The organism is Mesorhizobium montanum, from assembly GCF_033977145.1.
In the GTDB taxonomy this organism is placed as follows: domain Bacteria; phylum Pseudomonadota; class Alphaproteobacteria; order Rhizobiales; family Rhizobiaceae; genus Mesorhizobium; species Mesorhizobium montanum.
In genome coordinates, this window is sequence record NZ_JAVIJF010000011.1 from 1 (window position 1) to 220403 (window position 220403).

The window sequence follows — 220403 nt, forward strand, 5'->3', positions numbered from 1 at the left end:
GGCCAGCGCTCACATATCCGCGCGCAAAAGGCCGGACATATGAGCGCAAGCGATCCGATCAAATCATCTCCAGCCAAAGCCTTGCAAGCAGGGGGCCGTCCACATATGAGCACCGGAAGCGCAGGAAAATACCTTTTGCAGACCGGCCTCACCTGAATATTAGCCGCCCATCTTGTTGCGCGGCAACTTGATCATCTCGCCGAAGCGGGCGCGCAATTTGTCGTCGAGTATGCGCGAGACGTGGCGCGGGAAACGCTCGGCGAGCACCCGTTTCTTCTCCGCGATCGCCCTTTGCAGGATGTCGGGCCGGCCCTTCTCGTTCCATTCCTTCGGCGAGAAACGGTCGCCGACGGCGGGATAGAAATACTCGGTCTGCATCAGCTTCAGCGTCTGATCGTTGCCGAGATAGTGCCCGGGACCCTTGGTGCAGACATCGGTTATCGTATCGATCGACAGCGCATCGTCGGTCACCTCGATGCCGCGCACGCAGCGCAGGCAATGTCCGAGCATGTCGTTGTCTATGATCAGGCTTTCGAGGCAGAAGCCGAGCAGCGAGGCATGCATGCCGGCCGATTCATAGACCAGGTTGAGCCCGGCTAGGCCAGCCATCACATCGGTGATGCCTTTCTCGTAGCCGGATTGGATATCGGGCAGTTTCGAGTCCGTCATGCCGGCGGCCGAGCCGCCCGGCAGGTCGTAATACTGCGCCATCTGCGCGCAGGCCGCGGTCAGCACCGCCTGTTCGGCCGAGCCTCCCGACATCGCGCCCGTTCTAAGATCGGAAACGAACGGCCAGGTGCCGAAGATCGCCGGATGTCCAGGCTTGATGGCGTTGACATAGACCAGGCCCATCAGCACTTCCGCCACCGCCTGCACGACGGCGCCGGCAATCGCGGCGGGAGCTGTGGCGCCGGCCTGGCCGGCCGACAGGAGCAGGATCGGAATGCCGCCTTCGACGCATGCTTCCAGCACCCCGCAGGCGTCCTCCGCGAACTTCATCGGCGGCACCACGAAGCAGTTCGAGTTCGACACGAACGGCCGGGCCCGGAAATTCTCCTCGCCGCCGGCGATGGCATAGAGCATTTCGAGCGCCGGCTTGACGTTTTCGCGCACGGTGAACGAGGTGCCGACATGCTTGGACGTCCCCATCACGCAGGCGTAGAGCGTGTTGAAGTCCATATCGAGCGGGTCGGGAATGTCGCGCGGCACCATGGTGCGCTGGAAGAAATGGATGTTGTCGAGGCCATCGACGAGGCGGGCGGCGTCGTAAAGATCCTGCAGCAGCGATTCGCGATATTCGCGCTTCTCGACATCGACCAGATGCACCGCAGCACCGGCCGTGCCGTAATGCACACGTTTGCCCTGGATCAGCATGTCGTGCTTCGGATCCTGGCCGTGGAGGGTGAAGTTGCGCGCCGCTTGTCTGATCGTGTCCAGCACGAGCGCGCGCGGCAGCCTGATGCGGCCGTCGTCGCCATAGGTGCCGCCGACCCGGGTCAGCGCTTCGATGCAGGACGGGATGGCGTTGGCGAAACCGACCGTCTCCAGCAGCGTCAGCACCGCTTCGTGGATGCGTTCGCGGTCGTTCTGGCTCAATGGGCCATAGCTGCCGCCCTCGAGACCGGCCCGCACTGGCCGGATGTCGTCGGCCAAAGGCGCCGCCCGCATCGCGCGGCGCGCTTCGCGCCCCCCGGAACGCCGCGAACGCTGGTCCGCCGACGTTTCCTGCTTCTCCAGAGCCACTGACATGGAAGCACTCCACCTTTGTCTTTATCTGCGAGGCGGGACGCGGCGGTTGGTCCACCATCGGCCTGTCTCGTCCCCTTCTGGCCCCGACTATGCCGCCGGCATTGGTACAGCCTATGAGCCAGCCAATTCCGTCGAATATGCCAGAACTCTAAAGCGACAGGAGTGCGCCCAAACAAAAAGAGCCGGCGCAGGGCCGGCTCTTTTTGGGAGTCTGTGGCGATCAGGCGGCCGCGGGCCGGCGTCCGGCGGCGGTGGCGAGCTCGCGAATGCCTGGCTCGATATGCTGAAGCGAGATCGAGGAGATGCCCAAACGCATGAAACGAGAGGGCTTTTCGCTGCGGTCGAAGAACCGGTCGCCGGGTTCGATGATGACGCTGCGCGAAGCGGCCGCTTCGGCGAGGCCACGTGAATCGGTGCCGCGCGGCCCCTCCAGCCAGAGCGATGTGCCGCCGGCCGAGTCGGTCGAGCGCCATTCTGGCAGGAAAGCGGAAATCGCATGGACCAGACGCTTGCGCCGTTCGTCGAAAGCAGCGGAAAGCCTGCGCACCAGCGCCTCGTGGTGGCCGAGCGACAGGAACAGCGCCACGGCGCGCTGGTTGTTCGCCGGCGGATGCCTGAGCATGAAGCGGCGCAGCGCGCGAAGCTCGGCGATCAGCCCGGCCGAGGCGACGATGTAGCCAAGCCTGAGGCCGGGAGCCAGCGTCTTCGACATCGAGCCGACATAGATGACGCGACCCGAGCGATCGAGGCTCTTCAGCGCCTGCTGCGGCGCCTCGTCGAGCAGCTGGCTGTCATAGCCGTCCTCGATGATGATCTGGTTGTTGCGGTTGGCGCGCGCCAGGAGATCCTGCCGCCGTTCCGCCGAAAGCGGCACCATGGTCGGGCAGTGGTGGCTTGGCGTGACGAAGACGAAGCCGGAATCGGCGGGGATAGAAGACGTTACGATACCGGACTGGTCGACCGGAACCGGCTGGATATCGGCGCCGGCGAGCCGAAAGATCGAGCGCGCGTCCGGATAGCCGGGGTCCTCCATCGCCACCTTCGAACCTTTGGTCATCAGCAGCGTGGCCAGCATATAGAGCGCGTTCTGCGCCCCCAGCGTCACGATGATTTCGTCCGGATTGGCGAAGATGCCGCGGCGCGGCAGAAGCCTGGCCTGGATCTGCTCGATCAGCAGCGGATCGTCGCGGTCCACCATGTCGGACGCCCAGTTGCGGATCTCGAGCACGGCCAGCGCCATGCGGTTGCATTCGCGCCATTCGGCGGTCGGAAACAGCGCCGGATCGAACTGGCCATAGACGAACGGGTAGGAGGACTTGATCCAGTTGTCGTGCTTGGCCGGCGGCGGCATGTCGCTGGCGGCGATCTGCCTGCGCGCCTTCCAGTCAATCTCGTTCTGCTGGTCCGGCGCCTTCTGGTGCGGCTTGGCGGGGGTGGCCAGCACGTCAGGATTGACGAAATGGCCGCGCCGTTCGCGCGCCACCAGGAAACCCTGGTCAACCAGCTGCTGGAAGGCCAGCACCACCGTACCGCGGGCAACCCCAAGTTTTTCCGCGAGAATCCGGCAGGACGGCAGCGGCATCGAAGCGGCGATTTGTCGGTCGAGAATGGCCGCGACGATCGCCTGGCGGATCTGCGCCTGGAGAGTTTGGCCGGATTCAGCCGAAATCCGGAACAGGCCGGACCATATGGCCGTGTCATTGCGCTGTGGCATGGGAAATCATCCTCGGACGGCCAGCTGTTTTCACTTGGCTGGACCAGTGGAGTGTATGGGTGGCATAAGGGGTTGCGCCAATCAATTTTTCTGATCGCTGGGATTTATGCCAGTGATCTATCAGGCGCGACGCGGAGCGTCGTCGCCGCGCATTTCAGGCGCGACGCGAAGCATCCAAGCGCGATGCGCAGCATCGTCGCGGCACCATCCAGGCGCGATGCGCAGCATCGTCGCGGGCCCGTTTTAAAGCGCACTGCGCAGCACGTCGCCGTGAAATTCTCGCACCTCACCGTCCAATACCAAACCTCATCAAAGCGTGATCCTGTGCGTCATTGCCGCGCTTGAACGAAATGAAAATCGGCTCGATAGAATGACGCGCCGACACGCGCCGGAAACATCCGGCCTGTTAAAATGGTCTAAAAACCTGTCAGGAGCCCGCCAGTGGACCAGTCATCTTTCGACAAGCAACTTGCCGCGTTGCGTGATCAGCGCGCGGCGGCCAAGGGCTCGATGCGCGAGGCCTTCGCCGCCGATCCCAAACGCTTCGAGACGTTCTCCGCCACCGATGGCGATCTTCTGCTCGACTGGTCGAAATGCGCGGTCGACGCAAATACGATGACGATGCTGGAGAAAATAGCGGGCGCCGCCGATCTCGAAGGCCGCCGGGCCGCCATGTTCGACGGCAAGAAGATCAACATCACCGAGAACCGCGCCGTGCTGCACACGGCGCTGCGGAACCTGACGGGCAAGAGTGTCGTCGTCGACGGCCAGGATACCAAGGCCGATGTGATTGCCGTACTCGACGCCATGGGCGCCTTCGCCGACGCCATCCGCTCTGGCAAGGCGGCCGGCGCCACGGGCAAGAAGATCACCGACATCGTCAACATCGGCATAGGCGGCTCGGATCTCGGCCCGGCGATGGTGACGCTCGCGCTCGCGCCCTACCATGACGGGCCGCGCGCGCATTACGTCTCCAATGTCGATGGCGCCCACATTCATGACACGCTGAAGGGCCTGTCTCCCGAGACGACTTTGTTCATCATCGCCTCCAAGACCTTCACCACGGTCGAGACGATGACGAATGCGCAAACCGCGCGCGACTGGGTTCAGAAGGAGCTTGGCAAGGAAGCGGTCGGCAAGCATTTCGCCGCCGTTTCGACCGCGCTCGACCTTGTGGCGAAGTTTGGCATCGAACAAGACCGCGTCTTCGGCTTCTGGGATTGGGTCGGCGGCCGCTACTCGGTCTGGAGCGCCATCGGCCTGCCGGTGATGATTTCGGTCGGCCCGCGCAACTTCCACGCCTTCCTCGACGGCGCGCATGAGATGGACGAGCATTTTCGCACCGCGCCGATACGGAAGAACCTGCCGGTGTTGCTGGGGCTGACCGGCTGGTGGCACCGCGTCGTCTGCAAATATCCGGCCCGCGCCGTCATCCCTTACGACCAGCGCCTGTCGCGCCTGCCGGCCTATCTGCAGCAGCTCGATATGGAATCGAACGGCAAGAGCGTCACGCTGGACGGCACCACGGTCACCACCCCCACCGGTCCGCTGGTCTGGGGCGAGCCCGGCACCAACGGCCAGCATGCCTTCTTCCAGCTCCTGCACCAGGGCACCGACTTCATCCCCGTCGAATTCCTTGCCGCCGCTGTCGGCCATGAGCCCGAGCTGAAGCATCAGCACGACCTGCTGCTCGCCAATTGCCTGGCGCAGTCGGAAGCCTTCATGAAAGGCCGCACGCTGGAGGAGGCGCGTGCGCAGATGCTGGCCAAAGGCATGAAGCCCGCCGATGTCGACCGCATCGCGCCGCACCGGGTCTTTTCGGGCAACCGCCCCTCGCTGACCATCCTCTACCGCAAGCTCGATCCGCGCACGCTCGGTCGGGTTATCGCGCTTTATGAACATCGCGTCTTCGTCGAGGGCACGCTGTTCAACATCAATTCCTTCGACCAATGGGGGGTCGAGTTGGGCAAGGAATTGGCGACGGGCCTGCTGCCTGTCGTTGAGGGCAAGGAGACTGCCGCAAAACGCGACGCCTCGACTGCCGGTCTGGTGGGACACATCCACCAATTGCGCGGCGCGGAGTAACAGGATTGGCAGACATCAAGGGAATTCTCTTCGACAAGGACGGAACGCTTGTCGATTTCAACGCAACCTGGCTTGGCATCGCCGACTTCATGGCCATGGACGCCGCCGAAGGCGATCGCTGGAAGGCCGACAGGCTGCTTGCGGCCGCGGGCTTCGATTTCGCCAGCAAGCGCTTCAAGCCCGATTCGATCTTCGCCTCCGGCTCGAACATGGATGTCGTCGAGCTCTGGTTCCCGCGCCGCTCCAACGAGGACCAGATGCTTGCCGTCTCGCGCTTCAACGAGATCACCTCGGTGCAGGGCTCTTCGATGGCCGTTGCACTCCCCGGCGTCATCGATTCGCTGCGCACGCTGCACAAGCGATCCTATCGCATGGGCGTCGCCACCAATGATTCGACCAGCGGCGCCGAGAAGACACTCGCCACGCTCGGTGTCGCGCAGCTCTTCGACGCCGCCTTTGGCTATGATGCCGTGGCGAATCCGAAGCCGGCGCCGGACACGGTCGTCGCCTTCTGCGATCTGACCGGGCTGAAGCCGGGCGAGATCGCCATGGTCGGCGACAACCGCCATGACCTCGAAATGGCGCGCGCCGGCGGCTGCGGTCTGGCAGTGGGCGTCCTTTCCGGCACCGGCACACGCGACTCGCTGGCGCCGATGGCGGACGTCATTCTGGATTCTGTTGCCGACCTGCCGGATTTTCTCGCCGCGCGGGTGAAGGTGCCGGCGGGCTGATCAGCCTTCCGCAACAAAAGCGAGGACGGCGCTCGGCTTCGGCTCGCTGCCGCCGTTTCCGCCGACATCCGGCACCTGATATTCGCCGAGCAGGCAAAGCCGCGTCCGGGGCAGCCAGGCGCGGCCGGGGTCGCCGACCAGCACATCGATGCCGGCCGCGAGGCAGCGGTCGAGGAACGGTATCATCCGCTGTCCCACGTCCTGCGCGTAGAAGACGTCGCCCGCGAGCACCAGATCGACCGCCGGCGGCGGACCGGCGGTGACGTCCTCAGCGCGTATCTGGATGGCGACGCCATTGGCTTGCGCATTGAGGCCGAGCGCCGCGACACCGTTGCGGTCGATCTCCGCCGCGATGACCTCGCGCGCTCCGGCTTTTGCCGCCGCTATGCCGACCAGCCCCGAGCCGGCGCCGAGATCGAGCACCCGCTTGCCGGCAACGATCGATGGACGGTCGAGGATGTAGCGCGCCAGCACCGCGCCGCCGGCCCAGGCATAGGCCCAGTAGGGTGGCTGCGGCTCGGCCTCGCTCTCGTCCGGGCCGTCGTCCGGTTCGAGCAATCGCCGCAGGCCGCTGCCGGGATGCGCCAGATAGAGCCTGATCTCCGGCAGCGACGGTACCGGCGCCAGCCGCATGTTTGCCCGGATGAACTCGGCCGGATCGAGCCTCTTGGCCCGCTCTCGCATTGCCTCGGAATGATCGCTCAAGCCTATTCCCGCAGCGCCCGCCGCAGGATCTTGCCGACCGGCGTCTTCGGCAGTTCGGTGCGGAACTCGATGTATCTCGGCCGCTTGTAGCCGGTCAGGTTCTCGCGGCAATAAGCCATCAGCGCCTCGACGGTGAGCGCCGCATCCTTCTTGACCACGAACAGCTTCGGCACCTCGCCGGAATGCTCGTCAGGCACGCCGATCGCCGCCACTTCCAGCACGCCGGGGTGATGCGCCACCACTTCTTCCAATTCGTTGGGATAGACGTTGAAGCCGGAGACCAGGATCATGTCCTTCTTGCGGTCGACGATCTTGGTGTAGCCGCGCTCGTCCATGAAGCCCATGTCGCCGGATTTGAAGAAGCCGTCCTTGGTCATCACCTTGGCGGTCTCGTCGGGCCGGTTCCAGTAACCGGCCATCACCTGCGGCCCGCGAATGCAGATCTCGCCGACTTCGCCGAGCGGCACGTTGCTGCCGTCGTCGTCGCGGATGGCGATCTCGGTCGAAGGCAGCGGCAGGCCGATGGTGCCGGTGAAGTCGCTGGAACTGAACTTGTTGGCGGTCGCCACCGGCGAGGTCTCCGACAGACCGTAGCCCTCGCTCACCGGGCAGCCGGTCAGCGCCTTCCAGCGCTCGGCGACGCCCTTCTGCACCGCCATGCCGCCGCCCAGCGTCAGGATCAGCGGCTTGAAGTCGAGCTTGCGGAACTCCTCATTGTTGAGCAGCGCGTTGAACAGCGTGTTGAGGCCGGGGAAGATGTGCATCGGGTATTTCGCCAGTTCCTTGACGAAGCCCGGAATGTCGCGCGGGTTGGGGATCAGCACGTTCTGCGCGCCCTGCTGCATGCCCATCAGCGCGTTCACCGTCAGCGCGAAGATGTGATAGAGCGGCAGCGCGCAGATGAAGTTGAGATGCGCCGGCTTCGGCTTGACCGTATAGGCATCCTCCACCCACAGCGAATTCTGCGCGACGTTCGAAAGCACGTTGCGATGCAGCAGCGTCGCGCCCTTCGAGATGCCGGTGGTGCCGCCTGTATATTGCAGGAAGGCGATGTCGTCGCCGGAGACCGTCGGCGGCTTGAAGGCGATGGTCGCGCCGGTTTTGAGCACCGCATTGAACTTGACATGGCCGGGCAACGACCATGCCGGGACCATCTTCTTCACCCGCCGCACGACGAGGTTGACGATGGCGCCCTTGAGGCCGCCCAGCATGTCGCCCATTGCCGCGACGATGACGTGTTTCACCGGCGTCCTGGCGATCACCGTCTGCAGCGTGCCGGCGAAGTTTTCGAGGATGACGATCGCCTGCGCGCCGGAATCCTTCAACTGGTATTCCAATTCGCGCGGCGTGTAGAGCGGGTTGATATTCACCACCGTATAGCCGGCACGAAGCACCGCCATCATCGCCACCGGATATTGCAGCACGTTCGGCATCATCAGCGCCACGCGCGCGCCCTTCTCCAGGCCCCTTGCCTGCAGATAGGCGCCGAACGCGGCCGAGAGCCGCTCAACCTCGGCATAGGTGATCGACTTGCCCATGCACACGAAAGCCGGCCGTACGGCGAATTGCTTGCAGGCGCCGACAAGGAAGTCGCCGATGGACTTGTATGGCAGGGCGCCGATCTCGGCCGGCATGTTCTTCGGATAGCTTTTCAGCCACGGCTTTTCCGGCAGGCCGACAGTGAGTTCGGTGATCGCCTTCGGCAGGCCCTTCGCGGCAGGACTGGCGGCGCCAGCCGCCGGTGCCGGCATCGCGGCCGCTGCTTTTCCGGTTGCCGGCTTGTCCACCTTCGCGGCCTTGGCCCTTGTCGTTGCGGGCTTGGCACTGGCCGGCTTTGCGGGTGCTGCCTTTGCGGTCGTCTTGGCCTTCGGCGCGGCGGTGGCCTTTGCGGCCTTGGGTGCGTCGCTTTCGGCGGCGGCCTTGGCCTTTGCTTTCGCCGGGGCTGTCGTCTTGGCTGCTTTTGCCACCTGTCTCTCCCTGTCGCCTTCGATCTGGGGCGCCCGCTTCCAAAAGAAGCGTCCTCCACGCCGGTCACGGATTTTCCGGGAAATCCCGCCCACCATCTATGTATTGCCTCTATCGGCGGCCGTGCAAGCCTTGCCCCGGCGGCAAGGCGGGGAAAGATTCGCCGTCGAAATCCCATGCGTCGATGGCCTCTCGCAGCGTACCTGGGCGACCGACAGACCCCTGGCAGTCATGCTTGCGCGCCCATTTCGAAAGCTGGCCGATCAATAAAAAAATGCCGTCGTTAATAATGTCGTGAGCAGAAAAAACTGCTCAATTTTTCCGTAATTGGAGCAAAAACTAGATTCTTTTCCTGCTTCCCATGGGGTACGCAAACGAGGTGTTCCAAAGGCGAAGAAACGGTGCTTATATGCGCCCTTCGCGAGCCTGATAGAGGGGCTTGAGAGAACATCAGGGAGTGCTCAATGAAAAAGACAATGACTTTTGCGGCCGCGTTGCTGGCTGCAAGCGTCCTCAGCGGCATGGCCAGTGCAAAGACGCTTGTATATTGCTCGGAAGCGTCGCCGGCCAATTTCGATCCGGGTACGACGACCGGCGGTAACGACTTCGACGCGTCGTCGCGCACGGTCTATTCGCGACTGGTCGAGTTCAAGCACGGCGGCACCGAAGTCGAGCCGGGTCTTGCCGATAAGTGGGAAATTTCCGACGATGGGCTGGTCTATACTTTCCACCTGCATCCGGGCGTGAAGTTCCAGACCACCGACTATTTCAAGCCGACGCGCGACCTCAACGCCGATGACGTCGTCTTCTCCTTCGATCGCCAGTTCAACAAAGAGAATCCGTGGAACGGCGACAAGTATCTGCCGAACCTCACCTGGGACTATTATACCGGCATGGACATGCCGAAATATGTCGCCAAGTGGGAAAAGGTCGACGACCTCACCGTCAAGCTGACGCTGACCGAGCCCAACGCGCCGATGCTGGCCAATCTCGGCATGGACTTCGCCTCGATCGTGTCGAAGGAATATGCCGACCAGCTCCAGAAGGACGGCAAGATGGCCGACTTCTCGACCAAGCCGATCGGCACCGGTCCGTTCCAGTTCGTCGACTACCAGCTGGATTCGGTCATCCGCTATGCGGCCAATCCCGACTACTTCAAGGGCAAGGAGAAGATCGACGATCTCGTCTTCGCCATCACGCCTGACGCGACCGCCCGCATCCAGAAGGTACTGGCCGGCGAATGCGACATCGCGCCCTATCCGAACCCGGCCGACATCGCCACCATCAAGGCCAACAAGGACGTGACCCTGATGGATCAAGCCGGCCTGAACATCGGCTACATGAGCTACAACACCACGATCCCGCCGCTCGACAAGCCGGAAGTGCGCCACGCGCTCAACCAGGCGATCGACCGGGAAGCGCTCATCAAGTCGCTGTTCCAGGATGCCGGCGCCACGCCTGCCGAGAACCTGATCCCGCCGACCATGTGGTCGTGGGACAAGGACGTGAAGACCGACACCTACAATCCGGATGCGGCCAAGAAGGTGCTGGCCGATGCCGGTCTCAAGGAAATCCAGCTCTGGGCTTCCGACCGCGTTCGTCCGTACAACCCGAACTTCCAGCGCGCCGCGGAACTGATCCAGGCCGACTGGGCCAAGGTCGGCGTCAAGGCTGAAATCGTCAACTACGAGTGGACGAAGTATCGCTCGGAAGGCAAGAAGAAGGACCGTCCCGGCGCCTTCCAGATCGGCTGGACCGGCGACAATGGCGATCCGGACAATTTCTTCGCCACCCTCTTTGCCTGCTCGGCCATCGGCGTCTCGAACTACTCCAGCTGGTGCGACAAGGACTTCGAGGACCTGATCCAGAAGGCCAAGAAGACCAGCGACCAGGCCGAACGCACCAAGCTCTATGAGCAGGCGCAGGTGATCTTCGCCAAGGAAGCTCCGGCTTTCCTGCTCGCCCATAGCCAGGTTTACGCGGTCGTTCGTAATAATGTCAGCGGCTTCAAGATGGACCCGCTCGGCATTCATCGCTTCGACGGCGTTGACAAGGCCGAATAATATTGCGAACGGGGCGGCGCAACTTTAGCGCCGCCCCATTCAATTCGACGATGCTCCGATATCTTCTCAACAAAATCGCCCTCCTGATCCCGACCCTGATCGGCATCACCCTCTGCGCCTTCGCTTTCGTGCGGCTGCTGCCCGGCGACCCGATCCTCGCCATGGCCGGCGAGCATGGCGTCGCCCCCGCCCGCTACGAAGAGCTCAAGCAACAGTTCGGCTACAACCTGCCGATCTGGGAGCAGTATGTGCGCTATGTCGGTGAGGTGGCCACCGGCGATTTCGGCGTCTCCATTTCGTCCAAGCGCCCGGTGCTGGAGGAGTTCAAGACACTGTTCCCGGCGACGCTGGAACTGTCCTTCTTCGCCATGATCTTCGCCATGGTGATCGGCATACCGGCCGGCATCTTCGCCGCCGTCAAGCGCGGCTCATGGTTCGATCAGTCGCTGATGGGCACCGCGCTGGTCGGCTATTCCATGCCGATCTTCTGGTGGGGCCTGCTGCTCATCATCTTCTTTTCCGGCTATCTCGGCTGGACGCCGGTTTCCGGCCGCATCGGCCTGCAGTTCTTCTTCAAGCCGATCACCGGCTTCATGACGATCGACACCTTGCTCTACGGCAAATGGGATGCTTTCCGCTCGGCGCTCAGTCATCTCGTCCTGCCCGCGATCGTGCTCGGCACGATTCCGCTTGCGGTGATCGCGCGCCAGACGCGTTCGGCCATGCTTGAGGTGCTGGGCGAGGACTATGTCCGCACCGCGCGCGCCAAGGGCCTTTCGTCGGGCCGCGTCATCGGTGTGCATGCATTGCGCAACGCGCTGATCCCGGTCGTTACCACCATCGGCCTGCAGGTCGGAACGTTGCTCGCCGGTGCCATCCTCACCGAGACCATTTTTGCCTGGCCGGGCATCGGCAAGTGGATGGTCGATTCCATCTTCAAGCGCGACTACGTCGTCGTGCAGTCAGGTTTGCTTTTGATCGCGCTCATCGTCATGGCGGTGAATCTCATCGTCGATGTGCTCTATGCCGTCATCAACCCGCGCATCAGGGCGGCGTAGATGAGCCAATCGACCGAAATCGCCCCGATGGCCGCCGGCAGTCCGGATCGTCTCACCGGGCTGAAAACCTTCTGGCATTACTTCTCGGTCAACCGCGGCGCGGTCATCGGCGTGTTCGTCTTCATGCTGCTGGTGCTGGCGGCGCTCTTTGCGCCGCTCCTTGCGCCCTATGCGCCCGACGTGCAGGACAAGACCGCGTTCCTCAGGCCGCCGGCCTGGCAGGCGGGAGGCAGCACGCAATATCTGCTCGGCACCGATCCGGTCGGGCGCGACATGCTCTCGCGCCTGCTCTATGGCGCGCGCTTCTCGCTGCTGATCGGCACCGTCGTGGTCACGCTGGCTCTTACCGGCGGCATCACGCTCGGCCTGCTGGCCGGCTATTTCCGCGGCTGGGTCGACGTGGCGATCATGCGCGTCATGGACCTGATCCTCGCCTTCCCGTCGCTGCTTCTGGCGCTGGTGCTGGTCACCATCCTCGGCCCCGGCCTGTTCAATGCCATGCTTGCGATCTCACTGGTGTTGCAGCCGCATTTCGCGCGCTTGGTGCGAGCCGCCGTGATGGCCGAAAAAAGTCGCGAATATGTCGTGGCGGCAAAGGTCGCCGGCGCCGGGCACATCCGGCTGATGCTGGCCACCATCCTGCCCAACTGTCTGGCGCCGCTGATCGTCCAGGGCACGCTGTCCTTCTCCAACGCCATCCTGGAAGCCGCCGCACTCGGCTTCCTCGGCCTAGGCGCCCAGCCGCCGACGCCGGAATGGGGCACCATGCTTGCCTCGGCGCGCGAATTCATCCTGCGCGCCTGGTGGGTGGTCACCTTCCCGGGCCTCGCCATCCTGATCACCGTGCTCGCCATCAACCTGGTCGGCGACGGCCTGCGCGACGCGCTCGATCCGAAACTCCGGAGGTCGTGATGGCGCTGCTTGACATCCAGAATCTCGTTGTTGAGTTCCAGACCGCGTCCGGCCCGTTCCGCGCCGTCGACGGCGTCTCGCTCCATGTCGAGGAGCGCGAGGTGCTCGCCATCGTCGGCGAATCCGGTTCGGGCAAGTCGGTGTCGATGCTGGCCGTGATGGGCCTTTTGCCGTGGACGGCCAAGGTGACCGCCGACCGGATGGACTTCGCCGGCCGCGATCTCCTGAAGCTGAGCCCTGCCGATCGGCGCAAGATCGTCGGCAAGGATATGTCGATGATCTTCCAGGAACCGATGGCAAGCCTTAATCCGTGCTTCACCATCGGTTTCCAGATCGAGGAGGTGCTGCGCTTCCATATGGGCATGGACAAAGCCCAACGGCGGGCGCGCGCCATCGAACTCCTGAAGCAGGTAGGCATTCCCGAGCCGGCGGAGCGGCTGGACTCCTTCCCGCACCAGATGTCGGGCGGCCAGTGCCAGCGCGTCATGATCGCCATCGCCATTGCCTGCAATCCGAAGCTTTTGATCGCCGACGAGCCGACAACGGCGCTCGACGTCACCATCCAGAAGCAGATCCTCGATCTCCTGGTCTCGCTGCAGGCCAAATACGGCATGGGCCTGATCATGATCACCCACAATATGGGCGTGGTCGCCGAAACCGCCGATCGCGTCATCGTCCAGTACAAGGGCCGCAAGATGGAAGAGGCCGACGTGCTGTCATTGTTCGAAAGCCCAAAGAGCAATTACACGCGCGCGCTGCTCTCGGCGCTGCCGGAAAATGCCGTCGGCGACCGGCTGCCGACCGTTTCCGACATGCTGTTCGAGCCGGCGCCCTCAGGAGCCGGCGCATGACCAAGGTCGTCGAAGGCAAGAACATCAAGCGCGACTACCATGTCGGCGGCGGCCTGTTCCGCGGCGCGCGCACCGTGCATGCGGTCAAGGGCGTCTCCTTCAGCGTCGAGAAGGGCAAGACGCTGGCCATCGTAGGCGAGAGCGGCTGCGGCAAGTCCACGCTCGCCCGTATCATCACGCTGATCGATCCGGCCACCTCCGGCGAGCTGTTCATCGACGGCAACAAGGTCGACATCGTCAAGGACGGGCTCTCCAAGGAAATGCGCCGCAAGGTGCAGATCGTCTTCCAGAACCCTTATGGCTCGCTCAACCCGCGCCAGAAGATCGGCGACGTGCTCGGCGAGCCGCTGCTCATCAACACCGACAAGCCGGCCGAAGAGCGCCGCGACCTTGCGATGAAGATGCTGAAGAAGGTCGGGCTGGGACCGGAGCACTATAACCGCTATCCGCACATGTTCTCGGGCGGCCAGCGCCAGCGCATCGCCATTGCCCGCGCGCTGATGCTGAACCCGAGCCTCTTGGTGCTGGACGAGCCGGTCTCGGCGCTCGACCTCTCGGTGCAGGCGCAGGTCCTCAACCTGCTTGCCGACCTGCAGGACGAGTTCCAGCTGACCTACGTCTTCATCAGCCACGACCTGTCGGTGGTGCGCTACATCGCCGACGACGTGATGGTCATGTATTTCGGCGAAGCGGTCGAATACGGTCCGCGCGACGAGGTCTTCTCCGACCCCAAGCACGCCTACACCAAGACGCTGTTCGCCGCGACGCCGCGCGCCGACGTGGCGTCGATCAAGGCGAGGCTGGCGAAGAAGAAGGCGGCTTAACCTCTCTTCGTCATCTTCGGGGTCTGCGCCGCGTCGCTTCGCTTCGCCTGAGTATGACGACGTTAGGGTCGCGACGCCCTACCTCCCCCTTGTGGGGAGGTCGGACCGAAGGTCCGGGTGGGGGTACAGCGCCGAACTTACGACAGCTTCGCGATGATCGCCCGCAGCGCTTCGCCAAACCGGTGCACTTCCTCCACCGTGTTGTAATGCACCAGCGAGGCGCGGATGGCGCCGCTGTCCATCGAGAGGTTGAGCCGCTTCATCAGCCTTGGCGCATACATATGGCCGTCGCGGATGCCGATCTGCATGACCGCCATTTCCTCGACGATCCGCTGTGGCGACAGCTCGCTGGTGTTGAAGCAGAAGGTCGGCACGCGTTCGTGGATGCGGGCTTCCTCGGAGACGCCGTAGATTGTCGCGCCGCAATCCTTCAGCACCTTCATCATCTCGCGCGCCAGCGTCAGCTCGTAGTCGCGGATGGCGTTCATGCCGGCGACGATGTTGTCGCGCCGAGAGCGGTTGTTCTGGGCTAAGAAATTGCGGCCGATCGATTCCAGATAGCGCACCGCCGCGTCCATGCCCGACACGTTCTCATAGATGAAAGTGCCGGCCTCGACCTTGTAGGGCGGCTCGTTCGGAATGAAGTCCTCGCGGAAGGTCGGCAGCCGCTTCAGCGTGTCGAAGCGGCCCCAGAGAAATCCCATATGCGGCGAGAAATTCTTGTAGCCTGAACAGACGAGATAGTCGCAGCCCCAGGCCTGCACGTCCATCGGTCCGTGCGGTCCGTAGTGCACGCAGTCGAGGAACACTTCGGCGCCGGCGGCATGCGCGATCCTGGCCACCGAGGCGACGTCGACGATCGAGCCGATCGAATGCGCCGTCACCGTGCAGGCGACGAGGCGCGTGCGCTCCGAGACCAGCGGCTTGAGGTCGTCGACATGCAGATTGCCGTCCTCGCGCATGCGCCACCATTTGAACTTGGCGCCGGCCGGCTCCAGCGCCAGCCAGGTGGCGATGTTGGCGTCGTGGTCCATGTCGGTGACGACGATCTCGTCGCGCTCTGAAAGCATTTGGCCGATGCCGAGGCTGACCAGGCGGATGAACGAAGTGGCGTTCATGCCGAAGCAGATTTCGGACGGGCTGTAGGCATTGATCAAGAGCGCCACGCTTTCGCGCGCATCGGCGACCGACTGGTCCACAGTGACGCTGCGGCCATAGCGGCCGCCGCGCTGGACATTGTTCGCCACCAGATGGTTGGTCACCGCGTCGAGCACGCTTTGCGGGATCTGCGCGCCGGCGGCATTGTCCATGAAGATGAAGTCGCCGGCCTGTCGAAGCGCCGGAAACATGGCGCGGATTTTTTCGACTGGGAATGCGGTGGCATTCGTATTGTCGGTCTGATGCTTGTTCACGGGGTGGCTCCTGCGAAGGACTTGGACGGGGGTGGGATCGGTTGGTGAGGTCAGCGCGTCTTCTCGGTCTGGAAGCGGCGCTCGAGCAGGCTGACGAGGCGGACCATCGGCCAGAGGAAGATGAGATAGACCAGCGCCGCGCCGATCAGCGGCGAGGGGTTGGCGTAGAGCGACTGCGCATTGGTCGCTTCCTTCAACAGTTCAGGCAGCGCCACAGTCGAGGCGAGCGAGGTGTCCTTGAACATCGAGACGCAGTTGCTGGTCATCGGCGGGATGACCACGCGGATCGCCTGCGGCAGCACCACCTTGCGCAGGGTGAGCATGAACGGCAGGCCGAGCGCCTGCGCCGCCTCGAACTGGCCGCGCGGAATGCTTTCGATGCCGGAGCGGAACACTTCGGCCGAATACGCCGACATGATGATGGCGAACGCCGTCACCGCTGATGCCCAGGACGACAGGCGGATGCCGAGGAAGGGCAGCGCGTAGTAGATCAGGATCAGCACCACAAGCACCGGCAGGGCGCGGAAGATATCGGTATAGCCGACCGCGAGCAGCCGCAACGGCTTTGGTGCGTAGAGCCGCACGAGGCTGATCGCCAGCCCCGCGGCGATGCCGATGACGATGCTCATTACTCCGAGCACCAGCGTGTTGAGGAAACCGCGCAGCAGCGCCGGCAGGCTGGAAAGGATGACATCGGGATTGAAGAAAGTGTCGATCAGCGACATGGGAGCATTCCCGAACCGTTTTGCGTACAGAGCAATTCCAGGAAAAATGTGAAACGGTTTTCCGTCCGGAATTGCGTCAAATCAAGGAGACAGACAGACGCCAGAGCCAAGCACCGAAACCGATATTGCCGCACCGATTGCGGTCCCGGGAAGGTCATGCGTGAAAACGAGACGTGCCGGCCTTTCGAGCCGGCACGTCGCTTGTTTGCCGGGTGCTGTTCAGGCCTTGGGCAGCGGCATTTCCTTGACGGTCGAGGAGTCGGCCGGAGCATCGCTGTCGAACCACTTCTTGTGGATCGCGGCCAAAGTCCCGTCCTTCTTCATCGCGGTGATCGCGTCATTCAGCTTGCCGAGCAGGGGATGATCCTTGGTCATCATCAGGCCGTATTGCTCGCCGGTCTTGATGCGCTGCTTGACGACGAGATCCTTCATCTTCTTGAAGGAGTACTGCATGCCGGGGATGTCGCTGACCGCGGCATCGACTCGGCCCGCGCTGAGGTCGAGCAAAAGGTTCTGCTGCGTGTCATAACCCTTCACATCGCTGAAACCGTCGGCCTGCTGGTGGTCCTTGACCCAGGTTTCGCCGGTCGAACCGGACAGCACGCCGACGACCTTGCCCTTGAGGTCGGCTTCGGTGTTGATCGCGCTGTCGGTCTTGGTGGCGATACCCATGTCGGAATCATAATAGGGCTGCGTGAAGGACTGCGACTTCAACCGCTCCTGCGTGATGGTGATCGACGAGATGGCGACATCGATGCGCTTGGAGGTGGTGGCGGCGAACAGCGCCTGGAAACCGAGATCGGCGATGTCGGTGGTCATGCCGATGCGCTTGGCCGCCTCGTTGACGATGTCGACCTCAAAACCCTCGAAGGTGCCGCTCTCGTTCTTGTATTCGAAAGGCGGATTGGTCGGGTAGGCGCCGACATTGAGCACATCCGCGGCGTGAGCCGTGGCGGGGCCGGCGGCGATGCCGATGGCGGCGGCCATGAGAAGCAGGTTGCGACGAGTAAAGCTCATTTCTGTTCCCTCTGTTGTTGAACGGGCGGGTTGTTCCCGCACGGTTTTTGCCGCCCCGCTTCCGGCAGGGCGTCAATTCATTGCGGCGGTCATGCGCTCAAGCGCAGTTTCTATCTGGCCGCTGTCGCGGCACACGCACATGCGCAGGAATGCCGCTGCCGAATTTCCGAAGAGGTGACCCGGCGCAAGGCCGACCCGCGCCGTCTCCAGAATGCGGGCGCAGGCGCGGCGCGCATCGTTCTCGCCCTCCAGGGCGAAGAACGCATACATGCCACCGCGCGGCTTGGTCGGCAGGATGATGCCCGGGATACGCGTCAGCCTGTCATAGGCGAGGTCGAGACCGGTCCTGATCCGCTGCCTGATTTCCTCCACGAGCGGCTCGCCCTGGCGGATCGCCGCAACGGCGCCCGCCTGGATCGGAGCGGCTGTGCCGCTGTTGATGTATTGCGTCATGGCGCCGAGTTGGTCGGCAACGCCCGACGGGTGCGTCAGCCAGCCGATGCGCCAGCCGGTCATCGCCCAGGCTTTCGAGAAGCTGTTGACCGACACCACCCGGTCGCCATCCTCGGCGATCTGCAGGATGGAAGGCGCGACGTCGCCGTCGAAATAGAGCCGGCCATAGACCTCGTCGGAAATGATCCAGATGCCGGTGCGCCGGCTGAAATCGAGCAGTGACTGCATCTCGGCGCGCGACGCTATCCAGCCTGTCGGGTTGGACGGCGTCGACAGGAAGATCGCGCGGGTGCGCGCGTCGCAGGTCGCGAACAGCCGGTCGAGATCGAGCCGCCAGTCGTCCTTGAAGTCGAGCGGGAATGGCCGCGGCTCGCCGCCGATCAGGTGGATGGCGTTGTGGATGTTGGGCCATTGCGGCGCGACATAGACGACATTGGTGCCGGTATCGACCAGCAGCTCCAAGGCAAGATACAGCGCCTGCATGCCGCCCGGCGTTACCGTGGTGCGTCCGATGGGGATCGAGCGGCCATGGATGCGCGTCTGGTATTCCGACAGCGCTTCATTCAGCGGGCCATGCCCGCGCATGTTGGGAACATAGAAGGTCAACCCTTCATCGAAAGCGGCCTTTGCCGCCTCGCGGATGAAGGCGGGCGTAACCATGTCGCCCTCGCCGTACCAGAGCGCGACGACATCGCCCAACTCACGGGCGCGCACGGCGAGATTGGCGATGTTTTCAGTGTGCAGGTCGCGAATCTGGGCACGCACGCCATCGAAAGCATAGCGCGCGCTGGACGAAGACTGGGGCAACACAAACGACAAGGACTGAAACCCCTCCCACCACGATGGACTGGCCGGAAAAACCCCTTCGCCACGGCAGTCGCCATCGACTTCGGATGCTATCCAAAGTGCGGCGCTTTTCAAGGTAAAAGTTTTAAGCTTAAAAAGTTCGGCCGACCTGTTGCTCCGCCGATACGCCTGGCCGCGCCCATCTTACGTCAGTTCGGCGCGCGCAGCCGCACAATTGGCTGCGGCGCCGGCGCCAAGAAACATCGTGTCGCTGGCCAGCACGAAGAAACTTGCGCCGACGCCTGCCCATCGGTTGATGATCTGTGGGCTGGCGCAGAATATGCCGGCGGTCCTGCCATGAGCGATCGTCGCGCCGATGATTGTTCGGATCGCCTCGGAGAGCTTGTCCGCGCCTGCCGGGCCGATCGCGTCGATCGATACCGAAAGATCGCCAGGGCCGACGAAGATCACGTCGACGCCGTCGACGGCCGCGATCGCTTCGATGTTGGCCAGCCCTTCCGATGTCTCGACCTGGACCGCGACGACGATCCGGTCATTGGCGGCGGCAAGATATTCGGGAATGCGATAACCATAGCCGGCGGCGCGGCCGGGGCCGACACCGCGCTCGCCTTGTGGCGGATAGCGCGAGGCCCTGACAGCCAATGCGGCTTGGGTGGCGGTCGAGACGCGCGGGATCAGAACGCCTTGCGCGCCGCTGTCCAGCGCCGTCTGGATCGCTTCTGGAGCATGGCCGGGAACGCGCACCAGTGCCGGCACGCGATGGACGTCGGCCGCGCGCACCATGGTCTCGATCATGTCGCGCGAGATCTGCGCGTGCTCCCAGTCGATGCAGAGGAAATCGAGGCCGGACAACGCCATCACCTCGACGGCGACCGGATGAGGAATGGCGGCGAAGGACCCGATGAGGTTCGTCTTGCCGATGCATTTCTGGCGGAACTCGCTCATGTCCATCCCCTTTTTCATGGTGCGGGAATCCATAGCTGCAAACTGCGGCGGGGCGAAGCTATTTCAGGCTTGAAATATTTTCACGCGGGCCTAGCGTGTGTCCGCCCGCCGCGAGTGCCAGACATGATCAAAGCGCATCCCCTGCACGGCCCGAACAGACTGAAGCTTGGCGTCTTCTCCACCAACGCGGATGGCGGCCTTGCCATCACCGATGTCCCCGAGCGCTGGACGGCGAGCTGGCAGGACAATCTGACCGCAGCGCAGATCGCGGACCGCGCGGGCCTCGAATTCATGCTGCCGATCGCGCGCTGGCGCGGTTTCGGCGGCCGCAACAAGGTTCGCGAATTCTCCTTCGAGACCTTCACCTGGGCGGCGGCGCTCGGCGCGGCGACCGAGCAGATCGGCTTGTTCATGACGGTGCACGTGCCGCTGGTGCATCCGCTCTACGCCGCCAAGGCGCTGGCGACGGTCGACCATATCAGCCGGGGCCGCGCCGGCTTGAACATCGTCTGCGGCTGGAACCCGAAGGAATTCGGCATGTTCGGCACGCCCCTGGTCGAGAAGGGTTACGACCAGGCAGCCGAGTGGATCGAAATCCTCGAGCGGCTTTATGCCTCGAGCGAGCCGCTCGACTATGAAGGCACTTATTATCGGCTGAAGGAGGCGGTGAGCCGGCCGGCCAGTCTTCAGCTTCCACGCCCGGTCACTATGAACGCCGCTTTCGGCGGTCCGGGTCGGGATTTCGCCGCCGCCAGATGCGACTATCTGTTCACGACCTTCTCCGAGATGAGCGATGCCGGCAAGCATGTCGCCGACATCGGCGAGCGCGCCGACAAGATTGGCCGTGATGTCGGCGTCTATACGGTGGCGCATGTCGTGTGCCGCCCGACGATGGAAGAGGCGCAAGCCTATTACACGCGCTACGCCGTCACGATGGCCGACCACGAAGCGGTCGATGCGCATATGGCCGGCAAGAAGGAATTCTCCCAGTCGCACGACCCGCATGCCTATGATCGCTACCGGCAGCGTTTCGCCGGCGGCGCCGGCACCTATCCCCTGATCGGCACACCGGAAACGATCGCCGCCGACATGGCGGTCATCGCCGGGCATGGCTACCAGGGCATCGCGCTTTCCTTCGTCAACTACACCCAGGAACTGCCCTATTTCTGCGACCACGTGCTGCCGCTGCTCAGGCAGGCGGGGCTTCGCGGATAGAACTCAGTCTGGAATGACCGCCGTCGCCTGGATCTCGACCTTGGCCCTGTCCTCGACCAGTGCCATCACCTGCATGGCCGCCATCGCCGGGAAGTGCCGGCCGATCACTTCGCGGTAGGCCTCACCGATGCCTTTGAGGTTGCCGACATACTCGGCCTTGTCGGTGAAATACCAGGTCATCGAGGTGATATGCCGCGGCTCGCCGCCGGCTTCGGCCAGCACCGCAACGATGTTGGCGAGCGTCTGGCGCACCTGGCCGACGAAATCGTCGGTCTCGAACCGGCATTCGGCATTCCAGCCGACTTGGCCGCCGATAAAGACAAGCCGGCCGCGCGCGGCGACGCCGTTGGCATAGCCGACCGGTTTGGCCCAACCCTCCGGCTGCAGAATGGTGTGCATGTCTAGCCTCCCCCTAATTCAAACCCGGTTCTCATGCCGTCCCGATTACCTGCCTGGCGATCACCACCTTCTGCACGTCGGAAGCGCCTTCATAGATGCGCAGCGCCCGGATCTCGCGATAGAGGCTCTCGATGATGTGGCCCTTGCGCACGCCGTCGCCGCCATGCAGCTGCACCGCCTCGTCGATCACCTCTTGCGCCTTGTCGGTGGCGAACAGCTTTGCCATCGCGGCTTCGCGCGTCACCCGCGCGGCCCCCGTGTCCTTGGTCCACGCTGCGCGGTAGACGAGCAGCGCGGCGGCGTCGACATCCAGCGCCATGTCGGCGATATGGCCCTGCACCATCTGCAATTCCGCCATCGGCGCGCCGAACAGTTTTCGTTCGGCCACCCGCTTGATGCTCTCGTCCAGCGCCCGTCGCGCGAAGCCGAGGGCTGCGGCGCCAACGGTCGAACGGAAGACATCGAGCACCGACATCGCAATGCGAAAACCGTCGCCGGGCTTGCCGATCAGGGCAGAAGCCGGGACGCGGGCATTGTCGAAGCAGAGCCGTGCCAGCGGGTGAGGGGCAATCACCTCCAGCCGCTCGGCGATGCCGAGATCCTTTGTGCCGGCCGGCACGATGAAAGCGGAAATCCCCTTGGCGCCGGGCGCCTCGCCGGTGCGGGCAAACACGACATAGAGGTCGGCGATGCCGCCATTCGAGATCCAGGTCTTTTCGCCAGAAAGCACGTAGTCGTTGCCGTCGCGGGCTGCCGTCATTTCCATGTTGGCGACGTCCGAACCTGAACGTGGTTCTGAGAGTGCGAAAGCAGAAATCGCTTCACCAGCTCGCGTCTTTTCCAGCCATCGCTGCTGGTCCGGCGTGCCGAACAGCGAGATCGCGCCGGTGCCCAGCCCCTGCATGGCGAAGGCGAAGTCGGCGAGCCCGTCATGGCGGGCAAGCGTCTCGCGCGTGATGCACAGCGTGCGCACATCGAGCGGTCCCGGGTTGGCCGGGTCGAGCGCTGTCGGCTTCAGCCAGCCGTTGCGGCCAAGCATGGAGACCAGATCGCGGCAGGCGGCGTCGACGTCGCGGTGATCGACGGGAAGGTTTTTCGCGCACCAGGCGTCGAGGCGTTCCGCGAGTTTGCGGTGGCGGTCTTCGAAGAAGGGCCAGTTGAGGAAGGAACGGTCAGGCATGCGTGGTGCCTCCGCAGTGCTTTGAGGTTTGCGCTCTACGGCGCCCGCCTCTGTCCTGCCGGACATCTCCCCCTCTAGGGGGGAGATCGGCTGTCATTGCCGCTTTCGTCAATCGCCTGCTTTGCAGGAGAGGCGTTGCCGGCGGAGCTGCCAATCTCCCCCCTAGAGGGGGAGATGTCCGGCAGGACAGAGGGGGGCGCTGTCCCGCCGGCATCTCAATAGAAGCACCCATCCCTCAATTCCCCTCGAACACCGGTTTTTCCTTCGCCACGAACGCCTGATACGCCCGCTCGAAATCGCCGGTCTGCATGCAGATCGCCTGTGCCTGCGCTTCCGCCTCGATCGCCTGGTCGAGGCCCATCGACCACTCCTGATTGAGCTGCGTCTTGGTGATGCCATGCGCGAAGGTCGGGCCGGAAACGATGCGCTTCGCCATGTCGAGCGCGTCGGCCTCGAGCGCAGCCGCATCGACCAGCCTGTTATAGAACCCCCAGCGCTCGCCTTCGGCGGCGCTCATGGTGCGGCCGGTATAAAGCAGTTCGGCCGCGCGGCCATGGCCGATGATGCGCGGCAGGATCGCGCAGGCGCCCATGTCGCAGCCGGCGAGCCCGACGCGGGTGAACAGGAAGGCGGTCTTTGCCTCGGGCGTGGCGATGCGGATGTCGGAGGCCATGGCGATGATCGCTCCGGCGCCGACGGCCACGCCGTCGACTGCAGCAATGATCGGCTTGCCGCAGTTCAGCATCGCCTTGACGAAGTCGCCGGTCATGCGCGTGAAGGCAAGCAGCGCCTTCATGTCCATCTTAACCAGCGGCCCGATGATGTCGTGGACATCGCCGCCCGAGCAGAAATTGCCGCCATTGGGCAGGAACACCACCGCGTCGACATCCTCGGCATAGACGAGGTCGCGGAATGTGTCGCGCAGCTCGGCATAACTGTCGAAGGTCAGCGGGTTCTTGCGCTCCGGCCGATCGAGCCGGATTCTTGCGACTCGGCCTTCGACCTGCCAGAGGAAGTGCTTCGGCTTGAGCTTGGCCATGGCGCTCATTCGCGTCCCTCCCAATTGCTGCGGAACGATTTCAGCATGCCGGTCAGCCGCCGCGCCTCGTCCTCGCTGACATTGCCGAGCAGTTGGCCGACCCAGCCCTCATGCGCCGCTGCCATCGCGGCGAAGGCCTTCGCACCTTCCTCGGTCAGCCTGACCATTGAAGTGCGGCGGTCGCCATTGCGTCGCGCCCGCGTCACCAGCCCTTCGGAAACGAGCCGATCGACGATGCCCGTCACATTGCCGTTCGACACCAGCAGGAAGCGCGACAGGTCGCTCATCAGCATGCCTTCCGGCGAGCGGTAGAGCGCCGCCATCACGTCGAAGCGCGGCAGCGTGGTGTCGAACTCCTTCTTCAGCCGTTCGCGCAGCTCGGCCTCGATGGTGCGCGAGGCGCGCAGCAGGCGTATCCACAGCCGCAACCTGTCCTTGCCTGGTCCGGCCGATGTAGGCCCCGCTACCATGTCTCGCCTCCGGAAACCGAGATCGCCTGCCCGGTAATGGACCGCGCGGTATCGCTGCAGAGCCACAGCACGGCTGCAGCGACCTCCTCAGGTTGGATGAATCGCCCCTGCGGATTTGTTGCCGTAAGACTGGCGCGTGCCTCATTTGCGGAGCGGCCGGTCTTTTCGACGATGCGCCGGACGGACTCCTCAAGCATCTCGGTCTCGACGAAGCCCGGACAGACGGCGTTCACCGTCACGCCCGACTTTGCGGTCTCGGCGGCCAAAGCGCGCATCAACCCGACGACGCCGTGCTTGGCTGCCACATAGGGCGCCACATAGGCATAACCTTTCAGGCCGGCGGTCGAGGCGACGAAGACAATGCGCCCTTGCTTTCGCGCCAGCATGCCGGGCAACGCCGGCTTCACCGTCAGGAAGGAGCCGGTGAGGTTGACGTCGAGCGTGCGTTGCCAGTCGGCCAGCGAGGTTTTGTGCGCCGGCGCGCTGCCCGCCATCCCGGCATTGGCGACAACGATGTCGAACGGTCCACGCGCGGCTTGCGCCTTCCGGTAGACGTCCGCCATTTCGGCCTCGTTCGTGACATCAGCGGCGAGGCCGAAGATGCGGTCATTCTCCTTCGCGACTTCGGCCAGCGTCATCTCGCGGCGTCCACAGATCGTGACATTCACGCCGGCATCCGCCAGCGATTCCGCGATGGCTTTGCCGACGCCGGAGCCACCGCCTGTGACCAGCGCGTGCTTGCCGATCATTTCCCGCGCGGCGCTCATACCTTGAGCCCCGCTGCCGCTTCGCGCTCGGCCAACCGGTAGATCTGGTCGCGGCCGGGCAGGTAGGGATCGGGCCATTTGACGCCGCGGTCGCCGAGCGTGACTGCCGCATGCAGCGTCCAGTACGGATCGGCAAGATGCGGCCGCGCCAGCGCCACCAGATCGGCGCGGCCGGCCATCAGGATCGAGTTGGCATGATCCGGCTCATAGATGTTGCCGACCGCCATCGTCGCCATGCCGACCTCGTTGCGGATGCGGTCGGAAAACGGCGTCTGGAACATGCGGCCATAGACCGGCTTGGCGGCGATCGAGGTCTGCCCGGCCGAGACGTCGCAAAGGTCGACGCCGGCCTCGTGCAGCATCGTCGCGATCTCGACCGCGTCCGAGGGCGTGACGCCTTCGATGCCGACCCAGTCATTGGCCGAGATGCGCATCGAGATCGGCTTTTCGGCCGGCCACACGGCGCGCACCGCGTGGAAGATCTCCAGAGGATAGCGCATGCGGTTTTTCAGCGAGCCGCCATAGTCGTCGGTGCGGCGATTGGTCAGCGGCGTGATGAAGGCGGAGAGCAGATAGCCATGCGCGGCATGGATCTCCAGCATGTCGAAGCCGCAGCGCTCGGCCATCGCGGCCGAGGCCACGAACTGGTCGCGAACCAGATCCATGTCGGCGCGGTCCATCGCCTTCGGCACCTGGTTCTTCGGCGACCATGGCACGGCCGAAGGCGCCATCACCGGCCAGTTGCCGTAGGTGAGCGGCACGTCCGTTCCTTCCCAGCCCACCCGGGTCGAGCCCTTGGCGCCGGAATGGCCGATCTGGGCGCAGATTTTCGCCTCGGTCTCGGCATGGACGAAATCGACCAGCCGCTTCCAGGCGACCTCATGTTCCGGCTTGTAAAAACCTGGGCATCCAGGCGTGATGCGCCCCTCGGGGCTGACGCAGGTCATCTCGATATAGAGAAGGCCGGCGCCGCCCTTGGCGCGCTCGGCATAGTGGGAAAAATGCCAGTCGGTCGGGCATCCATCGACCGCCTTGTACTGCGCCATCGGCGAAACGACGATGCGGTTGGCAAGCGTCATGTCGCGCAGTTTGAACGGCGCGAACATCGGTGCACGCCGCAGCATGTTGCCGCCCGCGCCGGCCTTGCGCTGGAACCACTCCTCGGCGCCCGCCAGCCATTCCGCGTCGCGTAGCCTCAGGTTCTCGTGGCTGATGCGCTGCGAGCGGGTGAGCAGCGAATAGTTGAACTGAACTGGATCAAGGCCGAGATATCGTTCGACTTCCTCGAACCATTCCAGCGAATTGCGCGCCGCCGACTGCAGCTTCAGCACCTCGGTGCGCCGCGCATCCTCATACTTGCGGAAGGCGGCCTCGAGATCAGATTCGGACTCGACATAATCGGCAAGCGCCACCGCGCTTTCCAGCGCCAGCTTGGTGCCGGAGCCGATCGAAAAATGCGCTGAAGCCGCCGCGTCGCCCATCAGCGCCAGGTTCTTGTAGGACCAGCGCTCGCAAAGCACGCGCGGGAAGTTGATCCAGGCCGACCCGCGAATGTGGTTGGCGTTGGTCATCAGCGGATGGCCGCCGAGATGCTTTTCGAAGATGCGCTCGCAGACAGCGATCGAGTCCTGCTGCGTCATCTGGCCGAAGCCGAACGCAGCCCAAGTCTGCTCGCTGCATTCGACGATGAAGGTCGCCGTCTCGCTGTCGAATTGGTAGGCATGCGCCCACACCCAGCCGTGCTGCGTCTTCTCGAAGATGAAGGTGAAGGCATCGTCGAATTTCTGCGTCGTGCCGAGCCACACGAACTTGCATTTGCGGGTGTCGATGTCGGGCTTGAAGATATCGGCGAAGGTGGCCCGCGACTTCGAGTTCAGCCCGTCGGCCGCGACCACCAGGTCATGCGTTTCCATGAACGATCGCGGATCGGAGATATCGGTCTCGAACGCCAGCTTGATGCCGAGCTCACGCGCCCGTCGCTGCAGCAGGATCAACAGGCGCTTGCGGCCGATGCCGCAGAAGCCATGGCCGGAAGATACCGTGCGCACACCGTCATGGATGACCGCGATATCGTCCCAGTATGCGAAATGCTTCTTGATCCAGACGGCGCTGACCGGGTCGTTCCTGGTCAGGTTCTCCAGCGTCTCCGCCGAAAGCACCACGCCCCAGCCGAACGTATCGTCCGGGCGGTTGCGCTCATAGACCGTCACCTCATGCGCGGCGTCGCGCAGCTTCAGCGAGATGGCGAAGTAGAGTCCGGCCGGTCCGCCGCCGAGAACCGCAACCTTCATGTCTTGCGATCTCCTCTAGAGCAATTCCAGGAAAAGTGCGTAGCGGTTTTCCGTCCGGAATTGCGTAAAACGCTCAAGGGTATCCGGAACCGCCGGCATGGCTGGCGGTTCCGATTGTCAGTATTGCGCCCACGGGCAATTATTTCAAGCTTAAAGTTTTATAATTGAACGATGGTCAGGCGCTTGGCGGATCGGAGTCCGCTGATCGGCGCGCGGATAGTCAAACCCTCCTCATGCAGGAGCTTTCGCTGGCGGCCGTAACCAGTCCGGATCGATCTCCGGCAGCGGAATGGCGGCGAGCAGGTCGCGCGTGTAGCTCTCCTTCGGATTCTCGAAAAGCGCGTCGGTGGCGCTGGCCTCGACGATCCTGCCTTCGCGCATGACAATGACCTGCTGGCAAAGCCGCCGGATCACCGACAGATCGTGGCTGATGAAGGCGACCGTCAGCCCCATCTCGGCGGCGAGCTTTTCCAGCAGCGTCAGGATTTGCGCCTGCGTGGAGACGTCGAGGCCGGAGACGATCTCGTCGGCGAGCACGAATTTCGGCGACAGCGCCAACGCCCTGGCGATGCCGACGCGTTGCCGCTGGCCGCCCGAGAGCTCGTGGCGGTAGCGGCTGGCAAAATTTTGCGGCAGGCCGACGCGCTGCAGGGCTTCCGCGACGCGCTCCTTCAGCCTGTCGCCAAGTCCGTTCTGCCTCAGCGGCGCGGCAATGATGGTGAAGATCATATGCCGCGGATTGAGCGAGGACATCGGGTCCTGGAAGATCATCTGCAGGTCGCGCCGCAGCGGCCGAAGCTCAGCTTCCGAAAGTTGACTGACGTCGCGCCCCTCGAAGTGGATCGAGCCGGCGCTCGGAGCGATCAGCCGCACCAGCGCGCGGCCGAGCGTCGACTTGCCCGAGCCGGACTCGCCGACGATACCGGTCACGGATCCCTTCGGCAGGTCGAAGTCCAGCCCCTTGAGGATCTCGGCCAGCGGCGCGCGGCCGATCAGCGGCTTGCGCGTCATGTCGGGCAGCGCCACTTTCAGCCCGCGTACGGAAAACAGTGGCTCAGCCATGGCTGGGCCTCCATGCCTGGTCGGCCGCCGCGATCTCGGCAGCCAGCCCCGCAAGGACGCTCTCGTCCACCGGCTTCAGGGAGGCGTAGGGGTCGGTGTAGCGCGGCGTCGCCGCGATCAGCGCCCGCGTATAGGGATGCTGGGGTGCGGCGAAGAGCTGAGCGGTGTCGGCCTCCTCGACCACCTTGCCGGCATAGAGCACCGACACTTTCTGGCTGATCTTGGCGACGACGCCGAGGTCATGGGTGACGAACAGGATCGCCGTGCCGTGGTCGCGCTGCAGCTGCGCGATCAACCGCAGGATCTGCTTCTGCACCGTCACGTCCAGCGCCGTCGTCGGCTCGTCGGCGACGATCAATCTCGGTTCCGCCGCGAAGGCGGCAGCGATCAGCGCACGCTGGCGCATGCCGCCGGACAATTCGTGCGGATAGCTTTTCAGCACGCGCTCCGGGTCGCGGATCTGCACCTCGTCGAGCAATTGCCGGATGCGCTTGTCGGCTCTCTCGCCGCTCCAGCCAAGGATGCGGATCAACCTGTCGGTCATCTGCGAGCCGATGCGGCGCGACGGGTTGAGCGCGGTCAGCGGGTCCTGCGGGATCAGCGCCGTGCGGGCGCCGATCAGTTTCCGCCGCGCCTTTTCGTCGAGCCGGCCGAGATCCTCGCCCTCGATCAGCATCTCGCCTTCAACGACGCGCACGCTTTTCGGCAGCACGCCGAGCACCGCCTTGCCGATCATCGTCTTGCCGGCGCCGCTTTCGCCGACCAGGGCGCGCACCTCGCCGGGCTGCACGGCAAGCGACACCGACCGCAGCACACGCTGACCGTTGGGCAGCACGGCGCTCAAGCGGCGGATGTCGAGGCACGCACTCATCGCAGCACCGGATCGAAGCGCGCCTTCAGCGCTTCGCCGAACTGGCTGAAGGAAAGCACGGTGAGGATTAAAGTTGTCAGCGGAAACACCAGCACCCACCAGGCCTGATGGATCGACAGCCGTCCCTCGGCGATGATGCTGCCCCAGGTCGGATCGTCGGTCGAGATCGACAAATTGACGAACGACAGGATCGCCTCGACGATCACGGCGATTCCCATTTCGAGCGACAGCAGCGCCACCACCGACGGCAGCACATTGGGCAGCACTTCGCGCAGCATGATGCCGGTGCGGCCATAGCCGGCGATGCGCGCGCTTTCGACATAATCCATGCGCGCCTGGCTCATCGCCTCGGCGCGGATCACCCGGCAGAAGCGCGTCCAGTCGATGATCGCGATGGCAAGGATGACGGAGCTGAGACCGGTGCCCAGCACCGCCACCAGCAGGATCGCGAACAGCACCGGCGGGAAGGCCATCCAGACATCGACGATGCGCGAGATGATGCGGTCTGGCCAGCCGCCGAAATAGCCGGCAATCAGCCCGAGCGCCGAGCCGAGAAGGCAGGCGGACGTCGCCGCCGCGAAGGCGACGATGAAGGCGATGCGGCCGCCGAAGATCAGCCGCGACAACAGATCCCTGCCGAGGCTATCGGTGCCCAGCCAATAGCCGGGCTCGGCGCCGTCCAGCCAGAAAGGCGGCAGCCGCTCCAGCATTAGGTCCTGCGCCAGCGGGTCCTGCGGCGCAACCAGCGGCGCGAAGATCGCCGCCAGCAGAGCCAGCAGAAGCCAGCCGCCGGCCAGCCACAGCCTCGGGCTCAAGCCGCGTCGCGGGGTGCGCGCCTCATCCATGGCGCAGCCTCGGATTGAGCAGCGCATACATCATGTCGACGGCGAGATTGATCAGCACGAAGAGCAGCGCGAACACCAGGACGATGCCCTGGATCAGCGGCAGGTCACGGTTGATCACGGCGTCGATCGCCATGTTGCCGAGCCCCTCATAGGAGAACAGCCGCTCGACGATGACGGTGCCGCCGATCAGGAAGGTGAACTGCACGCCGACCAGCGTCAGCGTCGGCAGCGCCGCGTTCTTCAGGGCCTCGCGCAGGATGACCTGCGTCTCCGAAAAACCTTTGACACGCGCCAGCACCACATAATCGAGATCGAGCACTTCCTTCAGCGACTGTTTGAGCAATTGGGCGATGATCGCCGCCAGCGGCAGCGCCAAGGCCACGGCCGGCATCAGCATGTGCTTCAGCAGATCCCAGATGAGATCGAAGCGGAGCCTGAGGATACTCTCCACGAGATAGAACTGGGTGGCGAAAGGCAGGTCGAGCTGCGGCGATACGCGGCCTGAAATGTCGAAGACAGGCACCAGCACGCCGAACAGCAGGATCAGCACCAGGCCCCACAGGAAATCGGGGATGGAGAGCGTCGCGCCGCTGGCGATGTCGATGCCGGCCTCGACCGCCGTGCCGCGCGAGCGCGCGCCGAGGATCGCGGCCGCGCCGCCGATCGCGATCGCCATCAGAAGCGCGACGGTGGCAAGCTCCAGCGTCGCCGGCAACCGGTTGAAGACAAGGCCGAGCACATCCTGGCGCAGCGAGATCGAGGTGCCGAAATCGCCGTGCAGCACGCCGCCCAGCCAGATGAGGAACTGCTGCACGATGCTTTTGTCGAGCCCATAAAGCGCCCGCAGCCGCGCGATGTCGTCATTGCTGGCGCCGGGCGGCAACATCATGGCGATCGGGTCGCCCGGCGCGACGCGGATGACGACGAAGACGACGATGGCGACGCCGAACAGCGTCACCAGCATCGTCACCAGACGAACGAGGAATCTCTGCAGCAGCATGCGCCCATATGCCCGGATGAAAATGCGCGCCGTCTTGCGAACGGCGCGCGCGGCAATCCTAGGCCGGTGATCAGGCCGGGGTCATCAACGCCGGCAGCAGCGCGCCGGACACATGCTGCACGACATTGACCTTCTTCGAATGCACGATCGGCTGCGCATACTGCATCAGCGGCAACACATAGGCCTGCTCGGCGATGTATTTGTCTACGGCCTTCCAGCCCGCGATGCGCTTGGCCTCGTCCTTCTCGCCCCACAGCGGGTTGATCATGTCGATCAGGTCCTGGCTGTCCCAAACCGAATGCGGGCTCGGCCCGTACATGGCAAAGCCGGTCGAGGTGGTCGGGTCGCCGATGGAGTTGCCCCAATTGTAGAAGGCGGCCGGCGCCAGCTTGTCGGCGGCGCGCAGTTCGTAGTGCTTGGCGATCTCGTAGACCTCGATATTGGCCTCGATGCCGACCTTGCGCCACATGCCGACGATCGCCTGGATCATCTCATAGTCCTTGGGCTTGAAGCCCTTGGTCGTCTGTATGGTGAACTTGACCGGCTTCTTCGGCGAGTAGCCGGAAGCGGCAAGCAGTTCCTTGGCCTTTTCCGCATTGTGCTCGACCTTGATCGAGGCGTCGAAGGCCGTGTATTCGGGCGTCTCCAGCGTCGAGATCGGCTGGCCGTAGCCACGCAACAGCCGCTTGACCAGCAGTTCCTTGTCCACCGCCATCACCGCCGCCTGGCGGACGTTCTTGTCCAGCATCGCCTCGATGTCGTTGAAGAAGATCATGCCGATGTCGGAGACGTTCTTGATCGAGCCGGCCAGCCCGTCCTTGGCGATAAGCCGGTCATATTCCTCATAAGGGATTTCGAGCGTCACCTGCGAGGAGCCGGACTCGATCTCGGCGACGCGGCTTGCCGCGTCGGTGACGAATTTGATCGTCACATTCTCGAAGGCCGGCTTGGCGCCCCAGTAGTTCGGATTGGCTTTCAGCCGCAGGAAGGCGTTGCGCTCGAACTTCTCGACCATATAGGGACCGGTGCCGATCGGTGCCTTCTCGAAACCTTCGGTGCCGACCTTCTCGTAATAGGCCTTCGGCATGATGTAGCCGGTCAGGAAAGACATCCACTTGAAATAGACCGGGTCGAACTGCACGACGTCGCCGGTGATCTTGTTGCCGTTGATCTTGAAGTTGCTGACGTTCTTCCAGACGAACTGGATCGGATTGCCGGTCTTCTCGTCGCCCGCCCGCTGCAGCGACCAGACAACATCCTCGGCGGTGAAGGGCGAGCCGTCATGCCATTTCACGCCGTCGCGCACCGTCATCGTCACCTTGCTGCGGTCCTCGTTCCAGCCCCATTCGGTGAGCAGGCCGGGCGCGAAGGAGAGGTCCGGCTTCTGGCCGATGATCTGGTCGAACACTGATTGATAGAGGCCCTGGATGGTCGGGTTGACGGCCGAAGGTCCGGTCGTCGGGTCCCAGGACGGCAGGTTGACGTTATAGGCGATGGTGAGTTCGTCTGCTGCCTTCGCCGCCCTCGGCAGCCCAAGCGTCGCCGCGCCGATCGCCGCCGCGCTGTATCCGAGCAAGTCGCGTCTGTTGATGGTCATGGTCGTTCCCCTTGTTGGTTGTCATTTGTGCGCGCGCGGCGGTTTTTTCATTCGTAGGTCTGGTGGGCAACCGCGCCTTGTCCATCCTGGAATTCTAGTTCCCTCCCAGCTGTTGGGCGAGCATGAAGCCGGAGCCTGCGCCCGTGCCGGCGCCGGGCCATGTAGCGGCGCCGGTGAGGTAGAGGTTGGCGACCGGCGTGTTCCAGCGCGCGAAGGAGCGGGCCGGGCGGAAGAGGAAATTCTGCGCCAGATGGTGGCTGCCGCAGATCTGGTCGCCGCCGACGAGGTTCGGGTTCTCGCGCTCGAGATCGAGCGGCGAGAATATCGCGTGGCCAAGGATCCTCTGCCTCAATCCCGGCGCGTAACTCTCGATGATGTCGAGCGCGCGTTCGGCATAGGCGTCCTTGACCGCATCCCAGTGGCCCGTCGAGATCTTGCCCGCGGCATCGCCGAGGATATCGGCGGGCAGCATGCGTACCTGCACCCACAGCACGTGCTTGCCTTCCGGCGCACGCGAGGGATCGACGGTCGTCGGCTGGCCGACTACCAGAACCGGTTGGTCCGGCAGCATGCCGGCCATCGCCTGCTGGTAAGTGCGCGACATGGCGTCGAGCGAGGGCGCCAGATGCACATAGGCAAACTGGCGAAGTTCGGCTCCGGCGCTCCAGTCCGGCAGGTCGTCGAGGGCCAGGTGGATCATCATCGTGCCCGGCGCATGGCGGAATTTCTTCATCGCGACGTCGAAACCGGCGTCGCCGGAGCCATTGGGCAAGAGCTTGCCCGGTAGCGCTTTCGGCGCGACGCCGGCAATGACCGCCTTGCGCGCGACATGGGTTTCGCCGGAAGCCAGCCGCACCCCGCTCGCCTTCCCGCCGGTGGCCGTGATCTCGGCGACTTCAGCGCCGGTCGTGATCTGGCCGCCGGCCGCCGTCACCATGCCGGCCAGCGCGCGGATGACGGTGTCGGCGCCGCCCTTGCCCAGCACCATGCCGAAGCTCTGGTTGGCCATCGATTCCAGGTAGGGGAACACGGCGCCACCGGCGATGTCGGGCGCGAAGTCGAGATGCATGCCCCAGGCCGCGAGCGTCGTGCGCACATGCGGCGTCTCGAAATTCTCTTCCAGCCAGGCGCGGGGCGAAGAGAGAAGCAGCCGTCCCGTATCGAGCGCGCCGGCCAAGCCCTTCTTGCGCCACAGGTTCCAACCCGTGCGGGCCAGCGCCCTTGCGCTCATCGGCGAACCCAGCAGGCGGAACAGATGTTCGGCTTCACCCGGGAAGGCGTCGACCAGGTGACGCCATGTGGCGGCGTCGGCAGACGAAAAGGCGGCCAGGCGGGAAGCGGTCTTTTCCAGGTCGTTGCTGACGCCGAACCATTTCCTGTCCGGGAAGGCGCTGGCGAAACAGTCGGCCACGGGTGCGAATTCCAGCCCGTGGGTTTTCAATTCATTTGCATATTTCCGGTGGAAGGCGGAGCCGGCAAACAGGCTCAGATTCATCGCTCCGAAATCGTGCCGGAAGCCTGGAAGCGTGTATTCGGCGGTTCTTACCGCGCCGCCGATCGTCTGGCTGCGCTCGAAAACCGCGATTTTCCAGCCTTTGAGCGCCAGATGCGCGGCGCATGCCAGACTGTTATGGCCTGCCCCGACAAAGATGGCGTCGAACTCACTCACGCCCCGCCCCAAAATGCTTTATGCTTAAAGATAATTGCAGATGCATATGTTTTCGTCTAGTAGGATATTAAGGGCCGCAACGAGCCTTGATCGTCACGAACAAGAGGGAACGAAGACAATGGACACGCAAGAACTCCTCGGCGAGGTCGCCGGCCAGCTGCTCTCGGGCGCTATAAGGGTGGTCGACCTGTCGGCGCCGCTCGGCCCCGATACGCCGCTGATCAAGCTGCCGCCGGAACTCGCCGTCGATACGCCGAAGGTCGAGATCCATCAGATCTCCAAATATGACAAGAACGGCCCTTGGTGGGCCTGGAACTGGCTGAAGCTCGGCGAGCATTCGGGCACGCATTTCGACGCGCCACAGCACTGGATCACCGGCAAGGACTATCCGGACGGCGCCACCGACACCATTCCGGCGCAGAATTTCGTCGGCCCGGTCAACGTCATCGACTGCTCAATGGAATCGGCCGCCGATCACGACTTCCTCCTCACCGTCGAATACATCAAGGCCTGGGAAGCCAAGCACGGCGCCATCAATCCCGGCGAATGGGTGGTGATGCGCACCGACTGGTACAAGCGCAATGGCTCGGAGGCCGAGTTCCTCAACGCCAACGAGACCGGCCCACACACGCCCGGCCCGACGGCGGAAGCCATCCAGTTCCTGATCGGCAAGGACATCAAGGGCTGGGGCAGCGAGACGATCGGCACCGATGCCGGCAAGGCCGGCGGCATGGAGCCGCCATTCCCGGCGCACACGCTGATGCACAAGGCCAATCGCTATGGCCTCGCCAGCCTCTGCAACCTCGACCAGCTGCCGCCGAAAGGCGCGATCCTGATCGCAGCGCCCCTCAAGATCGAGCACGGCACCGGCAGCCCGATCCGCGCGCTGGCGCTGGTGCCGGGCAAATAGGCGAGGCGGCGGTCTTCGGGAGAAGATCATGTTCGCAGGTGATGGAGCGATGACAGCGAGAGGGCGGCAGTCTGGCAAGGCCAGCGCTCTACGGCGCCCCCCTCTGTCCTGCCGGACATCTCCCCCTCAAGGGGGGAGATTGGCCGCTTCCGCGCCCCGCTCAATCCTGCAACGTCGACAATTGGCGAAAGTCGCGATGACGGCTGATCTCCCCCCTAGAGGGGGAGATGTCCGGCAGGACAGAGGGGGGCGCGAAGGAACTCGACTTTGCACGATTGACGACCATTTCTCGACCGCGGGCATGCAATGACCGCCCCCGATCACATCATCGTCGGCAGCGGCATCAACGCCCTGGTCTGCGCGGCGATGCTTGGCGCCAAGGGCGCCAAGGTGCTGGTGCTCGAGCGCAACGACCGCATCGGCGGCTGCATGCGCACCGAGGAAATCACGGTGCCTGGCTTCGTCCACGATGTGATGGCGACGACCTTCGTTCTGTTCATCACTTCGCCGGCCTTTGCGGCACTCGGCAAGGACCTTGCGCGGCACGGGCTGGAGTTCTGCCACACCGCCACGCCGACCGGCGTCCTCAGGCCCGATGGCAGCCATGCCGTGCTCACCACCGACCGCGCCGCCAACATCGCGGCGCTGAACGCGATAGCTTCCGGCGACGGCGACAGCCACGGCGGCGATGTCGGCGATATCGAGCGCAATGCGGGGCTGCTGTTCGGGCTGCTCGGCGGCGCGCTCTGGTCCTATCCGACGACCAAGTTGCTGGCCGGCGCGGCCTGGCGGCGCGGTCCGCGCGACCTTGCCGCCTTCATGGGCGAGGCGCTGGTGCCCGCGCGGGGCTGGCTGGAAACGAGTTATACTTCGGACACGGTCCGCGCGCTCTGGGCGCCCTGGGTGCTGCATGCCGGGCTCGGACCGGAAGACGCCTGCTCCGGCCAGATCGCCAAGGTCATTGCCTTCGCGCTGGAGGCGGCCGGTGCGCCGATCGTCAAGGGCGGCGCCAGCAACCTGCTCGCAGCCTTCGAGGCGCTGATCAGGGAACGCGGCGGCAAGATCCGCGTCAGCGCCGATGTCGCCTCGATCGTCCAGGCAGGTGGCCGCGCCTTTGGCGTGCGGCTCGCCTCCGGCGAAACCCTGAACGCCAAAAAGAGCGTGATCTGCTCGGTCACGCCGACGCAGCTCTATGGCCGCCTGCTCGACAGGGATGCGCCCGAGGCGGCAGCCAAAGCCACGCAGTCCTATCGTTACGGCAAAGGCAACTTCCAGATCCACTACGCGCTCGATAAGCCACCGGCCTGGCGCGGCGCGGGCCTCGACAAGGTGGCGTTGCTGCATCTGACGCCGGGGTTGGACGGTGTGTCGAAAGCCTGCAACGAAGCGCTGCGCGGCCTGCTGCCGGAAGCGCCGACTATCTGCGTCGGCCAGCCGCACGCGCTCGACCCATCGCGCTGTCCGCAAGGCAAGGCGATCCTGTGGCTGCAACTGCCGGAGGCGCCGCGCCACATCAAAGGCGATGCCGCGGGCAAGCTCGAGGTTCCGGCCGACGGCCGCTGGAGCGAGGCGCTGCGCGAGGCCTATGCCGATCGTGTCGAGGCGATCCTCGCCCACCATATCGACGGTTTTCGCGACACCATAATCGCGCGCCGCGCCTATTCGCCGGCCGATCTGGAAGCGATGAACATCAACCTGGTCGGCGGCGATCCTTATGGCGGCTCGTCGACCATCGACCAATCTTTCCTGTGGCGGCCGTTCAAGGCCAGCCGCAACCACGAGACCGGCATCAAGGGCCTCTACCACATCGGCGCCTCGACCCATCCGGGCGCCGGCCTTGGCGGCGGCTCCGGCTTCCTTTTGGCGGGGAGGCTCTGATGGAACAGAAGCTTCCCGAAAAGCGCCAACGCATCTCGACCCTCGGCCAGATCGGCCTGCAGCAATTCGCGCCCTATCTGATGAACCGCATCATGGGCCGCTACAACGCCACGCTGCGCGAGGATTTTCGCAAGCAGGGCCTGACCATCCCGCAGGTGCGCACGCTGGCCGTGCTCTCGGTCACCGACGGCGTCACCGTCAACGATCTCTCGGTCTACACGGTGATCGAGCAGTCGACCTTGAGCCGCACGCTGGATACGCTTGAAGGCCAGGGCCTGGTGCGGCGCGAGCAGGGCGTCACCGACAGCCGCTTCCGCCATGTTTTTCTGACCGATGACGGCCGCGCCCTTTTCACGCGCGCCTGGCCTGCCATGCACGACGCCTTCGAGGCGATGTTCGACGATGTCGACGATGCCGAATACGCCGCGCTGATCGCGACGCTGCAAAAAATGCTGAAGAACATCCGCAAGCACGAAATCTAGATATACGCGCCGCCCCCGATGGCAACGGGAAGGCGGCAACGAAAGGAGGCAGAGATGGCCGAACGGTCTTTTGCCAAGGAAGTCGAAAAGCTGAGGCTCGGTGCCGGCGAGGAATTCGCCGGCGAGGGCATCCTCGCCATCACCAAGGCGTTGCTGCAATGCGGCGTCGGCTATGTTGGCGGCTACCAGGGCGCGCCGATCAGCCATCTGATGGACGTGCTGGCCGACGCGCAGGCTATTCTGGGTGAGCTCGGCGTGCATTTCGAGGCCAGCGCCTCGGAGGCGACCGCCACCGCCATGCTTGCCGCATCCGTGCACTACCCGATCCGGGGTGCCGCGACCTTCAAGTCGACGGTCGGTACCAACGTCGCTTCCGACGCGTTGGCCAATCTCGCGTCGGGCGGAGTCACCGGCGGCGCGCTGATCATCGTCGGCGAGGACTATGGCGAAGGCTCCTCCATCATGCAGGAGCGTAGCCACGCCTTCGCCATGAAGAGCCAGGTCTGGCTGCTCGACCCGCGCCCGAACCTGCCCTCCATCGTCAAGGCGGTCGAGGACGGCTTCGAACTGTCGGAAATCTCCAACACGCCGGTGATGCTGCAGGTGCGCATCCGCTGCTGCCATGTGCATGGCCACTTCATCGCCAAGGACAACAAGCGCCCGCCAATGACGGTCGCCGATGCGCTGGAGGCGCCGCGCCGCGACACCGGCCGCATCGTGCTGCCGCCTGCCTCCTTCCTGCATGAGAAGGAGAAGGTCGCCAAGCGCTGGCCGGCGGCGGTCGATTTCATCAAGAGCCGCAAGATCAACGAGATATTCGGATCGGACCACGGCTCGGTCGGCATCGTCATGCAGGGTGGCATGTACAATTCCGTCATCCGCGCGCTGCAGCGGCTCGGCCTCGCCGACACCTATGGCGACACCGACGTGCCGCTTTATGTGCTGAACGCCGTCTACCCGCTGGTCGATGACGAGTTCCTTTCCTTCTGCGAGGGCAAGCAGGCGGTGCTGGTCGTTGAGGAAGGCCAGCCCAATTATATCGAGCAGGCTTTTGCCGCGATGCTGCACAAGGCGGGGCGCGGCACCAGGCTGGTTGGCAAGGAACATCTGCCGATGGCCGGCGAATATACCGGGCAGGTGATGCTCGACGGCATCGGCTCCTTCCTGCGCGCCAACGCCCCGCATCTGCTGCCGGGCGAGGTCCGCGCGCCGAACAAGCTGGGCGAGGGCGTCGACACCGCCGACCTCATCAATGTCGTGCCCGGCCGGCCGCCGGGCTTTTGCATAGGTTGCCCCGAGCGGCCGATCTTCGCCGCAACCAAACTGGTCGAGCAGGAGCTCGGCAAGCACCACATCGCTTCCGACATCGGCTGCCATCTGTTCTCGATCATGCCGCCCTTCGAGCTCGGCGCCACCACCATGGGTTACGGACTGGGGCCGGCGTCGGCTTCGGCTTTCAACTCGCCCGATGCAAAACGCCGTTCGATTTCCTTCGTCGGCGACGGCGGCTTCTGGCACAACGGCCTGAGCTCTTCGATCGGCAACGCCGTCTTCAACAAGAATGACGGCGTCATCGTCATCGTCGACAATTTCTATTCCGCCGCCACCGGCGGCCAGGACATCCTGTCCTCGCGCGCCTCGAACCGGACGAAGTCGACCAGGCATCCGATCGATGAAGCGGTGAAAGGCATGGGCGTCAAATGGCTGCGCCACATCGACCGCACCTATGATGTAGGCAAGATTCGCGCCGCGCTGCGCGAGGCGCTGACGACAGAGGAGAAGGGGCCGAAGGTCATCGTCGCCTCCTCCGAATGCATGCTGAACCGCCAGCGCCGCGAGAAGCCGCTGGTCGACAAGGCGATCAAGGGTGGGACAAGGGTAGTCAAGCCGAAGTTCGGCGTCGACGAGGACATCTGCACTGGCGACCATGCCTGCATGCGGCTTTCCGGCTGCCCGTCGCTGTCGGTGAAGTCGCTCGACGATCCGCTGCGCGACGACCCCGTCGCCTCGATCGACCAGAACTGCGTCGGCTGCGGCAATTGCGGCGAGGTGGCGGATGCCGCCGTGCTCTGCCCGTCCTTCTACCGCGCCGACGTCGTCCACAATCCCGGACGCTGGGACCGTTTCCTCGAAAGCGCCCGCCGCGCCGTGATCGGTCTCTTGCAGCGGCGCCGCGAAAGCCGCCGCCTGATGTTCGCCGATGCTTGACCAGGCTTCTCCACTGCGCCCGAAGGCGGGCGCCCATGACGACGAGCGCGTCATCAAGCTTGCCGTGCTCGCGGTCGGCGGCCAGGGCGGCGGCGTGCTCGCCGACTGGATCACCGACGTCGCCGAGCGCAACGGCTATATCGCGCAGTCGACATCCGTGGCCGGCGTCGCCCAGCGCACCGGCGCCACGATCTATTATATCGAGATGGCCCGAGACACCGGCCGCCTGCCGGTCTTCGCACTGTCGCCCTCGCAAGGCGATGTCGACATATTGATCGCCGCAGAGCTGATGGAAGCCGGCCGCGCCATCATCCGCGGCTTCGTCACGCCCGAGCGCACGACGCTGATTGCTTCCTCGCACCGCATCGCCGCCGTCTCGGAAAAGATCGAGCCCGGCGACGGCCGCGCCTCGTCGGACAAGGTGCACGCAACGGCGCAGGCGGCCGCGAAACGCTTCATCGCCTTCGATATGGAGCGGATCGCCGCCGACAACGGCACCATGATTTCTGCCAGCCTGCTCGGCGCGCTGGCCGGCTCCGGTGCGTTGCCCTTCACCCGCGAGAGCTATGAGCAGGCGGTCAGTGCCGGCGGCCGTGGCGTCAAGGCGAGCCTCGCCGCCTTCGGCGCGGCTTACGACCGCGCGTGCGGCATCGCGACAGCGCCGGCTGGCGCGAGGGCAGTCGCGAAACCTGCCGCTGCCGAGTCAACGGCGAAGGTCAGTGGGCCGGAAACTCTGCTGAAGGGCTGGCAGGAGCTTGCCGCCCGCGTCGCTGCGCTGCCGGTGCCAGCGCGCGACATGGCGGAACGCGGCCTGAAGAAGGTCGTCGACTACCAGGACATCGCCTATGGCGGCGAATATCTCGACCGGCTGGACAAGGCGGTCGCGCTGGACGGTGCGGAGCGCGGCTACGCGCTGTCGATCGCTGCCGCGAAACATCTGGCCAACGCCATGTGCTACGACGACATGATCCGCGTCGCCGATCTGAAGACGCGTTCGACCCGCGACAGCCGCGTGCGCAGGGAGGTCGGCGTCAAGGAAGGCTCGGTCCTCCAGGTGACCGAATATTTCCATCCGCGCATCGAGGAATTCTGCGGCACGCTGCCGGTGGGGCTCGGCAGCTATATCGAGAACCGGCCGAGGCTCGCCGCTTTCCTCGACCGCCGCATCAATCGCGGCCGCCGCATCCGCACCGACAGTTTTACCGGCTTCGCCATGCTCTGGCTCATCGGCGGCCTGCGCCGCTGGCGCCGCCGCCTGCTGCGTCACAGGATAGAGGTCGAGCATCTGGAGCGCTGGTACGGCCTGGCGCTTGGCTATGTGCCGCAAGATTGCGCGCTTGCGACCGAAATCCTGAACTGCCGTCGCCTGATCAAGGGCTACAGCGACACCCACGCCCGCGCCCAGTCGAAATTCGACCGCGTGCTCTCGGCGCTCGCCATGCTCGAGGGCCGTGAAGACGCCGCCGACTGGCTCCGCCGCCTGCGCGAGGCGGCGCTGAAGGACGAGAAGGGCGACATGCTGGACGGCGCGCTGAAGACCGTGGCGACGCTTGGCGATAGCACCGCCCGCTAACGAACATGTGATCCATCCCGCTCCGACGGATTTCGACCCTCGCCTCCGTTTCACGGAGGTAGGGATGAATTACGGAGACAACGCATGTTCACGAAATATTTCTGCCCATTGCCTTGGCCGCCGGCACATTGATGCTGTCCGCCGTCGGCTCGCTGGCCATGCCGATGGCCAAGCCCAGTGCAGCCTCGCTGCCGACTGAAACCGTCGGCTGGCGCTGCGGTCCCGGCTTGCACATGAACCGGTGGGGCAATTGCGTGCCGAACGGCCGCCGGTTCATCCGGCCGGTGCGCCACTGGCATCCCGGCTTCTGGTATCACCACCACTGGCACCCCGGCCATTGGAGCTGATGATCGGCCGAGGGGATTGAACGCCCGCGCTGGAAATGGCGCGGGCTTTTTCTGACCTCCCACACGAGGGATTCATGTCGGTGGGCTTCCCGAAAACCGTCCTAATTGACCGAAGCCCCTCAGCTTCGCCATAGGATGACGAACTGACAGACTCCTTGGCTAATCTCCATACTATGCCAATGTAGGCACGATCCGGATTGAAGACTCACACCACCAAATCCCGCATCGGCTTCACCGCCGCCGACTCGGGAAACACCTTGTCGCCGAGCACCGCCGCAGACAGCCCGAACTGGTCCGCGAGCAGGCCCTTCAGCACCGCGCGCACATCGCTGGTCGGCGCGAGGTCGCGTTGTTCGTAAAGCTGAGCCGGCTTCAGCCCCGGCCAATCGGCGATGACGCGGCCGCCCTTGATTGCGCCGCCGGCGAGCAGCACCACCGTTCCGGTGCCGTGGTCGGTGCCGACCGTGCCGTTGATGCGCGCCGTGCGTCCGAACTCGGTGATCGCGACGACAGCCGTGTCCTTCCACCGCTCGCCGAGCCCGTTCTCGAATTCCTCGAAGGCGCCGTCCAGGCCGCCAAGCAGATTGGCGAGCCGGCCGGTGGCGCCGCCTTCGTTGACATGCGTGTCCCAGCCGTCGAAGGCCAGTGCCGCGATGCGCGGCCCGTCATCGGCAGCCATAAGCCTCGCCGCGCCCTGCGCCGACTGTCGCATGCCGGCGGCATTGGCGAGGCCGCCCTTCGGCTTCATTGTCTTGCCGTCGAGCTGGTCGCTCGTTGCCATTCGTTCGGCGTCGAGGCCTTTCTGCAGTGCTGCCGCCAGAACCGGGTCGCGATGGTTGTAGAGGTCGAGCACGCGCTCGGCCAAGGCGTCGCCGGGCGTAGGCAGGGCCTGCGGCGCCCAGCCGAGCACGGGGGCGGCACCGCGGATCACCAGCGGCGTCGAAGGCCCGACCGCGAGCCCGCCGGCCTTCGCTATCCTGTCGCCCGCCGGCAGGTTGGCTAAAGCCCGGTTGAGCCAGCCGGTGGCGGCGTTCCCGGGGCCGGGCAGGCCGCTCTCCAGCACGTCCTGGCCGTCGAAATGCGAGCGGTCGCGATAGCCGGTCGCCGCCGCGTGCACCACCGCTGCCTTGCCTGCCTTGAACAGGCGCGCAAACACCGGCATTGCCGGGTTGACGGCGAAGAAGCCGTCGAGCGGCAATGCCGGGTTGGCGCCTGAGAGCGAAAGCGCGATGTCGCCATGCAGGCCGGCATAATCTGGATCGCCGACCGGCCCGACCGTCGACAGCCCGTCCAGCGCGCCGCGCAGCACGATGACGATCAGGCGCGGGTCGCGGTTGGCGGCGGCGCGCGCGAAGCGTGGCAGATAGGCCCAGGCAAACAGCGCGCCGCCGGTCATCAGCACCGCGCGGCGGGACAGGTTTGGGGTATCGCAAAGAAGGCTCACGGCCGCATCTCCATTCTCTTCACCGACGCTGGAATTCCGGCGCCATCAACAGCAGCGCCAGGCCCTGCTGCCTGGACTCGGCACGCGAAATGGCCTGCCGTGTCTCCGCCGATACGGACGTGCCGACCAGCGATGCCAGCATCTCGTTGGGATCGCCGATGTCGTCCGCTTGCTTTGCGGCCTGCCAGGCGATGTCCAGCCGCGTCTTGAGACCCTCGGCGGAAGCCCATGCGTCCGTCTGGTCGGAAAAGCCGTTCGGCCCCGGCGGCTGCCACAACGGTTCGCCGAGCACGCTCAGCCAGCGAAGCGACCGTTGCGGTTCGTTGCCGGCGGTAGCGCCGACCGCCCGCCGCAGCGCGTCGACATAGTCCAGTGGCGAGCGCAGCTTCGTGAGCGGCGTCGACCAGGCTTCGGGCATGTCGATCAGCGTCAGCGCGATCGACCGAAGGTCGCCGTCGGTCTTGGTGAAGACGGTGGCAAGGCGGGCGACTGCCGCCGGCGGCGGGTCGTCCGCGATGAAATGGCGGGCAAGCTTGGTGGCGATGTGCCGCGCGGTGGCCGGATGGCGGGCAATGTCGTTGAGCGCGGCTTTCGCCTGGCCCATGCCGCCGTCGGGATAGGTCTTGCCGAGCAGCACCGCCTTGCCCGGCTGATGCGCATTGGCGTTGAAGACGAAGGTTCCCGGCTCGCCGAGCCACCCCTCGCGTCCAGCCATCGTCCAGCCGGTCAACATGCCGGCGAAACTGGTGACGTCGGCCTGGTCGTAGCCGCTGCCGACGCCGAGCGTATGCAACTCCAGGATCTCGCGGGCGAGGTTCTCGTTGAGGCCGCGGCTGCGTCGCTTGCCGGCGCGTGAGTCCGGCCCGATCGACTGCTGGTTGTCGAGAAAAAACAGCATGGCCGGATGATGCTCGACCGCCAGCAGCATGTCGGCGAAGCGGCCGAGCACGAAGGGGCGGATCGCCTCGCGCTCGAAGGCGCCGGCGCTTGCCCGCACGACCGGCGCCTTGGCGACGGAAACGCAGAAATGGTTCGACCAGAAGCCGACCAGCCTTTCCACGAAGCCGGGTGTCGCAGCGAGCGCCTTGTCGAAACGGGCCTGCGCTTCGTCGCGATAGATATCGGCCTCGACGCGCGGCACCGCCGGCTTGTTTTTTGTCTCGGTTTGGGCCCCCGGCTCTTCCGCGGCCGTCGGCTGCATGGCGACCGCCGCCTTCTCGGCCCGCGCCGCCTTGCGCTCCATGGCTGCCGCCATGCTGGCCTGGATCGCCGCGGTGCTGTCGAGCAACCCGGCATTCCTCGGATCGTCGGGGGAAATAAGCGCGATGTCCTGCTGCTTGAGCTCGGCCTTGAGGTAACCGCGCGGATCGGCGGCGATCTTGCCGAGGTCGTCGCCGGCTTTTGCGCCGAGGCCGAAGCGGTTGAGCGCGACCACAGCCGGATCGGGCGAGGTGGGATTTGAAACCGGTGCGGCCAACGAAGCCTCCGTTGAGGCCGACGCCGATCGCGTCGGCCGGCATGTTTATGGACAGCAAGGTCACATGACGCCGGCCGCAGAACGGCGTCACGAGCGGCTCATCACCAGCGGCGCCAGTGGTGCCAGCGATGATAGGGATGCCAGCCCGGGCCGATATAGACGCGCGGTCCGCCCCAGTAATAATAGCCGGGATAGATCACGCGGCGGTTGGGTACGCAGCGACCCCAGTGGTTGGGATGCCAGCCTGGACCGCAGCCCCAGGCGACGTGTTCGACAAGCGCGGGCGCCGGCGCAACCGGTGCGATCGGCATCGCCGAGGCGGCGCTTGCCGCGGCCGTCCCGCCGATGGCGAGCGCGGCCGCGATCGAATATCTTGTCAGACTGTTCATGGGATACTCCCGAAAGTTTCGACGTTAAGAGAACCTGCCCGCCAAAGGCGGCCGCAGGCCTGTCCCTCTTCCCTTGAACGGGGCGTGCCCGCCCTTTCCGTCGCTGCCTATTGCGATTTTTTTGCCGGCGGCTGCCTGCCGGCACGCCGCAGCAGGGCGTCCGCCAGCAACTGGCGGTCCTCCGGCGAGCTTGATGCCGCGAATTCGATGATGCGCTGTTCCAGCCTCGTGCGGACGGTAACGTCGGCATTGCGCGCCCGCTCGATCGCTGCGGCCAGGGCAGCGGTATCAACCGTCGGCTGTTGCAGGAGGTTGGCGGCCTCGCGCCGAGCGGCCTGGCCGTCGAGGATGACATCCCGCGATTCCCGGCGCACCTCGCGCAGTGCCTGGCGGAAAACCTTGCGGTCGGCGGCGGGCAGCCGGCCGCCCGCCGATTCCAGCGAATAGCCTGGATTGGATTTGCCGATCAGCCATCCTGCGCCGCCGGCGAGCGCGCCGATCAGAAAGACGTTGAGCAGCAGCGATGCCGCGACAAGACGGGGGCTCATAGGTCTTCCTCGTAAGGATCGGCGTCGGGGCCGGCGTCGCCGAACGACGTCGCATTGGCGTCCATGACATACTGGTCGGACTGGATATCCGGGTTGACGACGGTTACCAGCGCCAGCCCGGCCACGGCGCCGGCAAGCCCGGCGCCAGCTAGCCCGAAGCCCATCCACCAGAACCGCCGGCGGCGCCCCTGCCTGACCTCGGTCGCGGCCAGGGCGACAATGGCGCCATGGAGTGTCGGGCTGGGTGCTTCGACCCGATGCCGGTCGAGCATGGCGTCGAGCCTGCCGGCGCGCCTCAGAACGGCGCGGCCCTCGTCGGTCTCGGCAAACAGCAAGGCAGCTGCCTGTTCGGCCTGCGGCCAGCGATGCAAGGCGCTGCCATAAGCATCCGCCAGCGCGGCGAAGCGCCCGGCATCCATTGGCCCATCTGCGGTTTTCTCAGCCATCTCGTTCCCCCTTCCACCGTTTTGACGTGGCCCCCCACGCCGCGGTCCTCAAAATTCGCAGTCCCTTCGAGATCTCAGTCATCGCCATCTCCCGCGAGCATGGCCTGCAACGAGCGACGTCCCCGCGCGAGCAAACTTTCCAGCGCATCGACACTGACCTGCATGGCGCCGGCGGCCTCGATGTTGGACAGTTCCTGATAATACACCAGCACGATTGCCTCGCGCTGGCGCGGCGCGATGCGCTGCAGCGCCTGTTGCACCCTGCGCTCGTCGTCGCCCGGCAAGGCATCGGGAAGCGGTGCCTCATCGGCCACCTCCGGCAGCTCGTCCGTCGTCCATTCGCGCCGGCGCCGCAGCCGGTCGTAGCAAAGGTTGAGCGCGACGCGGTGGATCCAGGTGTCGAAGCGCGCGCGTCCCCGGCGCCAGCCCGAGGCGTGGCGCCAGATGCGCACGAAAGTCTCCTGGGCGACGTCTTCGGCCTCCGCCGCGTCGCCGAGCATGCGCGTGGCAAGAGCCAGGACGCGCGGCAGCTTGCGCGCCACCATCGCGTGCACGGCGGCCACGTCGCCGGCACCGATGCGGCGTACCAATTCCTCGTCCGGATCGGCGCCCATCAAACTGGGCGCTCGCGATTGTCATTATGCGGCATAACCTCTCGGTCATTGCTCCTGATTGGGAGCGGTTTTGTGGCCCGGCCTCTCGTCGGCGCCGAGCACGCCGTCACCGTTCTCGTCCAGCCTGGCGAAGCGTTTGGCCAGCAGGGCATCGAGCTCGGCCTTGTCGACGAAGCCGTCCTTGTCGGTGTCCATGCGCGCGAAGGATTTGGCCGGATCGCCTTTGGCCTTGCGCTCGGTCTGGAAAGCGGTCCACTCGGCCAGGCTGACCTTGCCGTCATTGTCGGTATCGGCCCGCATGAACGCCTTTTCGCGGCGCGCCTCGAACTTTTCCAGGGTGAGGCCGGACTTGGTGGGGTCAGACATGGCGGCAGCGGGAGCCGAGGTGCCCGGCGACGTCTGGGCCGGTGCCGGGGCAGGGGTCGGCGTCGTTGTCTGGCCGACCGCGGCCGCGATCTGCAAACCAAGGGCAACGACGAATATCGTGGGGCGGATCATGCTCTCGTCTCCGGTTGGGCGCGGCCATTGGCGGCCACGCTTCAGCCGTTGAACGCGGCGACGAGCAAAATCCGTCGGTCTTTTCGACCGGACAAAAAATCCACCGGGCCCGGCGGCGCCGGACGGAGCGTCCCTGAAGGAACGGAAAGCGACTTCTATCTCGGGTTGTCGACTTCCACCAACTGCTCCGGCTTGAAACCGGCATGCTGCGGGGTCCAGACGTCGCCCTCGCGGTTGAACCAATGGCACAGATACGTGCCGGAGGCCGCGCCGTCGCTGACGGTCATATCCGGGCCTCCGGATTTCAGCCTGACGACGTCTCCGGTCTTGAAACTATTGGGCATTTCGACCTCCCATGCTGACAAGGCGAGTTTCCCACCAACGGCGATTCCCGACAATAGCCGAGATGTGTCGATGACGTGGTGCAGGGCCGGGGATGCGGGGGAGAAAACTGGTGCCGCTTAGGTGACTCGAACACCTGACCCCATCATTACGAATGATGTGCTCTACCAACTGAGCTAAAGCGGCCCGGGAAGCATTGGGCTTCCAGAATGGGCTGGGTGATAGACTCAACCGCTCGCTAATTCAAGATGGGCAGCGGTGAATTCCGGCCTCGTCGTCGGCAATTCCGATCTACGGTTACCGCGCAACGGGCACAGGCGCGGCCTGCGGCGGCGTGCGGGGCGGCCGCTGTTTACACCCGGCCGGGCGGAGCGGCCGGGCGAGCACTGACGAAAAATGTTGATTCTTCAACAAAAAATGCCGAAATGGCGTTGGCCGGCAAGGCAGCCGCTCGCCCGTTGATTGATTGGTCGCCTGCGGCTAACGATCAGGCGAATTGTGAGCGAAAGCGCAGAGGGAGCTCGCTTGGACCCCATCGAGAAAGCGATCCGCAATGCCTTCGAGAAAGGCAATGCCGAGGACCGGGCGTTCCGCGAAAAGGTCTATCGATCGGCCTTTGCCGCGCTCGACCGCGTGTTGCAGGCCAATCCGAACGTTACGGTCGAGGCCGCCATAAGCCGCCGCAAGGCGGTGCAGGCCAAGATCACCGAGATCGAATCCGAATTCCTGCCGGCCGTCCCCGACGTAACGCTGCCGCCGGAGAACGTCGCACCGGCCGGCAATGGCGCGCCTGGTCCCCGCGTCGACGAACCAGTCGCTTCGGCCGCGCCGTCGGTCGACGCGCCGCTGCCGCCGTCGCAAACCGCGCCGTCGCCCTCGATCACCGTTGACGGCCCGGTCCAGCCCGATGCTTCGGACCAGCCTCGCTCGCGCGTGCTGCCGCGTGTGCCCGATATCATGCCGGACGAAGCCGCGCTGCCCGATGCGCCGTCGCTCGATGACTCGCCGGGCGCTCCGGTCGGCAACGGCGCCCAGGTCGCGCCGGACCGCGACGAGCGGCGGATCAGGGGGCGGCGCCTGCCGCTGACCGCGATCTTCGTCGTCGCGACACTGCTCGCGGCCGCCGGCATCGGCCTCTATTTCGCGAAACAGACCGGGGTCTTCAAGACCGCGGCCGAGCTCAACACCGGCCCGCCGGAGCCGACGCCGACGCTGGACGACGAGGACTCCTCGCAGCCGGCCGAACCCGGGTCACCGCAGAAGCCGGGTGAGGCGGATCAGTCGAAGAACTGGATCAACGTCTTCTCGCCCGCCGATCCGACCCATGTCAGCGCGCCTTCCGACGCCGGCGCCGACGTGATGAAGGACGACACCGGCCAGTTCCTGCGCATCCGTTCCGGCGCATCGGGCTCGGCCATTGCCTTCGATGTCGGCCAGGGCGTGCTGGAGAAGCTTGCCGGCAAGCATGCCATGTTCGACATCGTCGCCCGCTCGGAAGAAGGCAAGGAGACGCAGATATCGGTCGACTGCAATTTCGGCGATCTCGGCGATTGCGGCCGCAAGCGCTACGCGGTCGGCCACGAGCGCAACGAATATCTGTTCGACGTGCAGTTCCCCAACAAGCACCCGGGCGCCGCCGGCACCATCGCCGTCAACTCCGACTTCGACCAGAAGGGCAAGTCCGTCGATATCTACGAGATCCGCGTTTCGATCGCGCAGTGATCGCGTCTGTGTACCTGCCGAAGCAGGCGCAGCACCCCGCCCGGCGCTTCGCGCCGACCTGCCCATCAAGGGGAGGTAGGACGGAGCGCCATCCCCCTACCTCCCCTTGATGGGGAGGTCGCGCCGAAGGCGCGGGTGGGGTGCTGCGCCGTCGTTGGATTTTCTAGCTGTCGAGCAACGCCTGCAGCGTCTCGATGCGGTCGGCTTCCGCGGCCGGCTTGTCCCAGCGCAGCCGCGAAATGCGGGGAAAGCGCATCGCGACGCCTGATTTGTGGCGGGTCGAGCGGTTGAGGCCTTCGAACGCCACCTCCAGCACCAGGCCGTTCCCGCGGTCCGCGCGCACCGAGCGTACCGGCCCGAAACGCTCGATCGTGTTGTCGCGCACATATTTGTCGATCTCTCTCAGTTCCTCGTCGGTGAAGCCGAAATAGGCCTTGCCGACCGGCACCAGCTCCTCCGCGCCGTCTGGGCCGGCCCAGACGCCGAACGTGTAGTCGGAATAGAAGCTCGAGCGCTTGCCATGGCCGCGCTGCGCGTACATCAGCACCGCGTCGATGGTGTGCGGGTCGCGCTTCCACTTGAACCATGGACCTTTCGGCCGGCCGGCAAGATAGGGCGAATCCCAGCGCTTCAGCATCACCCCTTCGATGATCGGGTGCGGCGGCGCCTGGCGCAGCCGCTCCAGCGTCTCCCAATCAGGGAACTCGACCAGCGGCGAGAGGTCGAAGCGGCTGGGGTCGAGCGTCCTGAAGAAGGCCTCGAGGCGCTTACGGCGCTCGGCGAAGGGCAGCGGACGCAAATCCTCGCCGTCGATCTGCAGCGCGTCGTAGCAGCGCATGAAAGCGGGATATTGCTGCTGGATTTTTGGCGACACGCTCTTGCGGTTCAGCCGCTGCTGCAGGTCGGAGAAAGTCCCTGTCGCCTCGCGCGGATCGCCGACCAGCAGCTCGCCATCGAGCGTCGCTTCGAAATTCATTGCCGCGGCAAGGTCCGGAAAGGAGCCGGACACATCGTCGCCGGTGCGCGAATAGAGCCGACGGACGCCGCCTTCGCACACCGCCTGCACGCGGATGCCGTCCCATTTCCATTCCGCCGCATAGGCGGCCGGTTCGAGTTTTTCGAGGTCGCCATCGTCGACGGCGTTGGAGAGCATCACCGGCCGAAACAGCGCCAGCGCCGTGCTCCTCGGCTTTTCCGCCCGACCTTCCAGCCAGGCGAACAGCTCCGTGTAAGGCGGCGTCAGCCCGTGCCAGAGTTCTTCGATCTCGGCGACGTCGACCTTGCCGAGGTCGGCCAGCGCCTGTTTGGCGAGACGGGCCGACACGCCGATGCGCAAACCCCCGGTCACCAGCTTGATGATGGCGAAGCGCGCCGCGATGCTGGCGTCGTCGAGCAGCCGCGCCAGCACCTTTGGCCCATCCGACCGGCTGGCGGCCTGCAGCTTGCCGACTACTTCGGCAAGCGTTGGCACATGGTTGGGAATATGCCCAGCCGGCTTCGGCCAGACCAGCGACACCGTCTCGGCGAGGTCGCCGACATAGTCGTAGGAATAGCCGAACAGCACCGCGTCCATGCGTTCGACCACCAGCGTGCGCAGCATGGCCGGCTTCACCGCCGCGATCGACAGGTCGCCGGTGATCGCCGCCAGCGCCAGCCCGCGATCGGGGTCCTCGACGCTGCGGAAATAGTCTCTGAGCAGCGTCAGCTTGCCGTTGCGCGACGGCGTCAGGACAAGGCGGTCGAGGAGTTCGGCGAAGCGGTTCATGGCTGGGTGCACCACGCCAATGGCGAAAGCCAGCGCGAGGCGCCCCCCTCTGGCCTGCCGGCCATCTCCCCCTCAAGGGGGGAGATCGGATGTCGTTTCGGCTTTCGCCAATCTTCAACGTTGCGGAAGATGAGCCGGCGATGAAGCTGCCAATCTCCCCCCTTGAGGGGGAGATGTCCGGCAGGACAGAGGGGGGCGCCGTAGAGCTCGTCGGTGGCGATTGGCAAACCCTGATGCATCAATCGCCCTCGTCCTCATACCCCACCAGATGCAGCGGCCTCGCCGCGATGCCTTCCAACTCGCACCAGCGCACCAGCGCTTCCTCGCGGCCATGCGTCACCCAGATTTCCTTAGCGCCCGTTTCCTTGATCGTGATGATCAGCTCGTCCCAGTCGGCATGGTCGGAAATGATCAGCGGCAGCTCGACGCCGCCCTGCTTGGCGCGCTGGCGGATGCGCATCCAACCCGAGGCGAAGCAGGAGATGGGGTCGGGAAAACGCCGCGCCCAGCGGTCGGCGAAGGCCGACGGCGGCCCGACGACGATCGCGCCCGCGAAATCTGCCTTGCCGCCAGTCTCGACGGTCCCCGGTTCAAGCCGGCCGAGATCGATCCCCTGGCTTTGATAGTATTCGCTGAGCTTCGCCAGCGCGCCGTGGATGTAGATCGGCCTGTCATAGCCGGCGTCACGCAGCAGTCGCATCACGCGCTGCGCCTTGCCGAGCGCATAGGCGCCGATCAGATGCGATCGTTCGGGAAACTGCACCGCCGATTTGAGCACGCGCGCAATCTCTTCATGGTCCGGCGGATGCCGGAACACCGGCAGGCCAAAGGTCGCCTCGGTGATGAAAACATCGCACCGGATTGGCTCGAACGGCAGGCAGGTTGCGTCCTTCTGGCGCTTGTAGTCGCCGGAGGCGACGATGCGCATGCCCTGGTGCTCGACGGCGATCTGGGCCGAGCCCAGCACATGCCCGGCCGGGTGGAATGTGACGGAAACGCCATTGATGTCCACCGTTTCGCCAAGTGTCGCGGCCTGCGTCGTTCCGGCGAAATCCTCGCCATAGCGCAGCCCCATGATGTCGAGCGTCTGTTGCGTTGCCAGCACCGAGCGGTGGCCGGAGCGCGCATGGTCGGAATGGCCGTGCGTGATCAGCGCCCGCTCGACAGACCGTACCGGGTCGATGAAGAAATCGCCGGGCGGGCAGTAGAGGCCTTCCGGCCGGGATTTGAGCAGGTCGCTGGCGCGCATCGCTCCAAGATAGTGGCTAAATATGCCGTGGGAAGCCTGTTGCAAGAGACTGCTGACTCGTCCTGGATCGTGATGGCGTTTTCGTTGAAACGCCATCACGATCCAGCTCTTTGGAGCATGATCTCTCTCCGAAAACCGGTTCCCACTTTTTGCTTCGCTGACCTTCAGTTTCGGGATCATGCTATGGAGCCGGCCGCCGGCCCCTCGCCGGTGGGATTCTTCACAGATGAAACCGCTCCAGGCCTCGTCGGGCGATTTGAACGCCGACCGTCGCGCCGATTTCGCCGAGATGCTGCTCGCCTCGGGCGAGCCCGCGCAGGCGGCGGAGCTTTTGCTCGGCGCGCTGGAACTCGCGCCGCGATGGGCCGCCGGCTGGTTTCGCCTCGGCGAGATGCAGGAAGCCGCTGGCCTGCTCGACCAGGCCGCGCGAGCCTGGACCACGGCGCTGAAGCTGGAGCCGGCGGATCGCCTCGGCGCCGCGCTGAAGCTTCAGCTGATAGGCGAGGCGCCGGCTGCTGCGGCGCCGCCCAGCGCCTTCGTCGAGACTTTGTTCGACCACTACGCCGACAGTTTCGAAGAATCGCTTGTCGGGAAGCTCGGCTACGGGCTGCCGGATTTTCTCAGGCTCGCCATCCGCAAGGCAAGGCCCGGCCGGTTCCGGCTGGCGCTCGACCTCGGCTGCGGCACCGGCCTGATGGGCGAGAGGCTGCGCCCGCTCGCCGACCGGCTGGAGGGCTACGACATTTCCGTCGGCATGCTGAGGAAGGCGAAGGCCAAAGGCATCTATGACCAGCTGGCCAGGGCCGACCTTCAGCATTTCTCTCGCACCGGCGACAGGGCTGACCTTGTGGTCGCGGCCGACGTGTTCATCTATGTCGGCGCGCTTGAACGCATCGTCGGCGCGATTGCACGCATGCTTGCCGATGGCGGCATATTCGCGTTTTCGCTCGAGTCGCTTGCCGGCGGCGGTGATTTCGCCCTGCGGCCGTCACGGCGTTATGCCCATTCCGAGGCTTATGCGCGGCGCGTGCTTTCCGCCAACGGGCTTGCTGTCCTGTCGCTGGAAAGCACGGTTATCCGGCACGACCGGAGTGACCCGGTCGTGGGCCTTGCCATCGTGGCTGGCTTCCCGGCTACCAGGGAGAAGAGTCCGGAAACCACATGAGCCCGCGCTTGCTGCGAAAACGCCTGAATGGCATGGTCGGGGGCGCGGGGAGGATACGACGAGGAGATATCCATGCGCTGGACCATGGTTGCGTTGGCGTCTTGCCTGACGGTCGCCGGATGTGTCGGCGGCACGTCGCTGGCCGAGCGCCAGGACGAGGATGTCCAATCCTCATTGCAATATGACGATGTGCCTTGCGATCAACTGGTGGCGCAGCGCAATCAGCTGGCACAGCAGAACAATCTGCCTGCCACCGCCAAGCCGGGCTTCTCCAATCCGGCGATGGGCTTCGGCCCGTTCATACCCGACACGCGCTCCAAGGCACAGCGCGCCAGCAACAAGGCAAGCGGCGGGATCGACGCCATGAACCGTTCGATCGAGCGTCGCGACTGCGGCAAGCCGAAGAAGAAGGAGACGTTCGGGTTGCCTGGTTCGAAACCATCCTGAGAATTCGCTATCTCGCTCTACGATCGACCGACCGTCGAGCTTTCCCGAGCGCCCGAAAATTATGACCCGATGAACCTCACGGACCTCGGCGACCGCATCTGTATCCTGGGGCCATCCAACAGCGGCAAGTCCACTCTTGCCAATGCGATTGCGCGCAAGCTCGGCTGCGAAGCCATTCACCTCGATCAGCTCCATCACCTTCCCGATACGGACTGGGAGCCGCGTCCAAGGGACGAGTTCATCGCCCTGCACGATGCCGCGATAGCCGGCGAACGCTGGGTGATGGACGGAAATTATTCGGTTTGCATGCCGCAGCGCTTTCGGCGAGCGACCGGCCTGATTCTCCTGGAGATATCCACACCTATGAGCCTGCTGCGCTATTTTCGGCGAACGCTGTTCGAGACCGCCAGGCATGGCGCGTTGGAAGGCGGACGCGACAGCGTCAAATGGGATATGATCCACCATATCGCCGTGGTTCAACCGCGAAATCGCAAGCGATACCAGGCGATGTTCGATGCACTCGATCTGCCGAAGCTGCGGCTCGCCTCCGTGAGAGCGATCAAGCAATGCTTCCACGAATGGGGTTTGACTCCCGACTAATATCCGGCCTGTCTGTCGACTAGGTTTTCGAGCTTTTCGCCACGCTCGAAAGCCGCCATCTGGCGCAGCATGATCGGCGCCAGATGGGCGGGGTCCGACGTCGCCGCCGCGTGCGGTGTGACGAACACTTTCGCATGGCCCCACAGCGGGCTGGTCTTCGGCAGCGGCTCGACCTCGAACACGTCGAGGCTCGCTTCCTTCAGCGTGCCGTCCTCCAGCGCGCGCACTATGTCGGCGTCCTTCTGCAGCCGCCCGCGTCCGGCGTTGATCAGCACGGCGCCGCCCAGGCCGTTGCGCCGGCGCAGTTCCTTGAGCAGCCCGTAATTGACGATGCCCCGGGTTTGCGGCGTGAGCGGCAAGAGCACGACCAGGATATCGGTGGAGTTGAGGAACGGGATCAGCCCCGTCTCGCCGGCATAGGTCGAAACGCCCTTCATCGGCCGCTCGCTGCGCGACCAGCCGTTGACGGCAAAACCGAGCGAAAGCAGCACCGAGGCCGCGGCGCGGCCGAGATGGCCGAGGCCCATGATGCCGACGGAGATGTCGCCGGCCGGGCGCTGCGGCGGCTCGTGCCAGGTCTTCTTCGCCTGTTGCGCGCGGTAGAGCATGCCCTGGCGGTGATGGTCGAGAACCCGCCACACGACATATTCGGTCATGTATTGCGTAAGATTGTCGGCGACGACCTTGACGATCGGCACGTCGGGCAGGCCTGGATCGGCAAAGATGTGGTCGACGCCGGCGCCGATCGAAAAGATGGCGCGCAGATTGGGCAGCGACGACAGAAGATTGGGCTTTTGCTTCCACACCACCGCATAGGTGATCGACGGGTCGTTCGGGCCGTTCGGTTCCAGCACGACCTCGCGCTCGGCCGCGAGCAGTTCATGCCAGCGCTGCGGGTGAAAGCCGGTGACGGCAAGCAGGACTTTGCCTTTTTCCATTTGCGGATTTTTCTTCCCTGTTTTGCCGAAGCCGGTCGGATTATTCGCTGACCACGCCGGTCGGTGCCGTCTCGATCTTGAAGGCTGCCGCCATCAGCGCCCGCGTATAGTCGGTCTGCGGGCTGCTGAAAATCTGTTCGGACGTTCCAGCTTCGACGATCTGGCCATTGCGCATGACGATGACGTCATTGGCAAGGGCGCGCACGACTTTCAAATCATGGCTGATGAAGAGATAGGCGAGATTGTGCTTGGCCTGCAGGGCCCGCAACAGGTCGACCACTTGCGCCTGCACGCTCATGTCGAGCGCCGAGGTCGGCTCGTCGAGCATGACGAAGCGCGGGTTGAGCACCATGGCGCGCGCGATGGCGACGCGCTGGCGCTGGCCGCCCGAGAATTCATGCGGATAGCGGTGGCGCGTTTCCGGATCGAGGCCGACCTCCTTCAGCACGGCGACCACCTTGTCGTCGCGCTCGTCGGGCGAGAGCTTCGGCTCGTGGATCTTCAGCCCTTCCTCGATGATCTCCGAGACCGACAGGCGCGGGCTGAGCGACCCGAACGGATCCTGGAAGACGATCTGCAATTCACGCCGCAGCGGCCGCATGGCGCTGAAGGAGAGCTGGTTGATGTCCCGCCCATTGAAATTGATCGTGCCGTTCGAGGAGATCATCCGGGCGAGCGCCAGCCCGAGCGTCGTCTTGCCCGAGCCGGATTCGCCGACGACGCCGAGCGTCTGGCCGGCGCGCACGGCGACATCGATGCCGTCGACCGCCTTCACATGGTCGACCGTGGTGCGGAAGAACCCCTTCTTGATCGGGAACCAGACCTTGATGTCCTTGCCCGTCATGACGGGTTTGGCATTAGGATTGGCCGCCGGCGGCTTGCCCTTGGGCTCGGCCGCCAGAAGGTGCTTGGTATAGGCATGCTGGGGGTTGGCGAAGATTTCCTTCGTCGGCCCGCTCTCGACGATCTTGCCCTTGGTCATGACGCAGACGCGGTCGGCGATCCGGCGCACGATGCCGAGATCGTGCGTGATGAACAGCAGCGACATGCCCTTGCGGCTCTTCAGCTTCGCAAGCAGCTCGAGGATTTGCGCCTGCACGGTGACGTCGAGCGCGGTGGTCGGCTCGTCGGCGATCAAAAGCTCCGGCTCGTTGGCCAGGGCCATGGCGATCATGACGCGCTGACGCTGACCGCCGGAGAGCTGATGCGGATAGGCGTCGAGACGTTTTTGCGGATCGCGGATGCCGACTTCGTTCAGCAGTTCCAGCGTGCGGGCGCGGGCCGGCGCATCGCGCAAACCCTGATGCAGTTGCAGCACCTCGACGATCTGCTGCTCGATCGTGTGCAACGGGTTGAGCGAGGTCATCGGCTCCTGGAAGATCATGGTGACCTTGTTGCCGCGCACGCCGCGCAACGTCCTTTCGTTGGCGCTCAACAAGTCCGCGCCCTGGAACAGGATCTTGCCCGATGGATGGCTGGCCGCGGGATAGGGCAGGAGCTTCAGCACCGACAGTGCCGAGACCGATTTGCCGGAGCCGGATTCGCCGACCAGCGCCAGTGTTTCGCCCTTGGCGATATCGAAGGAGATGTGGTCGACGGCAATCGACTGATTGCCGCCTTGCGCGAAGGAGACGCTGAGATCGTGGACGGAAAGGAGGGGAGCGGTCATCCTTCAATTTCCGTGATAATTTTATCCAGGGCGGAAATTTCCGGTCGGACGATCGAAATCTCGGCTGTCAACTGAGGAGGAACGAGTCTATCCGGCGCGACAGAATAGGTGCCTTTCAACCTGGTATCGGCAGTCAGGAATTGTGCGCAGCCGAAATGCATCGCCGTGGAAAGGTGAATCGCATCTGGTAGCCTGAGAGAAACGAATTTTGAACGAAGCTGTGCCGCGTGCCACAGGACTTCGCGAGTTACCGTCCCAATCGAGACAAAGGCATTACCAATCGAGATATTGTCATAAAGCTCGACAAGCGACTCATTGCCCTTTTTCAGAGGGTCCACCATCAACTCCGCCAACACGATCTCGCTTGTCGCGATGAAAGGCTGCTTTCTGCGCTCGTTCAAGGACACGAGATGAAGCAGTTTTCTTGCAAGGGCATCATTATTTTCGAAAGCGTAGATGAAAATGTTCGTATCGACGTAAAGCCGGAAGGCGGCCATCAATCCTCCCACTCATCACGGAGAGCACGAACACGCGCCACGGCCTCCTCGAGGCTTGTCCCTGGAGCGTTGGCCTGAGCATTCCGCATAAGTTCAAGCAATTGCTTGCGGTCGAGGGGCCGTTTGGCCTCCTCTTCCACGGTCACCGTAACCGAGGCACTCAAAGCTATACCCTCTCGCAGTTCATTCGGGAGTTTCGATGCGGGGTAATGCTCGAGGATGACCTTATTCATAACTCCGTCCTCTCGTGTAGCGTGGCATGGAGAACGTGCGGACATTCACCAGTCACGGTCGCCAGTTGACGCATACGCCGACTTTTGTGCGAATTGTGACACTGAGGATATAACATGCCGAATGCCAGTCCGCATTGCCGTCATTTGAACGTCTTGCGCGGATCGAAGGCGTCGCGCATCGCTTCGCCGATGAAAACCAGCAGCGACAGCATCAGCGAAATCACGATGAAACCGGAAATGCCGAGCCACGGCGCGTTGAGGTTGCGCTGCGCCTGCTTAAGCAACTCGCCCAGCGATGCGGAACCCGGCGGCAGGCCGAAGCCGAGATAGTCGAGGGAGGTGAGCGTCGAGATCGAGCCGCTCAGCAGGAAGGGCAGGAAGGTCAGCGTCGCCACCATGGCGTTGGGCAAAAGGTGGCGGAACATGATGGTGAGGTTGGGCACGCCGAGCGCGCGCGCCGCGTTGACATATTCGAAGTTGCGCGCGCGCAGGAACTCGGCCCGCACCACGCCGACCAGCGCCACCCAGGAGAACAAAAGCATCAGTCCTAGCAGGATGAAGAAGCCCGGCGGCAGGATCGCGGAGATGATGAGCAGGAGATACAGCACCGGGATCGCCGACCAGATCTCGATGAAGCGCTGGAAGAGAAGGTCGGTCCAGCCGCCGAAATAGCCCTGCACCGCGCCGGCCGCGACGCCGATCAGCGATGAGCCGAGCGTCAGGATCAGCCCGAACAGCACCGAGATGCGGAAGCCGTAAAGCACCCGCGCCAGCACGTCGCGCGCCTGGTCGTCGGTGCCCAGCCAGTTCCAGTTGCCGACAACGCAGTTCTCGTCGGCCTCTCCCTTCGGGTACTGGCTGCAACGCGCCTTCTTGTCGTAGAGCCAGGAGGGTTTGGCGGGCGCAGCCTCCGGAATGGCGTTGTTGACGGTCTGGTAGGAATAGCGGACCGGCGGCCAGATCATCCAGCCATTGGCGTTGATCTCGTCCTGGATGACCGGGTCGCGGTAATCGGTGACGGCATAGAAGCCGCCGAACTTCTCTTCCGGGTAGGCGACCAGCACCGGAAACAGGATCTCGCCCTTGTAGGAAGCGATGATCGGCTTGTCGTTGGCGATCAGCTCGGAAAACAGCGACAGCACGAACAGCAGGAGGAAGATCCACAGCGACCAGTAGCCGCGCCGGTTCGCCTTGAAGTTCTGCAGCCGCCTCTGGTTGAGCGGCGACAGCCACGGCCGGGCGGCGCGCGTCGGCGTGGTCTCGGCCGATGCCACCGCCATCAGACGTCTCTCCGCTCGAAATCGATGCGCGGATCGACCCAGGTGTAGATCAGGTCCGACAGCAGGCCGACGAAAAGGCCGAGCAGCGAGAAGATGTAGAGATTGGCGAAGACCACCGGATAGTCGCGGTCGATCACCGACTTGAAGCCGAGCAGGCCAAGCCCGTCGAGCGAGAAAATGTTCTCGATCAGCAGCGAGCCGGTGAAAAAGGCCGAGATGAAAGCGCCGGGGAACCCCGCGATCACGATCAGCATGGCGTTGCGGAAGATGTGGCCGTAGAGCACCTTGTGCTCGGACAGGCCCTTGGCCCGCGCCGTCACCACATATTGCTTGCGGATTTCTTCCAGGAAGGAATTCTTGGTGAGCAGCGTCGTCGTGGCGAAGGCCGACAGCACCAGTGCGGTCAGCGGCAGCGTCATGTGCCAGAAATAGTCGATGATCTTGTCCGGCCACGACAACTGGTCCCAATTGTCGGAGACGATGCCGCGCAGCGGGAACCAGTCCCAGAACGAACCGCCGGCAAACAGCACCATCAACAGGATGCCGAACAGAAAGCCGGGAATGGCGTAGCCCACGATCACCACGCCGCTCGTCCAGACGTCGAAGGTCGAGCCGTCCTTCACCGCCTTGCGGATGCCGAGGGGGATCGAGATCAGGTACGACAGAAGCGTGATCCACAGCCCGATCGAGATCGACACCGGCATCTTCTCCAGGATCAGGTCGAGCACCGAGATGTCGCGGAAATAGCTGTCGCCGAAGTCGAAGCGGCTATAGTTCCACAGCATCATGCCGAAGCGCTCGAGTGGCGGCTTGTCGAAGCCGAACTGCTTTTCCAGCTTCTTGATGAATTCGGGGTCGAGTCCCTGCGCGCCGCGGTATTTCGAGCTGACATCGCCTGAGACATCGAAATTGGTGGCGCCGGCATCGCCACCGCCGCCGCCCAGCCGATCGTTGCCGCCCTGGCTGGTGAGCCTGGCGATGACCTGCTCAACCGGCCCGCCCGGCGCGAACTGGATCACGGCGAAGGAGATCGCCATGATCCCGAACAGCGTCGGGATCATCAGAAGGATGCGGCGCAGAATATAAGCGCCCATCAGGCCACCGGCCCCGCGCGAAGGGGAGTGTCAGGCTTTGCCAATTTTTGCCGCCTTGCCCTTGTCGATCCACCACAGCGCTTCGACCGGAAAGCCGAAATCGGGTTTATGCTCGGGAAAACCGAACATGTCCCAATAGGCGCTTCGGTGATTCGCCAGATACCAACTTGGAATCCAATCGCGCCGCGCGCGCAAGGCCCGATCGAGCGCCCGCATCGCGACCGTCAGGCTGTCGCGGTCCTTGGCGGCGCCGACGGAGTCTATGAGCGCGTCGATGGCCGGGCTCGCTATGCCAGGCAGGTTGCGCGAGCCTGAAACGCCGGCACTTCGCGAATGAAAGAAGATCTCGAGGTCGTCGCGGGTCGGCGTGGCGCTGAAGGAGAAAGCGGCCGAGACCAGGTCGAAATCGAACGTCGATTGTCTAAGCTGGTACTGGGCCGAATCGACCAGCCGGATGGAAGCATCGATGCCGATCGCCTTCATATTGGCGACCCAGGGCGAAAAGACCTGCACGAACGTCTCGTCGTCGACGAGGAATTCAGCGGGCAGCTTCCCCCCCTTGTCGTTGACGACGAAATCGCCGGAGCGTTTCCAGCCCGCCTCGGCAAGCAGCTTCGCCGCCCTGCCAAGCAGCTTCCGGTCGCGTCCCGATCCATCCGAGGCCGGCTGTGTCACGGCCTCGCCGAAAGTCTCGGGCGGCAGCTTGTCGCGCAGCGGCTCCAGGAATGCGAGCTCGTCCGGCGATGGCGTTCCCGCGGCACGAAAGTCAGATTTTTCGAAGCAGGACTGCGAGCGCTCATAGGAGCCGTAAAAGAAATTGCGCCGCGTCCATTCGAAATCGAAGCACAGTGCGATCGCCTCCCTGATGCGTGGGTCCTGGAACTGCGCGCGCCGCTGGTTGACGGCGGTCGCCTGCATCGAGGGCAGCGTTTCGGCCGGAAATTCGTGCTTGACCACCTTGCCGGCGGTGAACGCTGGAAAATCATAGGCCGTTGCCCAGACACGCGAGGTGAATTCCTCGCGATAGAGGATCTCGCCCTTCTTGAAGGCCTCGAAGGCGGTCGTGCGGTCCTGGTAGAATTCGATGCGAATACGCTCAAAATTATTCTGGCCGCGATTGACCGGCAGGTCGTTGCCCCAATAGTCGGCCACCCGCTCATACTCGATCCAGGCTCCCGCCGACCAGCGCCCGACCTTGTAAGCGCTTGAGCCGAGCGGCGGATTGAGTTGCGAGGAATCGAACGGATTGGCCGTAAAGAAGGCCTTCGACAGGATCGGAAATCCGACGACGTTGAGGATGGTGCGAGCCGACTGCTTGCCGGAGAATTTGAGTTCGACGCTGTGGGTGTCCTTCGCCACCGCATCGTCAAGATGCGTCAACGGCAACGCGTAGTCCGGATGCCCTTTGTCCTTCAGCAGCTTGAAGGTGAAGGCGACGTCATCGGCGGTCAGCGGCGTGCCGTCATGGAAGCGCGCCTGCCGACGCAGCGAGAAGGTGAAGCCGTTGCGGTCGTCCGAGATCGTGACGCCTTCGGCGATCAGCCCGTATACCGCGTCCGGCTCGTCGAGCGCCCGCACCATCAGCGAATCGAAGCACATCTCCATGCGCTGCGGCGCATCGCCCTTGGGGACGAATGCGTTCAGCGTGTTGAATGTCTGCGGGCTTTGATTGGCGCCCCAATTGGGCGGCGAAAAGTTGAAAGTGCCGCCTTGCGGCGCATCGACATCGACATAGTCGAAATGCGTGAAGTCCGGCCTGTATTTGAGGTCGCCGAAAGCCGACAGGCCGTGCACCTTCACGCCGGTCGGAATGGCGGGAAACGCCTTGCCGGGGAGCAGTGCCGCAGCGGCCGCGGCGGCGCCGAACGCCAGGAAGTCGCGACGAGGAAGCAAGCTCTGCCGCCTCATCAATTGACGCCCTTGTACTTGGCGGCCAGTGCTTTTTCTTTCGCCGGGTCGATCCACCAGGAATCGATATCGGCGCCGCGGTAGCTGGGCTGCTTCTCCGGCATGCCGAACTTGTTCCAGTAGGCGAGCCACACCACCGCGCGGTAGTATTGCGGCACGGTATAGTAGTTCCACAGCAGCACCCGATCGAGCGCATGGGTGGTGGCGACGAGATCGTCGCGGTCGGTGGCGAAGATGATGCGGTCGACGAGCGCGTCGACGACCGGGTTCTTGATGCCGGAATAATTGCGCGATCCCGGCGTGTCCGCCGCCTTCGAGCTCCAGAAGTCGCGCTGTTCGTTCCCTGGCGATTCCGATTGCGCGAGTATGCTGGTGACGACGTCGTAATCGAAGTTGTTGACGCGGTTGATGTACTGGGTCTGGTCGATGATCCGCAGCGTGGCATCGACACCGATCTTGCGCAGATTGGCGATCCAGGGGCTGGCGATGACCTGGTCGGTGTCGTTCCAGCCAAGGATCTCGAACTTGAACGGCGCGCCGGTCTTGGCGTTCACCATCTTGCCGCCCTTGATCACCCAGCCCGCCTGGGCGAAGAGGTCGACCGCCTGCTTTAGGTTTTTCCGTTCCGCTTGCGGTGAATCGTAGACCGGCAGCTTGAATTCCTGGGTGAACAGTTCCGGCGGCAGCTTGTCTCGGTATTTTTCCAGGATCTCCAGTTCCTTGCCTTGCGGCAACCCGCTCGACGCCAGCTCGGTGCCCTGGAAATAGCTCTTGGTGCGCGTGTTCGAATTGTAGAACAACGTGCGGTTCATCGTTTCGAAGTCGAACGGATAGGTGAGCGCCGCGCGCACCAGCCGGTCCTGGAACAGCGGCCGCCGCTGGTTGAGCACGAAAGCCTGCATCGGCGCCGGCGATGTCGTCTTGAATTCCTTCTTGATCACGTCGCCCGCGCTGACCGCCGGAAAGTTGTAAGCCGTCGCCCAGCGCCGCGAGCTGTTTTCCGGCTTGATGTCGTCAAGCCCGCCCTTGGAGAAAGCCTGCCACGCGGCATTGTCGTCCAGGATGTAGGTGAAGCGCTGGGTGTCGAAATTCTCACGCCCGATCTTCACCGGCAGCTTGGCGCCCCAATAGTCCGGCACGCGCTGCCAGACAATTTCGGAGCCCGGCTTGAAGCTGGCGATCTTGTAGGCGGCGGAACCCAGCGGCGGCTCCAGTGTCGGCCTTGTGATGTCGCGCTTCCTGCCGCTTGCGTCGGTGCCTTCCCACCAGTGCTTCGGCAGCACGACGAGATCGCCGAGGATCCTAGGCAGTTCGCGGTTGCCCTTCTGGTTGAAATGGAACTCTACCTCGCGGTCGGAGACCGCGACCGCTTCAGTCACGTTCTCGAAATAGCGGTTGTACATCGGGCTGTTGGTTTTGAGCACCTTGAACGACCAGATCACGTCGTCGACGGTGATCGGCTGGCCGTCATGCCATTTGGCGCGCGGGTCGAGCCTGTAGGTCGCCGAGGAATAATCCGGCGGATATTTGTAGGCCTCGGCGATCATTGGATGATAGGTACTACCCTCGTCGGTCGCCTGGTCCATCAGCGTATCGTAGAGCAGCCCGCCGCCGAATTGTCCGAAGCCGGAGGCTGGCGATCCCTGCACGATATAGGGGTTGAAGCTGTCGAATGTGCCCGTAACCACGGAATTGTAGGTTCCACCTTTCGGCGCATCCGGGTTGACGTAGTCGTAGCGCTGGAAATTCTCGCCATATTTCGAAGGGCCGATCAGCGAGGAGGTGGTGTGCCATTCATCGGCGAAGCTGGCCTGCAGGCTCGCGGCGAAAGCGACCGCCAGCATCGAGGCGAAAAATGTTCGGGAGCGGCCAACCGTCATGCGTTCTCCTCGTCGCGAACTTTACCCACCGCAATCTAGATCATTTGACGCCGGTGAAAACCGCAGGCGCCGTCTTTGTCGCCGTCTATGCAGCTTTCCTAACAGAAAAGCCGGGACGAACCCGGCTTTTCCAAGGAAGTCTCTATGACAAATTGTTTATTGAGCGGGAGCGGCGGGCTTGGCCGGAGCGGTTCCTTCGGCCGGCTTGGCGGCACCTTCGGCCGGCTTGGCGCCTTCCGCGGGCTTGGCGGCTTCGGCGGGCTTAGCTTCGGCCGAGGCGCCTGGCTGCGGCAGCGGCTTCGGATTGTCCGACAGCGTGCGCAGATAGGCGATCACATTGGCGCGGTCTTCTTCTTTCGGCAGGCCGGCAAAGCCCATCGCCGTGCCCTTCACGTCCTTCTTGGGCGAAGTGATGAAGTGGTTGATGTTCTCATAGGTCCACTTCTCGGTGCCGCCCTTGGAATATTCCTTCATGCCGGCCGAATAGGCGAAGCCCTCGTGAGAGGCGACCGGACGGTCGACGACGTCCCACAAGTCGGGGCCGACCTTGTTGGGACCGCCCTTTTCGCCGGAATGGCAGGCCTGGCACTTCTTGAAGATGGCGGCGCCCTGTTCGACGCTGGCCTTGGCCAGCAGGTCCGCGATCGGCTTTTCGGCCGCGGCAGGCGCAGCGGCACCGCCCTCGGTCGGCTCCTGGGCCTCGATGGCGAAGCCGGGCTTTTCGGGGGCGGGCGAGGCGAACAGCCCGTCGGAGACGAGGCCTATCGAAAAGACGATGAAGCAGGTTCCCAGAAATCCGCCGAGCAGCTTGTTGACTTCGTTGGAATCCATGCGCCCCTTGCTCCCTTTTCCGGCGGACCGTCCCGTCCACTCCGTCCGTCGGTATCGCAAACAGCCCGCGAGGCTGTCAAACCGGGCGGAAACTAGGTCTTTTGCTCAGGCGTTGCAACACCTATAAGGGCGCTTCCAGTGAGACCTTTTGCCACTTTCCATCCGCGTTTTTCGAGCGCTTCAAAATCCGATGTCGACCTTGATCTTGATCCCCGCCCGCATGGCCTCGACGCGCCTGCCTGGCAAGCCGCTGGCCGACATTGCGGGCGCGCCGATGATCGTCCATGTCGCTCGCCGCGCCGCCGAGGCTGGGCTTGGTCGCGTGGTGGTGGCGACCGACACGCAAGCGGTCGCGGAGGCCGTGCGGGCGCATGGCTTCGAGGCGGCCATGACCCGTATGGATCACGAGTCGGGCTCCGACCGTATCTTCGAGGCGCTCACGGCCCTCGATCCTGAAAAGCGGGTGGAAACGATCGTCAATGTGCAGGGCGACCTGCCGACCATCGATCCCGAGATTATCGGCGCGTCGCTGCGGCCTTTCGAGGACAAATCGGTCGACATCGCCACGCTCGGCGTCGAGATCGTGCGCGACGAGGAGAAGACCAACCAGAACGTGGTCAAGATCGTCGGCTCGCCGCTGTCGGCGACACGGCTGAAAGCGCTCTATTTCACCCGCGCCACCGCGCCTTGGGGGGAAGGGCCGCTCTATCACCACATCGGCCTCTATGCTTATCGCCGCGCCGCGCTCGAACGCTTCGTGGCGCTGAAATCGTCGCCGCTGGAGCGTCGCGAGCGGCTGGAGCAGTTGCGCGCGCTGGAAGCCGGCATGCGCATCGACGCCGAGATCGTCAAATCGCTGCCGCTCGGCGTCGACACGCCCGACGATCTCGAGCGGGCAAGAAAGATCCTTTCAAACTGAGACAAGACAGAGACATTTGGGGCATGGCTGACAAGACCAACAGAATTTCCTTCCAGGGCGAACCCGGCGCCAACTCCGACACCGCCTGCCGCAACATGTTCCCGTCGATGGAACCGTTGCCTTGCCCGACCTTCGAGGATGCCTTCAACGCGGTCGAGACCGGCAAGGCCGAGCTCGCCATGATCCCGATCGAGAACACGATCGCTGGCCGCGTCGCCGACATCCATCACCTCTTGCCGGAATCGAAGCTGCACATCGTCGGCGAATATTTCCTGCCGATCCACTTCCAGCTGATGGTGCTGCCGGGCGTGAAGCGCGAAGAGATCAAGACCGTGCACAGCCACATCCATGCGCTCGGCCAATGCCGCAAATACATCCGCAAGAACGGCTGGAAGCCGGTGATCGCCGGCGACACGGCGGGTTCGGCGAAAATGGTGTCCGAGGTGAGGGACCGCACCATGGCCTCGCTGGCGCCGGCTTTAGCCGCCGAGTTCTATGGGCTCGACATCATCGAGAGGAATGTCGAGGATACCGACTCCAACGTCACCCGCTTCGTCGTGCTGACCAAGAACAAGCAATGGGTGGAGCGCCCCGCGCCGGACGCCAAGATGATGACCACCTTCATCTTCCGCGTCCGCAACGTGCCGGCGGCGCTCTACAAGGCGATGGGCGGCTTCGCCACCAACGGCATCAACATGACCAAGCTCGAGAGCTACCAGCTCGGCGCCTTCACCGCGACGCTGTTTTACGCCGACATCGAGGGTCACCCGGACGACCCGCTGGTCAAGCTGGCGCTGGATGAACTGCGCTTCTTCTCGCGCGAAATGCGCATACTCGGCGTCTATCCGGCAAGCGCCTCGCGCGAGCAGTGGAAGGTGGCGGACTAGTTTTACCGCACGCCGACGGTAGGGAGCCGACGCTGCGGCCAGCCCCTTCTCCCCGTCACTATACGGGGAGAAGTGCCCGGCAGGGCGATGAGGGGCAGCGCTGGCTTCGACTTTAACGGTCCGGATCCGAGTCGAGGCCTGAAGCCTGGGCCTTGCCCATCCAGCGTCTGCGCCGCCCCTCACCTGCCTGCCGGCATCCTCTCCCCGTATAGTGACGGGGAGAGGGGCGCTGTCATCGGCGCTTTCGCCAATCGTCAACGCTGCAGAAAGGGAGCGGCAGGGCGGGTTAGTGATCACTACTGACATTGGCGCCGGAACTGCTACTTGTTAGCCAAACCCCAGCGGCACGTAGTCGATCTCCATGAACGTCTCGACCTCGGGCACCCAGCGGTCGCGCACGAAAGCGACGTGGTCGGGATGCTCGTTGTAGCGCGTGTAGGCGGCCTGATCGGCGAACTCCATCGAGAAGCCGAACTGGTAGTCGTTCTTCGGGCTCACCTGCCGCAACTGCTCGAAATGCGTGACGCCCTTGATCCCGGTGAGGATCTTCTTGGCGTCGTGGAGGAACCGCTTTGTCTCCAGCGACTGCAACGGATGCTTCAGGGTGAACACGACGGTGTGACGGATCATTTCTCGGCTCCTATTCGCTGTCGACCCAGGCCCGGATGAGGTGATGGGCGATCGCCCCTTTCGGCGGTGTAATCAAGCCGTCGGCATGCTGCCTGTCCAGCATCGCGCGCACCTCGTCACGCAAGAACCAGCGGCAGTCCTCGAGTTCGTTGAGGTCGGCCTGGATATCCTCGTTGAGCGGCTCGCCGAAGCAGCCGATCATCAGCGAATAGGGGAACGGCCAGGGCTGGCTGGCGTAATAGACGACGCGGCCGAGCCGGATGCCGGCCTCTTCCAGCGTCTCTCGCCGCACCGCCGCCTCGATCGTCTCGCCGGGTTCGATGAAGCCGGCCAACGCTGAATACATGCCCGGCGCGAAATGCCGGCCGCGCCCCAGCAGGCATTTTTCGCGCGTCGCCGTCAGCATGATCGCCACCGGGTCGGTGCGCGGGAAATGGTCGGTGCCGCAGGCGGGGCAATGGCGCCTGTAGCCGCCGGCGCGCATTTCCGAGCGGTTGCCGCATTTCGAGCAGAAGGCGTGGCTTGCGTGCCAGGCGAGCAGCGCCGCGCCCTGCGCCAGCGCACCGGCGGCCGCCTCGTCGATCAGGCCCTGCATATAAACGGAACGATAATCGATCGCCTTGATCGTCTCGGGCAGTTTTTCCGGCTCGACGCCGGCGGGCACCGCCAGCACCGGCCCGTCGTCGGAATGACCGAGCAGCACACCGTGGTCGAGCGAAACCTCGAAGGCTTGGCTTTCGTCCTCCTTGAACCAAGGGTCGAACTTGCCGTCGTCGAGTTTGAGGTAGAGCCGGCCGGCATGCATCAGCAACAGCCGCGCGGTCTGGTCGGTCAGCGCCTTTTCGACCGCGTCGTCGGCGCGGTTCTCGGATTGCCGGTCGATTTGGTTGCCGGCGAAACCGACGAATTGGCTCGGCTCGCGCAAGGGCGCGTCAAACAGGCGAAAGCTCATGGGGACTCGCGGCTGGGAAACTCGGGAGTGCTGGTGGACACTGGTCAGCTTATAGCGCCGCCTTGATCGTTTCGGCAAACCGGCGGATATCGGAGTGCTGATAGGGTTCGCGAACGCCGTACCCCCAGACCGGTCCCGGCCAGCCGGGATCGCCCTCGGACCGGGCGACGACATGGACATGCAGCTGGCGCACGATGTTGCCGAGCGCGCCGGTGTTGATTTTCGTACAGCCGGTCACCCGCTTCAGCGCCTGCGCCACCATATTGGTCTCGAAGGTCAGCATCGCCTGGTCGAGCGGCGTCATTTCGTGGATTTCTTCCGTGCCTGGCCGCTGCGGCACCAGCACCAGCCACGGCCAGCGGCGATCATTCATCAGCCTGAGTTCGCAAAGGCCGAGCCACATAAGCTGCTCGCTGTCCGCCTCAAGCCGGGCGTCCAGCGTGAATCCGGCCTTGAGGCCAGGCAGCATGGGCGTTTCCTTTACTTTCGTGAGCATTTTCCAAACCCAGAACGCTAGAGCGGCGGCAAGGTGGCTGCAAGCGATTCATTGACCGCTGTTATCGATTGAAGGACTTTCCTGTCTCGATAAGTCTGCAGGTTTTGGCTCGGCCCTTGCATTTCGCCGCTGAATTGCCGATATGGAGCGCGGGAGGTTGGTGGTGGACGATCCACTCGCCAACCGGGTCAGGTCCGGAAGGAAGCAGCCCTAACGAGCCCGGAACGGGTCATTGTTCCAGCCTCCCGCCTCTTCGCCTTTCTCCCGCGACATTGACGGCGCCAAGCCGTGCGGGTGAGACTATGCGCAGGAATCGGCCGCCTTCCGTCGCGGTCCAGGGAGCTTTTGACGGCGAATGAGCGAAGCCGGAAATTTGGGGCCAGAAAGCCTGGAGACAGGTAAGGCCGGCGCCTATCGCGTGCTGGCGCGCAAATATCGCCCTTCGAATTTTTCCGAGCTGATCGGCCAGGAGCCGATGGTCCGCACGCTGACCAATGCTTTCGCCACCGGCCGCATCGCCCAGGCCTGGATGCTGACCGGCGTGCGCGGTGTCGGCAAGACGACGACTGCGCGCATCCTCGCGCGGGCACTGAACTATAAGACCGCGACCGTCGACCAGCCCTCCGTTGATCTCTCGATCCCCGGCGAGCATTGCCAGGCGATCATGGAAGGCCGTCATGTCGACGTCATCGAGATGGACGCCGCCTCCCATACCGGCATCGACGACATCAGGGACATCATCGACCGCGTGCGCTACGCGCCGGTCTCGGCCCGCTACAAGGTTTACATCATCGACGAAGTGCACATGCTCTCCACCCAGGCCTTCAACGGCCTGTTGAAGACCCTGGAAGAGCCGCCGCCGCACGTCAAATTCATCTTCGCCACCACCGAGATTCGCAAGGTGCCGATCACGGTCCTGTCGCGCTGCCAGCGCTTCGACCTGAGGCGCATCGATGCCGGCGCGCTGGTGGCGCATCTCTCCTCGATCGCCGCCAAGGAGGGCATTGCGGTCGACGACGATGCGCTGGCGATGATTGCGCGGGCCGCCGAAGGCTCGGCGCGCGATTCGCTGTCCATCCTCGACCAGGCGATCGCCCATGGCAGCGGCACCGTCAGCGCGCAAGCCGTGCGCGCCATGCTCGGCCTCGCCGACCGCGCCCGCATCATCGACTTGTTCGAGCATATCATGAAAGGCGACGTTGCCGCAGCCCTGGCCGAGTTCCGCGCGCAATACGACACCGGCGCCGATCCGGCCGCGGTGCTCACCGATCTTGCGGAATTCAACCACCTCGTCACCCGGCTGCGCTTCGTGCCGACAGCCGCCGACGATGCATCGCTCTCCGAGGACGAGCGCCGGCGCGGCGCCGAATTCGCCGGCACGCTCTCGGTGCGCGTGCTGTCGCGAACCTGGCAGATGCTGCTCAAGGGCATTCCCGAGGTGCAGTCGTCCAACCGCCCGGTCAGCGCCGGCGAAATGGTGCTGATCAGGCTGGCGCATGCCGCCGACCTGCCGACGCTGGACGAGGCGCTGAAATCGCTGGAAGGCGCTGGTCCGCTGCCGAATGGCGCGCCGCGCGCCAATGCAGCACCGGCCGGCAATGGCGGCGGCGCAAGTGCCGTAGCGCAGGCGCGGATGCCCAGTTCAAATGGCGGTGCGCAGACCATGCGCCTTGTCGAAACGCAGCCCGCGCCCGCCGCGTTTGTTCCGGCGCCGGAGCCGGTCGCCGAAACGCCTGTTGTTCCGGTGAAATCGCTGGCCGACATTGTTGCGCTTGCCGATGCCAACCGCGACATGGCCTTCAAGGTGCTGCTGAAACGCTGCGTGCGGCCGGTGCGCATCGAGCCAGGCCGTCTCGACGTCACCCTGACCGACGACGCGCCCAAGATGCTGCTCAACGACCTGACGTCCAAGCTGCGCGCCTGGACAGGCCGCAACTGGCTGGTGTCCTTGTCGAGGGAAGAGGGCGGCCAGACATTGGCCGAGATGGAGACGACGAAGCGCGAGAACGCCTTCTCCGATGCCAAGAGCGACCCGACGGTCGCGGCCATCCTCGCCCGATTCCCCGGCGCCAAGATCATCGACGTACGCATCCCGGAGGTGCCGGAGGTGGAAGAGGCCGAGGCCGACCTGCCGGTCGAGCCGGCGGCGGATGACGACGAGACCTGAAACACTTGTAGAGGACCACCCGATGAAAGATCTTCTCGGCCTGATGGGCAAGGCAAAGGAAATGCAGGCCAAGTTCCAGGCCATGCAGGACGAGATCGCCACGCTCGAAGCCACCGGTCAGGCCGGCGGCGGTCTGGTCAGCATCACGCTCACCGGCAAGTTTGAGATGAAGACGCTGAAGATCGATCCGTCGCTCATCAAGGCGGACGAAGCCGAGATTCTCGAGGACCTCATCCTGGCCGCCCACAATGACGCCAAAAATAAGGTCGAGCAGATCATGCAGGAGAAGACCAAGGCTCTTACGGCAGGCCTGCCGATTCCGCCCGGAATGAAATTGCCGTTCTGAGGCGCTATCCGCCAGTTAATTGATTATGAACGAAAATTGAGGCCAAGCCGCAATATTAACCATTTTGCCGGCGTTGCTCACGCGCTCATTTCGCGGCTTTCATAAAGTTTTACCCAAGTCCAGAAGTTGCTAACCCTCTAGCCATCTTTTTGCCTGAAAGAGTCTCATTCTTGCCACATCTCGGGGCGGGCTGGCATCTGGACATGAGGCTTTTTTGGTGATCGCGACGCGATGGAAGACGCCGCTGCTGCTTGCCGGCATCGTCACTTCCCCCTTGCTATTGGCCGGCTGCAGCCAGACCACTTCCTCCCATGGCATGTCGGTGTCGGGTCTGACCGACGCCCTCACGCCGAGCTTTCTGACCACACGTTCCAGTCACTCGCTGAAGGACAAGGAATGCCTGCAAAGGGCGATGTTCTTCGAGTCCAACCGGTCGAGCCGCGACGGCATGATTGCCGTCGGCACCGTCGTGATGAACCGGCTGCGCTCGGGCCAGCACGGCAACACCATCTGCGAGGTCGTCGGCGAGAGGGGCCAGTTCGCGCCCGGCGTGATGACGCGGCCGATGAACTCCAGGGCGCTGCCCGATGTCGAGGAGGCCGCCGACGCGGTGCTGAAGGGCGAGCGCAAGGCCAAGCTCAAGAACACCATGTATTTCCACACCGCCGGCCTGCGTTTCCCCTATAACAACATGCATTACACGATGGTAGCCGGCGGCAACGCCTTCTATGAGAAGCGCGGCCGCAACTGGCAGCCGCTGCCGGACGAGCCGATGGTCGCCATGAACGTAGACGACCAGCAGAAGTCAGGTCGCCGGAAGCCCGCGGCCGCCGCGCCGGTGCTCGTCGCCTCCGCCGAGCCGATCGTCAGGACGATCGTTCGCCCGGATCCCGCAAAGCAGGCCGCCATGGCCGCGGCAGCGCTGACCAATGCAGCTCCGGCCGAACAGACCTATGTGACGGCTGCCGCGGCGCCGGCTGCCCCGGTATCATCCACGAAGTCCGGCCGCCTCGCGCAAAAGCAGATGGTCGTGGCGATGCAGGAGCCGATGGCCGAACCGGACGCCGCGCGTTTCGGCGGCACGCTCAAGGGCCGCTACGTCAGTTCGGTGCCCAGCGCGCCGCAGGAAGCGTCGATGGGCTTCCAGTCGACGCCTGAAAACACCGACGCCATCGGCGCGATGATCGTCAGCCAGGACCGGCCGCTCGAAGCCAACTGAACCCGATTTCGTCCAGCGCAGGGCCTGTCTTGGCAGCATGGCGGGTCCTGTGCCGTTGCTGGCCGTTCTGAAAAATCCTGGAGCAGTTCACCGTTTCACGGAAACAGTGAATTACTCCACCTTTTTGCCTTGACGCAATTCCGGACGGAAAACCGCTTCGCACTTTTCCTGGAATTGCTCTAGATCAAGGCGATGTCGAAGAGAATCGCCGGTCCGGAAATCGAACGCCTGATCCAGCTCCTGGCCAAGGTGCCGGGGCTTGGGCCGCGTTCGGCCAGGCGCGCGGCGCTTCATCTCATCAAGAAGAAGGAACAGCTGCTGGAGCCTTTAGCCGCCGCCATGGGCGAGGCGGTCGACAAGGTGCGCATCTGCTCGACCTGCGGCAATGTCGACACCTCCGACCCTTGCATGATCTGCACCGATCCGCGCCGCGACGCCGGCACGCTGATCGTCGTCGAGGACGTCTCGGACCTCTGGGCGCTGGAGCGCGCGGCCGCCATGAACACGCGCTACCATGTGCTCGGCGGCACACTGTCGCCGCTCGACGGCATCGGTCCTGATCAGCTCAACATCCGCTCACTGGTCGACCGTGTCGCCGGCGGCGAGGTGAAGGAAGTGATCCTTGCCGTCAATGCGACAGTCGAGGGTCAGACGACGGCCCATTACCTGACGGATCAGCTGTCGGGCTTCGATCTCAAGGTGACACGGCTGGCGCACGGCGTGCCGGTGGGCGGCGAGCTCGATTATCTCGACGAAGGCACGCTGGCCGCGGCGCTGCGGTCGAGGACGGCGTTTTGAGGGAATTGGGGAGGGTGCACGCCATGACTGAAATGCATCCTTCGAAGCTTATGCCAGGGCACCCCCCTCTGTCCTGCCGGACATCTCCCCCTCAAGGGGGGAGATTGGCAGCTTCATCGACCCCGCCCCTTTTCCACGCCGGTAATTGGCGAAAGCCGAACCGACAGCCAATCTCCCCCCAAGAGGGGGAGATGTCCGGCAGGACAGAGGGGGGCGCGACAGAACGCGGCTTTTGCATGCTTGCACTCGCATTTCTAGTGGTCGCGCTGATCGGGTTTTTCACCGCGCCCTCCCGCGCCGCGCCCATCGACGACCAGTTCCAGGCCTGGCTGCAAACTGACTTCTGGCCGGAAGCCAGGTCCAAAGGCATCTCTAAAAAAACCTTCGACGCCGCTTTCCTTGGCGTGAAGCCGAATCTGAAATTGCCTGACCTCGTCACGCCCGGCGAGACGCCGACGACACCTGAGAAGCAGCATCAGGCGGAATTCGGCCCGCCAGCCAGCTATTTCGCCGAGAAGATCGTTCGCGCCGTCACCACCGGTGGGCGGACGCGCGAGAGTGCCAATGCGAGAGTGCTCGGTTTGATCGAGAAGCGCTACGGTGTGCCGGGCGAGATCGTGCTGGCCATCTGGGGCCGCGAGACCGGCTTCGGCGGGGCCAAGATGCCTTACGACGCCTTCGAGGTGCTGGGCACCAAGGCGTTCATGTCGACCAAGAAGGATTTCTTCCGCACCGAGGTGCTGGCGGCGTTGGACATCGTCGAGCGCGGGCTCGCCCCGGTCAACGCGATGAAGTCGTCCTGGGCCGGCGCGCTCGGCCAGCCGCAATTCATGCCGACTTCCTTCTTGAAACACGCCGTCGACTTCGACGGCGACGGCCGGCCCGACATCTGGAATTCGACGCCCGACGTGCTCGCTTCGATCGCCAATTACCTTGTCCACTATGGCTGGGTGCGGGGGCGCGGCTGGGGGACCGAGGTGACGGTACCGGCAAATGTCTCCTGCTCGCTCGAAGGACCCGACCAGGGCAAGAAGATTTCCGATTGGGTGGCAATGGGCATCAGGCGTGTCGACGGCAAGGCGTTCCCGGCGAGCGAATTGAAGGCAGAGGGCTTCCTGCTGATGCCGGCCGGGCGCAGCGGACCAGCCTTCGTCGTCACGCCGAATTTTTACGTGCTGAAGGAATACAACACCAGCGACCTCTATGCCCTGTTCATCGGCCACGCAGCCGACCGCATTGCCAAGGGTGACGCAATCTTCAACGCCAGCTGGGGCGCGGTTGGCGACCTGCACCGGTCCGACATCGCCGCCCTGCAACACGCGTTGGAGGCCAAGGGCTACGATGTCGGCAGTGCCGACGGCCTGCCCGGCTTCAAGACCCGCCGTTCGATCGGCGTCTGGCAGGCAAAGAACGGCAAGCCCGCCACCTGCTTTCCCGACGCAAACCTGGTCGCCGCTATCAAGTAACTGGAAAAATTTCGCTTTTTCGACCGGCGAGCGCCAATGATGCCGCCGGTCCGGCGATGGCATTTGTCATGAAGATGCCAGTTTCTCGTTCGAGAGCCGCCGAATAGGGTGTTGACCGGCTGGACAAAAACCACGACGGTAAGCGGTCAAAGCCGCTGCCGGCTTTGCAAAGAACAATACAGCCCTGAGCCGGGAACTCAGGTCAACAAAACAGGGAACGATCACCATGATGCTGGAAAAGTTTGCTCTGCGCTCTCGCGCCTTGCTTGCGGGCGCCGCGCTGTCCGCGCTGCTCGTAGCGCCCGCTTTCGCGGTCACGCCCGCCGATACGCTGGTCGAGGGCTTTGCCATCGACGACATCATCTCGATGGATCCGGGCGAGGCGTTCGAGCTATCGACGGCCGAAGTCACCGGCAACACATATGATCTCCTGGTCCGTCTCGATCTCAGCGACACCTCAAAGGTCAAGGGCGACCTCGCCGAGAGCTGGACCGTTTCCGACGACGGCCTGACCTATACCTTCAAGCTCAAGCCCGGCATGAAGTTCGCGTCCGGCAATCCGATCACCGCGGCCGATGTCGCCTATTCCTTCGAACGCGCCATCAAGCTCGACAAGAGCCCGGCTTTCATCATCGGCCAGTTCGGCATCAGCGGCGACAATGTCACCGAAAAGGCCAAGGCGGTCGACGACACCACCTTCCAGTTCGTCGTCGACAAGGCCTATGCGCCGAGCTTCGTGCTGAACTGCCTGTCGGCGACCGTGGCTTCCGTCGTCGATGCCAAGCTGGTCAAGGAACATGTCGCGGCGGCCACGCCGAGCGCCGACTACAAATGGGACAACGACTTCGGCAATGCCTGGCTGAAGACCGGCTATGCCGGCTCCGGCCAGTACAAGCTGCGCGAATGGCGCGCCAACGAAGCCGTCGTCCTGGAGCGCAACGACAATTACAATGGTGACAAGGCCAAGCTTGCCCGCGTCATCTACCGCAACATGAAGGAAAGCTCGGCCCAGCGCCTGGCGCTCGAAGCCGGCGATATCGACGTCGCACGCAACCTCGAGCCGAACGACCTCGACGCCATCGCCAAGAACGCTGATCTCACCAGCACCAGCGCGCCGAAGGGCACGGTCTTTTACATCAGCCTCAATCAGAAGAACCCGACCCTCGCCAAGCCGGAGGTACGCCAAGCCTTCAAATATCTGGTCGATTACGATGCGCTGAGTTCGACCATCCTCAAGGGCATCGGCGAGATTCACCAGTCCTTCCTGCCCAAGGGCGACCTTGGCGCCGTCGACGACAATCCGTTCAAGCTCGACGTTGCCAAGGCCAAGGAGCTGCTCGCCAAGGCGGGTCTGCCCGACGGCTTCAGCGTCACCATGGATGTGCGCACCGGCCAGCCCATCACTGGCATGGCGGAATCGATCCAGCAGACGCTTGGCCAGGCCGGCATCAAGCTGGAGATCATTCCCGGTGACGGCAAGCAGACCCTGACCAAATACCGGGCCCGCAACCACGACATCTATATCGGTCAATGGGGCCAGGACTATTTCGATCCGAACTCCAATGCCCAGACCTTCGCCTCGAACCCGGACAATTCGGATGCCGGCAAGTCCCACACGCTCGCCTGGCGCAATTCCTGGGATATTCCGGACCTGACCAAGGAAACGGAAGCGGCGCTGCTGGAAAAGGACTCGGCCAAGCGCGCCGACATGTACAAGGACCTGCAGCAGAAGATCCTCGACACCAGCCCGTTCGTCATCATCCATCAGCAGCTGGAAGTGGCGGGGCTGCGCAAGAACCTCAAGGATTTCAAGCTCGGCCCGAGCTTCGACACCAACTTCGTCGGGTCGGTCTCCAAGCAGTAGACCCGGCGGACGCGACGCGTGAGCGTAGCTGACAATCAGGCGGCGGCCGGACGCGATAGCGCCCGTGCCGTCGCGATCTTGTCATCGATCGGCCGTTTCCTGGTCATCGCGGTGACGACCTATCTCGGTCTGCTTGCGGTGACCTTCTTCATCGGCCGCGTCATCCCGATCGACCCGGTGCTGGCCGTGCTCGGCGATCGGGCGCCCATCGCCGTCGTCGAGCGCACGCGTCGTGAGATGGGTCTCGACCTGCCCTGGATCGAGCAGTTCTATATCTACGTGAAAAGCGCCCTTCACGGCGATTTCGGCACCTCGGTATTGACCACCAATCCGGTGATGTCGGACATCCGCCGCGTCTTCCCGGCGACCATCGAGCTCGCGACGCTTGGCACCATCATCGGCGCTGTCATCGGTGTGCCGCTCGGCGTCCTGGCCGCGGTCCGGCGCGGCAGCCTCATCGACCAGATCGCGCGCATCATCGGCCTGATCGGCTATTCGGTGCCGATCTTCTGGCTGGGACTCCTCGGGCTGGTGCTGTTCTACGCCAAGCTGCAATGGGTCGCTTTCCCGGCCCGGCTCGATGTCGTCTACGAATATACCTTCACGCCGATCACCGGCTTCTACCTGCTCGATGCCGCGATGCAGGGGCAGTGGGATGTCTTTTATGACGCCTACCGTCACATCATCCTGCCGGCCGGCCTGCTCGGCTATTTCGCGCTCGCCTATATCAGCCGCATGACGCGCTCCTTCATGCTGAACGAGCTGGCGCAGGAATATATCGTCGCCGCCCGCGCCAAGGGCCTTTCCGAGACGCGCATCATCTGGGGTCATGCGCTGCGCAATGCCGCCGTGCCGATGGTCACGGTGATCGCGCTTTCCTACGCCAGCCTGCTCGAAGGCTCGGTGCTGACGGAGACCGTTTTCTCCTGGCCGGGCATCGGCCTCTACATCACCAATTCGCTGCAGAATGCCGACATGAACGCGGTGCTGGGCGGCACGATCGCCATCGGCTCGGTCTTCATCGGCATCAACCTTCTGTCCGACCTGCTCTACCGGCTTCTCGATCCAAGGACCAAGGTTGGATGAACAGAGATATCATGCTTTCGGGCTTGGCCGCGGCCGATCACCGCCACTCTGGCCCTTCGGGCTACCTCTCCCCCCGCCCGGGGGAGAGGAAAAGCTGGTCGCACGCTTGGCGCCTTTCCTCTCCCCCGTCGAATGGGGGAGAGGTGGTCTGCGAAGCAGACCGGAGTGGGGGTCGACAGCTTCAAGAGGCATCGTCATGATCGCCTCCGATGCCGTCCACCTCTCCCGCCGCGAATGGTTGCTGAGCGACCGGCCGGCCTCGCGCCTGCAGGCAAGGCTCGGCCGCGCCTATGTCGCCTGGCGACGTTTCTCCGCCAATCGGTTGGCGTTAGTCGGCCTGCTCATCATCATCGCTCTGCTGTTGGTCGCGGCCCTTGCCAATGTGCTGGCGCCCTATTCGCCGACCATAGGCGACCTCAAGAACGCCCGGCTGCTGCCGCCCAGCGACGCGCACTGGTTCGGCACCGACGACCTTGGCCGCGACATCTATTCCCGCATCGTCTACGGCTCGCGCTGGACGCTCTATGTGGTGATCCTCGTCGCCGTCATCGCGGCGCCCATCGGCCTCCTGGTTGGCACCGTGGCCGGCTATGCCGGCGGCTGGACCGACGCGATCCTGATGCGCATCACCGACATCTTCCTCGCCTTTCCGAAGCTGGTGCTGGCGCTGGCTTTCGTCGCGGCGCTTGGGCCCGGCATCGAGAACGCCGTGCTGGCGATCGCCATAACCTCCTGGCCGCCTTACGCGCGCATCGCGCGCGCCGAGACGCTGACGGTGCGCAATTCCGATTACATCAAGGCGGTGCAGCTGATGGGCGCCTCGCCCTTCCGCATCGTGCTGCGCCACATCATGCCGCTCTGCATTTCCTCGCTGATCGTCCGGGTGACGCTCGACATGGCGGGCATCATCCTGACCGCAGCCGGCCTCGGGTTCCTCGGCCTCGGCGCGCAGCCGCCGCTGCCTGAGTGGGGCGCGATGATCGCGTCCGGCCGACGCTTCATTCTCGACCAGTGGTGGGTGGCCGCGGCGCCGGGTGCGGCCATCCTCATCGTCAGCCTCGGCTTCAACCTGCTCGGCGACGGCTTGCGCGACGCGCTTGACCCCCGGAGCGGCGACCAATGAGCGGCGATCAATGAGCGACACGCTTCTCGAAGTCGACGATCTGCGCGTCACCTTCCCGACCCGCACCGGCCTCGTGCAGGCGGTCCGCGGCGTCTCGTTCTCGCTTGGCCGCGAGCGCCTGGGCATTGTCGGTGAAAGCGGCTCCGGCAAGTCTCAAACCGGCCGCGCCATCATGGGCCTGACGCCGCCGCAGGCGGAGGTTTCGGCGAAGAAACTCGCCTTCGACGGCATCGACCTGCTCTCCATATCGCCTCGCCAGCGCCGCGCGCTGCGGGGAAACCGCGTCGCCATGATCCTGCAGGATCCCAAATATTCGCTCGATCCGGTGATGACCATCGGCCGCCAGATCGTCGAGACGCTGCGCACGCACGAAAAGGTCTCCAAGGCCGAGGCGCGCGAGCGGGCGCTCGCCATGCTGCAGGCGGTGCAGATCCGCGACCCGGCCCGCGTCTTCGACCTTTATCCGCATGAGGTCTCGGGCGGCATGGGTCAGCGCGCCATGATCGCCATGATGCTGATCACCGGACCCGAGCTGATGATCGCCGACGAGCCGACCTCGGCGCTCGACGTCACCGTGCAGCTCGATGTGCTCAAGATCCTCGACAAGCTCGTCGCCGAGCGCGGCATGGGGCTGATCTTCATCTCGCACGACCTGCGTCTGGTCTCGTCCTTCTGCGACCGGGTCGTCGTCATGTATGCCGGCAAGGTGGTCGAGCAGATCAAGGCCTCCGAACTGCGCGATGCCCGGCATCCTTACACACGGGGCCTGCTCAATTGCATGCCGAGGATCGGCTTCGAGCGCCATCCGCTGCCGGTGCTCGACCGCAAGCCGGAGTGGGCGGCATGACGGCAGCGATCAGCATCGAAGGGCTGGAGGTGGTTTTCGATCGCTTCCGCGCGCTGAAGGGTGTCAGCCTCGAAGTGAAGGAGGGCGAATCCTACGGGCTGGTCGGCGAAAGCGGCTCCGGTAAGTCGACGCTGCTCAGGGCAGTTACCGGCCTTGCTCCGGCCGCTTCCGGCACCATCGCTATCAACGGCAAGACGCTGGGCAAAAACCGCGACAAGCCTTTTTACCGCGAAGTGCAGATGGTGTTCCAGGATCCATATGGCTCGCTGCATCCGCGCCAGACCGTCGATCGCCTGCTGCAGGAGCCTTTGGCCATCCACGGCATTGCCGACGGCGAGAAGCGCATCGAGCGCGCGCTGGACGAAGTCGGGCTCGGCAACGGTTTTCGCTTCCGCTACGCGCACCAGCTCTCCGGCGGCCAGCGCCAGCGCGTGGCGATTGCCCGTGCGCTCATCCTCGAACCGTCGATCCTTTTGCTCGACGAGCCGACCTCGGCGCTCGATGCCTCGGTGCAGGCCGAGGTGCTCAACCTCTTGGAAGAGGTGCGGCGGCGGCGCAAGCTCACCTTCCTGATGGTCAGCCACGACCTCGCCATCATCACCCATATGTGCGAGCGGCTGATGGTGATGCAGAACGGCGAGGCGGTTGAGACGCTGACCGCGAGCCAGTTGATCGGGCATCGGGTGGGCGCGGATTATACGCGGAATTTGCTCAGGGCGAGCGAGGGGTTTGTGAGAACCGCGTGAGCGGTTCCGCGCTCCGCTGGCAGTTGTCAGGCCCAATCGACTGGGCCAATGTGCCGACTTGAGTAATGCCTGAAATAAGGTGAGAAGAGGCTTCAACGGCAGCAAGACCAAAAAAACGGGCTTTCGCCCGATGAGGGACGAGATGAAGAATTCAGCCATTTCCGAACGCAAGAACCAGTCGATCTCGCGCGGCGTCGGCATGACGACGCAGATCTACGCCGATCGCGCCGAGAATTCGGAAATCTGGGATGTCGAGGGCCGCCGCTATATCGACTTCTCGTCGGGCATCGCGGTGGTCAACACCGGCCACCGCCATCCGAAGGTGATCGAGGCGGTCAAGGCGCAGCTCGACCGCTTCACCCACACCTGCCACCAGGTCGTGCCTTACGAGAGCTATGTGCATCTCGCTGAGCGGCTGAACGGCATGCTGCCGGGCAAATTCGACAAGAAGACGGTGTTCGTCACCACCGGCGCCGAGGCGGTCGAGAACGCGATAAAAATCGCCCGCAACGCAACCGGTCGCCAGGCGGTCATCGCCTTTTCCGGCGGCTTCCATGGCCGCACCTTCATGGGCATGGCGCTGACCGGCAAGGTCGTGCCTTACAAGGTCGGCTTCGGCGCCATGCCGGCCGATGTCTTCCACGCCCCGTTCCCGGTCGCGCTGCACGGCGTGTCGGTCGCGGATTCGCTCGCCGCGCTCGACAAGCTGTTCAAGGCCGACGTCGATCCGGGCCGCGTTGCCGCAATCATCGTCGAGCCGGTCCAGGGCGAGGGCGGCTTCTATGAGGCGCCGCGCGATTTCATGGCGGCACTCCGCAAGATATGCGACCAGCACGGCATCCTGCTCATCGCCGACGAGGTGCAGACCGGCTTTGCCCGCACCGGCAAGATGTTCGCCATGGACCATCACGACGTGGCGCCCGATCTCACCACCATGGCCAAGAGCCTCGCCGGCGGCTTCCCGCTGTCGGCGGTCACCGGCCGCTCCGAGATCATGGACGCGCCAGGCCCCGGCGGTCTCGGCGGCACCTATGGCGGCAGCCCGATCGGCGTCGCCGCCGCGCATGCCGTGCTCGACGTGATCGAGGAGGAAAAGCTCTGCGACCGCGCCAATGCGCTGGGCAGCCGGCTGAAGCAGCGGCTGGAGTCTATCCGCGACGACGTGCCGGAGATCGTCGACATCCGCGGCCCGGGCTTCATGAACGCGGTGGAGTTCAACGATGTGAAGAAGGGCCTGCCGTCGGCGGAACTCGCCAATGCGGTGAGGCTGAAGGCGCTGGACAAGGGCCTCATCCTGCTCACCTGCGGCGTCTACGGCAACGTCATCCGCTTCCTGTCGCCGATCACCATCCAGGACGGCGTCATGACCGAGGCGCTGGACATGCTGGAAACCTCGATCCGCGAGGCGCGCGCGGCTTAACCCGCCGCTCTTGCCGCTTCGCTTCCGCTGAAGGACGCAAGCGCTGCCTTCAGCGCGTCCGGTCCGCCCGCGACCGTCTGCGGCGTCGGCGAGAAGCCGGCGCCGAGCATTTTGCGGCCAAGCATGTGGTCGGCGGGCCGGTTGACGGATTCGATCCCGAGCAGCCGGCTGCCGGCATAGTGATAGATCGAGAATTTGTTGTCGGCGAGGTCGCCCAGCACGACATGGCTGTCGCCGCCTTGCGTCAGCCCCACCATCTGCAGCTTCATGTCGCCGATATCCGACCAGAACCATGGCACCGCCGAAAAGGGCTCGGCATGGCCAAGGATGGTGCGCGCGGCAAGCCGCGCCTGGTCGGTGGCGTTCTGCACCGATTCCAGCCGCACGTCGCCGCCGGTGAACCAGTGCCGGTAAGAGGCGGCGTCGCCGATGGCGAGGATTTCGGGAATAGAGCTTTGCATATGCTGGTCGACACGGATGCCGTTGCCGGTGGCTAAGCCGGCGGCTTCCGCCAGTTCGACATTGGGCACCACGCCGATGCCGATGATCACCATCTGCGCCGGCAGGCGCTCGCCGCTCGAGATGATGGCCGCCGAAACGCGGCCGCTTTCTTCCTCGAGACGGGCAACGGTGGTGCCGGTCAAGATGCGCACGCCGATCGTCTCCAGGCGCTGGCGCACATGCGCGGCGATGACAGGCGCGACGGCGCGGCCGAGCAGCCGGTCGACGGCCTCGACGACGGTGACGTTGCGGCCGGCAGCCCTCAGCGTCGCCGCGATCTCCAGGCCGATGAAGCCGCCGCCGAGAATGACCACGTCCTCGGTCCGCGCGCTGAGCTCGCGGATCGCCCGCGCGTCGGCCAGCGAGCGCAGCGAGGCCACGCCGGCGAGGCCGGCGCCGTCGAGCTTGAGCAGGCGCGGCCGCGAGCCGGTCGCCAGGATCAGCCGGTCGAAGGCAAGCTTGCCGCCGCCCGCCACGTCCAGTTCGCGGCCGCCGGCATCGATGCTCTCGATGCGCACGCCCGACCGATAGTCGATATTGTTGCCCGTGTAAAAAACCTCGCCGCGCAACGGCTGCGGCTTGGCTTCGGCATCCCTGATGAAGGTCTTGGACAGCGGCGGCTTGTGATAGGGCAGTTCCCTCTCGTCGCCGATCAGGACGACCGGCCCTTCATAGCCCTCTTCGCGCAGGCTCGCGGCTGCCTGCACGCCGGCATGGCCCGCACCGACAATCACAACCCCGTTCGTCATCGCAATCCTTTTTTCTTTTGAAATCTAGGATCTTCCGCCAGGTGGCGATTGTCTGCCGCCGCCGCAAGAGCCGACGTCCGGGTCGCACCCAGGACGGCCACCTGTCAACAACATGTGGCGACGCGGCGATGTGTCTAAAGTTGATAATCGTAGTTTAGAATAGTTCTAAACTATTGTTTCAATTGAATTTTTTCTGCAACGCCAGTTGACTTCGGGCCTCTCCATCGCTTTATGGAGAGCTGCGCGCAAAGCGCGTTCCCTTTGATGTCTGGGCCTTGAACCCTTTCGATTGGAGGCAAGTGGATGTCTTTTTTTATCGCGAACCGCGCATCGACGCGGCCACCATTTTTCCCGGCAGGCTCATGCCTCGGCGCGGGTGGGCGCCTTTTATTGAATTTCCAAAGAACTGGAGAAAGTTAATGACGGCACGTAACGGCAGCAGGCTGGCTGCGATCTGCGCCACAGCTGTACTGACGGCGGCGGTGTTCGTGTTGCCGGCGATGGCCGAGACCGATGCGAAAGCGGTGATCAAGACCTATGCCGACATCGCTCTGGCCAAATACGAGGATTCGCTGACCACTGCGCAGGCGCTCGACAAGGCGGTCGACGCGCTCATAGCCAGCCCCTCGGTCGACACGCTCAACGCCGCCCGCGAAGCCTGGAAGGCTGCGCGCATCCCCTACCAGCAGACCGAGGTCTATCGCTTCGGCAACAAGATCGTCGACGACTGGGAAGGCCGGGTGAATTCCTGGCCGCTGGACGAAGGCCTGATCGATTATGTCGCCAAGAGCTACGGCACCGAGTCGGACGAAAACGCGCTCTATACGGCCAACGTCATCGCCAACAAGGAAATCGAGATCAACGGCAAGAAGGTCGACGCCTCGAAGCTGACGCCCGAATTCCTGTCCGGCACGCTGCAGGAGACCGGCGGCGTCGAAGCCAATGTAGCGACCGGCTATCACGCCATCGAATTCCTGCTCTGGGGCCAGGATCTGCACGGCACCGGTCCGGGCGCCGGCGAGCGGCCCCATACCGACTACGACCTCAAGAATTGCAGCAACGGCAATTGCGACCGTCGCGCGGAATATCTGAAGTCGGCCAGCGACCTTCTGGTGTCAGACCTGCAGGAGATGGTCAACGACTGGAAGCAAGACGGCGCCGCGCGCAAGAACCTGACCGACGGCGATGCGAACACCGGCATCTCCACCATCTTCACCGGCATGGGCTCGCTCTCCTATGGCGAGCTTGCCGGCGAGCGTATGAAGCTCGGCCTGCTGCTGCACGATCCGGAGGAGGAGCACGACTGCTTCTCCGACAACACCTACAACTCGCACCTTTATGACGCCGTCGGCATCCGCGACGCCTACCATGCCAGCTACAAGCGGCTCGACGGTTCCGTGGTTTCGGGTCCGTCGGTGTCGGACATGGTCAAGGCCGCCGATCCGGCGATCGACAAGGAGCTGTCGGGCAAGCTCGATACCAGCGTCGCCAGGATGGAGGCCATCAAGGCGCGCGCGCTGGCCGGCGAGGCCTACGACCAGCAGATCGCCGAAGGCAACACCGAAGGCAACGCCACCGTGCAGGCAGCGATCGACGCGCTGGTCGACCAGACCAAGTCGATCGGGCGCGCCGTCGGTTCCCTGAAGCTGAACAACATCGCCTTCGAAGGTTCCGACAGCCTCGACGCCTCTGACAAGGTGTTCAAGTAAGACCGTCGGGCGAGCAACAGCCACGCGGCGCCGGCCCGGCGCCGTCAGCCAGAGCAAGTACAAGTAAATGCTGATCTGCCATTGCAACATCATCACCGAAAAGGAGATCGAGCAGACGATCGTCGGCCTGCTTGATGAAGATCCCTGGCAGCTTATTGTGCCGGCCAAGGTCTATCATGCCATGCACAAGCGCGGCCGCTGTTGCGGCTGTTTCCCAAATGTGGTGGAAACGATCATTCGGGTTACCGAGACCTACCACGCCCGCTCAGAGGTGGGGAACGTGGACATCGTTTCACACCTGGATCGCGTGAGAGGCTTGCGCGGCCAATACGGGAGCAGAACCCATGAAAGGCGAACCGCAGATCATCGAGCGGCTTAATGAAGCTCTGTTCCTGGAGCTCGGGGCCATCAACCAGTACTGGGTGCATTATCGTCTGCTCGAGGATTGGGGCTACACCAAGCTGGCAAAGAAGGAGCGGGCGGAATCGATCGAGGAAATGCATCACGCCGACCGGTTGATCGCGCGCATCATCTTCCTCGAAGGCCATCCGAACCTGCAGTCCGTCGCGCCGCTGCGCATCGGCCAGAATGTCAAGGAAGTGCTCGAATCCGATCTGGCCGGCGAATATGACGCGCGCACTGCCTACAAGCGATCGCGCGAGATCTGCCACGACGAAGGCGATTTCGTCTCGATGAAGCTGTTCGAGGACCTTTTGACCGACGAGGAAGGACATATCGACTTCCTGGAAACGCAGCTCGACCTGCTTGCCTCGATCGGCGAGGAAAAGTACGGCCAGCTCAATGCCGACTCGGCTGACGAGGCGGAGTAAGGACATGCGGGAATGCGGCGCCCCATAGATTGCTCGTGCCGCTCGCGCCGGGCTGAAAACGACGGCCTGCCGCTTCACAAGACCCCGCGACACCGGATCTATCGCGGGGCATCGCTTTTGCTGGCGATGGTGCTTTCTGTTCCCGCTATGGCCTGCGAGCCAGCCGATCTGCCGGCAAGCCGGACCGACCTGACGCCAAAGGATCAGGCGCGGGTACTGATGGTCACCAAGCCAACGGCCGACTTCACCAAGCCCGAGCCGTTCGAACTGATGCAGGGCGGCGCCGGCACGTCGCGCAAGGACGTCAACCGCGACGCCTTCTCGCAATCTTCCGCCAACATCACCTTCGAGGAAGAAGGGACCTTCAAGCTCGGCAACGCGCTTTTCCGCAAGAACTGGGTGTCGTCGCCGTCATCGACCCAGGCTTCGGATGGGCTCGGTCCCCTGTTCAATGAGCGCGCCTGCCAGAACTGCCATCTGAAGGATGGCCGTGGCCGCCCGCCGGAAGGCAACGCCGGCTCGACATCGATGTTTCTCCGGCTGGCGCGCGACGCCGGCAGCGCCGAAGAAAAGGCCGCGCTTGCCGACCACAAGGTGCTGAACTTTCCCGATCCGGTCTATGGCGCGCAACTGCAGGATCTGGCGGTGCCCGGCCTCAGGGGCGAAGGCCGCATGCACGTCGAGCACTCCGAGGAAAAAGTGACGCTCGGCGACGGCACCGCCGTTTCGCTGCGCAAGCCGAGCTATTCGGTGGAAGGTCTCGGCTATGGTCCGCTCGATCCGCGCACCACGCTCTCGCCGCGCCTGACGCCGCCGATGATCGGGCTCGGCCTTATCGAGCAGATCGCTCCGGCCGATATCCTCGCCCATGCCGATCCGGACGACCGCGACGGCGATGGCATTTCGGGCAGGCCGAACATCGTGCGCGATGAGTTGAGCGGCGCGGTAACCTTGGGCCGCTTCGGCTGGAAGGCGCAGACCGCGTCGATCCGCCAGCAGGCGGCCGACGCCTTTGCCGGCGATATCGGCATCTCGACGCCGGAAATGCCGAAGCCCTGGGGCGATTGCACCGAGGCGCAGAAGGATTGCCTTGCCATGCCGAACGGCGTGCAGCAGCGTCTCGGCACGGCCGAGGCGCCGCCGCCGGTGATGGACCTCGTCACCTTCTATTCGCAGAATCTGGCCGTGCCGGCGCGGCGCGATCTCGACAAGCCGGATGTGCTTGCCGGCAAGAAACAGTTCTACGAGATGGGCTGTATTTCCTGCCACACGCCGAAATTCGTCACCGTGCGCGGCACGCCGAACAAGGCGCAGGCCTTCCAACTGATCTGGCCTTATTCCGACTTCCTGCTGCACGACATGGGCGAGGGCCTCGCCGACGGGCAGCGGGTGGGCGAAGCAAGCGGCAGCGAGTGGCGCACCCCGCCGCTCTGGGGCATCGGGCTCACCGCGACAGTCAACGGCAATGCTTTTTATCTACATGACGGCCGCGCCCGCACGCTTGCCGAGGCGATCCTGTGGCATGGCGGCGAGGGCCGGAAGGCGCGCGACCACTTCGCCGGAGCCTCCGCGGCCGATCGTGATGCGCTGATCAAATTCCTGGAGTCTCTCTGATGTTAAAACGCGTCGCTCTGATGTCGAAACGCCTGGCCCTTGCTCTTTCGTTCCTTCTGGCCGCCGTGCTGCCGGCTTCGGCCGCAATCAAGGCCTCCGATGTCATCGGACGCGCGATCGACGGTTTTGTTCGGCCGGCCTATGCCGGCCTCGACGAGCATGCGGCGGGCCTGAACAAGGCTATGCGCCAGCTTTGCGAAACGCCGTCTGGGCAAAATCTCGAAGCGGCGCGCTCGGCGTTTTCCGGCGCGGTCGAAGCCTGGTCGGTCGCCGAGATCATCGCCTTCGGCCCGATCAAGGAAAACAACCGGCTGGAGCGCATGCTCTATTGGCCGGACCGCAAGAGCATTGGCCTGCGGCAGGTACAGTCGACACTCGCCGCGAAGGATCCTTCCGCCACCGATCCGGCGCAACTGGCGCAAAAGAGCGTCGCCATTCAGGGCCTCGGCGCGCTCGAATTTGTGCTTTACGGCGATGGCGCCGAAACGCTTGCCGGGAAGGACGATCCCTACCGCTGCGCCTATGGCGCTGCGGTCGCCGGCAACATCGAAACGATTGCCGGCGAGGTGCGTGATGCCTGGAACAAGCCCGAGGGCTTTGCGTCGCTCTGGGCCAATCCGGGGCCGAAAAACCCGCTCTACCGCGACGGCGCCGAAGCCGTGACGGAACTGGTCGGTGTCTTCATCAACGAGCTGGAAATGATCCGCGACGTGCGGCTCAAGGGCTTTCTCGGCGCCAAACCCGATGCCGACAAGCCGAAGCAGGCGATCTACTGGCGCTCGCGGAACACGACGACGTCGCTGGCCGGGAATCTGTCCGGTATCGACGAGTTGTTCCAGGCTTCCCGGCTCGGCGATGCGCTGCCCGCCGATGCGCAATGGATGGCCGAGTCCATCCACATCCAGCTCGCCAACAGTGTGACGACCGCGAAATCCGTCAGCGGCCCGATCGACAAGGCGCTAGCCGATCCGGCGCAGCGCGACAAGCTCGAGCACTTCGCGCTGATAACCTCGAGCCTGTCGACCTTGATCGGCACCAGGATGACTGCCGCGTTCGGCCTGACCGCCGGCTTTTCGTCGCTGGACGGGGATTGACGCCGTGAAGACCTCGCTCATCGACCGCCGCGATTTCCTGCGAGCCGCAGGCGCGAGTTTCGCCGCCGCCATGGCGCCGCGGGCATGGGCCGACACGCTGGCTGCGGACGCGGTGTTTGCCACGGCTTTCGCCAAGCACGACGGCAGCTTCGGCGCCGCCGTGCTCTCCGAGGACGGCAGGATCCTGCACACGGTCGATCTGCCCGACCGCGGCCATGACGTCACCTTCGATCAGGTGTCGAAACGCTCGGTCGTCTTCGCGAGGCAGCCCGGCACCTTCGCTGTCGTCTTCGACCATGCCGGCCGCGACAAGCCTTTGACCATCGCCAGCATTGCCGGCCGGCATTTCTTCGGCCATGGCGTGTTCTCGCCCGACGGCGCCTTGCTCTATGCGACGGAGAACGATTTCGACAACGCCGCGGGCGTCGTCGGCATTTATGACGCGCGGGCAAAATTCAACCGCATCGGCGAGTTCCCGACCTACGGCATGGGCCCGCACGAGCTGCTCCTGCTCGGCGATGGCCGCACGCTCGGCATCGCCAATGGCGGCATCGAAACCCATCCCGACTATGGCCGCGCCGAGCTCAATATCGCCACGATGAAGCCGTCCTACACGCTGGTCGATCGCGTCACCGGCGACCTGATCGAAAAGCACGAATTGCCGCCGGCGCTGCATCAGCTGTCGATCCGGCACATGGATCGCGACGAGGCGGGCACCGTCTGGTTCGGCTGCCAATATCGCGGGCCGGCGACCGACCGCCCGGCGCTGGTCGGCCGCGCCGCGCGCGGCAAGGAGCTCGAGCTGCTGGAGATGCCGCCGGACGTGCTCTTCGGCTTCCGCAACTATATCGGCTCGGTCGCCGCCAATGCCGCCACCGGCACGGTTGCGGTCACTTCGCCGGAAGGCAATTCGCTGGCCGTCATCGATGCCGCCAGCGGACGCGTGGTCGTGACCAGGCCGCTGGTCGAGGTCTGCGGCCTCGCGCCCGACGGCGCCGGCTTCATGGCAACCACTGGCGCCGGCGAGATCGTCGGTGGCGCCGGCGTGAGCCGTTCCGAGCCGGACTATGTCTGGGACAATCACATGCTGCGCATTGTCGCGACGGCGTGATCGCCGCGCGTAGAAGCAAAGCCGCTTAACATTTCTCCGCCCTGGCCCTTGCGGTGGCGGCCTATGCCGGGCAGAGGGAATTGTGTTTCGATCCAGTTCGTTAACCGGCCCTGCCCGTATGAAGCTACTTGCCATCGACTGCGCCGCCAACCTTTGTGCCGCCTGCATCTATGACACAGGCGCCGGCACAGAGATTGGCCGCGAGGTGCGCGATCTCGGCAAGGGGCATGCCGAGCATCTGATGGCCATTATCGAGACTGCCCTGCAAGCCGGTGGGATCGGCTATCACGACCTTAACGCCATTGCCGTCTCGATCGGACCCGGCTCTTTCACCGGCCTGCGCGTCGGCGTCTCGACCGCGCGCGGCCTTGCGCTGGCGCTGAAGATACCGGCGATCGGCGTGACGACGCTGGAAGCCCTGGCGGCGGAGGGTGCGAATGCCTTTCCCGGGCGCGCGGTGCTTGCCGCGCTCGATGCCGGCCGCGAGGAAATCCATGCGGCGCTCTATGATAAAATGTTAGCCGAAGCTTACGGACCTTCGGTAACCACGCTTGCCGAGGCGACGACCATGGCCATCGGCGCCGATGCGGTCCTTGTCGGGACCGCCGCACCGCAGATTGCCGCGTCGGCCGGGCGTCCTTTCGACACCGGCCCGGTTGCCGCCACCGCCGACATTGCGACCTACGCCAGGCTGGCTTCGACCAAGGGGCCGGGCGACAAGCCGAAGCCGCTCTATCTGCGCGGTGCCGACGCCAAGCCGCAGGCGGGTTTCATTCTTCCAAGGCAGGACAATGGTCCAAAGGCAGACCATGATCCCAAAAAATGGGACCCGGTTTTTGGGAAAGGTCTTGGTCCAAAGGGAAACGACGCCTGATGCGCATCCCGTTCTTTCAGCCCCGCCGCAGGGACTATGCGCTGGAACCGCTGACGGTTGCCGACAGCGCCGCCGTTTCGGTGCTGCATCGCGAGGATTTCGTACGGCCCTGGACCGACGGCGAGTTCGCCGCGCTGCTCGAACAGGACACGGTGTTCGGATATGCCGCGCGCGAGACCGGGCAGGGTGCCAAGCCGCCGGTCGGCTTCGTCCTGGCGCGGCTCGCCGCCGGCGAGGGCGAAATCCTGACCGTGGCCGTCGCCCGTACGCATCGCCGCCAGGGACTTGGCTGGCAATTGATGGACGCGGTGCTGCGCGAACTGCATGCGCAGCGCGCCGAAGCGCTCTTTCTCGAGGTCGACGAGACCAACGCGGCGGCGATCGGGCTCTACCGCAGGCTTGGCTTCCGCCAGGTCGGCCATCGCCCGAACTATTATCGCTCGACAGAGCACGGTCCGACCGGCGCGCTTGTCATGCGCCGCGATCTTCGCTAGCCACAGTCGCGCGTGACCCCGAAAATCGGCTCCGATTTTCGGAAAGGATCATGCGCCAAGTGGGAGTGTTACAGCGTCCTTTGCGCGCCCCAAGGCGCGTGGCGCTGTAATGTTGGGGCCGGAGCGAATGATCAAGAGATTGCGGATTTTCCTGGCGCTCGGCTATGTCGTCGTCTGTTCACTGGTGCTGGTGCCGCTGCAGATCCTGTCGATGAAGACGGGACTCTGGCCCGAAACGTTCATCCTGAAAATCTGGCACGGCATGATCCTGCGGGCGCTCGGCATGCGGGTGCATGTGAAGGGCGCGCTGGCCAAGGAACGCCCTCTGCTTGTCGCGGCCAACCATATTTCCTGGACCGACATCATGGTGCTCGGCTCCTTCGTCGATGTGAAGTTCATCGCCAGGGCCGACATGGAAGGCTGGCCGCTGATCGGCATGCTGTCCAAGCTGCAGCGCACCGTCTTCGTCGAGCGGGAGCGCAAGCGCGCCTCCGGCGAGCAGGCAAGCGACATCGCCAGGCGCATGGCCAAGGGCGACGCCATGGTGCTGTTCGCCGAAGGCTCGACCGGCGACGGCAACCTCGTGCTGCCGTTCAAGAGCACCCTGTTCGGCGCGGCCACCATGGCGATTTCGGAAGGCGCTGCGGAACAGGTCTTCATCCAGCCCGTGGCGATCGCCTATACGCGGTTGCACGGCATGCCGATGGGCCGGCGACACCGTCCGATATCCGCCTGGATTGGCGACCAGGATCTGATGCCCCATCTGAAAGGTCTGCTTGCCGAAGGCGCGATCGATGCCGAGGTGCATTTCGGCAAGCCGGTGCCGTTCTCCAAGGGCTCGAGCCGCAAGGAAACGGCAAGGCTGATGGAAGCCAAAGTGCGCGAGATGACGCAAGCCATCCTCGCCGACCCGGCCAAGAGCCGGTAATCCACCAAAATCGTCTGTTTTTTGTCACGGAAAGGCGGTAGAAGCCGCCCGATGGAATTGAACACGATTGAAAGCCACGACATCGCGACTGCGTCCGAGCATTCGGCCAGCACGGGCCGAACGGCGAAAAAGGTCTTCGTCAAGACCTATGGTTGCCAGATGAACGTCTACGATTCCCAGCGCATGACCGATGCGCTGGCCGCTGACGGCTATGTCGCCACCGACGCGATCGATGATGCTGATCTGGTGCTGCTCAACACCTGCCATATCCGCGAAAAGGCGGCGGAAAAGGTCTATTCCGAGCTTGGCCGCATCCGCGACGTGAAGGCCGAGCGCGCCGAGACGGGGCGCGAATTGCTGATCGGTGTCGCCGGTTGCGTGGCCCAGGCCGAGGGCGCCGAGATCATCCGCCGTGCGCCTGCGGTCGATCTGGTCATCGGCCCGCAGACCTATCACCGGCTGCCGGACGTGCTGGCAAGGGTCCGTGGCGGCGAAAAGATCGTCGAGACCGAATACGCCGTCGAGGACAAATTCGAGCACCTGCCGCAGCCGAAGCGCGCCGAGCTTGCCAGGCGCGGCGTCACCGCTTTCCTGACGGTGCAGGAAGGCTGCGACAAGTTCTGCACTTTTTGCGTGGTGCCCTATACGCGCGGCTCCGAAGTGTCGCGGCCGGTGGCGCAGATCGTTGCCGAGGCAGAGCGCCTGGCCGAGGCCGGCGTGCGTGAGGTGACGCTGCTCGGCCAGAACGTCAACGCCTGGCATGGTGTCGGCGAAAATGGCCAGGAATGGGGCCTCGGCCGCCTGCTGTTCCGCTTGGCGGAAATTCCCGGCCTGGCGCGGCTGCGCTACACCACCAGCCATCCGCGCGACATGGACGACGAATTGATCGCCGCGCATCGTGACCTGCCGGCGCTGATGCCCTATTTGCATCTGCCGGTGCAGTCCGGTTCCGACCGCATCCTCAAGGCGATGAACCGCCGCCATACGGCACGCGACTATCTGGCGCTCATCGAGCGCATCCGCGCCGCCCGCGACGACATCGCCATGTCCGGTGACTTCATCGTCGGCTTTCCCGGCGAGACGGAAGAGGATTTCGAGGCGACCATGAGACTGGTGCGCGAGGTGAACTACGCCTCCGCCTTCTCGTTCAAATATTCGCCGCGCCCCGGCACGCCGGGCGCCGAAATGGACGGCCATGTGTCGGAAGCGGTGAAGGATGAGCGGCTGCAGCGCCTGCAGGCGCTGCTCCTGAGGCAGCAGCAGGATTTCGGCTTGGGTCTCGTCGGCAGGACCATCGGTACGCTGATCGAGAAGCCTGGCCGGCAGGCCGGACAGAAAGTTGGCCGTTCGCCCTGGCTGCAGCCGGTTATTGTTGACGACAAGGCCGGCGGAATCGGTGACATTATCGACGTACGAATCACAAGGACGGGCTACAATAGCCTGTTCGCCGAGTTGGCCTGATGCATGTCGCCCAAAAGTGCTCGCGGTTTTGGGACAACGACATGCATAGCCACAAGCCTCGGCAGATGAGGAGAGACGGTTGAGCGCTGCTGAACTGAAGAATCCGCCCCAGAACCAGGCGTCCGGGGCTTCCGACATGGCGCACATCGTACTGACCTTCGACAACAACAAGCTGGCCAGCGCCCTTTACGGTCAGTTCGATGAGAATTTGGCCCGGCTCGAGCAAAAGCTCGGCGTCGATATTCGCTCGCGCGGCAATCAGCTTGCGATCAAAGGTACGGCCGCGGCCGCCGAGCAGGCGCGCCGCGCGTTGGATACCCTCTACGGCATTCTCCAGAAAGGCGTCGATATCGGCCAGTCCGACGTCGACGGCGCCGTGCGCATGGCGATCGCCGCCGACGACCAGCTGACGTTGCCGACCATGGAGCGCAAGGGCAAGGTATCGGCCGCCCAGATTGCGACCCGCAAGAAGACGATCTACGCCCGCTCGCTCAACCAGGACGCCTATATGCGGGCGCTGGAACGCTCCGAGATGGTGTTCGGCATCGGTCCCGCCGGCACCGGCAAGACTTATCTGGCGGTGGCGCACGCGGCGATGCTCCTGGAGCGCGGCATGGTCGAGCGCATCATCCTGTCGCGTCCGGCGGTAGAGGCAGGCGAGCGGCTGGGCTTCCTGCCCGGCGACATGAAGGAAAAGGTCGATCCGTATCTGCGACCGCTCTATGACGCGCTCTACGACATGATGCCGGCCGACAAGGTTGAGCGCGCCATCGCCGCCGAGGTGATCGAGATAGCGCCGCTGGCCTTCATGCGCGGCCGCACGCTGGCGCATGCGGCGGTGATCCTCGACGAGGCTCAGAACACCACGCCGATGCAGATGAAGATGTTCCTCACCCGTCTCGGCGAGAACTCGCGCATGATCGTCACCGGCGATCCGACGCAGATCGACCTTCCGCCCAACACCAAGTCGGGGCTGGTCGAGGCGCTGCGCGTCCTCGACGGTGTGCCCGGTATAGTCACCGTCCGCTTCAACGAAGGCGATGTGGTCCGCCACCCGCTGGTTGCCGAGATCGTCAAGGCTTATGACCGCGACGGCAAGCTGGCGAGAGGCCTGGGCGCCGAAAGCTGATCAAAGGCCGCATGGCTGAAAATACTGAATCCGCCGCCGGGACGCCGGTCGATATCGATATTTTCGTGGAGGCCGGCGACTGGCCCGCGGAAGCCGAATTGACGCGTCTGGTCGATCGCGCCGTAGCGGCCACCTTTGCCGAAACCGGCGCGAGCGGCGCCTCGGAGCTCAGCATCGTTTTTTCCGACGATGCCCATATCCAGACGCTCAACGCCGAATGGCGCGGCAAGGACAAGCCAACCAACGTCTTGTCTTTCCCGGCTTTTTCAGTGCCGAAAGGCGGCCTGATGCCGCCGATGCTGGGCGATATCGTGCTGGCTTCCGAGACGGTGGCGCGCGAGGCCGCACTGGAAGACAAGCCGATTGCGAACCATATCACTCATCTCGTTGTTCATGGCCTGCTGCATCTTTTGGGACATGATCACGAGACCGACACCGAGGCCGAGGAGATGGAAGCGATCGAGCGCGCGGCGCTTGCGAGGCTTGCCATTCCCGATCCCTACGCGTAACAAAAAAGCTCAATTGACCCGATGGCGATGAACGACACACCAGAAACTGCCGCCCGTCCGGACGCCGGCAGTGCTGCCAAGTCTTCCGAAAAGACGGAAGAGGGCTCCAGTCCGAGTATTCCGACCGGCAGCGCGGCCGCAGAGCCGACGTATGCCGGTCCTTCCCTCTTTGACCGTGTGCTCGGCTTGTTCCGGCACCGTAACGGCACCAGCCTGCGCGAGGAGATTGCCGGCGCGCTTGCCGAAACGGCGACCGATGCCGGCGCGTTCTCGCCCGGCGAACGCGCCATGCTCAACAACATCCTGCGCCTGCGCGAAGTGCGGGTCGAGGACGTCATGGTGCCGCGCGCCGATATCGAGGCGGTCGAGATCAACACGACGCTTGGCGATCTGCTCGGCCTCTTCGAGCAATCCGGCCATTCGCGCATGCCGGTCTATTCCGAGACGCTCGACGATCCGCGCGGCATGGTCCACATCCGCGACGTGCTCGCCCACATCACCAAGGTCGCCCGCGTCAAGAAGGGCCGCGCCAGCCGCAAGACGCCGGTGGCGACCGCGCTTGACCTCGCGCAGGTGGATCTCGCCCGCACCATCGGCGATCTCAATCTGATCCGTCAGGTGCTGTTCGTGCCGCCCTCGATGCTTGCCTCCGACCTGATGGGCCGCATGCAGACAAACCGTACGCAGATGGCGCTGGTCATCGACGAATATGGCGGCACCGACGGCCTCGCCTCGCTGGAAGACATCGTCGAGATGGTGGTCGGCGACATCGAGGACGAGCACGACGATGACGAGCCGATGATCACCCAGACCGGCGACGGCGTCTTTGTCGTCGACGGCAAGGCCGAGATCGACGAGGTCGCCAAGATGATCGGCGAGGATTTCGCCGCCGGCGAGCACGGCGAATATGTCGACACCATCGGCGGCATGATCTTCAACACGCTCGGGCGCGTTCCGGCCAGGGGCGAAGTCGTGCAGGCCATTCCAGGTTTCGAGTTCCATGTGCTCGACGCCGATCCGCGCCGCGTCAAGCGCGTGCGCATCGTGCAGAGCCCAAAGGGCGAGCGGCAGCGCCGCCGCGCGGCCCGCACCGAACAGGCCTGATATCTTCCCGGCATGCCGATCGACGATCCGTTCAAGCACGCGGTCCTGGGCTCAGCCGTCTTCTATCGCGATCCGCGCGCGGCATTGGCCTGGCTGCAGGCGGCCTTCGGCTTCGAGCCAAGCATGCTGGTAAGCGACACCGACGGCAGGCTCGTGCATGCTGAAATGCGCTTCGGCGACGGCTATATCATCGTCGATTCCGAATGGGCCGACCATGTCGCCAGTCCCGCTTCCGTCGGCGGCAAGAACACGCAGGCCGTCTATGTCCGCCTGCAGCAGGACCTTGATGCTCATTGCGAAAAGGCACGTATGGCGGGCGCGATAATTGTTGAAGAACCGACGGATCATTTCTACGGCGAGCGGCAATATCGTGCCCGCGATCCCGAAGGCCATATCTGGACATTCACCCGGACCGTGCGCGTTGTTTCGAAGGACGAGGCCGAGCAACTGAGCGGCCTGCGGATCGAGGGCTGGCACAGCTGAGCATTTTTTGCAGCAAGCGAAATCGCTTGGCGCTGCAGAAATGCGGCTAAAACAAAGAGCTACAGCGGGATACTTGTTCCCGCTATAGAGCAATTCCAGGAAAAGTGTGAGTGGTTTAGGCTCGGCGACTTCGCCGTAGCCTTCCGTCCGGAATTGCGTCAAAACAAAGAGATAGAGCGGTTCGCCGTTTCCGTGAAACGGTGAAACGCTGTAGCGCGACCGTGTTCAGGCCGCGCTCATCTGGGGTTTGGATCAGGCAGCGCAGCCTGTTAAATCTCTAACTCCCTGATTCGTGCGACTTGGGAAGCTGGATGCAGCGCTTTGCCGGCCGGATAATTCTGCTGTGGGGGTGGTGGCGGGCGCTGGTGGCGTTTGCCGCCGGAGCCCTGGCGGTGCTTGCCCAGGCGCCTTACGATTTCTTCGCCGTCTGCTTCGTTTCGTTCCCGGTCCTGGTCTGGCTGCTCGACGGCGCCACCGGCGAGGCTTCCGATGGCTGGTTCAGGCGCCTGAAGCCGGCTTTCGCCATCGGCTGGTGGTTCGGCTTCGGCTATTTCCTCGCCGGTCTCTGGTGGATCGGCCAGGCATTGCTGGTCGAGGCCGACAGTTTCGCCTGGGCCTTGCCCTTCGCCGTTGTCGGCATCCCCTTCGCGCTGGCCTTCTTCTATGGCTTTGCCACCGTGGTGGCGCGGCTGTTCTGGAGCAGCGATATCGGCCGCATCGCGGCCCTTGCCTTCGGTTTCGGCCTCGCCGAATGGTTGCGCGACTTTCTCTTCACCGGCTTTCCCTGGAACGCCGTCGGCTACGCGGCAATGCCGGTGCCGCTCCTGATGCAGAGCGTATCGGTGACCGGCATGATCGGCATGAATGTGCTCGCGGTCTTCCTGTTTTCCCTGCCCGCGCTGGTTGCGGCGCGCCGGCATCTGAGGCTGGGCGTTGCCCTGTTCGTCATCCTGGTCGCCGCTCATGTCGGCTTCGGCTATTTCAGGCTCGCCATGCCGGCCGAACCGGCCACGCGCTCGATCGATGTTCGCATCGTCCAGCCCGCGGTCGATCTCAGCGAAAAATGGGATGCCTCGGTGCGGGACCGCATCTTCGCAACTTTGCTGGGGCTATCGGGCAAAGCCCCGGAAGACGGCCACGCCAAGCCGCAGCTCATTCTGTGGCCGGAAACATCGGTGCCGTTCCTGTTCACCGAGCGTCCGGACGCGCTGACGGCGCTGGGCGACATGCTGGCCGACGGCCAGATGCTGGTTGCCGGTGTCGTGCGCGAGGAGGGCGGATCGGCGAATGCCGGCAGCCGCTACTACAATTCCGTGGTGGCAATCAACGACAGGGGCGAGATCGTCGATGCCGTCGACAAGGTGCATCTGGTGCCCTTCGGAGAGTATCTGCCCTTTGCCGATCTTTTCGAACGCTTCGGCATAGGCCAGCTCGTTGCCGGACCGATGAATTTCGCCGCCGGCAACGAGCGGCATCCGATTACCGTGCCGGGCGGCCTGCGTGCCGCTCCATTCATCTGCTACGAGGTGATTTTTCCCGATCTCGTGGCCGTTGACGTTACGTCAGCTGACGTTATTGTGAACGTCACCAACGACGCATGGTTTGGCGACACGCCGGGCCCTTATCAGCACTTCAGGCAGGCCCAGATTCGTGCGGTGGAGAATGGATTGCCTCTGTTGCGTGCGGCTAACAATGGCATCTCCGCCGTCGTCGATTCGCGCGGGCGCATTGTCGATGCGCTGGCCGTCAATGCGCGCGGCGCCATTGACGCGCATGTGCCGATTTCCGGCCACGCGCTTTTTCCCGCCGACCAGCGGCGCATTAACGGATTGCTGATCATGTTGGCGTTTGCGCTGATGGCCTTCACATTGAATGTAAGGCAGCGGCTACGGGTGAATTGACAGTCGGCACATTAGAAACTCATACTGTAACGCCTAAAATTTTCTCGAAGTCGGTTGGAGGGTTCTGTTGGGGCAGGTGGCTCCGGCTTCATTTGGGCGAACAAAAATAGAAAAAGCCGGAAAAATTCGGCGAGGAAAAAATGACAGAAGAGAACAAGAAGAAGCCGAATCCGATCGACATCCATGTTGGGAGTCGCATCCGGCTGCGTCGCAATATGCTTGGGATGAGCCAGGAAAAGCTGGGTGAAAATCTCGGCATCACGTTTCAGCAGATCCAGAAGTACGAAAAGGGGACAAACAGGGTCGGCGCCAGTCGTCTGCAGGCCATCGCCTCCATCCTGAGCGTTCCCGTCGCGTTCTTCTTCGAGGATGCCCCGGGCGAGGAGACCGGCGGCAATCGGGGATTTGCCGAAGACTCCTCAATGGCGTTTGCCATCGAATTCTGCGGCAGTCCCGAAGGGCTTCAGCTCAACCGGGCCTTCGTCAAGATCGGCGACGTCAAGGTACGCCGCAGGATCATCGATCTGGTGAAGGCGCTGTCCACCGACGACGCCGATTGATTTTTTGCTTATGGCACCAGCGGCGCCCTGCCGCTGGTGGCATAGCCGGCTTTGCCTACATTCATGCCAGATCCGTCGCGCCGCTTGACGAGCGGCGCCCGGCACCGCTAACACGTGGCGCGCCAAAATCGGCAGCCTGCCGATCTTTTTCAAGAGGGGACACCCGTGACGCGGCAGAATTATCTCTTCACCTCGGAATCCGTCTCCGAGGGCCATCCCGACAAAGTCTGTGACCGCATCTCCGACGAGATCGTCGATCTGGTCTATCGCGAAGCCAAGAAGACGGGTATGGACCCGTGGAAGGTTCGCGTCGCCTGCGAAACGCTGGCCACCACCAACCGCGTCGTCATCGCCGGCGAGGTCCGCGTCCCCGACACGCTTTTGAAGAAGGACAAGGCGGGCAACGTCTTGATGGATGCCTCCGGCCACCCTGTGGTCAACCCCGCCAAGTTCAAGTCGGTTGCCCGCAAGGCGATCCGCGAGATCGGCTACGAGCAGTCCGGCTTCCATTGGAAGACCGCCAAGATCGACGTGCTGCTGCACGGCCAGTCGCCGGATATCGGCCAGGGCGTCGACAATGCCGCCGATCGCCAGGGCGAGGAAGGTGCCGGCGACCAGGGCATCATGTTCGGTTATGCCTGCCGCGAGACGCCCGACCTGATGCCGGCGCCGATCTATTACAGCCACAAGATTCTTGAATTGCTGGCCGCGGCGCGCCATGAAGGCAATGGCGAGGCCGGCAGGCTTGGCCCGGATGCCAAGAGCCAGGTCACCGTGCGCTATGCCGACGGCAAGGCCGCGGAAGTCACGCAGATCGTGCTCTCCACCCAGCATCTCGATGCGAGCTGGGACTCCAAGAAGGTACGCAAGGTCGTCGAGCCCTACATCCGTGAGGCGTTTGGCGATCTCAAGATCGCCGAGGACTGCAACTGGTACATCAACCCGACCGGCAAGTTCGTCATCGGTGGGCCTGACGGCGATGCCGGCCTCACCGGCCGCAAGATCATCGTCGACACCTATGGCGGCGCGGCACCCCACGGCGGCGGCGCCTTCTCCGGCAAGGACACTACCAAGGTCGACCGTTCGGCGGCTTATGCGGCGCGCTACCTTGCAAAGAACGTGGTGGCGGCCAAGCTTGCGGACCGCTGCACCATCCAGCTGTCGTACGCCATCGGCGTCGCCCAGCCGCTGTCGGTCTATGTCGACCTGCACGGCACCGGCAAGGTGGACGAATCGAAGCTCGAGGATGCGCTGCGCAAGGTGATGGACCTGTCGCCGTCGGGCATCCGCCGTCATCTCGACCTCAACAAGCCGATCTACGCAAAAACCTCGTCCTACGGCCATTTCGGCCGCAAGGCCGGCCGCGACGGTTCCTTCTCATGGGAGAAGACCGACCTCGCCAAGGCCCTCAAGGACGCGGTTGCCGATGCGATAGCCGCCTGACGGCCTCGCCAAGCCCATCCATGGAGCCAAACGACAGGCCGAGCCGCGCGACCGAAGGATTTTTCGGCCGCCGGCACGGCAAGACTATACGCCCGCAGCAGGCGGTCGCCCTTGAAAACGGTCTGCGCGAATACCGGGTCGACCTGACGGCAGAAGCGCCGGTCGATCTCAGGAGCCTGTTCAAGACGGATGTTTCGGCGCTCCAGCTGGAAATCGGCTTCGGCGGCGGCGAGCATCTGCTGCATCGCGCCACCGAATCGCCGGCAATCGGCTTCATCGGCGTCGAGCCTTTCGTCAACGGCATGGCCAAGATGATGACGGCGCTTGGCAAGGCGCCGCTTGCCAATCTGAGGGTCTATGACGACGACGCCACGCGCCTGCTCGACTGGCTGCCGTCAGGCTCGCTCGACGGTATCGACCTGCTCTATCCCGACCCGTGGCCGAAGAAGAAGCATTGGAAGCGGCGCTTCGTCAGCGTCGCCAATCTCGGCCGATTTGCCCGGGTGCTGAAAGCGGGCGGCAGGTTCCGCTTCGCCTCCGACATCGACAGCTATGTGAACTGGACGCTGCTTGCCTGCCGCGATCACAGCGCCTTCGCATGGCAGGCCGAGGACGCTGCCGGCTGGCAGCGGCCCTATGAGGGCTGGCCCGGCACCCGCTACGAGGCCAAGGCCATCCGCGAGGGACGGCGGCCTGCTTATTTGACCTTTATCCGGAAATAATCCGAGGCCGAGGCTAAAGCCCGCACGCCTTGAAGCGCGTGGCGCTGAAACGGATTCGGGCGACGCGCTTTAGGGGAGTTAGGCGCGCTGTGCTGTATTGCATTTAACGCTACAGGCGATATATTGCCGGCAAGGAGTCAATCGTGGCCGCCGCCGCCGAACGCAAGGAATACCCGATCTCGATGCGCTTGCCGGAAGCGGACGTGGCGATGATTGATCGTGCCGCCGCTCTCCGTGGCCGGTCCCGCACGGACTTCGTGCGCGATGCCGCCGTGCGCGCGGCCGAGGATGTATTGATGGATAACCGTCTTTTCCGCATGAGTCCGGAAGGCTTTGCGGAGTTTATGGAGGTTCTAGCGGCCCCGGTCGCTCCGGTTCCCGATATGGTGGAATTAGCAAAGCGGCCCGCACCCTGGGAGGCTGGTTATACAGCGAAGCGCTAAGCCGTGGCCTTATCGGCTCCCGAACCGCTTACCGCAGCCCATGACGCTTCCGGATTTTCCTGCGGGAAACCTACGCTTGATCACTGGCTGAAAACGCGCGCGCTCTCCAATCAGGAGAAGGGCTTTACCGCTGTTCTCGTTGTCCATGAAGCCAGCCTCGTGGTCGGATACTACGGTCTGGCACCGACGGCTGTCGTGCCGTCGATCTTGCCCCGATCGATCCGCCCAGGGCAGCCGCCAGATCCGGTGCCCTGTCTCCTCCTCGGCCAGCTTGCGACAGATACCGGATGGACCGGGCGCGGCATCGGCACGGGCCTGGTGAAGCATGCCCTTCAGCGCTGCGTTCAGGCCGCGGAACTGATTGGAGGCCGCGCGCTCATGGTCAATGCAATCGATGAGGACGCGGCGCAATTCTGGCAGCGGCGGGGATTTCTCCCAACGAAGGACGATCCGCGCGTCTTGTTCCGTTCGATTGCGGCAATTGCCGCGTCGCTCGTGGAAGCCCGGAAGTAGGATCGAGGCGCCGCGTTCAGCGAAGTCGCGACGGGTCGAGGATCCCGCATCCTGGGTCACACCACCGAACGCGCTTTGCCGTCAGGCTTGAAACGCAGCCCCGGATCGTCTATATCAGCCTCAAATTCTTGGTCGGTATGACGAAGAGTGGGTCCACCCGGTCCCGCTCTTTTTTGTTAGCTGCCGGCCGGAACCCAAAAAGCGACAGGGATCTGATGACTGCAGCGGCAAGCGAGGCCGACGACCGTATCGTCCGCGAAAGCGGCATCGATGCGCGCATTGCGCTGATCGTACAGCCGGTGCTCAAGGCGATCGGCTTCCGCCTGGTGCGAGTGCAGTTGACCGGCCAGAACGGGCTGACGCTGCAGATCATGGCCGAACGCGAAGACGGCACCATGACCGTCGAGGATTGCGAGGAGGTCAGCCGCGCGGTGTCGCCGGCCCTCGATGTCGATGATCCGATCGAAAAGGCGTATCATCTCGAAGTCTCGTCGCCCGGCATCGACCGGCCGCTGGTGCGCAAGTCGGATTTCGCCACCTGGACCGGCCATCTGGTCAAGCTGGAAACGTCGGTTCTTGTCAGCGATCGCAAGCGCTTCAAGGGCAAGATCGCCGAGGCCGACGCCGATGGCATCCTGGTCGAGCGCGACAAGGCGGCCTATGGCGAAGAGCCGACGGTGCGCGTGCCTTATGACGCGATTGCCGAAGCCCGGCTGATGCTGACCGACGATCTCATCCGCGATGCCCTGTCGAAGGACAACCGGACCCGCAAGGAAGCCAAGAAGCGCCGCGGCGAAGCGGAAGACGCCGCCGGCGAGGAAAACGAAACCGAACAGGAAAGTTGATTGAGTAGCCGGGCCATATGCCGGCGCGAAATCGGGAGAAAGACAATGGTTGTAAGCGCCAACAGGCTTGAACTGCTGCAGATCGCCGATGCGGTCGCGCGTGAAAAGTCGATCGACAAGTCGATCGTCATCGCCGCCATGGCCGATGCGATCCAGAAGGCGGCGCGCTCGCGCTACGGCCAGGAAACTAACATTCGTGCCGACATCAACCCGAACACCGGCGAGATGAAGCTGCAGCGGCTGATGGAAGTGGTCGAGAAGGTCGAGGACTACGCGACGCAGATCGCGCTTTCCACGGCCCGCGAGCGCAACCCGGACGCCCAGGTCGGCGACTTCATCGCCGAGCAGCTGCCGCCGATGGATTTCGGCCGCATCGCCGCCCAGTCGGCCAAGCAGGTCATCGTGCAGAAGGTGCGCGAGGCCGAGCGCGACCGCCAGTATGACGAATACAAGGACCGCATCGGCGAGATCGTCAACGGCACCGTCAAGCGTGTCGAATATGGCAACGTCATCGTCGATCTCGGCCGCGGCGAGGCGATCATCCGCCGCGACGAGCTGATCCCGCGCGAGAACTACAAATATGGCGATCGCGTGCGGGCCTACGTCTATGACGTGCGCCGCGAGCAGCGCGGTCCGCAGATCTTCCTGTCGCGCACGCATCCGCAGTTCATGGCCAAGCTGTTCACCATGGAAGTGCCGGAGATTTACGACGGCATCATCGAGATCAAGTCGGTCGCCCGCGATCCGGGCTCGCGCGCCAAGATCGCCGTCATCTCGCGCGATTCCTCGATCGATCCGGTCGGCGCCTGCGTCGGCATGCGAGGCAGCCGCGTCCAGGCGGTGGTCGGCGAGTTGCAGGGCGAGAAGATCGACATCATCCCGTGGTCGCCTTCGGCCGCTTCCTTCATCGTCAACGCGCTGCAGCCGGCCGAGGTCGCCAAGGTGGTGCTCGACGAGGATGCCGAGCGCATCGAAGTGGTGGTGCCGGACGACCAGCTGTCTCTGGCCATCGGCCGTCGCGGCCAGAATGTGCGGCTTGCCTCGCAGCTCACCGGCTGGGATATCGACATCCTGACCGAACAGGAAGAGAGCGAGCGCCGCCAGAAGGAATTCGTCGAGCGTTCGGCGTTGTTCATGGAAGCCCTCGACGTCGACGAGATGGTCGGCCAGGTGCTCGCCTCGGAAGGCTTCACCAGCGTCGAGGAAGTCGCCTATGTGGATTCAGGCGAGATCGCCTCGATCGATGGCTTCGACGAGGACACCGCCTCGGAAATCCAGACCCGCGCGCGCGAATATCTGGAAAAGATCGAGGCCGAGCACGACGAGAAGCGCAAGGCGCTCGGCGTTGCGGACGAGCTGCGCGATATCCCCGGCGTCACCACCGCCATGATGGTGACGCTCGGCGAGGACGGCGTGAAGACGATCGAGGACTTCGCCGGCTATGCCGCCGACGACCTGACCGGCTGGAAGGAACGCAAGGACGGCGAGACCAAGGTCTATCCGGGCGTGCTCGCCAGCCACGGCGTGTCGCGCGCCGATGCCGAGCAGATGGTTCTGGCAGCCCGCCTCAAGGCTGGCTGGATCAGCGAAGACGAGCTTGCAGCCGACCAAGTCGCGGCTGACGAAGCTGTTGGTGCGTGAGGTGAAACCGCATCGCACACAACCCGCCCCAGGACGAGATGAACGATCGCACTTGCATTGTTACGCGCAGGCAGGCCGAAGCGGATGAACTGATCCGCTTCGTCGTCGGCCCGGATTCGGCCGTCGTTCCGGACATCAAGAGAAATCTGCCCGGCCGCGGTTGCTGGGTCACCGCCGATCGCCTACATATCGAGAAGGCAGCGGCGAAGAACCTGTTTGCCCGTGCTTTCAAGGCACAGGTGACCGTTCCAGCCGATCTCGGCGGCATGGTCGAAGGGCTGCTCTCCAGATCCGCTCTGGGCATGCTTGGCCTTGCTCGCAAGGCAGGCGCAGTCGTTCTCGGCGCCGCCAAGGTCGAGGGTGCGGTGCGCGACGGGCAGGCGCTCCTCGTGCTGCATGCGGCTGAGGCTGCGGACGACGGTATCCGCAAGATCAGCCAGGCGCGGCGGGCAACCGTCCATCTCGGCGGCCCTGCCATCCTTGCCTACAAACTTTTCTCCGAGGCCGAGTTGAGCTTGGCATTGGGGGGTACAAATGTGATACATGCTGCCGTCCTCGCGCAGGACGCGGGACAGGCGGTTGAGAAGCGCGTTGTTGCGCTCGACCGATATCGGGGCGGTACCCCGAACGATCTGGCAATGCTTGCGGCCGTTGCTGACGAAGATGATGCCGCAGAGGATATGGAATGAACGATACGAAATCGGGCGACGACAAGACGTTGAGCGTTACGCCGAAGAAGACCTTGACGATGAAGCGTCCCGGCCTCGAGCAGGGCACGGTGCGCCAGAATTTCTCGCATGGCCGCACCAAGTCGGTCGTGGTCGAGACCAAGAAGCGCAAGTTCTCGCTGCCCGGCGACAAGCCGGAACCGGTGGCACCGTCCGTCTTCACGTCGAAGCCCGCCGCTGCCCCTGTTGCCGCCGCGCCTGTCGTGCAGGAAGCGCCGAAGGCGCCGCCCCCGCCGCCGGAGCGTTCCGGCATGGTTCTGAACGAACTCTCGCGCGGCGAGATGGAAGCGCGCCGCAAGGCGCTGGAAGGCTCCAAGGCCCGCGAGGCCGAGGATCGCCAGCGCGCTCAGGAAGAGGGCAAGCGCCGCGCCGAGGACGAAGAACGCCGCAAGCGCGAGCGTGACGAATCTGCGCGCCGTCAGGCCGAGGAAGAAGCCCGCCTGCAGGCCGAGGCCGAGTCCCGCCGCCGTGCCGAGGAAGAGGCTCGCCGTCGCGCGCCGCTGGCAGCCGATGTCGCCACTGCCGACGATGACGAGGGGGTCAAGCCGAGGCGTACCGGCGCCGGCGCTAGTGCGCCAGCGCGCCGCATTGCCACGCCCGAAGTGGCGCGGCCGGCCAAGCCAACCAAGGGCGAGGAAGACCGCCGTCGCGGCAAGCTGACGCTGAACTCGGCGCTGTCGGGTGAGGATGCGCGCGCCCGTTCGCTGTCGTCGATGCGTCGTCGCCAGGAGAAATTCAAGCGCGCGATGCATAATGAGCCGCGCGAGAAAGTCATGCGCGAAGTGATCCTGCCCGAAACCATCACCATTCAGGAACTGGCGCAGCGCATGTCCGAGCGCGCCGTGGACGTGGTCAAGTTCTTCATGAAGCAGGGCCAGATCCTGAAGCCGGGCGACGTCATCGACGCCGACACGGCCGAGCTGGTCGCCTCCGAATTCGGCCACACGGTCCGCCGCGTCGCCGAGTCCGACATCGAGGAAGGCCTGTTCAACATCGCCGACCGCCCGGAAGACCTGGTGTCGCGTCCGCCGGTCGTGACCATCATGGGCCATGTCGATCACGGCAAGACCTCGTTGCTCGATGCCATCCGCAATGCCAATGTCGTCTCCGGCGAGGCCGGCGGCATCACCCAGCATATCGGCGCCTACCAGATCGAGAAGAACGGCCAGAAGATCACCTTCATCGACACGCCCGGCCATGCCGCCTTCACGGCGATGCGCGCGCGTGGCGCGCAGGTCACCGACATCGCCGTGCTGGTGGTGGCGGCCGACGACAGCGTGATGCCGCAGACGATCGAATCGATCAGCCACGCCAAGGCGGCCGGCGTGCCGATCATCGTGGCCATCAACAAGATCGACAAGCGTGATGCCGACCCGCAGAAGGTACGAACCGAACTGCTGCGACACGAAGTGTTCGTGGAATCGATGGGCGGTGAGGTGCTGGACGTCGAGGTTTCGGCCACCAAGGGCACCAATCTCGACAAGCTCTTGGAAGCGATCCTGCTGCAGTCCGAAGTGCTCGACCTCAAGGCCAATCCCGACCGTACCGCCGAGGGCGCGGTCATCGAGGCGCAGCTGGACAAGGGACGCGGTCCCGTCGCCACCGTGCTGGTGCAGACCGGCACGCTGATGCCGGGCGACATCATCGTCGCCGGCAACGAGTGGGGCCGTGTGCGCGCGCTCGTCGACGATCGCGGCGAGCATGTGCCGGAAGCGCCGCCGGCGATGCCGGTCGAGGTGCTTGGCCTCCAGGGCACGCCGCAGGCGGGCGACCGCTTCGCTATCGTCAACAATGAGGCGCGCGCCCGTGAGATCACCGAATACCGCCAGCGCCTGGCGCGCGACAAGGCGGTGGCCAAGCATGCCGGCCAGCGCGGCTCGCTCGAGCAGATGATGTCGCAGTTGCAGACGAGCGGACTGAAGGAATTCCCGCTGGTCATCAAGGGCGACGTACAGGGTTCGATCGAGGCGATCAATGCCGCCCTCGAAAAGCTCGGCAACGACGAGGTGCGCGCGCGCATCGTCCATGCCGGTGCCGGCGGCATCACCGAAAGCGACGTCTCGCTCGCCGAGACGTCCGGAGCGGCGATCATCGGCTTCAACGTCCGCGCCAATGCGCAGGCGCGTGCGGCCGCGGCCGCGGCTGGCATTGAGATCCGCTACTATTCGATCATCTACAACCTCGTCGATGACGTGAAGGCAGCGCTTTCCGGTATGCTGTCGCCGGAACGGCGCGAGACCTTTATCGGCAATGCCGAGATCCTCGAGATCTTCGACATCTCCAAGATCGGCAAGATCGCCGGCTGCCGCGTCACCGAAGGCAAGGTCGAGCGTGGCGCGGGTGTTCGCCTGATCCGCGACAATGTCGTCATCCACGAAGGCACGCTGAAGACGCTGAAGCGCTTCAAGGACGAGGTTTCGGAAGTGCCGGGCGGCCAGGAGTGCGGCATGGCCTTCCAGAACTACGAGGACATGCGCGTCGGCGACGTCATCGAGTGCTTCCGCATCGAGATGGTAACCAGGACGCTCTAAATTCGGTATACTTGCCGAAATGAAAACGGGCGGCGGCCGAATGGCTGCCGCCCAGACCCCTTTTGCAGTTGAGACATGTGGCGCGGTCCCATCCCGCGCTTCACGATTTCAGGACCGAAGAAAATGCCCCGCTCGACAACATCAGGCCCCTCCCAGCGCATGCTTCGCGTCGGCGAACAGGTGCGTCATGCCCTCTCCGAGACCTTGCAGCGCGGCGAGATCATCGATCCGGTCGTCGAAAACAGCGTCGTCTCGGTCTCCGAAGTGCGCATGTCGCCCGACCTGAAGATCGCCACCGCTTTCGTCTCGCCGCTCGGCGCGGGCGATGCCGATGCCGTGATCGAGGCGCTTAACAAGCATGCGAAGTTCATCCGCGGCCGTGTTTCCGGCGCGCTCAGGCAGATGAAATACATGCCGGAATTCCGCTTCCGGCTGGATACCTCCTTCGACAATTTCGCGAAAATCAACGAACTGCTGAAATCGCCCGAAGTCGCGCGCGATCTCGGTTACGGCAAGAATAACGACAAGGACGAGGAATAGGTGGCGCGTCGCGGCAAGAAGAAGGGGCGGCCGGTTTCCGGCTGGGTGGTGCTGGACAAGCCGGTCGGCATGGGCTCGACCGAAGCCGTCGCCAAGATCAAATGGCTGTTCCAGGCCGAGAAGGCCGGCCATGCCGGCACGCTCGATCCGCTCGCCTCCGGCATGTTGCCGATCGCCTTGGGCGAAGCCACCAAGACCGTTCCTTACGTGCAGGACGGCGCCAAGATCTACCGCTTCACCGTCGCCTGGGGCGAGGAGCGCTCGACTGACGACCTCGAAGGCCCGGTGACGAACATCTCCGACCGCCGCCCGGCCGAGGCCGATGTGAGGGCGCTGCTGCCGAAATACACGGGCGTCATCATGCAGACGCCGCCGCAATTCTCGGCCATCAAGATCGCCGGCGAGCGCGCCTATGATCTTGCCCGCGAAGGCGGGACGGTCGACATCCCCGCGCGCGAGATCGAGATCGGTCGCCTGGACATCGTCGAGCACGGTGCCGACAAGACTGTTTTCGAGGTCGAATGCGGCAAGGGCACCTATGTGCGCTCGCTGGCGCGCGACATGGGCCGCGACCTCGGCTGTTTCGGCCACATTGCCGAACTGCGCCGCGTCGAGGTCGAGCCGTTCACGCCCGATGATTTTGTCACCATGGCCAAGCTGGAAGCGGCCCGTTTTGGCGGCAAGACCGAAGCGGCCCCGGACGAAGCCGAGGCGCCCGTCGATTTCAATGCCATCGACGCGCTCCTTGTCGACACCGCGGTCGCGCTCGACTGCCTGCCGCAGGTCGCGGTCAGCGACGACGCGGCAACGAAGATCCGGCTTGGCAATCCCGTCATCATTCGCGGCCGCGATGCGCCGGTCGAGGCCGAGGAGGCCTGCGCCACCGCGCGCGGCAGGCTCGTCGCCATAGGCGCCATCGAGCAGGGCATGTTCAAGCCCAAGCGGGTCTTTGCCGGGTGATTGCACTCAGCTAACTTCGGGTCGGGTTCGCGCCTGAGGAAATCACGGCCCCGAGGAATCATGGCCCGAGGAATCATGGCAAAGACCAATGCAAACAAGAAGCGGGAATCGCTGAAAACCCGTCGGCCACCGGTCGGGGCATCGCCGGGCACGCTTATCGCCGATCCGGCGGCGCGGCGCAGCGAGCTTCGGCTGACGCTGATCTCGCCCGAAAAATACAAGACCATCGACAACGCCAGCATCGACGATCTCAACACCCACTGCGAGAGATGGCCGGTCGTCTGGCTGGATTGCACGGGACTTGCCAACATTCCGTTGATCGAGGAGATCGGTCGCATCTTCAACCTGCACCCGCTGGCGCTCGAGGATGTCGTCAACACCGGCCAGCGGCCCAAGGTGGATTTCTTCGAGGATCATGCCTTCGTCGTCATGCGCATGGTCGACGATGTCACCTCGCATCGCTACGAGCAGATCGCGCTGTTCTTCGGCAGGAATTTCGTCGTCACCTTCCAGGAACGCGAGGGCGATCCCTTCGATCCGGTGCGCAAGCGCATTGCGGGGGCGATGCCGAACAGGCTCCGTTCGCGCGGCGCCGACTATCTTGGCTATGCGCTGATCGACGCCATCGTCGACAGCTACTTCCCGCCGATCGAGGCGGCGAGCGAAGCGGTCGACGGCATCGAGGACGAGATGCTGAACAAGCCGCACAAGCATCAGATGCGGCAGCTGCATGAACTCAGGCGCGACGCCAACGTGCTGAAAGGCGTGCTGTGGCCGATGCGCGACGCGCTGGCGACGCTGATCCGCAACGACGTGCCCTTCGTGAAGGCCGAGACCAAGATCTTCTTCAATGACACGCTCGACCATTCGCTGCGCCTGATCGAACTGGTCGAGAACCAGCGCGACATGCTGACCGGCCTGATCGAGATGCATGTCTCGCTGACCCAGGCCCGCACCAACGACGTCATTTCCTATCTGACGATCGTTTCGGTGATCTTCATGCCGCTGACCTTCCTGGTCGGCGTCTGGGGGATGAATTTCGATCCGCAGAGCTCGCCCTGGAACATGCCGGAGCTGAAAGCCTATTACGGCTATCCGGTGGCGCTGGTGTTCATGGTGCTGGTCGCCGCCGGCTTGATTGCGTTCTTCAAGTGGAAGAAGTGGCTGTAGCCTTTGAGTTCCGCAGTTCTCACAACCAGAACCTGTGACAAGCCGGCTTGACAATTGGGCTGGCGTTTTATCCGGAATTGCACTATATGCGCCGCAGCTTCGCGCCCTGACGCGTTGCTTGTACTGGCCCCTGCTGGACGACATCCCGGCTGTGGGCGTCCCGTTTCCTCCAACAGATAAGGAAAAGCACGATGTCGATCACTGCCGATCGCAAGATGGAATTGATGACTGAATTCGCAACCGCCAAGGGCGATACCGGGTCTCCGGAAGTCCAGGTTGCCATCCTTTCCGAGCGCATCAAGAACCTGACCGAGCACTTCAAGGACCACAAGAAGGATAACCATTCCCGTCGTGGCCTGCTTGCTCTGGTCTCCCAGCGCCGCAGCCTGCTTGACTATCTCAAGCGCAAGGATGACGCGCGCTACCAGACGCTGATCGACAAGCTCGGTCTCCGTCGCTGACGAATTGACCGGCGGGCTCTCCAAGGGGGCCCGCCGGTCGCGCATTGGCGCATCGGATGGTCCGGTGCCTCGATGCTGGAAAAAGGAAATTCCCCTCCGCGCATGGCGCGTTCCGGAAACAGCGGTTTCCGGCGTCATGCGCAAGGCCGGCCGATCAATCGGCCAATCGGGTTCCGGACTTGCAGAGGGCTATCCGGAACCGCCCATGGACGGTCATGGGGCAGGATTGCAGGATGCTCGCTCGGCTGAGAGCCGGACTTGATCGAGCTTCCCGTTGTCTTGCCCGTGGCTGCCCGAAGGAAGCCAGGAAAAGGGAGAACCCGCGACCGTTAAGACGGTGCGGCCCTTTCCGCATATGAAGGACAAGATATGTTCAATCAACACAAAGTGGAAATCGAATGGGGCGGCCGTCCGCTCATCCTGGAAACCGGCAAGATCGCCCGCCAGGCTGACGGTGCGGTGCTCGCCACGTATGGTGAGACCGTTGTTCTCGCCACCGTCGTCTCGATGAAAGAGCCGAAGCCGGGCCTCGATTTCTTCCCGCTTACCGTCAACTATCAGGAAAAGACCTACGCCGCCGGCAAGATCCCGGGCGGCTACTTCAAGCGCGAGGGCCGTCCGAGCGAAAAGGAAACGCTGGTTTCCCGCCTGATCGACCGCCCGATCCGCCCGCTTTTCGCCGACGGCTACAAGAACGACACCCAGATCGTCGTCACCGTCGTTCAGCATGATCTCGAAAACGATCCGGATATCCTGTCGATCGTCGCTACCTCCGCCGCGCTCACGCTTTCGGGCGTGCCCTTCATGGGCCCGATCGGCGGCGCCCGCGTCGGCTACATCAACGGCGAATATGTGCTCAACCCGCACATCGACGAGATGCAGGAATCCAAGCTCGACCTCGTTGTCGCCGGCACCGGCGACGCCGTGCTGATGGTCGAATCCGAGGCCAAGGAACTCTCCGAGGACCTGATGCTCGGCGCCGTCATGTTCGGCCACAGGAGCTTCCAGCCGGTGATCGATGCGATCATCAAGCTGGCCGAGGTTGCCGCCAAGGAACCGCGCGACTTCACGGCGCCGGATTACTCCGCGCTCGAGGCCGAGATGCTGAAGGTCGTCGGCGACGAGCTTCGCGAAGCCTACAAGATCACCGACAAGCAGAAGCGCTACGCCGCCGTCGACGCCGTCAAGGCGAAGGTCAAGGCCGCGTTCGCGCCGGCCGAAGGCGAAGAGGCCAAACACACCTCCGAGCAGATCGGCTCGGTGTTCAAGGAACTCCAGGCCAAGGTCGTGCGCTGGAACATTCTCGACACCGGCTCGCGCATCGACGGCCGCGACCTCAAGACGGTCCGCAAGATCGTCTCGGAAGTCGGCGTCCTGGCGCGCACCCATGGTTCGGCGCTGTTCACCCGCGGCGAGACCCAGGCGCTGGTCGTTGCCACGCTCGGCACCGGCGAGGACGAGCAGTATGTCGATTCGCTGACCGGCATGTACAAGGAGAAGTTCCTCCTTCACTACAACTTCCCGCCCTACTCCGTCGGTGAGACCGGCCGCATGGGCTCGCCCGGCCGCCGCGAAATCGGCCACGGCAAGCTCGCCTGGCGCGCCATCCGCCCGATGCTGCCGAGCGCGGACCAGTTCCCCTATACGCTGCGTGTCGTCTCCGAGATCACCGAGTCCAACGGCTCGTCCTCGATGGCGACCGTCTGCGGCACTTCGCTGGCGCTGATGGATGCCGGCGTGCCGCTGGCAAAGCCGGTTGCCGGCATCGCCATGGGCCTGATCAAGGAAGGCGAGCGCTTCGCGGTGCTCTCCGACATCCTCGGCGACGAGGACCATCTCGGCGATATGGACTTCAAGGTCGCCGGCACCGCCAACGGCGTCACCTCACTGCAGATGGACATCAAGATCGAGGGCATCACCGAGGAGATCATGGGCATCGCGCTTGGCCAGGCCAAGGACGGCCGCCTCCATATCCTCGGCGAGATGGCGCATGCGCTGTCCGGCGCCCGCGCCGAGCTCGGCGAGTTCGCGCCGCGCATCGAGGTCATGCACATCCCGACCGACAAGATCCGCGACGTCATCGGCTCCGGCGGCAAGGTGATCCGCGAGATCGTCGAGAAGACCGGCGCCAAGATCAACATCGAGGACGACGGCACGGTCAAGATCGCTTCGGCGAACGCCAAGGAAATCGAGGCGGCGAAGAAGTGGATCCACACCATCGTCGCCGAGCCGGAAGTCGGTGAGATCTACGAAGGCACCGTCGTCAAGACGGCCGACTTCGGCGCTTTCGTCAACTTCTTCGGCCCGCGCGACGGTCTCGTCCACATCTCGCAGCTCGCCAATGAGCGCGTCGCCAAGACCTCCGACGTCGTCAAGGAAGGCGATAAGGTCTGGGTCAAGCTGATGGGCTTCGACGAGCGCGGCAAGGTCCGCCTGTCGATGAAGGTCGTCGACCAGGCGACCGGCAAGGAAATCGCCCAGGACAAGAAGAAGCCGGAAGGCGAGGAAGACGCCGCCTGATCGGCCTGACAGGGTAATACCAGGCCGGATAAATTCAAGATGGGCGCGCCGCGAGGTCGCGCCCGTTTTGTTTGAAGGAACTATGCGAATGGCCGCGGAGCCGCTGAAGACGCTGTTCTACCCGTTCGAGGCCGAGGCGCTGCCTCTGCCCCGGAAGGATGCCCGCGTCCTTTTTCTCGGCGCCGAGCCTGGCTTCCGTCTGCCTATCGGCTTCGATGCGGCGCTGCATCTCGTGCAAGGCTTCCGGCCGCATTTTCGCGCCTTGCAGGCGTCGGGCCATGATGTGGCGCCGCGGGCGGAAGGCCAGGGCTACGACATGGCTCTCGTGCTCGCCGGCCGGCATCGCGGGCAAAATGAGTTGCGCATTGCCGAAGCCATCGAGCGCGTCGTACCGGCCGGGCTGATCGTTGTCGCGGGCCGCAAGGACGATGGCGTCGACAGCCTGCGCAAGCGGATCAACGCGCTGGCACCGCTCGAAGGCCATCTGCCGAAGCATCACGGTATTGCCTTCTGGTTCCGGCGAGCCGACACGGAGACGGCCGCGACGTTGCGCGCCGGCAACCCCGATTTGATCGTCGAAGGCGGCTTCAAAACCGCGCCTGGCATGTTCTCTTTTGATCGGGTCGATGCCGGTTCGAAATTGCTCGCCACAAGCCTGCCTGACGATCTCAAAGGCAGCATCGCTGATTTCTGCGCCGGGTGGGGCTATCTTTCGGCGGAGGTCGTGCAGCGCTCGCAGCGTCTCTCAGCGCTCGATCTCTACGAAGCGGACTTCGAAGCGTTGGAAGCAGCCAGGCTGAATGTCCATAGTGCCGTCGAGCCGCGCTTCTTCTGGACCGATCTTCTCACCGAGGCGGTCGAACGGCGCTATGACGTGATTGTCATGAACCCGCCCTTTCATCACGGCCGGGCAGCCGAGCCGGAGATCGGCGCCGGCATGATCCGCGCTGCGTCGAAGGCACTGAAGCCGGGCGGACGCTTGTTCATGGTCGCCAACCGCCAGCTCCCTTACGAACAGGTTCTGGCCGCCACGTTCTCCAGCCATGCCGAGATCGCTCGCGACGGTATATTCAAGGTGTTCTCGGCGCGGCGGTAGAAGTGAGGCTGCTTTCCCGTCGGCGGCGGCGTAGGTGCAGTCAGTGTTACTTACTGCACGCTCACGATGCGGGCGGGCTCGTGCATGCAGAAGGCGGCCTGCGCTTCGCCGAGCTCGATCTTGAGCGGTGCCGGCCGGCCGAACAGATAACCCTGCACCACCTCGCAGCCGGCGGCCCTGAGCAGCGTGGCCTGGTTCTCGGTCTCGACGCCTTCGGCGATGATGCCGACGCCCAGCGCCCGCGACAGCCCGACGATGGTCGAGACGATCGCGCCGGAGTTGGAATCGGTATCGATGCGGCTGACGAAGGAACGGTCGATCTTCAGCTTGCCGAAGGAGAAGTCGATCAGGTAGCTCAGATTGGAATAGCCGGTGCCGAAATCGTCGACGGCCACCGAAATCCCCATCTCGGCAAGCTGCTCCAGGATCGCTGCGGCGCGGTCGCGATCCTGCATCATCGCCGTCTCGGTGACTTCGAGCTCGAGCCGCGACGGCTTGATGCCGGTCGATTCCATCACCTCGCGCACGATGCCGACGAAATCCCTGGTCATGAACTGGACCGGCGAGATATTGACGGCGACAAAGCAATCCTGCGGCAGGTACCGGGCGTCGCTGCAGGCCTTGCGCAGCACCCATTCGCCGATCGGATTGATCATGCCGGTTTCCTCGGCGATCGGGATGAACTCCATCGGCGGGATCATGCCGCGCTCCGGGTGCTTCCAGCGGATCAGCGCCTCATAACCGACGATGCGGCCGCTCGGCAGGTTGAGCTGCGGCTGATAGTGCAGACTGAAGTCACCGCGGTCGAAAGCGGTCTTCAGCTCCGACTCGATCCATTGCCGGTAGTCGGCCACGCGGCCCATGTCGGCGTGGAAGACGGACCAGTTGCCGACGCCGCTGGCGCGCGCGTTCTGCAGCGCCAGGTTCGAGCGGCGCAGGATCAGAACCGGGTCGACGCCGTCCTTCGGCATCGCCACGATGCCGACCGACAGGCTGACCGACTGCAGATGGCTCTGCAACTGATAGGGCTCCATCATCTCGTTGATGAGCTTCTCGATCAGCCGCTCGATCGAGCCCTTGATGTCGCGATCAGGCAAAAGCACGCCGAATTCGCCGGCGCCGATGCGCCCGATCACCGCATCCTTTGGCATGTTCTCCTTCAGCCTGTCGGTGAAGGCGCGGATCAGTTCGTCGCCCTGGCTGTAGCCGATGGCGTCGTTGATCTGCTTGAAGCGGTCGATATCGATGTCGATCAGGAACACCGGCTCGCCGGTCCGGATCGTCCCGGAGGCGGCATCGGCTATCTTGCCGACCATGGCCTGGCGCGACAGAAGGCCGGTCAGCTTGTCGAAATGGGTTTCCTTGACGACATAGGCCACGGATTCATCGACGCCGGCGAAGAACGAGAGCGCGGCACCGCCGGCGGCAAGCGCGCAGAGCGCGGCGATGACGCCCGCCATCGTTTCGGCCGGCATGCCGGCCATGCCATCGCCGAAGCCGAACCGCAGCCCCCACAGTCCAAGGATGAAACTGCCCATGCCCGAGCTGGCGATGGTGATCAGGCGGAACAGTGGAGTCCGTTTGGGATTGCTGACTGCAGACATGCATGGTCCCTAGATTAGGGAACCTTATAGCGGATATCTCCTTAAAGTGAGTTTCCGCCAAAGCATCGAATTTTACTGGACCGCTACTATCTCGGTCGCGAACTATTCGCGACCGCCATCGTTCTGCTTGAGTTCCTCCAGCGCCGGCATCGAAACGATGTGATAGCCGGAATCCACATAGTGGATCTCGCCGGTGACGCCCGACGACAGGTCGCAGAGCAGGTAAAGCGCCGAGCCGCCGACCTCGTCGATGGTCACGGTGCGCCGGAGCGGTGAATTGCGCTGCTGGTAGGAGAACATATGGCGGGCGTCGGAAATGCCCGAGCCGGCGAGCGTCCGCACCGGCCCGGCCGAGATGCCGTTCACCCTGATGCCGCGCGGGCCGTAATCATTGGCAAGGTAGCGCACGCTGGCCTCGAGTCCGGCCTTGGCGACGCCCATGACGTTATAGTTCGGCATCACCCTGACCGAGCCGGCATAGGTGAGCGTGATCATCGAGCCGCCATTGCCCATCAGCCTGGCGGCATTGCGGGCGATCTCAGTGAAGGAATAGCAGGAGATCAACATGGTGCGCACGAAATTGTCACGGCTGGTGTCGGCGTAGAGGCCCTTGAGCTCGTTCTTGTCGGAAAAGCCGATGGCGTGCACCACGAAGTCCAGCCCGCCCCAGGCCTTGCCGAGGGTCTCGAAGGTCGCGGTGACCGAGGCGCTGTCCTCGACATCGCAGGGCACGATCAACGAGGCGCCGACCTTCTCGGCAAGCGGCTTGACCCGCCGCCCGAAGGCATCGCCCTGGTAGGTGAAAGCAAGCTCCGCCCCGTGCTCCGACAGCTTCTTGGCGATGCCCCAGGCAATCGAATGGTCGTTGGCGACACCCATGACAAGCCCGCGCTTGCCCTTCATCAACCCGTCCATAAAAGGCAATCCTTGTAAAAAACGCCGGCCTTATGCGGAATAACGCTGGAAAATCAGCGTTGCGTTGGTGCCACCGAAACCGAATGAGTTGGACAGGACGGTGTCGATCTTGGCGTTGTCGACACGCTTGCGCACAATCGGCATGCCCTCGAATTCCGGATCGAGCTCCTCGATATGGGCGCTCTCGCCGATGAAGCCGCCCTGCATCATAAGGATCGAATAGATCGATTCCTGCACGCCGGCCGCTCCCAGCGAATGGCCGGTGAGCGACTTGGTCGAGGCGATGTAAGGCATCTTGTCGCCGAACACCTCGCGGATGGCGCCCATTTCCTTGGAATCGCCGACCGGCGTCGAGGTGCCATGGGTGTTGATGTAGTCGACCGGCGAGGACACGGTCGCAAGCGCTTGCCGCATGCAGCGCATGGCGCCTTCGCCGGACGGCGCAACCATGTCGTAGCCGTCGGAAGTCGCGCCGTAGCCGACGATCTCGGCATAGATCTTGGCGCCGCGCGCCTTGGCGTGTTCCAGTTCCTCCAGCACCAGCACGCCGGCGCCGCCGGCAATGACAAAGCCGTCGCGGTTGACGTCGTAGGCGCGGGAAGCGGTCGATGCTTTGTCGTTGAACTTCGATGACATGGCGCCCATGGCGTCGAACAGGTCCGACATCGTCCAGTCGAGGTCTTCATGGCCGCCGGCAAACATCACGTCCTGCTTGCCCCATTGGATCAGCTCACAGGCATTGCCGATGCAGTGCGCCGAGGTCGAGCAGGCCGACGAGATCGAATAGTTGACGCCGTGGATCTTGAACCATGTGGCCAAAGTGGCCGACGCCGTCGACGACATTGCTTTCGGCACGGCGAACGGGCCGATGCGTTTGGGGCTGTTGTTCTTGATCGTGGTTTCCGCCGCTTCGACGATGGTCCGGGTCGAAGGTCCGCCCGAACCCATGACGATGCCGGTCCGCTCATTGGTGATGTCGCTTTCGCCGAGACCGGCGTCCGCGATCGCCTGGTCCATGGCGACATGGTTCCAGGCGGCGCCTTGGCTCAGGAAACGCATGGCGCGGCGGTCGATCATCGCGGTGGGATCAAGCGTCGGCGCGCCCCACACCTGGCAGCGGAAGCCGTGCTCGGCGAAAGAATTGGAAAAGCTGATGCCGGACTTGGCATCGTAAAGCGAGCTCTGCACCTCATTGGCATTGTTGCCGATGGACGACACAATGCCGAGCCCTGTCACTACGACCCGTCTCATTCGCAACTCCTTCCAGCGTATTCTGGCGAAAACCCAGTCGGTTTCCGTCTTTGATCATACGCAAAATAAACTGCCGCGGCGCCCTTGCGCATCCGTTGGACGCGCGGGCGCCGTGGCGATGGCGATCAGGCGGCCGGCTGCTTGGACAGGCCGACCTTCAGATCCGTTGCCGCGTATATGGGTTCGCCATCCGCCTTGAGCCAGCCATCGGCGATGCCGAGCACAAGCCGGCCGCGCATTACGCGCTTGAAGTCGACGCCATATTCGACCTTCTTCACCGACGGCGTCACCATGCCCTTGAACTTCACCTCGCCGGTCGACAGCGCCATGCCCTTGCCCGGCTCGCCGAGCCAGCCGAGATAAAAACCCGTCAACTGCCACATGGCGTCGAGGCCGAGGCAGCCCGGCATGATCGGATTGCCGATGAAATGGCAGGCGAAGAACCACAGGTCCGGCTTGATGTCGAATTCGGCGCGGATGAAACCCTTGTCGAAAGCGCCGCCGGTTTCGCTGATCTCGGTGATACGGTCGAACATCAGCATCGGCGGGTAGGGCAGCTGGGCGTTTCCCGGTCCGAACAGCTCGCCGCGGGCGCAGGCAAGCAGTTCCTCGTAATCGTAGCTGGACTTTTGACCCGCCATTAACTCCGTCCCCGTTTTCGTTCCGGGCGGCAGGGCGCCCATGTCGTTGGTTTCCTAACACACTCTGTTTGCGGCCGGAAACCGGCGTTTGCGCTTAACCCGTGCGCCTGCCTGGGTCAATGCGCGCTATTGATCGCATTTAGGCGACAGAATATATGTCGAGTGATGTCCAGTTTTTGGCGATGACGTCTTTTTGCCATCCTGGACCTGTCTAGAGGGTTGGGCACAAGCTTCGGCGTATAGATGGATTCGGGCTGCCGGAAGGAAAATGTCGCTGTGGACAAGCGGGTTCGCGAAGCCGGCCTGAGGCCGACGCGCCAGCGCATTGCGCTGGCCGATCTGCTTTTCGCCAAGGGCGACCGCCACCTTTCGGCCGAGGAACTGCACGAAGAGGCAATCGCAGCCGGCGTGCCGGTTTCATTGGCGACGGTCTACAACGCGCTTCACCAGTTCACCCAGGCCGGCCTGCTGCGCATCCTGGCGGTCGAAGGCTCGAAAACCTATTTCGACACCAACACCTCCGACCATCATCACTTCTACATCGAAGGCGAGAACCGGATTTTCGACATCGAAAGCGGGCCGGTAACCGTTTCCAACCTGCCGGCACCCCCGGAAGGCTTGGAGATCGCCAATGTCGACATCGTGGTGAGGCTGCGCCCGAAGCGCGGTGATTGATCCGTCCGCGATGCGTCTGGTCGACCTGGCAGTCCGGCTTGAATGGGTCGCGGTTGCCGTAGTGGCTATCGTTTTCTACGCAATGGCGGGCATATCCTGGTGGCTGTTTGCGCTGCTCATCCTGGCGCCCGACCTGTCGATGCTGGGTTACATTGCCGGACCGCGCATCGGCGCGATTGCCTATAACGCCCTGCACATCCTGATCGCGCCGCTTGTTCTGGTGCTCGCCGGCAAGGTTCTGGCCAATTCAACGATGACTGCGGTGGCGCTGATCTGGATCGCCCACATCGCCATCGACCGCGCCCTGGGCTATGGACTGAAGTTGTCCACGGGTTTTCAGGATACCCATCTCGGGCGCATCGGGCGTTAGAGCGGTTAAGCGTTTCACAGTATCGCCGAACTGCTCCAGGTTTTGTTTTTGCGCAATCCCGGAAGGAGGGCTGGTCCTTCCGCCAAACTCAGTTCTTGAACTTCTCGCCGGGATAAGCGCCCCACACCTGCGACTGGGCCATCCAGCCGGTGTGGCCGTCGAAGGTCATCTCGCACCATTGGCCGTCGCATTTCTTGATCGCGCCGATCACGCCCGGATCGACGATGGCGACGACACCGGCGTCCTTGTCGGGCTCGTTGAGCAGGTTGATTCGCCCGCCCTTGCCGCGCTGCCAGGGCGCGACGATCGCGGTGCGGCGGCCGGAGAGCAGCGACTGGTTGATCCAGCCTTCGGAACCGTCTGCATCGCGCACGCGTCGCCAGGTGTCGAATTCCTGGATGATTTCCATCGGCAGCCCGGCCTTCATGTACATCCAGTCGACGGAATAATTGGCGCCAGGGCCGACGCGCGAGTTGACGCGGGCCGGTTTGAGACTGACGAAGCGCGGCAGCGGCAGGCCGCTTGGGCCAAGCGTTATGGTTTGCGCCGGCGCGGCCGCGCTTTGCGCGAGCGCCTGCGGCGCGCAAGGCAGTGCGCCAAGAATGGCAGCGCTGAAGGCCAGGCGAAGCGACACGAAACCAGACACTTTCGTTCCTTTCGGCGCCGGTCCGTCGGGATGAGCGCCCCTTTTTCTTTGTCTTCGGCGGCACCGCTTGTTACAGGAGTGGGCTGATGCCGCGACTGGATACAAGTTTCGCCGGTCTTGGTTAAAGAGGTCTCAACGAGATCGGTTTCGAGGAAGCTTCGGGGATAAAATGGCAGGCAAAAAACGGCCCCTCGTCGTCATCACGCGCAAGCTGCCAGATCCGGTCGAAACCCGCATGCGCGAGCTGTTCGACGCGCGGCTGAACGTCGAGGACCGGCCGATGACACAGCCGGAGCTGGTCGCGGCGGTCAAGGAAGCCGATGTGCTGGTTCCCACCATCACCGACCATATCGATGCCGCGTTGATCGCCCAGGCCGGCGAAAACCTCAAGCTGATCGCCAATTTCGGAAACGGCGTCGACAAGATCGACGTCACGGCGGCGGCCAAGAAAGGCATCACCGTCACCAACACGCCGAATGTGCTCACCGAAGACACCGCCGACATGACCGTGGCGCTGATGTTGGCCGTGCCGCGGCGGCTTGCCGAAGGCGCCAATGTGCTCACCGGCGAGAAGAAATGGGCCGGCTGGTCGCCGACCTGGATGCTCGGCCGGCGCATCTGGGGCAAGCGCCTGGGTATCGTCGGCATGGGCCGCATCGGCACGGCCGTCGCCAGGCGGGCCAAGGCCTTCGGCCTGTCGATCCACTACCACAATCGGCACCGCGTGCTGCCGGCGGTCGAGGAGGAGCTGGAGGCGACCTACTGGGAAAGCCTCGACCAGATGCTCGCCCGCATGGACATCATCTCGGTCAACTGCCCTTCGACGCCGGCGACGTTCCACCTGTTGTCTGGTCGTCGCCTGGCGCTGATGCAGCCGTCGGCCTATATCGTCAACACCGCGCGCGGCGACATCATCGATGAGGAATCGCTGGTCAAGCTCATTCATGACGGCAAGATCGCCGGAGCCGGCCTCGACGTTTACGAGCACGAGCCGGCGCTGAACAGCAAGCTGCTGAAGCTTGCCGCCAAGGGCAAGGTGGTGCTTTTGCCGCATATGGGCTCGGCCACGCTCGAGGGCCGCATCGACATGGGCGAAAAGGTGATCATCAACATCCGCGCCTTCTTCGACGGCCACCGCCCGCCGGATCGTGTCCTGCCGCTAAGGACCTGAAAGGTCTAAACGGCCATGGCAACAGCGCCGTCCGCGGCAACGGTTACGGCGGTTCCGCGGTAGGGCTCGAACGCGCCGCGTTCGAGCCGCACTGCCATCGGCGTTTCCCAGCCCATTTCCCGGGCGACGATCAGGCCGAGCAGCAGGATGGCGTCCGGCTCGTGCAGCACCAGGGCCGCCGGCGCGCGGCCGTTGTGGACGAGCTCCATCAGCACCGCCGAAGCGGATGACGAGCCGATCGTGCCTGGCAGGAACAGCACCCGGCCGGCAATGACTTCGCCATGCTGCGGGTGGCGGACATCGGCGATGCGGCCTGTCTTCGGGTCGACGCCGCCCCAGAAGCTGATCGGCGCCGTCAGCACCAGCGCTTCGCCTTCGCCCGCTCTGCCCGGCACCAGGATTTCGGCCGTGGCGCTCATGCGGCGATCTCCGTGAAGACCGGCCTGCCGAGGACAGCGCTTTCGACGCAGTCGGCGAGCGAGGCATAGAGCACGGCGTAGCCGGTGTTGCCCGGCGCGTAATGCGCGAACTTGCCCGAATTGGTCATCAAAACGCCGCCCACAAGGTCCGGCATGATCGGCGTCACCACCACACAGGTGTCGGCGACGATGACGACGCCGCCGGCTTCGAGCCGCTTCCGCCGGCCGTCCCGCTCCAGCAAGGCAAGCGCGTGGCGGCCGGTGCAGGCATAGATCGGGACAGCAAGCCGCCGCCCGGCGATCAGACGCTCCAGGCTGTCGAACTCGGCATGCGACAGATGCGGGCTGCCGATCGCCACCGCATCGATGGTTTTGGACGCGGCCGCGGTCGACAGGCCGGCGCGCGCCTTCGCCGCCATCTCGGGCGTCACGCGGATCGCCGCCTTCGGTTCCGGCTCGGCCAGAATGGTTTCGACGTCGGGAGCCTCGGGCGTCACCCCGGCAATGTGGAACAGGCCGACCGCGCCGGACGATGCGGCTGCGGCGCCGAAGGCTTTCAGCGCGTCCTCGCCGGGGTGACTGGCCACGCCGGTGACGACGCCGATCGCGTTGCCCACCTCGCGGCCATAGAGGCTGCCCAGGACAGGCCAGGCGATCTCCGAGGCAAGGAAGGAAGGCGACAGGCCCGAGACGTCGAACACAAGCCGAGCCCGGCGATTGTCGGGCCGGTGCAGGCCGTAATCCGGCGCGCGGCCGGTGATGGCGCAGGCAATGTCGAGAAAATCGCCGTAGCGGTTGGTGCGCGCGCCCAGCACCGAATTGCAGAAGACGACCGCGTTGGACTCGCCCCAGGCAACATCGCTGCCAAGCGCGGGCCTGTGTCCGGCCTGGTAGGGCGCGCAGGTCCAGCTCTGCTCGCAGCCAAGCTTGCGATAGGCCTCCATCATCCGCCGCGCCATGCCGCGTTGCGGCTCCTCGAGGCGAATGCGTGAGCACCCCATCAGGTCGAGCGCTCCGACATTGAGCGTCGAGCGCACCGTGACCTTCGCGCCGCCTTCGACCAGCCTCTCGGCGAACAACGTGCCGGAATCGCCATGGTAAAGCGCGCCGTCGATATGCGTGGAAGCGATCGGGATGAGCCGCGGCGCGCCGAGCAGGCGGGCACTTTCGGCGACGATGCGCATCGCCATGCCCGCACCGTCCTGGCCGGCTGCGGTCGCCTGTTCTTCCGGGCTGAGCGAAAGGCTCAAGGCAGCACCTTGCGCATGGTGATGGAGGTTGGCCTGTCATAGCCCTCATGCGCCGTACGCTCGGTCTCGCGAAAGCCGAGCCGGGCAAAGGCTGCATGGTTCGCGGTCAGTTCGATACGGGTCTGGAGCTCGATTGCATCCTTGCCGCGTTCGCGGGCAAGATCCTCGACCGCCCGCATCAGCCGGGTTCCGATGCCTCGGCCTTGGAGCCGTGGCTCGACCGCGAGCTTGCCGACATAGAAATCCCGCGACCGCTCCAGCGCGAAGATGCAACCGACGATGCGGCCGTTCTCGATGGCCACAAATCCCGTCTCCCGTTTCGCCTTCTCGCAAAGGCTGTCGGCGGTCAAAAGATGCACCGATGACGGCGGATCGATGACGCCGTCCATATGGGCGAAGGCGCGCCGGATCAGCGCGAGCAGGTCGTCCCATCGGCCGAAATCCGCGGCAAGGCCGACTATGGAGACGCCGACGGTCTGGTCCATGTGCTCAGACGGCCTTATAGCGGATGGTGTCGAAGCGGGCGGTGAGCCCATCGTAGAGCAGCAGCCGGCCAATCAGCGGCTCGCCTATGCCGGTGATCAGCTTGATCGCTTCCATCGCCTGCAGGGTGCCGACGACGCCCGTCAACGCGCCGACGATGCCGGCAACGGCGCAGGACGGCACCAGCCCTTCGGGCGGCGCCTCGGGGAACAGGTCGCGATAGCTCGGATTGCGCTTGCCGTCGGCGCCGGTCTCGAACGGCTTCAGTACTGTCACCGAACCGTCGAAGCGGCCGACGGCGGCCGTGACGAGTGGCTTCTTCTCGCTGGCGCAGGCATCGGCGACCGCGTAGCGCGTCTCGAAATTATCGGAGCCGTCGACGACGACATCGTAGCTGGCGACGAGGGCAGGGGCGTTCACTTTCGTCAGTCTCAGGCGATGCGATTCCACCGTGACGTTGGGATTGATGCGCATGATCGCCGCCGCAGCGCTGTCGGTCTTGGCCATGCCGATCGTGTCGCCGCCATGGATCACCTGCCGCTGCAGGTTGGACAAGGAGACGGTGTCGTCATCGATGACGCCGAGCGTGCCGACGCCGGCCGCGGCAAGATATTCGAGCACCGGCGCACCCAGCCCGCCGGCGCCGATCACCAGCACCCGCGCCCGCTTCAGCTTCTGCTGGCCGGGGCCGCCGATCTCGGGCAGCACGATGTGGCGGGCATAGCGTTCGAGCTCTTCGTCGGTCAGCGGGGGATTGGTCATGGTCGGACCATATAGGCAGCGCAAAATCTTGTCATGTACGGGCAAGGCGAAGCCTTGTCCCGCACGGCAAGGCGAACCTTGTCCCGCAGGGCAGCGCTGACGCCCGTTGGCTCCTTCAAGAGTTACCCGGTCACGCCGACGCTGCCATGATCGACCGTCAGGAACTGCGCGCGCCCGGCAAGACTGGAAAATAGGGTGACATCCGTGCCCGTCAAAAAGGCCTGGCAGTTCAGATCTTCGAGTATGAGGAACAACGCCGCGCGCCGGCCTGCGTCGAGATGCGCGGCGATCTCGTCCAGCAGAAGGATAGGCGTCAGCCCCGACATCTCGCCGGTCAGCCTGGCATGCGAAAGCACGATGCCGACCAGCAGCGCCTTCTGCTCGCCGGTCGAGCACAGCTCCGCCGGCATCGACTTCGGCCGGTGCCGCACCACTAGATCGGAGCGATGCGGGCCGTCCAGCGTACGGCCGGCGGCGCGGTCGCGCTCGCGGCCGTTGGCAAGTGTTGCGCGATACCGTTCCTCGACATCGACTGCCGGCGCGCCGCCCAGCGCGCTCTCAAGATCGCCGGCAAGGCTGATGTCGGCCTGCGGAAACGGCCCGCTTCCCGGCAACCTGTCGATCATTGTGGCAAGCAGCCGCACCAGCTCGGCCCGCGCCGCGGCGATCGCCACTCCGGTCTCGGCCATCTGCGTCTCGATCGCGTCGAACCAGGCGCCGTCGCGGGAGCCTTCAGTAAGCAAACGGTTACGGCCACGCATGGCTTTCTCATAGTCGAGCGCGCGCTGGCCGTGGCCGGGGTCGATCGCCAGCACCAGCCGGTCGAGGAAGCGGCGGCGATCAGCCGCCGGTCCGGGGAACAGCCCGTCCATAGCCGGCGTCAGCCAGACGACCCGCAGCCATTCCAGCATGTCCTCCGCCGATCGGGCCGGCGCGCCGTTGATCCGCACCCTCCTGCCGCTTTCTCCGGCGGCGTCGCCGCCGGAAATGCCGGTGCCGATCTCGACCTCGCCTTCCGGTCCTTCGATGCGCGCGTGCAAGGCGAAGCCGCCATCGCCGCCTTCGCGCGCCACGTCCGCGTAGGGCGCGCGGCGCAAGCCCCGGCCTGGCGTCAGCAACGAGATCGCTTCCAGGAGATTGGTCTTGCCGGCGCCATTGTCGCCCGACAGCACCACCGCGCCGGGCGCAAGCTCAAGCGACAGCGCCGCATAATTGCGAAAATCCGTAAGCGTCAGCTTACTTATATAACTCTGCTGCCGAAGCTGTTTCGCATCCGCGGTCACGGCGACACATCAGGTCCGTTAGAGCAATTCCAGGAAAAGTGCACAGCTGTTTTCCGTCCGGAATTGCGACAGACAAAAGCGCAATTCCAGGAAAAGTGCACAGCGGTTTTCGTCCGGAATTGCGTCGAAGGCTAATGCATGTCGCCCAAAAGTGCGCAGCGGTTTTGGGACAACGACATGCATCAAAACAAAGACCTAAAGCGCGTCGCCTGAATCCGTTTCATCGCGACGCGCTTTAGACCCGCATCGGCATCAGCACGTAGAGCGCTGTTTCGTCGGCCATGTCGTGGATCAGCGTCGGCGAACCGGCATCGGCCAGCATGAACTTGGCTTCCGTGCCGGTGAGCTGGGCCGCGACGTCCAGCAGATATTTGGCGTTGAAGCCGATCTCGATCGGGTCGGACGAATAGTCCGCCGCCAGCTCCTCGGTGGCGCTGCCCGAATCCGGGTTGTTGACCGCGAGCGTGACCTGGCCTTCATTGATCGACAGCTTCACCGCGCGGCCGCGTTCGGAGGAAATCGTCGACACGCGGTCGACAGCGGCGGCAAAACTCTGGCGGTCGATGACCAGCTTCTTGTCGTTGCCGGTCGGAATGACGCGTTGATAGTCGGGGAAGGTGCCGTCGATCAGCTTCGAGGTCAAAACGACGCTGCCGATGGTGAAGCGGATCTTGGTGTCCGACAGTTCCGTGGTCACCGCCACATCGGGATCGTCAACCAGTTTCTGCAGCTCGCTCACCGTCTTGCGCGGAATGATGATGCCGGGCATGCCTTCGGAGCCCGCCGGCGCGTCGATCTCGGCGCGCGCCAGGCGGTGTCCGTCGGTCGCTACCGAGCGCAGCTTCAATTTGCCGCCAACCTCATGCGTGTGCAGGAAGATGCCATTGAGATAATAGCGCGTCTCTTCGGTGGAGATGGCGAATTGGGTCTTGTCGATCAGTCCCTTGAGCGCTGCCGATTCCAGCCGGAAGATATGCGAGAACGAGCCGGCCGAAAGTTCCGGGAAGTCGGATTGCGGCAGGCATTGCAGGCGGAAGCTCGAGCGGCCGGAGGTGACGGTCATCGCATTGCCGTCTTCATCCGTCTTCAGCATCACCTCGGCGCCATCGGAAAGTTTGCGCACGATGTCGTAGAGCAGATGCGCCGGCACCGTCGTCGCGCCGCCGCGCTCGACCTTGGCGGGCGTCGCCTCCGTCACTTCGAGGTCGAGGTCGGTGGCCTTCATCTCGAGGCTGGCGCCCTCGGCGCTGAGCAGCACATTGGACAGGATCGGAATGGTGTTGCGCCGCTCGACCACGCGGTGGACGTGGTTGAGGGACTTCAAGAGATTTGACCGTTCCAGGATAACACGCATGACGAAACAGGCTCGCTTCAATGAATGGACGGGTCACCAGGGAGCGGCATCCCGCGAAAGCTCTGAAAGGCTTCAGAATCTCCGTAAGCTGACAGTAAAAAGCCCGCAAACGCAAGCCCGCGACACCGGTTCAGGCCGGCTGCGCGGGCTTTCTGGGGATAAAGCCGGCGAAGCGTGCCGCCGGCCATTTCGCGCTGCCTCAGGCCTGGTCGTTGATCAGCCTTCTGAGCAGTTCGAGCTCCTGCGCCAGCGTGTTGTCGGCGCCCGAAAGGTCCTCGATCTTGCGCACGGCATGGAGCACGGTCGTGTGGTCGCGGCCGCCGAAACGTCGTCCGATCTCCGGTAATGAGCGCGGCGTCATCACTTTCGACAGATACATCGCCACCTGCCGCGGCTTGACGATGGTGCGCGTGCGCCGGTTGGACAGAAGTTCCGTCTTCGACACATTGTAGTGGCGCGCCACGATGCGCTGGATGTCCTCGATGCGCACCCGCTTAGGCTCGCCCGAGCGATAGATGTGGCCGAGGATCTCGTCGATGCGGTCGATGGTGATCTGCGGCTCGAAGGACTGGCGGAACAGAAGCTGGTTGAAGGCACCTTCGAGCTCGCGCCCGCTGCCGGTCACAGTGCGCGCGACATGCTCCAGAATCTCGTCCGAAATGTCGAGCGAGGTGTCATCGGTCTTGGTGGTGGAGCGGCGCAGCTTCAGCATGCCAAGACGCATGGGGAAATCCGGCGCCGACATTTCCAGCGCCACGCCGCCGTTGAGGCGCGAACGCACGCGTGGCTCTAGCGATTCCAGTTCCGACGGCGGCCGGTCGGCCGCGACCACAACCTGCTTGGCGCTGTCGAGCAGCATGTTGATCAAGTGGCAGAACTCGTGCTGGATCGACTTGCCCTGCAGGAACTGCATGTCGTCGATGATCAGCAGATCGATGTCGCGCAGCTGCTCTTTCAGCGTCAGCGCGTTGTTGTCGCGGATCGCGGTGGCGAAGCGCCACATGAAATACTCCGCCGTCAGATAGACAACGCGCGACTTCGGGTTGTGCCGCAGCGATTCCGCCGCGATCGCCTGCAAGAGGTGCGTCTTGCCGAGCCCGACGGTCGCATGCAGGAAAAGCGGGTTGAAACGCACCGCGCTCGACTGCGATTCCGCCACCGCCCTGGCCGCGGCGAAGGCCACCCTGTTCGACGGCCCTTCGATAAAGGACGTGAAGGTATAGCGCGGGTCCAGTGGCGACCCCAGCACGTTGTGGCGGAACTCCGGTTCCACGGACGCGCCCTGGCGCGGCAGCGGCGCCCGTTGTTCCACTCGTGCAGCGCTCGCCGTGCCGGTGGCGAGCGCGGTGTGCGTCTGTTTGGTCATCTTGCGTGCCGGCGCGATTTCCGGCTCCACAGGGTTGCGCCCCTGTCGCGTAGCGGTGCGCACGACGATCTCGATCTTGAGGATGTCCGGATCCTCATGCCGCCACAACTCCGCGATCAGCTCGAGATAATGGCCGTTGATCCAGGACCGCAGGAAGGCTGTGGGCACCGAGATGCGGACAATGCCACGGGAGGCCTCGGCGACCTTCATGCGGCCGAACCAGCTCGAATAGACCTCGGCCCCGAGACGCGCCTTCAGCTGGGTCTTGACCCGCTCGAACTTCTGTTCCGCGTCGCTGGATGCCGCCACGTGGTCCCCTCCGACCAAAGTTGCTGGAAATGGGAGCTCGCCCACTGTCTCCCGTTCGATGCCGCTCTGCATGATCAACGTTCCTTGTCTTCTCGTACCCTTTTTTCCCGCCCGGGATGCGCCTCCTGCATCCTTGGTCCGGCGGCCTTATTTTTTGCCGCGCCGCCATTTGCCGCCGCCGGCAATGATCGTCGCAACCCGCGCAAGGGACCAGCCGCCGGCTCCGCACGCCGGCCTCCGACAACGACAAGGCAATACTTCACCCTCCGGCGAAAACGCCGGCGAGACATCGACTGCCATGTACAAATTACGCCAGTCCCCTACCCGCACCGAAGAGACAAACCAAGCCGTGCGCGGAATTGCTCCACGTCATGAATTCTGCCATTTTGTGCTGGCCGATTCAGGCTGGGTCAGGGGCTAAAGCCCGTCCCTTCGATGGATGGACATTACCGAAATCGTTGTGGATAGGGCAAGGCCACGTCTAACGGTTTTTTAACGAATCTGGTTAGCAGGCCGGGCTTGAAATCAGGTGCCGCGACGGTACGTTTTGACAAAGCCATTGTGATTCAAACCCTTTTCCGGCGAATATGAAAAAGGCCGCCCGAAACGAAATAATCTGAAATAATTCTCTTGACAGCTACTTCTCCCCCGCCGCTCGATCGTGAGTTGAACAAGCTGTGGATGACCAGCTGTAAGTCCATGAAAAAATTGAAGATTTTTTGACAGGCAAATTTGGGCGCTTGCCGCAGAGGGGGCGTGCTGGCATCAGCGAGGCTGTATATGCCGGCAAAACATTACTTGTATTTAGAATTGCATCACAAGCGCTGCTCGCGGGCAATTTTTTTAAGTACTTGCCGGCAAACGAAAAAACCCGGCCTGTGCGACCGGGTTCAACGTCGATGGATGGAGGCGGAAGTCGATCAGGCCGACAGCGTCTTGACCCGCTGGGCCAGCCGCGAAACCTTGCGGGAAGCCGTGTTCTTGTGAACGACGCCCTTGGTGGCGGCGCGCATCAATTCCGGCTCCGCAATCTTGAAGGCTTCGACCGCCGCTGCCTTGTCGCCGGCGGCAAGCGCCTCTTCGACCTTGCGGACATAGCTGCGCACACGCGAGCGGCGGTTCTTGTTGACCGCGGCGCGGCGGGCGATCTTGCGCGTAGCCTTTTTGGCCGAGGAAGTATTGGCCATGATGCCTCTCTTCTGATCTGGTGGACGCCAGCGATGTCGCAGGGCGCAAAAAACAAACGGGCAGCCACGGGCCGCCTCGGTTGGTGCGGCTTATAGTTCAGCTTTTCCGGCGCGTCAACGCCGCTTCGCGGTCTTTTTGGAGGCTTAAAGCGCGCCACGCCAAAACACCCGATGCGCTTCAAATCTTTGCCTTATGCAGGGTCGTTTTCAAATGCTGCCGGGTGCGTCCGCGCGACACGCTCAGCGATTGGTGAAATTGGGTTTCCGCTTTTCGACGAAGGCGGCCATGCCTTCCTTCTGGTCGTCGAGCGCAAACAGCGAATGGAACAGCCGGCGCTCGAAGCGTAGCCCCTCGGCGAGCGTCGTCTCGTAGGCGCGGTTCACGGCCTCCTTGGTCATCATAACCGATGGCAGCGAGAATTCGGCGATCTTCGCCGCCGCCTTCAGTGCTTCCTCGAGCAGTTCGGCCACCGGCACCACCCGCGAGACCAGTCCGCAGCGCTCGGCTTCGGCAGCGTCCATCATCCGCCCGGTCAGACACATGTCCATCGCCTTCGACTTGCCGACGAAGCGGGTCAGTCGCTGCGATCCGCCCATACCAGGCATGACGCCGAGCGTGATTTCGGGCTGGCCGAACTTGGCGTTGTCGCCGGCGATGATGAAGTCGCACATCATGGCCAGCTCACAGCCGCCGCCGAGCGCATAGCCCGCGACAGCCGCGATGACGGGCTTGCGCGCGCGCGTCAGTTCTTCCCAGCCGACGAAGAAGTCCTGTGTGTAGGCGTCTACGAAGGCGATCGCCTGCATTTCCTTGATATCGGCGCCGGCGGCGAAGGCTTTTTCCGAACCGGTGAGCACCATGGCGCCGATGCCGGCATCGGCGTTGAAAACGTTCACCGCAGCCACGACTTCCGCCATCACCTGCGAATTGAGCGCATTGAGCGCCTTCGGCCGGTTCAGCGTGATCAGCCCGACCTTGCCGCGTGTCTCCACGAGAATGGTTTCATAGGTCATGGCGTCGTCTCCTCGCTTGGGTAGGAGACCGGTCTAGCTCACCGCTGACAGGTCCGGCAATAGAAGGTCGAGCGGCCGCTCTGCACGATGCGCTCGATATGGCCGCGGCAGCCCGGTTTCGGGCACGGCTCGCCCTCGCGATCGTAGACCGCGAAGGAATGCTGGAAATAGCCGAGCGATCCGTCGGCCTGGACATAGTCGCGAAGCGAGGAGCCGCCGGCAGCGATCGCGTCGGCGATGACCGAGCGGATCGCCTCGGCAAGGCGCTCGCTTTGCTCTTTAGCTTTCTTGCCGGCGCCGGCGAGGGTGCCGGCTTCGCGCCGCGGCGAGAGGCCGGCGCGCCATAAGGCCTCCGATACATATATATTGCCAAGCCCGGCGATCAGCCGCTGGTCTAACAGTGCTGCCTTGAGCGGCGATCTGCGGCCCTTGAGCAGCGAGGCGAGCAGGGGACCGTCAAGCGCGTTGCCGGTCGGTTCGATGCCGAGCCCCGCCAGCATCGGATGCGTGTCCGGCGGCCCTTCGGCAAACAGCATGAAGCCGAAGCGGCGCGGGTCGTTGAAGATGACGCGGGAGCGCTCGCCCTTCTCCGAGGCGACGTCGAACACGACATGGTCATGCACCACGCTCTTCGAGCGCTCGTGATGGAAGGTGCCGGGGATGTCGCCGCTCCCGCCGGCTTCGATCCGGAACGACCCCGACATGCCGAGATGGCAGATCAGCACCGGACCGTCTTCGACATGCATCGTCAGATATTTGGCGCGCCGGCCAAGCGCCGTCACGGTCTTGCCGGTAAGCCGCTCCGAAAAGCGCTCGGGAAAAGGAAAGCGAAGATCGGGCCTGCGCGCCTCGACCTTGACGAGCCGCGCCCCTTCCAGCACCGGCTGCAATCCGCGCCGGACTGTCTCGACCTCAGGCAGTTCAGGCATGGCCGCCTATCGTTGCAAGGAAGGAGGTGCCGTGGCGGCCAGCCGCCAGGCCGAGATGATCCGCGATCGTTTCTCCGATATCGGCGAAGGTCGGCCTCAGCCCGATGTCGCCGCCCTTCAGCCCCGGCCCGATGCCGATCACCGGAATGCGCTCGCGCGTATGGTCGGTGCCGCGCCAGGTCGGGTCATTGCCGTGATCGGCGGTGAGGACGAGAAGGTCACCCGGCTTGATGCGCGACAGCGCCTCCGGCAGCCGCCGATCGAACGCTTCAAGCGCGGCCGCATAGCCGGCGACGTCGCGCCGATGGCCGAACTCGGTGTCGAAATCGACGAAATTGGCAAAGACCAGGTCGCCTTCGCCGGCGTCGTCCATGGCGCCGAGCGCCTTGTCGAACATTGCCATGTTGCCGCCCGCCTTGCGCACTTCAGAGATACCGCGATGGGCGAAGATGTCGCCGATCTTGCCGACCGCGATGACCTTGCTGCCGCGGCCGGTCAGCCGGTCGAGCAGGGTCTCCTCCGGCGGTGGCACCGCATAGTCACGGCGGTTGTGGGTACGCTGGAAGGTGGCGGGCGTCTCGCCCACGAAGGGACGCGCGATCACCCGTCCGATCTTTAACGGGTCGACCAGGCGGCGCACGATGAGGCAGAGTTCGTAGAGCCTGTCGAGGCCGAAATGCGTCTCGTGAGCGGCGATCTGCAATACGGAATCGACCGACGTGTAGCAGATCGGCCTGGCCGTACGGATGTGCTCTTCGCCGAGCCGCTCGATAATCCCGGTGCCCGGCGCATGGCAATTGCCGAGGATACCTGGCACCTTGCCCTCGCGGATGATCGCTTCGGTCAGATCGGCCGGAAAGGCAGGTACCGTGTCGGGGAAATAGCCCCAGTCGAAACGCACAGGCAGGCCGGCGATCTCCCAGTGGCCGGAGGGCGTGTCCTTGCCGCTCGACACTTCCTGGGCGGCGCCATGGAAGGCCGATGCAATCAATTGCGCGTCGATGCCTGGTCTCGGTCCCGTTGCGGTTTGCGCCGCCCGGCCAAGCCCAAGCGACATCATGTTGGGCACGGCGAGCGGCCCCTTGCGCAGCCCCTCCCGTTCGGCGCGACCGTCGTCGCAGGCCTTAAGAATATGTCCGAAAGTATCGGCGCCGGAATCGCCGTAGCGTTCCGCGTCGGCCGCCCCGCCGATGCCGAAAGAATCGAGAACGAACAGAAAAGCGCGCGCCATGGGTATCATTGTTGTCAGTCCTGGCAGCCAGACATAAGGTTCCCCGGCGGCGTTGGCAAATCGGAAACCAAACCGCAACCGCTTCGCGCCATAGTTGCGACGAGGCGCGGATGCGGCTGGAGCGGAGCAAGTATGGCGAGGCGCGGCAAAACTGCGGCAAGGCAGGCCGTGAAGGCGTGCGCGGTCGCTCTCGCAGCGTTCGCCTCCGCCTCCTGGCCGGCACGGGCCGACTGGCGTGAAGAGATAGGCACGTTCCGCATCGGTATCGTCGCCGAGCCGGGTGGCGGCAACACCGTCCCGGGGCTCGCGCGCCTGACGGACGCCTATGCCAATGCGATCGGCATGAAGGTCGAGTTCGTCGTTGCCCGCGACTATGCCGCGCTGATCGAGGCACAGGCGAGCGGGCGCGTGCAATACGCGGTCTATTCCGCTCTCGCCTATGCCACGGCTTCGGAACGTTGCGGCTGTGTCGAACCGCTGGTGGCGCCGGTCGATGCCGACGGCGCCGTCGGCATCCATTCAGTCCTGGTGACGCGCGACGGCAGGCTTCCCGACCTTGCCGCCATGACTTCGCATCGGGTCGCGATAGCGCCGGCCGGAAATGCCGGCGGCGCACTGCTGCCGCTGGCGGCGCTGTCGGCCGAAGGCGTCAAGATCGCGCAGGATTCGCCCTTCCTGGCGCGCGCCGCTTCGGCCACGGCGGCCGAGACGACGCTGATCGGCGGCGAAGCGGACGCTCTGTTCGGCTGGGAGCCGGCCGATGCCACCGGCCGGTCCACTCATTCCGACGGCACGGTCGCGCGGCTGGCGGCTGCCGGCATCCCTGAGGCGTCGCTCCGGGTGTTATGGACCTCGGGCCTCTTGCGCTACGGCCCGCACGCCGTGCGCAGCGATCTCGATCCCGAGGCAAAGCGCCGGCTGACGGTCTTCCTGACCAATCTCAAGTCACAGACGCCCGATGTGTACGACCTGCTGGAGCGGGCGCATTCCGGTGGCTTTGTGCCGGCCGCGTCGAAGGACTACGCGATGGCTCTGGCGATCGTGGAACGGCAATCGGCCGGAAAGGAATAGCCTCTCAGCAGTCGCTGCAAGGAATCGTCGGACTCCGGCGAGGCCGCAGGTAATAGATTTCGCTCATCGATATATTGCTGAAAGCCGAGGTCAGCCCGAGCGGCTGCGAATTGCTGGCGGACCAGGCGATGATTGGCTTGTAGCCGAGGTCGCTTTCCACCCGGATGAGGAAGGTGTTGCGGATTTTCAACGTCGCCGGCACCGTGGTGATGCTGTTCACGGCCGCATCGGCGCTGTAGGTGGTGCCTACCACCTTGCGTGACCATGCCACCTGTACTCTCGGCGTCGCCTCGTCCGTGATCTGGATGGCGGTGATGATAATCGACGGCGTGGAGCGGTTATAGGGCCGCAGCGTCGACGTGCCGATTTGCATCATCGCATCGAGATTCGCCTTCACGACCGTCTGCTGTTGGGTGACGAGATCGGCCACCATGCTGCCGATGCGGCTGACTTTCTTGCTGGTTTCGATAGCCTGCGAGGCTTCCATCGTGATGAAATACATGATCAGCAGCACCGGCACGATAAACGCGAACTCGATCGCCGCGACGCCGCGGCGGTCGCGGCAAAACCGCGCTGCCTTCGCCGAAATTCCCCGCAGTGCCCCCGCACTATACATACTATCCTCCACGCCGCGGTCTTAGCCGTCAAGCAGTCTCAATTGTCGTCGAATGGTTCGTTCTGCCAGGTCACCGATGCGAAATGCAGCGTCGTGCCATCAGTGAAATTGGACATCTGTTTGGCCAGGAGATCCGTCATCACCGGCCATTTGTAGAACACCCGCAGCATGTTGATGGATTCCGCCAGCCCGGGCGTAACCGCGAAGGGTTGCGAGTTCGCGCCCTGCGTCAGCACGACGTCGTTGCCCACGATCTTGAAGCCCGCCGTGGCGGCGTCCGCGAAGCTCGAATATTCGCGCAGGTCAACCAGCAATCCAGGGCAGTTCCTGGCCACCATGATTTCCAGCCTGCTGCAGATCAGCTGCTTGATGGAGGCTTCGCTGACGTTCGTCTTCTGAAGCTGCCCGGTCCGCAACTGACGCGCGACATCGTCGGTGATGTTGGCCATCACCTCCTGGCCGGCAAACGAAATGCAGCTCTCGAGGATGGCGAAGACGAGAAGCGCGAACGGGATGGCCAGCATGGCAAATTCCATCGCCGTGCTGCCGCGCCTGTCGCTGAAGAAGCCGGGGCGGGATTTGGCGCGCGCCATGCTGTCCATGCCGTTGCCGGATGTGGCGTCCTTGCTCATTTTGCGTTCCTGCCGATCCCCATTGCGGTACCGTCGGCAAGGTTAGCGAAAACCCATTGAGGTCCGGTTTGGATGATCGTTAAATTCGCCGGGCAAGCCTTAAGCTGTCTTTAACGGCTACGGGGTTTCGCCTCGGTTGGGCTCAGTGCCCGGCGCTCATTTCGGATTCGGAAGTCTTCTCGGCCTCGCTCTTGAACGCGCTCTCGCAATAGGGCGTGCAGGACATGGTCTGGACTTCTGCGCGTCTGTAGATGCGTACCGATGAAGCCGCCTGCCGCACGACGGTCACCTGTTCATCGATGATCGGGCTGCCGTCGGTGTCGAGCACGACCAGATTGGTGACGCCAAAACCTTTGCCGGTGAGAACGATGGTAGAGGCGTCCTGCACCGAGGCGTCGGCGATCGCCGGATTGCCGATGACGACCGTGTCGGCCGCGCGTGACAGTTTGACGATCTTTGCCTGGTTCATGGTGACTTCTATACCCGCGCCGGCGCTGGCCGGCATGACCAGGGCAGCAGCTGCCAGCAGCGCGGCGACTGGAAACAGCGATCTCGGCAAGGTCATTGAAGCGCTCCCGCGGGCAGATTCTTCACGGAACATGAACGAGATTGGTGAACCAACGGTTAAGCCGGGCCGGGCGATGAGGAGGATCGATCCGTTCATGCGTGAATCAGCGACGGCTCTCGCTGTTTTAGCAATATTGAGGAAGCGCCGGTTTGCGCTGTTTTGCCAGGATCCCAAGCTGGCTGACAATGTTTAGGCCACGGTTAACCACGCAATGGGTTCGCCACCGGAAAGGAATCGGTAAGGCTGTTTATTAAGCCGATTGAAAGGGCTTCTCCCTAGATTTGCAGCATCCGATCAACCCGCAAGAGAAGTTGACGGAAGTGCTGTAACACGTGGAGTAGGAGCTCTCGAATGTCTAATCTCATTGCACGCTTTGTGAAGGACGAATCCGGCGCGACCGCCATCGAATACGGTCTGATCGCTGCCCTCATCGCGCTCGCCATCATGGTTGGCGCTACCCAGCTCGGCGGCGCGCTGAACGCCAAGTTCGCCAACATCGCCGCCACCCTCAACGGCGCAACCGCTCCGTAATAGGCAGCGATATCGCGCCTTTTGGACAAAGAAAAAGGGCCGCCATCTGGCGGCCCTTTTTCATGTGGTCGGCCGATTTTGATCGTCCGGCCTCATCGATCGTTAATCCAGCGCGCCTAGGATGCCGCTGGAAACCTGCCACAGGCACGCCGCATCCATGCTTGAAGCCGTGATCTTCGTCGTCTTTCCTTTCTGCATGCTTTTTGCTGCGATCTCGGACACGTTGTCGATGACGATCGCCAACCGCGTTCCCGTGCTCTTGGTGGCGACATTCGCGCTTGTCGCGCCGCTCACCGGTATGGACTGGGCGACCTATGGCTGGCATTTCGCGGCAGGCGCCCTCGTGCTGGCGGTGACGTTCGGTCTTTTTGCGCTGGGCGGCATGGGCGGGGGCGACGCCAAGCTTCTGGCCGCGACTGCCGTCTGGATGGGCCTCAACATCAACCTGATCGGCTATCTGGTCACGTCGGCTTTCATCGGAGGCCTCTTGACCGTCGCAATCATCGCCTACAGGAAATCGCCGCTCGCCTTGTATACGGGCCACAGCCGATTTCTGCGCTATTTCGCCGACGAGAGTGTCGGCGTCCCATATGGTGTCGCGCTTGGAGCCGGAGGACTGATCACCTTCCCGGATTCGCCGCTGATGGTCTGGGCGCTGGAGAGGCTCACGACATAGTCTTGGCATACCGATGTCGGCGAAATCGAAGGCGGCCTAGCCGCCTTTTTTGTTAGCGGCGCAGCCGTTCCATCCAATTTGAGTAAACCTTAAATTAATCACGATCGTAAGCATTAAATTAACCTTGTTTTGACGATTGCAGCTGCAAAGTCCGGCCTGGCGAGGTGGTTTGCCACGAGGCGAAGGGTTTCGGACGAATGCCAGCATCCCGATTGATCATTCTGGGCGTGGCTGCGGTCGCCGCGGGTGGCGCAGGCTATGTCGCGAAGAACATGGTCGTGGCGCCGCCGCCCCAGGTCATTGTCGATTCACCCAAGCAACCGGCGATCGCGTTGCAGGACGTGCTGGTGCTTTCCGGCGACGTGCCGATGGGCAGCCAGCTCGCCAACAACATCAGTTGGGAAGAGTGGCCGGCCGACGGCGTCAATGCCAATTTCATCACACGCGCCGTCGAACCTGACGCGGTCGAAAAGCTCAAGGGCTCGGTCGCGCGCGTCGCCATGTATACGGGCGAGCCGCTGCGACGCTCCAAGCTGGTCGGCGAGGGGCAGAGCTTCATGTCGTCGATCCTGCCCTCCGGGATGCGCGCCGTCGCGACCGCGATATCGGCCGACACGTCCGCCGGCGGCTTCATCCTGCCCAACGACTTCGTCGACGTGATCATGACCCGCCGCGCCGACACCGGCAATGGCGGCAGCGGCTTCAACACCGAGACCATCCTCAAGAACATCCGGGTGCTGGCCATCGACCAGACCATCCAGGAAGACGAGGAAGGCAAGAAGACGAGGGTCGGCCAGACCGCGACGCTGGAGCTGACGCCGCAGCAGGCCGAGATCATCACGGTGGCGCAGCAGATGGCCGACCGCCTCACGCTGGCGCTGCGCCCGATCACCGACATCCATGAAAAGACGACCGACGAAGCCGACTACCTGGTCAGCGGCAACGGCCGGCGCGGAACGGTGCGGCTGATCAAGTCGGGTGAGGTTTCCGAGGTGGGAGCGAGGAAATGACGCTAAACGGTAAACTGCCCTTCCTGGCGGCCGCGGCGATCGGCCTGTTCCTGCTCGGCACCACCGCCCCGGAGCTGGTCGAAGCCAAAGCCGCGAGTGCCGGCGTGTCGGCTTCCGTCGCCACGCAGCGCGTCAAGCTCGGCCTCAACAAATCGGTGGTCATCGACCTGCCGAGCGACGCCTATGATATCCTTGTCGCCAATCCGGCGGTGGCCGATGCCGTGACCCGCACCGCGCGACGCATCTACCTGTTCGGCAAGGCGGTCGGCGAAACCAACATCTTTGTTTTCGGCCCCAATGGCGAGCAGATCGTCAGCCTGGACCTTGCCGTCGAGCGCGACGTCGCCGGGCTGGAGGATTATCTGAAGCGCTTCATCCCGTCCTCGCAGATCAAGGTCGAGCTTCTCAACGACAACGTCGTCCTGACGGGCATGGTCGACACGCCTCTCGATTCCAAGCGCGCCGTCGACCTGGCAACCATCTTTGTGTCCGGCGGTGAAGCGACCACGGGTCAATATTCGCAGACCGCCGCCGGCGGCTCGGTCAATGGCGGTGTTGATATCAACAACCCCGACGCCGAACGCCGGGTCTCGAAGATCGTCAACCTGTTGCAGATCGTCGGCGACGATCAGGTGACGCTCAAGGTGACCGTCGCCGAAGTCAGCCGCTCGGTGATGAAGCAGCTCGGCGTGAATATGTTTGGCAGCGGCGAGAGCAACGGCATCAGTTGGATGTCGACAGGCGACAACCCCATGGGGCTCGGCAAGCCCCTCAGCAACTCGGGATTTAATATCAGCTCGTCCTCGCTGCAGGCCTATGTCAACGCCATGGAACAGTCGGGCGTGATGAAGACGCTGGCCGAGCCGACTCTGACGGCGGTTTCAGGCGAGAAGGCCACGTTCAAGGTTGGCGGCGAATACAATATTGTCTCTAGCCAAGCCATTACAGATCCCGACATCACCAAAGGCATCCCTTCGAAGCTGACTTACCAGCTCGACAAGGTCGAGTACGGCATCGGATTGGAATTTCAACCGGTCGTCCTGTCCGCCGGTCGCATAAGCCTGAAGGTCCGGACGGCGGTCTCCGAGCCGACGACCGAAGGCTCCGCCGCATTTTCGACGGGCGCAAAGAATGTTCCCGGCGCGAACATTCTCTCTCTTCGCAAGCGTCTCGCCGACACCACCGTCGAGCTTCCCTCCGGTGGCTCGATGATGATCGCGGGTCTTGTCCGCGACGATGTTCGGCAGGCCGTCAGCCAATTCCCGGGCTTGGGCAAGATCCCCGTCCTTGGCACGCTGTTCCGCAGCCGCGATTTTGTGCGCAACGAGAGCGAGCTCGTCATCATAATCACGCCCTATCTGACGCGGCCGGTCGCGCGCAACGACCTGGCCAAGCCGGACGACAATTTCAATCCGCCAAGCGACGGCGCCGGCATGTTCCTTGGCCGCGTTAACCGCGTCTACGGCACCATGCAGACCGACAGGCCGCCGGGCCGCTATCATGGCGTCGTCGGCTTCATTTACAAATGAGTGGGAATGCGGATATGTCCAAGTCAGTATCGAAGGTCATGACGGTCCCGACAGCGTCCGGCATCGAAAGGATCCGCCGGCCGGTGGTCCCGGCACTGGCGGTCATGCTTGCGGTCTCGCTCGCCGGTTGCGCCAACTGGCACCGCGACAGCGTTACGGTCGGGTCGATACCGGACGATTACCGCACGACCCATCCGATCGTCATTGCCGAGAAGAACCAGAAGATCGATCTGCCGGTCGGCGCCGGTGACCGCGGCATGACGGGTGCCCAGCGCGACACGCTGCTCGGCTTTCTCGACGGCTACGACAAGGGAGCCGCCCCGTCGCTGACCATCGCAATCCCGCGAGGCTCGGCCAATGAGGTGGCGGCACTGGTAGCGGGGCGCGACTTCGCTCGTGTCGCCATGGCTGACGGCGTCAAGCGCAACCGTATCGTCATGACATCCTATCAGTCGGATGTGCCTGAGGCATCGGCGCCGGTGCGTGTTGCCTTCGTCGCCATAAGGGCCCAGACCGACAAATGCGGGCGTTGGCCCGAAGACATTCTGGAGACGTCGGAGAACAAGCACTATGCCGACTTCGGCTGTTCCTATCAGAACAATCTCGCAGCCCAGGTGGCCAATCCCAACGACCTGCTCGGGCCGCGCAAGCAGTCCGACATCGATGCCGAAAACCGCGGTGCGGTAATCGACCTTTATCGCGCGAGAGGCATTTCGAACGAGTTCCTGAGCAACTCGGAAGTGACTTACTAAGCCGCGCCCGGACGACGAAGAGAGCAGTCACGGAAAGAGCATGACGATGAGCAATCTTGCCTACGACACGCCCGCGGAAACCGGCGACCTTTCGCAGCAGGACATCGCCGCCATGCAGGCGCTGCGTCCGGTGCCGCGCATTTCGATCCAGGCTTTCTGCGAGACGGAAGGCGTCGCCAATCCCGTGGAGCGCGCGGGCGAGGACCGCCGTATGGCCAAGGCCCATCTCAAGGTCCATATGGGCGGCGTCCCGACCGCTATCGAGTTCTACCAGTCCGCGCCGACACCGAACCTGATCCTGCTGGAATCGCGCAGCGAACCGCAGCAGCTGCTCGAACAGCTCGGCCAGCTCTCCGAATATTGCGATCCGTCCTCCAAGGTCGTGGTCATCGGCCACTACAACGACGTCGGGCTCTACCGCGAGCTGATCCGTTCGGGCATTTCCGAATATGTCATCGCGCCGGTCTCGATGACAGACATCGTCAGTGTCGTGTCGTCGATCTTCGTAGATCCGGAATCGGAGCCGATCGGCCGCTCGATCGCTTTCATCGGCGCCAAGGGCGGCGTCGGCTCCTCGACCCTCGCCCACAATGTCGCCTGGGCGATGTCGTCGCTTTTCAAATCCGAAGTCGTCATCGCCGATCTCGATCTCGCCTTCGGCACCGCCAACATCAATTTCGACCAGGACCCGGCGCAAGGCATCGCCGAGGCGGTGTTTTCGCCTGAGCGGGTCGATGAGGTCTATCTTGACCGTCTGCTCGCCCAGTGCGCCGAGCATCTGTCGCTGCTCGCGGCCCCCTCCACGCTCGAGCGCGTCTATGATTTCGACGCCGAGGCCTTCGCGCAGGTCATCGAGACGGCGCAGCGCAGTGCGCCTCTGCTTGTCCTCGATATGCCGCATGTGTGGAGCGGGTGGACGAAGAGCACGCTGATCAAGGCCGACGAGATCGTCATCACCGCCACGCCCGAGCTCGCAAATCTTCGCAACACCAAGAACATGGTGGACATGCTGAAGCGGCTGCGTCCGAACGATCCGCCGCCGAAGCTGATCATCAACCAGGCAGGTGTGCCGAAGCGGCCGGAGATCGCGGCTCCCGATTTTGCCGAGCCGCTCGGCATCACGCCGATGGCGGTGATCAACTTCGAGCCGCTGCTGTTCGGCAATGCCGCCAACAATGGCCGCATGCTGAGCGAGATGGACGCGAAGAGCCCGGTCGTCACCACCATCAATGAGATAGCGCATGTGCTGACCGGGCGCAGCGAAATCAAGGCAAAGAAGAAGGCAGGCCTGGGCTCGATCCTCGGCAAGCTCTCGCGCAACAAGAAGTGACGCTGATTGAGCGGCATCGGGTAGTCGATCATGTTTGGTAAAAGAGGCTCAGACGACGGCAACCGGGCAACGCCCGAATTCCGTCCGCCGGCAACTGCCCCCGCCGCTCCCGCTTCAACGGGAACGATGACGGCGGAGCGGCCGGCCGCGCCGACGTCCAGCGCGCCGGCCGCACCGCCCTCCCGTCGTCCCGTCGAGCCGCCGCCGATGGCGCCTGAGCCGCCAAGAAGGGTCCAGCGCGAGCGCAGCGAGACCTACTACGACACCAAGAGCCAGGTTTTCTCCGCGCTCATCGATACGATCGACCTGTCGCAGCTCGCCAAGCTCGATCCCGAGAGCGCGCGCGAGGAAATCCGCGACATCGTCAACGACATCATCGCGATCAAGAACTTCGCGATGTCGATCTCCGAGCAGGAAGAGCTGCTCGAGGACATCTGCAATGACGTTCTGGGCTATGGACCGCTGGAGCCGTTGCTTGCCCGCGACGACATAGCCGACATCATGGTCAACGGTTCCAAGAACGTCTACATCGAAGTCAACGGCAAGGTCGAACAGACCGGCGTCCGCTTCCGTGACAACCAGCAGCTGCTCAACATCTGCCAGCGCATCGTCAGCCAGGTCGGCCGCCGCGTCGATGAATCGAGCCCGATCTGCGACGCGCGCCTTCCCGATGGCTCGCGCGTCAACGTCATCGCGCCGCCGCTCTCGATCGACGGCACCGCGCTCACCATCCGCAAATTCAAGAAGGACAAGCTGACGCTGGATCAGCTGGTCAAGTTCGGCGCAATCTCGCCGCACGGCGCGGAAATCCTCAAGATCATAGGCCGCGTCCGCTGCAATATTGTCATCTCGGGCGGCACGGGTTCCGGCAAGACGACGCTGCTCAACTGCCTGACCAACTATATCGACCGCGAGGAGCGCGTCATCACCTGCGAGGACTCGGCCGAATTGCAGCTGCAGCAGCCGCATGTGGTCCGTCTCGAAACGCGGCCGCCCAATCTCGAAGGCGAGGGCGAGGTGACCATGCGCGACCTGGTCAAGAACTGCCTTCGCATGCGGCCCGAGCGGATCATCGTCGGCGAGGTGCGCGGACCGGAAGTGTTCGACCTGCTGCAGGCGATGAACACCGGTCACGACGGCTCGATGGGAACGATCCACTCGAACAGTCCGCGCGAATGCCTCAACCGTATCGAATCGATGATCGCCATGGGCGGCTATTCCCTGCCGCAGCGCACGGTGCGCGAGATCGTCGTCGGCTCGATCGACGTGATCATCCAGGCGGCCCGCCTGCGCGATGGTTCGCGCCGCATCACCCACATCACCGAGGTGGTCGGCATGGAAGGCGACGTCATCATCACCCAGGACCTTGTCCTCTATAACATCAAGGGCGAGGACGCGAGCGGCCGGCTGGTCGGCGAGCATGTGTCGACAGGCATCGGCCGCCCGCATTTCTGGGACCGCGCCCGCTATTATGGCGAGGAGCAGCGCCTCGCCAATGCGCTCGAGGCGATGGAGAAACGCGCTGACTGATGCATCTGGAGGTCTAGAGCAATTCCAGGAAAAGTGTGAAACGGTTTTCCGTCCGGAATTGCGTGAAATCAGAGAGATAGAGCAATTCCAGGAAAAGTGTGAAACGGTCGGGTTCGGCGACCTCGCCGTAACCTTTCGTCCGGAATTGCGTGAAATCAAAGAGATAGAGCGGTTCGTCGTTTCCGTGAAACGATGAAACGCTCAGGGATCCCGGTCGATGTTTGGAATTGACACCACCGTACTGGCGTTCATCGTGCTTGCCGGCTTCAGCGCCGGCGCGGTGGCCTATGCTTTCCTGTTCACGCGCATCGACAACGAGAAGCAGGCCGGCAAGCGGCTTCAGACCATCAAGACAGCCGAAACCGACCGGTCCGTGGTGAAAGCCACGCGCGACCGCGCCGCGGAAGCGGTCAAGCGGCGCAAAAACCTCCAGGACTCGCTCAAGCAGCTCGACGAGAAGCAGAAGACCAACGACCGCAACCTCAAGAAACCGCCGCTGAAGGTCCAGATCCGCCAGGCCGGCATGCAGGTTTCGATGGAGCGTTTCTATATCTACTCGGTTGTCTGCGGCGTCGTCCTGACGGCTCTTTTCTTTTTCCTCCACGCGCCTTTGTGGGCTCTGCCCGGCGTTCTGCTGGTTGGCGGCCTCGGCCTGCCGCGCTGGTTCGTGTCGTTTCGCCGCACACGCCGCGTCAAGGCCTTCCTGGAAGAGTTTCCGAACGCGCTCGACATCATCGTGCGCGCGGTCAAGTCCGGCCTGCCGCTCAACGATGCGATCCGCCTGATCGCCAACGAATCGCCCGAGCCGGTCCGGGCCGAGTTTCGCCGCATCGTCGATTCCCAGCAGCTGGGCATGTCGGTGCCCGACGCCGCCATGCGCATGTCCGAGACCATGCCGTGCACCGAGGCCGGCTTCTTCGGCATCGTCATCCAGATCCAGTCACAGGCCGGCGGCAACCTGTCAGAGGCGCTGGGCAATCTTTCGCGCGTCTTGCGCGACCGCAAGAAGATGAAGGCCAAGGTCCAGGCGCTGTCCATGGAAGCCAAGGCATCCGCCGTCATCATCGGCGCCTTGCCTTTCGTCGTCGCCTTCCTCGTGTATCTGTCGAGCCCGAACTATATCATGCCGCTGTTCACCACCAACGTCGGCAACCTGATCCTTGGCTGCTCGGGTGTCTGGATGTCGATCGGCATCCTGGTGATGCGCAAGATGATGAACTTCGAAGTGTAGGGGCGCGGATTCAGTGACAGAGCAGGTTGTCAAAACACTCACCGACCCTTCTTTCCTGATCGCGATGCTGGTCGGTATCGCCGTGTTCGCGACCGTCTTCACCCTCATGCCGGCGCTCGGCGGCACGTCGCTCAAATCGCGCATGAAGAGCGTGGCGCTCGAGCGCGACAAATTGCGCGCCGAGCAGCGTGCGCGGCTGGCCAGCGAGGCCGACCGCCGCAGCAAGGGCCTGCGCGAGGAACAGTCCGTCGGCATGCGCAACATCGTCGACCGCCTGGATCTCAGGCGCGCGCTTGCCGACGAAAGCACGATCCAGAAGCTGAAGGTCGCGGGCTTTCGCGGCCAGAACCCGATGACGCGCTTTCTCTTCTTCCGCCTCATTTTGCCATTCGTCGGTTTTGCGCTTGCGGCCGTCTATCTGTTCGTGCTCGGCGGCCTGCCGCAGCAGCCGGCTTTCATCAAGCTGTTCGTCTGTGTCGTCGTCGCCTATGGCGGCTTCTACGCGCCGATCCTCTACGTCAACAACCGCGCGGCCAAGCGCAAGCAGTCGATCCAGCTGGCATGGCCGGATGCGCTCGACCTGATGCTGATCTGCGTGGAATCCGGCATGTCGGTGGAAGCCGCCTTGCGCAGGGTTGCCGACGAAATCGGCGCGCAGTCGGTGCCGCTCGCCGAAGAATTTGTCCTCACCAATGCCGAGCTGTCCTATCTGCAGGATCGCAAGATCGCCTATGAGAACCTGGCAAGCCGCACCGGTCTGGAATCGGTGAAGTCGGTCTCGCAGGCCCTGGTCCAGGCCGAGCGCTACGGCACGCCGGTGGCGCACGCGCTGCGCGTGCTCGCCTCGGAAAGCCGCGACATGCGCATGAACGCGGCCGAGAAGAAGGCCGCGGCACTGCCGCCGAAGCTCACTGTGCCGATGATCCTGTTCTTCCTGCCCGTCCTGTTCGCCATCATTCTGGGCCCCGCCGGCATCCAGGTCAGCCAGCGCGGCATCTTCGGCGATCAGCACAGTTCCTCGAGCCAGTAAGCGCGCCCGTTCGCATCAAATCAAAAAGCCGCGCGTGGTCCGCGCGGCTTTTGAGTGCGCAGCGGTTTTCCGTCAGAAATTGCGTGAAACAAAGAGCTGGAGCAGGATTGTATCAAACGCTGGCGCCCGCGTCAGTTCGTGGCGACTTTCGCCTTGCCCTTGTCCTGATCCTTCAACTGGCTCCAGGCGTTCTGCTGGGCAAGCATCTGGCGCAGATAGGCGACGTTGGCCTGCGCCTGCTCGGGCGACAATTCCTGCGAAGCGATCTTTTCGGCCTCGTCGAAGCGACCCTGCAGTCCGACGACCAGCGCCAGGTTCTGCCGCACCCGGCTGTCGGCACCGGGCTGTTGCGCGGCCGAGCGCATATAGGTTTCGGCCGTGCGCAGGTCGCCTTCGAGCACATAGGACATGCCGAGATTGGACAGCACCGAAGGCTCGTTCGGCTTGAGTTCCAGCGCCTTCCGGTAATTCTGCCGCGCCTCGTCTTTCTGCCCCATCTGGTCGAGAATGGCGGCTTCCGCCGACACCAGCTTCCAGTCCGGATATTCGGGCGTCTGCGCGCGACGCACGGCGTCGAGCGCCGGCTCGAACTGGCCGTTGGCGGCAAGCGCCTTGCCATAGGCGGCAAGCACCTCGCGATCCTTGGGATAGACGATCGCCAGCTTGCGCATCACCGCCAGCGACTGGTCGGCGTCGCCGTCCATCTGCAGCGCCGCCGCGAAATTCATCGCCATGCGCTTGTCGCTCGGATTGCGGGCGTAGGATTCGCCGAGCCTGGACGTGGCGGTGCGCAATTCGCCGGCCGACATCGTTTCCAGCGGCCTGCTGTCGGCGCGCGAGATGGAGCCGGTGGTCATCCTGCTGGTGCTGCCGCAACCCGCCACGCTGGCTGCCAATGCCGCCATGAAGGCCGTGGTGATCAGACGCTTGGCTGCAAGGTTCAACGCTTTGATCGGCATCAACGCCCGGTCTCCATTCCTGTGCGGCCATTGGCTGGCCGTCTTCCCTCCCGCAGAAATATTCTGTTAACCCTAACGGACCGTTAAGAAGCGCCGACTCAGCTTGTTCGGCCGGAGATCATCGCATGCCTGTCGAACTCGTCGAACAAAAGCCGCAAGCCGCCTTGCCCGTCTATCTGGTGGCAAAGGACACCCTCGAAGCCGCGGCACTGCCGCCGCCCGCCATCGCCTGGGCAAGGGCCAACGGTTTTTCCGGCGAGGCGGGGCGCACGCTGGTCCTGCCGGGCGAAGGCGGCGGCCTTGCCGGCGCGCTGTTCGGCACAGGCGACGGCGAAAGCGTTCTTGCCCTCGGCGCGCTCGCAAGGGCGTTGCCGGAAGGCGACTGGCATTTCGCATCGGCCCCCGCGCAGCCCGATCTGGCTGCGCTTGCGCTGGTCCTCGGCGGCTATGTCTTCACCTGCTATGGCAAGAAGCCTGGCAAGACCTTGCGCTTTGCGCTTCCGGAAGGCGCCGACGCCGCGCATGTCCGCCGCATCGCCGATAGCGTGTTCCTGACGCGTGACCTCGTCAACACCCCGACCAGCGACCTGGGGCCGGTCGAGCTCGAAGACGCTGTACGAAAACTGGCGGCCGCCCATGGCGCCGACATTTCCGCGATCCACGGCGATGATCTTCTGGCGCAAAATTTCCCGATGATCCACGCCGTCGGCCGCGCCTCCATCGGCGCGCCGCGGCTGATCGACATGACCTGGGGACCGAGCGATGCGCCGAAGGTGACGCTGGTCGGCAAGGGTGTCTGCTTCGACACTGGCGGCCTCGACATCAAGCCGTCGTCGGGCATGCTTTTGATGAAGAAGGACATGGGCGGCGCCGCCAATGTGCTGGGCCTCGCTTCCATGATCATGACGGCGAAAATGAATGTCCGGATGCGCGTGCTGATCCCCGCGGTCGAGAATTCGATTGCCGGCAATGCCTTCCGGCCCGGCGACGTGCTGCGCAGCCGCAAGGGCATCACGGTCGAGATCGGCAACACCGACGCCGAAGGGAGGCTGATCCTGGCCGACGCGCTGGCGCTGGCCGATGAAGAGCAGCCCGCTTTGCTGATCGACATGGCGACGCTGACCGGAGCTGCGCGCGTCGCGCTGGGGCCCGATTTGCCGCCTTTCTACACCGCTGACGAGACGCTCGCCGCCGATCTGGCCGCTGCTTCCGTTGCGGTCGAGGATCCGCTGTGGCGCATGCCTTTGTGGCGTCCCTACGATGCGAAGCTTTCCTCGAAGATCGCCGACATCAACAATGTCACCACCGACGGTTTTGCCGGATCGATCACCGCAGCGCTTTTCCTCAAGCGCTTCGTCGAGAAGACTGACCGGTGGGCGCATTTCGACATCTTCGCCTGGAACCCCGTCGATCGCCCCTACGGCCCGACCGGCGGCGAGGCGCAAGGCATTCGCGCGCTGGAGCGGGTCATTGCGCAGCGATTTGCCTGAGCAGGTCGGCGGGGCAGGCCGCCACTGAAACGGAACCGAAACAATTTGCCGGCATGCTTGGGCGATGTCGATCTCGATGCGCCCGAGCCAGGCCTTACGACTGTGGCAGCAGGTGATGCTGGCCCAGGTGCGCGCCGGCGCGCCCGATCTCACCATGCGCCAGACGGCGATCCTGTTCACCATCTACCTCGATCCGCCGCCGCATACGGTGCGCGGGCTGGCCGCCAGGCTCAACGTCACCAAGCCGGTCATCACCCGCGCCCTCGATACGATGGGCGCGCTGAAGCTGGTCTCGCGCCACCGCGACGAGCTCGACAAGCGCAACGTGCTGATCCGGCGCACGGTGGAAGGCGCGCTCTTTGTCGAGCGCTTCGGCGATGGTATCGTTGCGAGGGCGCATGAACTGCCTATCTAGAGCAATTCCAGGAAAAGTGTGAGCGGTTTTCCGTCCGGAATTGCGTCAAAACAAAGAGATAGAGCGGTTCGCCGTTTCCTTGAAACGGTGAAACGCTCTATAACATGATCCCGAAAAGTGGGACCCGGTTTTCGGGCAAGATCATTTTCAATCAAGCTGGATATCGATTTGACCGCCAGGGATGCCCGCCTTCATGCCTTCCGCTCCGACCTTGCCGATGCAAGGCTGAAAGGCAAGGTCGCCGCCGATCGCTTCGTCGCCGGCCGTCCGGCGCGGATCACGGCGTCGGTCGCCGACTTGCGCAAGGCGCCGCGTCCCGATGCCGGCGTGAACACGCAGCTGCTGTTCGGCGATGATGTGCTCGTCTTCGAGGATGCGGAAGGCTGGGCCTGGGTGCAGGCCGAGCGCGACGGTTATGTCGGCTATGTCGCGGACAATCTTCTTGGCCCACGCGAACATGCGCCGACGCACATCGTTTCCGTGCCGCGCACCTTCCTCTATCCGGGCCCTGACCTGCGTTTCCCGATCGGTGGGCAATTGTCCATGGGCTCGACTGTCACGGTGACAGGCTTCGCCGAAACCCGCGGCACGCATTACGCGTTGCTGCCCTCCGGCCAGGCGATCATCGCCGGCCATTTGCGGCCGATCGGAGAGCCGGCCGAGGATTACGTCACGGTCGCCGAGAGCTTCCTCGGCACGCCCTATCTGTGGGGTGGCGTCTCAGGCTTCGGCATCGACTGTTCCGGCCTCGTGCAGTTGGCAATGCGCATGGCAGGCAAGGACGTGCTGCGCGATTCCGACATGCAGGCGGCGAGCATCGGTATGCCAATCGAGCCGGGTCCGGACTATTCAGGTCTCCGGCGCGGCGATCTGGTGTTCTGGAAAGGCCATGTCGCCATCATGACCGACGAAAAAGACATGATCCACGCCAACGCCCACACCATGCTGGTCTCCCGCGAGGGCCTGCAGGACGCCGTCGCCCGCATCGGCTATCTCTATGGCGGCCCGACGGGGTTTCGAAGGCCGTGATCTTGTCCTTCTCCCCGTTCACGGGGAGAAGGTGCCCGAAGGGCGGATGAGGGGCGGCGCGAACCCGCGATTGTTGGTGCTGATGGCCAATGTACGATCGCGGGCGCCGCCCCTCACCTGCCTGCCGGCATCCTCTCCCCGTTAACGGGGCGAGGAATGCTGATCCCCTTTTGTTCCGATTTTCCTTGGCGATTGCTTGCCGTCGCGCTACGTCTGGCGCGTGACCGAGCAGCCGCGCCTTGCCGAACAGAATGCCGCCGTCCTGCTGCCTGAGCCATTCGTCAAATGGTTCGGCGAAAAGGGCTGGTCGCCGCGCGTCCATCAGCTCGAACTGCTTGCGAAGGCGCAAAGCGGTCAATCGGTGCTCTTGATCGCGCCGACCGGCGCCGGCAAGACGCTGGCCGGCTTCCTGCCGTCGCTGACCGAGCTGGCCAACCGTCCGAAGCGAAAGCCGGGCCAAGCCCACCGCGGCATCCACACGCTCTACATCTCGCCGCTCAAGGCACTGGCTGTCGACATCGAGCGAAATCTCGGCAAGCCGGTCGAAGAGATCGGACTGCCCGTCACCATCGAGACGCGCACCGGCGACACGCCTTCGCACAAGCGCCAGCGGCAGAAACTGGTGCCGCCCGACATCCTGCTCACCACCCCCGAGCAGCTCGCGCTGCTGATCGCCTCGAACGATGCCGGGCGCTTCTTCGAGGACCTGCGCTATGTCGTGCTCGATGAGCTCCATTCCTTGGTCACCTCGAAGCGCGGGCATCTGCTGGCGCTTGGTCTTGCACGGCTGCGCGCCTTCGTTCCCGATCTGCAGACCATAGGCCTGTCGGCCACAGTGGCCGAGCCCGATGAATTGCGGCGCTGGCTGGTCGCGCAGAACCCACCCGGCGACGTGGCTGAGCTGATCACGGTCGCCGGCGGCGCAAGGCCCGATATCTCGATCCTCGACTCGCGCGAGCGCGTGCCGTGGTCCGGCCATTCGGCCCGATACGCCATTCCTGAAATCTACGAGGCGATCAAAGAACACCGCACCACGCTTCTCTTCGTCAACACCCGCAGCCAGGCCGAGCTTCTGTTTCAGGAGCTGTGGCGGGCGAATGAGGACTCGCTTCCGATCGCGCTGCATCACGGCTCGCTCGATGTCGGCCAGCGCCGCCGCGTCGAGAAGGCGATGGCCGACAATGCGTTGCGCGCCATCGTCGCCACCTCGACCCTCGACCTCGGCATCGACTGGGGCGATGTCGACCTGGTGGTGCATGTCGGCGCGCCGAAGGGGGCGAGCCGGCTGGCGCAGCGTATCGGCCGCGCCAACCACCGCATGGACGAGCCGTCGAAGGCGATCCTGATCCCGGCCAACCGCTTCGAGGTGCTGGAATGCCGCGCCGCGCTCGACGCCAATTATCTCGGCGCGCAGGACACGCCGCCGCTGGTCAAGGGCGCGCTCGACGTGCTGTCGCAGCATGTGCTGGGCGTCGCCTGCGGCGGACCGTTCGATGCCGACCTTCTGTTCGAGGAAGTGCGCGGTGCTGCCCCTTACGCGGCGCTGGAGCGCGAAACCTTCGACCGCGTCGTCGATTTCGTCGCCACCGGCGGCTACGCGCTGAAGAACTACGAGCGCTATGCCCGCATTCGCCGCAACAAGGACGGGCTCTGGCGCGTTTCCCACCCCAGAGTCGCGCAGCAATATCGGCTGAATGTAGGCACCATCGTCGAAATGCCGGAGCTCAACATCCGCTATGTCCGGCAGGGCAGGGGCATGGCCGGCCGCGGCGGCCCGGTGCTCGGCAAGATCGAGGAGTATTTCGCGGAAACGCTGCGCCCCGGCGACAATTTCCTCTTCGCCGGCAAGGTGCTGCGCTTCGAGGGCATCCGCGAGAACGAATGTGTCGTCTCCAATGGCGCTGGCGCCAACATCATCGTGCCGTCCTACGCCGGCGGCAAATTCCCGCTCTCGACCTATCTCGCCGAGCAGGTGCGCGGCATGCTGGCCGACAGCGACCGCTGGAAACTCTTGCCCGAGCAGGTGGCCGACTGGCTTCGGATACAGGAAGAAAAGTCGGTTTTGCCGAAGCGTGGCGACCTTCTGGTCGAGACCTTTCCGCGCGGCAACCGCCATTACATGGTCGCCTATCCCTTCGAGGGCCGCCTGGCGCACCAGACGTTGGGCATGCTTTTGACGCGCCGGCTGGAGCGCGCCCATGCGCGGCCGCTCGGCTTTGTCGCCACCGATTATTCGCTGGCGGTGTGGGCGCTGGACGACATGGCGGCGCTGTTCAAGGCCAGGAAGCCGTCGCTGGCCGCCCTCTTCGACCAAGACATGTTGGGCGACGATCTCGAGGACTGGCTGAACGAGAGCTGGATGCTGAAGCGCACCTTCCGCACCTGCGCCGTCATCGCCGGGCTGATCGAGAAGCGCTACCCCGGCCAGGAAAAGAGCGGCCGCCAGGTGACGGTCTCGGCCGACCTGATCTACGACGTGCTGCGCAGCCATGACCCTGACCATATCCTGCTGCAGGCAACGCGCACCGACGCTTCGGCCGGATTGCTCGATGTCAGCAGACTTGGCGAGATGCTCTCGCGTGTGCGCGGTCGAATCATGCATAAGCATCTCGAGCAGATCTCGCCGCTGGCGGTGCCGGTGATGCTGGAGATAGGCAAGGAATCGGTCAATGGCGGCGCCAACGACACGTTGCTGATGGAAGCCGCCGACCTGGTCGAGGAAGCCATGGGTGGCCGGGCGTGACGATCTGAGGAAGGCCGGGAGGGGATGAATTTTTCGCTGTCGCGCGCAACGCTGATCGCCGAGGCCGGCCTTGTCGGCATCGCCGGCGAGCGGTCGATCTGCGATCGGCGTGGCGTTCTCTATTTCCCCGATCTGCGGCTGCTCGCGGTCTCCGACCTGCATCTTGAAAAAGGTTCGTCCTTCGCCAGGCGCGGCGCGCTGATCCCGCCCTACGACACGGGAGCCACCTTGCTGCGGCTGCAGGCGGTGATCGCCGACTACCAGCCGCGGATCGTCGTCAGCCTCGGCGATTCCTTCCACGACGGCGGCGGCGCCGGGCGCATGCATGAGAGCTTCCGCAAACGCCTGGAAGCGATGATGCCCGGACGCGACTGGTTCTGGGTCGCCGGCAACCACGATCCGGAGGCCCCCGCCGACCTGCCCGGCGAAACGGTCAAGGAACTCGCCATCGGCTCGCTGCTCTTCCGGCACGAACCGTCGAAACTGCGTGTCGAAGGCGAAATCGCCGGTCATCTCCATCCCTGCGCGCGCATTGTCCAGCGCGGCCGCTCGGTTAGGCGGCGTTGCTTCGCCGGCGACGGCGGCCGCATGATCATGCCGGCCTTCGGCGCCTATACCGGCTCACTCAACGTGCTCGACCGTGCCTATGCCGGCCTGTTCCGGCTGGAAACGCTGATGGCCTATATGCTGGGGACCGAGCGGATTTTCGCGATCTCAGGCTCGATGCTGCGGCCGGGCTGAGGATTGTCGCCGGGTCTTTGGGTGGAACTCAAGTCTTCTTAAACGCAGCGTGGATGCGATCAAGAACTTCTTCCGCGCCATGATTTCCCTGGGCTGCGGAGCGTTTGAGCCATTGGATCGCAACGTCTGCATTCTGCTCAACTCCAACGCCTTTGAGATACATCAATCCCACGTTGAATTGGGCCTTGCTATTGTTCAATTGCGCAGCCTTTTCGTACCAATGAAAGGCCAGATTGGGGTTTTTATCTACAATTTCGCCGGTCAGGTAAGCGGCACCTAGATTAATTTGGGCGTCAACGTTACCCTGCTCGGCTGCTTTGGTTAACCAAAGAGTCGCGTCGGCCCCATTTTTGGGCACTCCCTTCCCGACAGAATACACATATCCAAGGTATTGCTGAGCTTCGGACAAACCTTGGATCGCGGCCCGGCGCCATAGCTCCGCCGCTTTGGTGTCATCCAGCTGAACGCCCTTACCCCAGGAATACAAAAGTCCAAGGTTCAACTCGGCCACTGCCATGTCCTGATCCGCCGCCTTGGCCCACCACTCGGCAGCCTTGGAATAATCCAATGGAACACCAAGTCCCCTGGAATACAGAAATCCGACATTAAATTGAGCAATAGCATCACCCCTTTGGGCGAGGGCCGTCCATTCTTTGTACGCTTCCGTATAATTCTTCGCCTGAAAGGCAGCTTCGGCTTCGAGCGCTCCCGCCATCAAATCCTGAGGCACGAAGATAAATATACAGGCAACGAAAAATGTTCGTGTGAGACAAGTCGGAAGGTACTTAGCAGTGAGGTTCATCGCCTTGATCGACCAGTAGAGAGGCGGAACATGCCGGGGCATTGAGTTCACCACGACCGTAATATTGGATCGTACGGCCGTCCAGAAACCTGCCTAAAGTTAATTTCAGGTGCTTATCGTCCGTAATAGAGCGTAACCGTGTGCTTCGCCTCGGCGAAGAACAGCCAGCGCTCGACCAGCATGCCGGCAAGCTGCGCGGCGGCTGCAAGCACGGACGCGATTGCGCCCAAAGGCCATGGCAGGAAGAACACGATGGTCAGCAGGACAGCGGGCCCGATGAACGCCAGCGTCTGCGCGATCCGCCGCAGCTTCGCGCTATGCTTGCGCGCGATGCGGAATCCCATCTCCTTGAGCAGGTAGTTTTCTTCCGTATGCGGCCATTCGATTGACCGCACCGTGCCGCCGGCGAGGCCCGTCGCCGTATTGGCGGTTGTCGGGATCTCCAGCCGGTCGTTGTAGCGCCAGGTCGCAAATTTCCAGCCCCAGCCGGCGAGCGTGGCGATCAGCGCGCCAGCCAGCACCCCATTTGAGCCGATGTTGAAGCTTTGCAGCAAAGCGTTCGCCAAAACGCTTCCAGTCATCGCCGCAAAGATAAGATAGGCCGGCAAAGTATAGCGGCTGTGCCACTGTGCGATCGGCTTCAGCGAGGCATAGATCATGCCTGTCGTGCAGACTGTCGTCACCGCGCCTGCCGCCGTCAGCAGGCCGGCGACTGCCACCCAGCCGCCGCTGTGGCCGAGAAACACCCAGCCGATGCCGAACATACAAGCCGGAATGAAGGTTGCGACCGACGCCACGCCTTCGCGCGACAGCCATGAGCTGCGCCATTGCGAGAAGGCGTGCCAGGCGCGCTCGGGACGGCCGAGATGGCCGGTCGAGGACAATAGTCCGGCAACGATCAGGCCGAGCGCCAACGCCATGCCGATGAGGCCAAGCCAGAAATCGGCGGGAATGAATCCCAGCCCGCCAAGCAGGCCGAGCAGCGCCAGCAGGCCGTAGCCAGCGCCGGTGGCGGTGGTGAAGAAGACGACCGAGAAGGCGGGATGCATGATCAGTTCGAAAGCATGCGGTCGATCCAGCCGAGGAAACCGCCCTCGCCCCTGATCGGCTCCAGCGCCGGCGCGTCCACCTTCGCCGCACGTTCGCCGCGGGCGCGCGGCGGCAGATATCTGTTCGTCGGTCTGTAGCCAAGCTCCGGCATCAGCGCGACGCCGCCACGCTCCTCGACAAGCTGCGAGATCGCCGAAGCCGGATCGCCGAGATCGCCGAAATGCCGGGCGCTGGTCGGACAGGCGGCGACGCAGGCGGGCACGCGGTCTTCCACCGCCAGATTGTCGTTGTAGATGCGGTCGACGCAGAGCGTGCATTTCTTCATCACGCCGACATCGGTGTCGAACTCGCGCGCGCCGTAGGGGCAGGCCCAGCTGCACAATTTGCAGCCGATGCATTTATCCTCGTCGACCAGCACGATGCCGTCCGAGGCGCGCTTGTAGGAGGCGCCGGTCGGGCAGACGGTGACGCAGGCCGGCTGCTCGCAATGCAGGCAGGAGCGCGGGAAGTTCACCGTACGACCGCCTTGTTCGGTCGTGTGCTCATAGCTGTGCACGCGGTTGAACCAGACGCCGTCGGCATGCCCGCCATAGGGGTCGATATCGGTCAGCGGCGCCATATGGCCGCCGGCGTTCCACTCCTTGCAGGCGGTGACGCAGGCCTGGCAGCCGACGCAGGTGTCGAGGTCGATGACGAGGCCGAGTTTTTTCTCGGTCTGGGCGGGAAGACAGGTCATTCGGCGGCTTCCCTCTTGATGCGGAAATCGGCGCCGAAGCGAAGCACATCCGGCGACGGCTCCATGTGCGGCGGCTGCCGGAAGCGCTCGAACTGCGGCTCTGTGAAGCCGGCTTCTTCCAGCGCGCATTTGACGATGCGCACCCGCACGTCGAACCATGCCGCCTGTCCCGTGACCGGGTCGGAATTCGAATAGCGTTTGCCGCCGGCATCCGCCGCGGTCTGGTCGCCGATGATGTGGTTGAGCAGGAAGCCGCGGTTGGACTCGGCTGCATCGTCCTTCAGCCCCCAGCTGCCGCGCCGCTTGCCGATGGCGTTCCAGGTCCAGACCGTGTCCGGGTTCACGCCGTCGACCAGTTTTATCTGTCCTTTCACTCGGCCGTTGATGCTTTCGATCCACACCCAGTCATCGTCGACAAGGTCAAGGCCCGCGGCCGTCTGGTGATGGACGAAGAGCCGGTTCTGGCTGGTGATCTGCCTCAGCCACGCATTCTGCGAGCCCCAGGAATGGTACATGTGCATCGGCCGCTGCGTCAGCGCATGCAGCGGATATTTCTCCAGATCGACGCTCTCGTCCTCGAAGGGCGCGTACCAGAACGGCAGCGGGTCCATATAGGCTTCGATGCGGCGACCTTCGGCATCGGGTGGCCGGACCTCGCCATGGCCACGCGCGGCAAGGCGAAAGCGTTGCATGGGCTCCGAGTAAAGCTGGAAAACGATGGGCTCGGCCTTGGCGATGAAACCCATCTCGACCGCGAAATCGAGATAGGCGCGGTTGGCCATTTTGTAATAGCGCTGGTCGTCGGAAAAATCCTGGTGCCAGAAGCCGCCATTGTCGATGTAGCGCTGCAACTGATCCGGATTGACGTCGCCTTTGCCCATCGAGCCGCCGTCCTTGCCGCGCCAGCCGGCGAGCGGGCCGATGCCGGGCGTGCGCTCGTGGTTGACGATGTAATCGGCATAGTCGCGGTATTTCGCCGAGCCGTCCTCGTCGACGAAGCCGGGCAGGCCGAGCCGCGCGCCAAGTTCGATCAGCACCGACTGGAACGGCCGCACGTCGCGGTCCGGCTGCACCACCGGGTGGCGGATGGCGTCGCCCGGACCGTCGGCATGGCTGATCGGCCGGTCGAGCAGGCTGATGCAGTCGTGCCGCTCGAGATAGGTGGTGTCGGGCAGCACCAGATCGGCAAACGCCACCGTTTCGGAATAATAGGCGTCGGAATAGATGATGAAGGGGATCTTGTAGCCACCCGCCTCGTCCTTGTCGGTCAGCATGCGAATCGTCTCGACGGTGTTCATCGACGAATTCCAGGCCATGTTCGACATGTACATCATCAGCGTGTCGATCGGATAAGGATCGCCGGCCCAGGCGTTACGGATGACTGAGTGCATCAGCCCATGCGCAGCCAATGGCGCTTCCCATGAATAGGCTTTGTCTATGCGGGTAGGCCGGCCGGCCGCGTCGACGAGAAGATCGTCCGGGCCGCAGACGAAGCCGAGCGGCATGCCGTCGAGCGGTGTCATCGGCTGCGCGTCCTTGCCGGCGGGCTTCGGCCCCGGCGGCGCCGGGCGCGGATAGGGCGGCTTGAAGCGGAAGCCGCCTGGAACGTCGACTGTGCCGAGCAGCACCTGCAGCAGATGGATGGCGCGGCAGGTATGAAAGCCGTTGGAATGGGCCGAGATGCCGCGCATGGCATGCATCGAAACAGGCCGGCCCTTGATCGTCTCGTGCCGGCGGCCCGCCCAGTCGGTCCAGGCGATGGGCAGCTCGATCGTCTGCTGGAAGGCGACATGCGCCAGTTCCGCCGCGATGCGTCGGATCGTCTCGGCGCTGATGCCGCAGCGCGCGGCAACCGCGTCCGGCGAGTAGCTGCCATCCAGGTAGCGGTCGGCGACGAGCTGGAATACCGGCACGCAGCGGCTGCCGTTGACCGTGTAATTGCCGGTCAGTGCTGGTTTTGCATTCGGGTCGCTTGCATTGACGGCCGTTTTCGCCACCCTGTCCCAGGCAAGCGGATTGCCGGCGTCGTCACGCGCGAACAACCCGTCATCGGCGGACCCTGGCTCTTGCACGACCAGCACCGGCGCGTTGGTGTAGCGCAGCAAATAGTCGAGATCGACGCGGCCGGCCTTCAGCAATTCATGGACGAGCGCCAGCACGAACAGGCCATCCGTGCCCGGCCGGATTCCGATCCAGTCGTCGGCGATCGCGTTGTAGCCGGTGCGGCAGGGATTGATCGAAACCACCTTGGCGCCGCGCGCCTTCAGCTTGCCGAGGCCGATCTTGATCGGATTGGAATCATGGTCCTCGGCGACGCCGAACAGCATGAAATATTTGGTGTTGTCCCAGTCGGGCTCGCCGAACTCCCAGAACGAGCCGCCGATCGTGTAGAGCCCGCCAGCCGCCATGTTGACGGAGCAGAAGCCGCCATGCGCGGCAAAATTGGGCGTGCCGAACTTCGACGCCCACCAGCCGGTCAGCGATTGCGACTGGTCGCGTCCGGTGAAGAAGGCGAGTTTCTTCGGGTCGGTGCGACGGATCGCCGACAGCCGTTCGGTGGCGATGGTCAGCGCCTCGTCCCACTCGATCTCGCGGAACTCGCCCGAGCCGCGCGGTCCACTGCGCAGCAAAGGCTTCCTCAGCCGCGCCGGGCTGTAATGCTGCATGATGCCTGCGCTGCCCTTGCCGCAGATCACGCCGCGGTTCACCGGATGGTCCTTGTTGCCGTTGATGTAGCGGACCTTGCCGTCCTTGATGTGGACGTCGATGCCGCAGCGGCAGGCGCACATGTAGCAGGTGGTCTTGGCGACGCGGTCGCAGACGCCTGGCGAGGTCTCTACGCCGTCGCCTTCATTCGGTGCTTGCGTGTCGGCCAGCGGCTGCTGGGAGGGTGCGGAATTGGCGCCGCGCGGCGCAGCTTTGCTCATGATTCGCGAACGCTCTCGCCGTTCGCCATCCTGGCCTTCGTCTTGGGTCCCGGGCCGCGCATATAGTGGAGTTCAGGATGATAGCGCTCGCCGGCGAGCTGCCGCTTCAGCCGGCGGCTCCAATGCGCGAACAGGGATTTGAAGCGCCTCACCATTTCCAACTCTTGGCGTAAGACGGCCAATTTTTTCCAACTTCAGGCAAAAACTTAGAACAAAGCAATTGATCCGTCTAACAAGCAGCTCTTGTAATTCCGATCGATTTTGCTTCTTAGTTACGCCATGACCCTGGACCAGCTGCGCATATTCGTCGCCGTCGCCGAGCATGGCCACGTGACCAAGGCCGCCGAACGGCTCGGCATCTCCCAGTCGGCTGCCTCGGCCGCCATCCGCGCGCTCGAAAGCCAGCACGGCGTGCGCCTGTTCAACCGGGTCGGCCGCAACATCGAGTTGGCTCAGACCGGCCACCGCTTCCTGCCTGAGGCGAAGGCGGTTCTGGATCGCGCCGCGGCTGCCCGCGGCGTGCTGGAGGATGTCTCGCAGACCGTCGCCGGCAGCCTGTCGATCGCGGCCAGCCAGACCATCGCCAGCTACTGGCTGCCGCGTCGCCTTGCTTCCTTTCACGAGGCCTATCCTGCCGTGAAGCTGAGCGTGACGATCGGTAACACGCGGCAGGTCGAGACCAACGTGCTGGACGGCCGCGCCGATTTCGGCCTGGTCGAGGGCCGTACCGAGTCCGACATCCTGCGCCGCGCCACGGTCGATGAGGACCACCCGATGCTGGTGGTGGCGCGTTCGCATCCCGAGATTGCGATGACGCGGGCAGGAAACCTGGACATCAGGGCCTTGCGCTGGATCATCAGGGAAGGCGGGTCCGGCACGCGCGAGGCGCTGGAGGACTTCGCGCACAGTCAGGGGGTTCCGCCGGCGGAGCTGCAGATTTTCCTCGTCCTGCCCAGCAACGAGGCCGTGCGTCAGGCAGTGGAAGCCGGCGCGGGAGCCACGATCATTTCGGAACTGGTGGTCGCGCGCTCCCTGGCGGAAGGCAGCCTTAGGGCCGTGCCGGTCGAATTGCCGAAGCGCGACTTCGCCATGATCACGCATCGCGACCGCCAGGCGAGCCTCGCCCAGATGGCGCTGAAGGCGCATCTCGGTGGAAAGCTCGGCTGAATAATGAAGGGCTGCATCCGGACTGCGTTCTGAGAATGTAGATCATCGCGAACGTTTCGCGATTGGCCGAAGCTTGCGAACTTCGTCATCCACGGGCGGAGCGACGCGAAGCGGAGCGCAGACCCGAGGATCCATGCCGTTACCCCGGCCGAGGTGTGCAGCGGAGCAGAATTCTGCACGGTAGCGACGCCTTAATGTCACGGAATGGATCCTCGGGTCTACGCCGCGTCGCTTCGCTCCTTGCTCCGCCCGTGGATGACGACGTCACGGTCGTTTCGGCCAAACTCCGGGCATGCCATCGCTACCCGATGGAAAACCCCGCAGCTACCTTGCGGCAAAACGCTCACGCGTATTTGCGCTGCGCGTCGAGCGCCAGGCCGAGGCCGACCGAGCCGAACATGTCGCCTTCGATGACGGAGGCCTGCGGCACCAGCGACAGGATCCGGCGCTTTGCCAGCGGGATGGCGGTCGAACCGCCGGTGAGGAACACGGCGGTGATGGCCGAGGCGGCAACGCCGGCATCGGCGATCGTCTGTTCGACTGTCGCGGTCACGCGTTCGATGTCGCCGCTGATTGTCTCCTCGAGACCGGTGCGCGTGATCCCGGCCGCGAAGCGTGCGCCTGGCAGCGACACCTTCACTTCGGCCGAAGACTGATCGGTCAGCGCGATCTTGGCCCTTTCGACGAGGCCTGCCATCGCATGGCCGTAGCGATGCTCGACGACATGGATGAAGCGGTCGACGAGTTCGGCCCGCTCGGCTTCGTAGCGGATCTGTCGCAGGTCGTTCATTGCCTTGGCTGTGTAGACCAGGTTGATGCGCTGCCAGGTCGCGAGGTCGATGAAATAGGCCGCTGGCAGGTTGCGCTTGTGGTCCTTGGTCCGCGTCAGATAGCCGAGCTCGGGCATCACATGGGCGATGCTGAGCAGCCGGTCGAAATCGGTGCCGCCGATATGGATGCCGCGATTGGCGAGGATATCGGCCTTGCGATCGGTCGAGCGGGCGCGCTCCGGCGAGACCCGCACGATCGAGAAGTCGGAGGTGCCGCCGCCCATGTCGACGATCAGCGCCAACTCCTCGCGGGCGACCTTCTGCTCGTAATCGAGCGCCGCCGCGATCGGCTCGAACTGGAAAGCGATGTGCTTGAAGCCTTGCGCGCGCGCCGCCTTTTCCAATTCGCCCTGCGCCTTAGCGTCGGCAGCCGCGTCGTCGTCGACGAACTGCACCGGCCGGCCGAGCACCATGTTCTCGACCGGACCGCCTGCATCTTCTTCCAGCCGCTTCTTGAGATGATCGATGAACAGGCCGATGATGTCGATGAAGCCGATCTGGCGCGCCTTGATGCGCGTCTTCTCGTTGGCAAGCGAGCTGCCGAGCACGCTCTTCAGCGAGCGCATCAGCCGGCCTTCGATACTGTCGGTGTAGTCGCCGATCGCGCGACGGCCGAAATAGGTATAGCCATCCTCGAAATTGAAGAACACGGCGCTTGGCAAGGTGGGTTGCCCGCCCTCCAATGCCACCAGTCGCGCCCGGCCGTTGCGGATCACGCCCACGGTAGAATTGGACGTGCCGAAATCGATGCCGCCGAATGCTGATTGCATCGCAGCCTCCTGTCATTTGTTTCATAGCGGCAGGCCAACGCATTGCGCGTCGTCACCCGGAGGGCCTGACCGCTCTATCGAAATTGAATGTGTGTGCTTGTCCCTAGGGCTGGGAGGCGGCGATTTATCGTAAAATCGACAAGAGGGAAACCCCTCTTTTCACGGGAAATGGGTCTTCCCATTTCCCGGCCGCATCAATCCTTGCGGAAGATGAGCCGTCCGAGCCAGCCGGTCAGCATGGCAAGCGATATGGCGAACACGCCGTAGAGGAAGGAATAGTCATGCGCGACGCGGAAAATCGACTGCTCGAAGCCCGACTTGCGGATTTCGAGCTGGGCCGAGCTTTCCTTGATGAACATGCCGCTCTTGAACAGGAACGCGCGCGCCTTGTGCGTGCCGACCGGAACATTGGGCGCCAGCCGCACAGTGGCGCGAAACAGGTTCTGCGACAGGAATTGCACGCCGCCGACATTCTCGCTGTAGAGCCCGGTCGCCTCCTTGCGGTCGCGAAGCGCGGCGGTGAATTCCTCGATGGTGGCCGGGCTGTCGGTCTCGTCGGCGGGCTTCATGTAGAGGTTCTGCGCGCCGAGCGAGAGCTGCTTGTATTTGCTGGGTTCGGCGACGTCCTGCAGCGGCCGCGTCGTGGCGACGGAATAAGAGACCGGCACGTTCTCGAATGTCTCCGACTCCAGGTTGACCCACACACCGAGCACCCGGTCCTTGCGCCGGACCACGACCGGCCGTGGCGGGCCTTCGAGCACCACGACCACGTCGTAGCGCCCCTGGCGCGCGACCAGCGGATCGGGGTTTTCCAACGATCCGAAGATCGTCAGATCGGCGCCGGAGAAGCCTGCCGTGATGGAAACGGCGTCGGTCGACAGGCCGATCTGGATGCTTTCGGTGGGCGGCGTTTGCGCCGTTGCAGGGGAAAGGACAAAGAGCATCGACAACGAGGCGGCGGCTGCAAATGCTCTCAATCCCGCCATCAGTTGAGGCCCGCGGCGGAAAGCGAATAGAGATTGGGCGGCGTCACGAAAAGACCGACGGCAAGGCGGATGGCGACGGCCAGCACCAGCATCGCCAATAGCGCCCGCAGCTGTTCGCCGCGCAGCCTCTGGCCGGCCTTGGCGCCATATTGCGCGCCGGCGACGCCGCCGGCCATCAGGAGGAAGGCCAGGATCACGTCGACCGTCTGGTTGGTTGTGGCATGCACCAGGGTGGTGTAGGCCGAGGTGAAGATGATCTGGAACAGCGAGGTGCCGATAACGACATTGGTCGGCACCTTGAGCAGGTAGATCAGCGCCGGCACCATGATGAAGCCGCCGCCGACACCCATGATCGACGACAGGAAGCCGATCGCGGCACCGAGCCCAAGCACCGGGATGACGCTGACGAACAGTTTGGAGGCGCGGAAGCGCATTTTGAACGGCAGCCGATGGATCCAGTTGTGCTGGCCGGATTTCTTGAGCACCGGCGCGGCGCCGCTGCGGCTGGCGCGCAGCGCGTTGACGCTTTCGACCAGCATCAGTCCGCCGACGGTGCCGAGCAACACGACGTAAAGCAGCGAGATGAACAGGTCCAACTGGCCGAGCCGGCGCAGGAACGCAAAGACGAAGATGCCGGCCGTCGAGCCGACGATGCCGCCGGCCAGAAGCACCCCGCCCAGCTTGAAGTCGAGCGTGCCGCGCTTGAAGTGAGAGAGCGCGCCGGAGAAAGAGGAGGCGATGACCTGGTTGGCGCCGGTGGCCACCGCGATCGCCGGCGGGATGTTGTAGAAGATCAAAAGCGGCGTGATCAGGAAACCGCCGCCGACCCCGAACATGCCCGACAGGAAGCCCACCGCCGCGCCCATCGCGAGCAGCACGAAGACGTTGACGGAAATTTCCGCGATCGGGAGATAGATGCCCACCCGTCTGTCTCGATCAGTTTGCTTGTCGGCTCATAGTGCCGTCCCCGGACAGTAAAGCACCGAAAAGCCAATTTTTTCTTGCACCGGCGCGGCGGTGGGGTCAAACCCCGCCGCCGCGCCGAAACAAAAACCATCTCAATCAGTTAACAGGCAAATGTGTGGCAAGGCGTCGCGTATGCGACGCGTCTGCCGTTATTTGTGCGCCAGCAGCGCCTTGACGAGCGGCGCGTCGATCTCGCCGGTCGGCTTCATCTTGTTGTCGGTCTGGAAGGCCATGATGGCCGTCTTGGTCTTGCCACCCATCACGCCGTCGGCGCCGCCGGCGTCGTAGCCGTTCTTGCTGAGGATCAGCTGGATGTTTTTCACTGCCTTCTTCATGTCGATGCTGGCGGTGGTCTGTGGCGCGCTGTCCTGCCAGGACTCCGGAACGTCGGCGGAGTTGGCGGCCGCGTTGAGCGGCTTGGCCTTCCACAGTTCGGTAGCGGCGCGCGCCCGCTCGAGCTGCTCGGGCCGCAGCGCATTGGCGATCTCGTCGCGCTTGGCGGCGGCGTCCTTGTCGCCGGTCTTGGCGACCAGCGCGAACCACTTGTAGGATTCTTCCAGGTTCTGCTTCATGCCGACGCCCTTGGCGGCCATGATGCCGAGGTTGAACTGGCTGTCCTTGACGCCCAGGTCGGCGGCTTCCTGGAACCAGTGCGTCGCCGATTCATTGTCGGTCGCGCCGTCAGCCGCCATGGCGAACAGCACCGCCAGATTGTGCATAGCGCTGGCGTTGCCCTGTTCGGCGGCGAGTTGGTAGTAGGTCTTTGCCTTCTTGATGTCGCGCGCGACGCCGATGCCTTTTTCGTAGAAATTGCCGATGCGGTATTCGGCCGGTGCGAAGCCGAGCTCGGCCGACTGCTCATACCATTTGGCGGCCGCCTTCATATCTTCCTTCACGCCGCGCGATTCCGCGTAGCGCGAGCCGATCTCGAACAGCGCCTTGGCGTCGCCGCCGGCGGCTGCGTCGTGCAGCGCTACCGGACCGATCTCGGAAGGAATATCGAACTTGGCCACGGCCGTCTGGCCGCTCGCCGGCGGCACGGCGCCTGTCATGTCGGCGGAGGTGGCCGCCGGTGCGCTGGCTGCGGCGCCGTCGGCTGCCGGACTGGCCGCGCCGGGTTCCTTGGCCATCGGCTGCGTGTCGCCATCCGTATCCGTCGCGGTAGCGGCTGCGGCCGCAGGTTCGGATGGCGCTTTGGAAGTCATCGGCGTCGGCGCCGGTTCGACAGGCGTCGTGGTGGCCACCGGCGCCTGTTCGACAGGCGCGATCGCGGCATTTTCGGGACTTGCGGGGACAGCTGCGGCCGGCACCGTTTCCTCGACGGCCTCCGCCTGCCTGACCGGGCGGGCGGGCGCGGTGCTTGCGGCCTGCGCGGTCCCCATGTCGGTCTTCGGCGTGTCGGTCTTCGGCGCGGCGGTGGCATTGAGCGAAGCCGTGTCGACCGTCTGCGTCGAGACGACCGGGGCGGGCTGGTCGTTGGCCACTTCGACGGGATCGGACAGGAAGGCCTTGCCCAACTGCAGGCCGGCCAGCGCCATCATGATCGCGGCCGCCGCCATCAGGATCGGCTTGCGCCGCGCCTTGAGCAGGTCGCCGATCCTCAGCGCCTTCACCGGGCCGGTCATGGTCGACTGCCGCTTCAGCGTGTCGGCTTCCGCGGCGGCGGCCTGCGCCGCGCGGCGGGCCGCGGCGATAAAATCGGACTTCGCGGCATCGCCCTCGTTGCGTTTGACCGGCTGGCCGCCACGCTCGTCGCGCACGCGCTTCATGATGGCGTTGAGGTCCGGCGCGCCGGAACCGGGTTCCAATGGCCGGTTGGCGGCCCTGGGGTCGAGCGGCTCGTCTATGTCGACGCTTGGCACGTCGCCGACCGGCGCCGAGCCGGCAAGCGGCTGCGTATCCGCATCCTTCTTGCCCTTGAAGGCGCGCGTCAGGCCGCTGAACATCGACTTCTTGCGGCCGGCCGTTTCGCTCTTGTCGCCGACCACGTCCGGTCCAAGGGCTGCCACGGCGGCCGCTGCCGCTGCTTCGGCCGGCGTTCGTGCCGGACCGGCCTCGCTGCGCATGATGGCCGCGGCGCGGCCTTCGAGATCGGCCATGTCTCCGGTAAGCGGCAACGGCTGGTCGATGTCCATCGAAGGCGCGTCCTGCACCGCGATCTTGCCGCCGCGGCCGCCGCGCTTGCCGGCCGGCTGCGGATCGACCAATTCGCTGACCGCTTCGCTGGCCTCGGTCGTCTCGAGCGAGCCGAGCCGGTCGACGATCTTGAGCAGCGTGTCGTGGATCGCTTCGAATGTCCGCGAGTTGCGCTCGTCGGAGCGACGGGTGAGCGCTTCGAGCGTCTTCAGATCCTGGGCGAGGCCTGCAACGGCGGTCGCGTTGGTCTGGGCCGTGCTGGATGTCGACTCGGCGAGCGATTTGACGGCGCTCTCGGCCGCCTCGCGCGCCACGCTCAGGATGGAATCGCGCGTGCCGGCGAGCGATTTCTCGATGTCGTTGAGGCGCGGGCTGATGTCCTCGAATTCGGGCAGCGGCGTGCCGGGCCTGGAGAGATGCGCCGACAGGCCGGCGACCTGCGCTTCCAGGCTGCGGATCAGCGCCGGATCGATGCCCGCGACCTGCTGCGCGGACGATTCCAGCCGGCTGGAAATATCCTCGAGCCGGCTCTCCAGTCCGCGGATCGCCATGTCGTTGGCCGGATCGGGCGTGCGTGTCTCGATGCGCTTGGCAAGCGCGGTAAAGCGGGCATCGATCGCTTCCATGATGCCGGCGCTGTCGTCCTGGCGCATGCGCTGGTCGAGCCTGTCGGCGACCTCTTCCAGCCGCCGCTCGAGATCGCGGAACAGGATATTGCCCTGTTCCATCGCATCGCCCTGGCGGCGCTCAAGCAGCATGGACAGCGCGTCGAAGCGCTGCTCCAGACCCTGGAAGATATGGTCGGCGTCAGGCATGGCCGGCGCTCGGTCCATTTTGTCGGTGATCAGGGCGATCTGCTTGCCGAGCCGCTCCATCGCCTGCTCGGGCAGGTCGGCGCGGCCGGCCAGCTGGTCCACGCGGCTGGTGAGAAGGTTAAGATGGTCGAGGACCTCCGCTCCCGGCCGCGACTGCGCGACCTCTTCGATCTGCACCGCCAGGGAGGCCATGCGCTTCTCGATTCGGCCGAAGGTTTCAGGGTCGAAGGCATTGGCCTGCGCGGCCACGGTCGAAGCGACGATGGCGCGGGAAATCTCATCCAGCCGCTCATCGATCATGGCAAGCGTTTCGCCGCCGCGCACGGTCTGCTGACCGGCGAAACGATCGACCGCGCCGGCAAGCGTGCGCACCTTTTCCTCCAGCGAACGCAGCGAAAGCGATTCCGGCAGGCTGTTGACGGCGCTGCTGATCTGCTCGAGCCGGTCGGTCAGCACTGAAAGGCTCGGGCCTTCGGCGCGTTTGCGCTGGTCGGCGTCGACGCGGTCCTCGAAGGCGCTCCAGCGGCGATCGAAATCGTCCCAGCGGCGGTCGACCTTCTGAACGCTTTCCTCGCGCGCCAGCGTGTCCAGCGCACCCTTTACCTGTTCCAGTTCCAGCCGCAGCAGGTTGACGCTGCGGTCGTCGCTCTTTTCGGCGAGCGTCTCGATGGCGCCCGAGAGCCGCTCGAATTCGAGGCCGAGCTCGGCGCTGCTCTTGTCCGGCAGGCCGTTGGCGCCGCGCTGGCTGTTGGCCTGCATGGCGCGGTCGATATCCTGGCGAAACGCTTCGAATTCGCGCTGCAGGCCGGCGGCCATCTGGTGGCGCAGTTCCTCGCGCAGCCCGCGCAGCTCGACGGCGATCTTGCCGACCATGGCGACGCTGTCTTCCTGGCCGCGCACCCGATCGATGTCGCGCGCGATCGCCTGATAGCTCTGGCCGAGGGCGGGCGCGGCGGACGCCAGGTTTTGCGGCGCGCGATTTTGCGGCCACGGATTCTGCGGGCCTAGATTCTGCGGACCAGGGTTCTGGGGTGCCGGATCTTGCGGCGCCCGGTCCGGCGGTCTTTGCGCGGAATAGGGATCTTCATACCAGCGCGGCTGGGCGTAAGGCTGCGTGCTGGGATAGCGCGGCTCGACGGGCGGCCGCCGCAGGTCGGGGCGATCGGGCATATCGGTGCGCGTGCGGTCCAGACGCTGCTCCAGTGTTTCGAGCGAGCGGTTCAGTTCTTCGAGCGAGGCGTGCGGCCGGCGCTGCCTGCCGGCATTGAGTGTATCGAGATAGGACCGCTTGCTGTTCATCGATGCGCCCGTGTTCAGAATGGCCGGCCAGAGGCCGGTTTCCTAGAGTCCTGCCGGGAACGAAGCGGGCCGAGCGGTTTTGCTGCGGAGGAAGACGGGCTTCCCGGGTTTTCACCCGCGCTTCGAAAAACCGTGAGAAATTCGCTACAGGATAAACACGGGTGACCGACATGCGCACATTTCGCCCAACGTGGTAAACAAGCCGTTAACCAAGCTTAAGAAGTCGCGCATAAATTGGGAGCCGCCTGTCGGGTGCGGCATAAAGGTTTGTTCTGACAACGCCCTTGCGTCAACCCGCGGCTGTCGATATAGAATTGACGTAAACGTAAAAGGTGCGAAGTCGTGCCTCTTGCGATTGATTTGTTGCAACCACGATTGGAAGCACGCCCCCGCTTCCACTCAGGCGACGCTTGGTCCGCGACCGCGACGCCACCAGGGGAAAGCCAGTGACCATGAAACTTGTTTCGCCCGGCGAAGCCGCGGCCAATACCAATGACATTCCGGCCGAGGCCGGCGAGGAACTCGTCCGCATCGGCGAGATGGCCAAGAAATACGGCGTGACCCTGCGCACGCTGCGTTTCTACGAAGACAAGGGCCTGCTCAATCCGCATCGCGACGGCTCGACCCGTCTCTATACGCGCCGCGACAAGGCCCGGCTGAAGCTGATCCTGCTTGGCCGCAAGGTCGGGTTCTCGCTGCGCGACGTCAAGCAGATGATGGATCTCTATGATCCGACCGGCACCAACACCAGGCAGTTGCGGCTGGCGCTCGACAAGTCGGAGAAGCAGCTCGCCCGCCTGCAGAAGCAGCGGGCGCTGATCGACGACGCCATCGGCGAGCTGAGCAACTCGATGACGGCCGTGCGCCAGATGCTCAGCGAGCGCACCGCGGCACCGCAGGCCAGCGCCGCCGGCTGAACGCGCGCTTTCAACAGCGACCTCAGAAATGGAGAGCCGCGCGGCTATAGCCGCGCGGCTTTTTTGTCACCACAATGCCTGATCGCTCACAAAGATTTTTTGGCTGCGACGAAGTTGACGTTTACGCAAACGTCAATATTTGATATCGGGGCATCGAGATTTGGCCCGGCCTCCTGTTCAGGATGTGGACAGGCGACTTGCTGGCCGGCCGGGGCTACAAGGGTGGAGGAAGGCATGACGACCTACAGGGCGCCGATCCAGGACACGCTGTTCGTGCTCAACGACGTGCTGGGCTATCAGCGCTATTCCAATCTTCCAGGCTTCTCGGACGCGACGCCGGACGTGGTCGAGGCGATCCTCGCCGAGGGCGCCAGGCTTGCCGAGAACGTCATGCATCCGCTGAACCGCGTCGGCGACATGGAAGGCTGCGTGCGCCATGACGACGGCTCGGTGACGACGCCCAAGGGCTTCAAGGAAGCCTACGGCCAATATCGCGAGGGTGGCTGGATGGGGCTTGCAGCGCCGGCCGAGTTCGGCGGCCAGGGCCTGCCTTACGCCATCCATACCGCCGTCTCCGAATACATGATCTCCGCCAACATGGCGCTGATGATGTATCCCGGCCTGACGCAAGGCGCGATTGCGGCCATCGTCACCCATGGCAGCGACGAGCAAAGGGCCACCTGGCTGCCCAGGCTGATCGAAGGCACCTGGACCGGCACCATGAACCTGACCGAGCCGCATTGCGGCACCGATCTCGGCCTGCTGCGCACCAAGGCCGTCCCCAACGGCGACGGCACCTACAAGATTTCCGGCCAGAAGATCTTCATCTCCGCCGGCGAGCACGACATGTCGGACAACATCGTCCATCTGGTGCTGGCCCGCGCCGAGGGCGCGCCGGAAGGCGTCAAGGGCATCTCGCTGTTTGTCGTGCCGAAGTTCAAGCTCGACGCGTCGGGCAATCCCGGCCAGCGCAACACGCTCTCCTGCGGCTCGATCGAGGAGAAGATGGGCATCCATGGCAACTCGACCTGCGTCATGAACTATGACGAGGCGGAGGGCACGCTGCTCGGCGAATTGAACGGCGGCCTGAAAGCCATGTTCACGATGATGAACGAGGCCCGCCTCGGTGTCGGCCTGCAGGGGCTTTCGGTCTCCGAGATCGCCTATCAGAACGCCGTTTCCTACGCCAAGGACCGCCTGCAGGGCCGCTCGCTGTCGGGCGCCAAGGCGCCGGACAAGAAGGCCGACCCGATCATCGTCCATCCGGATATCCGCCGCTCGCTGATGACCATGAAGGCCTTCAATGAAGCGGGCCGGGCATTGGCGCTCTGGACTGCGATCAAGTCGGATGTCGCGCACCGTTCCGGTGACGACAAGGACCGGCAGGCGGCCGACGACTACACCGGCCTGATGACGCCGGTGGTCAAGGGCGTGCTCACCGACAAGGGGTTCGATCACGCCGTGATGGCGCAGCAGGTGTTCGGCGGCCACGGCTATATCGAAGAACACGGCATGAGCCAGTTCGTGCGCGATGCCCGCATCGCCATGATCTATGAGGGCGCCAACGGCATCCAGGCGCTCGACCTCGTCGGCCGCAAGCTCGGCTTGAACGGCGGCCGCGCCGTCCAGTCCTTCTTCAAGGACGTCGGCGAGTTCTGCGAGGAAAACCGCGCCGACGAGAAGATGGCGCCCTTCACCAAGGCGCTGAAGAAGGGCCTCAACGACCTGCAGGCGGCGACCATGTGGCTCCTGCAGAACGGCATGGCCAGGCCCGACAATGCGGGCGCTGCCTCGAGTGATTACATGCATCTCTTCGGCCTGGTGGCGCTGGGCTATATGTGGGCGCAGATGGCAAAGTCCGCTGAGGCGAAGCTAGCGGAAGGCGCCAATGGCGCCTCGGCCTTTTACGACACCAAGCTGGTGACTGCGCGCTTCTTCATGGATCGGATCATGCCGGAAACGGCGATGCGCCTTGCCCGCATTTCCAGTGGTGCGGACACGCTAATGGCGCTGCCGGCGGAAGCGTTCTAGGTTTGGCGGGCCGGCACCGCCGGCCCACAATTGTCGGAACGCGGAGGAAATCGTGGCGACAAACCCAGCCGAAATTCTTGGTCTTCCGAAGCCCGCCTGGGCGGCGGACGAGGTCGGCATGCTCTACGACATGGCGTCTCGCTTCATGGCTGAAGAGATCGCGCCGCGCTACGACGAGTTCGAGAAGAACGAGATGTTCGACCGCGAGAGCTGGCTGAAGGCGGGCGCCGCCGGCCTGCTCTGTGCCTCGATGCCGGAAAAATACGGCGGCTCGGGCGGCACCTTCGCGCATGAGAGCGCCATCATCGAGGCGATCGGTCATGTCGGCGTCGACGGTTTCGGCATCGGCCTGCACAATTCGATCGTCGCGCCTTACATCCTGCATTACGGATCCGAGGAGCAGAAGCAGAAATGGCTGCCCAAGCTCGCGACCGGCGAGCTGATCGGCGCCATCGCCATGACCGAACCCGGCGCCGGCTCCGACCTGCAGGGCGTCAAGACCCGCGCCGAGAAGGACGGCAACCAGTACAAGATCAACGGCTCCAAGACCTTCATCACCAACGGCCAGCTCGCCAACTTCATCATTGTCGTCACCAAGACCGATCCGGAGAAGGGTGCCAAGGGCACCTCGCTGATCGTCATCGAGACCGATGAGGTCGAAGGTTTTCAGCGCGGCCGCAACCTCGACAAGATAGGGCTCAAGGCCAATGACACCTCCGAGCTGTTCTTCAACGACGTGCGTGTGCCGACCGCCAACCTGCTCGGCCATGAGGAAGGCAAGGGTTTCGTCCAACTGATGCAGCAGCTGCCGCAGGAGCGGCTGCAGATCGGCACCGGCGCGATCGCCATGATCGAACGGGCGCTGGCAATCACCATCGACTACGTCAAGGAACGCAAGGCCTTCGGCAAGGCGGTCATCGATTTCCAGAACACCCAGTTCAAGCTCGCGGAGTTGAAGACCGAAGCCACGATCGGCCGCGTCTTCTACAATGACTGCGTCGCCCGCCACATCGATGGCGGCCTCGACCCGGTCACCGCCTCGATGGCCAAATACTGGCTGTCGGACCTGCAGGGCAAAGTCGTCGACGAATGCCTTCAATTGCATGGCGGCTATGGCTACATGAATGAATATCCGATCGCCCGCATGTACCGCGACGCCCGCGTCCAGCGCATCTATGGCGGCACCAACGAGATCATGAAATTGCTGATCGGGCGCTCTCTCTGAGCACGGCGACCGGCAAAGCCAAGGAGCACGAAAATGGCCGAAGCTTACGTCTATGATGCCGTGCGCACGCCGCGCGGCAAGGGCAAGAAAGATGGCTCGCTGCACGAGGTGCCGGCGGTGCGGCTCGCCGCAAGGACGCTCGAGGCGCTGCGCGACCGCAACGGGCTTGATACCGGCAACGTCGACGACATCATCTTCGGCTGCGTCGACCCGGTCGGCGAGGCGGGCTCCGTCATCCCGCGCGCCGCCGCCTTCGAGGCCGGCTACGACACCAAGGCGCCCGGCATGCAGATCTCGCGCTTCTGCGCCTCGGGTCTTGACGCCATCAATTTCGGCGCCGCCAAGATCGCGCAAGGAGCGGACGAGATCGTCATCGCCGGTGGTGTGGAATCGATGTCGCGTGTCGGCATGGGCATGTCCGGTGGCGCCTGGTTCATGGACCCGTCCGTCGGCCTGCCCGGCTGGTTCGTGCCGCAGGGCATCTCGGCCGATCTGATCGCGACTAAGTATGGCTTTAGCCGGGATGACGTCGACGCCTATGCGGTAGAGAGCCAGAAGCGCGCCGCAAAATCCTGGGAGGATGGCCGCTTCAAGAACTCCGTCATCCCGATCAAGGACCAGAACGGCCTCTTGATCCTCGATCATGACGAGCACATGCGGCCTACGACCGACATGCAGTCACTGGCCTCGCTCAATCCGTCCTTCGTCATGCCCGGCGAGATGGGCGGCTTCGACGCCGTTGCCGTGCAGAAGCATCCGGAAGTCGAAGAGGTCAACCACGTCCACCACGCCGGCAATTCCTCCGGCATCGTCGACGGCGCCGCCGCCGTGCTGCTCGGCTCCAAGAAGGCCGGCAAGGCGATGGGGCTGAAGCCGCGCGCTCGCATCCGTTCCTTCGCCAATATCGGCTCTGAGCCGGTGCTGATGCTGACCGGCCCGGTCGACGTCACCGAGAAGCTGCTGAAGCGCGCCAAGATGAAGCTGTCGGACATTGACCTGTTCGAGCTCAACGAGGCTTTCGCTTCCGTCGTGCTGCGCTACATGCAGGCTTTCGAGATTCCGCACGACAAGATCAACGTCAACGGCGGCGCCATCGCCATGGGCCATCCGCTCGGCGCCACCGGCGCCATGATCCTCGGCACGGTGCTTGACGAGCTGGAGCGCCGCGACTTGAACACCGCGCTGGTCACGCTCTGCATCGGCGCCGGCATGGGCACCGCCACCATCATCGAACGCGTCTGACGGGGAGAGAAAAGATGAGCTACACCAATTTCACCCTCGACATCGACGCCGACGGCATTGCGTTGGTCACCTGGAACATGCCGGACCGCTCGATGAACGTCTTCACCGAAGAGGCGATGCGCGAGTTGAACGCCATCGTCGATCATGTGGCCGGCGATGCCGCTATCAAGGGCGCCGTCATCACCTCCGGCAAGGACAGTTTCTCCGGCGGCGCCGACATCACCATGCTGCAGAAGATGCTCGCCACCTTCGCCGCCGAGAAGGAGCATGATCTCGACAAGGCGACCAGGGCGCTGTTCGACAATGCCGGCTATATGACCGGCCTGTTCCGCAAGATCGAGACTTGCGGCAAGCCGTGGGTGTCGGCGATCAATGGAACCTGCATGGGCGGCGCCTTCGAGATGTCGCTCGCCTGCCATGGCCGCGTCGCCGCCGATTCCGACAAGGTGAGGATGGCGCTTCCCGAAGTGAAGATCGGTATCTTCCCCGGCGCGGGCGGCACCCAGCGCGTGCCGCGGCTGACCGACCAGCAGCAGGCGCTGCAGATGCTGACCACCGGGCAGAACCTGTCGCCGCAGAAGGCGAAGTCGATGGGCCTGATCCACGAGATCGCCGAGCCTTCGAAACTCGTCGAGACCGCCAAGGCGATGATCACGAACGGCCTGAAGCCGGTGGCGCCCTGGGACGAGAAGGGTTTCAAGCTGCCCGGCGGTCCGATCTATTCGGCGGCCGGCGCCAATCTCTGGCCGCCGGCGATCGCCATCCTGCGCCGCGAAACCTACGGCAATTATCCGGCCGCGGCCGCGATCCTGAAATGCGTCTATGAGGGCCTGCTGGTGCCCTTCGACACGGCGCTCAGGATCGAGCAGCGCTATTTCACCGAGATCATGCAGTCGAAGGAAGCGGCGGCGATGATCCGCTCGCTGTTCCTGTCGCTGCAGGAGCTGAACAAGGGCGCGCGCCGGCCGGCCGGCGTGCCGGACACCAAGTTCAAGAAGATCGGCATCCTCGGCGCCGGCTTCATGGGCGCCGGCATCGCCTATGTCACCGCACGGGCCGGCATTCCGGTGGTGCTGCTCGACCGCGATCTGCCGTCGGCCGAGAAGGGCAAGGCGCATTCCGACAGCCTGATGGCCGATCAGGTCAAGAAGGGCCGCGCCAAACCGGAAGACAAGGACAGGCTTCTGTCGCTGATCATGCCGACGGCGGACTATGCCGACCTTGCCGGCTGCGATCTGGTCGTCGAGGCGGTCTTCGAGGATTCGGGCGTCAAGAAGGACGCCACCGAGAAGGCGGAAGCAGTGCTGAAGTCTTCCGCTATCTTCGCTTCCAACACCTCGACGATTCCCATCACCGCACTGGCGAAGAACTCGGCACGGCCGAAGAACTTCATCGGTGTCCACTTCTTCTCGCCGGTCGACAAGATGATGCTGGTCGAGATCATCCTCGGAAAGAAGACGAGCGACAAGGCTTTGGCCGTCGCGTTCGACTTCGTGCGCGCCATCAAGAAGACGCCGATCGTCGTCAACGACACCCGCGGCTTCTACGTCAACCGCTGCGTGCTGCGCTACATGTCGGAAGCCTACAAGATGCTGATCGAGGGCGTCCCGGCGGCAATGATCGAGAACGCCGCCAAGGCCGCCGGCATGCCGGTCGGCCCGCTGGCGCTGACCGACGAGACGGCCGTCGATCTGGCCCAGAAGATCATGAAGCAGACCATCAAGGACCTCGGCGACAAGGCGGTCGACCCCAAGCAGATGGCGCTGATCAACACCATGGTCGACACGCATGGCCGCTTCGGCCGCAAGAACGGCAAGGGTTTCTACGACTATCCGGCAAAGCCGGCGAAGAAGAAGCTCTGGCCCGGGCTGAAGGATCTCTATCCCCAGCTGAAGTCCGAAAAGGTCGACTATGAGGAGCTGAAGGAGCGCCTGCTGGTCACCATCGCCCTCGAAGCGGCGCGCGTGATGGAGGAAGGCATCGTCACCGATCCGCGCGAAGCCGATGTCGGCTCGATCCTCGCCTTCGGCTTCGCCCCCTTCACCGGCGGCGCGCTGTCTTATATCGACGGCATCGGCGCCAAGCGCTTCGTCAAGATCGCCAAGGGCCTGCACAAGAAGTATGGCGCCGAGTTCAAGGCGCCGAAGCTTCTGCTCGACATGGCCGAGAAGGGCGAGACTTTCTATCAGCGCTTCGACCCCTACCAGAAGGGCGAGGTCAAGCAGGCGGCCTGACGAAACCCGACCATGTATGTGTGGGGGCGAGGTGGTGTCGTCGATAGAGACCTGGGAAGGCACATCCGTCATCGGCAGGCACCGTTTCGTCCTGGATGGCGGCGAGACGGCGGCGCTGATCCTGACCGCAGGCGGCGTCGTCTATGACCGCGGCCGCCGCCGCTTCCTCGACATAGACGAGGTCGTTGCGGCGCTCGGCCACGCTGCCAGTCCACGCCCGCCGACCGAAGCCGAGCGGACGTTCATGGTCTCGCATCGGAATTTGCGCGAACAGGCCAAGGGGGCCTGATCGCGGGGGCGGCCCGCGACAGCGGTCATTCGAATTCGATCACGCTTTGGCGAGCCAGCCGCCGTCCGCTTCTTTGCAACAGGCGTTCGTGGTAGATTAGCTGTCGCTAACGAAACATTGTCGGAGGGAGCAATCGCATGCGCATGATGCTGAAAATTTCTGTTCCGACCGTGGAAGGCAACAAAGCGCTCAAGGACGGCAGCATGGAAAAGTTCATCGAGCACAGCCTGTCCGAGCTGAAGCCGGAAGCCGCCTATTTCACTGCCGACAAAGGCCAGCGAACCGCCTATCTGTTCGTCGACATAAAGGACAGTTCCGAGATGCCCTATTTCAGCGAGCGGTTCTTCCTGGCCTTCAATGCCTCTGTCGAGTTCGTCCCTGTCATGAATGCCGAGGAACTAAGCAAGGGCCTGCCGAAGGCCTTGGCCGGGATCGGATAGGACCGCATCCGAACGAGAAGGTCACGAGGCATTCTTAACGATCCGCCGGCCGCGCCGGTGGACAAGGACGCGACTGCGCGCTAGACAGGGTTGAGGCATTTTTTCCTGTTTGAAGGAGAGCGCGCGTGCTCTCACACGACCGCGTTTGGGCCGCAATCGATGCTCTCGCCGAGCGCTATTCGCTGTCGGCCTCCGGCCTCGCCCGACGCGCGGGCCTCGATTCGACGGCCTTCAACAAGTCGAAGCGCCTGTCGTCCGACGGGCGGCCGCGCTGGCCGTCGACCGAATCGCTTGCCAAGATCATCGAGGCTACCGGCGCTTCGCTCGAGGAATTCACCGGACTGGTCGAAGGCCGCGTCGGCGCCGCTATTGCCCAACAGCGCAGCGCCGTCCCGTTGCTTGGCTTCGCTCAGGCCGGCGCGGGGGGCTTCTTCGACGATGCCGGCTATCCGGCGGGGCAGGGCTGGGATCTGGTCGAGCTTCCGGCGCGGGCGACCGAGACGTCCTACGCGCTGCAGGTCCAGGGCGATTCCATGCTGCCGCTCTACCGCAATGGCGATGTGCTGATCGTCGAACCGGGCGCGCCGACCAGAAAGGGCGACCGTGTCGTCGTCAAGACCACCACCGGCGAGGTGATGGCCAAGGTGCTCGACCGGCAGACGGTGAAATCGATCATGCTGGTGTCGCTCAACCCCGCTCATCCCGATCGCGATATCCCGACGCGCGACATCGAATGGGTGGCGCGCATCGTCTGGGCGAGCCAGTAGGTCCGGGCTGGTGCGGCTTCTTCAAACAGCCCTGGCGGTTCTGGCAATTCCGGTCATGACGGCACTCGTGGTTGCCGGCGGACGTACGGTGAAAGACCACGAGAGCGTGATCGCCGTGGATCAGATCGATCCGGCCGCGATCTCCGATTCGGGGATCGACACACCGCCGGAAGAGCCGGCAACCTCGGCCATTCCCGCGCCGGCCGCTTCGAAGCCGGCAGTTCATTCGAGAGCCATCGATCCCGAAATGGTGGCGCCGCCTGCTCTCTCGGACAACGACCTCGAACGGGTGGAACCGCGCGCGCCGCTTGGCGATCTGGCGTTGGCCGGGCCGCCCAAGCCACCGAAATTGAAGATGCCGGGCGACTGGAACGGCACCAAGCTCTTCCAGCCGGTCGCCACGGCCGCCGGGCTGATCGAGGCAAAGGGCTATGCGGTCGCCGTGTCCGGAGTGGACGTCGTCAAAGCGGACGAGACCTGTGGCGACGCAGGCAAGATCTGGGCTTGCGGCGCGCGCGCCAGGACAGCCTTCCGCGCCTTCCTGCGTGGCCGGGCGGTCGCCTGCACGGTGCCGCCGGAGGGCGGCCGCGATACCATTTCCGCCGAGTGCCATATCGGCAATCAGGACATCGGCCGGTGGCTGGTCGAGAATGGCTGGGCGCGTGCCGCTGAGGGCGGGCCCTATGTCGAGGCCGAAAACAAGGCCCGCGCGGCAAAGAAGGGTATTTTCGGCACCGCACCGAACCTTGACGGCTTGCCGGCGCTGCCGGCCGCGTCAGGGCCGGCGCAGGTCGCGCCGGATTCGATCCTGCCGGCGGAAGGCGACGCCGTTACGCCGCCAGCTGACCAGCCAGCGCCCGCTCAATAAGCGCGCGCGTCTCGGCGATGCCGTAAAGCGCGGCGAAGGAACCGAAGCGCGGTCCGCGCTCCTGTCCGATCAGCACCTGGTAGATCATCTGGAAGAACGCGACCGACACGCCGGGCCCGCCTTCCGGGCTCTGCTTGGAATGGTCCTGGTAGCGCTCGATGCGGCGCGCGACATTGAGCGCCGCGTTCTGGATCGCCTCGCTGTCGGCGCCCTTAGGCAGCGCGCCGAGCGCCTCGGAAAGCTTGGCCAGCGCCTCGCGCTCCACCTCGTCGGCGGCGCGGTAAACCTTGGTCGGCTTCACGAAGTCGTCGAAATAGCGGATCGCGTAGCCGGTCAGCCGGTCGAGCTCCGGATGCGTCTTCGGCGTCACGCCTGGCGCATGCCGCGAGATAAAGCCCCACAGCACCGCCTTGTCATGCGCATTGGAAGCGCTCACCAGGTTGAGCAGCAGCGCGAACGGCACCGGCAGGTCGATGGCCGGCGGGTTGCCGTCATGCATGTGCCAGACCGGATTGCCCAGCCGCTCCTTCCAGTCCTGGCGCGGATAGGCGCCAAGGAAAGTGTAATACTCGTCCACCGCCTTCGGGATGACGTCGAAATAGAGCTTCTTCGCCTGCCGCGGCCGCTGGTACATGTAAAGGCCGAGGCTCTCGGTCGGCGCGTAGGTCAGCCATTCGTCGATGGTGAGGCCATTGCCCTTCGACTTCGAGATCTTCTGGCCTTCCTCGTCGAGGAACAATTCATAGACGAAGTGCTCCGGCGCGCGTCCGCCGAGGATATTGCAGATGCGGTCGTAGATCACCGCATTGGTCTGGTGGTCCTTGCCGAACATCTCGAAATCGACGCCAAGCGCTGCCCAGCGCATGCCGAAATCCGGCTTCCACTGCAGCTTCACATGGCCGCCGGTGACCGGCAGCGTGGTTTCGGTGCCTTCGTCGTCGAAGGTGATGGTGCCCGCCTTCGCGTCGACATGCTTCATCGGCACGTAGAGCACCCGGCCGCTCTTCGGCGAGATCGGCAGGAACGGGCTGTAGGTCGCCTGGCGCTCCGGCCCGAGCGTCGGCAGCATCACGCCCATGATCTCGTCATAGCGTTCGGCTGCGCGCAGCAGTATCTCGTCGAAACGGCCGGCCTTGTAATACTGCGTCGCGCTGGCGAACTCGTAGTCGAAGCCGAACGTATCGAGGAAGCGGCACAGCATCGCGTTGTTGTGGTCGGCAAAGCTCGCATAGTCGCCGCCGAACGGATTGGGCACCGCTGTGAGCGGCATGTGCAGATAGGGCTCAAGTGCTGCGCGGTCCGGTACGCTCTCGGGGATCTTGCGCATGCCGTCCATGTCGTCGGAGAAGCACAGGAGCTTGGTCTTGACCTTGTCCCCGGTCAGCACCCGGAAGGCATGCCGCACCATGGTCGTGCGCGCCACCTCGCCGAAGGTGCCGATATGCGGCAGGCCAGACGGGCCGTAGCCGGTCTCAAACAGCACGGTTTCGGGAAAGTCGTTGTTCTTGTAGCGGGCGATGATCTTCTTGGCTTCCTCGAACGGCCAGGCCTTGCTTTCGGCCGCCGCGGCAAGCATCTCGGGATTGAGATCGATGATGTTTGATCCCGTCATGTCATTGTTCCAAGTCAAGTGCCGGCTTCGCGGCGGATAAGATTTGTCGCCCGGTCTCTAGGCGTGACAGGCCGGAGCGTCAACGATTTGCGGCGGTTTTCCTTGCGGCGCCACAATGGCGCTCCTACGTTGGGCCGCGATTATCCTGTGCATGTCGCCCCAAAGTGCCTTGCGGTTTGGGGAAAACGACATGCATGCTTCGAGGAGTTTTGAATGCCTTCCCTGACGCCGCATGAAGCCCTGATCCACCTGATGGTCATCACATCGGCCTCCGACCGCGACATGACCGATGTCGAGCTGGCGCGGATCGGCGACGTCGTCCGCTCCTGGCCGGTGTTCGTCGATTTCAACCGGGACAGGCTGATTGCTGTGGCGCAGGCCTGCCAGAAGGCGCTGCATGAGAAGGAGGGGCTGGAGGGCGTGCTGGCGCGGGTCGCCGAAGCGCTGCCGGAGCGGCTGCGCGACACTGCTTACGCTGCTGCTTTCGAAGTCGCCGCCGTCGATCTCGAAATGCGCATGGAGGAGGTCAGGGTGCTGCAACTCATCCGCCTCAAGCTCGATCTCGACACACTGACCGTGGCCGCGATAGCGCGTGCGGCGAAAGCCCGCCTGCGCACGCTTACCTAAAGCAGGTTTATGCAATTCCAGACGGAAAACAGCCGCGCACTTTTCCTGGATTTGCTCTAAAAGAAGCTGACCGGAAAATAGCGCAGATAGAACTCGGCAAAGGTGCCTTTGATCGAGATTTCCTGCAGCGCGTAGTCGAACGCGGCTGCCAGCGCCGGGTCGCCCGCCCTGGTGGCGATCGCCATGCCCGAACCAAGATATTCCGGCGCCAGATACGGACCGCCGGCAAAGCGGCAGCAGCCGGCGGCGTCGGAGCCGCCCAGCCAGAAGGCAAAGCGCATGCCGTCGCCGAAGGCGGCGTCGATCTTGCCGGCTTTGAGATCGGCATAAAGCTCCTCGGGCTTGTCGAAGGTCACGACCTGCACGGTGTTGAAGTAATCACGCAGCATTTTCTCGTGCGCCGAGCCGGCGACGACGCCGACCCGCTTGCTGCGCAATTTGTCGAGGATCGGCTCGGCGAGGGCCTTGGCCTTCGGCATGATGAAGCGCGCCGGGAATTGCATATAGGAGCGCGAGAAGGCGTATTTCTCGCGGCTCTGCGGCGTCGCGGCGATGCCGGCAATGATCGCCTCGCCTTCGCCTTTCTGGAGAGCATCCTCCAGTTCGTTCCACGGCAGGGCCTGGACCTGGCATTTCTCGACGACGTCCAATTCCGCGCAGATTGCCCGCGCCAGATCGATGTGGAAACCCGACAGACGGCCAGAGCCGTCGAGGAAGTTGAAGGGTGGAAAATCGGTGGTTGTGAGGAATCTGAGCCGCGGCAGCGCGGAGAGATCAGGTTTCGGCAGTCGCTCCTTGGCATCCCACAGCACCGGCACCTGCGGCTCCGCACCTTGAGTCGCGCCGGCAAAGGGCAACACGCCGGCCAGCACGGACATCAGGGCCGGAAATATCCACCGCAAGATCACGATATGGCTCCGCACCGTCCTCCGCTCGGAGGCTTTTCGTATGAAAATGATGCAGGCACAACGGTTTTTGATTTCAAGCGGCCAAATTAAGCGTATGGTTTAGCGGGTTTGCATGTAATCTCGCGCCGGCCGGGGGGAAGCTGCCGGTTTTGCAGGGGAGACTGAGATCCGGGGGGTTGATGGCGAAGGGCGGTTCGGGCATCTACGGTCGGCAACGAAAAAAGCAGAAAGCAACATGGGGTAGATGTTGCGATGGGCATGTTCGACAGAACTCTGGAATACATAGACCATTTGCAGCATGCAGGCACCGCGGCTGCGGTCTGCGAGAGGCTGTTGGGCATCACTTCGAATTTCGGCCTGACGGCCTTGATGGCGGGAACCGTGCCGCAGCCGGGCACGCCGCGCGGCCAGCAGAAGGACCATGTGCTGCTTTGCGACTGGCCGGGCGAATGGCTGGAGCGCTACGTAGCGCGCAATTATGTCGACCACGATCCGGTCGTCAGCCACATGAAGCAGCTTCAGGCCCCGTTCCAGTGGCGGGAGGCCTCCCAGAACATCGTCATCGACAAAAGCAGCGACGAGGTCATGGGCGACGCCCGCGAGTTCAGGTTGCGCGACGGTCTCGCCTTCCCGCTGGTCACCCTCGAGGGTCAGATCGTCATGGTTTCGCTGGGCGGCGAATCGGTCGAGTTGTCCGAAGCCGAATTCGGCATCGTCTCGCTGGCGTCGACCTACGCCATCGGCCGCGCCATGCAGCTTCACACGATGGCCGGCAAGGTCATCGATCACATAGAATTGACGCCGCGCGAGCGCGAATGCCTGCAATGGGCCGCCGTCGGCAAGTCCGAATGGGAAATCTCCCAGATTCTGGGCATCTCGGAGCACACCTCCGAGAAACATCTACTCAACGCCAAAGGCAAACTGGGTGCTGCCAACCGGGTGCAGGCAGTCGCCGAGGCAATTAGGCGTGGCTATATTAGCTAGCCCGACGTGCCGGCCTAGAATTCCTGCTGGCGCGACCACGTGATATTTTCAGAAAAGCGCAGCCGAGTCTCTCTTTTGGGAGAGGGCTAATGATTTCTTAACGTCAAAAGCAAACTGAGCCCCACCACCATGTGCAGGCAGTCGCGGAGGCGATTAGGCGTGGTTATATTAGCCAGGTCGGCCGTGCTGGCCTAGAATTCTTGCCTACGCGATCGCGTAATATTTTCGGGAAAGCCCGGCCGTATCTTCCTCTTAAGCCCAGGAGACGGCTGATGCTTTTTGCCCTTACCACTCAGGAATTGATGGAACGTCCCGACCTTTGGGAAGCGGTCCATCGCCTGCGCTACAGGATCTTCGTCGAGGAGATGGGATGGACCGATCTCGATCGTCCGGACCAGCTCGAGATCGACCAGTTCGACCATGACGAGGCCGAACACCACCTCGTCATTCGCAATGGCGAACTTGCTGGCTACCAGCGAATGCTGCCGACCACTCGGCCGCATCTTCTGACCGACGTGCTGTCGGATCTCTGCGAGGGGCCGTCCCCCTCGGGACCGAATGTCTGGGAGCTGACCCGCTATGCCGTGGCTCCGGGTTTTCGCGACGGCAAGCGCGGGGTCTCGACGGTCGGCACCGAACTGATCGCCGGCTTCGTCGAATGGGGCCTGAAGCGCAACGTCAACCAGGTCATCATCGAGTTCGAGCCGATGTGGGTGCTGCGGGCGCTGCAGCTGCACTTCCTGGCAACGCCGCTCGGCTACCAGCGCACCTATGGCAACCAGCAGGTCGTGGCGACGCTGCTCACCTTCACCGAGCATACGCTCGATGTCGTGCGAGCCCGCCGCAACCATCACCTGCCGGTACTGAACCGGGGTTATCCCGGCCTGCTCGGCCTGAAGCAGGCTTCGTGATGGAGATCGCCATGAGCTTCCATCCCGAACCGGAACTGCGCGGCCACACGCTGATCGTCACGGTGTCCTCGCATGACGGAAGGCCGGTGCTCGACAGGCATGCCTATGCGAGCCTTGCCAGGACCCTGCACGAGGCGGCCGTCAATGACGATGTCCGCGTCGTCATGCTGCGCGGCCTTGCCGGCTGCTTTTGTCTCGGCGGCGACTTCTCGGAGTTCCTCGACGCCACCAAGCACCAGCAGCTGATCGCCGCCGTCACCGACATGTTCCGCATGTTGGCGACCTTCCCCAAGCCGGTGCTTGCCTGCGTCGACGGCGATGCCGTCGGCGTCGGCTGCACCATCCTGTTCCATTGCGACATGGTGATCGCTTCCCGGGGCAGCACCTTCAGGGTGCCGTTCGTCGATTTCGGCCTGGTGCCGGATGCGGCGACCAGCATTCTGGCGCCCCAGAAGCTCGGCTATGCCGGTGCTTTCCGCTTCTTCTGCCTGGGCGATACGCTCGGCGTCGAAGACGCCAGGGCGCTCGGCCTGGTCGGCGAGATCGTGACGCAAGGCAGCGCCGAGGAAGCGACGCTGGCGAGAGCGAAACAACTCGCCAAGAAGCCGGTGGCGGCATTGCTGCAGACGCGCAGCCTGCTCAAGGGCGATACGGACGTGTTGTGCGATCGTATCGACCACGAGATCACGCTGTTCCAGCAGGCGCTTCAGGATGACGCCACGCTGAAGCGGCTGCAGCGGATCGCCCGCCTCGCCGCCTGATCGGCCGGCATGAAAGTCTCAGCGCCGCGCGGCCGAAGGGCGCGCGGCGCTGTAATGCTTCGTTTGATGCATGTCGTTCGGCCAAGCCGCCGCGCACTTTGGGGCGACTTCATTAGTCCTCCAGGAAATCGGGGCCTTCGCCGATGATCTTCTTGTCGGGCTTGCCGACGGCATCGAGGTCACGGCCGTCATAGGGCAGCGACAGAAGGATACGCTGAATCACCGCAAGCCGGGCGCGGCGCTTATCGTTGGCGCGCACGATGATCCAGGGCGCGAACTCCTTATGCGTGCGTTCGATCATCTGGTCGCGTGCCTTGGTGTAGTCGTCCCATTTGCTGACGCCGGCGATATCGATCGGCGAGAACTTCCAGTTCTTAAGTGGCGACCAGCGGCGATCATGAAACCGTTCGAGCTGCGTCTCGCGGCCGATATTCAGCCAGAATTTGAAGAAATGGATGCCCTCATTGGAGATCATCCGCTCGAAATGCGGCGTCTCGTCGAGGAATTTCTCGTGCTGATCGGGCGTGCAGAACCCCATGACCGGCTCGACGCCGGCGCGGTTGTACCAGGAGCGGTCGAAGGTGACGAACTCCCCCGCGGTCGGAAAATGATCGACATAGCGCTGATAGTACCATTGCCCTGTCTCGGTCTCCGTCGGCTTGGTCAGTGCCACGTTGCGCGCCGTGCGCGGGTTCATGTACTGCCGCAGCACGAAGATCGTGCCGCCCTTGCCGGCGGCGTCGCGTCCTTCGAAAAGCGCCATGACGCGATTGCCGGCCGCCTGCAACCAGGCCTGGGCCTTGACCAGTTCGATCTGCAGCCGCTCGAGCTCCTTTTCGTAGTCCTCGCCTTTCATCTTCTTGTCGTAAGGATAGCCACCGGCGGCCAGCTTGTTGTCCTCGATCCAGTCCGGAAGCGCCGGATTGTCGATGTCGAACTCGCGCTCCTTGCCGCCGATCTTGATCTTGATCGGTTCCGTGGCAGGCACCGCCTCAGCCGCTTCCTTGGCTTTTTTCATCCAGACGAACCTTTCCAGTTTACGGACTCATGCTATGGAGCCTGTGCAGCGTAGCGCCCATCCGGGCGCAAAGACGCTGTGGCATTTTGATTTTGCGCATGAACCTTCGCGAAAATCGATCCTGATTTTCAGGGCCTCATGCGCCAGGCCAGTCCAGCGAGCCGCTGACCGGTCGACGGGATGCGGGGTAGCGCGGGCCGATGGCAGAGACGAGCGCGGGGCAAGAGAGCAAGGGGCAAGCCTTGGCGACGCGGCTTTGGCGCAACCGCTGGCTGCTTGCCGCGGGCGTTGTCGCGGTCTTTGCCGTCTATTATTTCGCCGGCGCCTCCGGCTATGCGCTGCTGCTGGCGTTGGCTCTGCTAGCGGCCGCGGCAATGCTGCCCGCCGACGCCGAGCGCCAATCGGCCGATGCCGCGGCCGCGATCGAGGCCAGCGCGCTGCAGCGGCTTTCCGGCGAGTATCTGGCGGCCGCTGTCGCCGATCCGCTGATCATCTTCGACCATTCCGCCGCCATGGTCCACGCCAATGCGGCCGCGTTCGCGGCCTTTGGCGGACTGGCGCCCGGCATGTCGCTGGCGCTGAAGTTTCGCGCGCCGGAAATGCAGGCGCTGCTGGACGGCATTCTGTCGGGGGAGGTCGCCTCGGATGCCGTCGATTACACCGAAAAGCTGCCGGTGGAGCGGACATACCGGGTTAGCGCGTCCACGGTCGGCCATGCCACCGGCCTCTATGTGCTGGTGTTCAAGGATCAGAGCGAAACGCGCCGCATCGATCGCATGCGGGCCGACTTTATCGCCAATGCCAGCCATGAGCTGCGCACGCCGCTCGCCTCGATCGCCGGCTTCATCGAGACGCTGCGCGGGCCGGCCCGCAATGATCCGGCGGCGCGCGACCAGTTCCTCCAGATCATGCAGAACCAGACCGGCCGCATGGCCCGCCTGATCGATGATCTGCTCTCGCTGTCGCGGCTGGAGATGAAGCCCTATCTGAAGCCGGGCACGGAGGTCGATCTTCGCCAGACGATCGACAGCGTTATCGATTCGCTCGGGCCGCTGGCCGCGGAGAACGGCATCGTCGTCGAGCGGGAGTTCGCCAATGGGCGGCTTGTCGTTCCCGGCGACCGCGACGAACTGTTCCAGGTTTTCGAGAATCTCCTGGAGAATGCCTGCAAATACGGCCAGTCAGGAGGGCACGTCACTGTATCGGTTGCCGCCGGCGAGGACGCCCAGCAGCCGGGCTTCGATGTCACGATCAGGGATTATGGTCCCGGCATCGCCGAAGAGCATATCCCGCGCATCACAGAGCGTTTCTACCGCGTCGATGTCGAAAACAGTCGCACTCAGAAAGGCACCGGCCTTGGCCTTTCGATCGTCAAGCATATATTGACCCGTCATAACGCAAGACTGTCCATCAAGTCGGAAGTCGGCAAGGGCGCGGCGTTCACGGTTCATTTGCCGGCTCGCTGATCGTCTACCGGTTGCCAACCGATATTTTCTTCTTTCTGTCATGCGGTTCGCGTATCAGCGACAGATTGAGGGAACGCACCAGCCGGCACAAACCGGGAAGGCATGTCCATGCAGTCCGTCCACATCGCCAGTGCCTATGATGAAGAACTGAAGTTCCTGTCGAAGCGCATCGCCGCGATGGGCGGCCACGCCGAGCGCATGGTCGAACAGGCGGTCGCGGCGCTGGTCAATGCCGATCCGGGCCTCGCCCAGAAAGTCATCCAGGATGATCTGGTCCTCGATGAAGGACAGCGCGAGATCGACGACAAAGCCATCATCATCATCGCCAGGCGCCAGCCGATGGCAACGGATCTGCGCGAGATCGTCGGCGCCATCCGCATCTCGGCCGACATCGAACGCGTTGGCGACCTCGGCAAGAACGTCGCCAAGCGTGTTGCCTCGGTCGACGGCCGCCAGCCGAACAGTCTTTTCCGCGGTCTGGAGGCCCTTGCCAACCTGGCGCTGACGCAGCTCAAGGAAGTGCTGGACGTCTACGCCTCGCGCTCGGTCGAGAGGATCGGCTTCGTGCGCGACCGCGACGACCAGATCGACGCCATGTACACCTCGCTGTTCCGCGAGCTTTTGACCTACATGATGGAAGATCCGCGCAACATCACACCCTGCACGCATCTTCTGTTTTGCGCCAAGAATATCGAGCGTATCGGCGACCATGCGACCAACATCGCCGAGACCATCTATTATATCGTCACTGGCGACCAGATGCCCGCCGACCGGCCGAAGGGTGACAAGACCGACCAGGTAGTGCTTCCGGGCACCGTACCGGCTAAGTGAATTCAGGCCCCTCGAACGATTTTGCAATTTAGGCTAAGCTCCCCCGGGCGCGGCGATCCGCCAGGCGCTGTCGCGGGAGGTTGCGATGGAACAACTTCGAAACCTGACCCCGGCCTCAACGTCGGGCATCATAGCGTCCAGCGTCTATTCGGGCGGCGAGCGCGTCGCCGACATCGCGATCGAACAGGCCGGCGAATGGGCGGCAAAGCCCGGCCATGTCGTGTGGATCGGCCTGCTCGAGCCCGATCGCAACCTTTTGCTCAGGGTGCAGGCGCAGTTTCACTTGCATGACCTGGCGATCGACGATGCCGAGCATCCGCATGCGCGCCCGAAGATCGAGCAGTATGGCGATGCCCTCTTCATCGTCGCCCGCACCGCGCAATTGATCGACGGCCGCGTCACTTTCGGCGAAACCCATCTGTTCGTCGGCACCGGCTACATCGTCAGCGTTCGCCACGGCCCGTCGACCTCCTACGCCGCCGTGCGCCAACATTGGGAAAGCTGCCCGCACTCGCTCGCCAAGGGCGAGGATTTCGTCCTCTACGCCATCCTCGATTTCATCGTCGACAACTACATGCCGGTGCTGGAGCAGATCGAGGACGAGGTCGAGGCGATCGAGGACAAGGTGCTTTTGAAGCCGATGACCGGCTCCGATATCGAGCGCCTCTATATGTTGCGCCGCGATCTGCTGCGGTTGCGCAATGCGGCCTTGCCGCTGGTAGAGGTCTGCCGTCGGCTGACCAGCGCCGAGCTGCCGCAGATTCATGCCGCAATGCATCCGCTGTTTCGCGACGTGACCGACCACATCCGCACCGTCCAGGAAAAGATCGACAGCCTGCGCGAGGTGCTGGCCTTCGCTTTCGAAGCCAGTCTCCTGGTGGGACAAAGCCAGGAAACCGCCATCTCCAAGAAGCTCGCCTCATGGGCCGCCATTCTGGCGGTGCCTACGGCCTTCGCCGGCATCTACGGCATGAACTTCTCCGACATGCCGGAACTGAAGATGGAATATGGCTACCCGACCGTGCTCGCGACGATCGCGCTGATCTGCGCGTTCCTGTATTGGCGGTTCAAGAAGAATGGATGGCTTTGAAAAAGCGAATAGCAAATAGGGAGTAGCGAATAGGGAAAACAAAAACGGCTTGCTCCCTGTTACGGAAACCAAGCCGTTCCATTCGCTATTCGCTATTCGCTATTCGCTATTCGCTATTCGCTATTCGCTATTCGCTATTCGCTATTCGCTATTCGCTATTCGCTATTCGCTATTCGCTATTCGCTATTCGCTATTCGCTATCAGCGAGCGCGGCGCCGCTCCCCCGCCGGCTGAAAAGCCACGCGGGAGTGGTATTTGCAATAAGGCCCGGTCTCGGCGGAATCGTTGCCGCAGAAGCTGAAATCTTCCGACAGCGGGTCGCCGTTCGGCCACTTGCAGGTGCGCTCCGTCAATTCGACGAGTTGCAGGTGCCGAGAAATCGGCACGACGACGTTCTCGACCGGGCGGATGTAATGACGCGCCACGGGTTCGGCGTCGAATTGTATCTGCAGCGCCGTTGCGCCGACGGAAGCTGTCACATGGCGCGAGGCGCTCGCGGCGCGAGCCACCGATTTCTGCATCGAGGCGCCCTGCACCGTCTTCTTCTGTCGCGCCGGGGCAGCCGTCGCGCGGCCGCGGCCCGACAGCTTCAAGCGATGCACCTTGCCGATGACGGCGTTGCGGCTCACTCCGCCCAGCTGTGCGGCAATCTGGCTGGCGCTCAGGCCCTCCGACCACAATTTCCTGAGAAGTTCGACCCGCTCGTCAGTCCAGTTCATGAGACCGCGCTCCTGCTGAGGCGTACGGCAGTCAGAATCCTTTCCCGACCCGGCTCCCGCCGGGCAAACAACACCACATATACCGGGTGATTAGGTCCGCCGCACGAAATCTAGTTATTTCTCTACTACAATTACCTCACGCGCTGACTCGGTGACAAGAGTCCCCAGGGCAACACGATTCGGTTTTTTCGGTTTTCCCCAACTTGCCGGGCTACTGATGAGCCGGCGTGGCGTCAGGGGCTTGCCGCGCGCTTCTGCGCGACGTTTTCGTTGACTTCATGGCCGAAAAACAGGATAAGCCGCAAAGGCCGCCGCATTGGCGGCTTTTTTGATTTCCGGTTCCGGAGACGCATATAATGAGCGGTTCGGCGCTTTACGAGACCTTTGCTCGCGCACCCCTGGCTTTCGACCGTGGGGAGGGGGCTTGGCTGTTCACTGACAAGGGCGAGCGATATCTCGACTTCGCCGGCGGCATCGCGGTGAATTCGCTGGGCCACAGCCATCCGCACCTGGTCGCCGCGCTTACCGAACAGGCCGCCAAGCTCTGGCACGTCTCCAACCTCTACGAGATCCCGGAACAGCGCCGGCTGGGCGAACGGCTGGTCGACGCCACCTTCGCCGACAAGGTGTTCTTCACCAATTCGGGTGCCGAGGCCCTGGAATGCGCCATCAAGACGGCCAGGCGCTATCATTTCGTCAAGGGCCATCCCGAGCGTTTTCGCATCATCACTTTCGAGGGCGCCTTCCACGGCCGCACGCTGGCGACGATCGCCGCCGGCGGCCAGTACAAATATCTCGAAGGCTTCGGCCCGAAGGTCGAAGGCTTCGACCAGGTGGCTTTCGACGACATCGACGCCGCCGAAAAGGCGATCACGCCGGAGACTGCGGCGATCCTGATCGAGCCTGTGCAGGGCGAGGGCGGCATCCGCCCGGTGCCGACGCAATCGCTGAAGCGGCTGCGCCAGCTTTGCGACCAGCATGGCCTGCTTTTGATCTTCGACGAGGTCCAGTGCGGCATCGGTCGTACCGGCAAGCTGTTCGCGCATGAATGGACAGGCGTCATGCCCGACCTGATGGCGATCGCCAAGGGCATCGGCGGCGGCTTCCCGATGGGCGCCTGCCTTGCCACCGACGAGGCTGCGACCGGCATGACCGCCGGCGTGCACGGCACCACCTTCGGCGGCAATCCGCTGGCGATGGCGGTCGGCAATGCCGTGCTCGACGTCGTGCTGGAGGAAGGTTTCCTCGAGGAGGTGCAACGCAAGGCGCTGCTGTTGAAGCAAGGCCTTGCTGCGGTCGCCGACGAATTTCCCGATGTCATCGAAGGCATCAGGGGAACCGGCCTGATGCTCGGCCTGAAATGCGCCATGCCCAACACCAAGGTGAACATGGCGCTGCGCGACCAGCACCTGCTTGCCGTGCCGGCGGGCGACAACGTCATCCGTCTCCTGCCGCCGCTCACCGTGACCGACGAGGAGATCGGCGAGGCGCTGGAGCGCATCCGCGGCGGCGCCAAGGGCCTCACCGACGCGATAGCGGCCGAAGCCGCGAAATAATTTCTGGAAACCTGCCGATGAGTGTTCGCCACTTCACCGATCTATCCGCCGTTTCCGCGGGGGACCTGCGCATCATGCTGGACGACGCGGTGGCGCGAAAGACCAGGCTGAAGGCAGGTGAGCGTTCAAAACCGCTCGATGGCAAGGTGCTGGCCATGATCTTCGACAAGCCGTCGACGCGCACGCGCGTATCCTTCGACGTCGGCATGCGCCAGCTCGGCGGCGAGACCATCATGCTGACCGGCACCGAGATGCAGCTCGGCCGCTCGGAGACCATCGCCGACACGGCAAAAGTGCTGTCGCGCTATGTCGATGCCATCATGATCCGCACCACCTCGCATGAGCGGCTGATCGAGCTGACCGAGAACGCCTCGGTTCCGGTCATCAACGGGCTGACCGACGACACGCATCCCTGCCAGCTTATGGCCGACATCATGACCTATGAGGAACATCGCGGCCCGGTGGCCGGCAAGACCTTCGCCTGGACCGGTGACGGCAACAATGTGCTGCATTCGCTTCTCGAAGCCTCGGCGCGGTTCCGTTTCAACTTGAATGTCGCGGTGCCGGAAGGCAGCGAGCCTTTCGAGAAATATGTCGACTGGTCGAAGGTCAATGGCGGCAAGGTCCGGTTTTCCAGGTCCGCAGAAGAAGCCGTCGACCAAGCCGACTGCATCGTCACCGACAGCTGGGTCTCGATGGGCCAGGAGCACCGCGCCCGCGGCCACAACGTCTTCCTGCCCTATCAGGTCAACGCGGCGCTGATGGCCAAGGCGAAGCCCGACGCTTTGTTCATGCACTGCCTGCCGGCGCATCGCGGCGAGGAGGTCACTGACGAGGTGATCGACGGACCGCATTCGGTGGTCTTCGACGAGGCCGAGAACCGGCTGCACGCCCAGAAGGCGGTGCTGGCCTGGTGCCTCGGCGTTTGATCCGAAGCGACTGGCACGGGGATATGTCGACTTGATCCGGGGATATGTGATGCCTATTTGCGGGCCATCACGTAAATTGAACGCGCTTCGACGCATGCGGCTCACCGGCCGGCATGGCCGCGCTCCGGAGTATTGTCATGTTGGAAACCCATACCTTGGCTGAGCATCAACCCAAACTCGGTGAATTCGGCTTCGCCGGCGACGACCATGTCGTGCCTTACGAGGTGGCGCCGCTCGACGTGCGTGGCCGCACCGTGCAGCTGGGGCCGATGCTCGACGCCATTTTGAGCCGCCACGATTATCCCGAGCCGGTCGCCCGCCTGCTGGCGGAAGCCTGCGTGCTCACCGTCCTGCTCGGCACGTCGCTGAAATTCGAGGGCAAGTTCATCCTGCAGACTCGCACCGACGGTCCGGTCGACATGCTGGTGGCTGATTTCACCACGCCGCATGCGCTGCGCGCCTATGCGCGCTTCGATGCCGACCGGCTGCAGGCGCTGATCGCCGCCGGCGAGACCTCGCAGCAGACCCTGCTTGGCAATGGCGTGCTGGCTTTAACCATCGACCAGGGCGCGCATACGCAGCGCTATCAGGGCATCGTCCAGCTCGACGGCACTTCGCTGGAAGATGCCGCGCGCACCTATTTCCGGCAGTCGGAGCAGATCCCGACCGAGATCAAGATGTCGGTCGCCAAGCTGGTCACGCCCGGCCCGGCCGGCGCACGCGAGCAGTGGCGCGCCGGCGGCATCCTGGCGCAGTTCCTGCCGCAGGCGCCGGAGCGCATGCGTATTCCCGATATTTCGGGCGGCGACGGCGATCACCGCGAGGTGGCCGACCATCCGGCCGACAATTCTTGGCAGGAATTGCTGGCGCTGCTCGGCACGATCGAGCCAACCGAGCTGATCGATCCGACGGTGGGCGCCGAGCGCCTGCTCTACCGGCTGTTCCACGAACATGGCGTGCGCGTTTTCCGCGGCGTGCCGGTCGCCGACCAGTGTTCCTGCTCGCGCGACAAGATCCGCGGCATCCTCGAAGGCTTCTCGGCTGAGGAGATCAAGGACTCGACCGAGGACGGCGGCATCCATGTCGCCTGCGAGTTCTGCTCGACGCAATACGACTTCGACCCGGCGGAATTCGCTGCGAATTAAGGCCTTCCTTCTCCCCGTCACAATACATAGTGACGGGGAGAAAAAGGCTAATCGCCAAAGTCTTAGTTCACCGTGCGCCTGGTTCCCGGCATGTCGAGCGAGAAGGCGGGGATGGCGATATCGAACGTCTCGCCGCGGCCGTTGCGCATGGTGTAGTGGCCGACCATGATGCCCGACGGCGTCGAGAGCGGGCAGCCCGAGGTGTATTGATAGCTGTCACCGGGGTTGAGTTCCGGCTGGTCGCCGACGACGCCTGCGCCGCGCACCTCCTCGACACGGCCCCGACCATCGGTGATGTGCCAGTAGCGCGACAAAAGCTGCACGAATTCGTCGGAGCGGTTGTCGATCGTTACCTGATAGCCCCAGACATAGCGGTTCTCGGACGGATCGGAGCGGTCCTCCAGATAGAAGGGCCTGACTAGCACTTCGATGTTGCGCGTCACGGCGCGATACATGAGCCACTCCGGTTGCCACCGCGGAACATTCGTCACGCTCCGCTCTTAAGTAGGCGAAGCGCCGACCATCCTGCCCGCCTTTAAGCGCAGGTGCCGAAAAACAATGTCATTTAAGTGACACATGACAATGTTGGTGTGCACGAACCGTGCCGGGCGACTCAGGCGCTCCGTCGAGTGATGAAACGGCTGCATACGGCCTCTCGGGAGTGACCAGATCTCGATGGAACTGACTATCGCAGCCGCGCTCGCTTCGTCAGCCCTTCTGCTTTCCAATCTCACCAGCATCCTGCTCGCTTCGTCGCGGCTGGAACGGCGGCATGTCATCGCGCCACCGGCCGGCGGGCAGCCGCCGGTCTCGATCATCGTTCCGTCGCGCGGCGTCGAGCCGTTCACGCAAGAGACCTTGCAGCGCGCCTTCTCGCTCGACTGGCCGCGCTATGAGCTGATCTTCTGCGTCGCGCATGCCGAAGACGCGGTGGTCAAGCTTATCAATGCGGCGATCGCGCGCCACCCGAAGGTTCCGGCGCGGCTTCTGATCGGCGACGATCGCATCAGCGCCAATCCTAAGCTCAATAACTGCGTCAAGGGTTGGCAGGCGGCGCGGCACGATTGGGTGATTCTGGCCGATTCCAACGTGCTGATGCCGAGGGACTATGTCGAGCATCTGATGGCGGCCTGGCGGCCGGATACCGGCCTCGTCTGCTCGACGCCGATCGGCTCGCGGCCGGACGGTTTTTGGGCCGAGGTCGAATGCGCCTTCCTCAACACGCTGCAGGCGCGCTGGCAGTATACCGGCGAAGCGCTTGGCCTCGGCTTCGCCCAAGGCAAGAGCATGCTGTGGAACAAGCCGATGCTCGATGCCAATGGCGGTATTCAAGCTTTAGGCGCCGAGATCGCCGAGGACGCGGCCGCCACCAAGCTGGTCAACAGCCTGGGCCTGCGCGTCAATCTCGTCGCCTCGCCCTTCGAGCAGCCGCTCGGCCAGCGCACGCTCGCCGAGATCTGGTCGCGCCAGACGCGCTGGGCGCGGCTGCGCCGGGTCACTTTCCCGCTGTTCTTCGCGCCGGAGATCCTGACGGGCGCCGCGATGCCGCTGCTGCTGGCGCTCATTGCCGCGGCAAGCGCCGGAATCAGCCTGCCCACAACGGCTTTGTGCGTGCTGGCAATCGCCTATCTGCCGGAATGCCTGCTGGCCTCGGTCAAGGGCTGGTATCTGTCGCCGCGCAGCATCACCGCGATGATCGTGCGCGACGCGATGCTGCCCGCGATCTGGGCGCGCGGCTGGTTCGGCGGCGCCGTCGAATGGCGCGGCAATGCCATGACCATCCGCACCAAGGCGATGACCGAACTGAAAGAGCTCGCCTAAAGTTCTGTTGTCGCGGCGCCGCCGCGTCAGGTCCTATTGGGCCGCTTTTAGCGCCTGTTCCAGGTCCTCCAGCAGATCGTCGGTATCCTCCAGACCGACGGAGAGCCTGAGCGTACCGGGTCCAATGCCGAGTTCGGCGCGCGCCTCGTCGCTCAGGTTCTTGTGCGTCGTCGTCGCCGGATGAGTGATCAGGCTCTTGGCGTCGCCGAGATTGTTGGAGATCAGCACGATATCGAGCGCGTTCTGCAAGGCGAAGGCCGCCTGCTTGCCGCCCTTGACGTCGAGGCAGATCAGCGTCGAGCCGCCCGACATCTGCTTTTTCACGATATCCGCCTGCGGGTGGTCGGCCCGGCCCGGATAGATGAGGCGGGCGATCTCCGATCGGCCGGCCAGGAAGTCCGCGATCTTGCCGGCGCTCTCGGTCTGCTGGCGCACGCGCAGCGGCAGCGTCTCCAGGCCTTTCAGCAGCGTCCAGGCATTGAAGGGCGACAGGCTCGGTCCGGTGTGGCGGAAATAGTCGTGCAGGTTCTCGTCGATCCACTTCTTATCGGACAAGATGACGCCGCCGAGGCAGCGGCCCTGGCCATCTATATGCTTGGTCGCCGAATAGACGACGATATGGGCGCCGAGCTGCAAGGGCTTCTGCTGCAAGGGCGTGGCAAAGACATTGTCGACGATCAGCCTGGCGCCGATGGAATTGGCTAAAGCGGCAACCGCGGCGATATCCACCACTTCCAGCGTCGGATTGGTCGGGCTTTCCAGGAAGAACAGCTTGGTGTTCGGCCTTATCGCCTTTTCCCAATTGGCGATGTCGGTGCCGTCGACCAGCGTGGCCTCGATGCCGTAGCGCGGCGCCAGCGTCTCGACCACCCAGCGACATGAACCGAACAGCGCGCGCGCCGCCACGATATGGTCGCCGGCCTTGGCACTGCACAGCAATGCGGCGGAGACAGCCGCCATGCCGGAAGCGGTGGCGCGGGCGTCCTCGGCCTCTTCGAGCGCGCACATGCGCTTTTCGAACATATCGACGGTCGGGTTGGCGTAGCGCGAATAGATGAAGCCCGGCTCTTCGCCCTTGAAACGGGCCTCCGCAGCCTGCGCCGTCTCATAGACATAGCCCTGCGTCAGGTACATCGCCTCGGAGGTTTCACCGAAGCCGGAACGCAGGGTTCCGCCATGCACGAGTGCGGTCTGAGGCTTCCAGTTGCGCTTCTTTGTCATTGCTCTACTTCCAGACACAAAAAAACCGGCCGCGAAAGTCGCAACCGGTCCATACGGCCTTGCGGCCGGACGGTCCTTTAGCGACTTGTTTAACGTGGCTGCAAGCCGACCGGCCAAATCACCACGGGATAACGACCCTTTAGACCCGCGCCGCGCTTGCGTCAATTGCCGGCTTCATTAAGAGGTTTGTACCAGCAGAGCGGAGTAAGACTTTGCGGCAGACAGGCATTCTTCCCGACCAGGATATTTCCGCGCTGTTCCAGTCCGGTGCGCTGAAGTCGCCGCGCGCGCTGGACACCAACCAGATCCAACCGGCCAGCCTTGACTTGAGGCTCGGCGACACGGCGTTTCGCGTGCGCGCCTCCTTCCTGCCCGGACCCGACCATCTGGTCGCCGACAAGCTCGAGCGGCTGAAGCTGCACGAGATCGACCTCACCGAGGGCTCGGTGCTGGAAACGGGCTGCGTCTACATCGTGCCGTTGCTCGAAAGCCTGGCATTGCCGGCCGAGGTTTCAGCCTCGGCCAATCCGAAGAGCTCGACCGGACGGCTGGACATTTTCACGCGCGTCATGACCGATCGTGGCCACGAGTTCGACAAGATCGCCGCCGGCTATCACGGGCCGCTCTATCTCGAAGTCAGCCCGCGCACTTTCCCGATCGTCATGCGCGCCGGTTCGCGGCTGTCGCAGATTCGTTTCCGCACCGGCAATGCGGTGCTGTCGGAAAGCGAGCTGCGTGACCTTCACCGCGCCGAGATGCTTGTCGCCACCGAGCCGCCCAATATTTCCGGCGGCGGCATCGCGCTTTCCATCGACCTCGACGGCGACAAGGACGGCCTGGTCGGCTATCGCGGCAAGCACCACACCGGCCTGGTCGACGTCGACAAGCGCGCCGCCCAGGATGTCGTCGATTTCTGGGAGCCGCTCTACAAGAGCGGCGCCGGCGAGCTGGTCCTTGATCCCGACGAATTCTACATCCTGGTCTCGCGCGAGGCGGTGCACGTGCCGCCGCTCTACGCCGCCGAGATGACGCCGTTCGATCCTTTGGTCGGCGAATTCCGCGTCCACTATGCCGGCTTCTTCGACCCGGGCTTCGGCCATTCCGCCGCCGGCGGCAGCGGCAGCCGGGCGGTGCTTGAAGTGCGCAGCCACGAGGTGCCGTTCATCCTCGACCACGGCCAGATCGTCGGCCGTCTTATCTACGAGCACATGCTGAAGCGGCCGCAGGCGCTTTACGGCACCGATCTGGGATCGAACTACCAGGCGCAAGGGCTCAAGCTCTCCAAGCATTTCCGCGCCGCACGGTGAGGTCTGATCTGCCAATCTCCCCCCTCGTGGGGGAGATGCCCGGCAGGGCAGAGGGGGGCGCGAAGGATTTTGGCCGTTGTGTCTGAAATAGATGAAGACTTCCGAAATTCGAGCTTGAGGGAGTTGAGAGGTCGGCGGGACAGCGCCCCCCTCTGGCCTGCCGGCCATCTCCCCCACAAGTGGGGAGATCGCCCTTCCCTATAGCGCCTTCACCGCCACCTTCACCGGCTTTTCGATCTCCAGCGGGTTGCGCAGCGGCAGGCCGAAATCCTGCGCCTCGATCTCGAAAGTATCGCCGGCCTCGGTCCTGATGCCGTCGGCGAAGGACAATGTCGCGGTGCCGAACATATGCACGTGCACGTCGCCCGGCTGGCGGAACGCCGAATATTTGAAATGGTGATGCTCGAGATTGGCGATGGTGTGCGACATGTTTGCTTCGCCTGAGAGAAATGGCTTTTCCCACAAAAGCTTGCCGTCGCGCCAGATGCGCGATGCGCCGCGGATGTCGGCGGGCAGGTCGCCGATCAGGATCTCGGGGCCGAACGAGGCGTTGCGCAGCTTGGAATGGGCAAGGAACAGATAGTTCACCCGCTCCGTGACGTGATCCGAGAACTCGTTGGACAGCGTGAAGCCGACCCGGAACGGCGCGCCGTCATCACCGATCACATAGATGCCGGCGATCTCCGGCTCCTCGCCGCCATCCTGCGCGAAGGCCGGCGACATCAACGGCGCGCCGGGCGCCACCGCCATCGTGCCGTTGCCCTTGTAGAACCATTCCGGCTGCACGCCGACCTGGCCCTTGGCCGGCTTGCCGCCTTCTAGACCCATGCGGAACATCTTCATGGAATCGGTGAGTTGCTCCTCGCCGTCATTGAGCTTCCTGTGCATGGAATCGCGCGTTGCCGCGGAGCCGAGATGCGTGAGGCCGGTGCCGGTGAGATGCAGATGCGCCGGATCGGGATGATTGATCGGCGAAACCAGCCTGCCCCTCTTATAGGCGGCATCGAGATCGACCGCTTCGCCGTAGCCCTTGCGCTCGATCAGCGCTTCGAGCCCGGTGCCGGTGCGCGCGGCCTCCATCGCCAGGGAATAGACGCTGCGCGCGCCGTTGATGACCCTGGTCTTGCCGCCGCCGTTGCGGGCGACGACGCGGATCGTCTCGGCGTCGTCGAGGATCTGGGAGATCAGCATGTTGAACCCTCTCTCATCTTGCCTTGTTGCGCGCGGGCAAACCCTACCCGGCGCGGCGCGGAGAAATCCGCGCCACGGTTGAAACTCTTCGTCCGGATTGCGCTCGCAAGCCTGGTCCTTGCCTGGACTTCTTGGCGCCGACGGGTTTGCCGGCAGCTTCGCGATCTAGAACCCGTATGCCTCCTGAACCTCGCTTGCGGCTTGGATTTGTTTTTACGCAATTCCGGACGGAAAACCGCTGCGCACTTTTCCTGGAATTGCTCTAAGCCTTGTTCTTGTTGTAGACGTCGAAGATGACGGCGCCGAGCAGCACGAGGCCTTTGACCACCTGCTGCCAGTCGACATTGACGCCCATGATCGACATGCCGTTGTTCATCACGCCCATGATGAAGCCGCCAACCACGGCGCCGATCACCTGTCCGACGCCGCCCATTGCCGAGGCGCCCCCGATGAAGACGGCAGCGATGACGTCGAGCTCGCTGCCGAGACCGGCGGCCGGCACGGCCTGGCCGAGGCGCGCCGCGATGATCAGGCCGCCCAGCGCCGACAGCACGCCCATATTGATGAAGACCATCAGCGTCAGCCTCGCGGTGTTGATGCCCGAAAGCTGTGCGGCCTTGGCGTTGCCGCCCATGGCGTAGATGCGGCGGCCGATGGTCATGCGCTTGGTGACGAAGACGAACAGCGAGATCAGCACGCCCATTACCAGAAGCACGACCGGCAGGCCCCGGTAGCTCGCGAACTGGAAGACCAGGAACAGCGCCAGCGCGCTGCCCACCAGCGTCTTGACGACGAACAGCGGGAAGGGCTCAGCTTCATAACCATGACGCTCGCGCTTGCGCCGCGTCCTGAAGCCGAAATAGGCGTAGGCGAGCACCGCGATCAGGCCGAGCACGACCGTCGTCATATGCAGCGTCAAGCCGCTGCCGAGGATGGTCTTGCCGGCGGCATTCACCGTCGGCGGGATCAGTACGAGCGGGCCGATGACGTCCGGAATGAAGCCGGAGCTCAGCGCCTTGAAGCCATCGGGAAGCGGGCCGACCGAGGAGCCGCCGCCGAGCAATGCCTGACAGATGCCGCGAAAGATCAGCATGCCCGCCAGCGTCACGATGAAGCTCGGTATCCGGTGATAGGCGATCCAATAGCCTTGCGCGGCGCCGATAAGTCCGCCGACGATCAGGCATATGATCGAGACCACCAGCGGATTGCTGAATATCCCCAGCGGCCAGATCACCATCATCATCGCGGCAAGAGCGCCGATGAAGCCCGCGACCGACCCGACGCTGAGGTCGATATAGCCGGAAACGATGACCAGCAGCATGCCGAGCGCCATCACGATGATGAACGAGTTCTGCTGCACCAGATTGCTGAGGTTGACCGGTTTGAACAGCGTTCCCGACGTCGTGTACTGGAAGAACAGCATGATGACGATCAGCGCGATGATCAGGCCGTATTCGCGCAGGTTCGTCGTCAGCGCCGAGACGGCGACGCGCGGGCCTTGCTTGATGTCCTCGGCGACGCCGCTTTGCGGTGCGGGAGCGCTGTCTGTGCTCATGATGCTTTTCCTTCTCCCCGAACGATGGCGCGCATGATTTTTTCCTGGCTGGCGTCGCTTGCCGCCATTTCGCCGACCATACGCCCTTCGTTCATCACATAGATGCGGTCGGAGATACCGAGCAATTCAGGCATTTCCGACGAGATGACGATGATCGCTTTGCCCTCGGCGGCTAGGCGCGCGATGATCGTATAGATTTCGTACTTGGCGCCGACGTCAATGCCGCGCGTCGGCTCGTCGAGGATCAAGACTTCCGGATCGGCGAACAGCCATTTCGACAGCACCACCTTCTGCTGGTTGCCGCCCGAAAGGTTGCCGGTCAGCTGATAGACGCTGGAAGCGCGGATGTTGGTCTTCTTGCGATAGTCGTTGGCGACGCTCATCTCGCGCATGTCGTCGATGACGCCGCGGCTGGAAACGCCGCCCAGGTTGGCTAAAGTCACATTGTGCTTGATGTGGTCGATGAGGTTGAGGCCGTAGGTCTTGCGGTCCTCGGTGACATAGGCGATGCGGTTGTCCACCGCCTTGCTCACCGATGAGAGGTCGATAGGCTTACCACGCAGCGACACCTCTCCGGTGATATGCCGGCCGTAGGAGCGGCCGAACAGGCTCATCGCGAATTCGGTGCGGCCGGCGCCCATCAGTCCGGCGATGCCGACCACCTCGCCCCTGCGCACGTTGAGGTTGATGTTCTTGATCACCTGCCGCTCGGCATGGATCGGGTGATAGACCGACCAGTTCTTGACCTCGAAGATGACGTCGCCGATCTGCGGCTCGCGCGGCGGGTAGCGATCATCGAGCGAGCGGCCGACCATCGAAGTGATGATCCGGTCCTCGCTGATGTCCTTCCTCGGCAGCGTCTCGATGGTGCGCCCGTCGCGGATCACCGTCACCTTGTCGGCGACACGGTTCACCTCGTTGAGTTTGTGCGAGATCAGGATCGAGGTCATGCCCTGGCGCTTGAATTCGAGCAGAAGATCGAGCAGCGCCTGGCTGTCCTTTTCGCTGAGCGACGCCGTCGGCTCGTCGAGGATCAGCAGCTTCACTTCCTTGCTGAGTGCCTTGGCGATCTCGACCAGCTGCTGCTTGCCGACGCCGATATTGGTGATCAGCGTCTTGGGATCTTCCTTCAACCCGACCTTCTTGAGCAGTGCGCCGGTGCGCTTCTCGTTGGCGTTCCAGTCGATGACGCCGTAGGTGGCGTGCTCGTTGCCGAGGAAGATGTTTTCCGCAATCGACAGCATCGGCACCAGGGCAAGCTCCTGGTGGATGATGACGATGCCGATATGCTCGCTGTCGTGAATGCCTTTGAAATTGCATTCCTGGCCGCGGAAGATGATCTGGCCTTCATAGGTACCGGATGGATAGACGCCCGACAGCACCTTCATCAGCGTCGACTTGCCTGCGCCGTTCTCGCCGACGACGGCGTGGATTTCACCTTCTTCGACGCTGAGATTGACGTTCGACAACGCCTTCACACCGGGGAACGTCTTGGTGATGTCGCGCATCTCCAAAATCGTCGAGGCCATCAGGTTCTGCTCCTTGGCGCATGGCTTCCAAATCGGCATCGATCTCGGAAGGGGGGCATGCGCGAAATCAACATACTGCGGCGCACGGCGCTGCAGAAGCCGGCAAAGACAATACCGGGGTCGCTTGTGAACGAAAAGGGGCCCTGCGTCGCGCAGGACCCCTTCCTTTGAGGCTGGATTACTTCAGGTCCGCAGCCTTGATGTAGCCGGAGTCGACGACCTGCGCCTGGTAGTTCGACTTGTCGACCTCATGCGGCGTCAACAGGATCGAGGGAACCACCTTGACGTCGTTGTTGTAGGTCTTTTCGTCGAGGCCGTCCGGCTTGCCGCCGGAGAGCACCTTGTCGACCAGCTGCACGGTGGCCTTGGCCAGTTCGCGGGTGTCCTTGAACACCGTCGAATACTGCTCGCCCGAGATGATCAGCTTGACCGAGGCGGTCTCGGCGTCCTGACCGGTCACGATCGGCCAGGGCTGTGCGTCGGTGCCGTAGCCGACGGCACGCAGCGAGGCGGTGATGCCGCGCGACAGGCCGTCATAGGGCGACAGAACGCCATCGACGCGGCTGCCGTCCGAGTAGTTGGCCGAGAGCAAATTGTCCATACGGGCCTGGGCGGTGGCGGCGAGCCAGCGCAGCGTGCCGACCTTGTCCATGCCCGTCTGGCCGGACTTGATCTTGATCGAGCCGTCGTCGATCAGCGGCTGCAGGACGGATATCGCGCCGTTGTAGAAGAAGAAGGCGTTGTTGTCGTCCGGCGAGCCGCCGAACAGTTCGACGTTCCACGGCTTGGTGTTCGGGAAACGCTCCTTGAGGCCCTTGACCAGCGAGTTCGCCTGGATCACGCCGACGCCGAAATTGTCGAAGGTGGTGTAGTAGTCGACATTCTTGGTCTTCTTGATCAGGCGGTCATAAGCGACGACGACGACGCCTGCGTCATTGGCCTTCTGTAGCGCGTCGGCCATGGTGGTGCCGTCGATCGACGCGATGATCAGCGCCTTCGGGCCCTTGGTGATCTCGTTTTCCAGCTGGCTGAGCTGGTTCGGGATATCGTCCTGCGCATACTGCAGATCGACCGTGTAGCCGAGCGCTTCGAGCTGGGACTTGACGGCGTCGCCGTCGTTGATCCAGCGCTGCGAGGTCTTGGTCGGCATCAGCACGCCGACGAGACCCTTGTCGGCTGCGTGCGCCGAATAGGTCGTGGCGGCGATGCCAAGGGCCGCGATGGCGGCCAGCGTCTTGATGATCTTCACATTACTCTCCCTGGTTGATGGACGCGACACCTCGGGGCTTCGCGGGCCGCGCAGTCGAGCAGGTACGCTGGCGCGCCACTGTCGGCTTTATCGATCTCCGGTATCCTCCCAATCGGTCCCGCGACGCAGTTTCAATCGATACGAATTTGATTGTTATCGACTGTCGCGCCTTGGAACGCGCGAAGGGTGGGTCCCTTTGACATAACTGTCAAATGCGATCTCTGCTGGTTGCTATATCGAAACTGGTATAGCCTAAAGGGCCGATAAAAACCCGGCAGAGAGGTTCCGAATTATGGCGGCGTTGCGCGATCCCGATGCGATTTCAGGTAGTTACGAGAAATTGCCGGGAGATGGCGAAACGCTGCTGCGCAGCGGCCTGAGCCTTCGCCACATGCGCATGGTCGCGGCCCTGGACGATCATGGACGGGTGAGCGCCGCCGCACAGGTCATGAACATTTCCCAGCCGGCTGCCTCGCGCATGATCGCCGAGATGGAAGCGGTGCTCGACGTGAAGTTGTGCGAGCGGCTGCCGCGCGGCGTGACGCTGACCCCCTATGGCCAGGCACTCGCCCGGCGCGCCCGCTCGATCCTGCTCGAGATGCGGGAGGCCGATCGCGAGATTTCCGAGCTCAAGGCCGGCAAGGGCGGCTCCGTATTCCTGGGCGCGGTCACGGCGCCGGCAATCGAGCTTGCCGTGCCGGCGATCCGCGAGATACGCCGCATCTATCCGCGCATCGAGATTACCATGCAAGTCGAAACCTCGAACGTGCTCGCCCGCGAGCTGATTGCGTCTCGCCACGATTTCATCATCGCCCGCATTCCCGACGACCTCAATCCGCGGCTCTTCGAATCGCGCGTCATCGGCGTCGAGAAGGCCTGTCTCATCGTGCGTCGCGGCCACCCGCTGGCGAGCGGCAAGATGGTCAAACTCGAAGACACGGCGGCTTACGACTGGGTGTTCCAGTCCGGCGGCTCGCCGCTGCGCCAGGCGATGGAAAGCAACTTCCTCAACCGCGACATTCCGCTCCCCGACCGTATCCTCAACACCTCTTCGCTGCTGCTCACTTTGGTGATGGTGGCGCAGTCCGACGCCATCGCGCCGGTGTCGATCCAGGTCGCCAAGTTCATCCAGAGCCCAGATGGGCTGGCCGGCGCCATCGACGTCGTTCAGACGGAGTTCGATATCGAAGTCCGGCCCTACAGCCTGATAACGGTCAAGAATCGCGTGCTCTCGCCCGCCGCAAAAATGTTGCACGACTTCATCTTGCGCGAAGTGGGGTGATGGAACAAGAATGCTACTTGTACGTTCAAACCGATCGGCTGCCCGCTGGAGCCCGTTGCGGGTGAGGGAAGAGCTGCCGGTGCTCAACAGCTCGGAGGTTTTGATGGAACGTCGGTTATTTCTGACTGGAATGCTTGGCGTTGCGGGGGCGGCGGCACTTGCAAGCCTGGCCGGACCTGGCAAGGCCGTTGCCGGAATTCCCGCCGGCAACGGAATCCTGGACGAGCTCGACAAGCCGGATAATGCGGTCTTCGAAGGCGACGATCCGGCCGAAGTGGAATTGGTCTCGCACCATCGTCACCGTCGCTACTACGGCGACTGGCGCTGGCGCCACCGTCGCCGTGGTCGTAGGCGCGGCTGGAGGCACGTCTGCCGCCGCTTCTGGCATCGTGGCCACTGGCGCCGCCGCTGCCGGCGCGAACGCTACTGGATCGGCTTCCGGCTGTAGAGCTGGCGCCGGTTAAAGATTGAGTGCAAAGCGATGGGTCTTGCACGATTCGTGCAGAACCCAGCGTCATGTTCAAGGGAACTTGCCGGGGCATGGCCCAGTAGCACGCTGCTAGAGCAATTCCAGGAAAAGTGTGAGCGGTTTTCTGTCCGGAATTGCGTCAAAACAAAGAGATAGAGCGGTTCGCCGTTTCCGTGAAACGGTGAAATGCTCTAGGATTTTTTAGCGAGCCGGTGAGGAAAACTGGAGCGGGTAGCGGGAATCGAACCCGCGCGTTCAGCTTGGGAAGCTGACAGGCTACCATTACATCATACCCGCGCGAGCCCTCGTTACCATGAGGGCGCCGCCTCAAGCAATCGGCAAAGCCGAACCTTCATCATCGCAAGGCTGGCAGTTCGATACGCACCCGTGCGCCCCGCTCTGAACCGCCCAGAATCCTGACCGTGCCGCCATGCAGCTGCGCGATCTGCCGGGCGAGGTTGAGGCCAAGGCCGGCGCCGCGCGATTGCGGCTGCAGACGGTAGAAGGGCTGGAACACGTTCTCCCGTTCCGCCAATGGAATGCCCGGACCTTCGTCGCGTACTTCGATGCCGCCGCTTTCGTCGATGGCGACCGTGATCGTGCCGGAGCCGCCGCCATGGTCGATGGCGTTGCGCACAAGGTTCGCCAGCGCGCGCTCGATCTGCGAGCCGTTCGCCTGGACTTCGACCTTACCCTGCGGCGGCTCGAAGGCGAGGTCGTAGCCGGCCTCGATCGCCAGCGGCGCCAAGTCGGCGGTAACCCGGCGACCGAGCTCGGTCAGGTCGATGATCCGGCGCTCGTCGGCCGGCCGTTCCAGCATCTGATGGTCGAGCAATTGCTGGGCAAGGTGCGACAGCCGCTCGATGTCCTGCAGCAGTCGTTCGCTCTGCGGCTCCTTGGTCAACAGCTCGGCCCGCGTGCGCAGGATGGCGATCGGCGTGCGCAATTCATGCGCGGCGTCGGTCAGGAAGCGGTTGTGCTGGTCGTAGCCATGGGCCAGACGCGCCAGCGTCTGGTTGAAGGCCTGGACCAGCGGTGCGATCTCCTGCGGCACGTGCTGCACCGGCAATTGCATGCCGCGCGTGCTGATGTCGATGCGGGCGGCCTGATCGGCCGTGTCGACGAGCCCGGCAAACGATCTGCGCACCACCGCCGGCGTCGTCACCAGCGTGGTGATGCCCATGACCACGACGATCGGCAGAAGCAGGATGGCGAGGAGCAGCGCCAAGGCTGGCAGTGCCCTTTGCCAGTTGCGACTGCCATCTGGATTGCGGGCGACATCGATGGTCGCCGAGATGTTGATTTCCAACCCGTCGGTCTGCTCGCGCGACGAGCGGGTGGCGGCGATGATCTGGATCGGCCCGGCCTTGGACGTGGCGTTCTCGACATAGGCTTCCGGGCGAAGGTCGTCCCTGGCGAGCTCAAGCGTGGCATGATCGACCGCGCCCAGCAGCACGCCGGGCGTGCCGGTGTAGATATCCGGCACATCACCGGAGCGGACGCTCTGTCCGGTCCTGTCGCGAACAATGTACCAGGCGTGCGGGAAGCTCTCCCGGAATTGTCTCAACTCCTCCGTCTCGTGCACGACCAGCGTGCCGTCGCTATTGCGATCGACGGCCTTCTTCAGCGCCACCACGGCGGCCTCGTTGTCGACCAGCAGCGTCGGATTGGCGATCCACAGCGCTGCCGCGCAAAGCGCAATGAAGATCGCAAGCATCGCCGCCTGTAGCAGGATCAGCCGCCGCACCAGCACCCATTGCAGCGAACGTGTCCGCCGCTGCCTCACGGCAAGGCCCTGAGCAGATAGCCGATGTTGCGGATGGCGCGGATCTCGACGCCCGCGGCGACGTCCTCCAGCTTGCGGCGCAGCCTGGAAATATGCGCGTCGAGCGCATTCGAACCGATCTCGTCATCCAGCGCGTAGACCGCCTCCTCCAACGTCCGGCGCATCACGGCGCGACCGGGACGGCGGATCAAGGTTTCCAGCACCAGGCGTTCGCGCCGGGGCAAGTCCAGGGCCTTGTCGTCGACCAGCGCTTCGCGATCCCGGAAGTCATAAATGAGGCAGCCGATCTCGATCCGGTCGGCGCGCAAGGTGAATTGGCGCCGGTGCAGCGCGCGCAACCGCGCCACCAGCTCCTCGGTGGCGAAGGGCTTCACCATATAGTCGTCGGCGCCGGCATTGAGCCCGCTGACGCGGTTGATGCCGGCCATCGCCGTCAGCGCGATCACCGGCGTGTCGACATTCATGGCGCGCAGGCGCGGGATGAGGTCGAGGCCCTCTCCATCGGGCAGGCGGCGGTCGAGCACGATCGCATCGTGGCTCCCGACCTTAGCCATGATCTCGGCATCGGCCAGCGTCGATGTCCGGTCGACGACGAAATCCTGCCGCTCCAGCGCCGTCTTGAGCACCGACGCCATTTCCGGCTCGTCCTCGATAAGCAGGATACGCATTCTTCAATCCCCGTCGGCGGAGCGGTAAGGTGCAGCCGTCTCGGTCGGCCCGGTAGAGCTTCGACCGGTGCGCGGCAAGAGCCAACTCGCCGCTTGTGGTGATCTCATTCGCATTCCAGCTTCGGCTTGCGGAAATTGGTGATGAACCAGCGGCCGCCGGAGGAGCGCGCATAGAAGCTGTAAAAGCATTCCTTGCGCTCGACATAGCCGGGCGTCTCGGTCACCTCATATTCGGCGCCGTGCTTGGTATGGCGCATCTCGCCGCTCGATGAGCCGGAGACCACATCGGTGGAGATCTTTCGCCACTGATAGGCGCGCTCGCCGGGACCGAGCTCGACCACCGTTGTCGGCGGCCCGTAGTCGAGGACGACGGATTCGACCGGCTGTCCGACATAGTTCTTCATGATGTCCGAAGCGCAGGCGGACATGGCGACGAGCGCCGCCGCGAGGAAAGCCTTCAGGATGAGGTTCCGGCCCCTGCCGCTACTTGTCGTGAACATGGTCTGATTCCCGGGATCGAGATGCGTTCCGGCCAGCTAGGCCATGAAAATTGCACCGACATTACGCGGAAGGTTCGGTGGCCGACGGACGGAGAAAGGCAGTTTCCCGCGGTGGAGATCGGCGGGGTCGGCCGCCACGGAAAACTGCTCTCCGGCGTTCCAGGCGCTAGAAGCGGTAGTTGATGCCGGCTTTCAGCTCCTGGCTGCCTATATCGGTCTTCGCTTTACCGAGGGCCGATCTCGTTTCCACATCGGGCGTGCGGATATAGTCATATTCGATCTTGGCTGAGAGGCCGCCGGCAAAGGCCTGCTCGACGCCCGCGCCGACCAGATAGCCGAGCTTGCGGCTGTCGGTGTCGCGCACGCCGCCTGCCTTGTCGAATGTGGTCATGGCGATGCCGGCGGTGCCGAAAACCAGCGTCTGGTCGAAGGCGACGCCGGCCTTGGCCTTGGCGGCCGCGCGCCATTTCTCCTTGATCTTGCCGCTCTCGACATTGTGTTCGGCGCCGCCGAGATAAGAGCCTTCGAGCTCGGCGCCGAATACCGCCGGGCCGGTCTGGATGTTGTAGCCGGCCTGCACGCCGCCGCTCCAGCCGTTCCGGCCGGCAAACGGATTGGGCATCCTGGTGAAGGCCGTTCCGCCGTGGACGCCGACATAGGCGCCGCTCCACTGGAAGGCGGGCGGATCGTTATAGGCGGGCGAAAGGTCGGCGGCCATCGCCGCTCCGCTGAGACAGGCGGCAAAAGCCGCCAGGGCAATCTTGGTTCGACAAAACATGTTCCACACTCCAAACGCATAGGCGCAGGGCAACACCATGCGCGGATTGACCCGTGGAGTCGGCGCCTGGGATGGCCGCTCCGGTTCGTTTGTCTCTCGCGGGCAACAGAAACCCTTGCCGCAAGGCGCCTGCCTTGCGGTCCGAACTTCCGTAGCGACATGATGCTCGAAAGACCGGCCCTATCTGTCAGTTGAAAATTGCAGGCACATTGCGCGGGTCGAAAAAATGAAGATTTTTCTATTTATTTTCAGCGGTTTGCTGCATTTCTGTTTACGCAAAATCAAGTATTTGCAACGGCACGGGTTGGCGGTTCTCGGCGCTTGATGGCGGACTGTCGAGTGCGTATCTCTGATATCGCGCTGCCGAATCGGGTGGCTTGAACCGGAGAATGGCCTTGTCCGCACTGACGCGCTTCCTTGGCGACACGCCGCTCAGGGTGCTCCTGAAGCTGCTCGTGGTCTCCTTCCTCGTCGGCCTCGTCATGCATGCCTTTGGCTGGTCGCCGATGGACGTCTTCTATGGCATCCGCCAGTTCTTCGTCGATTTGTGGAATCTCGGCTTCCACGCTATCGACCGTTTCCTCGGCTATATCCTGCTCGGTGCCGCGATTGTCGTGCCGGTCTTCATCCTGCTCCGGATCGCCAACTACCGCAAATGAGCCCTGCTGGACTTGGAGTTCAGGCGTAGCCGGCGGCCACCTCGAAGAGCATGGCATGACGCGCGGCCAATATCGGCACATCGGTCGAATAGCCGCCGCCGATGACGCCGCACAGCGGCACGCCGCGGTTGCGGAAATGGCCGATGACCATGTCTTCGCGAGCGCGCAGGCCGCCGTCGGTCAGCGCCAGCCGGCCGAGCCTGTCCTCGGCATGGACATCCACGCCCGCGTTGTAAAAGACTATGTCCCAATGCCTTTGCCCGGATAGGTCCGGCAGGATGGCGGCGAGCCGCTCAAGATAGGCATCGTCGCCGGTGCCGTCGGGCAAGGCGACGTCGAGGTCGGAGGCGATCTTGCGCGCCGGGTAGTTGCGCTCGCCATGCATGGAAAAGGTGAAGGCACGGGGTTCGTCCTTCAATATGTCGGCCGTGCCGTCGCCTTGATGCACGTCGAGGTCGACGATCAACACGTTTTCGACGCCACCTTCGGCCAGCAGCGCCAGCGAGGCGACGGCGACATCGTTGAAGGTGCAGAAGCCGGCGCCTTGCGCGCGCCGTGCATGATGGCTGCCGCCCGCTGCGTTGCAGGCAATGCCGTGCCTCAGCGCCAGTCGTGCCGCCAGCACCGTGCCGGCGGTGGCGAGCTGTGCCCTGAGCGACACGCGCGGACCGACTGGAAAGCCGATCTCTCGCTCTATTCTTTCCGGCACAGCGCAAGCAATCACCTGGTCGACATAGTCGGCCGCATGCGCAAGCTTCAGCCATGCCGCCGGCGCCGGCTCGGGCTTCGACAGCGCTTGCGGCGCCGCCAGGCCGCGTATGCGCAAGTGTTCCATCAACAGCGGATATTTGCTCATCGGAAAACGGTGGTTGACGGCGAAGCCGGCGTCGTAGCCGGGGTGATGGACGATCTGCAGCGGCATGGGTCGGGCGGCCTGCGCCAGCTCTGGAATTCGGTTGGCAGTCGGAGGACAGTGGTTGCGTGAGGTCGGCAAACTGAGGCACATCGGTTCCTCGATCAAGCCGCAATCAGCCAGGCAGCAACCCTTGGACGCAATCCAGGCCAATACCAGGTCCTTCGCCGTCACCAACCGCTCGGTGCTGGCGATCGCCGTGCCGATGACGCTTGCCTATCTGACGACGCCGCTGCTCGGCATCATTGACACGGCGGTGGTCGGGCAGTTCGGCGACGCGGCCCTGCTCGGCGGCCTGGCGGCGGGATCGCTTGTGTTCGATGTCGTGTTCACCACATTCAACTTCCTGCGCTCCGGCACCACCGGCCTCGTCGCCCAGGCCTTCGGACGCGGCGATGCGCTGGAAGAGCAGGCGGTGCTGTGGCGCGCCGTGCTGATCGCGGTCGTCGCAGGCGTCATACTTGCCGCTCTTTCGCCGCTCTTTGCCGTCGCCGGCCAATGGTTCATGGGCGCCGAGCCAAGGGTCAGCGCGGCGATGTCGGTCTATATCCGCATCAGGCTGCTCGCCGCGCCCTTCTCGCTGATCAACTATGCCATACTGGGCTACGTGCTGGGACGCGGCGAAGGCGGGCTCGGCCTGATGCTGCAAGCGGTGCTCAACGGCATCAACATCGCGCTCTGCTTCCTGCTCGGCCTCGAGCTCGGTTGGGGCGTTGCCGGCGTTGCCTGGGCAACCGTCACCGGCGAATTCCTGGCCGTGCTGCTCGGCCTTGCCATCGTGCTCAGCCGCTTCCGCAAGCTGGAGCGGCCGTCGCGCCGCCGCATCCTCGACCTGCCGGCCTACCGGCGCATGCTGTCGCTCAACCGAGACATCATGATCCGTTCCTTCTCGCTGCTTGCCGCCTTCGCGCTGTTCACGCGCCAGGGTGCGCAGTTCGGCACGGTGACGCTTGCCGCCAACGCCGTGCTAATGAACTTCTTCCTCATCGCCGGCTATTTCCTCGACGGTTTCGCCACCGCTGCCGAACAGCTTGCCGGTCGCGCCATCGGCGCGCATGCGCCGGCCCCGTTCCGGCAGGCGGTCCGGCTAACGCTGATCTGGGGTTTTGCCCTCGCCGGCATCGCCACGCTCATCCTGTTGACGGCCGGCGCCGGTCTGGTGGCACTGGTGACGACGTCTGCGGATGTCCGCGACGTCGCCGACACCTATCTGCCCTGGGCGGCCTTCACGGCGCTGAGCGGCGTGCTTGCCTTCCAGATGGACGGCGTCTTCATCGGTGCCACCTGGTCGCGCGACATGCGCAACATGATGCTGGTGTCATTCCTCGTCTTCAGCGCCGCGCTCATCACCCTGGCGCCGGCCTTCGGCAACAACGGGCTGTGGGCATCGCTGCACGTCTTCCTGCTGGTGCGCGGACTGAGTCTGCTGACGGTGCTCCGGCTCAGGGTACGCACAGCATTTTAGCATCGCCCATGTTCGTCGCGTGCAGCGCCGGCAGCGTTGCTTCCTAAAGCGCGTCGCGATGAAACGGATTCAGGCGACGCGCTTTAAGTCTTTGTTTTGATGCATGTCGTTATCCCAAAACCGCTGCGCATTTTTGGGCGACATGCATTAGCCCCACAGGTCGGTCGATAGGTATTTCAGCCCAGAGTCGCAAATGACGATGGCTATCGTCTTGCCTAATTGATCGCCGTTTAGGAGACGCAACGCGGCGGCCACATTCGCTCCGGAGGAGAAACCGCCGAAGATGCCTTCGCTGCGCGCGAGCAAGCGCGTGGCCTGACGTGCCTCATCACCGGAAACCTGCAGATAGCCGTCGACCGGCACATTGTTCAGGAACGCCAGGTTCGGCATTGCATAGCCGCCGCCTTGAATGGGATGTTCGGCTTGGGTGATCGTCTCTCCCGCGGCGGCTGCGGCGCCCTTGGGCTCGACGATGAAGCACTTGATCAGAGGATTGCGTTCCTTGAGCGCCCTCGCAACCCCCGCATATGTTCCGCCCGAGCCGATGAAGTCGACGAATGCATCGACAGCGCCATGACTGTCGTCCCAGATTTCCGGCCCGGTCCCGTGATAGTGCGCAAGCCAGTTCCCTTCGCGATGGAACTGATCGGCGCGATACGCGCCTCGTTCCGCCGTCACCGCCTTGGCGGTCTGCTCGACGAGCGCCAAATCGCCGCCCGATACCTGCCCCGGCGCCGATCCTGGCAGTTGGTCCACCAGAATCACTTCCGCGCCGAGCGCCGTCATCATTCGCGCGCGTTCTTCAGAGTTGCCCTTCGACATCACGGCGACGAAGGGGTAGCCCCTGACCGCACAGATGATCGCGAGGCCCGTGCCCATGTTTCCGGAGGTAAGCTCGACCACCGTTTGCCCGGTTTGATGGCACCGGATCTTTCGGCTTCGTCGATTATTCCAAGCGCCGCGCGATCCTTCTTTGAAAAGCCGGGGTTGAGATATTCCAGCTTGGCGATGATCCCGCCCTTGACGCCCGCCTGCGCCGTCAGCCTGTCGAGCCGGACCAATGGAGTTCCACCGATCGCGTCTACGACGGAGTTCAGAACCTCGGCCATCGTCTGTCTTCCTGGTTTCGGGGGAGTTCGTCAGAGTCGTTTGGACCAGTTTGCGCAACCAGTATCGCGCAGCTCTCCGATGGATTTGAGCCGTTCTCGCTCCACAAACCGCGCCATGCCGGCGACGATGCGGCCAGGCAACGTCGGACCGGCATAGATCATGCCAGTGTAGAGTTGGACCAGGTCGGCGCCGGCGCGGATTTTTTCCAGCGCCGTCTCGATGGAATCGACGCCGCCGACGCCGATGATGGCCATCTCCGGACCGAGCAGCTTGCGCATGCGAGCGAGCACCGCGGTCGAGCGCTCGAACAGCGGCTTGCCCGAAAGTCCGCCAGCCTGGCCGGCTACAGCGGTGCTCCGCAATCCCATCCGCGACAGCGTGGTGTTGGAAACGATGACGCCGTCGATCTTCTTCTCGACGACCTCGGCGGCGATGTCTTCCAACTCTGCTTCGATCAGGTCCGGCGCGATCTTGAGGAAGAGAGGCGGTTGCGCAGGGGCTGCGGCACGCGCAGCCATCACCCGTGACAGCAATTCGCCGAGTTGCTCGCGCGCCTGCATGTTGCGCAGGCCCGGCGTGTTGGGCGAGGAGATGTTGACGGTAAGATAGCTGGCATAGGGCGCGAAGCGGACGATGCCGCGCTCATAGTCGGCGATGCGGTCGGCGCTGTCCTTGTTGGCGCCGATGTTGACGCCGACGATACCTGGCCGCCCCTTGCGCGCAGCAAGACGCTTTTCCGCGGCTGCGTGGCCTTCATTGTTGAAGCCGAGCCGGTTGATCACCGCTTCGTCCGCCGTCAGCCGGAAGATGCGCGGCTTCGGATTGCCCGACTGCGGCAGCGGCGTGATGGTGCCGACCTCGGCGAAGCCGAAGCCAAGCCCAAGCAGCGCGTCCGGGACTTCGGCATTCTTGTCGTAACCGGCTGCCATGCCGAGCGGATTTGGGAAATCGAGGCCGCAGAGGCTGACCTTGAGCCGCGCGTCATGCGTCGGCAGCCGCGCGTCATGCGTCGGCAGCCGCGCGTCGCGCCACGCCGTCGCGCCAACCGGCAACCCGCAGCGCAGCGCCGCGATGGAAAGGCCGTGCGCGGTTTCCGGATCGAAGGAGAAAAGCAGTTTCTGGCCGATCCGGTCGAGCACGCTCATTCGCCCTCCAGTTCCGGAAACCTGTGCGAACCATCCGCGCCGAGCGGCAGCGGCTTGATCCAGAGAATGGCATCGAGGTCGAGCGGAGCGTAGAGGTGTGGGAACAGCGCGCCGCCGCGCGAGACCTCGTATTTAAGCGTATCGCCCAGCTTTGCTTCGTCGATCGCGATCAAAAGCAGATCCGCCTGGCCGGCGAAATGCTTGGCGGCGGTCTCGCGCACTTGCGCAGCGGTGGAGAAATGGATGAAGCCGTCGGCGACGTCGATCGGCGCGCCGGTGAAGCGTCCGTTCTTCTCGGCTTCGAGCCAAAGCGCCTCGGGCGCGATCTTGTAGACAATCTGAGACATTGTCGCGCTATAGTCCGAAGCTGAAGCCTGGGGAAGAGTTGAGCCGCGTTCTTCCCCATTTCCGGCGCAAACCTGTGACAGGCTGCGCTCATCGGCTCATGGAGGACAACATGCGTCTTCAGCACATCCTGATCCCCGCGGCGCTCTGCTCATTGGTTGCCGCTTCCGCCTATTCCGAGGAGACCGACCGCTACCGCCTGGAGAAATCGGCCGACGGCTATGTCCGCATGGACACCCAGACCGGCGCCATGTCGATCTGCGAGGAGCGCTCCGGCCAACTCGTCTGCAAGATGGCGGCCGACGAGCGTGCCGCCTACCAGGACGAGATCGACCGGCTGGATAATTCGGTCAAGGCGCTCGACGCGCGCGTCGCCAAGCTTGAGAATTCGCTTTCCTCGCGACTGGAATCGCAATTGCCCAGCGAAGAGGATTTCAACAAGACGATGGGCTACATGGAGCGCTTCTTCCGGACCTTCAAGGACATCGTCAAGGACATGGACAAGGAAGACGGCGACGGTGGCGCCAAGCTGAACCAGAAGACCTGAACCGGGGCGCGACTGAACCGCTCTGGGGAAAACCCCTGACGCAGCCTTTGCCGCTTGAAAACGCGCCGCGCCGCCGCATAATCATTCTGGTCCCCGCAAGAAGCAGAAAATCATGACGGGATCGGGGGAGGGATATTTGCCGTCGGGCCACACCTTCGTCATTGCCGACGACCATCCGCTTTTTCGCGGCGCGCTGAAGGAGGCGCTTGCCGGTATCGGCGACGTTGCCGCCATCCACGAAGCCGGTGATTTCGAAAGCGCCAAGGCGCTGGTCCTGGCCAACGAGGATGTCGACATGGTGCTGCTTGACCTGTCGATGCCGGGCGCCAGCGGCCTCTCCGGCCTGATCTCGCTGCGCGGCATCCATCCAGCGGTACCGCTGGTTGTGGTGTCGGCGCATGACGATCCCGTCACCATCCGCCGCGCGCTCGATCTCGGCGCTTCCGGCTTCATCTCCAAATCGGCGAGCATGGAAGAAATCCGCGGCGCCGTGCAGGCGGTGCTTGCCGGCGATATCGCAGCACCCGCCGGCATCGAGCTTGGCGTCGAGCGCGATCCGGAAATCTCCGACCTGATCAAGCGCCTGCAGGCGCTGACGCCGCAGCAGACGCGGGTGCTCGGCATGCTGGCCGAAGGCCTGCTCAACAAGCAGATCGCCTATGAGCTCGGCGTCTCCGAGGCCACCATCAAGGCGCATGTCTCGGCCGTTCTGCAGAAGCTCGGCGTCGACAGCCGCACTCAGGCGGTCATCCGGCTTTCCAAGATCGGCGGCGACCCGCTGCACCCGGTCGGCTGATTACTCCGCGGCCGGCGCCAGCGGCCTGACGCGCGCCATCATCGAGCGCAGCACGGCGGGCTTCAGCGGCTTGTTGACAACCGGGATGTCGAGCCGGCCGGCAGCCGCGCGCACCTCGCTGGAGCGGTCGGCGGTGACCAGCACGCAGGCCAGGTCCTGCCCGTAGGCGGCACGCAGCGTGGCGATCGCATCGAGCCCGGTGCTGCCGTCGAGATGATAGTCGGCAAGCACGAGATCCGGCTTTGGCGCGCTGGACTTCAGGAGATCGCCTGATCCCGAAGCCGTCTCGACACGGCATCCCCAGCCTTCGAGCAGCAGCCGCATGCCGTCGAGGATGCGCGCGTCATTGTCGATGCAGAGCACATTGAGCCCGGCAAGCGTCGAGGCGGAGCGAGCCGGCGCCTTGCCGATCTCACGTGGCGGCGCCGCGACTGCAGCGACCGGCAGGAGGACGGAAAAGCGCGTGCCCTTGCCCGGGTTGGAGAAGATGCGGATTTCGAGCCGCAGCACCCGCGCGATGCGGTCGACGATCGAGAGGCCAAGGCCGAGACCCTCGGCCTCGCGCGCGCCTTCGTCGAGGCGCGTGAATTCGTGGAAGACGGTGTTCAGCTTGTCGCCGGCAATGCCGATGCCGGTGTCGATCACCTGGATCTCGGCCAGTTCGCCGCGCCGCCGCACGCCGACCAGGATGCGGCCCTCACGCGTGTATTTGATCGCGTTGGAGACGAGGTTCTGGATCAGCCGGCGCAACAGGTTACGGTCGGTCATGACGCCGAGCGAGGACGGCATGATCTTGAGGCCGAGTTTCTTCTCGGCGGCAAGCGGGCGAAAATCATTGCCGATCTGGCCGAGCAGCCCGCCGAGGCTGAAGGCGGTGTCCTCGGGTTTCATGGCGCCGGCATCGAGGCGCGAGATGTCGAGCACCGCGCCAAGGATGGTCTCGACCGATTCCAGCGAGGATTCGATGTTGACCGCCGCCTTGCCGGCCGGTCCCTTGCCGGCCTTCTCGATCAGCGACGAGCAGTAGAGCCGGGCTGCGTTCAGCGGCTGCAGGATGTCGTGGCCGGCGGCAGCGAGGAAGCGCGTCTTGCCGAGGTTCGCTTCCTCGGCCAGCATCTGCGCCTGCGCCAGTTCCTCGTTGACGCGGGTGAGCTCGACGGTGCGGGTCTTGACCCGCTGCTCGAGCGATTCATTGGCCCGCTTCAGCGCCAGGTCCTGTTCGACACGGCCGGAAATGTCGGCATAGGTGGCGACGATGCCGCCGTCGGGCATCGGGTTGGAGCGCAGCTCGAGAATGCGGCCGCTGGTCTTCAGCTCCATCTGCCACGGGCCGGCGAAGCTGGTCAGCCGGTTGAGCATCGTCACGCGCTGGTCGGCGGGAATGTCGCCGCGCTCGGCGAGGTGGCGAAGGATCCGGTCGAGCGACACGCCGACCTGGCCCATCTCGTCCGGCAGGTCGAACAGCAGCCGGTATTGCCGGTTCCAGCAGATCAGCCGGAAATCGCGGTCGAAGACGGTGATGCCTTGCTCCATCTGGTCGAGCGCGATCTGCAGCAGGTCGCGATTGTGCTGCAGCGCCTCGGTGGCATCGTCGAGCAGCTTGAAGGCGTCTCTTGAATCGCGATCGTTGCGACGGAAAAGCAGCGACAGGATCAGCCGCGCCGAGGACGAGCCGACCGCGCTCGCCAGCAATTGCTCGGAGAAGCGGATAACATCCATGCTGGCCTGCTCCTTGCCGTGGAGCGACACGCTGGCGTTTTTCTCGAAGGACTGGAAGGAACGCTCCGTGCGCTCGACGCCGAGATAGCGCGAAATCGTATCCTTGAGGTCGTTGACGGTGACGGCGGTGCGGAAGCGCCGCAGGCTGGGCATCGGGCCTGCCTCGCGCGGCACGAAGATCGCCGCCTGGATGCGCTCCAGCGGCACGGACGCACGCGAGAGCGAGCCGAGGACAAAGAACAGCGCGTTGACCGAGAGGCTCCACAGCACGCCGTGGTTCAGCGGCTCGCCGACGGTGCCGAACATGGCCTGCGGCCTCAGCGCCTCGAAGCCGAACAGGCCGTGCAGGAGAATGCCGGCATTGGGGCCGACGAGCGAGGGCAAGAGCAGCGTGTAGCCCCAGACCGCGATGCCGGCGACCATGCCGAGCGCGGCGCCCCGGCCGTTGGCGCGGCGCCAGATCAGCCCGCCGATCAGCGCCGGCGCGAATTGCGCGATTGCCGCGAACGACATCAGGCCGATCGAGGACAGCCGCGCGCTGTCGGTGCTCTCGCGATAATAGAGGAAGGCGATGAACAGCATGATGAAGATCGACGCGCGCCTGACGTTCAGGATCAGCGTCGACCAGTCCTCGTTCTCCGAAGTGCTGGTCTTGAGCACGCGGCGCACGAACAAGGGGATGACGAGATCGTTGGAGATCATGATCGACAGCGCGACGCTCTCGACGATGACCATCGCGGTCGCCGCCGACAGGCCGCCGATGAAAGCGGCCATCGCCAGCAGATCATGGCCGCTGAGCAACGGCAGCGACAACACATAGAGATCGCTGCTGGTCTTGGTGCCGACCAGCGACAGGCCGGCAAAGGCGATCGGCAGCACGAAGAGGTTGATCGCCACGAGGTAGAGCGGAAACACCCAGGTCGCCGTGCGCAGCTCCGCCTCGCTGCGGTTCTCGACGATGGTGACATAGAACTGGCGCGGCAGCATCAGGATGGCAAAGCCGCTCAAGCCGGTCAGCACCAGCCAGGTGGCCAAGGAGGTGTTGTAGCTCATCGCCTGGCGCACCTGGCCGTTTGCGGCGAGCTTGGCGAACATGTCGCCGGGGCCGCCGAAGATCAGGAACGTCACCATCAGGCCGATGGCGAGAAAGGCGGCGAGCTTGACCACGGTCTCGACCGCCACCGCCAGCACCAGCCCGTCCTGGTGCTCGGTGGCGTCGGCATGACGGGTGCCGAACAGCACCGCGAAGAGCGCCAGCAACATTGCCACCACAAGCGAGATATCGCTGACGAACGGATCGAAAGAGGGCGGCGAGCCGGTATAGTGCTCGACCATCAGGCTGACGGAGCCGGAGATCGCCTTGAGCTGCAGCGCGATATAAGGCACCGCGCCGATGGTCGCGATCAGCGTCGCGATCGCCGCGACGGTGAAGCTCTTGCCGTAGCGTGCGCCCAGAAGGTCGGCGATCGAAGTGATCTTCTCGCTTTTCGCCAGCCGGACCAGGCGGTTGAGCAGCGGAAAGCCGAACACGAAGACTAGCACCGGCCCGGTATAGATGCCGAGGAATTCGAGGCCGCGCTCCGAGGACAGGCCGACCGAGCCGAAGAAGGTCCAGGAGGTGCAATAGATGGCAAGGCTGAGCGCATAGATGAAAGGCCGCGCCCGGCCGAACCCTGCGGCTGCCGCGCGCCGGTCGCCGACGCTGGCAATGGCGAAAAGCAGTGTCACATAGGCGATCGCGATGATGACGACGAACCAGCCTTGCACGGTCCGTACTTCCTCCCTAGAGCATGATGCCGAAAAGTGGGAATCGGTTTTCGGGCGACATCATGCTCTATTTCTTGATCTAAAGCCGGTCTCCACCCTGGCCTGAGCTAGACGCAATCACAGCTTGGAGCCCAAGTCCATCGCGGCTTTCGGCGCATATGTGGTTGATGAGGCTGCGTAAACGCAAACCGGTGCCTTCCCCGTTTTTCCGGTTTTGCAACCGGGGGTTTTTGTTATTGTGAGCCTGGGCCGGTGCCGAAGGACACTGGTGAGGCGGCAGCGCGGCCCGTCATGGCAAGGAGGGTCGAATGCTGAAAGAATTCCAGGAATTCATCTCCAAGGGCAATGTGATGGACTTGGCCGTCGGCGTCATCATCGGCGCCGCTTTCGGCAAGATCGTCGATTCGCTCGTCAACGACATCATCATGCCGATCGTCGGCGCGATTTTCGGCGGGCTGGATTTCAACAACTATTTCTTTGGACTATCCTCGAACGTCCACGCGACCGCGCTGGCCGATGCCAAGAAAGAGGGCGCCGTCTTCGCCTATGGCAGCTTCATTACTGTCGTGCTGAACTTCCTGATCCTTGCCTTCATCATCTTTCTGATGGTCAAGGCGGTGAACAATATGCGCAAGCGTCTGGAACGCGAAAAGCCCGCGCCTGCAGCTGCCCCGCCGCCGGCAGATGTGCAGCTTCTCACCGAAATCCGCGATCTACTGGCGAAAAGGTAAGCTCTCAACAATCACTCTGGACCAAAACCCCGACTGCTTGCGGCCGGGGTTTTCTGTTTGCGGCTGTCGTAAAAGAGGCTAGCAGTCGCGGAAAACCGGACGGATTATTGCATGACCTTGATCGAGACCTTGCGCACCGAGGCCCGTGCCGCACCTGAAAGCGGCATCGTCGCCGTCGTCAACCACGGCCGCTTGCGCGACGGCCTGATTCCGCTCTGGGCCGGCGAGGGCGATCTGCCGACGCCTTCCTTTATCAGCGATGCCGCAGCACGCGGGCTCGCCAATGGCGAGACTTTCTACACGTGGCAGAAGGGTATTCCCGAGCTCAGGCAGGCGCTCTCCCGCTACTACGCCAGGCATTTCGGCAAGACCTTCGCCGAGGAAGAGTTCATCGTCACCGCGTCAGGCATGCATGCCATCCAGCTGGCCATCGACGCGATCGCCGGCAGCGGTGACGAGGTGATCTACCTCTCGCCCGCCTGGCCGAATTTCGCCGCTGCCGCCGGTGTGGCTGGCGCCGTGCCGGTGCCGGTCACGCTCGACCAGTCCGGCAATGGCTGGTCCTGCGATGTCGACAAGATCGCGTCGGCGGTCACGTCGCGCACGAAGCTGTTGTTCATCAACACGCCGTCCAACCCGACCGGCTGGACCGCCGACAAGGAGACTCTTAAGGCGATCCTCGATCTCGCTCGCCAAAAGAGGCTCTGGATCGTCGCCGACGAGATCTATTCGCTGTTCCATTATGGGCACGGCCGCGCGCCGTCCTTCCTCGACGTTGCTACGTCCGAAGACCGCATCCTCTTCGTCAACAGCTTCTCCAAGAACTGGGCGATGACCGGCTGGCGCGTCGGCTGGATCAGGACCCATCCTGCCTTGCAGCAGGTGTTCGAAAACCTGATCCAGTACTCGACTTCGGGCGTCGCGCAGTTCATGCAGCGCGGCGCGGTCGCCGCTCTCGACGAGGGCGACGCTTTCATCGTCGAACAGGTGGAGCGCGCGCGGGCCGCACGCGACCTCGTCTGCGATATCCTGGGTGCCACCGGCAAGGCGCGGTTCACCGTGCCGCAGGGCGCCTTCTATCTGTTCTTCACGGTAGACGGCATCACCGATTCCCGTACCGCTGCCTTCGACATTGTCGACAACGCCAATGTTGGTCTGGCGCCCGGCACCGCCTTCGGCCCCGGCGGCGAGGCCTTCCTCAGGCTATGCTTCCACCGCCGCCTCGATCAGCTCGAGGAAGCGGCGCATCGCCTGGCGAAATGGATGATGAAGACGATCTAGCTGAGGGAGGCGGCTTCAGCCGCCTGACTTCGGCACCAGCAGCGGAATGATGCGGTCGGTCTTGGCGACGGCGGGGCGCCCGGTCGCGCCATAGGGAATGCCCAGCGCGTCCCAGGTCTCGACCAGCGCATCCTGCAATTCGGCGATCAGCGCGTCCGAATGGAACGGCGTCGGCGTGATGCGCAGCCGCTCGGTGCCGCGCGGCACCGTCGGATAGTTGATCGGCTGAATGTAGATGCCGTGCACACCAAGCAGGCGGTCGCTCGCCATCTTGCAAAGCTCGGGAT

Annotated in this window: 201 protein-coding genes, 2 tRNA genes, 1 other RNA gene, 3 pseudogenes and 1 riboswitch; of the genes and pseudogenes, 110 read left to right on the forward strand and 97 right to left on the reverse strand. The window is 63.9% G+C overall.

The window, feature by feature from the left end; all coding sequences use genetic code 11:
* Nucleotides 1–159: 159 nt before the first annotated feature.
* Together RFM68_RS16045 and pdxR are read right to left on the reverse strand one after the other, a co-directional pair.
* Nucleotides 160–1749, reverse strand: a complete 1590-nt coding sequence (locus tag RFM68_RS16045; RefSeq protein ID WP_320233952.1) for a trimethylamine methyltransferase family protein — start codon at nt 1747–1749, stop codon at nt 160–162.
* A 220-nt stretch (nt 1750–1969) separates the two neighbouring features.
* A complete protein-coding gene (gene pdxR, locus RFM68_RS16050) occupies nt 1970–3463 on the reverse strand; it encodes a MocR-like pyridoxine biosynthesis transcription factor PdxR (RefSeq protein WP_320233953.1) in 1494 nt (497 codons plus the stop codon).
* 441 nt (nt 3464–3904) lie between these two features.
* Here pdxR and pgi point away from each other — a divergent pair, with 441 nt between their 5' ends.
* Together pgi and RFM68_RS16060 are read left to right on the forward strand one after the other, a co-directional pair.
* The gene (gene pgi, locus RFM68_RS16055; RefSeq protein WP_320233954.1) at nt 3905–5548 is read left to right on the forward strand and encodes a glucose-6-phosphate isomerase; all 1644 of its coding nucleotides are present in this window, start codon (nt 3905–3907) and stop codon (nt 5546–5548) included.
* 5 nt (nt 5549–5553) lie between these two features.
* Nucleotides 5554–6279, forward strand: a complete 726-nt coding sequence (locus RFM68_RS16060) for an HAD family hydrolase (RefSeq protein ID WP_320233955.1) — start codon at nt 5554–5556, stop codon at nt 6277–6279.
* On the opposite strand, the gene RFM68_RS16065 is transcribed toward RFM68_RS16060, so the two are convergent.
* Both RFM68_RS16065 and RFM68_RS16070 read right to left on the reverse strand, forming a co-directional pair.
* Nucleotides 6280–6963: a class I SAM-dependent methyltransferase gene (locus RFM68_RS16065; RefSeq protein WP_320234139.1), complete on the reverse strand. Its 684-nt coding sequence runs from the start codon at nt 6961–6963 to the stop codon at nt 6280–6282.
* A 23-nt stretch (nt 6964–6986) separates the two neighbouring features.
* Nucleotides 6987–8951: a long-chain fatty acid--CoA ligase gene (locus RFM68_RS16070; protein ID WP_320233956.1), complete on the reverse strand. Its 1965-nt coding sequence runs from the start codon at nt 8949–8951 to the stop codon at nt 6987–6989.
* Nucleotides 8952–9413: 462 nt separating this feature from the next.
* On the opposite strand from RFM68_RS16070, the gene RFM68_RS16075 reads away from it, so the two are divergent.
* Genes RFM68_RS16075 through RFM68_RS16095 form a run of 5 tightly spaced genes read left to right on the forward strand, consistent with a single transcriptional unit; the run spans nt 9414 to nt 14657 of the window.
* Nucleotides 9414–11012 (forward strand): ABC transporter substrate-binding protein, encoded by a 1599-nt coding sequence (locus RFM68_RS16075; RefSeq protein ID WP_320233957.1) that lies wholly within the window; start codon nt 9414–9416, stop codon nt 11010–11012.
* 50 nt (nt 11013–11062) lie between these two features.
* Nucleotides 11063–12070 carry an ABC transporter permease subunit gene (locus RFM68_RS16080; RefSeq protein WP_320233958.1) on the forward strand — a complete coding sequence of 336 codons (1008 nt, stop codon included), beginning with the start codon at nt 11063–11065 and terminating at the stop codon, nt 12068–12070.
* Nucleotides 12071–12097: 27 nt separating this feature from the next.
* Nucleotides 12098–12982, forward strand: coding sequence for an ABC transporter permease subunit (locus RFM68_RS16085; protein ID WP_320234140.1), 885 nt, complete (start codon nt 12098–12100; stop codon nt 12980–12982).
* Entirely contained in the window at nt 12982–13833 is an 852-nt protein-coding gene (locus RFM68_RS16090) for an ABC transporter ATP-binding protein (RefSeq protein WP_320233959.1), read from the forward strand. The genes RFM68_RS16085 and RFM68_RS16090 overlap by 1 nt, the downstream gene beginning before the upstream one ends.
* A complete protein-coding gene (locus tag RFM68_RS16095) occupies nt 13830–14657 on the forward strand; it encodes a dipeptide ABC transporter ATP-binding protein (RefSeq protein ID WP_320233960.1) in 828 nt (275 codons plus the stop codon). The genes RFM68_RS16090 and RFM68_RS16095 overlap by 4 nt, the downstream gene beginning before the upstream one ends.
* Nucleotides 14658–14794: 137 nt before the next feature.
* Here the strand turns inward: RFM68_RS16095 and RFM68_RS16100 are convergent, their stop codons facing one another.
* The 5 genes from RFM68_RS16100 to RFM68_RS16120 form a co-directional block, all read right to left on the reverse strand.
* Nucleotides 14795–16069 (reverse strand): cysteine desulfurase-like protein, encoded by a 1275-nt coding sequence (locus RFM68_RS16100; RefSeq protein ID WP_320233961.1) that lies wholly within the window; start codon nt 16067–16069, stop codon nt 14795–14797.
* A 50-nt stretch (nt 16070–16119) separates the two neighbouring features.
* Nucleotides 16120–16794, reverse strand: coding sequence for an amino acid ABC transporter permease (locus RFM68_RS16105; RefSeq protein WP_320233962.1), 675 nt, complete (start codon nt 16792–16794; stop codon nt 16120–16122).
* A 219-nt stretch (nt 16795–17013) separates the two neighbouring features.
* Nucleotides 17014–17811 (reverse strand): ABC transporter substrate-binding protein, encoded by a 798-nt coding sequence (locus tag RFM68_RS16110; protein WP_320233963.1) that lies wholly within the window; start codon nt 17809–17811, stop codon nt 17014–17016.
* Nucleotides 17812–17883: 72 nt separating this feature from the next.
* Nucleotides 17884–19074 carry a pyridoxal phosphate-dependent aminotransferase gene (locus tag RFM68_RS16115; protein ID WP_320234141.1) on the reverse strand — a complete coding sequence of 397 codons (1191 nt, stop codon included), beginning with the start codon at nt 19072–19074 and terminating at the stop codon, nt 17884–17886.
* Nucleotides 19075–19254: 180 nt separating this feature from the next.
* Nucleotides 19255–20016, reverse strand: a complete 762-nt coding sequence (locus RFM68_RS16120; protein ID WP_320234142.1) for an HpcH/HpaI aldolase family protein — start codon at nt 20014–20016, stop codon at nt 19255–19257.
* A gap of 123 nt (nt 20017–20139) precedes the next feature.
* Here RFM68_RS16120 and RFM68_RS16125 point away from each other — a divergent pair, with 123 nt between their 5' ends.
* Nucleotides 20140–21231, forward strand: coding sequence for an LLM class flavin-dependent oxidoreductase (locus RFM68_RS16125; protein WP_320233964.1), 1092 nt, complete (start codon nt 20140–20142; stop codon nt 21229–21231).
* A gap of 3 nt (nt 21232–21234) precedes the next feature.
* On the opposite strand, the gene RFM68_RS16130 is transcribed toward RFM68_RS16125, so the two are convergent.
* The 12 genes from RFM68_RS16130 to RFM68_RS16185 form a co-directional block, all read right to left on the reverse strand.
* A complete protein-coding gene (locus RFM68_RS16130; protein WP_320233965.1) occupies nt 21235–21630 on the reverse strand; it encodes a RidA family protein in 396 nt (131 codons plus the stop codon).
* Nucleotides 21631–21661: 31 nt separating this feature from the next.
* Nucleotides 21662–22810 (reverse strand): acyl-CoA dehydrogenase family protein, encoded by a 1149-nt coding sequence (locus RFM68_RS16135; protein ID WP_320233966.1) that lies wholly within the window; start codon nt 22808–22810, stop codon nt 21662–21664.
* Between the two features lie 235 nt (nt 22811–23045).
* The gene (locus RFM68_RS16140) at nt 23046–23858 is read right to left on the reverse strand and encodes an enoyl-CoA hydratase family protein (protein WP_320233967.1); all 813 of its coding nucleotides are present in this window, start codon (nt 23856–23858) and stop codon (nt 23046–23048) included.
* Entirely contained in the window at nt 23855–24319 is a 465-nt protein-coding gene (locus RFM68_RS16145) for a MarR family winged helix-turn-helix transcriptional regulator (RefSeq protein WP_320233968.1), read from the reverse strand. The genes RFM68_RS16140 and RFM68_RS16145 overlap by 4 nt, the downstream gene beginning before the upstream one ends.
* Nucleotides 24313–25086 (reverse strand): SDR family NAD(P)-dependent oxidoreductase, encoded by a 774-nt coding sequence (locus RFM68_RS16150; protein ID WP_320233969.1) that lies wholly within the window; start codon nt 25084–25086, stop codon nt 24313–24315. Before RFM68_RS16150 ends, RFM68_RS16145 begins: the two co-directional genes overlap by 7 nt.
* A complete protein-coding gene (locus RFM68_RS16155) occupies nt 25083–27377 on the reverse strand; it encodes a bifunctional salicylyl-CoA 5-hydroxylase/oxidoreductase (protein ID WP_320233970.1) in 2295 nt (764 codons plus the stop codon). Before RFM68_RS16155 ends, RFM68_RS16150 begins: the two co-directional genes overlap by 4 nt.
* 231 nt (nt 27378–27608) lie before the next feature.
* Nucleotides 27609–28439, reverse strand: coding sequence for an ATP-binding cassette domain-containing protein (locus RFM68_RS16160; RefSeq protein ID WP_320233971.1), 831 nt, complete (start codon nt 28437–28439; stop codon nt 27609–27611).
* Entirely contained in the window at nt 28432–29310 is an 879-nt protein-coding gene (locus RFM68_RS16165; protein ID WP_320233972.1) for an ABC transporter ATP-binding protein, read from the reverse strand. Before RFM68_RS16165 ends, RFM68_RS16160 begins: the two co-directional genes overlap by 8 nt.
* Nucleotides 29307–30155 carry an ABC transporter permease gene (locus RFM68_RS16170; RefSeq protein ID WP_320233973.1) on the reverse strand — a complete coding sequence of 283 codons (849 nt, stop codon included), beginning with the start codon at nt 30153–30155 and terminating at the stop codon, nt 29307–29309. Before RFM68_RS16170 ends, RFM68_RS16165 begins: the two co-directional genes overlap by 4 nt.
* Nucleotides 30148–31155 (reverse strand): ABC transporter permease, encoded by a 1008-nt coding sequence (locus RFM68_RS16175; protein ID WP_320233974.1) that lies wholly within the window; start codon nt 31153–31155, stop codon nt 30148–30150. Before RFM68_RS16175 ends, RFM68_RS16170 begins: the two co-directional genes overlap by 8 nt.
* Nucleotides 31156–31225: 70 nt before the next feature.
* On the reverse strand, nt 31226–32752 hold the full coding sequence (locus RFM68_RS16180; RefSeq protein ID WP_320233975.1) for an ABC transporter substrate-binding protein: 1527 nt from the start codon (nt 32750–32752) through the stop codon (nt 31226–31228).
* Between the two features lie 94 nt (nt 32753–32846).
* The gene (locus RFM68_RS16185; RefSeq protein ID WP_320233976.1) at nt 32847–34421 is read right to left on the reverse strand and encodes a phytoene desaturase family protein; all 1575 of its coding nucleotides are present in this window, start codon (nt 34419–34421) and stop codon (nt 32847–32849) included.
* 118 nt (nt 34422–34539) lie between these two features.
* Here RFM68_RS16185 and RFM68_RS16190 point away from each other — a divergent pair, with 118 nt between their 5' ends.
* The 6 genes and pseudogenes from RFM68_RS16190 to RFM68_RS16215 all read left to right on the forward strand — a co-directional run bounded on the left by RFM68_RS16190 (nt 34540) and on the right by RFM68_RS16215 (nt 41819).
* Nucleotides 34540–35331: a cyclase family protein gene (locus tag RFM68_RS16190; protein WP_320233977.1), complete on the forward strand. Its 792-nt coding sequence runs from the start codon at nt 34540–34542 to the stop codon at nt 35329–35331.
* A 306-nt stretch (nt 35332–35637) separates the two neighbouring features.
* A complete protein-coding gene (locus RFM68_RS16195) occupies nt 35638–37209 on the forward strand; it encodes a phytoene desaturase family protein (RefSeq protein WP_320233978.1) in 1572 nt (523 codons plus the stop codon).
* On the forward strand, nt 37209–37691 hold the full coding sequence (locus RFM68_RS16200; protein WP_320217158.1) for a MarR family winged helix-turn-helix transcriptional regulator: 483 nt from the start codon (nt 37209–37211) through the stop codon (nt 37689–37691). Before RFM68_RS16195 ends, RFM68_RS16200 begins: the two co-directional genes overlap by 1 nt.
* A 54-nt stretch (nt 37692–37745) precedes the next feature.
* On the forward strand, nt 37746–39899 hold the full coding sequence (locus RFM68_RS16205) for a thiamine pyrophosphate-dependent enzyme (RefSeq protein WP_320233979.1): 2154 nt from the start codon (nt 37746–37748) through the stop codon (nt 39897–39899).
* Nucleotides 39892–41472: an indolepyruvate oxidoreductase subunit beta family protein gene (locus tag RFM68_RS16210; protein WP_320233980.1), complete on the forward strand. Its 1581-nt coding sequence runs from the start codon at nt 39892–39894 to the stop codon at nt 41470–41472. The genes RFM68_RS16205 and RFM68_RS16210 overlap by 8 nt, the downstream gene beginning before the upstream one ends.
* Before the next feature lie 84 nt (nt 41473–41556).
* Nucleotides 41557–41819, forward strand: a pseudogene (locus RFM68_RS16215) (GCG_CRPN prefix-to-repeats domain-containing protein).
* 205 nt (nt 41820–42024) lie between these two features.
* Here RFM68_RS16215 and RFM68_RS16220 read toward each other — a convergent pair.
* From RFM68_RS16220 to RFM68_RS16260, 9 genes are all read right to left on the reverse strand, one after another.
* Nucleotides 42025–43215 carry a DUF1501 domain-containing protein gene (locus RFM68_RS16220; protein WP_320234144.1) on the reverse strand — a complete coding sequence of 397 codons (1191 nt, stop codon included), beginning with the start codon at nt 43213–43215 and terminating at the stop codon, nt 42025–42027.
* Nucleotides 43216–43282: 67 nt separating this feature from the next.
* Nucleotides 43283–44740, reverse strand: coding sequence for a DUF1800 domain-containing protein (locus tag RFM68_RS16225; RefSeq protein ID WP_320233982.1), 1458 nt, complete (start codon nt 44738–44740; stop codon nt 43283–43285).
* A gap of 101 nt (nt 44741–44841) precedes the next feature.
* Entirely contained in the window at nt 44842–45129 is a 288-nt protein-coding gene (locus RFM68_RS16230; protein WP_320233983.1) for a GCG_CRPN prefix-to-repeats domain-containing protein, read from the reverse strand.
* Nucleotides 45130–45236: 107 nt separating this feature from the next.
* Nucleotides 45237–45677 (reverse strand): periplasmic heavy metal sensor, encoded by a 441-nt coding sequence (locus tag RFM68_RS16235; protein ID WP_320233984.1) that lies wholly within the window; start codon nt 45675–45677, stop codon nt 45237–45239.
* Complete coding sequence (locus RFM68_RS16240; RefSeq protein ID WP_320233985.1) at nt 45674–46123, reverse strand: hypothetical protein; 450 nt, start codon at nt 46121–46123, stop codon at nt 45674–45676. The genes RFM68_RS16235 and RFM68_RS16240 overlap by 4 nt, the downstream gene beginning before the upstream one ends.
* A gap of 74 nt (nt 46124–46197) precedes the next feature.
* Nucleotides 46198–46737: an RNA polymerase sigma factor gene (locus RFM68_RS16245; RefSeq protein ID WP_320233986.1), complete on the reverse strand. Its 540-nt coding sequence runs from the start codon at nt 46735–46737 to the stop codon at nt 46198–46200.
* A 45-nt stretch (nt 46738–46782) separates the two neighbouring features.
* Nucleotides 46783–47235, reverse strand: a complete 453-nt coding sequence (locus RFM68_RS16250; RefSeq protein WP_320233987.1) for an EF-hand domain-containing protein — start codon at nt 47233–47235, stop codon at nt 46783–46785.
* A gap of 155 nt (nt 47236–47390) precedes the next feature.
* On the reverse strand, nt 47391–47579 hold the full coding sequence (locus tag RFM68_RS16255; RefSeq protein ID WP_320233988.1) for a YodC family protein: 189 nt from the start codon (nt 47577–47579) through the stop codon (nt 47391–47393).
* A 108-nt stretch (nt 47580–47687) separates the two neighbouring features.
* Nucleotides 47688–47763, reverse strand: a tRNA-Thr gene (locus RFM68_RS16260).
* A gap of 339 nt (nt 47764–48102) precedes the next feature.
* Here RFM68_RS16260 and RFM68_RS16265 point away from each other — a divergent pair.
* The gene (locus tag RFM68_RS16265) at nt 48103–49299 is read left to right on the forward strand and encodes a hypothetical protein (RefSeq protein ID WP_320233989.1); all 1197 of its coding nucleotides are present in this window, start codon (nt 48103–48105) and stop codon (nt 49297–49299) included.
* Nucleotides 49300–49462: 163 nt separating this feature from the next.
* Here RFM68_RS16265 and RFM68_RS16270 read toward each other — a convergent pair whose 3' ends face one another.
* Complete coding sequence (locus tag RFM68_RS16270; RefSeq protein WP_320233990.1) at nt 49463–51064, reverse strand: cisplatin damage response ATP-dependent DNA ligase; 1602 nt, start codon at nt 51062–51064, stop codon at nt 49463–49465.
* Nucleotides 51065–51302: 238 nt separating this feature from the next.
* A complete protein-coding gene (locus RFM68_RS16275; protein WP_320233991.1) occupies nt 51303–52313 on the reverse strand; it encodes a ligase-associated DNA damage response exonuclease in 1011 nt (336 codons plus the stop codon).
* Nucleotides 52314–52539: 226 nt separating this feature from the next.
* On the opposite strand from RFM68_RS16275, the gene RFM68_RS16280 reads away from it, so the two are divergent.
* The 3 genes from RFM68_RS16280 to RFM68_RS16290 all read left to right on the forward strand — a co-directional run bounded on the left by RFM68_RS16280 (nt 52540) and on the right by RFM68_RS16290 (nt 54525).
* Nucleotides 52540–53478 carry a methyltransferase domain-containing protein gene (locus RFM68_RS16280; RefSeq protein WP_320233992.1) on the forward strand — a complete coding sequence of 313 codons (939 nt, stop codon included), beginning with the start codon at nt 52540–52542 and terminating at the stop codon, nt 53476–53478.
* A 72-nt stretch (nt 53479–53550) separates the two neighbouring features.
* On the forward strand, nt 53551–53925 hold the full coding sequence (locus RFM68_RS16285; protein WP_320233993.1) for a hypothetical protein: 375 nt from the start codon (nt 53551–53553) through the stop codon (nt 53923–53925).
* 69 nt (nt 53926–53994) lie between these two features.
* Entirely contained in the window at nt 53995–54525 is a 531-nt protein-coding gene (locus RFM68_RS16290; protein WP_320233994.1) for a P-loop NTPase family protein, read from the forward strand.
* Here the strand turns inward: RFM68_RS16290 and RFM68_RS16295 are convergent.
* The 9 genes from RFM68_RS16295 to RFM68_RS16335 all read right to left on the reverse strand — a co-directional run bounded on the left by RFM68_RS16295 (nt 54522) and on the right by RFM68_RS16335 (nt 64855).
* Nucleotides 54522–55463 carry a 2-hydroxyacid dehydrogenase gene (locus RFM68_RS16295; protein ID WP_320233995.1) on the reverse strand — a complete coding sequence of 314 codons (942 nt, stop codon included), beginning with the start codon at nt 55461–55463 and terminating at the stop codon, nt 54522–54524. The genes RFM68_RS16290 and RFM68_RS16295 overlap by 4 nt on opposite strands.
* 40 nt (nt 55464–55503) lie before the next feature.
* Nucleotides 55504–57132, reverse strand: a complete 1629-nt coding sequence (locus RFM68_RS16300) for an ABC transporter ATP-binding protein (protein ID WP_320233996.1) — start codon at nt 57130–57132, stop codon at nt 55504–55506.
* The gene (locus tag RFM68_RS16305) at nt 57129–57629 is read right to left on the reverse strand and encodes a type II toxin-antitoxin system VapC family toxin (RefSeq protein WP_320233997.1); all 501 of its coding nucleotides are present in this window, start codon (nt 57627–57629) and stop codon (nt 57129–57131) included. The genes RFM68_RS16300 and RFM68_RS16305 overlap by 4 nt, the downstream gene beginning before the upstream one ends.
* Nucleotides 57629–57862, reverse strand: a complete 234-nt coding sequence (locus RFM68_RS16310) for a hypothetical protein (RefSeq protein ID WP_320233998.1) — start codon at nt 57860–57862, stop codon at nt 57629–57631. The genes RFM68_RS16305 and RFM68_RS16310 overlap by 1 nt, the downstream gene beginning before the upstream one ends.
* A gap of 140 nt (nt 57863–58002) precedes the next feature.
* Nucleotides 58003–59142 carry an ABC transporter permease gene (locus tag RFM68_RS16315; protein ID WP_320233999.1) on the reverse strand — a complete coding sequence of 380 codons (1140 nt, stop codon included), beginning with the start codon at nt 59140–59142 and terminating at the stop codon, nt 58003–58005.
* Nucleotides 59142–60236, reverse strand: coding sequence for a microcin C ABC transporter permease YejB (locus RFM68_RS16320; protein WP_320234000.1), 1095 nt, complete (start codon nt 60234–60236; stop codon nt 59142–59144). Before RFM68_RS16320 ends, RFM68_RS16315 begins: the two co-directional genes overlap by 1 nt.
* 30 nt (nt 60237–60266) lie before the next feature.
* Nucleotides 60267–62144 (reverse strand): extracellular solute-binding protein, encoded by a 1878-nt coding sequence (locus tag RFM68_RS16325; protein ID WP_320234001.1) that lies wholly within the window; start codon nt 62142–62144, stop codon nt 60267–60269.
* Nucleotides 62144–64024, reverse strand: coding sequence for an extracellular solute-binding protein (locus RFM68_RS16330; protein ID WP_320234002.1), 1881 nt, complete (start codon nt 64022–64024; stop codon nt 62144–62146). The genes RFM68_RS16325 and RFM68_RS16330 overlap by 1 nt, the downstream gene beginning before the upstream one ends.
* 156 nt (nt 64025–64180) lie before the next feature.
* Nucleotides 64181–64855 (reverse strand): c-type cytochrome, encoded by a 675-nt coding sequence (locus RFM68_RS16335; RefSeq protein WP_320234003.1) that lies wholly within the window; start codon nt 64853–64855, stop codon nt 64181–64183.
* Nucleotides 64856–65045: 190 nt separating this feature from the next.
* Here RFM68_RS16335 and RFM68_RS16340 point away from each other — a divergent pair, with 190 nt between their 5' ends.
* Together RFM68_RS16340 and RFM68_RS16345 are read left to right on the forward strand one after the other, a co-directional pair.
* On the forward strand, nt 65046–65774 hold the full coding sequence (locus RFM68_RS16340) for a 3-deoxy-manno-octulosonate cytidylyltransferase (RefSeq protein ID WP_320234004.1): 729 nt from the start codon (nt 65046–65048) through the stop codon (nt 65772–65774).
* Between the two features lie 23 nt (nt 65775–65797).
* The gene (locus RFM68_RS16345; RefSeq protein ID WP_320234005.1) at nt 65798–66661 is read left to right on the forward strand and encodes a prephenate dehydratase; all 864 of its coding nucleotides are present in this window, start codon (nt 65798–65800) and stop codon (nt 66659–66661) included.
* A gap of 327 nt (nt 66662–66988) precedes the next feature.
* Here the strand turns inward: RFM68_RS16345 and RFM68_RS16350 are convergent, their stop codons facing one another.
* The 3 genes from RFM68_RS16350 to RFM68_RS16360 are packed head-to-tail and all read right to left on the reverse strand — an operon-like array spanning nt 66989 to nt 68712.
* Nucleotides 66989–67291: a Dabb family protein gene (locus RFM68_RS16350; protein ID WP_320234006.1), complete on the reverse strand. Its 303-nt coding sequence runs from the start codon at nt 67289–67291 to the stop codon at nt 66989–66991.
* A gap of 10 nt (nt 67292–67301) precedes the next feature.
* Complete coding sequence (gene nudC, locus RFM68_RS16355; RefSeq protein ID WP_320234007.1) at nt 67302–68243, reverse strand: NAD(+) diphosphatase; 942 nt, start codon at nt 68241–68243, stop codon at nt 67302–67304.
* A gap of 49 nt (nt 68244–68292) precedes the next feature.
* Nucleotides 68293–68712, reverse strand: coding sequence for an HIT domain-containing protein (locus tag RFM68_RS16360; RefSeq protein WP_320234008.1), 420 nt, complete (start codon nt 68710–68712; stop codon nt 68293–68295).
* A 179-nt stretch (nt 68713–68891) separates the two neighbouring features.
* Here RFM68_RS16360 and ffs point away from each other — a divergent pair.
* The 12 genes from ffs to RFM68_RS16420 all read left to right on the forward strand — a co-directional run bounded on the left by ffs (nt 68892) and on the right by RFM68_RS16420 (nt 81821).
* An RNA gene (ffs, locus tag RFM68_RS16365) (signal recognition particle sRNA small type) lies at nt 68892–68988 on the forward strand.
* 106 nt (nt 68989–69094) lie between these two features.
* Complete coding sequence (locus tag RFM68_RS16370) at nt 69095–70906, forward strand: DNA polymerase III subunit gamma/tau (RefSeq protein WP_320234009.1); 1812 nt, start codon at nt 69095–69097, stop codon at nt 70904–70906.
* A 22-nt stretch (nt 70907–70928) separates the two neighbouring features.
* Nucleotides 70929–71252, forward strand: coding sequence for a YbaB/EbfC family nucleoid-associated protein (locus RFM68_RS16375; protein ID WP_095765991.1), 324 nt, complete (start codon nt 70929–70931; stop codon nt 71250–71252).
* A gap of 217 nt (nt 71253–71469) precedes the next feature.
* Entirely contained in the window at nt 71470–72471 is a 1002-nt protein-coding gene (locus RFM68_RS16380) for a cell wall hydrolase (RefSeq protein WP_320234010.1), read from the forward strand.
* 192 nt (nt 72472–72663) lie between these two features.
* Nucleotides 72664–73269, forward strand: a complete 606-nt coding sequence (recR, locus tag RFM68_RS16385; protein ID WP_320234011.1) for a recombination mediator RecR — start codon at nt 72664–72666, stop codon at nt 73267–73269.
* Nucleotides 73270–73505: 236 nt separating this feature from the next.
* Complete coding sequence (locus RFM68_RS16390; protein ID WP_320234012.1) at nt 73506–74735, forward strand: lytic murein transglycosylase; 1230 nt, start codon at nt 73506–73508, stop codon at nt 74733–74735.
* Nucleotides 74736–74961: 226 nt separating this feature from the next.
* Nucleotides 74962–76599: an ABC transporter substrate-binding protein gene (locus RFM68_RS16395; RefSeq protein WP_320234013.1), complete on the forward strand. Its 1638-nt coding sequence runs from the start codon at nt 74962–74964 to the stop codon at nt 76597–76599.
* Nucleotides 76600–76617: 18 nt separating this feature from the next.
* Complete coding sequence (locus tag RFM68_RS16400) at nt 76618–77685, forward strand: ABC transporter permease (protein WP_320234014.1); 1068 nt, start codon at nt 76618–76620, stop codon at nt 77683–77685.
* A 196-nt stretch (nt 77686–77881) separates the two neighbouring features.
* Nucleotides 77882–78808, forward strand: coding sequence for a nickel transporter permease (gene nikC / locus RFM68_RS16405; protein WP_320234015.1), 927 nt, complete (start codon nt 77882–77884; stop codon nt 78806–78808).
* Between the two features lie 10 nt (nt 78809–78818).
* Nucleotides 78819–79655, forward strand: coding sequence for an ABC transporter ATP-binding protein (locus RFM68_RS16410; RefSeq protein ID WP_320234016.1), 837 nt, complete (start codon nt 78819–78821; stop codon nt 79653–79655).
* Nucleotides 79652–80401, forward strand: coding sequence for an ABC transporter ATP-binding protein (locus RFM68_RS16415; protein WP_320234017.1), 750 nt, complete (start codon nt 79652–79654; stop codon nt 80399–80401). The genes RFM68_RS16410 and RFM68_RS16415 overlap by 4 nt, the downstream gene beginning before the upstream one ends.
* A gap of 142 nt (nt 80402–80543) precedes the next feature.
* On the forward strand, nt 80544–81821 hold the full coding sequence (locus RFM68_RS16420; protein WP_320234018.1) for a 4-aminobutyrate--2-oxoglutarate transaminase: 1278 nt from the start codon (nt 80544–80546) through the stop codon (nt 81819–81821).
* Here the strand turns inward: RFM68_RS16420 and RFM68_RS16425 are convergent.
* On the reverse strand, nt 81818–83071 hold the full coding sequence (locus RFM68_RS16425) for an NAD(P)/FAD-dependent oxidoreductase (protein ID WP_320234019.1): 1254 nt from the start codon (nt 83069–83071) through the stop codon (nt 81818–81820). The two genes, RFM68_RS16420 and RFM68_RS16425, sit on opposite strands and share 4 nt — an antisense overlap.
* Before the next feature lie 419 nt (nt 83072–83490).
* Here RFM68_RS16425 and RFM68_RS16430 point away from each other — a divergent pair, with 419 nt between their 5' ends.
* The 30 genes from RFM68_RS16430 (at nt 83491) to RFM68_RS16575 (ending at nt 114485) form a co-directional block, all read left to right on the forward strand.
* Nucleotides 83491–84780, forward strand: coding sequence for an imelysin family protein (locus tag RFM68_RS16430; RefSeq protein ID WP_320234020.1), 1290 nt, complete (start codon nt 83491–83493; stop codon nt 84778–84780).
* 67 nt (nt 84781–84847) lie between these two features.
* Nucleotides 84848–85159, forward strand: a complete 312-nt coding sequence (locus RFM68_RS16435; RefSeq protein WP_320234021.1) for a (2Fe-2S)-binding protein — start codon at nt 84848–84850, stop codon at nt 85157–85159.
* Nucleotides 85125–85610 (forward strand): bacterioferritin, encoded by a 486-nt coding sequence (bfr, locus tag RFM68_RS16440; RefSeq protein WP_320234023.1) that lies wholly within the window; start codon nt 85125–85127, stop codon nt 85608–85610. Before RFM68_RS16435 ends, bfr begins: the two co-directional genes overlap by 35 nt.
* Before the next feature lie 12 nt (nt 85611–85622).
* Nucleotides 85623–87224: a di-heme oxidoreductase family protein gene (locus tag RFM68_RS16445; protein ID WP_320234024.1), complete on the forward strand. Its 1602-nt coding sequence runs from the start codon at nt 85623–85625 to the stop codon at nt 87222–87224.
* Nucleotides 87225–87244: 20 nt separating this feature from the next.
* Nucleotides 87245–88318 carry an imelysin family protein gene (locus RFM68_RS16450; RefSeq protein ID WP_320234145.1) on the forward strand — a complete coding sequence of 358 codons (1074 nt, stop codon included), beginning with the start codon at nt 87245–87247 and terminating at the stop codon, nt 88316–88318.
* Nucleotides 88319–88322: 4 nt separating this feature from the next.
* Nucleotides 88323–89429 (forward strand): DUF1513 domain-containing protein, encoded by a 1107-nt coding sequence (locus tag RFM68_RS16455; protein ID WP_320234025.1) that lies wholly within the window; start codon nt 88323–88325, stop codon nt 89427–89429.
* Between the two features lie 118 nt (nt 89430–89547).
* Entirely contained in the window at nt 89548–90303 is a 756-nt protein-coding gene (gene tsaB, locus RFM68_RS16460) for a tRNA (adenosine(37)-N6)-threonylcarbamoyltransferase complex dimerization subunit type 1 TsaB (protein ID WP_320234026.1), read from the forward strand.
* Nucleotides 90303–90797, forward strand: a complete 495-nt coding sequence (gene rimI, locus RFM68_RS16465) for a ribosomal protein S18-alanine N-acetyltransferase (protein ID WP_320234027.1) — start codon at nt 90303–90305, stop codon at nt 90795–90797. Before tsaB ends, rimI begins: the two co-directional genes overlap by 1 nt.
* Nucleotides 90798–90924: 127 nt before the next feature.
* Nucleotides 90925–91725 (forward strand): lyso-ornithine lipid O-acyltransferase, encoded by an 801-nt coding sequence (gene olsA, locus RFM68_RS16470; protein ID WP_320234029.1) that lies wholly within the window; start codon nt 90925–90927, stop codon nt 91723–91725.
* Between the two features lie 51 nt (nt 91726–91776).
* Nucleotides 91777–93186: a tRNA (N6-isopentenyl adenosine(37)-C2)-methylthiotransferase MiaB gene (gene miaB, locus RFM68_RS16475; RefSeq protein ID WP_320234030.1), complete on the forward strand. Its 1410-nt coding sequence runs from the start codon at nt 91777–91779 to the stop codon at nt 93184–93186.
* 136 nt (nt 93187–93322) lie between these two features.
* The gene (locus RFM68_RS16480) at nt 93323–94315 is read left to right on the forward strand and encodes a PhoH family protein (protein WP_320234146.1); all 993 of its coding nucleotides are present in this window, start codon (nt 93323–93325) and stop codon (nt 94313–94315) included.
* A gap of 11 nt (nt 94316–94326) precedes the next feature.
* Entirely contained in the window at nt 94327–94824 is a 498-nt protein-coding gene (ybeY, locus tag RFM68_RS16485) for an rRNA maturation RNase YbeY (protein ID WP_320234032.1), read from the forward strand.
* A 27-nt stretch (nt 94825–94851) separates the two neighbouring features.
* Nucleotides 94852–95928: a hemolysin family protein gene (locus tag RFM68_RS16490; RefSeq protein WP_320234033.1), complete on the forward strand. Its 1077-nt coding sequence runs from the start codon at nt 94852–94854 to the stop codon at nt 95926–95928.
* A gap of 12 nt (nt 95929–95940) precedes the next feature.
* The gene (locus RFM68_RS16495; RefSeq protein ID WP_320234034.1) at nt 95941–96411 is read left to right on the forward strand and encodes a VOC family protein; all 471 of its coding nucleotides are present in this window, start codon (nt 95941–95943) and stop codon (nt 96409–96411) included.
* Nucleotides 96412–96722: 311 nt separating this feature from the next.
* On the forward strand, nt 96723–98312 hold the full coding sequence (gene lnt, locus RFM68_RS16500) for an apolipoprotein N-acyltransferase (protein WP_320234035.1): 1590 nt from the start codon (nt 96723–96725) through the stop codon (nt 98310–98312).
* A gap of 140 nt (nt 98313–98452) precedes the next feature.
* On the forward strand, nt 98453–98872 hold the full coding sequence (locus tag RFM68_RS16505) for a helix-turn-helix domain-containing protein (protein WP_320234036.1): 420 nt from the start codon (nt 98453–98455) through the stop codon (nt 98870–98872).
* Nucleotides 98873–99037: 165 nt separating this feature from the next.
* Nucleotides 99038–100315: a methionine adenosyltransferase gene (metK, locus tag RFM68_RS16510; protein WP_320234037.1), complete on the forward strand. Its 1278-nt coding sequence runs from the start codon at nt 99038–99040 to the stop codon at nt 100313–100315.
* A 20-nt stretch (nt 100316–100335) separates the two neighbouring features.
* Complete coding sequence (gene trmB, locus RFM68_RS16515; RefSeq protein WP_320234038.1) at nt 100336–101037, forward strand: tRNA (guanine(46)-N(7))-methyltransferase TrmB; 702 nt, start codon at nt 100336–100338, stop codon at nt 101035–101037.
* Nucleotides 101038–101180: 143 nt separating this feature from the next.
* Nucleotides 101181–101480 carry a type II toxin-antitoxin system TacA family antitoxin gene (locus RFM68_RS16520; RefSeq protein WP_320234039.1) on the forward strand — a complete coding sequence of 100 codons (300 nt, stop codon included), beginning with the start codon at nt 101181–101183 and terminating at the stop codon, nt 101478–101480.
* A 3-nt stretch (nt 101481–101483) separates the two neighbouring features.
* Complete coding sequence (locus RFM68_RS16525; protein ID WP_320234040.1) at nt 101484–101993, forward strand: GNAT family N-acetyltransferase; 510 nt, start codon at nt 101484–101486, stop codon at nt 101991–101993.
* A 215-nt stretch (nt 101994–102208) separates the two neighbouring features.
* Nucleotides 102209–102838 (forward strand): ribosome maturation factor RimP, encoded by a 630-nt coding sequence (rimP, locus tag RFM68_RS16530; protein ID WP_320234041.1) that lies wholly within the window; start codon nt 102209–102211, stop codon nt 102836–102838.
* 45 nt (nt 102839–102883) lie between these two features.
* Nucleotides 102884–104479 carry a transcription termination factor NusA gene (gene nusA, locus RFM68_RS16535; protein ID WP_320234042.1) on the forward strand — a complete coding sequence of 532 codons (1596 nt, stop codon included), beginning with the start codon at nt 102884–102886 and terminating at the stop codon, nt 104477–104479.
* Nucleotides 104480–104517: 38 nt separating this feature from the next.
* Nucleotides 104518–105168, forward strand: a complete 651-nt coding sequence (locus tag RFM68_RS16540; RefSeq protein WP_320234043.1) for an RNA-binding protein — start codon at nt 104518–104520, stop codon at nt 105166–105168.
* Complete coding sequence (gene infB, locus RFM68_RS16545; RefSeq protein WP_320234044.1) at nt 105165–107738, forward strand: translation initiation factor IF-2; 2574 nt, start codon at nt 105165–105167, stop codon at nt 107736–107738. Before RFM68_RS16540 ends, infB begins: the two co-directional genes overlap by 4 nt.
* Nucleotides 107739–107861: 123 nt before the next feature.
* Complete coding sequence (gene rbfA, locus RFM68_RS16550; protein ID WP_320234045.1) at nt 107862–108278, forward strand: 30S ribosome-binding factor RbfA; 417 nt, start codon at nt 107862–107864, stop codon at nt 108276–108278.
* Nucleotides 108279–109238, forward strand: a complete 960-nt coding sequence (truB, locus tag RFM68_RS16555) for a tRNA pseudouridine(55) synthase TruB (RefSeq protein ID WP_320234046.1) — start codon at nt 108279–108281, stop codon at nt 109236–109238.
* 75 nt (nt 109239–109313) lie between these two features.
* Nucleotides 109314–110408 carry a magnesium/cobalt transporter CorA gene (gene corA / locus RFM68_RS16560; RefSeq protein ID WP_320234047.1) on the forward strand — a complete coding sequence of 365 codons (1095 nt, stop codon included), beginning with the start codon at nt 109314–109316 and terminating at the stop codon, nt 110406–110408.
* Between the two features lie 191 nt (nt 110409–110599).
* Complete coding sequence (gene rpsO, locus RFM68_RS16565; protein ID WP_430694868.1) at nt 110600–110869, forward strand: 30S ribosomal protein S15; 270 nt, start codon at nt 110600–110602, stop codon at nt 110867–110869.
* Nucleotides 110870–111238: 369 nt separating this feature from the next.
* Nucleotides 111239–113389, forward strand: coding sequence for a polyribonucleotide nucleotidyltransferase (gene pnp, locus RFM68_RS16570; RefSeq protein ID WP_320234048.1), 2151 nt, complete (start codon nt 111239–111241; stop codon nt 113387–113389).
* Between the two features lie 88 nt (nt 113390–113477).
* Nucleotides 113478–114485 (forward strand): class I SAM-dependent methyltransferase, encoded by a 1008-nt coding sequence (locus tag RFM68_RS16575; protein WP_320234049.1) that lies wholly within the window; start codon nt 113478–113480, stop codon nt 114483–114485.
* Between the two features lie 50 nt (nt 114486–114535).
* On the opposite strand, the gene RFM68_RS16580 is transcribed toward RFM68_RS16575, so the two are convergent.
* The 4 genes from RFM68_RS16580 to fabA all read right to left on the reverse strand — a co-directional run bounded on the left by RFM68_RS16580 (nt 114536) and on the right by fabA (nt 118896).
* The gene (locus RFM68_RS16580; protein WP_320234050.1) at nt 114536–116089 is read right to left on the reverse strand and encodes a putative bifunctional diguanylate cyclase/phosphodiesterase; all 1554 of its coding nucleotides are present in this window, start codon (nt 116087–116089) and stop codon (nt 114536–114538) included.
* Between the two features lie 102 nt (nt 116090–116191).
* On the reverse strand, nt 116192–117004 hold the full coding sequence (gene fabI, locus RFM68_RS16585; RefSeq protein ID WP_320234051.1) for an enoyl-ACP reductase FabI: 813 nt from the start codon (nt 117002–117004) through the stop codon (nt 116192–116194).
* Nucleotides 117005–117034: 30 nt separating this feature from the next.
* A complete protein-coding gene (fabB, locus tag RFM68_RS16590; RefSeq protein WP_320234052.1) occupies nt 117035–118255 on the reverse strand; it encodes a beta-ketoacyl-ACP synthase I in 1221 nt (406 codons plus the stop codon).
* A gap of 125 nt (nt 118256–118380) precedes the next feature.
* Nucleotides 118381–118896: a 3-hydroxyacyl-[acyl-carrier-protein] dehydratase FabA gene (gene fabA, locus RFM68_RS16595; RefSeq protein ID WP_320234053.1), complete on the reverse strand. Its 516-nt coding sequence runs from the start codon at nt 118894–118896 to the stop codon at nt 118381–118383.
* A gap of 243 nt (nt 118897–119139) precedes the next feature.
* Here fabA and irrA point away from each other — a divergent pair, with 243 nt between their 5' ends.
* Nucleotides 119140–119571, forward strand: coding sequence for an iron response transcriptional regulator IrrA (gene irrA / locus RFM68_RS16600; RefSeq protein WP_320234054.1), 432 nt, complete (start codon nt 119140–119142; stop codon nt 119569–119571).
* A 10-nt stretch (nt 119572–119581) separates the two neighbouring features.
* The gene (locus RFM68_RS16605) at nt 119582–119941 is read left to right on the forward strand and encodes a DUF4260 domain-containing protein (protein ID WP_320234055.1); all 360 of its coding nucleotides are present in this window, start codon (nt 119582–119584) and stop codon (nt 119939–119941) included.
* An 88-nt stretch (nt 119942–120029) separates the two neighbouring features.
* Here RFM68_RS16605 and RFM68_RS16610 read toward each other — a convergent pair whose 3' ends face one another.
* Complete coding sequence (locus RFM68_RS16610; RefSeq protein ID WP_320234056.1) at nt 120030–120587, reverse strand: SH3 domain-containing protein; 558 nt, start codon at nt 120585–120587, stop codon at nt 120030–120032.
* A 169-nt stretch (nt 120588–120756) separates the two neighbouring features.
* Here RFM68_RS16610 and RFM68_RS16615 point away from each other — a divergent pair, with 169 nt between their 5' ends.
* Nucleotides 120757–121758 (forward strand): 2-hydroxyacid dehydrogenase, encoded by a 1002-nt coding sequence (locus RFM68_RS16615; RefSeq protein WP_320234057.1) that lies wholly within the window; start codon nt 120757–120759, stop codon nt 121756–121758.
* A 5-nt stretch (nt 121759–121763) separates the two neighbouring features.
* Here RFM68_RS16615 and RFM68_RS16620 read toward each other — a convergent pair whose 3' ends face one another.
* From RFM68_RS16620 to RFM68_RS16670, 11 genes and pseudogenes are all read right to left on the reverse strand, one after another.
* Nucleotides 121764–122177 (reverse strand): aconitase X swivel domain-containing protein, encoded by a 414-nt coding sequence (locus tag RFM68_RS16620; RefSeq protein ID WP_320234058.1) that lies wholly within the window; start codon nt 122175–122177, stop codon nt 121764–121766.
* Nucleotides 122174–123427 carry an aconitase X gene (locus tag RFM68_RS16625; RefSeq protein WP_320234059.1) on the reverse strand — a complete coding sequence of 418 codons (1254 nt, stop codon included), beginning with the start codon at nt 123425–123427 and terminating at the stop codon, nt 122174–122176. The genes RFM68_RS16620 and RFM68_RS16625 overlap by 4 nt, the downstream gene beginning before the upstream one ends.
* The gene (locus RFM68_RS16630; protein WP_320234060.1) at nt 123424–123912 is read right to left on the reverse strand and encodes a GNAT family N-acetyltransferase; all 489 of its coding nucleotides are present in this window, start codon (nt 123910–123912) and stop codon (nt 123424–123426) included. The genes RFM68_RS16625 and RFM68_RS16630 overlap by 4 nt, the downstream gene beginning before the upstream one ends.
* 4 nt (nt 123913–123916) lie before the next feature.
* Entirely contained in the window at nt 123917–124672 is a 756-nt protein-coding gene (locus RFM68_RS16635) for a molybdopterin-synthase adenylyltransferase MoeB (protein WP_320234061.1), read from the reverse strand.
* 122 nt (nt 124673–124794) lie between these two features.
* Entirely contained in the window at nt 124795–125955 is a 1161-nt protein-coding gene (gene recF / locus RFM68_RS16640) for a DNA replication/repair protein RecF (protein WP_320234063.1), read from the reverse strand.
* A 235-nt stretch (nt 125956–126190) separates the two neighbouring features.
* Nucleotides 126191–127309: a DNA polymerase III subunit beta gene (dnaN, locus tag RFM68_RS16645; protein WP_320234064.1), complete on the reverse strand. Its 1119-nt coding sequence runs from the start codon at nt 127307–127309 to the stop codon at nt 126191–126193.
* 199 nt (nt 127310–127508) lie between these two features.
* Nucleotides 127509–128957, reverse strand: a pseudogene (dnaA, locus tag RFM68_RS16650) (chromosomal replication initiator protein DnaA); the annotation flags it as partial.
* A 947-nt stretch (nt 128958–129904) separates the two neighbouring features.
* On the reverse strand, nt 129905–130171 hold the full coding sequence (rpsT, locus tag RFM68_RS16655; RefSeq protein WP_320234066.1) for a 30S ribosomal protein S20: 267 nt from the start codon (nt 130169–130171) through the stop codon (nt 129905–129907).
* A gap of 240 nt (nt 130172–130411) precedes the next feature.
* A complete protein-coding gene (locus tag RFM68_RS16660; protein WP_320234067.1) occupies nt 130412–131185 on the reverse strand; it encodes an enoyl-CoA hydratase in 774 nt (257 codons plus the stop codon).
* 38 nt (nt 131186–131223) lie between these two features.
* Complete coding sequence (mutM, locus tag RFM68_RS16665; protein ID WP_320234068.1) at nt 131224–132114, reverse strand: bifunctional DNA-formamidopyrimidine glycosylase/DNA-(apurinic or apyrimidinic site) lyase; 891 nt, start codon at nt 132112–132114, stop codon at nt 131224–131226.
* Nucleotides 132107–133345 carry a phosphopentomutase gene (locus RFM68_RS16670; protein WP_320234069.1) on the reverse strand — a complete coding sequence of 413 codons (1239 nt, stop codon included), beginning with the start codon at nt 133343–133345 and terminating at the stop codon, nt 132107–132109. Before RFM68_RS16670 ends, mutM begins: the two co-directional genes overlap by 8 nt.
* Nucleotides 133346–133477: 132 nt before the next feature.
* On the opposite strand from RFM68_RS16670, the gene RFM68_RS16675 reads away from it, so the two are divergent.
* Complete coding sequence (locus RFM68_RS16675; RefSeq protein ID WP_320234070.1) at nt 133478–134416, forward strand: phosphate/phosphite/phosphonate ABC transporter substrate-binding protein; 939 nt, start codon at nt 133478–133480, stop codon at nt 134414–134416.
* 4 nt (nt 134417–134420) lie between these two features.
* On the opposite strand, the gene RFM68_RS16680 is transcribed toward RFM68_RS16675, so the two are convergent.
* The 3 genes from RFM68_RS16680 to RFM68_RS16690 form a co-directional block, all read right to left on the reverse strand.
* Nucleotides 134421–135032 carry a TadE/TadG family type IV pilus assembly protein gene (locus RFM68_RS16680; RefSeq protein WP_320234071.1) on the reverse strand — a complete coding sequence of 204 codons (612 nt, stop codon included), beginning with the start codon at nt 135030–135032 and terminating at the stop codon, nt 134421–134423.
* 38 nt (nt 135033–135070) lie between these two features.
* Complete coding sequence (locus RFM68_RS16685; RefSeq protein WP_430694869.1) at nt 135071–135664, reverse strand: TadE/TadG family type IV pilus assembly protein; 594 nt, start codon at nt 135662–135664, stop codon at nt 135071–135073.
* Between the two features lie 142 nt (nt 135665–135806).
* Complete coding sequence (locus tag RFM68_RS16690) at nt 135807–136229, reverse strand: pilus assembly protein N-terminal domain-containing protein (protein ID WP_320234072.1); 423 nt, start codon at nt 136227–136229, stop codon at nt 135807–135809.
* A gap of 354 nt (nt 136230–136583) precedes the next feature.
* On the opposite strand from RFM68_RS16690, the gene RFM68_RS16695 reads away from it, so the two are divergent.
* On the forward strand, nt 136584–136763 hold the full coding sequence (locus tag RFM68_RS16695; RefSeq protein WP_095765933.1) for a Flp family type IVb pilin: 180 nt from the start codon (nt 136584–136586) through the stop codon (nt 136761–136763).
* Nucleotides 136764–136865: 102 nt separating this feature from the next.
* Here RFM68_RS16695 and RFM68_RS16700 read toward each other — a convergent pair whose 3' ends face one another.
* Complete coding sequence (locus tag RFM68_RS16700; protein ID WP_320234159.1) at nt 136866–137006, reverse strand: hypothetical protein; 141 nt, start codon at nt 137004–137006, stop codon at nt 136866–136868.
* Here RFM68_RS16700 and RFM68_RS16705 point away from each other — a divergent pair.
* From RFM68_RS16705 to RFM68_RS16740, 8 genes are all read left to right on the forward strand, one after another.
* A complete protein-coding gene (locus RFM68_RS16705; RefSeq protein WP_320234149.1) occupies nt 136960–137439 on the forward strand; it encodes an A24 family peptidase in 480 nt (159 codons plus the stop codon). The two genes, RFM68_RS16700 and RFM68_RS16705, sit on opposite strands and share 47 nt — an antisense overlap.
* Before the next feature lie 197 nt (nt 137440–137636).
* Nucleotides 137637–138449: a Flp pilus assembly protein CpaB gene (cpaB, locus tag RFM68_RS16710; protein WP_320234073.1), complete on the forward strand. Its 813-nt coding sequence runs from the start codon at nt 137637–137639 to the stop codon at nt 138447–138449.
* Nucleotides 138446–139978, forward strand: coding sequence for a type II and III secretion system protein family protein (locus RFM68_RS16715; RefSeq protein WP_320234074.1), 1533 nt, complete (start codon nt 138446–138448; stop codon nt 139976–139978). The genes cpaB and RFM68_RS16715 overlap by 4 nt, the downstream gene beginning before the upstream one ends.
* Nucleotides 139979–139992: 14 nt before the next feature.
* The gene (locus tag RFM68_RS16720) at nt 139993–140730 is read left to right on the forward strand and encodes a CpaD family pilus assembly protein (protein ID WP_320234075.1); all 738 of its coding nucleotides are present in this window, start codon (nt 139993–139995) and stop codon (nt 140728–140730) included.
* A 46-nt stretch (nt 140731–140776) separates the two neighbouring features.
* Nucleotides 140777–142060, forward strand: coding sequence for a CpaE/TadZ family protein (locus RFM68_RS16725; protein WP_320234076.1), 1284 nt, complete (start codon nt 140777–140779; stop codon nt 142058–142060).
* A 30-nt stretch (nt 142061–142090) separates the two neighbouring features.
* Complete coding sequence (locus RFM68_RS16730) at nt 142091–143590, forward strand: TadA family conjugal transfer-associated ATPase (protein WP_320234077.1); 1500 nt, start codon at nt 142091–142093, stop codon at nt 143588–143590.
* A 217-nt stretch (nt 143591–143807) separates the two neighbouring features.
* Entirely contained in the window at nt 143808–144821 is a 1014-nt protein-coding gene (locus tag RFM68_RS16735) for a type II secretion system F family protein (protein ID WP_320234078.1), read from the forward strand.
* Between the two features lie 13 nt (nt 144822–144834).
* Entirely contained in the window at nt 144835–145851 is a 1017-nt protein-coding gene (locus RFM68_RS16740; protein ID WP_320234080.1) for a type II secretion system F family protein, read from the forward strand.
* 131 nt (nt 145852–145982) lie between these two features.
* Here the strand turns inward: RFM68_RS16740 and RFM68_RS16745 are convergent, their stop codons facing one another.
* Nucleotides 145983–146810: a tetratricopeptide repeat protein gene (locus tag RFM68_RS16745; protein WP_320234150.1), complete on the reverse strand. Its 828-nt coding sequence runs from the start codon at nt 146808–146810 to the stop codon at nt 145983–145985.
* Nucleotides 146811–146935: 125 nt separating this feature from the next.
* Here RFM68_RS16745 and RFM68_RS16750 point away from each other — a divergent pair, with 125 nt between their 5' ends.
* The 5 genes from RFM68_RS16750 to pdeM all read left to right on the forward strand — a co-directional run bounded on the left by RFM68_RS16750 (nt 146936) and on the right by pdeM (nt 153228).
* Nucleotides 146936–148300 (forward strand): leucyl aminopeptidase family protein, encoded by a 1365-nt coding sequence (locus RFM68_RS16750; RefSeq protein WP_320234081.1) that lies wholly within the window; start codon nt 146936–146938, stop codon nt 148298–148300.
* A gap of 64 nt (nt 148301–148364) precedes the next feature.
* Nucleotides 148365–148715 carry a MarR family winged helix-turn-helix transcriptional regulator gene (locus RFM68_RS16755; RefSeq protein ID WP_320234082.1) on the forward strand — a complete coding sequence of 117 codons (351 nt, stop codon included), beginning with the start codon at nt 148365–148367 and terminating at the stop codon, nt 148713–148715.
* 168 nt (nt 148716–148883) lie between these two features.
* Nucleotides 148884–149744, forward strand: a complete 861-nt coding sequence (locus RFM68_RS16760; protein ID WP_320234083.1) for a C40 family peptidase — start codon at nt 148884–148886, stop codon at nt 149742–149744.
* A 220-nt stretch (nt 149745–149964) separates the two neighbouring features.
* The gene (locus RFM68_RS16765; protein WP_320234151.1) at nt 149965–152487 is read left to right on the forward strand and encodes a ligase-associated DNA damage response DEXH box helicase; all 2523 of its coding nucleotides are present in this window, start codon (nt 149965–149967) and stop codon (nt 152485–152487) included.
* A gap of 24 nt (nt 152488–152511) precedes the next feature.
* Nucleotides 152512–153228 (forward strand): ligase-associated DNA damage response endonuclease PdeM, encoded by a 717-nt coding sequence (pdeM, locus tag RFM68_RS16770; RefSeq protein WP_320234084.1) that lies wholly within the window; start codon nt 152512–152514, stop codon nt 153226–153228.
* 28 nt (nt 153229–153256) lie between these two features.
* Here pdeM and RFM68_RS16775 read toward each other — a convergent pair whose 3' ends face one another.
* From RFM68_RS16775 to RFM68_RS16795, 5 genes are all read right to left on the reverse strand, one after another.
* Nucleotides 153257–154030: a tetratricopeptide repeat protein gene (locus RFM68_RS16775; protein ID WP_320234085.1), complete on the reverse strand. Its 774-nt coding sequence runs from the start codon at nt 154028–154030 to the stop codon at nt 153257–153259.
* 113 nt (nt 154031–154143) lie between these two features.
* Nucleotides 154144–155079, reverse strand: coding sequence for a dimethyl sulfoxide reductase anchor subunit family protein (locus tag RFM68_RS16780; protein ID WP_320234086.1), 936 nt, complete (start codon nt 155077–155079; stop codon nt 154144–154146).
* A 2-nt stretch (nt 155080–155081) separates the two neighbouring features.
* Nucleotides 155082–155816: a 4Fe-4S dicluster domain-containing protein gene (locus RFM68_RS16785; RefSeq protein ID WP_320234087.1), complete on the reverse strand. Its 735-nt coding sequence runs from the start codon at nt 155814–155816 to the stop codon at nt 155082–155084.
* Nucleotides 155813–158743 (reverse strand): molybdopterin oxidoreductase family protein, encoded by a 2931-nt coding sequence (locus RFM68_RS16790; protein ID WP_320234088.1) that lies wholly within the window; start codon nt 158741–158743, stop codon nt 155813–155815. Before RFM68_RS16790 ends, RFM68_RS16785 begins: the two co-directional genes overlap by 4 nt.
* The gene (locus RFM68_RS16795; protein ID WP_320234089.1) at nt 158740–158898 is read right to left on the reverse strand and encodes a hypothetical protein; all 159 of its coding nucleotides are present in this window, start codon (nt 158896–158898) and stop codon (nt 158740–158742) included. Before RFM68_RS16795 ends, RFM68_RS16790 begins: the two co-directional genes overlap by 4 nt.
* 124 nt (nt 158899–159022) lie before the next feature.
* On the opposite strand from RFM68_RS16795, the gene RFM68_RS16800 reads away from it, so the two are divergent.
* Nucleotides 159023–159910 (forward strand): LysR substrate-binding domain-containing protein, encoded by an 888-nt coding sequence (locus tag RFM68_RS16800; protein ID WP_320234090.1) that lies wholly within the window; start codon nt 159023–159025, stop codon nt 159908–159910.
* Nucleotides 159911–160253: 343 nt separating this feature from the next.
* Here RFM68_RS16800 and RFM68_RS16805 read toward each other — a convergent pair whose 3' ends face one another.
* The 4 genes from RFM68_RS16805 to RFM68_RS16820 form a co-directional block, all read right to left on the reverse strand.
* Entirely contained in the window at nt 160254–161510 is a 1257-nt protein-coding gene (locus RFM68_RS16805) for an Hsp70 family protein (RefSeq protein ID WP_320234091.1), read from the reverse strand.
* Nucleotides 161511–161704: 194 nt separating this feature from the next.
* Nucleotides 161705–162496 (reverse strand): TIGR02186 family protein, encoded by a 792-nt coding sequence (locus RFM68_RS16810; RefSeq protein ID WP_320234092.1) that lies wholly within the window; start codon nt 162494–162496, stop codon nt 161705–161707.
* Nucleotides 162496–163419 (reverse strand): sulfite exporter TauE/SafE family protein, encoded by a 924-nt coding sequence (locus RFM68_RS16815; RefSeq protein WP_320234093.1) that lies wholly within the window; start codon nt 163417–163419, stop codon nt 162496–162498. The genes RFM68_RS16810 and RFM68_RS16815 overlap by 1 nt, the downstream gene beginning before the upstream one ends.
* A gap of 192 nt (nt 163420–163611) precedes the next feature.
* Nucleotides 163612–167712, reverse strand: a complete 4101-nt coding sequence (locus RFM68_RS16820; protein WP_320234094.1) for a peptidoglycan-binding protein — start codon at nt 167710–167712, stop codon at nt 163612–163614.
* Nucleotides 167713–168164: 452 nt separating this feature from the next.
* On the opposite strand from RFM68_RS16820, the gene RFM68_RS16825 reads away from it, so the two are divergent.
* The 9 genes and pseudogenes from RFM68_RS16825 to RFM68_RS16865 all read left to right on the forward strand — a co-directional run bounded on the left by RFM68_RS16825 (nt 168165) and on the right by RFM68_RS16865 (nt 177725).
* Nucleotides 168165–168629 (forward strand): MerR family transcriptional regulator, encoded by a 465-nt coding sequence (locus RFM68_RS16825; RefSeq protein WP_320234153.1) that lies wholly within the window; start codon nt 168165–168167, stop codon nt 168627–168629.
* Nucleotides 168630–168863: 234 nt separating this feature from the next.
* Nucleotides 168864–170660: an acyl-CoA dehydrogenase gene (locus RFM68_RS16830; RefSeq protein ID WP_320234095.1), complete on the forward strand. Its 1797-nt coding sequence runs from the start codon at nt 168864–168866 to the stop codon at nt 170658–170660.
* 52 nt (nt 170661–170712) lie between these two features.
* On the forward strand, nt 170713–171885 hold the full coding sequence (locus RFM68_RS16835) for an acyl-CoA dehydrogenase family protein (protein WP_320234096.1): 1173 nt from the start codon (nt 170713–170715) through the stop codon (nt 171883–171885).
* 33 nt (nt 171886–171918) lie between these two features.
* Nucleotides 171919–173127 carry an acetyl-CoA C-acetyltransferase gene (locus RFM68_RS16840; protein WP_320234097.1) on the forward strand — a complete coding sequence of 403 codons (1209 nt, stop codon included), beginning with the start codon at nt 171919–171921 and terminating at the stop codon, nt 173125–173127.
* A 14-nt stretch (nt 173128–173141) separates the two neighbouring features.
* Nucleotides 173142–175361 carry a 3-hydroxyacyl-CoA dehydrogenase NAD-binding domain-containing protein gene (locus tag RFM68_RS16845; protein ID WP_320234098.1) on the forward strand — a complete coding sequence of 740 codons (2220 nt, stop codon included), beginning with the start codon at nt 173142–173144 and terminating at the stop codon, nt 175359–175361.
* Between the two features lie 28 nt (nt 175362–175389).
* Nucleotides 175390–175650: pseudogene (locus tag RFM68_RS16850) on the forward strand (thioesterase family protein); the annotation flags it as partial.
* A 137-nt stretch (nt 175651–175787) separates the two neighbouring features.
* Entirely contained in the window at nt 175788–176090 is a 303-nt protein-coding gene (locus RFM68_RS16855) for a hypothetical protein (protein WP_320234099.1), read from the forward strand.
* A 125-nt stretch (nt 176091–176215) separates the two neighbouring features.
* On the forward strand, nt 176216–176857 hold the full coding sequence (locus tag RFM68_RS16860) for a S24 family peptidase (RefSeq protein WP_320234100.1): 642 nt from the start codon (nt 176216–176218) through the stop codon (nt 176855–176857).
* A gap of 10 nt (nt 176858–176867) precedes the next feature.
* Entirely contained in the window at nt 176868–177725 is an 858-nt protein-coding gene (locus tag RFM68_RS16865) for a thermonuclease family protein (RefSeq protein WP_430694870.1), read from the forward strand.
* Here RFM68_RS16865 and RFM68_RS16870 read toward each other — a convergent pair.
* Complete coding sequence (locus RFM68_RS16870) at nt 177688–179337, reverse strand: lysine--tRNA ligase (protein WP_320234102.1); 1650 nt, start codon at nt 179335–179337, stop codon at nt 177688–177690. The two genes, RFM68_RS16865 and RFM68_RS16870, sit on opposite strands and share 38 nt — an antisense overlap.
* A gap of 213 nt (nt 179338–179550) precedes the next feature.
* Here RFM68_RS16870 and RFM68_RS16875 point away from each other — a divergent pair, with 213 nt between their 5' ends.
* On the forward strand, nt 179551–179964 hold the full coding sequence (locus RFM68_RS16875; RefSeq protein WP_320234103.1) for a tellurite resistance TerB family protein: 414 nt from the start codon (nt 179551–179553) through the stop codon (nt 179962–179964).
* 56 nt (nt 179965–180020) lie between these two features.
* Here the strand turns inward: RFM68_RS16875 and RFM68_RS16880 are convergent, their stop codons facing one another.
* On the reverse strand, nt 180021–180842 hold the full coding sequence (locus RFM68_RS16880) for an ABC transporter substrate-binding protein (protein WP_320234155.1): 822 nt from the start codon (nt 180840–180842) through the stop codon (nt 180021–180023).
* A gap of 282 nt (nt 180843–181124) precedes the next feature.
* Here RFM68_RS16880 and RFM68_RS16885 point away from each other — a divergent pair, with 282 nt between their 5' ends.
* The 3 genes from RFM68_RS16885 to RFM68_RS16895 all read left to right on the forward strand — a co-directional run bounded on the left by RFM68_RS16885 (nt 181125) and on the right by RFM68_RS16895 (nt 183528).
* A complete protein-coding gene (locus RFM68_RS16885) occupies nt 181125–181856 on the forward strand; it encodes a helix-turn-helix transcriptional regulator (RefSeq protein ID WP_320234104.1) in 732 nt (243 codons plus the stop codon).
* 272 nt (nt 181857–182128) lie between these two features.
* Nucleotides 182129–182767 (forward strand): acyl-homoserine-lactone synthase, encoded by a 639-nt coding sequence (locus RFM68_RS16890; protein ID WP_320234105.1) that lies wholly within the window; start codon nt 182129–182131, stop codon nt 182765–182767.
* Nucleotides 182768–182778: 11 nt separating this feature from the next.
* A complete protein-coding gene (locus RFM68_RS16895) occupies nt 182779–183528 on the forward strand; it encodes an enoyl-CoA hydratase-related protein (protein WP_320234106.1) in 750 nt (249 codons plus the stop codon).
* A 112-nt stretch (nt 183529–183640) separates the two neighbouring features.
* Here the strand turns inward: RFM68_RS16895 and ppk2 are convergent, their stop codons facing one another.
* Nucleotides 183641–184546 (reverse strand): polyphosphate kinase 2, encoded by a 906-nt coding sequence (gene ppk2, locus RFM68_RS16900; RefSeq protein ID WP_320234107.1) that lies wholly within the window; start codon nt 184544–184546, stop codon nt 183641–183643.
* 200 nt (nt 184547–184746) lie between these two features.
* On the opposite strand from ppk2, the gene RFM68_RS16905 reads away from it, so the two are divergent.
* The 3 genes from RFM68_RS16905 (at nt 184747) to RFM68_RS16915 (ending at nt 187933) form a co-directional block, all read left to right on the forward strand.
* Nucleotides 184747–186012, forward strand: a complete 1266-nt coding sequence (locus RFM68_RS16905) for a sensor histidine kinase (RefSeq protein WP_320234108.1) — start codon at nt 184747–184749, stop codon at nt 186010–186012.
* 108 nt (nt 186013–186120) lie between these two features.
* Nucleotides 186121–186843 carry a phosphate signaling complex protein PhoU gene (gene phoU, locus RFM68_RS16910; RefSeq protein WP_320234109.1) on the forward strand — a complete coding sequence of 241 codons (723 nt, stop codon included), beginning with the start codon at nt 186121–186123 and terminating at the stop codon, nt 186841–186843.
* A gap of 85 nt (nt 186844–186928) precedes the next feature.
* Entirely contained in the window at nt 186929–187933 is a 1005-nt protein-coding gene (locus RFM68_RS16915; RefSeq protein WP_320234110.1) for a magnesium and cobalt transport protein CorA, read from the forward strand.
* A 200-nt stretch (nt 187934–188133) separates the two neighbouring features.
* Here the strand turns inward: RFM68_RS16915 and RFM68_RS16920 are convergent, their stop codons facing one another.
* On the reverse strand, nt 188134–188652 hold the full coding sequence (locus RFM68_RS16920; RefSeq protein ID WP_320234111.1) for a GcrA family cell cycle regulator: 519 nt from the start codon (nt 188650–188652) through the stop codon (nt 188134–188136).
* Between the two features lie 356 nt (nt 188653–189008).
* Here RFM68_RS16920 and RFM68_RS16925 point away from each other — a divergent pair, with 356 nt between their 5' ends.
* From RFM68_RS16925 to RFM68_RS16935, 3 genes are all read left to right on the forward strand, one after another.
* Complete coding sequence (locus RFM68_RS16925) at nt 189009–190208, forward strand: aspartate aminotransferase family protein (protein ID WP_320234112.1); 1200 nt, start codon at nt 189009–189011, stop codon at nt 190206–190208.
* Nucleotides 190209–190225: 17 nt separating this feature from the next.
* Nucleotides 190226–191137, forward strand: coding sequence for an ornithine carbamoyltransferase (gene argF, locus RFM68_RS16930; protein ID WP_320234113.1), 912 nt, complete (start codon nt 190226–190228; stop codon nt 191135–191137).
* 113 nt (nt 191138–191250) lie between these two features.
* A complete protein-coding gene (locus RFM68_RS16935; RefSeq protein ID WP_320234114.1) occupies nt 191251–192282 on the forward strand; it encodes an Hsp33 family molecular chaperone in 1032 nt (343 codons plus the stop codon).
* A 62-nt stretch (nt 192283–192344) separates the two neighbouring features.
* On the opposite strand, the gene apaG is transcribed toward RFM68_RS16935, so the two are convergent.
* Nucleotides 192345–192737: a Co2+/Mg2+ efflux facilitator ApaG/CorD gene (gene apaG, locus RFM68_RS16940; protein ID WP_140802793.1), complete on the reverse strand. Its 393-nt coding sequence runs from the start codon at nt 192735–192737 to the stop codon at nt 192345–192347.
* Between the two features lie 220 nt (nt 192738–192957).
* Here apaG and RFM68_RS16945 point away from each other — a divergent pair, with 220 nt between their 5' ends.
* Complete coding sequence (locus RFM68_RS16945; RefSeq protein WP_320234115.1) at nt 192958–194103, forward strand: ceramide glucosyltransferase; 1146 nt, start codon at nt 192958–192960, stop codon at nt 194101–194103.
* A 33-nt stretch (nt 194104–194136) separates the two neighbouring features.
* Here RFM68_RS16945 and RFM68_RS16950 read toward each other — a convergent pair whose 3' ends face one another.
* Nucleotides 194137–195324, reverse strand: a complete 1188-nt coding sequence (locus tag RFM68_RS16950) for an O-succinylhomoserine sulfhydrylase (RefSeq protein ID WP_320234116.1) — start codon at nt 195322–195324, stop codon at nt 194137–194139.
* A 57-nt stretch (nt 195325–195381) separates the two neighbouring features.
* A riboswitch (SAM riboswitch) is annotated at nt 195382–195459 on the reverse strand.
* A 77-nt stretch (nt 195460–195536) separates the two neighbouring features.
* On the opposite strand from RFM68_RS16950, the gene RFM68_RS16955 reads away from it, so the two are divergent.
* Nucleotides 195537–196631, forward strand: coding sequence for a 2'-deoxycytidine 5'-triphosphate deaminase (locus RFM68_RS16955; protein ID WP_320234117.1), 1095 nt, complete (start codon nt 195537–195539; stop codon nt 196629–196631).
* Nucleotides 196632–196829: 198 nt separating this feature from the next.
* On the opposite strand, the gene araD1 is transcribed toward RFM68_RS16955, so the two are convergent.
* From araD1 to chvE, 4 genes are all read right to left on the reverse strand, one after another.
* The gene (gene araD1 / locus RFM68_RS16960) at nt 196830–197822 is read right to left on the reverse strand and encodes an AraD1 family protein (RefSeq protein WP_320234118.1); all 993 of its coding nucleotides are present in this window, start codon (nt 197820–197822) and stop codon (nt 196830–196832) included.
* A 262-nt stretch (nt 197823–198084) separates the two neighbouring features.
* Nucleotides 198085–199377: a multiple monosaccharide ABC transporter permease gene (gene mmsB / locus RFM68_RS16965; RefSeq protein WP_320234119.1), complete on the reverse strand. Its 1293-nt coding sequence runs from the start codon at nt 199375–199377 to the stop codon at nt 198085–198087.
* A complete protein-coding gene (mmsA, locus tag RFM68_RS16970; protein WP_320234120.1) occupies nt 199374–200906 on the reverse strand; it encodes a multiple monosaccharide ABC transporter ATP-binding protein in 1533 nt (510 codons plus the stop codon). Before mmsA ends, mmsB begins: the two co-directional genes overlap by 4 nt.
* 178 nt (nt 200907–201084) lie before the next feature.
* Nucleotides 201085–202155 (reverse strand): multiple monosaccharide ABC transporter substrate-binding protein, encoded by a 1071-nt coding sequence (gene chvE, locus RFM68_RS16975; RefSeq protein ID WP_320234121.1) that lies wholly within the window; start codon nt 202153–202155, stop codon nt 201085–201087.
* Nucleotides 202156–202447: 292 nt separating this feature from the next.
* Here chvE and RFM68_RS16980 point away from each other — a divergent pair, with 292 nt between their 5' ends.
* Both RFM68_RS16980 and RFM68_RS16985 read left to right on the forward strand, forming a co-directional pair.
* Nucleotides 202448–203437 carry a LysR family transcriptional regulator gene (locus tag RFM68_RS16980; RefSeq protein WP_320234122.1) on the forward strand — a complete coding sequence of 330 codons (990 nt, stop codon included), beginning with the start codon at nt 202448–202450 and terminating at the stop codon, nt 203435–203437.
* A gap of 103 nt (nt 203438–203540) precedes the next feature.
* Complete coding sequence (locus RFM68_RS16985; protein ID WP_320234123.1) at nt 203541–203885, forward strand: protamine-2 (modular protein); 345 nt, start codon at nt 203541–203543, stop codon at nt 203883–203885.
* Between the two features lie 244 nt (nt 203886–204129).
* Here the strand turns inward: RFM68_RS16985 and RFM68_RS16990 are convergent.
* The 5 genes from RFM68_RS16990 to RFM68_RS17010 form a co-directional block, all read right to left on the reverse strand.
* Nucleotides 204130–204203: transfer RNA gene (locus tag RFM68_RS16990), tRNA-Gly, on the reverse strand.
* Nucleotides 204204–204261: 58 nt separating this feature from the next.
* Nucleotides 204262–205692, reverse strand: coding sequence for a sensor histidine kinase (locus tag RFM68_RS16995; RefSeq protein WP_320234124.1), 1431 nt, complete (start codon nt 205690–205692; stop codon nt 204262–204264).
* Complete coding sequence (locus RFM68_RS17000; protein WP_320234125.1) at nt 205689–206360, reverse strand: response regulator transcription factor; 672 nt, start codon at nt 206358–206360, stop codon at nt 205689–205691. Before RFM68_RS17000 ends, RFM68_RS16995 begins: the two co-directional genes overlap by 4 nt.
* A gap of 104 nt (nt 206361–206464) precedes the next feature.
* Complete coding sequence (locus tag RFM68_RS17005) at nt 206465–206788, reverse strand: hypothetical protein (RefSeq protein ID WP_430694871.1); 324 nt, start codon at nt 206786–206788, stop codon at nt 206465–206467.
* Nucleotides 206789–207026: 238 nt separating this feature from the next.
* Nucleotides 207027–207638: an outer membrane protein gene (locus tag RFM68_RS17010; RefSeq protein ID WP_320234127.1), complete on the reverse strand. Its 612-nt coding sequence runs from the start codon at nt 207636–207638 to the stop codon at nt 207027–207029.
* A 395-nt stretch (nt 207639–208033) separates the two neighbouring features.
* Between RFM68_RS17010 and RFM68_RS17015 the strand changes: the two genes are divergently transcribed.
* On the forward strand, nt 208034–208297 hold the full coding sequence (locus RFM68_RS17015; protein ID WP_140802805.1) for a DUF6460 domain-containing protein: 264 nt from the start codon (nt 208034–208036) through the stop codon (nt 208295–208297).
* Between the two features lie 19 nt (nt 208298–208316).
* On the opposite strand, the gene RFM68_RS17020 is transcribed toward RFM68_RS17015, so the two are convergent.
* Nucleotides 208317–209219: a histone deacetylase family protein gene (locus tag RFM68_RS17020; RefSeq protein WP_320234128.1), complete on the reverse strand. Its 903-nt coding sequence runs from the start codon at nt 209217–209219 to the stop codon at nt 208317–208319.
* Nucleotides 209220–209415: 196 nt separating this feature from the next.
* On the opposite strand from RFM68_RS17020, the gene RFM68_RS17025 reads away from it, so the two are divergent.
* Nucleotides 209416–210675: an MATE family efflux transporter gene (locus RFM68_RS17025; RefSeq protein WP_320234156.1), complete on the forward strand. Its 1260-nt coding sequence runs from the start codon at nt 209416–209418 to the stop codon at nt 210673–210675.
* A 147-nt stretch (nt 210676–210822) separates the two neighbouring features.
* Here RFM68_RS17025 and RFM68_RS17030 read toward each other — a convergent pair whose 3' ends face one another.
* The 4 genes from RFM68_RS17030 to RFM68_RS17045 are packed head-to-tail and all read right to left on the reverse strand — an operon-like array spanning nt 210823 to nt 213277.
* Entirely contained in the window at nt 210823–211554 is a 732-nt protein-coding gene (locus RFM68_RS17030) for a PLP-dependent cysteine synthase family protein (protein ID WP_320234129.1), read from the reverse strand.
* On the reverse strand, nt 211497–211784 hold the full coding sequence (locus tag RFM68_RS17035; RefSeq protein WP_320234130.1) for a pyridoxal-phosphate dependent enzyme: 288 nt from the start codon (nt 211782–211784) through the stop codon (nt 211497–211499). The genes RFM68_RS17030 and RFM68_RS17035 overlap by 58 nt, the downstream gene beginning before the upstream one ends.
* A 30-nt stretch (nt 211785–211814) precedes the next feature.
* The gene (locus RFM68_RS17040; protein WP_320234131.1) at nt 211815–212930 is read right to left on the reverse strand and encodes a quinone-dependent dihydroorotate dehydrogenase; all 1116 of its coding nucleotides are present in this window, start codon (nt 212928–212930) and stop codon (nt 211815–211817) included.
* Nucleotides 212927–213277, reverse strand: coding sequence for a DUF952 domain-containing protein (locus RFM68_RS17045; protein WP_320234132.1), 351 nt, complete (start codon nt 213275–213277; stop codon nt 212927–212929). Before RFM68_RS17045 ends, RFM68_RS17040 begins: the two co-directional genes overlap by 4 nt.
* A 110-nt stretch (nt 213278–213387) precedes the next feature.
* Between RFM68_RS17045 and RFM68_RS17050 the strand changes: the two genes are divergently transcribed.
* Both RFM68_RS17050 and RFM68_RS17055 read left to right on the forward strand, forming a co-directional pair.
* Nucleotides 213388–213822, forward strand: a complete 435-nt coding sequence (locus RFM68_RS17050) for a hypothetical protein (protein ID WP_320234133.1) — start codon at nt 213388–213390, stop codon at nt 213820–213822.
* 136 nt (nt 213823–213958) lie between these two features.
* On the forward strand, nt 213959–214618 hold the full coding sequence (locus RFM68_RS17055; protein WP_320234157.1) for a response regulator transcription factor: 660 nt from the start codon (nt 213959–213961) through the stop codon (nt 214616–214618).
* On the opposite strand, the gene RFM68_RS17060 is transcribed toward RFM68_RS17055, so the two are convergent.
* Nucleotides 214619–218104, reverse strand: coding sequence for a PAS domain-containing hybrid sensor histidine kinase/response regulator (locus RFM68_RS17060; protein ID WP_320234135.1), 3486 nt, complete (start codon nt 218102–218104; stop codon nt 214619–214621). It lies immediately after the preceding gene.
* Between the two features lie 308 nt (nt 218105–218412).
* On the opposite strand from RFM68_RS17060, the gene mscL reads away from it, so the two are divergent.
* A complete protein-coding gene (gene mscL, locus RFM68_RS17065) occupies nt 218413–218835 on the forward strand; it encodes a large conductance mechanosensitive channel protein MscL (RefSeq protein ID WP_320234136.1) in 423 nt (140 codons plus the stop codon).
* Nucleotides 218836–218946: 111 nt separating this feature from the next.
* Entirely contained in the window at nt 218947–220116 is a 1170-nt protein-coding gene (locus tag RFM68_RS17070; RefSeq protein WP_320234137.1) for a pyridoxal phosphate-dependent aminotransferase, read from the forward strand.
* A 15-nt stretch (nt 220117–220131) separates the two neighbouring features.
* On the opposite strand, the gene RFM68_RS17075 is transcribed toward RFM68_RS17070, so the two are convergent.
* A partial coding sequence (locus RFM68_RS17075; protein WP_320234138.1) for an aminotransferase class I/II-fold pyridoxal phosphate-dependent enzyme occupies nt 220132–220403 on the reverse strand: 272 nt, incomplete at its 5' end.

Bases quoted from the DNA above. Each gene is read 5' to 3' on its own strand.
- RFM68_RS16800 (WP_320234090.1), top strand. From the start codon at position 159,023: ATGACCCTGGACCAGCTGCGCATATTCGTCGCCGTCGCCGAGCATGGC.
- RFM68_RS16730 (WP_320234077.1), top strand. From the start codon at position 142,091: ATGTTTGGTAAAAGAGGCTCAGACGACGGCAACCGGGCAACGCCCGAA.
- RFM68_RS16295 (WP_320233995.1), bottom strand. From the start codon at position 55,463: ATGGAAAAAGGCAAAGTCCTGCTTGCCGTCACCGGCTTTCACCCGCAG.
- RFM68_RS16880 (WP_320234155.1), bottom strand. From the start codon at position 180,842: ATGTCCGTGCTGGCCGGCGTGTTGCCCTTTGCCGGCGCGACTCAAGGT.
- RFM68_RS16785 (WP_320234087.1), bottom strand. From the start codon at position 155,816: ATGACCTGTCTTCCCGCCCAGACCGAGAAAAAACTCGGCCTCGTCATC.
- RFM68_RS16925 (WP_320234112.1), top strand. From the start codon at position 189,009: ATGAGCGGTTCGGCGCTTTACGAGACCTTTGCTCGCGCACCCCTGGCT.
- RFM68_RS16310 (WP_320233998.1), bottom strand. From the start codon at position 57,862: ATGAATAAGGTCATCCTCGAGCATTACCCCGCATCGAAACTCCCGAAT.
- RFM68_RS16715 (WP_320234074.1), top strand. From the start codon at position 138,446: ATGACGCTAAACGGTAAACTGCCCTTCCTGGCGGCCGCGGCGATCGGC.
- RFM68_RS16575 (WP_320234049.1), top strand. From the start codon at position 113,478: ATGGCCGCGGAGCCGCTGAAGACGCTGTTCTACCCGTTCGAGGCCGAG.
- RFM68_RS16720 (WP_320234075.1), top strand. From the start codon at position 139,993: ATGTCCAAGTCAGTATCGAAGGTCATGACGGTCCCGACAGCGTCCGGC.
- RFM68_RS16105 (WP_320233962.1), bottom strand. From the start codon at position 16,794: ATGTCGCTGATCGACACTTTCTTCAATCCCGATGTCATCCTTTCCAGC.
- RFM68_RS16505 (WP_320234036.1), top strand. From the start codon at position 98,453: ATGACAGAAGAGAACAAGAAGAAGCCGAATCCGATCGACATCCATGTT.
- RFM68_RS16420 (WP_320234018.1), top strand. From the start codon at position 80,544: ATGAAGAATTCAGCCATTTCCGAACGCAAGAACCAGTCGATCTCGCGC.
- RFM68_RS16855 (WP_320234099.1), top strand. From the start codon at position 175,788: ATGCGCATGATGCTGAAAATTTCTGTTCCGACCGTGGAAGGCAACAAA.
- mutM (WP_320234068.1), bottom strand. From the start codon at position 132,114: ATGCCTGAACTGCCTGAGGTCGAGACAGTCCGGCGCGGATTGCAGCCG.
- RFM68_RS16580 (WP_320234050.1), bottom strand. From the start codon at position 116,089: ATGTCTGCAGTCAGCAATCCCAAACGGACTCCACTGTTCCGCCTGATC.
- RFM68_RS16135 (WP_320233966.1), bottom strand. From the start codon at position 22,810: ATGCCTGACCGTTCCTTCCTCAACTGGCCCTTCTTCGAAGACCGCCAC.
- RFM68_RS16375 (WP_095765991.1), top strand. From the start codon at position 70,929: ATGAAAGATCTTCTCGGCCTGATGGGCAAGGCAAAGGAAATGCAGGCC.
- RFM68_RS16140 (WP_320233967.1), bottom strand. From the start codon at position 23,858: ATGAGCGCCATGGCCAAGCTCAAGCCGAAGCACTTCCTCTGGCAGGTC.
- RFM68_RS16340 (WP_320234004.1), top strand. From the start codon at position 65,046: ATGTCGACCTTGATCTTGATCCCCGCCCGCATGGCCTCGACGCGCCTG.
- RFM68_RS16180 (WP_320233975.1), bottom strand. From the start codon at position 32,752: ATGACCATCAACAGACGCGACTTGCTCGGATACAGCGCGGCGGCGATC.
- RFM68_RS16875 (WP_320234103.1), top strand. From the start codon at position 179,551: ATGCCTTCCCTGACGCCGCATGAAGCCCTGATCCACCTGATGGTCATC.
- RFM68_RS16120 (WP_320234142.1), bottom strand. From the start codon at position 20,016: ATGAGCGAGTTCCGCCAGAAATGCATCGGCAAGACGAACCTCATCGGG.
- RFM68_RS16300 (WP_320233996.1), bottom strand. From the start codon at position 57,132: ATGACCGCTCCCCTCCTTTCCGTCCACGATCTCAGCGTCTCCTTCGCG.
- RFM68_RS16540 (WP_320234043.1), top strand. From the start codon at position 104,518: ATGAACGATCGCACTTGCATTGTTACGCGCAGGCAGGCCGAAGCGGAT.
- RFM68_RS16840 (WP_320234097.1), top strand. From the start codon at position 171,919: ATGGCCGAAGCTTACGTCTATGATGCCGTGCGCACGCCGCGCGGCAAG.
- RFM68_RS17045 (WP_320234132.1), bottom strand. From the start codon at position 213,277: ATGTCTCAGATTGTCTACAAGATCGCGCCCGAGGCGCTTTGGCTCGAA.
- RFM68_RS16895 (WP_320234106.1), top strand. From the start codon at position 182,779: ATGAGCTTCCATCCCGAACCGGAACTGCGCGGCCACACGCTGATCGTC.
- RFM68_RS16145 (WP_320233968.1), bottom strand. From the start codon at position 24,319: ATGGTAGCGGGGCCTACATCGGCCGGACCAGGCAAGGACAGGTTGCGG.
- fabA (WP_320234053.1), bottom strand. From the start codon at position 118,896: ATGGCGGGTCAAAAGTCCAGCTACGATTACGAGGAACTGCTTGCCTGC.
- RFM68_RS16705 (WP_320234149.1), top strand. From the start codon at position 136,960: ATGCTTTTTGCTGCGATCTCGGACACGTTGTCGATGACGATCGCCAAC.
- miaB (WP_320234030.1), top strand. From the start codon at position 91,777: ATGGAATTGAACACGATTGAAAGCCACGACATCGCGACTGCGTCCGAG.
- fabI (WP_320234051.1), bottom strand. From the start codon at position 117,004: ATGGACGGGTTGATGAAGGGCAAGCGCGGGCTTGTCATGGGTGTCGCC.
- RFM68_RS16165 (WP_320233972.1), bottom strand. From the start codon at position 29,310: ATGAGTGCGTGCCTCGACATCCGCCGCTTGAGCGCCGTGCTGCCCAAC.
- RFM68_RS16415 (WP_320234017.1), top strand. From the start codon at position 79,652: ATGACGGCAGCGATCAGCATCGAAGGGCTGGAGGTGGTTTTCGATCGC.
- RFM68_RS16480 (WP_320234146.1), top strand. From the start codon at position 93,323: ATGGCGCACATCGTACTGACCTTCGACAACAACAAGCTGGCCAGCGCC.
- RFM68_RS16285 (WP_320233993.1), top strand. From the start codon at position 53,551: ATGCGCTGGACCATGGTTGCGTTGGCGTCTTGCCTGACGGTCGCCGGA.
- RFM68_RS16220 (WP_320234144.1), bottom strand. From the start codon at position 43,215: ATGACCGGCGGCGCGCTGTTTGCCTGGGCCTATCTGCCACGCTTCGCG.
- RFM68_RS16680 (WP_320234071.1), bottom strand. From the start codon at position 135,032: ATGTATAGTGCGGGGGCACTGCGGGGAATTTCGGCGAAGGCAGCGCGG.
- RFM68_RS16430 (WP_320234020.1), top strand. From the start codon at position 83,491: ATGACGGCACGTAACGGCAGCAGGCTGGCTGCGATCTGCGCCACAGCT.
- recR (WP_320234011.1), top strand. From the start codon at position 72,664: ATGTCGAAGAGAATCGCCGGTCCGGAAATCGAACGCCTGATCCAGCTC.
- infB (WP_320234044.1), top strand. From the start codon at position 105,165: ATGAACGATACGAAATCGGGCGACGACAAGACGTTGAGCGTTACGCCG.
- RFM68_RS16275 (WP_320233991.1), bottom strand. From the start codon at position 52,313: ATGCGCGCCAGCGACCTGCTCAAATCCCGGCCGGAAGGCCTCTACTGC.
- argF (WP_320234113.1), top strand. From the start codon at position 190,226: ATGAGTGTTCGCCACTTCACCGATCTATCCGCCGTTTCCGCGGGGGAC.
- RFM68_RS16245 (WP_320233986.1), bottom strand. From the start codon at position 46,737: ATGGGCGCCGATCCGGACGAGGAATTGGTACGCCGCATCGGTGCCGGC.
- RFM68_RS16320 (WP_320234000.1), bottom strand. From the start codon at position 60,236: ATGGGCGCTTATATTCTGCGCCGCATCCTTCTGATGATCCCGACGCTG.
- RFM68_RS16335 (WP_320234003.1), bottom strand. From the start codon at position 64,855: ATGGATTCCAACGAAGTCAACAAGCTGCTCGGCGGATTTCTGGGAACC.
- RFM68_RS16820 (WP_320234094.1), bottom strand. From the start codon at position 167,712: ATGAACAGCAAGCGGTCCTATCTCGATACACTCAATGCCGGCAGGCAG.
- RFM68_RS17005 (WP_430694871.1), bottom strand. From the start codon at position 206,788: ATGTCCGCCTGCGCTTCGGACATCATGAAGAACTATGTCGGACAGCCG.
- RFM68_RS16410 (WP_320234016.1), top strand. From the start codon at position 78,819: ATGAGCGACACGCTTCTCGAAGTCGACGATCTGCGCGTCACCTTCCCG.
- RFM68_RS16725 (WP_320234076.1), top strand. From the start codon at position 140,777: ATGAGCAATCTTGCCTACGACACGCCCGCGGAAACCGGCGACCTTTCG.
- RFM68_RS16080 (WP_320233958.1), top strand. From the start codon at position 11,063: ATGCTCCGATATCTTCTCAACAAAATCGCCCTCCTGATCCCGACCCTG.
- RFM68_RS16065 (WP_320234139.1), bottom strand. From the start codon at position 6,963: ATGCGAGAGCGGGCCAAGAGGCTCGATCCGGCCGAGTTCATCCGGGCA.
- araD1 (WP_320234118.1), bottom strand. From the start codon at position 197,822: ATGCTGATCTCCCAGATCCTCGACGACGCCGAGACGATCCGCGTCGTC.
- rbfA (WP_320234045.1), top strand. From the start codon at position 107,862: ATGCCCCGCTCGACAACATCAGGCCCCTCCCAGCGCATGCTTCGCGTC.
- RFM68_RS16095 (WP_320233960.1), top strand. From the start codon at position 13,830: ATGACCAAGGTCGTCGAAGGCAAGAACATCAAGCGCGACTACCATGTC.
- ybeY (WP_320234032.1), top strand. From the start codon at position 94,327: ATGGCTGAAAATACTGAATCCGCCGCCGGGACGCCGGTCGATATCGAT.
- RFM68_RS16690 (WP_320234072.1), bottom strand. From the start codon at position 136,229: ATGACCTTGCCGAGATCGCTGTTTCCAGTCGCCGCGCTGCTGGCAGCT.
- RFM68_RS16045 (WP_320233952.1), bottom strand. From the start codon at position 1,749: ATGTCAGTGGCTCTGGAGAAGCAGGAAACGTCGGCGGACCAGCGTTCG.
- RFM68_RS16750 (WP_320234081.1), top strand. From the start codon at position 146,936: ATGCCTGTCGAACTCGTCGAACAAAAGCCGCAAGCCGCCTTGCCCGTC.
- pdxR (WP_320233953.1), bottom strand. From the start codon at position 3,463: ATGCCACAGCGCAATGACACGGCCATATGGTCCGGCCTGTTCCGGATT.
- RFM68_RS16330 (WP_320234002.1), bottom strand. From the start codon at position 64,024: ATGACGGTTGGCCGCTCCCGAACATTTTTCGCCTCGATGCTGGCGGTC.
- RFM68_RS16250 (WP_320233987.1), bottom strand. From the start codon at position 47,235: ATGATCCGCCCCACGATATTCGTCGTTGCCCTTGGTTTGCAGATCGCG.
- RFM68_RS16635 (WP_320234061.1), bottom strand. From the start codon at position 124,672: ATGACCAATCCCCCGCTGACCGACGAAGAGCTCGAACGCTATGCCCGC.
- RFM68_RS16085 (WP_320234140.1), top strand. From the start codon at position 12,098: ATGGCCGCCGGCAGTCCGGATCGTCTCACCGGGCTGAAAACCTTCTGG.
- RFM68_RS16235 (WP_320233984.1), bottom strand. From the start codon at position 45,677: ATGAGCCCCCGTCTTGTCGCGGCATCGCTGCTGCTCAACGTCTTTCTG.
- rpsO (WP_430694868.1), top strand. From the start codon at position 110,600: ATGTCGATCACTGCCGATCGCAAGATGGAATTGATGACTGAATTCGCA.
- RFM68_RS16630 (WP_320234060.1), bottom strand. From the start codon at position 123,912: ATGGACCAGACCGTCGGCGTCTCCATAGTCGGCCTTGCCGCGGATTTC.
- RFM68_RS16230 (WP_320233983.1), bottom strand. From the start codon at position 45,129: ATGAACAGTCTGACAAGATATTCGATCGCGGCCGCGCTCGCCATCGGC.
- RFM68_RS16490 (WP_320234033.1), top strand. From the start codon at position 94,852: ATGAACGACACACCAGAAACTGCCGCCCGTCCGGACGCCGGCAGTGCT.
- RFM68_RS16125 (WP_320233964.1), top strand. From the start codon at position 20,140: ATGATCAAAGCGCATCCCCTGCACGGCCCGAACAGACTGAAGCTTGGC.
- RFM68_RS16890 (WP_320234105.1), top strand. From the start codon at position 182,129: ATGCTTTTTGCCCTTACCACTCAGGAATTGATGGAACGTCCCGACCTT.
- RFM68_RS16205 (WP_320233979.1), top strand. From the start codon at position 37,746: ATGGCCGAACGGTCTTTTGCCAAGGAAGTCGAAAAGCTGAGGCTCGGT.
- pdeM (WP_320234084.1), top strand. From the start codon at position 152,512: ATGAATTTTTCGCTGTCGCGCGCAACGCTGATCGCCGAGGCCGGCCTT.
- phoU (WP_320234109.1), top strand. From the start codon at position 186,121: ATGCAGTCCGTCCACATCGCCAGTGCCTATGATGAAGAACTGAAGTTC.
- mmsB (WP_320234119.1), bottom strand. From the start codon at position 199,377: ATGAGCACAGACAGCGCTCCCGCACCGCAAAGCGGCGTCGCCGAGGAC.
- RFM68_RS16905 (WP_320234108.1), top strand. From the start codon at position 184,747: ATGGCAGAGACGAGCGCGGGGCAAGAGAGCAAGGGGCAAGCCTTGGCG.
- RFM68_RS16370 (WP_320234009.1), top strand. From the start codon at position 69,095: ATGAGCGAAGCCGGAAATTTGGGGCCAGAAAGCCTGGAGACAGGTAAG.
- bfr (WP_320234023.1), top strand. From the start codon at position 85,125: ATGAAAGGCGAACCGCAGATCATCGAGCGGCTTAATGAAGCTCTGTTC.
- RFM68_RS16810 (WP_320234092.1), bottom strand. From the start codon at position 162,496: ATGGCGGGATTGAGAGCATTTGCAGCCGCCGCCTCGTTGTCGATGCTC.
- RFM68_RS16935 (WP_320234114.1), top strand. From the start codon at position 191,251: ATGGCCGCGCTCCGGAGTATTGTCATGTTGGAAACCCATACCTTGGCT.
- RFM68_RS17040 (WP_320234131.1), bottom strand. From the start codon at position 212,930: ATGAGCGTGCTCGACCGGATCGGCCAGAAACTGCTTTTCTCCTTCGAT.
- RFM68_RS16805 (WP_320234091.1), bottom strand. From the start codon at position 161,510: ATGCAATCAGCATTCGGCGGCATCGATTTCGGCACGTCCAATTCTACC.
- RFM68_RS16075 (WP_320233957.1), top strand. From the start codon at position 9,414: ATGAAAAAGACAATGACTTTTGCGGCCGCGTTGCTGGCTGCAAGCGTC.
- lnt (WP_320234035.1), top strand. From the start codon at position 96,723: ATGCAGCGCTTTGCCGGCCGGATAATTCTGCTGTGGGGGTGGTGGCGG.
- RFM68_RS16845 (WP_320234098.1), top strand. From the start codon at position 173,142: ATGAGCTACACCAATTTCACCCTCGACATCGACGCCGACGGCATTGCG.
- RFM68_RS17070 (WP_320234137.1), top strand. From the start codon at position 218,947: ATGACCTTGATCGAGACCTTGCGCACCGAGGCCCGTGCCGCACCTGAA.
- RFM68_RS16345 (WP_320234005.1), top strand. From the start codon at position 65,798: ATGGCTGACAAGACCAACAGAATTTCCTTCCAGGGCGAACCCGGCGCC.
- RFM68_RS16290 (WP_320233994.1), top strand. From the start codon at position 53,995: ATGAACCTCACGGACCTCGGCGACCGCATCTGTATCCTGGGGCCATCC.
- RFM68_RS16920 (WP_320234111.1), bottom strand. From the start codon at position 188,652: ATGAACTGGACTGACGAGCGGGTCGAACTTCTCAGGAAATTGTGGTCG.
- ppk2 (WP_320234107.1), bottom strand. From the start codon at position 184,546: ATGAAAAAAGCCAAGGAAGCGGCTGAGGCGGTGCCTGCCACGGAACCG.
- RFM68_RS16350 (WP_320234006.1), bottom strand. From the start codon at position 67,291: ATGATCCGTCACACCGTCGTGTTCACCCTGAAGCATCCGTTGCAGTCG.
- RFM68_RS16195 (WP_320233978.1), top strand. From the start codon at position 35,638: ATGACCGCCCCCGATCACATCATCGTCGGCAGCGGCATCAACGCCCTG.
- irrA (WP_320234054.1), top strand. From the start codon at position 119,140: ATGGATTCGGGCTGCCGGAAGGAAAATGTCGCTGTGGACAAGCGGGTT.
- RFM68_RS16775 (WP_320234085.1), bottom strand. From the start codon at position 154,030: ATGAACCTCACTGCTAAGTACCTTCCGACTTGTCTCACACGAACATTT.
- RFM68_RS16615 (WP_320234057.1), top strand. From the start codon at position 120,757: ATGGCAGGCAAAAAACGGCCCCTCGTCGTCATCACGCGCAAGCTGCCA.
- RFM68_RS16360 (WP_320234008.1), bottom strand. From the start codon at position 68,712: ATGCTGCCTGGCCTCAAGGCCGGATTCACGCTGGACGCCCGGCTTGAG.
- RFM68_RS16825 (WP_320234153.1), top strand. From the start codon at position 168,165: ATGAAACTTGTTTCGCCCGGCGAAGCCGCGGCCAATACCAATGACATT.
- rimP (WP_320234041.1), top strand. From the start codon at position 102,209: ATGACTGCAGCGGCAAGCGAGGCCGACGACCGTATCGTCCGCGAAAGC.
- RFM68_RS16110 (WP_320233963.1), bottom strand. From the start codon at position 17,811: ATGAGCTTTACTCGTCGCAACCTGCTTCTCATGGCCGCCGCCATCGGC.
- dnaN (WP_320234064.1), bottom strand. From the start codon at position 127,309: ATGCGTGTTATCCTGGAACGGTCAAATCTCTTGAAGTCCCTCAACCAC.
- RFM68_RS16255 (WP_320233988.1), bottom strand. From the start codon at position 47,579: ATGCCCAATAGTTTCAAGACCGGAGACGTCGTCAGGCTGAAATCCGGA.
- apaG (WP_140802793.1), bottom strand. From the start codon at position 192,737: ATGTATCGCGCCGTGACGCGCAACATCGAAGTGCTAGTCAGGCCCTTC.
- RFM68_RS17020 (WP_320234128.1), bottom strand. From the start codon at position 209,219: ATGCCGCTGCAGATCGTCCATCACCCCGGCTACGACGCCGGCTTCGCC.
- RFM68_RS16685 (WP_430694869.1), bottom strand. From the start codon at position 135,664: ATGAGCAAGGACGCCACATCCGGCAACGGCATGGACAGCATGGCGCGC.
- RFM68_RS16240 (WP_320233985.1), bottom strand. From the start codon at position 46,123: ATGGCTGAGAAAACCGCAGATGGGCCAATGGATGCCGGGCGCTTCGCC.
- RFM68_RS16830 (WP_320234095.1), top strand. From the start codon at position 168,864: ATGACGACCTACAGGGCGCCGATCCAGGACACGCTGTTCGTGCTCAAC.
- nudC (WP_320234007.1), bottom strand. From the start codon at position 68,243: ATGAGCTTTCGCCTGTTTGACGCGCCCTTGCGCGAGCCGAGCCAATTC.
- RFM68_RS16885 (WP_320234104.1), top strand. From the start codon at position 181,125: ATGGGCATGTTCGACAGAACTCTGGAATACATAGACCATTTGCAGCAT.
- RFM68_RS16175 (WP_320233974.1), bottom strand. From the start codon at position 31,155: ATGCTGCTGCAGAGATTCCTCGTTCGTCTGGTGACGATGCTGGTGACG.
- RFM68_RS17010 (WP_320234127.1), bottom strand. From the start codon at position 207,638: ATGTTTTGTCGAACCAAGATTGCCCTGGCGGCTTTTGCCGCCTGTCTC.
- RFM68_RS16200 (WP_320217158.1), top strand. From the start codon at position 37,209: ATGGAACAGAAGCTTCCCGAAAAGCGCCAACGCATCTCGACCCTCGGC.
- RFM68_RS16170 (WP_320233973.1), bottom strand. From the start codon at position 30,155: ATGGATGAGGCGCGCACCCCGCGACGCGGCTTGAGCCCGAGGCTGTGG.
- RFM68_RS16395 (WP_320234013.1), top strand. From the start codon at position 74,962: ATGATGCTGGAAAAGTTTGCTCTGCGCTCTCGCGCCTTGCTTGCGGGC.
- RFM68_RS16160 (WP_320233971.1), bottom strand. From the start codon at position 28,439: ATGGCTGAGCCACTGTTTTCCGTACGCGGGCTGAAAGTGGCGCTGCCC.
- RFM68_RS17035 (WP_320234130.1), bottom strand. From the start codon at position 211,784: ATGGCCGAGGTTCTGAACTCCGTCGTAGACGCGATCGGTGGAACTCCA.
- RFM68_RS17050 (WP_320234133.1), top strand. From the start codon at position 213,388: ATGCGTCTTCAGCACATCCTGATCCCCGCGGCGCTCTGCTCATTGGTT.
- RFM68_RS16150 (WP_320233969.1), bottom strand. From the start codon at position 25,086: ATGAGCGCCGCGCGGGAAATGATCGGCAAGCACGCGCTGGTCACAGGC.
- nikC (WP_320234015.1), top strand. From the start codon at position 77,882: ATGATCGCCTCCGATGCCGTCCACCTCTCCCGCCGCGAATGGTTGCTG.
- RFM68_RS16985 (WP_320234123.1), top strand. From the start codon at position 203,541: ATGGAACGTCGGTTATTTCTGACTGGAATGCTTGGCGTTGCGGGGGCG.
- RFM68_RS16620 (WP_320234058.1), bottom strand. From the start codon at position 122,177: ATGAGCGCCACGGCCGAAATCCTGGTGCCGGGCAGAGCGGGCGAAGGC.
- RFM68_RS16090 (WP_320233959.1), top strand. From the start codon at position 12,982: ATGGCGCTGCTTGACATCCAGAATCTCGTTGTTGAGTTCCAGACCGCG.
- pnp (WP_320234048.1), top strand. From the start codon at position 111,239: ATGTTCAATCAACACAAAGTGGAAATCGAATGGGGCGGCCGTCCGCTC.
- mmsA (WP_320234120.1), bottom strand. From the start codon at position 200,906: ATGGCCTCGACGATTTTGGAGATGCGCGACATCACCAAGACGTTCCCC.
- RFM68_RS16190 (WP_320233977.1), top strand. From the start codon at position 34,540: ATGGACACGCAAGAACTCCTCGGCGAGGTCGCCGGCCAGCTGCTCTCG.
- RFM68_RS16495 (WP_320234034.1), top strand. From the start codon at position 95,941: ATGCCGATCGACGATCCGTTCAAGCACGCGGTCCTGGGCTCAGCCGTC.
- cpaB (WP_320234073.1), top strand. From the start codon at position 137,637: ATGCCAGCATCCCGATTGATCATTCTGGGCGTGGCTGCGGTCGCCGCG.
- rpsT (WP_320234066.1), bottom strand. From the start codon at position 130,171: ATGGCCAATACTTCCTCGGCCAAAAAGGCTACGCGCAAGATCGCCCGC.
- RFM68_RS16450 (WP_320234145.1), top strand. From the start codon at position 87,245: ATGTCGAAACGCCTGGCCCTTGCTCTTTCGTTCCTTCTGGCCGCCGTG.
- RFM68_RS16435 (WP_320234021.1), top strand. From the start codon at position 84,848: ATGCTGATCTGCCATTGCAACATCATCACCGAAAAGGAGATCGAGCAG.
- RFM68_RS16670 (WP_320234069.1), bottom strand. From the start codon at position 133,345: ATGGCGCGCGCTTTTCTGTTCGTTCTCGATTCTTTCGGCATCGGCGGG.
- RFM68_RS16425 (WP_320234019.1), bottom strand. From the start codon at position 83,071: ATGACGAACGGGGTTGTGATTGTCGGTGCGGGCCATGCCGGCGTGCAG.
- RFM68_RS16795 (WP_320234089.1), bottom strand. From the start codon at position 158,898: ATGGTGAGGCGCTTCAAATCCCTGTTCGCGCATTGGAGCCGCCGGCTG.
- RFM68_RS16390 (WP_320234012.1), top strand. From the start codon at position 73,506: ATGCTTGCACTCGCATTTCTAGTGGTCGCGCTGATCGGGTTTTTCACC.
- RFM68_RS16675 (WP_320234070.1), top strand. From the start codon at position 133,478: ATGGCGAGGCGCGGCAAAACTGCGGCAAGGCAGGCCGTGAAGGCGTGC.
- RFM68_RS17025 (WP_320234156.1), top strand. From the start codon at position 209,416: ATGACGCTTGCCTATCTGACGACGCCGCTGCTCGGCATCATTGACACG.
- RFM68_RS16210 (WP_320233980.1), top strand. From the start codon at position 39,892: ATGCTTGACCAGGCTTCTCCACTGCGCCCGAAGGCGGGCGCCCATGAC.
- RFM68_RS16945 (WP_320234115.1), top strand. From the start codon at position 192,958: ATGGAACTGACTATCGCAGCCGCGCTCGCTTCGTCAGCCCTTCTGCTT.
- RFM68_RS16745 (WP_320234150.1), bottom strand. From the start codon at position 146,810: ATGCCGATCAAAGCGTTGAACCTTGCAGCCAAGCGTCTGATCACCACG.
- RFM68_RS16780 (WP_320234086.1), bottom strand. From the start codon at position 155,079: ATGCATCCCGCCTTCTCGGTCGTCTTCTTCACCACCGCCACCGGCGCT.
- RFM68_RS16915 (WP_320234110.1), top strand. From the start codon at position 186,929: ATGGAACAACTTCGAAACCTGACCCCGGCCTCAACGTCGGGCATCATA.
- tsaB (WP_320234026.1), top strand. From the start codon at position 89,548: ATGAAGCTACTTGCCATCGACTGCGCCGCCAACCTTTGTGCCGCCTGC.
- RFM68_RS16980 (WP_320234122.1), top strand. From the start codon at position 202,448: ATGGCGGCGTTGCGCGATCCCGATGCGATTTCAGGTAGTTACGAGAAA.
- RFM68_RS16755 (WP_320234082.1), top strand. From the start codon at position 148,365: ATGTCGATCTCGATGCGCCCGAGCCAGGCCTTACGACTGTGGCAGCAG.
- RFM68_RS16605 (WP_320234055.1), top strand. From the start codon at position 119,582: ATGCGTCTGGTCGACCTGGCAGTCCGGCTTGAATGGGTCGCGGTTGCC.
- RFM68_RS16155 (WP_320233970.1), bottom strand. From the start codon at position 27,377: ATGAAGGTTGCGGTTCTCGGCGGCGGACCGGCCGGACTCTACTTCGCC.
- rimI (WP_320234027.1), top strand. From the start codon at position 90,303: ATGCGCATCCCGTTCTTTCAGCCCCGCCGCAGGGACTATGCGCTGGAA.
- RFM68_RS16325 (WP_320234001.1), bottom strand. From the start codon at position 62,144: ATGAGGCGGCAGAGCTTGCTTCCTCGTCGCGACTTCCTGGCGTTCGGC.
- RFM68_RS16695 (WP_095765933.1), top strand. From the start codon at position 136,584: ATGTCTAATCTCATTGCACGCTTTGTGAAGGACGAATCCGGCGCGACC.
- RFM68_RS16270 (WP_320233990.1), bottom strand. From the start codon at position 51,064: ATGAACCGCTTCGCCGAACTCCTCGACCGCCTTGTCCTGACGCCGTCG.
- nusA (WP_320234042.1), top strand. From the start codon at position 102,884: ATGGTTGTAAGCGCCAACAGGCTTGAACTGCTGCAGATCGCCGATGCG.
- fabB (WP_320234052.1), bottom strand. From the start codon at position 118,255: ATGAGACGGGTCGTAGTGACAGGGCTCGGCATTGTGTCGTCCATCGGC.
- RFM68_RS16305 (WP_320233997.1), bottom strand. From the start codon at position 57,629: ATGGCCGCCTTCCGGCTTTACGTCGATACGAACATTTTCATCTACGCT.
- RFM68_RS16870 (WP_320234102.1), bottom strand. From the start codon at position 179,337: ATGACGGGATCAAACATCATCGATCTCAATCCCGAGATGCTTGCCGCG.
- corA (WP_320234047.1), top strand. From the start codon at position 109,314: ATGGCAAAGACCAATGCAAACAAGAAGCGGGAATCGCTGAAAACCCGT.
- RFM68_RS16445 (WP_320234024.1), top strand. From the start codon at position 85,623: ATGCGGCGCCCCATAGATTGCTCGTGCCGCTCGCGCCGGGCTGAAAAC.
- RFM68_RS17000 (WP_320234125.1), bottom strand. From the start codon at position 206,360: ATGCGTATCCTGCTTATCGAGGACGAGCCGGAAATGGCGTCGGTGCTC.
- olsA (WP_320234029.1), top strand. From the start codon at position 90,925: ATGATCAAGAGATTGCGGATTTTCCTGGCGCTCGGCTATGTCGTCGTC.
- RFM68_RS16735 (WP_320234078.1), top strand. From the start codon at position 143,808: ATGTTTGGAATTGACACCACCGTACTGGCGTTCATCGTGCTTGCCGGC.
- trmB (WP_320234038.1), top strand. From the start codon at position 100,336: ATGGAGCCAAACGACAGGCCGAGCCGCGCGACCGAAGGATTTTTCGGC.
- RFM68_RS16280 (WP_320233992.1), top strand. From the start codon at position 52,540: ATGAAACCGCTCCAGGCCTCGTCGGGCGATTTGAACGCCGACCGTCGC.
- mscL (WP_320234136.1), top strand. From the start codon at position 218,413: ATGCTGAAAGAATTCCAGGAATTCATCTCCAAGGGCAATGTGATGGAC.
- RFM68_RS16130 (WP_320233965.1), bottom strand. From the start codon at position 21,630: ATGCACACCATTCTGCAGCCGGAGGGTTGGGCCAAACCGGTCGGCTAT.
- RFM68_RS17030 (WP_320234129.1), bottom strand. From the start codon at position 211,554: ATGGGCACGGGCCTCGCGATCATCTGTGCGGTCAGGGGCTACCCCTTC.
- RFM68_RS16315 (WP_320233999.1), bottom strand. From the start codon at position 59,142: ATGGCGGTGGCATCGGCCGAGACCACGCCGACGCGCGCCGCCCGGCCG.
- RFM68_RS16660 (WP_320234067.1), bottom strand. From the start codon at position 131,185: ATGACCTATGAAACCATTCTCGTGGAGACACGCGGCAAGGTCGGGCTG.
- RFM68_RS16950 (WP_320234116.1), bottom strand. From the start codon at position 195,324: ATGACAAAGAAGCGCAACTGGAAGCCTCAGACCGCACTCGTGCATGGC.
- RFM68_RS16790 (WP_320234088.1), bottom strand. From the start codon at position 158,743: ATGAGCAAAGCTGCGCCGCGCGGCGCCAATTCCGCACCCTCCCAGCAG.